Raw genomic sequence first — 230,686 nt, 5'->3', positions numbered from 1 at the left:
ATAAGCTTTCTGTTCTTGTTTATCTGGTAAGTTTAATGCGACTGTTTGATCTTTCTTCGTACGTCGTAGTAAAAATGGTGAGATAAAACGTTGAACTTGTTGGATTTTTCCTTCGTCACGATCTTTTTCAATCGGTGAGACGAAGCGGCGCTGGAATTGTCCTAAGCTGCCGAGATATCCGTGATTAATGAAGTCGAAAATAGACCAAAGCTCGGCAAGTCGGTTTTCCATCGGTGTACCGGTTAAAGCAATTTTGTGATTAGCTGGCAAGTTTCGTACTGCTTTTGACTGTTTCGTATGTGGGTTTTTAATATTTTGCGCTTCATCCAAAATAACAGCATCCCAGCATAACGTACTAAGTTCTTCTTCATCAAGCTGAGCCAATGCATAAGATGTTAATACAACATCTGCTGATTGAAGGAAGTCTTTAAATGATTCGCCTTTCGCTCGGTTACTTCCATAATGTAACTGAACACGTAAATTTGGTGCGAAACGTTCAAATTCTTTTTGCCAATTTCCAAGAACAGATGTCGGTGCCACGATTAAGGCAGGACCTGTTTGGAGGTTGTTCTCTTGTATATATAGTAAGTAAGTAATCGTTTGAATACTTTTTCCAAGCCCCATATCGTCAGCTAATAATGCGCCGAACCCAAGCTTCCTTAAATATAATAACCACTCAATGCCATGTTGTTGATATGGACGGAGTGTTGCGTTTAGTGAAGAAGGGACATCTACTTTTGGAATATCTCCAATGTGCAATAGTTTTTGGAATAGATCTTCATAATATCCATCTAGTTCAATTTCAATATCGGTAAACGGACTATCCTCTTCTACAACTTCTGTTTCAGCAGTGTTTGATAAATGTTGCTGAAGGACATCTTTCATTTCGAGTCCATACTTATCGGCACGGTTCATGAGCTTTCGTACTTCTTCAATAAAGGCTGGATCTAGTCTCATCCATTGACCATTTATATTGAATAACCGTTTGTTTTGTTCAACGAGTTCGAAAAATTCGCTTTCTGATAAATCAATGCCGTTCGTTGAAATACGCCAGTCAAAATTAACGAGTGTATTCATACCGAAGAAAGATTGCGTTTGTGTGGCATTTTGCTTCAGCTGCACACGTAATTTTGGTTTTGTCGCTTTTAAATTTTGCCACCACGATGGTAATAAAATCGTAATACCTGCGGCAAGTAATTCGTTACTTGCTTCTGTTAAGAAGTTCCATGCTTCTGTTTCAAAGATTTCACTTCGGAATGTATCACCGTCTTTTAACCACGGTACAAGTCTACTGAAGCCTTCTTGTGTTTCAAGAATACGTTCTTCATAATCGTGCCATCGTTTTGGCAAAGAATCGATACTCTCATATACATATATGCGATGAGCCCCGCGCTTTGGTGTAACAATTGTTTCAAGCTTCCACATTTCAAATTCTTCTTGCGGCTCTTGTAGCCTTAGGCCAATTGTAAAGGGAAGGTCATCTTCAATGTAACCAATTTTTCGAAGCCAATCTTCTTCATGTAGTGCTGCGTCCAATTGTCTTTTCGTAAAGTCGTAATGTTCATAAAGTCTCTTTGCATCTTCCCATCCGTCGTTCGAACGGTTATCTTGTAATATACTTTCATTTACCGCGGATGAGAAAAGAGATGCTAATGTGTCATCTTCAATCGGTGTATGTTGAACTTTCCAAGATGGGTGTTTGGGCCAACGCTCCATATCGGGTACGAAGCTACCGCTGACGAAGGCATCCCATAATTCATTTGCATCTTTCGTAAGTGCTGTAATAGGACCGTTCATTTGAATATGGGCAAAGGAGTTCATCGGTTTATTCGCGATGTATTCAAATGCTTGTGCGTTTGTTAGGATAACACCTTGTTTTCCTTCAAAGGTTGCTTCTTTTAGAAACGTACCGTAGAAGGAAGTAGAGTGCCATGTAAATGCATTTCGTTTCCAGCTTGTTACGGATAATGGAGTACCGCTGTCATCTTCTCCCCAAAGGAACCAACCTTGACTAACGTGCTGGAGCCTAATTGTTACTTCAGTTTGATTGATCATCGATTAATTTTCCTTTCCGTAATTCCTCTTGTAGTGCACGTAGACGTGAATGTAAGTTTGCGATGTGAATAATGAAAGCATCCCATTCATCAGTGCGCTTTAATCGTTTATATAATGTACGCAATTTCTTTAAGTAACGAACTGCACGTCTATATGATTTGCGATTTCGCTCTTCAATGGCCTCAGTAGCAGCAAGGTGATAAAGAGGGAGTGCCGCTTCTGGCGCTTCCTTTTCGATATCTTTCAGCGGCTCTTTCAAAAGTTCAATTGCTTCAAACCCATGTAAGAGATGAAGTTCTGTCCATGTGCGATACTGCTTTTTCGCGAGTACATATTGCTCATAGTTGGCGAAACTGTATGGTAATAGCTCTTGCAAAATCATTTCGAGTCCAGCTTGTTCATTTGTATGGGTTGCATACGTTTCGTACATGATGACAAATAAGCGAACGATATCTTTGATGAAAACCGTATTTTCGTGCTCATATATCGTTTGTTTCACTTGTTTATACGTAAAGGAAAGCCAGTTTTTCGCACGATCCCATTGCATTGTATTTAATAGCTCTTCTAACCAATAGAAGTACAGACTTACAACAGAAGCAGGCTGTTTTTTGAGTAAGTCCATCGCTAGTAAATCTTCGTCATTTAAAAAGAGTAGATGAGAAGATGCTAATGCTTTGGAAAGTGGATTGATTTTCGTATCGATTCGTTTTTCTTCTTCTTGCAGTTGCTCTTTATTGTGTAAGAGTTCACTCCATATGTGACGATAAATAAAGAATCTCTCTTGCGTATAGGCGTCGGTGGAGAAGAATACTTCGTGAACGAGACGAGCAGTTTCTTTCAAAATTGATTCAGACTCTGAAGGAATCGCTTCTGATTGTAAGTCCCGAACGATGGATTCCACTTTATCTACAAATAGGCGAACGACATTAACAGGCTGATGATAAGAATACGTTTTATTTGCTTCAAAGTCCTGAATTTCTTCTAATAATTTTTGAAAGCAATAAAGCGCTGCATGTAGCCTGAACAACTCATGTATCGCAATGATACGCGGAGCTTTCCGTTCGAGTTTCGTATAGAAGTCTGTAAAAATACTCATAAGAAAATACATTTGTTTATAAGTAAGCCGAGCTTGTTCTTTTTTAAATGATTCATATTCGTTATCAAAATATGATTGCCAACTTTTATAATCGCTTTCCTCAAAAGCTGATGATTGCAATACTTGTCTTGCAGTTCGAATAGGAGGAAGGGAAGGTTTCGTATTATTTTTAAATAAAGTTAATACATCTCCTACTTGCCCAAAACTAGACGCTGCAGATAGTAACACAGCGAGCATATGCTCACATTGCGTTGGTGCGAAACAATCGCAATAGCTTTCAGCGACGTTACGAATCGGGATATGGACGCTATATACGCTGCCTTCAGCATCTACAGTTCCTGATAGCGTATAACCATCAAAGTCAACATTGTAGACAACACCACTACGATATAGGTGCCGAGCTGTAGCGACATGTTCCTGATCAGCTGTTTGCTGTGGATCTAGTCCTTGAACGAACTCATTCGCAATCATCATAATTTCATCTTTCGTAATTGAGTGTTGCAGCATAATATTCCTCCGTACACATATTTCTTTCCTTTACCATTATAAACAAAAAATGCTCAAAACAGAAAAAATGAAATTTAGATTACATTACTTGAAAATCATGGTAATATATAAAATGTTAATTTTATATATTACTATATATTTATAGGAGGAGAAATAGTTTGTCAGATTTACAAGCGAAGTTGGGTAACGGTATGAACAAATTGCAAGAGGGAATTGAGCAAGGAAAGATGAAGTTGCAAGTAGCACAGGAGGTTGCGCAATTAAAGAGAATTACGCAAGAGAAACTACAGGCGAAAACTGAAGTTTTGCTGGAACTTGGTCAAACGGTATATATGCAACTCCGCAATGATGAAGTTCGAGTAGATGTGTTAACAAATATTATAGAACCAGTACAAGAGCTTGATGTTGCTATTTATAACACGCGTAAGCAAATTGCTAATTTACAGAATCAAGGACAGAAAGGGCAGTGTAGCTGTGGCGGCCCATTATCATTAAATGATAAATTTTGTGGACAGTGCGGGAAAGAAAACGAGTTACTCCTTCAAACAAAAAATGATGAAAACGGATCATGTACTTCATGTGATGAACAAATTGCAACAGAGGCTACATTCTGTCCAGTTTGTGGTATGAAGCAAAGTAAGGAGTGAGGAACATGTATTGTAAAACTTGTGGTTTAGAACAGTCGGATGTAGCGAATTATTGTACGCATGATGGAACAAGTACAGGTAGTGTAGAAAGTGAAGTTATGTTAGCACCGAAAGACTCAAAGTATTGCCGAACGTGTGGAGTAGAAAGTCAAGGAAATGCTACGTATTGTGAGAAATGCGGGGATTCCTTATTAGGTATTATGAAAAAAGAAATGAAAACAAGATTACCAGATGAAGGTTTACCATTACATGTAAGTTCATCTGGAAGTACTTTAAAAAAAGGTTTGTTTGGTGGTGGGCTTGCAATCGTATGTATGTTTATAGCCGGTTGGATTGGCAGCTTAATTGTTGATGCGGCGATTAACGATCTAGTGAAAACGATGCTTACAAATATGAATGGTATGCTGAATATGGCTACTGTTGATCAATCTTTCATCGGCATAGCACCACTAATTTTAATGTATCATTTAATAGGCCTTGAAGTTAGTGGGAGCGGGGCATATACGATGTCATTTATTCTTCATTTCCCATTATTCATTTTGTTAACTATTCCGGCGCTTATATTAGGAGGAATTGGATTCTTTGTAGAGAGACGAAATCCTTCTACTGTTTGGCGTGAGAAGTTACTAACATCAAGTGTTATTGGTATTGTATATGGGATTTTCTTGTGTATCGTAAGCTTTATCGCAAGTTCTTCTACGACAATTTCTCAATTCTATCAAACGATGACAATCGATATTGGTTATTCTCATCTTGTTAGTTTATTGTATGGCATTATATTTGGTTTATTATTTACCTTTATTGGTATGTGCATTCAAGCAGGACCGCATCGTCTATTATCTTCCATGATTCGAAGCGTTCCATATGCAACATCTATTTACTATAGTGTAGTAACTGTATTAAAAGGATTGCTTATTACATTTGGTATTATACTTATTACAATTTTATTTAGCAGTTCAAAGTCAGTGGGACCAATTGATTTTCCTGAGAAAACATATAAAACATTAATTTCATTAGAAGCAACACCATACATGTGGAATATGGCTCACTTTGCTCCAACAGCAATTGAATGGGGAGATATGGATAGAGAAATGAGAAGATATTTAGTGGAGAAAGGTCCATTGCATTTATCTTATACGTCGGGAATATCAATAAATGGTACGTCATTAAAAGATCTGGAAGTTGCTAACGGAGCTAATCTTAAACGAGTAAAAGAAATTGATGACTTCAATTCCTATATGCACTGGTGGGGATTATTAATTTTATTACCATGTATTTTACTATTTAGAGCTGGAATGAAATTAGCTCAATATCCGATGAAAAATATGTACGTAACTATCGCTGTGTTTAGTGCGGTTTATACTGTGATGATGCTTTGTGTAAATGGATTGGCGAAAATTCATATTGAGGCTTCAGGGAGTAAAGAAGTTATGAAGGAGTTTGCTGGGATTTCTGGGCCATTATTCTCTATTCAAAGTAGCACGCTGCATTTAATAGTAGGTAGTTTTCTTCTTTCTTACGCATTAACATTCGCCGGTATGAAGTTAGTAAAAAAATAAGGAGGAGAGCCATTTGAAGTTTTGTGGGAAATGTAATAAACCAGTTGCGGATAATTTGAATTTTTGTTCCGATTGTGGAAGTAAGGTAGAAGTAATTGCTGATCAAACAGCTTCTTCCCGTTCAGAAGTACAACGAGAAATAAAGCCAGTGAAAAGTAAGAAAAATATAATGTTACTTATAGGCTTTGTTATTATCTTTGCTATATTGTTCGGTGCATATAAATTTGGTGCAAGCAAGTTTTCAAAAGAAAAACAGGTCAATGTTATGATTGAAGCGTTCCAAAAGAAAGATGTGAATGCAATTGATGAGTTTGTAAAAGTGGATGATCCGAGTTTGAAAATTAAAGTTGAAGATATTAAGGGGTACATCCGTTATTTAAAAGAAAATCCTTCTTATAATAAAGAGCTGCTATCTTATTTACAAAGAGAGACAGTGAATCAAAATCTAGCAAGTGATAAAGCATCATTTAAAGATGGTCAAATTATAGAAGACGGGAAAGAATGGTTCTTATATCCGAAGTATAAATTAAACATGAAATCTTATTATATGAATGTAAGCACGACTGCGAAGACTGCTGAAATTTATGTGAATGATAAGAAAGAGACGGAGCTATCAAATGATAAAACGTCAAAAGAAGTTGGTCCATACTTCCCTGGTTCCTATGTTGTAAAGGCAAAAGCGAAGACGGAATTAACTGAGTTAGAAACAGAAAAAGAAGTGGACTTGGCAGATGAAAAAGATGCGAAAGTGGAAGTTAAATTATCGATGGAAGGAAAGTATGTAACGATTTCTTCTGATGAAAATGATGCAACTGTATTTGTGAACGGTAAAAAACGTGGGAAATTAAATTACGGAAGTTATAATCTTGGTCCTGTATCGACAGACGAAACAGTGGAAGTACACTTAGAGAAAACTACTGATTTTGGTGTGATGAAATCTGAAAGTATTAAAATTGGAGACCAAAGCACGTATTATTTAAAATTCCCGAAAGAAACATCAAGTTCGGCTGTTGGTGACTTTGTACGAAATCATCTTTATGATAATGTGCGTGCGATTTCATTAAATGATTTTAGTCTAATTGAAAGTAATTATGATAAGAGCGGGAAATCGTACAAGGAAGACCGTGATTATATACAATATTTACACAAAAAAGGAATTACAGAAGATTTATTAACAATGGAAATTCGCAATGTAGAGCGTCAAAGTGAAACGAAATATAAAGTAACAACATATGAAGAGTATCATATTCGTTACGGTGATGGATCTGTGAAGTTCAAAAGCTTTAATAATGACCATATTGTTACTGTGAATGGAAATGGAAAGATATTGTACCATTCTCTTGGAGCGAATAATACGTTGAAATCAGAGGAAGTATCTGGTCCAACTCGTTAATGAAAAAGACTATCTCAATGAGATAGTCTTTTTTATTAGAAGCGAGATTCTTTTAAGACCGCTTGTACATATGGATCATGTAATATTTGTTCTACAATTGGTAACATGTCTTGCTCAAATGGCATATCAATAGGAAATGGCTTTTGGGAGCCTGGCTTTATGCCGTATTTCACAATTTTGTAATGTGTATTTTCTTCAGACTTGAGCACAATTAATTTATAGCGATTGTCATCGCCCGCAAGTGAGAAATCAATGGAAGTAGCGTCGTATGTTACTTCATCTTTATATATATACGGTTTTGGTGTACCGATCCAGTCTACTTTTGCTTGTACATTCATGGACGTAGCCCCCTTTATAGCTATTATAAAAAAATAAAAGCCAGCTCTCAACAAAGAGAACCGGCTTTCGCAGTCATTGGTTATTTTAAAATTTTCACTTTAACAGTTTTGCGTCCCCATTTTTGGGCAGCACTATCTGATCCAAGTAGGATATCGATACGGTTACCTTTAATTGCACCGCCAGTATCTCCAGCGATAGCTTCTCCGTAACCTTCTACCCATACTTTAGATCCTAATGGGATTACTTTCGGGTCAACAGCGATCATTTTCATGTTTGGGTTCGCTGTTAAGTCATGACCCATTGCAGTTAATACACGGCCGCCATATGTGCCACCGTTTTCACTCGGATGAGCTGTATATGCTGTAGCTACAACTGTTAACTCACGACCACCAGAAGGTGTGCTAGTTTCAGCAGCTTTCACAGCAGGCTTAGCAGCTGGTTTTGCTTGTGCTACAGGTGCTTTAGCTGGTGCTACAGTTTTAGCAGGAGCAGGTTGTTCTTGTTTCTCAATAACAGGTGCTGTACCTGTTAAGAAAGGAACGTGAACATAAGCAGTTTTCCCGTTATATTCGAATTGTAACCACTCATTTTGTACTTGGTTCGTTGTTTCAATCATATCGTCTTTCTTAAGCGTCCCAAGAATTTCTGAGTTTGTGTTCGCTTCAGCACGTACGTTTAATACGTTAGCTGTTACGTAGTAGATGCTTTTTGTGAACTCTGCACTTACGAATGCGTCTTTACCATCTAAAGTGATTTTTGACCATCCGTTCTCTGTATTTTGTACATCTATTTTATTACCGTTTAGTAATTTACCGACAACTTTTGATTCAGTAGTAGGGTTTTCGCGTACATTTAGTACGTCTGTTGTTACAACAGTTTCTGCATTAGCAGATGATGTGAAAATCCCAAGACCAAAAACTGCTGCTGTTGCTATTCCAATTAATTTTTTCATGATAGCCTCCATTGCGTTTGTTTTCGTGTCCTCATTATAGCAACAGATTTTTTCGGATTTCGGGAAAACACACAATTACAAACCATTCGTAATAAGTCGTTAACATCCTGTAATATAACAAAAGATATAGGAAAGCGTTTTTCATTCTATATGATTAGTAGGTTTCTACTTATATTCAAAATATTTAATACAACATATTGTTTTCGGCGTAAATAAAAATATTGCAAGAGTGTTACAAGATTTTTACTAAACGATTACATTCCTTGAGTATTTTACCGTTTTATGGGTAATATAGTTATATAAACATAAACATTTCGTTTGTGAAACTATAAACACGTGCTATATACTAGCAAAAAAACCGCATAATTGTTACAAAAAGAAAGGGTTGCAAGGAAGAAATTTGCCCTTTTTTACATCTGTAACACATCCTTTTTTGGGAAAACACATTCCTATCCGCATTTTTCTCGCACAATTTGACAGCAGTATTTCTATCTCGTAGCTCTTGCAGAGTGAAAAGGTTATACGGAAGGTAAGGCTGTCCATAAGAATTCGAATTGGTGAAGGTGAAGGTAAGAAAATCACCACAAAAATTATAGTTTTCTATCCGATTTTACATATCGGAATTTATGTTATTTACAAAAGTGAAACCTACGAAGGGGGATTTGATGAGGAAACTGACAAAAACATTCATCGTTTCATTAACATTATGTATTGCATTTACACTTTGGGGGATTATTCCCGAATCTATTATTGGAAAAGGTAGCCTAGGAAATGTAACAACCGCAATTCAAACTGCATTAGTTAGTAAGTTTGGATGGTTTTATATTATTTCTGTTTCTATTATTTTAGGTGTGTCTATCTTTTTAATTGTTTCGAAGTACGGTTCTATTCGTTTAGGTAAAGATGATGACGAACCTGATTATAGTTATATGACATGGTTTGCTATGTTATTTAGTGCTGGTATGGGTATCGGTTTAGTTTTCTGGGGCGTTGCCGAACCATTAAACCATTTATACGCACCTCCGTTTGGAGAAGGGGCAACTGAGGAAAGTGCGCGTCTTGCACTGCGTTTTTCATTTTTCCATTGGGGATTACATCCGTGGGGACTATATGCGTTTGTAGCGTTATGTATTGCTTACTTTACTTTTAGAAAAGGAAAAGCAAGTACGATTAGTGCGACAGTAGGTCCGTTATTTAAGGGCGGGGAACATGGGCGTATTGCTCACTCATTTGATGTGTTAGCTGTTTTCGCGACGGTGTTTGGTGTTGCGACATCATTAGGTCTTGGTGCGAAACAAATTGCAGGTGGTGTTAGTTATTTAACATCTATCCCGAATTCATTAACGACACAGTTAGTTATTATTGCAATCGTAACCGTTCTTTTCATGTTATCTGCGCAGACAGGTCTTGATAAAGGAATAAAATATTTAAGTAATACGAACATTATTTTGGCATTTGCACTTATGATAATTGTATTATTTGCAGGTCCAACAAATTTTATTATGAATTACTTCACTTCAACGATTGGTTCTTATATTCAGGAATTGCCAAGTATGAGTTTCCGTTTAAGTCCTTTAGATGAAGGCGGAAATCAATGGATTCAGTCATGGACCATTTTCTATTGGGCATGGTGGATTGCATGGTCACCATTCGTAGGTACATTTATTGCACGTGTTTCACGAGGGCGTACCATTCGTGAGTTTGTTATTGGTGTATTACTCGTACCAACCGTAATTGGTGCACTTTGGTTCTCCGTTTTCGGCGGGACTGGTATTCATATGGAGCTGTTTGGTAATGCGCATATTTTCGACAAAGTAAAAGAAATGGGAACAGAAGTAGGACTATTTGCTATGTTCGATCAGATGGGTAGCTTTGGATCAGCTTTATCGGTTTTAGGTATTTTACTTATTGCAACATTCTTTATTACATCTGCAGATTCTGCAACATTTGTTTTAGGGATGTTAACGACACATGGTAGTTTAAATCCACCAAACCGTATTAAAATGATTTGGGGTATCGTTCTAGCCGCTATAGCTTCTACCTTATTATATATCGGCGGATTAGAAGCCTTGCAAACGGCAGCTATCATTGCGGCATTCCCATTCGTCTTTGTTATTTTCTTTATGATGGCAGCATTGTTTAAAGAGTTACAAAAAGAAGGACGTATGAAGCGACATAAATAATAGAAGGAAAAGAGCTGATTTCATATCAGCTCTTTTTTATATAGAAGGAATTTGAACTGCAAGTAAGGGAAATAAAATACTTTACTATATAAGTAGTATGCCTTTTATACGAAGAAAAAACGATGAATTTCGACAATATTCGATATTCTACAAATTCTATTCGTATTTTTGACAAAAAATTGTCGGAAATGTGTTGTCACGTTTATGTATATGTGCTATATTATTTCCTGTAAGCGATTTCAAATAGTTTTAAAGCGCATTCAAGGGGGACATCTAGAATAATGAAACGTTACGAAAGAAAGTGGAAGCATATTTGTTTGAAACGTGTGGCACATCGTAGTGTCCAAGAAAGCACGGAACCTAAGACTGAAACGCGCAAAGAACAGCAAGAGAAGCAATTGGTTCTACAAAAATAGCAATCACTTTTTCGTATATAAATGAAGGTCGATCGTTCGTTGGGGGATGGACGTGAAATTACTTTCAGCTAAGGGGTATTGTCTGATATATAATTTATACGGCAATAAATAAGCACAGAGCATACGGCGCTCTGTGCTTATTTTTATTTATCTTTTTTGAATCGAACTGTTTTATCCCAGCCAATGACTTGTTTCTTGCTCTTTGCACGTAAGTATAAAATTAAGCTACGAATGAATAAGTACGTAAAGAGCTGTGCGTACGTAAAGTACATGATAACACTAATGAAAATATTAGTTGGTGTAAAGGTTCGTTCCACACTCTGGGCACTAAATAATTGAGAAACATATGTAATATATGCGACATACCACATAAATAGTAGTGGTATGCTATATTGAATTTGGAATATCCCGAGTAATCCAATTACAAACCAAACGTTCGAAATGATTAAGAATAGCCAAAATACAACATACACTAAAACTTGTTGTAAGGAATGGACGAGAAGTTTTCCTTTAAAGAAACTCAATGAAGAAAACATTTTTTCTAAAATGTACAAGTTCCCTTGGAGCCAACGTGTACGTTGCTTAATAAGAATTTTTAAATGCTCAGGTTCTTGTTCCCATGTAACCGATTCTGGAACGATTGGTAAGAGATAGCCCTTTTGTGTAATTCGTAATGTTAATTCAGCATCTTCTGCAATTGCATAGGGATCATAGCCGCCAAGCTCTTCTAATGCAGAGCGACGAAGAAGCATGTTTGTTCCTGTTAGTGAACCTGTTTGGAATAGTAACCAGCGTCCGGATTGCATAAGGAGCTGAAAGATTTGAAATTCTAACGAAATCATTCGTGTTAACCAGTTTCTTTTTTCATTTACAGTACGAACGTGTCCAACTGCTCCAACAGCATCCTCGGTTGTTTCAGCGTGTTCCACAAGCATTCGCAGAGCATGTGGTTCAGGCTGGTTATCTGCATCATAAACACAGAAGTATTCACCATCTGAAATACTAAGACCATAGTTTAATACACGTGATTTCCCTTTTGGTTCACCCGCCGGAACACGAATATGACGAATATGAGCATAAGCTTTGTCAAAATCGTCACCGATTTCAGGTGTTTCATCTTGAGAGTTATCGTTTAATAAATAAACCGTTAGTTTGCCTGGATATTCAATCTTCGCCATCGCCTCTAAAGTATCTTTAATAACTACGCCTTCATTGTGGGCAGGTATTAAAATATCGACACTTGGATAATGTTCTAGCGTACGATCTTTTCGTTTCCTATTTCGGTGAACTAAGCCCGCAAGTGTTAAGAAAGAATAGTAAACGAGTAAGCCAGAGAACAGAAAAGCTGTAAAAATAAGTACATATTTAATTGAAAATGTGATGCTGATCCAAAAAACAAGTACGCAAAACAGGAGGAATAAAAGGAGTATAACGAGTGTCATCATAATACTGTCGGTCCTTTTGTAGCTATTTGTTCTCGTTTAATCTTAATGTCCTGAATTGCCTCAGCTGCAAGCCATTTTTCCATTTTAGGCTGTAGACGGTTCATTACAATATCGGCACCAGCTTCATTTGTATTTTGTAATAAAATGACTAATGTGTTGTTATCATACTCAGCAACAAGGTCAAAGTCAGCTCTTACCGTTTCAACTAATAATGAAGCTACACGGTCCATAACACTTTCCTTCGTATATTTACTAAAGGAAGCGAAGTCAAAGTAAATCATAACGCCTGTTTCATTACGACGATTCATTGCATTTATTAATAATGCTTGTCGTCTTTCGAATTCTTGTCTTGTTAATAATTTTGATTCTCCAATGTATTGTTCTAACGTTCTCACACGTTCGGTTAATTCTTTATTTTCATGAATAACCTTCTTTAATAAATGAGTGGAGATATATACGATGAAGAAGTTCGCTGCCATTAGGAAGTGAGTAATAATGTATTCCCATTGTTCTGATGTACTCCATAAGTAAAGCCATGCTTGGTAGAATAGGTAGAACACCGAAATAATGGTTCCTAATATGAAGAAAACAAATGCAGTTTTATCAGCCAAAAATAGAAATAGTACATTAACAATTACATAGATAATTGTAAAAATGAGAGCATGCTCATATTGCGTTACATGTACAGTTGTAAAATAAAATAAAATTTGTAAAATCCACATAGAGAGGACTTTATAGAAGTTATCTTTCACAAAACTTTCCTCCTTAAAGATAATTCATGCAAGGATATTTGTAGTATGCGCAATTATTAAGAAATAGACCGGATGACTAGATTCTTTTGAAGAGAGCAACAACAAGTAGTATCCCTCTTTTGTAAGAAAAAATAAACAGACTTACTAATTATTTTATCATAATGTTTTTATATTTCGACATAAAGTATTTAATATATACCGAAAAAATAAGGAGCATAATAAAAAGCCCCCCTCTTTAAAAAGAGGGGGCTTTGATTTATTTTATAGGAACATCATACCTGCAACTGCTGCATTTAAGAAGTTCGCTAGTGTACCAGCGATAACTGCTTTAATCCCTAATTGTGCAATTTGTTTACGGCGAGTAGGAGCTAGTGTTCCAGTCACACCTAACTGAATTGCGATAGAAGAGAAGTTTGCGAATCCACAGATTGCGAATGTTAAAATTAGATTTGTTTTGTCAGAGAACTCTGCCATGTGTGGTCCTAAGTTTGCGTATGCAACGAACTCGTTGATTGCAAGTTTTTGACCGATAAAGCTTGCTGCTTGTACAGCTTCACCAGGAGAAACCCCGATTAAGATTGCAAATGGTGATAGTAAGTAACCGAAGATTAAATCAAGGCTAAGTTTAATATCGAACCAAGAACCAACCCATCCTAATAAACCGTTTAATAAAGCGATTAATGCGATGAAAGCCATTAACATTGCTGCTACGTTAATAACAAGTTGCATACCTTCAGATGCACCACGTGCCGCTGCATCAATAACGTTTGCATCTTCACGTTCTGTAGAAAGCTCAACGTTATTATCTACTTTTTCTGTTTCTGGCATAATTAGTTTCGCAATTAATAAACTTGATGGAGCTGCCATAATTGCTGCTGCTAATAAGTGTTCTAACGGAATGCCCATTGCTGCATAGCCGACAAGAACTGATCCGGCAACAGCTGTCATACCGCTTACCATAATAGTGAAGAATTCACTATTAGTTAAACGTGCTAAGTAAGGTTTGATTAAGATTGGAGCTTCAGTTTGTCCTAAAAATACAGTTGTTACTGAGTTTAAACTTTCTGCTTTAGAAGTTCCAAGAAGTTTGCTTAATGCACCACCAACGACACTAACAAATCTTTGCATAATACCGAAATGATATAAGATTGCTACTAATGAACTAATAAATACAATTGGAAGTAGTGCTTGAATAAAGAATACAAATCCCCAAGGGCCTTTTGCGTTGACTAAATCCCCAGCAACGAACTTAATTCCCTCGTAAGAAAAATTAATTAATCCTTGAACGCCATCTGCAGCGTGTTTTAAACCTGCTTTTCCGGCATCCCATCGTAATACGATAAATGAAAATGACATTTGTAATGCTAGCGCGATTAAAATCGTGCGCCAATTAATAGCTTTGCGGTTGGAAGATAGTAAGAAAGCAATTGCTAATACTCCAATCACGCCGCCAATTCCCCATAAAAGATTCATGCAGTGTATGCTCCTTCCTCATAGTAAAAAAGTGTATAAACCAGTTGTCTATACTTTTGCGAATATAACATCTTAAGTAACTTATCATAATGGACATCGGAGGTCAAACGTCTAACGAAAAGTTTAAATAAAAAGAAAATTCTTTGAAAAAACACATATAAAATAAATGGACATGAAATAGGTTATGTTTTTTATGTAAATATATACATTGTGATAACGTTATGGATTGTTTTTGTAGAATATGGTGTATGAAATAGGGAAATAGATACATTATTTGTTCGTGGATATAGGTGAAACATATTAAAAAGAGCCTTCTAGTAATCTAGAAGGCTCAAACAATATAACTTAAGGTGCTTTTGTGTATCCTAAGAAATGGCTCTTCCAATAAGAGTTACTTAATGAAGCGATTGCTACACCTTTATCTCCAGCTTGGATAAATGATCCGCCCCCAAGGTAAATACCCATATGAGAAGGACCTGATTTATAAGTATTTTGGAAATAAATTAAGTCGCCTGGTTGTGGATTTGAAGTTTGTGGTAGGCTACCCCAATATCCCGCAACACTTTGACGGCTAATGTTATGACCAAATTTCTTAAATACGTGGTAAATGTAACCACTACAGTCAACACCGTTAGCAGAAGTACCGCCCCAAACGTACGGTACACCTTGCATTCCTTTTGCATATGCAAGTATGGAAGAACTGTCACCGCTATTATTACCTGTATTATTGTTGTTATTGTTTTGATTGTTATTTTGGTTGTTGTTAGGCTTATTATCTACTGCGCCACCAACTGGTGTTTTAGAAAGATAACGTGTTCCGATGTAACCAGTTTGGCCGTTGTAGTTAATTTTGCTCCATCCAGAGTTTTCAGAGATTACTTGAACCTTCTGTCCTTGTGGAAGTGCGCCTATGATTCTATAATTTGTACCTTCGCCGCTACGTACGTTTAATGCAGAAGCATTGATGTAGTAGTCACCAATTGCACCTTGATTAGGTTGTTCAGGTTGCTTTGGTTGCTCAGGAGTAGTAGTGCCACCTTTAACGAATTTCATGAATTCGCTACTAACGTAGCCTGTTTTTCCTTGATAGTTAACTTTAAACCAGCTACCTTCAGATCCAATTACGTTTAATGTCGTACCATTCAATACGCCACCAATTACGCTATGGTAAGTAGCAGGGCCTGTACGAACGCGTAGAGATGTTGCGTTAACAACGTAAGTGCCGCCAGTTTGTACAGTTACATTATTGTTTTGTTCTTGTTTGTTATCTTGGTTGTTTCCTTGTGCAACGTTGTCGTTAGAACCGCCTTTTGTTACATAGTCTTTGCTTACGTAAGCAGTTTGTCCCGCATAGTTGATTTTGAACCAATCTTGCACTTCGCCAACAACTTGAACTACTTGTCCTTTTGTAACAGAACCTACAGTTGTATGAGAAGTACTAGGACCTGTACGAACACGAAGGGAAGATACATTTACTGTATAGTTTCCGCTTGCTGGTTTTACAGATTCTTGGTTGTTATTATTCGTATTGTTGTTTGAAGAACCTGCATTAGAAGAAACGCCAGATACGAATTCGCCACTTACGTAGCCAACTTGTCCATTATGGTTGATTTTCACCCAACCATTTTCTTGACCAATTACGTTTAAAGCTTGTCCTTCATATACACGTCCAGAAACAGAACTAGAAGTGTTAGGAGCTGTACGTACACGTAATACATCGGCAGTAACTTTATTGTTTCCACCTGTTGTACTTACATTAGAATTGTTTGCTCCATTTTTTGATACAAATTCGCCGCTAACAAAGCCGGTTTGTCCATTAATGTTAATTTTGAACCAACCATTTTCTTGGCCAATCACGTTTAAAGATTGACCGTTATAAACGCGTGAGATGATGTCGTGAGAAGTGCTTGATCCTGCACGAACATGTAATACGCTAGCGTTTACCGTATAAGATGAGCTGTTTGATGCAGAAGCTTGGACAGTTGTAGCAGCTTTTTGTGAATTTTGTTCTGGGGCAGCTTGAACACTATCAAGTGTAGGTGCTGCTCCTCCTGCTACAGACACTGCCGCAAGACCGGCAAGGTATTTTTTCATAATTTGTCGATTCCTTTCTGTCTGTAATGTAGTGAAGAAATATTTACCAACTGTTAAAAATTCTAAAGAGCATGTCGATTACTGTCAAGACTTATGCGGGAATCTGAATATGACAAAAAGATTACAAGAAAAAATCAAGGCATAAATCTATACCTTGATTTCCATTTAAATACATATATTGAATGTAGAAAGGATAGAAATTATTCGTGTTTAAGAAGATGACATATTGGATTGTAACAAGCTTTGAGAAAAGGATCTTTGTAGCATTTTAGTAATAGGGCCAACTTGACCATCTTGGATTGCCGTTCCATCAAGATGAGTCATCGGCAAAATTTCAATCGTCGTTCCTGTAAAGAAACATTCATCGGCTTGATAAACATCCCGAACGCTGAAAAGCTCTTCTTGTACAGGAATGCGAAGGGTTTTCGCTAAAGAAAGGACATATTGACGAATAATGCCATTTAAAATAAGGTGATTAGCTGGATGTGTGTAAAGAGTTCCGTTTTTGATTAGAAAGAAGTTAGAACAGCTGCCCTCAGTTACAGTACCATTTCGTACGAAAAGTGCCTCCTTACAACCTTTGCGCTCGGCTTTCGTAGCAGCTAATATATTTGGTAATAAATTTAATGATTTGATATCACAGCGTAGCCAGCGCGTATCTGGTTCTGATATAGCGCGTACACCATATTCAATCCATAATGCTGGTCTTTCTTTCTTTGTAATATAGGCATAGATTGTTGGAGGGACGTCATATGAGAATGTATGGGTACGAGCTTGTACACCACGAGATACTTGTAAATAAATAGTGCCATCTTCGTGGAAATTATTATTTTCAATTAGTTTATAAAGTAGGGTAATAAGTTCTGCTTTTGAGAAAGGGAGTGTTAATTCTATTTCTTCCATGGAGCGATATAATCTTGTGATATGCGGATCTAATAAGTGAAAGTTTCCTTTGTATAGGCGAATAACCTCATAGACACCATCTCCAAACTGTAAGCCTCTTTCTTCAAGTTCTATGTAAGTTTTTTGTTTCGTTGTATCAATAACTGCCTCATTCCAAAGTACAAATCTTTCATATGCCAATTTTCGTCCCATCCTTTCGTAAGTGCATAAGTAAAGTGAAACTTTAATTCATAAAAATCACTATAGTAATTTTTATGTGGGTAACTCTTTACATATGACGTATATGTATTTGTAAATGGTAGAGAAGTAGTGGTGATTTATAGCATTTTGTATATACAAATTCGAAAATAAGAAATAAGAATCCTGCTTTTAAATAAAAAAAAGCAACATTCTTATGGAATGCTGCACAAGGAGGGTAGCTATCTTTCATAGGGACATCGTCTTATTGAATGTTTTGTGTATGGAAACAAAACATATTGAAAGACAATTATAAGAAAGTAGAAATAAAAAGATTCACATATTTCTTTAAGGGATCTTATTACAGATGAGAGATAAGAAATATATAGAATCTCGTTTACGTATTTTATTATAGAGATGTTTCATTAACTCTATGTGAATATTTGGTAAAGGTTATGTAATGTTAAAGTTAATGAATATAAGTGATTGTATGGAGAAATATAAAAAAAGAGGCTGAGATTACTCAGCGCTCTTCTTTTCTTCTTTAATAGCTGTCTTTACTTCACCAGTTTTGGTCTTGTTGCTTTCAGAGAAGCGAAGTAAGTCACCTTCAATGATTTTGTCAGACATGTTTAATTCATTTTGGGCACGATCAATGAGTGGTTGAGATTCTTCTTTTGGTAATTGTACAACTTCGCCAGTATTACGATCGTAGAATGTACTGTTCGTGTACATGTACTTATCTGTAACGAAGCTACCGTCACGAAGAACAACAAATCCTTTATTTTCTGGTGAGAATACATCATGACCAAATTGAATTTGATTCGTAGAATCTACACCAAGTAAGTTTAGAATAGTTGGTTTAATGTCAATTTCACCAGTTGGTTTTGAAATTGTTTTACCTTCTTTTTGACCAGGAACGTGAATAAACATCGGTGTTTTTTGTAAGTTCATATGGTCAAATGCCGTAATTTCTTCTTTTCCTAAGAACTGTGCCATTGCACGGTTATGGTTTTCAGAAATACCATAGTGATCACCGTAGAATACGATAACTGAGTTGTCGTAAATACCTTCTGCTTTTAGACGCTCAATAAAGTGTTTCATTGCTTCGTCTAAATAGCGAGCAGTTACCATGTAACGGTCAAATACGCCATCACCAGAATTGTATTCATCGATTAATTTCGTACTTTCATCATAAGTGAATGGGTAATGGTTTGTTAAAGTAAGGAAGCGAGTATAGAACGGTTGCTTCACTTCTTTTAACATATCGATAGATTGATCGAAGTATTCGATATCTTTTAATCCCCAATTTAATTTTGTTTCTGGTGTAATCTTGTAGTCAAGTTCGTTGTAGTAACGATCATAACCAAGTGCCGGATACATAATGTTACGGTTCCAGAACGTTGCGTTGTTCGCGTGGAATACCGATGTGTGATATCCTTGCTCACGTAAAATTTCTGGAGTTGCTGTATATTCGTTATTACCATGTGTGAAGAATACAGCACCACGGTCTAGTGGATACATTGAAGTATCTACTAAGAATTCAGCGTCAGATGTTTTTCCTTGACCAGTTTGATGGAAGAAGTTATCAAAGTAATAACTTTCTTTCGTAAATTGGTTTAAGAATGGTGTAACTTCTTGTCCGTTAACTGTTGCACCAATTAAGAATGTTTGTAATGACTCAAGAGAGACGACAATTACGTTTTTCCCTTTTGCAGTACCAAACATATTTGGATCTGGTTTGCTTTGCGTTGTTTTTACGTAGTTCTCTGTTTCCTGTAATTTACTACCGTCAGCAAATGCTTTTTGTGAACTTGATTTTGCTTGTAAGCCAAGATCATATACTTGGTGTACATATAAACCTAAGTTTTTAACAAGCATAACGCGGTCGAATGAACGAGTTAATAGTTCTGGACGTTCAGCTTCTGCCAGTCCTAAGTTTGCGAAGAAAATAGCAATTGTTGACACGAAGTATAGGGAACGCATTGGGCGTGCTACACGTTCTGTCGGTGCAAAATTCTTCATCTTCTTCAATAAAATAAAGAATACGATAATATCAGCAAATGCAAGGATAATTTTGTAGTTAAACAATTCTTTTACACTAGAACCTAAACTTCCGAAGTTAGATGTTTGTCCTAGTACTGGTAAAGTAACGAAGTCATTGTAGAATCCGTAGAACATTACGTTACCAACAAGAACGATTGTTAAAACAAAACTAATTCCAAGTGCTATATAGTTACGTTTTTTCCCTTTTGCAAATAATGCAAGACCAACAAGCAGTAATGATGCTGCTAATGGGCTAAGGAATAAAATGAATTCTTGCATGAAAGATTCAAGTTTTAAATCAAAGCTTGTGCGTGTAATAAGGTATGTCTTCAACCATAAGGCTAAAGCTACGAATACAGTGAAACGCACATTTTGAAATTGTGATTTCAAGGTTTCTTTCATTCATTTCCACCCTTTCTCTATCAGGCTTGGTCGATTTTGGAGCGAAAAATGCTAAAATAAAAAATACATAGTTTTCTTGGCCATAATTAGAGGTTCTATATTCACCCATATACGACTATAACTATGCATACCCTTTTGGTTTCTTGTGTTGCTCATAAGCATAACGTCATTTCTGTATTATACAACAAAATTCATTTCTGAGAAACACTATAACATTTTACATTTTTTGTATGAGATTTGTCACTACCAGAGAAAACTTTAACATTCGTTTATATGTCCGTCAACTAGAAAATATAACAAAGGTAGAGCAGAATGTTAAGTGAAAGTGAAAATTTTCATTGTTGAGAAATAAGAAATGACAATGGGTAAGTGGTTATCTAGAAACCTATTATATGAAGGGAAGTATGTAAAAATTAACGAACACTTGTTCTTTTTTAGTTTGTTTGTTACAATGAAAGTTCATTGATAGATTATGTGTAATTTTGATGAACTTTTACTGATAACATATTGTAGCTTATTTCTTTTAAAAAATAGGGAGGCTTTTACATGGAACAAAAATTTTCAGTTGAAGCGTTTTGGAAGAAAGTAAAACATGTTGCAAAGCAAGCAGGGCAGTCGGTCATTTATGCAAGTTTATTATTGTTTTACGTTTTGCAGAAACCGGATGTTCCAAAACGAGTGAAAATTATTGTAATTGGGGCGCTTGCTTATTTTATTGCACCGATTGATGCGATTCCAGATTTCGTTGCTGGAATTGGTTATACGGATGATTTAGGGGCGTTAATGGCTGCACTATTACAAGCGTCGTTATACGTCAATGAAGATGTAAAAGATAAGGCACGAGTGAAGTTGGCAGAATGGTTTGGTTCGGATATAGACACATCCTTTATCGATCAGAAATTAGATCAATAGGTGAGAACTGTCATATGGTGACAGGGCGAACGTAAGCGAGGAAGTGCATTATGCCATCAGGAAGAACGCATACGAAAATAAACTTAATATCCCTTCCGGTTGTTTTGTTTCTGCTCTTTTCGTATGGATTAACAAATTTTGATTTTTTATTAACTTTTGCAATTGGCTTTTTAGTAGGTACTTCATTTCTAACGCCGGATTTGGATACGTATAGTAATGCGTATAATAAATGGGGATTCCTGCGTATATTTTGGTATCCGTATAAGAAGGTCATGCCGCATCGCTCCTTCTTTACACATACAATTATACTTGGTGATGTGATTCGTATTGCATACATGTTAATTGTATTTTCTCCGTTTTTATTCCTATTAAATGTAATCGCACTTGACGGGAATTTAATAGAAATTGCGGAGAAACATGAGGTTGAAATTGTAACGTTCGTAATGGGAATTGTTGTGGCAAGCACGCTTCACATTATAGCGGATAAAGTGAATACGCGCCGCAAAAAAATGATGAGAAAAAAGAAGAAACGCAGAAGATAAAAAAACCGTCCCAAAAGGTATTTTGGGACGGTTTTTCTTTTTAATCAAACGTTTGTTTAAAAAAGAAATTAAGCTTTCAGTACTTTAATGCCTTTCACAATGTTCCAAATGAAGTAGTATAAGCTGATGATTCCGCAAATACATAAGACAATCATTGCACCGATTCCAAGTGTTACATCTGCTTGATCAGATCCAAGCCCCATAATTCCTAAAATAGTTACGCCGATGAATGTAGCGATACTTGGAATGATGTGTGTCCATAGAGCACGTTTTGCATGTGGTTTTGTTTCAGCATCGCCTACAATCCAAACGATAATAGGGAATAAGATAGGGGCAAATAGTACACTAAAGTATGATAAAGCAGCTAATATTTTGTTTCCGTTCATATATATCACCTCATGAATAATATCTGTTGTTATACTATTATTATGCAATAGTCTTGGCAAGCTTTCTATCGATGAACATTACAGGAACATGACGATTTTGTAAGATTTTTTGTTAAATGATAAAATTTTCGAAAAAATCTTTTTAAATGGAAATTGTTATGGTACAGTATAAATGAAAGTTATTGAAAACGTTTTCTTAAACGTTTTTTATTTTTAGGCTGAAAGGTATGATGACCTGATAGTCTATTGATGAGGTTATTCTATTTAAAAGGGGATTCTTTAGGGGGAGAGAACAATGAACACATGGACACAAATTTATGATCCGTTCGGAAACATTTGGATTTCGGCAGCGGTCGCACTTATTCCGATTATCTTTTTTTTCTTAGCTTTAGCAGTTTTCCGCATGAAGGGGTATGTGGCAGGATTTATTACAGTTGTACTTACAATTTTAGTGGCGTTATTCGCTTATAAGATGCCGTTCACGATGGCGATGGCAGCGACTGGATATGGTTTCTTATACGGACTATGGCCAATTGCTTGGATTATCATTATGTCGGTATTTTTATATAAAATTTCTGTGAAAACAGGTCAATTCGATGTGATTCGTGCATCTGTATTATCCATTACGAATGACCATCGTTTACTCGTTATTTTAATCGGTTTTTCATTCGGAGCATTTTTAGAAGGGGCAGCAGGATTTGGTGCACCAGTAGCGATTACGGCAGCACTTCTTGCAGGGCTTGGATTAAATCCTTTATATGCAGCGGGTCTTTGTTTGATTGCAAATACGGCACCAGTAGCGTTCGGAGCGATGGGAATTCCGATTACCGTTGCTGGACAAGTAACAGGTATTGATCCACATAAAATCGGACAAATGGCTGGACATCAATTACCGTTCTTATCATTATTTGTTCCATTCTTTATCGTATTTTTAATGGACGGGTTGAAAGGGGTAAGACAAACGTGGCCTGCTTTACTTGTAGCAGGTAGCTCATTTGCAATTACACAGTTCATTACAGCGACATTTTTAGGGCCGGAACTTCCGGATATTACATCGGCACTTGTAAGTTTAGTTAGTTTGGCGCTGTTCTTAAAAGTATGGCAACCGAAAGAAATTTATCAATCCGGGCAAGCAAATAGTGAAGTAGCAGCAACAACGACAGCAGCATCGATGCCGAAATTAACGTTTGGAAAGGTAGTGAAGGCATGGTCTCCATTTATCGTATTAACGGTTATGGTAGTCATTTGGAGCCAAAGTTTCTTTAAAGCATTATTTGCTTCAGGAGGCGCGTTAGAAAGTCTTGTATTTAAGTTTGAAATTCCAGGATTGCACAATTTGGTAATGAAAGCAGAGCCAATCGTAAATAAACCGACGCCTTATGAGGCGATTTTGAAGCTTGATGTATTATCAGCAACTGGAACAGCGATTTTAATTGCTTGCATCATTTCCATGTTTATTTTGAAAATGAATGTAAAAGATGCAGTAGTGACATTTAAAGAAACGTTAAGCGAATTAAAAATGCCAATTCTATCTATTGGATTCGTATTAGGATTTGCATTTATCGCAAACTATTCTGGTCTATCTTCTACTTTAGCGTTAGCACTAGCAGGAACTGGCGGATTATTCCCGTTCTTCTCACCATTCCTAGGCTGGATTGGCGTATTCTTAACAGGTTCCGATACGTCAGCGAATGCATTATTCTCAAATCTACAAGCAATTACAGCACAACAAGTTGGCGTATCTGAAGTGCTTCTCGTTGCAGCAAATACAACGGGCGGTGTAACAGGTAAAATGATTTCTCCGCAATCAATTGCGATTGCTTGTGCGGCAGTTGGACTTGCTGGAAAAGAATCAGATTTATTCCGCTTTACAGTGAAGCATAGTTTATTCTTCGTAATTATTGTTGGTATTATGACGTATGTACAGGCATATTATTTAACGTGGATGATTCCGTAAAAAGCAAAAGAATTAAACTTTGCATTTTTCAGATTATCGTGTATGATGGGAAAGTATTGAAAATTAAATCAGTGATAAACTAGGGGTGCCTAACGTATGCGTAGGCTGAGAGAGAAGCGCGTGATCTTCTTAACCCTTTGGACCTGATCTGGCTCGTACCAGCGTAGGGAAGTTAACGGCTTTACATAATGATGTCTTTTATGAGCCAGGTCCTTATTTTTTTATGGACCTGGCTCTTTTTATTTTGGCATACGCTGGCCATATCTCGTCCTTGTCACGAACAGGGGAGGCAACAAAGGTTATGAAACAATCTGTTTCAGCTGAGCAAATTGAATTGAAATCGAGTTTACCAGGGAGTAAGAAAGTATATGTGGATGGACCACGCGCAGGTATGAAAGTGCCGATGCGTGAGATTGAACAAAGCGAAACGAACGGCGTCTCAAATCCACCAATCCGTGTGTATGATACGAGCGGTCCTTATACGGATCCGGCGTATACAGTGGAGCTGGAAAAGGGGTTGCAGGCGCCGCGCCACTCTTGGGTTCTAGAGCGCGGGGATGTAGAGGCATATGAAGGGCGCGAGGTGAAACCAGAGGATGACGGTGTGAAAGTGGCTTCGAAACATACACCTATTTTCCCGCAAATGGATCGCCAGCCGCTTAGAGCGAAGCAAGGTGCAAATGTTACGCAAATGCATTATGCGCGTAATGGCATTATTACGTCTGAGATGGAATACGTTGCGATTCGTGAAGGCGTAGAGCCTGAGTTTGTTCGTAAGGAAATTGCGGAAGGTCGTGCCATTTTACCAGCGAATATTAATCATCCGGAAGCAGAACCGATGATTATCGGGCGTAATTTCCACGTGAAGGTAAATGCAAATATCGGAAACTCTGCTGTATCTTCTTCTATTGCGGAAGAAGTAGAGAAGATGACGTGGGCTACTCGCTGGGGGGCAGATACGATTATGGATTTATCTACAGGTAAAAACATTCATACGACGCGTGAGTGGATTATTCGTAATGCGCCTGTACCAGTTGGAACTGTGCCGATTTATCAGGCGCTGGAAAAGGTAAATGGAATTGCAGAAGATTTAACGTGGGAAGTGTATCGTGATACGTTAATTGAGCAAGCGGAGCAAGGCGTGGATTACTTTACGATTCACGCTGGTGTATTACTTCGTTACATTCCAATTACGGCAAAGCGTACGACAGGTATCGTTTCGCGTGGTGGTTCGATTATGGCGCAGTGGTGTTTATTCCATCATAAAGAAAACTTCCTATATACTCATTTTGAAGAGATTTGTGAAATTATGAAGCAGTACGATGTTTCGTTCTCTCTTGGAGATGGATTACGTCCAGGTTCGATTGCAGATGCAAATGACGAGGCACAATTCTCTGAGCTTGAAACACTTGGTGAATTAACGAAAATTGCTTGGAAACATGATGTGCAAGTGATGATTGAAGGACCTGGACATGTACCGATGCATTTAATTAAAGAGAATATGGAAAAAGAGCTTGATATTTGTCAGGGTGCGCCGTTCTATACACTTGGGCCGTTAACGACAGATATTGCACCAGGTTATGACCATATTACATCGGCGATTGGAGCTGCGATGATTGGCTGGTTTGGAACGGCGATGCTTTGTTATGTAACGCCGAAAGAACATTTAGGATTGCCAAATAAAGATGATGTTCGCACGGGGGTTATTACGTACAAGATCGCTGCACATGCAGCTGATCTTGCGAAAGGGCACAAAACAGCTCATCAGCGTGATGATGCACTTTCAAAAGCTCGTTTTGAATTCCGTTGGCGCGATCAATTTAATTTATCTTTAGATCCTGAGCGTGCGATGGAGTATCACGATGAAACACTGCCAGCAGAAGGCGCGAAAACGGCTCATTTCTGCTCCATGTGTGGACCGAAGTTTTGTAGTATGAGAATTTCACATGATATTCGTGAATATGCGAAAGAAAATGATTTAGAAACGACAGAAGCAATTGAAAAGGGGATGAAAGAGAAAGCGAAAGAATTTAAAGACACTGGTAGTCATTTATACCAATAACACGTTACACCTCTTTACTTGATTGATCACAATGTAGTACCTAACTTAAATATAGAAGAAGCCCCCTTTGCTAAGACGGTAGCAAAAGGGGCTTCTGTCGTTTATAGGGTGAAGAAGAGGTGTACCCAGTAGTATAAGAGGAATAATGTGACGACTGTTGTGAGAGGAATAACGATAAGGGATACACTTAAATAGTCTTTCCATTTTACTTTAATTTTGTTTTGTTTCAGTATATACATCCAAATGAGGGAAGCTAGCGTACCGATTGGTAATAATAGTGAACCGATGTCACTACCAATAATATTTGCGAGGTAGATAGTTTTTAATGTGACTGGGTCTAGTCCCATTTCTGTTAATGTAATTGTACCAATCATAAGTGCAGGGTGGTTATTGAAGACGTTAGAGAGGAGGGAAACGAGCCCGCCCATCGTAAAGCTAGCATAGAGTAGATGTTGACTTACAACTGGTTCAAGCCAATTTACAAGTGCTGTTGTTAATCCTGCGTTGTGAAGCCCGTAAATAATGACGTACATAGAGAAGGCGAAAATTAAAATGTGCCACGGTGTCTTTTTCAAAATGTCGACAGGATTTGTTCGTAAGTAGTACCATCTCCAGATGAGAAGAACGAGTGAGCCGAGTACTGCAACAATTTCAATTGGAATAGATAAGAAGGATGCGACGAATAGAAGACAGCGCATAAGGAATACGAAGCCTAATACTTTCAACATAAATCTTGTCCGTTTTTGTTTCGTATCAACAGAATTTTTTCCTTTTAACGGATGGAAGTTTTTTGTGAAGAATATTTCTTCGATATCATATGAAGAAACAGGTAATCTTTCTGGTAGTTTTTTCTTTAAAACTGTGTACATAAGCCATGACATAAACAATAGTCCTAATGTTGCAGGTACAAACATCATAGCAGTATGCATATAAAGAGTCATATTCACGATATTTAATGCGATTAAGTTTACGATATTACTTACACCAATTGGTGCACTAGATGCAGTAGCAATTAAAGCACCGCTTAACAAATAAGGAATTTGTTGATGTGGTTTCAATCGAAGGTTTTTTAGAAGAAGAATTAAAATTGGAGTTGTAATTAAAATACTACCGTCGTTATTAAATAAAAGAGTCATAAGAAAACATAATAATTGAATATACCAGTATAAACGGCGACCGGAGCCTTTTGCTAAATTTGCAAGTTTCGCTGCGGACCAGTGGAAGAAGCCGAAGCTTTCTAATATAACCGCCATAACGATGGTCGCTAATATTGTTATGGAGGCACCGCCAATTTTACTGATAATGTCCATGACGTCTGGTTTTGATACAAGTCCAGTAATCAGGATAATGCCAGCACCAATTGCTGCTGGCCATGCCTCATTTAAACCACGAGGCCGCCAAAAGATAACAATCATCGTAAAGAAGAATACAATAATAGTAATCCATATTTCAATGCTCATATTTTACCTACCTTTCTACTTTTCCTTAAACCAATGTAGCTTGTCTCAAGGTCTGTATTGGTAGTATATTCAGCAAAAAATAAGAGGAACTAGACGTATAATGGAATAAAGCGAATATGTGTTTTTCAAGCTAAAGGACAAGTGTCATGAATAGTGAAATAACTATTGTGATAGGAGTCTATAAATTTGTGGGGCGGTAGGATAGTAAATGAAATTTATATAGGCAATCATTGAAATATATCAGCGATTATTGAAGTATATCGGCGTAACTCAAAATATATCAGCGATTTTTCAAATATATCAATTTACCGCCAAAACATGACAAAAGGAGTCTGTCCCAAAATACCTTTTGGAACAGACTCCACTATATTATTTTTCCTTCAAAAAAGTTCGATCCTTCAAGAATAGATTCCAGAAGAAAATAAATCCTGGTAATAAAATTGCAATTCCAATTGCATATAAAATAAGCAATGCATAGAATGTTTCGACCGTTGTAAAGCTTGTAAATACAGTTACATCAGGATAAATAATATACGGTAAATGCGCCACGCCGTAAGCGTAACTTGCAAATGCATATTGAGCGACGACTGCTAAAACGGCAATACGAGGGTATCCTAGTGTGTCATACTTCTTGTTGGTCCACCAAAGAGAAGAGTACCCGATAACGAATAAAATGATAGAAACTGTAAACCATGGGAATTGCTTTATTAGTCCTTGCATAAGCCAGTGTGTTTCCGGATCCATTACAACGAGGGCGATAATCGCCGTAACGAGCGTTGCAGGACCAAGGATGATCGCGTTTCTTCTATAAATTTTATATGCATCTTCTGAACCTTGTTCTCTCGCAAAATCAGCAAGAAAGAGAGAGGATAGAAATAGTTCCGAAGTTAGGCCGAAGAGCATATAACAATAAATAACAGGACTAGAAAGAAGTTTTCCATAAAGGAGTACTTCTTTTCCTTCAGACATTGTAATATAGGCACCTTCTGTAACGGGTAAAACGGTAATTAATAGGGCTGGAATTAAGAGCCCTGTAATCCCTGAAATAATACGAAGAAGGTGTTGGTACTTCGGCAGAGAATAAGCAAATACCATAAATGTACTGCGAATTGCCACGAGTATTAAAATTAACATAACGGGTACGAACATTACTGTTGCAAGGGTAAAGGCTGCTTTAGGAAAAAAACCAAGGAATGCGACAACGACAAAGACAAGAAACGTATTTGTTACTTCCCAAGTTGGTGATAAGTATCGATTGGCAAGCTTGGCAGCGAGCGTTGGATGTTTTGCGTATACCATGCCCCAAAAACCTGCTCCAAAATCGATGGACCCTAATATACTGTATACGAAAATAAGAGCCCATAAGATGATGATTGCAATACTTTCCTCATGCACGAGAATCGCCTCCTTCGTGATGTAAATCATTTGTAAGCGGATGTTTCTTAAAGAATGTCCGTAGCACAAAAACAGTTAAAATACCGAGTCCAATATATAAAATGATGAATAGAATAAATAAAGGACCGACGAAATCAGCGCGTGTAGAAGCGTCGACTGTACGTTGCATACCATAAATGGTCCACGGTTGACGACCGCTACAACTGAAAACCCATCCGAATTCAATACCGAGCATCATAACTGGTCCACATGCAGCAGCTCCCCAGAGAAGCCACTTCGGTAATTCTGTTCCTTTTTTTCGGTAAACAAAGTACCAATATAAGAGAGCGATGGCTGCAACTGCAAAGGTAAAGGCAGCGGTGCCGACCATTAAATTGAATAGTGTATGTGTGTAAAATGGTGGCCATGTTTCTTGTGGGAATTCTTTTAGCCCTTTTACGACGGTGCTAGGGTCTAGTCCCACTAGTAGGCTAAGCATGTTCGGAATTTCTAGTGCATAGTTTAGTTCAAGTGTGCTAGGATCTACAACTCCGCCAATTGATAACGGTGCATGTGATGTCGTTTCAAATAAAGCTTCAGCAGATGCAAGTTTTTCAGGAGAATGCTTATGTAAGGCAATTGCCGATTCGTGTCCCGAAAGCCACATTGTAGCACCTGTAATAAATGTCACGACGAGTCCTAACAGTAGCCCTTTTTTATGATAAGCAATTTCGCGTTTACTTAAATTCTTCTTTAATAATTTAAATCCAGCGATAGAGGCAATGACAGCAGCTCCAGTTGCGTAGGCAGTAATAACAACATGAAATGCGCTTGTGCCAAAACTCGGATTAAAGAAAGCTTTCCACGGATCAACGTTAAAAACTGATCCGTCTGGCCCCATTGAAAAGCCCGCGGGTGTATTCATCCATGTATTTGCTGATGTAATAAGCACGGCGGATGCCGTGGCACCAATCATGACGAAGAATAGCGAGATTAATCTCATGAATGGAGGTAGTTTGTCAGCTGCATATACATAAATGGACATGAACAAAGCTTCTAAAAAGAAGGCGAAAATCTCAATTTGAAAAGGAACAGAAATAACCTGACCAACAATTTTGGCAAAACCAGGCCAAAGAAGTGAGATTTGCACACCAACAATTGTTCCAGTTGGAATTGCTACACCGAGAAGGATGGCAAATGCTTTTGTCCATCTTTTCGCCATAATAGCGTAGTCGGAATCTTTCTTCCAGTGAAAGAGTATTTCACTTATAAAAATCATTAATGAAAGCCCGACACCAAGTGTTGCAAAGATAATGTGGAATGCTAGTGAAGAACCAAAAAATGCTCTTGCTAATGTTACCGTATCCATATGTAAACTCCTCTTCTTTTTTGCCATTATTTTCTGATTGAATTGGAAGATTTATTCAAAAAAACTACCAAAAATATATATGTATTTAAAAAGTGGATATGGTAATATAATGTTTGAATATTCTAAATAGAAAGAAGTTAATGTTTAATAATATTTTGTTTGTTTTTTGGCGAGGAATATTTTATAATCTTTTATGCGAACATAAGTTCTGTTTTCGAGATGAAGAAGTTTATGTGAAATGGAGAGGATGTTTTATGTATCCTGAAGTCATTAAAAAGATGGCATTTTCAAAAGAGCATAGAGATTTATTATTGAAGCTGTATAATAAAGAGATTACGCGTCGTGAGTATGATCGACTCGTGGAATCGCTATATAGACCTTCTAAAGAGACTTGTGAGGGATAGAGGTATGGGAGACAATCTAATAGATTGTCTTTTTTAATTTTACGTATGTTCTGGTAAAATTAAGGCTAGCCTTATTAGGGAGGTGAAAAGATTGCGGAAACGTGTATATATAGGGATTGGAGTTATTCTCTTAATCGCTTTAGGTGGAATTGTATTTTGGTCAGCTTTGCAAGGAAACCGTACGGAACATTTTATTTTAAGACATATGGTGAATGAAAATGGGACGCTTGCTACATATCGTTTAGGGGATACAAAGGCAGGTACGGGTGAAGCGAAGGGCCGTGAAGCTTTATCAGAATCGGCAGGACTGTGGCTACAATATACATTGGATAAAGACGATCAAGCGTTATTCGATGAACAAGTTAAGGTTATTCAAAATAACTTTGTACATAAGGATCAAATTGTTTTATGGAAAATCTCTGAAAAGGGAGAAATGCAGTCAGCTACAAATGCACTTATAGATGATCTTCGTATTATAGAACAATTATATCGTGCTTATGATATGTATAAGGAAGAGCGCTATAAAAATCTTGCAGATCAATTGAGTGATGCTGTACTTCGTTATAATAGGAAAGATAATTATTACGTTGATTATTATGATGCAGATGCAGGGAAACAAAATAATTTTGCAACTACATCATATATGAATCCACACGCATTTTCGTATATGAAAAAGTACGGCAAAGTTTCTGATCAGCAATATCAGGACGTTGTTCAATTTTTAGCGGATTACCCAAGGCATGGCTGGGCGTTCCCAAAAGAGTATAAAGAAGACGGTACTTTTACGTACGATAAAGAAGTGAATCTTATTGATCAATCATACGTTGCATATCATCGTAGTTTAGGTGGCCTTTCATCCGATGCTTATATGGAATTTATAAAGAAGAAATTTCAGGAGGATGGAAAGTTATATGGTCGTTACAATTTAGAAACGGGAAAACAAACTGTGAAGTATGAATCGCCAGCCGCTTACGGATTAACGGTTTTGTACGTACTACAAACAGGTGATACGAAGTTTGCGAAGGAATTGTATGATCATATGTCCACATTCCGAAATGATAACGTATTTAGTAGATATTACGGTGGATACGTAACAGGCGAAAATAATAATACGCATATTTTTGATAATGTTTTGCCGCTTTTAGCTGAAATAGAATTAGAGAAGAGTGAAAAATAAAAGGTGCCACCCTATGGGGATGGCACCTTTTATTTTTTGATATCATTTTACGTCCTAATATTGGAGAAGTAATCAATCACGAATTCACGGAATTGCTGAGCAGTTTTCGATAAGTAACGTTTTTTTGACCAGCTTAAGCCAATCGTTCGCTTACAAATGGGTTCAATAATACGTAACTTATTTAATGCTAAAGTAGAGTTTTTTAATAAAGTTAAACTTGGGACAAAAGCGATGCCGAGGCCTTGCTTAATAAGGTCGCTAATCACGGTTGGTTCATCTACTTCAAAAGCGATATGTGGAGTGAAGCCAGCTTCTTCACAAAATTCATCTGTTAAGTGCCGAAATCCATAACCAGTGTTCATACTAATAAACGGTTCGTCCTTTACTTCATGCAGATATACACTTTCACGTTCTGATAAACGGTGGCCTGAAGGGACGACTAAGAAAATTTCTTCTGTAATAAGTGGTTCCCAAATAATCTCCTCGCCTTCAATTGGCACAGAAGAAATGCAAAAGTCAATTTCTATATTATCTAGTTGTCGTTTCATAGAAGGAGTAGATGCGAGAAACTGTTGGAATCTAACATTAGGGTGTTCTAGTAAAAAAGAACCGAGTAGTTCTGGTAATATTCTTGGAATAGAAACGGCCAGCGTAATAGAGCTTTGTTGTAAGTCAGCTAAATCTTTAATTTCTCGTTCGCCTTCATTTAATTCATGAAAAATGCGCTCTACTCGTTTTAAGAATACTTTCCCGAAAGAGTTTAATGTAATTTGTCGACCTTGGCGATCAAATAACGGGACGCCTAAGTCCTTTTCTAATCTAGCAATTGTTTTGCTGAGCGAAGGCTGTGCGATATGCAATTCTTCAGCGGCTTTTGTCATATGTTCTAATCGTGCAACTGTTTGAAAGTATTTTAGTTGAAGAAGTTCCATTTTGACTCTCCTTTCTATAGACCAAAAGGAATGGATTGATAATTAAAGATGTATTATACAGTATGAAAATGGACGTGTATAGTAAATCTGTTAAACCATTCTAATGGTGTTAAATTAGGAGAAGGAGTATGTTTCATGAAAGGAATTCAACTTATATTTAAAGATTGGAAAGCGATGTGGCACCATAAACATGGACGTATCGCTTTAATTTTTTTATTGATCGTTCCTTTAATTTATTCAGGATTCTTTTTAGCTGGATATTGGGATCCATATGGAAAATTAGATAAATTACCTGTTGCGATTGTAAATTTAGATAAGGGTGCTGCAATGGATGAGAAAACAATTCATGCAGGAGACGATTTTGTAAAAAATTTAAAAGAGAATAAAGAACTGGCTTTTCATTTCGTATCAGAAAAAAATGCTGATGAAGGGCTAAAAGAAGATAAGTATTATATGGTCGTTACGATCCCACCGGATTTCTCTAAAAAGGTAAGCACACTTATGGATGAGAAACCAGAACCAGCGCAGCTGCAGTACAAAGTAAATCCAGGCAAAAACTTTGTAGCAGCGCAAATTGGAACGACTGCTGTTGAAAATATGAAAACAAAAATCTCAAATAGTATTACGAAATCTTATACAGAAGGTGTCTTTTCAAAGTTTCAAGACTTAGCACAAGGGTTGAGTGATGCAAGTGATGGTGCTGGAAAGTTACATGAAGGAACGACAGATGCAAAAAATGGGGCAAATCAGCTTGCAGATGGTATTCAGCGTTTAAGTGACGGGACATCAAAAGTGAAAGAGGGAAGTGAAAAACTTGCTTCTAGCCAATCAGCTTTAACTGGCGGAGTCAATGAGCTGAGTCAAGGAGCAACCTCACTTCATACCGGTATGGAGTTACTAGCACAAGGTGAAAAAACTTTACAATCAGGGGTTAGTGAATTAAGTGCTGGTACAAATGAATGGTTGAACGGAAGTGAGAAACTTGCTGAAGGGCAAGTGAAAGCGGACAATGCAGCAAATAGTGTAAAACAACAATTAGAAGAGTACGTGAAAAGTCATCCAGAAGTGCAGCAAGATCCTGCTTTTCAAAAGATTATCGCTACTTCTAATGGATTAGCTCAAGCAACAAACACTTTAAATACTAGCCAGCAACAATTGACACAAGGTGCGCAGAAGCTTGCAGATGGTCAGCATAAGGTTGAAGAAGGTATGCATACATTCGGAGTGAAGTTAAATGAAGCTACTGCTGGAACGAAAAAGATAGCAGATGGTGCTTCGAATTTAGCTGATGGATTTACGAAATGGGGAAATGGATTTACATCATTACAAGAAGGTGTAAATCAACTTGCGAATGGTGGAACGGAGCTAAATAACGGTGCTGGTAAGTTAACGAACGGACTTGTTAAACTTGACGATGGTGCGAAAGAACTTTCTACGAAATTAGGAGAGGGCGCAGAGAAGATAGCAGATGTTCGCAATGATGATGCACGTAATACGATGTTCTCAGAGCCGGTTCAATTAGTGAAGTCAACAGTTTCTGACGTACCTAACTACGGTTCAGGTATTGCGCCATATTTCTTATCCCTTGCATTTTATGTTGGCGGAATTATGGCATCGAATATTTTACCGCTTGGCCGTAGACAAAATATAAAAGTAAGCGGAACGGTACATTTTATTAATAAATTAGGGTTAGTATATTTAATTGGACTTATTCAAGCATTACTTGTTGATGTGGTTGTGCTAGGAGTTATGAAATTAGAAGTTGCAAGTGTGCCACTCTTTGTTTTATCAAGTATCGTTATTTCCTTTACGTTCATGACGTTTATTCTTATGTTAGTAACGGTGTTTGGTCTTGTTGGAAAGTTCTTAGCGGTAACGCTTCTCGTCTTGCAATTAGCGACGAGCGGTGGGACTTTCCCAGGAGAATTAAATATAGCTGTTCTTAGCAAGATTGGACAATTTCTCCCAATGTCCCATTCTCTGAGAGGATTACAAGATGTGATTTCTTTAGGAGATTGGTCGCAATTACAAATGCAAATTTTAATATTGTTATGCTATCTCGTTGTTGCTGGTGGAATTGCTTGGATCACGAGTCATATACAACATAGGGAAACGAAGGCAGAACAAGTTTCTTAAAATGAAAGAAGCTATCCGATTTTTTTCGGATAGCTTCTTTTTTATTTGCGTTCCATTACCGCAAAGTAATTGTTTTCATGATCAGCGAAGTTAAATGCTCTACCTGTAGGTAAATTTACAACTTGTCCAACAGTAACGTTTTTCTCAGAAAGATCTTTATACAGTTGATCTAAGTTGTTAGAGAAGAACATAAGTGAAGGTGTATGTAAGTTTAATTCAGGTTGCATCTTCGCAATTAGTGCTTTATCGTGAAGGACGATGCTTGTTCCTGCTTCTTTTGCCGGCGCGATTTCAATCCAGCGAAACCCTTGTCCGTTATTTTCTTCCGCAATAATTTGGAATCCTACTGTCTCAGTCCAAAATTGTACTGCTTCATCTTGATTATTTACATATAACATAATTTGTCCAATTTGATTAATCATAGGTGTGTCCTACTTTCTTTTCTTGTATGGAATTCTATTATATCAAAGATATGGTTTGAATACTTTTTCGTGATGTTTCCGAAGTACGATCTTCGCCCATTTCATATTTGTTGTAGGAGAAGGTCCTGTAATCCACGTATGAAGTGGTAGTGTACTGCAAATGACCATTGCTGAAATCGAGATTGTGGCTGTTATTGTAAATAATAATAGGCTATATAATACTGTGTTTTCGTGCAGTGTGAATAAAGAAAGAAATTTTGTACATAGTTGCAGGAAGAAAAAGTGAGCTAAATAAGCACCATACGTGTAATTCCCGATAAATCGTAAAGCTTTATACAAGAAACCACGTCGCTGTACGATTGTAATAGATAGCACGTAAAGTATGATAATTTCGCATACGATATATAAAAACATAGATGGTTTTAAATAAGTCGAAACGGTTAAATGAATAGAGTTTGCTCCGTAAAAACTAAATAACTCATAATTGATAAATAAAAATAAGATGAAAAATAATATTGTGATAAGCGGGATATGCTTCATGACAAATAAACGCCACGTTTTTAATGCGACAGCAGCGATTCCTCCCATGACGAAATAAAATGAGTAGAAGAAGAAGGAACGATCTGTATAATGTAAAATGGTTGAGCTAGTCAATTTCTCTCCATTAAAAATGTAGTGCGAAGAATACCACATTAATAGGAAATATAGACAAGCAAAGATGGTCATATATTTATATATGTCTTTTTTATTTTCTGTTCGTTTTTGAAACCAATAAAATAGTGTGCACAGCAAAGGGAACAATATGTGAATTTGGAACATCATAATCACGTACCAAAGATGTGGTGCGGCTGTTCCGAGTAATAAACTTTTTATTCCGCTTTGTAGTGTAATCATATCGTTTGTTGTTAATAAGTAAAGAATAGACCAGAAGAAATAAGGAATGAGTAAATGTGCGGCTTTTTCATAAATATATTCTGTGTAGGCTAGTTGCTTTGTATATTGCCGAATTAAGTGAAAGCCGACGATAAATATGAATGCAGGTGCTGAAAATTTTGCAAGGTTGAATAGCATACCCATAATAAGGGATTGCTCAAGTAAGACATTTCCTTGATTCATTGTATATAATAAGGAACTTTGCAAAACGACAGCAAGGAATGCAATGCTTTGCAAAACTTTAAATTCTGGTGCGCTTTGAGTCATTATGTCCATCTCCTTTTCCATACATGATTATAGTACGGAGAATGGATAATGGATGTGGAATATTTGTGAAGATTATAACAAATTTGTGGCGGAATGGATTATTTCGAAATATATGTATCACAACAAAAAAGAGGATGCTCGTTTGGAGCATCCTCTTTCTATTTATTAAGCAAATTTGTTTTTGATCCAGTTCTTACCTTCTACAAGGCGAGCTGTCATTACGGCACAAGCGTTATCTGCTGTTACGTTTAACATCGTTGCAGGAGGATCAATGATTGTACTAATTGCTGCGATAATTGGTAATGCTTCTGGCGGGAAGCCGTATAGAGAAACGATTAACATTTCACCAATCATACCGCCGCCTGGAATAGCGCCCATTACTGTTCCGACTAATAGAGAAACAACAAGTGCGATTGCTAATGTTTTCGGTCCTTCGAATTCCATGTTGAAAATACCAAATAAGAAAGCAATTTTTAATACGCCGCCTAAAACAGAGCCGTCTTTATGAAGTGTAGATCCAAGAAGGACAACTGTTTCACGAACGTCAGAAGAGATACCCATTTTCTTTGTTGCTTCTAAGTTTGCTGGAATACTAGCAGCACTACTACAAGTTGCAAGTGATGTAACTGTAGGAGAGACCATGTTCTTCCAAAAGATTTGAACACCTTGTTTGCGACCTGCAAGGTATGCATAAAACGTGAAGAATACAAAGAAGTAAATGAGAGACGCTGGATAGTATACCATTGCTGCTCGGAAGTAAGTTCCAAGAAGTTGTGGTCCGAATTCACCAACTAATGCTGCGAAGTAAGCAGCAAGTCCGATTGGAGCGTAGTACATAATGAAAGATACAACTTTCATTGAAATTTCTGCACCAGCTTGTAGGAATGTAGCGAATGGTTTTCCTTTTTCACCAACTGCTGAAGTTGCAACTCCCATTAAGATAGAGAAGAAAATAAGAGCTAACATATTTTCACGAGATAGTAACTTCGAGAAGTCAGATACTGTTAGAATACCGACGATTTGATCTGCAACACTAACTGCTTTTTCAGCTTTGTCAGGTTGTGTTAGTTCTAATACAACACCTTGTGCTGGCGGGAATACTTTCACGACAATAATCATAAAAATAGCAGCTAAAATACTTGTAAATAAGAAAGTCCCAGCCATACTAGACATAATTTTACCGAAACGTTTTAATCCATCCATATTAGCAATAGATGACGCGATGCTAAAGAACACTAGAGGTACAACAATCGTAAACATTAAGTTTAAGAAAATGTCACCAAGCGGCTTTAAAGCAACTGCATCGGCACCCATGAAATAACCAATGAAACCACCAATTAGGATAGAAGATAATAAAATAAGTGGAAAGCGATATGCCTTCATAAATATATCCTCCTATCAATTAAAAAAATCATACTGAATTATTATAGCGAGTTAGAGTCCTCTTTACTAGGAGAATAGTGATAGATGGAATAGCGTGAAAACCGAGAAATTTTTGTTTTTAAGCTCGGCATACAGCAGGAAATCTAGACATATATATTTGTAACCTAGTGGTGGCAACGGATGCACCGTAACTTAGGTTTGGAAAAAGGGGGAGGGAAAAGAGATGAATATTTTACTTTGCTGTGCAGCGGGAATGTCTTCCAGTTTGATTGTTACAAAAATGGAGAAAGCAGCAGAGGCAAGAGGGATAGAGGTAAAGATTTGGGCTGTATCAGGTTCTGAAGTAAATAGTCACATAGATGAAGCTGATGTACTTTTACTTGGACCGCAAGTACGTTATTTATTACCGAAAATGAAAGAGTTATGTAAGGAGAAGGGAGTACCTGTGGATGTCATTCAATCCGTCCATTACGGGCTTTGTAATGGAGAAGCTATCTTACAAGCAGCTTTGTCAATGAAACCATGAGGAGAGTGGGATAGATGATACGGTTTTTAGAGAAATATGTAATGCCAGTAGCGGGAAAGGTTGCAGAACAGAGGCATTTGCAAGCAATTCGTGATGGAATTATTTTGACGATGCCGTTCTTAATTATTGGATCATTTTTCCTTATCATTAGTGCGCTACCAATACCAGGGTATAATGATTTTATGGCAGGGTTGTTTGGGGAGAATTGGCAGAGGGCTTTGGGGTATCCAGTTAGTGCAACTTTTAATATAATGGCTTTAATAGCTGTTTTTGGAATCGCTTACAGGCTTGGAGAATATTATAAAGTGGATGCTTTAGCATCCGGGGCATTGTCGCTTGTGACGTTTTTACTTGCAACTCCCTTTCAAGTTGCATATATCATACCAAGCACGAAGGAAAGTGTAATTGTAGACGGAGCAATCCCAGCTGCATTAATGGGAAGCCAAGGACTGTTTGTGGCGATGATTATTGCAATCATATCTACTGAAATTTACCGATTTATTGTGCAGAAAAAGATGATTATAAAAATGCCTGAGACAGTTCCACCAGCAGTAACGCGTTCATTTGCAGCACTTATTCCGGGATTTATTGTTGTGACAGTTGTTTGGATCATTAGACTGATTTTTGAACAAACGACTTTCGGTAGTATTCATAATGTTGTAGGGAAGTTACTGCAAGAGCCGCTTAGTGTACTGGGAGCTAGTCTTTGGGGTGCAGTAATTGCAGTTATCATTGTCCATGTTCTTTGGGCGTGCGGAATTCATGGTGCTGCAATTGTTGGTGGTGTAATGAGCCCAATTTGGTTATCGTTAATGGATCAAAACCGAGTTGCTTTTCAAGCGGGTCAAGATGTACCGAATACGATTACCGCACAGTTTTTTGATTTATGGATTTATATGGGCGGTTCAGGTGCAACACTAGCTTTAGTTGTCGGAATGTTATTGTTTGCGCGAAGTCAGCAATTAAAAAGTATAGGTCGATTGTCGATTGCACCTGGTATTTTTAATATTAATGAAATGGTGACTTTCGGTATGCCAATTGTCATGAATCCACTTTTACTTATTCCATTTATAGTAGTTCCGGTTGTATTAACGATTGTTTCTTACTTTGCGATGGAATGGGGGCTAGTTGCCCGTCCGAGCGGAGCTGCTGTACCTTGGACGACACCGATTCTGTTTAGTGGATATTTAGGATCAGGCGGAAAAATTTCAGGTGTTATTTTGCAACTCGTTAACTTTGCACTAGCATTCTTCATTTATTTACCGTTCTTAAAAATATGGGATAAACAAAAGTTAGCGGAAGAAAAGGGGGAGTAAAGAACTAAAATGGATACGATAGAAACGAAGGCTTTTCACTTAATTTTGCATGGGGGAAATGCGAGAAGTTGTTCAATGGAAGCAATTGATTGCGCAAAGCGTGGAGAATTTACAGAAGCAGAAGCGAAATTACAAGAAGCGTTAGAGGAATTAAAAGAGGCGCACCGTGTACAAACGGAGCTCATACAGAAAGAAGCTGGTGGTGAAAAGACCGAAGTTACCCTTCTGATGGTGCACGCGCAAGATCATTTAATGAATGCAATTACGGTGAAGGAATTAGCGAGTGAATTTGTAGAATTATATAGGAAGATGTCAGTATCTGAATGAACCTTGCGTATGCAAGGTTTTTTTATGTATGTGTCTGTACCATCAGTGGAGTGTTCGTTCCACTGATGGTATTTACAATCCTCCTTTTTACAAATGAGTAAGAGTGATATTTAATCGGTAGTAACAATTTCTCCTATACCACGAATTAGTTTCTTTATATGCATCTCATTTGGTTTTAATAAACTTACGATATAATCAATCGCTATTTGCGGTTCAACGGTCGTACCACAAGTATAACAGTCAATGGCTGCAAAGTTTTTTTCTGGATAAGTGTGAATAGAAAGGTGGCTTTCTGATAGTAAAACTAAAACAGTAACACCATGCGGATCGAATTCTTTTGTACTTACGTTTAAAACATGGGCACCAGAGCGATCGGCAGCGTTAACTAGATGATATTCTAAAAAGTGAATATCATCTAATAGGGAAAAATCTATTCCCCATAAATCTACTATTATATGCTTACCGAAAGTAGAATATTCCATAAGGTAGCACTCCTTACTATAGTATCGTTAAAACTCCATTTCCTTTTTGTAACATTGGTGTAGGATAAGGTTCGATTCGGAGTTTAGAAGAGAGAAATTACGTTGCTCTAAATGTTCTTCTTTAAATTGAAATAAAGGAAAAAGAAGGGAAGGTAATGTTCGAGGAGTTGGTACTACGTATAATTGCTCAATTTGATCGAGTACATAGGGAGAATTAGCGGCAATATGAAATCCCCAGTCAGTTCCGAAAGAAGGAACGATTGTATGATAACTTTTCACAGTTAATCCCGCATGTTCAATTGTGTTACCGATACTCCAATATACAAGAGGTGCATCAGCAGGTGAATTAGATTGGCAGACGAATGCACCATCTTCTGTTAAGAATGTAGCTATCTGAGCAAAAAGTTCGCTTGTATATAAAGTACTTAACAACTCTGTCGCTGGGTCTGGGAAATCAATAATGATTACATCGTATAAAGAAGAAGGAGAGCTTAAAAATTCCTTTGCATCACATACGTGTGTATTTACACGATTATCAAAAAATGCACTTTTGTTTAAAGAAACTAATTCAGGAACATTACGAGCCATATCAATCATCGATCCATCTAAGTCAACAAGGTCTACATGTAGTACAGTTTCATATTTTAAAACTTCTCGCAGGGCAAGACCATCGCCACCGCCTAATATGAGAACGCGTTTTGGATTAATTACTTTTGACATAATTGGATGCACAAGTGCTTCATGATAAATTTGCTCATCAACGGAACTGAATTGTAGTTGCTTGTCCAAATATAAACGGATATCGCTAACTTGTAACAAGTTAATATTTTGATAATTACTTTGTTTCGCAAATAAATTTGTATGTTCACCAGCTTGTATTTCCTTTAGAGAAATTTCATCCCATATATCTAAGTTGTGTGAATCTGTGGGTACTATGACTACATTTGCCGATTGTACTTGATTATCTTGATTACCTTGCTTGTCTTGTTTGTCGTGCTTGTCCAGTTTATCCTGCTTATCTTGTTTGCCCTGTTTGTCGTGCTTATTTTCTATTTCCTGCTGTTCTAGTTCAAATTTGTCAGAGTCTAATTCAGAACGCTTGTCTTTTTTATAGCTTGTTATTCTATAAATCTTTATTTTGCTCTTTTTTCTATGTTTTGGCATAGGAATCCCCTTTCGAACTGTGTTATTTTACTCTATTCTATGTAATTTAGTAGAGTTTGCTTGGACAATAGATAGAAGAGTGTGTTTAAGAAAGGTTTATTTTTTTACTAGATTTGCACGCTAAAAAATTTTTTTAGTGTTTTTTTGTTTTAAACACAACTAGACAACTAAACACTAATCTATTTTCATACAGTTATGTGTTAAAAGCATGTTGTTTTATAACACACTGTGTGTTTTTTGAGTGACACACTAATTGAAAGCGTTAACACACAAAGAAAACAGTCGAAAAAGTGCTGATTTTTAGTGGTTTTAAAAAGTTGGCACGCTAATTGCATTAATAAATAGCGTAAAGAAAAATAAATAAAACATAAATTTTTTATACTACACAAGGGGGATTTTCAAATGAATATTTTATTATGTTGCTCAGCAGGGATGTCTACAAGTTTACTAGTTACAAAAATGGAAGCGGCTGCAAAAGCTCGCGGTCTAGAAGGAAAGATTTGGGCTGTATCTGGGGATGCAGTAAAAACGAATATCGATCAAGCAGATGTATTATTACTAGGACCACAAGTTCGTTATATGCTTTCTTCAATGAAAACGCTTGCTGATGAGAGAAACGTTGGAATCGATGTTATCAATCCGATGCACTACGGCATGATGAATGGAGAAGCAGTTTTAGATCACGCGTTAACACTTAAAAAATAATTAGGGGGGAAGCGAAATGCAAAAATTTATTGCATTTATGGAGAAATATATTGTTCCTGTCGCTGGTAAAATCGGATCGCAACGTCACTTAGCTGCGATCCGTGACGGATTTATTGCAGTTATGCCACTTATTTTAGTTGGTGCACTGGCATCACTAATTAATGGTTTTCCATCTGAAGTTTTCCAAGATTTCATGAAAGGTTTGTTTGGTGAAACGTGGAAACAAGTCGGCGGCGGAATGTGGACTGGTTCTTTCGCGATTCTAGCACTAATCATAGCATTTACAACAAGTTATAACTTAGCAAAATCTTACGGCGTTGATGGTTTGTCAGCAGGTATTATTTCATTTGGTGCGTTAATTATTCTTACACCAACAACACCGAAAGAAGGCGGATTGAACTTAGCTTGGACAGGTGCACAAGGGTTATTCGTAGCAATTATTGTGGCACTCCTTGTTACTGAAGTATTCCGTTTCTTTGTACAAAGAAACATTACTTTTAAAATGCCTGATGGAGTACCACCAGCAGTTTTAAGATCTTTCGCAGCTATAGTTCCAGCATTTGTTATCTTAACAGTAGTTGCAGGTATTCAATTAGCAGTGAAATTATCTGGTACAAGTGTTCATGAATTTATTTTTAATACGATTCAATCACCACTGCAAAGTTTAGCAGGGACATTACCAAGTGCAATTATCATTGTAATCCTTGTTCATCTTCTTTGGTTCTTCGGTTTACATGGGCCAAATATCGTTGGTGGTATTATTGAGCCATTATACTTACCAGCATTAGAGAAAAATATGAATTTATTCAAAGGTGGTACATCTGCATTTGATGTTCCAAATATTATTACAAAACCATTCTTTGATACTTTCGTATACCTTGGTGGTTCTGGTGCGACATTAGCATTCTTAATAGTGGTATTACTCGTAGCAAAAAGTGCACAATTACGTGGTGTATCTCGCTTATCAATTGGGCCTGGTGCATTTAACATTAACGAACCAGTAATCTTTGGTACACCAATTATTTTAAATCCAATTTTATTCTTACCGTTTATCATAACACCAATTGTATTAGTAATTACTTCCTATACAGCTATATCTATTGGCTGGGTACCAAAAACAGTTGTGATGATTCCATGGGCAACACCACCAATTATTAGTGGTTATCTTGTAACAGGTGGACATCTTTCAGGTGCAATTCTACAGTTATTCAACTTTGTAATTGCGATGGTAATCTATTATCCATTCGTTGTGTTATGTGACCGTTCAGTTGTTCGTACTGAAAAAGCAGCAGCGCAAGGAAATAACAACTCTGTACCTATGTAACATAAAGATTGTTCTCACAGATAATATTATCTGTGAGAACAATTACCTTTATATCATGTTCAGAAAGATGAGACCCATCTACAAGAACACCAAACTATCATTTATAAATTAATATTTTAATAGAAATGTTCAAACTGAAGGGGTATTTAAATCGGTTGAACCATAATAGAGAGGGCGATAATTATGATGACTACAGCAGAACAAATTCCATTCCAATTGATTTTAAATAGTGGTAATGCACGAAGCTTTGCAATGGAGGCACTTCAATTTGCCAAACAGGGGAAAATGGCAGAAGCTGATGAAGCGATGGTAAAGGCGAAAGAAGCGATTAATGAAGCGCATCATTTCCAAACAGAGCTCATACAATCAGAAGCAAGAGGAGAAAAAACAGAGATTAGTGTTCTTTTAATTCATGCACAAGATCATTTAATGAATGCGATTACAGTAAAAGAATTAGCAGCAGAGTTTATCGATCTTTATAAAAAGCTTGAAGCGAAAGGGGAATAAAGCATGACTGGAATTAAAATTGCTACAATCGGCGGTGGATCTAGTTATACACCAGAGTTAATTGAAGGATTTATTAAACGTTATGATGAGCTTCCTGTCCGTGAAATTTGGTTAGTAGATATTGAGGCAGGAAAAGAAAAATTGAAAATTGTCGGTAACTTAGCGAAACGTATGGTGAAAAAGTCTGGTTTACCAATCGAGATTCATTTAACACTTGATCGCCGTGAGGCATTGAAGGATGCTGATTTTGTAACAACACAGCTTCGCGTTGGTTTATTAGAAGCACGTGCAAAAGATGAAGCAATACCTTTAAAATATGATGTAATCGGTCAGGAAACAAATGGTCCTGGTGGTTTATTCAAAGCGTTGAGAACGATTCCTGTTATTTTAGATATTTGTAAGGATATGGAGGAGCTTTGTCCGAATGCATGGTTAATTAACTTTGCAAACCCAGCTGGTATGGTAACAGAAGCTGTTCTTCGTTATACAAATATCCAAAGAGTAGTTGGTCTATGTAACGTTCCGATCGGAATCCGTATGGGTCTTGCGAGATTACTTGAAGTAGATGCAAGTCGTGTACATGTTGACTTCGCAGGTTTAAACCATATGGTATACGGACTAGACGTATATTTAGATGGCGTAAGTGTAATGGATCGTGTGTTAGAACTTGTAACAGATCCAGAAAAGCAAATTACGATGGAAAATATCGCTGCGCTTAACTGGGAGCCAGACTTTATTCGCGGCCTTCATGCAATTCCATGTCCATACCATCGTTACTACTACAAAACACGTGAAATGCTAGAAGAAGAGAAAGAAGCTTCGGTTGAAAAAGGTACACGTGCAGAAGTAGTAAAACAATTAGAAGATGATTTATTCGAGTTATATAAAGACCCGAACTTAGATATTAAACCACCACAATTAGAAAAACGTGGCGGCGCTTATTATAGTGACGCAGCATGTAGCTTAATTACGTCTATTTACAATAATAAAGGTGATATCCAGCCTGTTAATACACGAAACAACGGAACAATTGCAAGCTTACCACATGATTCTGCTGTTGAAGTAAACTGTATTATTACGAAAGAAGGTCCAAAACCAATTGCAGTTGGAGATCTTCCAGTACCAGTTCGCGGTTTAGTGCAACAAATTAAATCATTTGAGCGCACAACAATTGAAGCTGCTGTTACAGGGGATTATCATAAAGCGCTGCTTGCTATGACAATTAACCCACTTGTACCATCAGATAAAATTGCAAAACAAATTTTAGATGAAATGTTGGAAGCACATAAAGAACATCTTCCGCAGTTCTTCAAAAAGGTAGAGAAATAAAAGCGGCGCTATTTAGCCCGCTTTTTTTATTTCAATAGGAGGTATTACGATGATTAAATTAATTGTAAATGCAGATGATTTCGGTCTTACAGAAGGCACAAATTACGGCATTATTGATGGACATATAAATGGACTTGTCAATTCAACGACGATGATGATGAATATGCCAGGAACAGAGCATGCGGTATGCTTAGCAAAAGAGTATAAAACGTTAGGGTTAGGAGTACATCTCGTATTAACGGCAGGGAAACCGCTTCTTGGAGACGTACCATCACTTGTAAGTAGCGATGGATCGTTTCATAAACAAAGCGTCGTATGGGAAGGGAAGGTAAGTCCAGAAGAAGTTGAGAGGGAATGGACTGCCCAAATTGAGAAATTCTTATCTTACGGATTAACACCAACTCATTTAGATAGTCATCATCACGTGCATGGCTTGCCGATTTTGCACGATGTTCTTGAGAGATTAGCTGCTAAATATAATGTTCCAATTCGTCGTTGTGAGGAAGAGCGAGCAGTACGCCCATTTTCTGATGTGTTTTACAGTGACTTTTACGCGGATGGTGTGACGGAAGATTACTTTGTGAAGTTAAAAGAAAGAGTACAAAGTGAGCAAACGGTAGAAATTATGGTTCATCCAGCTTATATTGATCCAGAGCTTGTGAAGCGTTCCTCCTACGTAATGGATCGTGTGAAAGAATTGCGTATTTTAACAGAGAGCGAGTTACCAGAAGGAATGGAGCTTGTGAAGTTCTAATAAAAAAACGACGGCTATATAATGCCGTCGTTTTTTATTTACAAAATGGATAGAATATATCCGCCGAAGGCTCCAAGGATAACGATAACCCAAGGTGGTGTTTTCCAAAAAGCGAGCAAGCAAAATAGAAGAGACGCAAAAACAAAATCTACAGCATTCATAATTGTGCTTGTCCAAATAGGGTCATAAAAAGCTGCTAGTAAAATACCGACAACGGCTGCATTGACTCCAAGTAGTGCGCCTTGTATGAAAGATATTTTTCTTACACTGTTCCAAAATGGTAAAACACCAATAACGAGCAAGAAAGCAGGAAGAAAGATTGCAATTGTTGCGAGTATTGCCCCAAGCGTCCCATTTAGCACTGCTCCTATATAAGAGGCGAATGTAAATAGTGGTCCTGGTACTGCTTGTGTTAATCCGTATCCAGCTAGGAATTGTTCTTGCGTCATCATTCCGTTTTGTACGAACTCACCTTCAAGAAGGGGCAGTACGACGTGTCCGCCTCCAAATACAAGTGCGCCAGAGCGATAGAAACTATCGAATAGAGCGATGTAATAAGAAAACGGTCTTAATATTGGTAGCAGTAGTAATAGTCCGAAGAATAAGACGAGACAAGAAATTGCTATCTTTTTTGAAATAGGTATTTTTATATGTTGAGATTGGCTAATTGTTTGGTTGCGATATAAAACCCAGCCGATAAAGCCAGATACTATAATGAGAATGACTTGTGTCCAGCTATTTGGCCATAGTAAGGCAATTGCGGCAGTTACAATAGCAATCGTCGCACGATTTCGGTCTGGCGTTAATTTTTGCGCCATTCCCCAGATTGCATGAGCGACAATAGCGACTGCTACAACTTTTAGTCCATGAATCCAGCCAGCACTTCCAAGATCGAACTGATTAAGGAATGAGGCGAAGAAAACTAAAACAAGCACAGATGGCAGTGTGAATCCAATCCATGAAATAATAGCTCCTAATACCCCGCCCCTTAATAATCCAACCCCCATACCGACTTGACTGCTAGCAGGGCCAGGAAGGAATTGACATAGTGCTACTAAATCTCCATAGCTTCGTTCATCCATCCATTTTCTTTTTTGCACATATTCGTGGTGGAAATACCCAAGATGGGCGACAGGACCACCAAATGAAGTAAGTCCTAATTTAAATGAAACGAGAAAAATCTCTAATAATGTGTGAAAAGTGTATTTGTTGTTTTCCAAAATGACCTCCGAGAATGTTTTTCTAAGTGCATTATACAAGAGGTAGTAAAGAAAAAGGAACGATTCTAATGTAAAGATTGTGTGAATCTTTTCTTTGTAATTAAAATTGAAAAAGTCATAAATGATTATGTATAAACCATAAAGTAGTAGAAGTAGTGCTGGGAAATTTATATAAGGAGAATGCCCGTATGACAACACATTTCTTTGCGAGGTTAACAGGTAAGAGGGAAATACCTCCTGTAAATACAGAAGCTTATGGCGTAGCAGAGTTTATATTTAGTGATGATTTAAAGAAGTTGCAATATCGGGTCATATTGAAAAACATCGAAAAAGTTACATCATGCCAAATTCATTTAGGGAAAGCAGATCAAATTGGTCCAATTGTTTTAAGCCTATTTGGTCCATTAAAGCAAGGTATTAGTGTAAATGAAGGAGCCGTGACGGGTGTAGTCAATGTGGTGGATTTTGAAGGGCCTTTACAGGGGAGAGCGTTTGATAGCTTACTTCAAGAAATCATTCAGGCGAACGTATATGTAAATGTTTATACGAAGTCCAATAAGAAGGGGGAAATCAGGGGGAGAATTAGGAAAGTAAAGAAGTAGAAAAAAGGCTGTCCATATTTTGGAACAGCCTTTTTTGCTATAAGGTGCAAATTTTATCGATTATTGTTGGTAAATCGATATATTAGAAAAACCGCTGATAAAACTCGAGTTGCGCTGATATATTTTGAAAATCGCTGATAAAATCTGAGTTAAGATCAATATACTAAAAAACTGTCTCGATTAATTTTTTACAGATTGATTTTTTATGAAGAAGTCCATGATATAAAACACTTCGTCATCGGGTATTTGTATTTCAAATGTATTTTCAATCGGTTGTAATGCTTTTTTCACTTTCATATACATCCAGTATTCATCTTGTCTTCGTTTCTCTTTATCTGGATGAGGGAGGAGGCTTTCTCCTTTTTGAAGACGGTCAACCATACAGCTCATATGCAGAATAACACCCATTAAGCTGTCAGGAGTTAGCTGTAAGGAAATTAATTCTTGAATTGTATTTAATGCGTAACGAATTGTTTTAATAAGTAATGCTCCGTCGTTACGCTGCATTTGTTGTTCAAGAATGTCAGCCATTTTTGCATATGTTTCTTCATACGTAATTAATTCTTGAATTGGCTGAATTGCTGTGTAGTTTACGATATCTTGAAAATGATATGTTAAGCATGGGACTTGCACATCGAAATTTGTGACGATACAAATGATATTCCGCTCTTTTTTTATGTTCTCAATCATTTTCGTTAAATCTTTTTCATGGACAATACTAATCGGAATAATTTCAATTAAGTCTTTGTCAAATCGCAAATAGTTCTCTAACATTTTTTGAATAGCTAAAGCACTGCCCTCACCAGTTAAACAAGCTGTTAAAATAACAGATTTCATTGGTGATAGTGGCTTTTTCTTTTCTTCTTGTACGTTTAAGTAAAACGGCGTTAAGTTCTTCACTGTTTCATATAATGCATCTAACGAGTAGCCAAGCTGAGCTTTTCGAGCTGCTTCTAGTGCATGTGGAGTGCTCGTCATGGAAAGAACACGTACTGGAATTTTGAACTCAGTTTCTAATATATCACCAATATAAGCGAGCGATCCCATATCAACGAGTAAGAGAAGCCCGTTTACATTTTGGAGTGTTTTCATATACACTTTCACGCGCTCTAAGAAATCTTTCGGCGATTCATGTAGCGGCATATCAATACCGGTTACTTCCTCAATGCCGAGAAGTTCGTTTGCCACGTTTGCCATTTCTGTTGCAATGCCGTTGCCGTGCGCTAATATTAATACTTTTACTTCTGTTTGTGAGGCAGGAATTGGATCAACAACGAAGAACATTGTTAAAAAGCCTGCTTCATCGATAGGCATTGTTATTTGTAATTCGTCTTCCAGTAGTTGAATGCATTGCATAGCTACGGAAAAAGCTTCTTTATATTTCGTACGAATTTGATTTAATTGTGGGTGATGAATTTGTTTTCCAGCTTGTAAACGTTGTAGAGTTGTCTGTACATGTAAACTTAAAGCGAGAAATACTTTTTCATCAAACGTCTTAGATAAATGCTTTTCAGCAAGTTCCGCAATTTTTTCACATACGGAAACGATATTACGATCCACAATTTTAAAAACATTTTCATGACTTGTCTTTTTGGACATTTGGTTAAAATATTGTACGAAAAAGCTTTGAATATCATTTTCTATTAGTAATTCTAATTCGTCCTCTTCAATACCGCGAGCTTGAAGTTCTTCGTATTTATAATCAATATAATCGTAAATAGAAGACTGTTTTTCATTCTCTATTTTATGATTACTCCAACCTTCATCTACTGTAAATATAAATGTTTCATTTGGTATTTGGTATAGATGACGGCTTTTTCTTTCAATGAATAGCCCTTCTTTCATATACCAAGGTAAATCTGTACTTGAAACGTAGACAGAATCACGTTTTTTTGTCACGAAGTCAGAGTAGGCTTTCGCGCAGGCAATTTGTACATCCGTTTTTAATTGACCGATGTTATTGGGACAATTGTAAAAGACAAAAGCGCGCATTGCATTCGGGCTAACGTGAATTTCTTTTCGCAGGCGGATTGCTTCATTTGTGAAAAATAGTTGTAATAAAGCAAAGCGTTCTTTATGTGTACGCTCACGAAGTGGTGGCAGTGTGACAGTCATCGGTATACGTCTTGTAAATGTTTTTAATAAAAATGAATTTGGTTCTTCGGTTGTAGCAGTAATAATTAATACTTGTGCTCTACGCTCGTTTTCTGTTTCACCAAGGCGGCGATATACTCCGCGGTCAATAAAGGTGAAAAGCATTTCTTGTCCTTCTGGAGGAAGGCGATGTACTTCATCTAAGAAAACAATCCCTTCATGTGCTTTTTCAATTAACCCTTTTTGATCACTTGCCCCTGTATAAGCTCCTTTTTTAATCCCAAATAACTGCCCCAGTAGTAGCTGTGGATTATTTGCATAATCAGCACAGTTAAAGACGATAAATGGTGCGTTTTTAGGAAGCTGTTCAACTTCAATTGCATATTCGTGCATTAAAGAAGCGAACATAGACTTTCCGACTCCTGTTTCTCCCAGCAGTAAAGTGTGCATACCGTTTGGAGGATAGAGAATAGAAGCTTTCGCTTTTTCGATTGCGATTTTAAGGCTTGTATTTTCAAGAGCAAATGTATCTAATGAAGTCACTTCTTTTGAATGCGTTTCCAACGAAGTGTTCGTTTCTATATAAAAACGAACAGGACGCGTATTTGTTTTTAATAAACGTGTATCTTTTACAAGTTTGTTTAAGTCACTACTTACATTGGCGCGATCTAGTTGCAACAGGGTAGCGAGTTCTGATGCGGTTACACCTTCTGTATAATTGCCTTTTTGTATTGCGTCAAAAATGAGATCTATTCGTTTCATTTCTATTCACCTCGAAACTTCATCACTATTTAAAATTTTACACAAAAATGGGAAGGGTGGGAAGAGAAAAATAAAACAGCTTTAGCACATAGGCACTAAAGCTGTTACAATCTTGTGTCTTTCCAAAAATTAACTTCGAGATGAGAAGATGGATTATAGGGAAGAAGTTTGTATCCTTGTGACTGTAAATAATCAATTACTTTTGGCAGTATTTGTACAGTGACACTCGAATCATGCATTAAAATCACTTCGACTTGTTCATCGCTCTGATTACGTACCCTTTCTAGTATGGCAGAAGGATTGTCATAGCTTTTCCAGTCGTATGTATCGATTGTCCAATCCCACATTTTATACTGGGCTGATACGAGTGCATCACGGTAATTCTTTTTTAAGTAAGGCATGCTACCATACGGGACACGAACGAGATGTGTATTTAATTTTGTAACTTGCTGAACAATGTTTTGTGTTTGTTCCATTTCTGTAATTAAAGCAGATGGATCACCAGTGTAAAGACGTTTTACATCGTGTGACATACTGTGAAGTCCGATATAATGTCCATCTTTAATTAATCTTTGCATTGTCTTTTTATAATGTGGCACTTTTCCACCAATAACAAAGAAAGTTGCTTTTCCGTTCTTTTCTTTTAAGATGTTTAAAATTTGTGTAGTATATTTGTTTGGTCCGTCATCAAATGTTAAGTACGCGATTTTTTTGGTAGGAGAAGTCGTCTCAGTATTTGGATGATGTTCAGCAGGGGGAATAGTAGTTGCTCCTGCATGAGATGACGCGTACATAGTAATCATTAAAAATAAAATAATGTATTGAAATACTCGCTTGATCATAACATTCACCCTCAGTTTGCCAATCAAGATGTAAAAAAGAAAATATAATCCTTTTCTTATAATGTATATCTTTCTCCAATAGCGACACTCTCAAACAATCTATATTTTGGAAATGTAAAATAATGAATAAAAAATAGCCTCCTCTTATAAGAAAGAGGAGGCTATTTGAATATTTCATAATTGTACAGGCTATACTACAATTAGTCTTCGCGTTTTTTCACTTTTTTATAAAAGGAAATAAGTGGTTTGTAACGTTCGTGTACAAGCCCGATTACTTCAGCAATAATTTCTGTAAAGAAGATTAAAACGAAAAGAAGAATAATGGATAACCATAATGTCGCACTAGAGAAAATGATTGCATTTACACTAAAGAAAATACCGAAAGCGTATATAATTAGTACCGTTTTACGATGAGAGAAGCCCATTGCAAGTAAACGGTGATGTAAATGCGACTTATCTGGTGCTGAAATAGGTTTTTTATTTACGATACGACGTATAATTGCAAATGTCGTATCAAATACAGGTACGCCTAAAATGATAACTGGAACGATAAAGCTGAATAACGTTACACTTTTGTATAATCCAAGTAACGATATAACAGAAATACAGTATCCTAAAAATAGTGCGCCTGTATCTCCCATGAAAATTTTTGCTGGATGGAAGTTGTAGAATAAAAATCCAATTGTACTTGCAAGTGCAATTAGTGCTAGCGGTAAAATAATAGCTGTTCCAGTACCCCATGGGCTAGTGAAGGCCATATATGCTAGCGTTGCCAGTACGATAGATGAAATACCAGCGGATAATCCATCTAAGCCGTCAATTAAGTTGATGGCATTTGTAATACCTACAATCCAAAATACTGTAATTGGGTAAGCAAGCCATCCAAGTTCAGTATCCCCGAGGATTGGAATATATAATACTTGCACTAATAATCCACTTTTTACAATCATAATGGCAACTAATAGTTGTCCACCGAATTTTACCTTCGCAGATAACTCGTACATATCATCTAAAATACCGATGATTACAATGATAATCGCACCTAGCGTTATCGATAACATTCTTTGTTCATATAAGCCACCGACAACAAATCCTACAGCTACACCAATAAATATCGCTAACCCGCCAAGACGAGGCATGATCTTTTGATGTACTTTACGCGCGTTTGGCTTATCTGTTGCTCCTATTTTAAAAGCTAACTTAATAACTAAAGGAGTAACGACGAGTACAGTGATGAAAGATGCCAAAATGGCATAAATCACTTGTGAGTCCATTAATACCCCACCCTTTTATAGTCTAACGTAATTTTTTTTAATATATTTATCTGAAAATTATGATGTTTATTTACAGGCTCATAACATATGGTATCACAAAAAGATTAGAATTCAATCTTTTTTTGTTTTTACGGTAAATGGAAGCGGATAGAATATATGACAATTGTATACAGAATGTTGAATCATTTGAGAAGGTTAATCGTATTGGGCTTTGGAATATGACATTTTCTCTTTTTCTTTAATAGTGAATACTTTTATTTCAATATTATAAGTGTTACACGTAGAAATGAGTAAGTTCCGTGTTAAAATGTGGGAATTTATCCCGAACGAACGGGGAGCCTTAATTTCTGTAAAATATCGATTGGTTTAACGAATAATTAATGAAAGTTATTTAATTTTACAAAAACTTAAAAAAGAATGAAAAAAGTAATTCATATAATAAAGAAGTAAAAGAGTTTTCTCATTTTTAATGTGAGAGGGGGAAGCACAGGGAGAATTCTATGTATTCGTATATTTTCTATTGTATATTCCTGTGCGAAAAGGAAATGAAAATTACGATAATAGGTACCGGATACGTTGGATTGATTACAGGAGTAGGACTGGCAGTATTGGGACATTCGGTTACATGTTTTGATATAAATGATGAGAAAATTGAACGGATAAAACAAGGGGATCTGCCTATTTATGAAGCTGGTTTATATGAATTAATAAATGAAGCATATGAGAATAACTGTTTAACTTTTACAACAAGTAAAGAAGAAGCATTTAACGATGCAGAGTTTATATTTATTGCAGTTGGAACACCATCTTTATTAGATGGGACAGCGGATTTAACATATATTCAAAGTGCATGTGTTGATATTGGAACATATGCGACTAACGACATTATTGTTGTTACAAAAAGTACTGTTCCTGTAGGGACGAATGGTACGATTAGAGGATGGATTGAGGAGGAGTTACAGGGGAGACATGAATTACATATTGCATCGAATCCAGAATTTTTACGGGAGGGTTCAGGTATTTACGATTTTTTTCGAGGAGATCGTATTGTAATTGGAGCAGATAATGAGGAAACGGCACGAAAAGTGGAGAATTTATATAGTGAATTACGCTTAAAAACGTATGTTACAGATATAAAAAGTGCAGAGATGATTAAATATGCATCGAATGCTTTTTTAGCGACAAAAATTAGTTTTATCAATGAAATTTCAAATATATGTGAGAAGGTAGGAGCGAATGTATTAGACGTTGCACAAGGAATGGGAATGGATAAGAGAATTGGTGCGTCTTTTTTAAATGCGGGCATTGGTTACGGGGGATCGTGTTTTCCGAAAGATACGAAAGCTCTTGTGCAAATTGCAGGGAATGTGGCGCATGATTTTCGCTTGTTAAAAGCAGTTATTGAAGTGAATAATAAACAACAGTTGTTATTGATTGAGAAAGCAAAGAAAGTAATAAATATGAATAAGAAGCGGATTGCGGTGCTGGGAGCGTCATTTAAACCGAATACTGATGATATAAGAGATGCACCATCCCTTATTATGATACAAGAATTAATTAATATAGGTGCGGATGTAGTTCTATATGACCCGAAGGCGATTCAAAATATGAAAAATATCTTTGGGGAGACTATACAATATAGTGAATGTATAGATGAATCGATTAGAGGAGCGAGTGCGGCTTTTATCATGACAGAATGGGAGGCTATCCGAGCTTATCCGTTAGAACGGTACGCCCAACTTATGAGAGAACCTATTTTATTTGATGGAAGAAATTGTTATACTGATGAGGATGTCAAGAAGCAAGAGATAGATTATTATTCTGTTGGAAGAGAAAGTATTTGTAAGAGGGACTTTTCCGTTATTCGTTAAAAAGGTATGTATTCATGTATATTCTTATATGTCATAATAGAAGTTGTAACTAGTGAAAGAAAAGAGGCAATGAAATGACTGAACGTTTAAAAGTAATGACAATTTTCGGGACACGTCCAGAAGCAATTAAAATGGCACCTCTTGTATTAGAGTTGCAAAAGCATCCAGATAAAATTGAATCGATTGTGACTGTAACAGCACAACATCGTCAAATGTTAGATCAAGTATTAAGTATCTTTGGAATTACGCCAGATTTCGATTTAAATATTATGAAGGATCGCCAAACTTTAATTGATATTACAACACGTGGTTTAGAAGGTTTGGATAAAGTAATGAAAGAAGCAAAGCCGGATATCGTACTTGTACATGGTGATACGACGACAACGTTTATTGCAAGCTTGGCTGCTTTCTATAATCAAATTCCAGTAGGTCATGTCGAGGCAGGACTTCGTACATGGGATAAATATTCTCCATACCCAGAAGAGATGAATCGCCAATTAACAGGTGTAATGGCAGATCTTCATTTCTCACCTACAGCAAAATCGGCAACGAACTTACAGAAAGAAAATAAAGATGAGTCAAGCATTTTCATAACAGGAAATACAGCGATTGACGCACTAAAAACGACTGTAAAAGAAACATATAGTCATCCTGTACTAGAGAAACTTGGGAATGATCGTCTTGTACTTATGACAGCTCACCGTCGTGAAAACTTAGGAGAGCCAATGCGTAACATGTTCCGTGCAATTAAGCGTCTTGTTGATAAGCATGAAGACGTACAAGTTGTGTATCCTGTTCATATGAACCCTGTTGTTCGTGAAACAGCGAATGATATTTTAGGCGATCATGGCCGCATTCATTTAATTGAGCCGTTAGATGTAATTGATTTCCACAATGTTGCAGCTCGTTCATACTTAATGTTAACTGATTCTGGTGGGGTACAAGAGGAAGCACCGTCATTAGGTGTACCGGTTCTTGTTCTTCGTGATACAACAGAGCGCCCAGAAGGTATTGAAGCAGGGACATTGAAATTAGCAGGAACAGACGAAGAGACAATCTTTAGTCTTGCTGATGAATTGTTATCGAATAAAGAAGCTCATGATGAGATGTCGAAAGCATCTAACCCATACGGTGATGGTCGTGCATCAGAGCGTATTGTAGAAGCGATTTTACAACACTTTAATAAGTAAATAAAAAAGAGCCAAATCATTTGATTCGGCTCTTTTTTTATTGCTGATTTCTCATAATCCACTCTGCATGAGCATTCGTAGAAGGAGGGGGCTCAGTTTGTGTCTTGTTCTGATTTTGGCCCGTTTCTTTCTTTGCCTTTTCGTTAGAGTTAGAATTTGAAGAAGGATTTGATTCGGTTTTTGTTGTTGAATTTTCGTGAGAGTTTGCTGTTTCTCCTAATTCTTTTTTTATTTCGTTACGTACTGTCTCAACACCGATTGGATCTGGAAGGAAGTAATAAATACCACCTATTTTTTTGTCTTCTCCTTCAAGTTTGAACGTTTGCATTGTAGAAGGATCAAACCCAGAGAGTTTATTGTAAAGAGCAAGGCCATCTGAAATAGGAATGTCAGTTTTTATATATTTTCCAACGACTTCTGTCAAATCTTTAATTTTAAATACGGTAGAGGTGGAATTCAGTTTTTGAGCAACAGCAGCTAGTAATTGTCTTTGTCTAGCGGCCCGACCATAATCGCCATTTGGATCTTGCTTTCGCATACGAACGTAAGCGAGTGCTTCTTCACCATTTAATTCTTGTTGCCCTTGCTTAAATTCAATTTTTTTGTAGTAATCCACGTCTGAACGCTCCCAAAAATCGAAGGGGACATCAACAGTAACACCGCCAACAGCATCAACAATACCTTTAAAGCCTTGGAAATCAATTTTAAGATAATGGTCTACAGGCACTTTTAGAAAACCTTCGACCGTTTTGATTGCCATTTCTTCTCCGCCGTAAGCATGCGCAGCATTAATTTTGTCCTCTTTATTCTTTCCGACAATTGGAACACGACTATCACGAGGGATACTCATAAGTGAAATCTTTTGCGTTTTTGGATTGACTGTCGCAAACATTAATGAATCTGTACGACCGTTTTGACCGTCTGTTGCATAATCTTCTATACCCATAATAAGGATTGTAAAAGGCTCTTTTGTAATTTCTACATCTGCGGTTCTCAAATCCGATTTTTCACGAGTAAAACCACTATACATCCCCATGAGAGAAGAGTAGGAATTTAATATATAAAGTCCTACACTAACAAATAAAAATAAGAAAATGAGGAAGTAGAAAAACTTTCTTCTTCGTTTCTTTTTTATTCTGCTATTTTGGAGATGATAATAACGTTCTTCCATATATAATCTCCTTAGTTCATTTGTAGGAAAGTAATTCACTACATTAATATTTAAAGGTGATGATGTAGTTATTCTTAGATAACATCTTGTTCTAAGTACAACATATCTCCTTCTGTAATTGTACATTTCCCATTTGTTAATTCAATCATCCAATCTGTGAATGCTTGTTTTCCATCTTCTTCTACATACGTATCAAATGTGACATTTTCGAGATAATGTATATCTTTAATGGCATATTTTGAATTACGCAATTCATTTTCAATTTTGCCAAGTAATGTGTAATCAATCTCGGTCTGCATAACACGCATTAGTTTTCGCTCGACAACACCGACATGATTAATGCCTTCGCTTGTACATTTTCCATATGCGCGAATTAAACCACCAGCGCCCAGTTTGATGCCACCAAAATAGCGGGTAACGACAACGACGGTATCTTTTAAACCGCGTTTTTTTAGTACCTCTAACATAGGTACACCAGCTGTACCACTAGGTTCGCCATCATCATTTGCTTTTTGGATTTGATCTTGTTCACCAATCAAATACGCGGAACAATTATGTGTGGCATTCCAGTTTTGTTTTTTAATTTTTTGTATGAATTCTTGAGCCTCTTCTTCGGTTGTAGCACGACTAACATAACAGATGAATCTTGATTTTTGAATAACAATTTCGTGTTCACCGTAGTCTTTTATTGTTAAATATTGTAATAACACTTGTATACGCCCCTATCCATCAAAATGACTAGTACTTTACATTTTAAAAGCGGGCGTTTTTATATTCAAACATTTTTTATAAATAAGTTGAAATTTTTGGTGAGTATTTTACCTTTTTGTTGTAATTTGTCGAGATGATGAGTATAATTTCAAACCGGCATTTTCATGTATGGATGCACCATTTTTAGTTTTCGTGTAAAATTAGGAAATAAAAACTTTTTTATAAGGCAGGTACGCAAATGAAAACAGCTATTGTTACTGATAGTACAGCATATATACCGAAGCATATTCGTGATGAACTCAATATATATATGATTCCTTTAAACGTTGTGTTTGGAACGGAATCTTATCAAGAAGAAGCTGAAATTTCAGCAGATGATTTTTATGTAAAAGTACGTGAGCAAGAAGAACTTCCAAAAACTTCTCAACCAGCAATCGGAAAGTTTGTTGAGCTATATGAACAATTATCTAAAGATTACGATGCAGTTATTAGCATTCATCTTTCAAGTGGAATTAGTGGTACATATCAAACGGCAACGACAGCTGGACAGATGGTTGAGGGTATTGATGTATATACGTACGATTCTGAAATTAGTTGTGAAGTACAAGGATTCTATGTGCGTGAAGGTGCAAGGCTAGCAAGCGAAGGAAAGGATCCAAAAGAGATTATCGCCCGTTTTGATGAAATGAAGAAAACGATGGACGCTTATTTTGTAGTAGATGATTTACACCATTTACAACGTGGAGGACGATTAAATAGTGCGCAAGCTTTCATTGGTAGTCTGTTACAAGTGAAGCCGGTTTTATATTTTAGAGAAAAAATCATTATTCCGTTTGAAAAAATCCGTACGCGTAAAAAAGCATTAAAACGTATCATCGAAATTTTTGATGAGCAAGCAAGTAAAGGTGTACCTATGGAAGCAGTTATCATTCATGCGCAACGTGAAGAGGAAGCGATTGAATGGAAGAAAGAATTAGAAGAAAAATATCCTCATGTTACAATCCGTACAGGTTATTTCGGTGCTGTAATTGGTACGCATTTAGGTGAAGGTGCATTAGGTCTTGGATGGTATACGAAGTAATAAAGATATAAAAAGCTCTCTTTTGGAAGAGGGTTTTTTTACGGATATTTTACGTGAAGTTGACAAGTTAATATTTGGAAATGGTAAAATGTACGTAAAATAAAATAATGAGGAAAGTTTTATAACTTACTTTTTACAAGAAACTATATTATAATAGAAGAGAGGTGAAACATATGGAGCATAATTCTTGTTTATGTCCAAAGTTTGAGTCAGCTTTTACTTTGCTTAGTAAGAAATGGACTGGCTTAATTATTAAATCTTTGCTTGAAGAGTCAAAACGTTTTAGAGAAATCGCAGATATTATACCGAATATGAGCGATCGTATGTTGTCAGAGCGTTTAAAGGAATTGGAAAGCGAAGGCATTGTAGTTCGTAATGTTTATCCAGAAGTACCAGTTCGAATCGAGTACGGTTTAACGGACAAGGGAAAAGCGTTAGAAAGTGTTATGGATGAAGTCCAAAATTGGGCTGAAAAATGGATGAAATAACGTTTTGATTTCATCCGTATTAGTATATTTAACAAAACGTAAGGGAAACCTTGCGTTTTTTCTTTGCTTATAAAAAGCTTTTAAATTTCTACACATACATACAAAAATATGCATATTTTGCGATAGTGTTACATATAATATTACATTTGTTTTACAAAAGCGTAACATTAGCAAAAAAAATCCCGAATTATGGTATAAATTTTATAGGTTATATACGGAAAAAGAAAAAAGAAAGCGGTGTAAAAAATAAAATGAAAAAGCTAAAAATGGCATCTTGCGCATTAGTTGCAGGGTTAATGTTTTCAGGACTAACACCAAATGTATTTGCAGAAGATAAAATTTCTGACGTGAAATCACAAATTAATACACAAAATGACACTTTACATAAACAACAACAAGAACGTGATGAATTACAAAAGCAAATGAATGACTTAAACAAAACAATTCAAGGTTTGGATAAGTCTGTTCAAGAGAACGCTTCAAAACTTGATGAAACAACGAAAAAAGTTGCAGATACTGAGCAATTAATCGAAAAGAAAAATAAAGACATTGCAGAACTACAAACGAAAATTGCAAAACGTGAAGAATTATTAAGAAAGCGTTTAGTTGCACTTCAAGAACAACCAAACACAAATGTTGTAACAGAAGTTCTTGTAAACTCTAAAAACGTTGCAGATTTAGTTGATCGTTTAACTTCTGTTTCTAAAATTCTTGAGTCTGACGAAGATATCATGAAAACACAACAAGAAGATCAAGCGAACGTGAAAAAAGATGTTGAAACGGTAAAAACAAAGCAAAAAGAATTAAAAGAAGCACAAGCTCAAATTGAAACTGCTAAGAAAGAACTTGACGCTGAAAAAGCGAAAAAAGCAACAGCAGTAAACGATTTAAGCGGTAAAATGGACACAGTTGTGACTTCAATGACAAGTACGGAAAGTCAATTGAAAGATCTTGAAAAACAAGCATTACAATTACAACGTATTGCTGAACAAGAAGCACAAGAGAAAGCGGCACAAGAAGCTGCTGCTCAAAAACAAGCAGAGCAAGCTGCTAAAGCTACGCAAGCTCAGCCAGCACCAGCAGAGCAAACTGCACCAGCTGCACCAGCAAACAATGGTGGACAAGCTCAAAAAGAAGAGCCTAAAAAGGAAGAACCTAAAAAAGAAGCACCTAAAAAAGAAGAGAAAAAATCAGAACCGGCACCAGGCCCAGCTCCGGCTCCTGGCGTAATTGGTAAAGCACAACAATACTTAGGTATGCCATATGTTTGGGGAAGTGCATCTCCATCAAACGGTGGTTTTGACTGTAGTGGATTCATTTCTTACATCTATGGTGTAGGACGTCAAGACGTTGCAGGTTACTGGAATTCAGTTTCTAAAGTAAGTAGCCCACAACCTGGAGATTTAGTATTCTTCCAAGGTACTTATAAACCAGGTCCATCTCATATCGGTATTTACGTTGGTAATGGCCAAATGATTCATGCTGGTGATAAAGGGATTGCTTACTCTAGCTTAAGCAGTAGCTACAACCAAAAACATTTCTTAGGATACGGTAGATTCTAGGATTTATAATCGAATAAAACATGTGTATAAAGTCGATAGCTTACTATTTTATAAGTAGGTTATCGGCTTTTTTGCGTTTTTACGAGATTATGAGAAAGGTTTATAGTGGTGCTGGGGGTGGTTGCTGATGCTCGCTGGAAAGCAGTTGCTATTAGAAGAACTTTCTTCAGATCTACTTAAGGACTTAAATAACTTGAAAAAGAAGGGAGAGGTCGTATGTGTACAAGGTATAAAAAAGAAAGCTTCTAAATATACGTGTCAGCGGTGTGGAAATATAGAGCAGCGGCTATTCGCATCATTTTTATGCAAAAGGTGCAGTAAAGTATGTACGTATTGCCGGAGGTGTATAACGCTGGGGAGAGTTAGTGAATGTACTGTACTTGTTCGAGGAATCGCTGAAAGGAAAGGTAAGTGTAGTAAGAATCCGTTACATTGGAAAGGAATGCTATCTGCTGGTCAGGAGTTGGCGGCGCAAGGTGTTATAGAAGCTGTTAAGCAGAAAGAATCTTTTTTTATCTGGGCTGTGTGCGGGGCTGGAAAAACAGAAATGTTATTTTACGGTATTGCAGAGGCACTTCAAAAAGGAGAAAGAGTTTGTATCGCAACGCCAAGGACAGATATTGTACTGGAATTAGCACCAAGATTGCAAGAAGTGTTTCCGCATATAAATGTAGCTGCTTTATACGGAGGGAGCGTAGATCGTGAAAAGGATGCAGCGTTAGTCGTTGCAACGACTCATCAACTGTTACGCTACTATAGAGCGTTTCATGTCATGGTTGTAGATGAGATTGATGCTTTCCCGTATCATGCGGATCAAATGTTACAGTATGCGGTGAAACAAGCGATGAAAGAGAAAGCAGCGCGTATTTATTTAACTGCAACCCCTGATGAAAAGTGGAAGCGCAACTTCAGAAGGGGGAAACAAAAAGGTATCATTGTCTCAGGACGATACCATCGTCATCCGTTACCAGTTCCTCTATTTAGTTGGTGCGGAAGTTGGAAGAAAAGTCTTCATCATAAAAAAATTCCTCGCGTGTTACTACAATGGTTAAAAATGCACTTAAACAAAAAACATCCTATTTTTTTATTTGTTCCTCATGTGCGATATATAGAAGAAATGAGCTTGTTATTGAAAGGGTCGGATAATAGAATCGATGGCGTACATGCAGAAGATCCGATGAGAAAAGAAAAAGTGGCATCTTTCAGAAAGGGAGACATTCCGTTATTAGTTACAACGACAATTTTAGAAAGGGGAGTAACTGTGAAGAACTTACAAGTGGCTGTGTTAGGGGCTGAAGAAGAAATCTTTTCGGAAAGTGCGCTCGTACAAATTGCAGGCCGAGCAGGTCGTAGTTTTGAAGAACCTTATGGTGAGGTTGTTTATTTTCATTACGGCAAGACAGAGGCGATGGTACGTGCGAAAAAACATATTCAACGTATGAACAAAATTGCGAAAGAACAAGGGCTAATCGATTAATGCATTGTCTACTTTGCGATGCGTATATTTTAGAAACAGTTAGTTGGTGTACCTTTTTCGTAAAGTCTCATAAAAAATATATATGTGACAGATGTGAGCGGAAACTTTCCTATATAATAGGAGAAATTTGCATGGAGTGTGGGCGACCTTTAGAAGTTATTTCTAATTCGTTTAAAAAAGATGATATTTGCATGGATTGTATAAGATGGAGGGGCGATGAGAAGTATCGGCCTTTTAAAAATCGTTCGTTGTACGTATACGATGATGAGATGAAAGAAATAGTAGCACAGTTTAAGTTTCGGGGGGATGCGGAATTAGTTCATATTTTTCACCGATCTTTTCGGGAGCTATTTCAAAAGTATTTTTCGGTCGTTTCAACTGTTATTGCTGTTCCGCTTAGTAGGGAACGGGAATATGAACGTGGTTTTAATCAGGCAGAGTTATTAGCAACTTGTTTGCCTGTCAAAGTTTCTTATCCATCATTAAGAAGAAGGGAAACAGAAAAGCAAAGTAAGAAATCGCGTAAAGAAAGGCTTTCAGGAAGTAATCCTTTTTATTTTCAGGGAGAAGAGATGTTTCATGACCAACATATTTTACTTGTTGATGATGTATATACGACAGGAATTACAGTTAGACAAATTGGAATTCTTTTATACGATAGAGGAGCAAGAGAAGTTTCTAGTTTGACGCTTTGTAGAAGTTGATCTGTAACTGTCGAAAGGGATAATAAAAAGGCGATAAGTCTTCTTTGACTTCGTATGTTGTCATTCGTTATAGTGAAATCATGGGGTGAATGCCCTGATTTTTAGAGTGAAGGGAATGGAATGAACATGCAAGGAAGAGTGAAATGGTTCAATGCAGAAAAGGGATTTGGGTTTATTGAGCGTGAAGATGGTGATGATGTGTTTGTTCATTTTTCTGCTATTCAACAAGATGGATATAAGTCGTTAGAAGAAGGGCAACAAGTTGAATTTGACATTGTAGATGGAGCACGTGGGCCACAAGCAGCTAATGTTGTAAAACTGTAGGAATATCGTTTTTGGGAAGAGAAAGCTGCGTTTGTGGCAACGTTATATATATGTAGAACCTCTTGTTTTTTGCAAGGGGTTTTTGTTATAAATTAAGTTGTCAAAAAGTTGTTTCTTTTCTGTAACGAATTGTCCACAGTTATATTCGTTATTCACGATGCTAATAGGATAAAATAAAGATAGAAACGATGCATCTTTTCATTTCAACAAAAAACGATAAAAAAATCGCAATTCCACTAATTTTTTTAAAAAAGTTAGAAGGAGTTTTTAAGCCAGTGTCGAAATTATAGTACATAGGCTTGAAAGGAGGAATTCATCTATGAAATTCAACATTCGTGGTGAAAATATTGAAGTAACTCCAGCATTAAAGGAATATGTAGAGAAAAAGCTAAGTAAGTTAGAGCGTTATTTTGATACATTCCCAGAGATTAAAGTTAATTTAAAAGTATACTCTGACAAGCAACGTGTCGAGGTAACAATCCCATTTACTGATTTATTACTTCGTGCAGAAGAAACTAATAGCGATATGTATGCTGCTATCGATTTAGTAGTTGATAAACTTGAGCGACAAATTCGTAAACATAAAACAAAAGTAAATCGTAAGTTACGTGAGAAAGGTTCTATAAAAACGAACTTTATCCTTCCAGAAGCAGTAGCTGTCCTGGATGCGGTAGAAGAGGATGAACTAGAACTTGTACGTACAAAACGATTCGATTTAAAACCGATGGATGTTGAAGAAGCGATCCTACAAATGGATATGCTAGGACATAATTTCTTCGTCTTCACAAATGCTGATACAAATGAAACTAATGTTGTATATGGCCGTAAAGATGGGAAATATGGTTTAATCGAAACTAAATAATAATTCAAAAGCGCAGCCGAAATGGCTGCGCTTTTTTTGCTGAAAATAGATTTTTAAAAAAAGTTTTCTTAATTTAGAACGAGACATTCGGCCGATTGTTGTCATAGTTATAAGACAAGTGTTACAATTATCATTAGGTATATACATTTTAGTTTTTTTAATTAGGAGAAAAATTGGCATAACATACATTTGATTTTTATAACGACTGATTGTAATAGAGAAAAAGAAAAACAATCGGAAGTTTTATTTTAATAAAAAGAGGAGCGTATTTCCTATGATCGGTATTTTAAAAAAGGTATTTGATGTAAATCAACGCCAAATTAAACGTATGCAGAAGACAGTTGAGCAAATTGATGCATTAGAGCCATCTATTAAGCCATTAACTGATGAACAATTAAAAGGGAAGACGCTTGAATTTAAAGAACGTCTAACAAAAGGTGAAACAGTAGATGATCTACTACCTGAAGCTTTTGCGGTTGTTCGTGAAGCTGCGACTCGTGTTCTTGGAATGCGTCCGTATGGCGTACAGTTAATGGGTGGTATTGCCTTACATGAAGGGAATATCTCTGAGATGAAAACGGGTGAAGGTAAAACGTTAACATCTACATTACCTGTATATTTAAATGCTTTAACAGGAAAAGGTGTTCACGTTGTTACAGTCAATGAATACTTAGCGCAACGTGATGCGAGCGAAATGGGACAACTTCATGAGTTCCTAGGCTTAACAGTAGGAATTAACTTAAATCATATGTCACGAGAAGAGAAACAAGAAGCTTATGCTGCTGATATTACGTATAGCACGAATAACGAGCTTGGATTCGATTACTTACGTGATAACATGGTGTTATATAAAGAGCAGTGCGTTCAACGTCCACTTCACTTTGCTATTATCGATGAAGTCGATTCTATCTTAGTCGATGAAGCACGTACGCCACTTATTATTTCTGGACAAGCTCAAAAATCAACAGAGCTATACATGTTTGCAAATGCATTCGTTCGTACATTAGAAAATGAAAAAGAATATTCATTTGATGTGAAGACGAAAAATGTAATGTTAACAGAAGATGGTATTACGAAAGCTGAGAAAGCTTTCCATATTGAAAACTTATTTGATTTAAAACATGTAGCACTTCTTCACCACATTAATCAGGCGCTTCGTGCACACGTTGTTATGCATCGTGATACAGATTATGTTGTACAAGAAGGCGAAATTGTAATTGTAGACCAATTTACTGGTCGTCTTATGAAAGGTCGTCGTTATAGTGAAGGTTTACACCAAGCTATCGAGGCAAAAGAAGGCGTAGAAATTCAAAATGAAAGTATGACGCTTGCGACAATTACGTTCCAGAACTACTTCCGTATGTACGAAAAGTTATCTGGTATGACTGGTACAGCGAAAACAGAGGAAGAAGAATTCCGTAGCATTTATAATATGAACGTTATCGTAATTCCAACAAATAAACCGATTGTCCGTGATGACCGTGCTGATTTAATCTTCAAATCAATGGAGGGTAAATTTAATGCTGTTGTTGAGGATATTGTAAATCGTCATAAACAAGGACAACCTGTTCTTGTCGGTACAGTTGCAATTGAAACATCAGAGCTTATTTCAAAAATGTTAACGCGTAAAGGTGTACGTCATAACATTTTAAATGCGAAAAACCATGCGCGTGAAGCAGATATCATTGCAGAAGCTGGTATGAAAGGCGCTGTAACGATTGCGACGAACATGGCGGGTCGTGGTACGGATATTAAGCTTGGAGAAGATATTAAAAACGTTGGTTTAGCAGTTATCGGTACAGAGCGTCACGAAAGTCGTCGTATTGATAATCAGTTACGTGGTCGTGCTGGTCGTCAAGGGGACCCTGGTGTTACGCAGTTCTACTTATCGATGGAAGATGAATTAATGCGCCGCTTCGGTTCAGATAACATGAAAGCAATGATGGATCGTCTTGGTATGGATGATTCTCAGCCAATCGAAAGTAAAATGGTTTCTCGTGCAGTAGAATCTGCGCAAAAACGTGTAGAAGGAAATAACTATGATGCACGTAAGCAGTTACTACAATACGATGATGTACTTCGTCAGCAACGTGAAGTTATTTACAAACAGCGTCAAGAAGTAATGGAGTCTGAGAACTTACGCGGCATTATTGAAGGTATGATGAAATCTACAGTAGAGCGTGCGGTTGCACTTCATACACAAGAAGAAATTGAAGAAGATTGGAACATTAAAGGTCTTGTTGACTACTTAAATACAAACCTTCTGCAAGAAGGAGATGTGAAAGAAGAAGAGTTACGTCGTCTTGCTCCAGAGGAAATGAGTGAGCCGATTATCGCGAAATTAATAGAGCGTTACAATGACAAAGAAAAGCTTATGCCAGAAGAGCAAATGCGTGAGTTCGAAAAAGTTGTTGTATTCCGTGTTGTAGATACGAAATGGACAGAGCATATTGATGCGATGGATCATCTTCGTGAAGGTATTCATTTACGTGCTTACGGTCAAATCGATCCACTTCGTGAATATCAAATGGAAGGATTCGCAATGTTCGAATCAATGATTGCTTCTATTGAAGAAGAAATCGCTCGTTACATTATGAAAGCTGAAATTGAACAAAACTTAGAGCGTCAAGAAGTTGTTCAAGGTGAAGCAGTTCACCCATCTAGCGATGGCGAAGAAGCGAAGAAAAAGCCAGTTGTAAAAGGTGACCAAGTGGGCCGCAACGATTTATGTAAATGTGGTAGCGGTAAAAAATATAAAAACTGCTGTGGTATCGGGAAGTAATATAGGGCATTAGTTCAGGCCGCTTTGCAAACTTTTATATCAAAAATGTATAATTAAGAAGGATTAAACTCTCTCCGTCATAAGTGGAGAGAGTTTCCCTTGTTTTCATACGAAAGTAACAGCAATTACATAGAGGTGAAGGAAATGGAATTAGTAGAAATTAGACAGGAATTAGAGAAAATGGCTAAGAGATTAGCGGCTTTTAGGGGGTCTCTTTGACCTCCCTACTAAGGAGAAACAAATTGCAGAATTCGAAGAGAAAATGATGGGCGCAGGATTTTGGGATGACCAACAAGGCGCACAAGCTGTAATTAACGAAGCAAATGCACTGAAAGATATGGTTGGAAAGTTCCGTCAGTTAGATGAGACATTCGAAAACTTAGAAATCACGCATGAGCTTTTAAAAGAAGAGTATGATGAAGATTTACATGAGGAGCTTGAATCAGAAGTAAAAGGCTTAATTCAAGAAATGAATGAGTATGAACTTCAGTTATTATTAAGCGATCCGTATGATAAAAATAACGCGATTTTAGAATTACACCCAGGTGCTGGTGGAACAGAGTCACAGGATTGGGGTTCTATGTTACTACGTATGTACACACGTTGGGCTGAAAAACGTGGCTTTAAAGTTGAAACAGTTGACTACTTACCAGGTGACGAAGCTGGTATTAAGAGTGTTACTTTATTAATTAAAGGTCATAACGCTTACGGTTACTTAAAGGCAGAGAAAGGTGTACATCGTCTTGTACGTATTTCACCATTCGATTCTTCAGGCCGTCGTCATACATCGTTCGTATCTTGTGAAGTTGTACCTGAATTCAATGATGAAGTTGAAATTGAAGTGCGTACGGAAGACTTGAAAATTGATACGTACCGCGCAAGTGGAGCTGGTGGACAGCACGTTAATACGACAGATTCAGCAGTTCGTATTACGCATACACCGACAAATACGGTTGTAACGTGTCAGTCAGAGCGTTCTCAAATTAAAAACCGTGAGCACGCGATGAAAATGTTAAAAGCGAAATTATATCAAAAGAAATTGGAAGAGCAACAGGCACAATTAGATGAGATTCGTGGAGAGCAAAAAGAAATCGGATGGGGTAGCCAAATCCGTTCTTACGTATTCCACCCATATTCTCTTGTGAAAGACCACCGTACAAATACAGAGGTTGGTAACGTGCAAGCAGTTATGGATGGAGAAATTGATCCGTTTATTGATGCTTACTTACGTTCTCGCATTTAATAAGCGAAAAAAAGCCAACAAAATTGTTGGCACATGCTGAGGATATAGAGGATATAAAGCGTATTATTTTATTTATATGGATGAAGTACAGAGGAAGAGGAGTTGGAAACGACAACTTCTCTTTTTGATGGGATTATATGTAGCATACAATGTTGTATATTGTTTTGTAAAAAGTAGAGAATAGTAAAACAGAGCGGCAATAGAGTAATACTTTATACAGAACTTTTCTGATTTCCCGTTCAAAAAGGATTCTTTATAGAAGTTTATAAGTTGTTCACAGAATTGAAACATCTTATAAAAGCTTTATATTATTAGGGTTCTCACTGTATTTTTGAAGAATATGAAATATACCTTAGTTTTTCTATATAAAGATAATGCTTATAATGAAAATGAGTGTGTTAGGAATGAAAAGAATATCAACAATGGGGAGCGATAGAAGTGAAAAAGAAATTGTTGGCTATTGCGCTAGGAACATCAGTCGTTTTTGCTTTAGGAGCGTGTGGAAATAAAGAAGAGAGTAAGCCTTCGAAACAATCTGCAAGCACAGATAGCCCAGAGCAAATTTATCAAAAAAGTTGTATAGGTTGTCACGCGAAAGATTTATCAGGAGCAACTGGACCGGATTTACGAAAAGTAGGACAGAAATATGACGCAGCAGAGATTGAAAAGATTATTGAAAAAGGCCGCGGTTCTATGTCACCAGGAATCATTCAAGGTGAAGATGCGAAAAAAGTAGCTGAATGGTTAGCTGAACATAAATAAGAAGGGTAAAATGGACGAGTTGATTCATATAGTCAACTCGTTTCCCTTTTTGGGGATGTAACATAACTGTAACAAAAATGTATCCGAATTGGAAACCGTTTGATGTTACAATGGGGTTTGTAGAATTTTGCTGAAATATATTACATAAGAGTAGTATTGCTTAGAAACAGAGTATAAGTAGACTACCTTCAACAAGAATGGTTAAGCGGGAATAAAAGGCTATCTTCTATTTTCAAATGTACAGAAAAGTATTTCGAAAAAAATCATTAAGTATTGGGTGATAAATAATGATAAAAATGACGAATGTTTATAAGGAGTACCCGAATGGTATGAAAGCCATTGCTGGTCTCACAGTTAACATTAAACAAGGTGAGTTTGTATACGTAGTTGGACCGAGTGGAGCCGGAAAATCTACATTTATTAAAATGATGTATCGTGAAGAGAAGCCATCTACAGGATCAATTAATGTAAATGGACTTGTCATTGAAACATTGGCAGAAAGAGATGTTCCATATTTCCGTCGTCAATTAGGCGTAATTTTCCAAGATTTTAAATTACTACCTAAATTAACGGTATATGAGAATGTTGCGTTTGCCTTAGAAGTAATTGAAGAAGAACCAGATGCAATTCGTGAGCGTGTAACAGAAGTTTTAGGTCTTGTAGGTCTTGAAGATCGTGCAGACGCACTTCCAGGTGAACTTTCAGGTGGAGAGCAACAACGTGTTGCGATTGCGAGAGCGATTGTAAATCGACCAAAGGTTGTAATTGCCGATGAGCCAACAGGTAACTTAGATATTGAAACAGCTCTAGATATTATGAAGATTTTTACTCGCATTAATGAGCGCGGTACAACAATTGTTATGGCGACGCATAATGCAGATATCGTAAATACAATTCGTCATCGTGTAATCGCGATTGAAGGCGGAAAAATTGTTCGAGACGAGATTGAGGGAGGATACGGATATGAAGGCTAAGACCCTTAGTCGACATTTGCGAGAAGGTGTAAAAAATCTATCCCGTAACGGATGGATGACGTTTGCTTCTGTTAGTGCAGTAACAGTTACATTATTACTTGTAGGTGTCTTTTTAACAGCCATTATGAATATGAACCATTTTGCTACGAAGGTAGAGCAAGATGTTGAGATTCGTGTACACATTGATCCAGCAGCAAAAGAAGCTGATCAAAAGAAATTAGAAGATGATATGAGTAAGATTGCAAAAGTAGACTCTATTAAATATTCTTCTAAAGAGGAAGAGCTAAAAACCTTAATTAAAAGCTTAGGCGATAGCGGAAAAGCGTTTGAGTTATTTGAACAAGATAACCCACTGAAAAACGTATTCATTGTAAAAGCAAAAGAACCAACAGATACAGCAACAATTGCGAAAAAGATTGAAAAAATGCAGTTTGTAAGTAACGTTCAATACGGTAAAGGTCAAGTTGAAAAATTATTTGATACTGTAAAAACAGGACGTAATATCGGGATTGCACTAATTGCTGGTCTTTTATTCACAGCGATGTTCTTAATCTCTAACACAATTAAAATTACAATTTATGCTCGTAGTACAGAAATCGAAATTATGAAACTTGTAGGTGCAACAAACTGGTTTATTCGTTGGCCGTTCTTGTTAGAGGGATTATTCCTAGGAGTATTGGGATCAATTATTCCAATTGGTCTAATTCTTGTTACGTATAATTCACTGCAAAGTGTGTTTAACGAAAAACTTGGCGGAACAATTTTCGAGCTTCTACCATATAGTCCTTTCGTATTCCAATTAGCTGGTTTACTAGTATTAATTGGGGCTTTAATCGGTATGTGGGGAAGTGTAATGTCAATTCGTCGTTTCTTAAAAGTATAAAAAGTTGCAAACATAATTCGTACAAGCTTATCATATAGTAGAAATAGGTAAAGGCATCACACGCTGTGTGATGCCTTTTGCTACACCACCTGTGTGTTTTGGAAAGGGGAATTCCGCATTGAAACGTAGAGTTGCAATTATTGGAATGGTTGTTGCATTTTTAATTGGTGCTGGCGGAATGTTTGCAGGTATGTCTTTATTTGGGGTTAACCCAGCAGAAGTGACGCAAACAATTTCGAGTGGAAACGCTAGCACTGCGCAAGGGAATTTGGCAAAAATTAATGAGGCGTATGCACTAATTGATTCACGTTATGTGGAAGACGTGAAGGATGACAAGTTAGTCGAAGGTGCAATACAAGGTATGTTGTCTACGCTGAAGGACCCTTATTCCACGTATATGGATAAAGAAACGGCTAAACAGTTTAGTGAATCGCTTGATCCTGAGCTAGAGGGGATTGGGGCTGAGGTGAACAAAACGGACGGTAAGCTTATTATCGTATCACCAATTAAAGGCTCACCGGCAGAAAAGATTGGAATTAAACCGAATGACCAAATTTTATCTGTAGATGGAAATAGTGTGAAAGATTTATCACGTGAAGAAGCAGTATTAAAGATTCGTGGTAAAAAAGGAACGACTGTCGCGATTGAAATTAAGCGTGCAGGAGTAGCTGATCCGATTGTATTTAAAATTAAGCGTGAAAAAATTCCGATCTTCACAGTGTTTAGTTCTGTGAAACAAGAGAGCGGAAAAGATATCGGTTATATGCAAATCACTTCCTTTGCTGAAAATACAGCGAAAGAATTTAAGGATCAGTTAAAAGAGTTAGAGAAGAAAAACATAAAAGGCTTAGTTATTGACGTGCGTGGTAATCCTGGTGGCTACTTAAATAGTGTAGAAGAGATACTAGGGGAAATTATGACGGATAAAAAGCCGATGCTACAAGTAGAGCAACGAAATGGTGAGAAGAAGAAATTCTCTACGGAACTGAAAGAGAGAAAGCCATATCCAATTTCAGTATTAATTGATAACGGAAGTGCTTCTGCTTCAGAGATTTTAGCGGGTGCGTTAAAAGAGGGAGAAGGATACGATTTAATTGGTGAAAAAACGTTTGGTAAAGGTACTGTGCAGCAAGCCGTTCCATTTAAAGATGGCAGCAACATCAAATTAACGATGTTTAAATGGTTAACACCGGATGGAAACTGGATTCATAAAAAAGGAATCGCGCCAACCGTAGAAGTGAAGCAACCGGATTATTATCATGCGACACCAATTCAAATTGAAAAGACACTTTCATACAATTCAAATGATGTACAAGTAAAGCACGCGCAGGAAATGCTTAAGAGCTTAGGATATGTACCAGGACGTGAAGATGGATACTTTAGTAAAGAGACAGAATCAGCGCTGAAAGCATTCCAAAATGCGAATGAGATGGAAGCGACAGGACAGCTAGATAAAAAGACAGCTGAGGCGATTCAAACGAAAATTATTGAAAAAATCCGTTCTGGAGAAAATGATCTACAATTACAATCAGCATTAAAATTAATAGCGAAGTAAAAAAATACAGGCAGTTTGCTGCCTGTATTTTTTTGTGTTAAACAAACGTTTGTCCAGTTATGATAATATAAAAAGAAAGAATGATATAAATGGTGGTGAATGGGTTCGTGGAGGCATGGATTTTTGAAATAATGCGGGCAGTTGGACGTTTTTTCTTACACCCTGCTGTCTATGTATTTTTAATAAGTAGTATCTTCGTTGGATACTTACGTATGTTACGAGAACGAAAGGATTTTTCCTTTAAAGTTTATGATATTTGGTTTGAACTGCGAACGTCTCTATTTGCAGGAGTTAAATACGGATTAGTTGTATCTATTATTACAATTGGACTTGGACTTGTTGTTTCTAAAGCGAGCTTATGGGTCATCTTACTTTGGACGTTATTATTTGGAATAACTGCTATGTATCGATATTTATCAGCAGCTTATACATTTAGTATCGCGATGGTATGTGTTCTATTATCTTCTAAGCTACCAGTTTCCTTCTTACAGCTTCGAGATGGTGAGGAGAGTACGATTGTATCTCTTGCTATTTTACTAGGCGTCATGCTTGTTGTAGAGGGTTTGTTGATTTCTAAAAATGCAGTAGGATATTCTACGCCGAAGGTTAGGAAGGGGAAGCGTGGGCTAAAGATTGGTTTACACGAATCCAAGCGTTTATGGATCATTCCTATTTTTATTCTTGTACCAGGTGATGCGGTAACGCAGTTTATTTCATGGTGGCCTGTCGTTTCAATCGGTTCTGATACATATTCTCTATTCCTCGTTCCATTTTTAATTGGATTTATGAGAAGGATCAGAAGTTATGAGCCGACGGAAGCTTTATTATTTACAGGAAGACGTGTCTACGGATTAGCAGGAATTGTACTTGTTTTAGGAATCGCAAGTTATTGGTGGCACGTACTTGCCATTATCGCAATGGGAGTCGCAATGCTTGGGCGTTTCACAATTTCTATGCAAGAAAAAATTGCTGATGAGACAAGACCGGCGTACTTCGCTGCACGTAATGATGGGCTTGTTGTATTAGATACAATCCCGAATACAATTGGTGCAGAGCTGAATTTACTGCCTGGAGAAATTATTACGAAAGTAAATGGAGTCATTCCAAGAAGCGCTGAGGAATTTTATGATGCGCTTCAAACGAAGACGACAGGAGCATTTTGTAAATTAGAAGTATTAGATACAAGTGGAGAGCTTCGCCTTGCTCAAACGGCGTTGTATGCTGGGGGACACCATGAATTAGGTGTTGTATTTGTTCAGCAGGAGCATGAGTGGGATTCGGAAGCCATGTAATAGCAGTGAGGGTGTCACCTTGTGGTGATACCTTTTTTTGTTGTGGAGGGATTAGTAGTAAATAAAATTTATATCGGCAATTATTGGAATATATCAGCGCAAATCGAATTATATCGACGATTATCCGGATATATCAGCGATTATTCAAATATATCGACTTTTCGGCAAAAAACGACGACTATCGTGAACCTTATTTTCAGTTTCATAGTCGAATCACTTGAATAATTATTTGATAATGGTTATCATTTAGAGAGTCTTTTTAATTTTGGAAAATGGAGGTAAGATATGCTGCGTAAATTTTTTTCTTACTATAAACCGTATAAAGGTTTATTTATACTCGACTTTTCTTGTGCAGTCGTCGCAGGATTACTAGAACTTGGCTTCCCGCTTATCGTAAATCAATTTATTGATAAGTTATTGCCAGGGCAAAACTGGACGCTTATTTTATGGGCTTGTTTCGGTTTACTTGCAGTTTATATGTTAAATGCAGGCTTACAATATGTAGTTACATATTGGGGACATATGCTTGGTGTTAACATTGAAACAGATATGAGGCAGAAATTATTTGATCACATTCAAAAGCTATCATTCAGATTTTTTGACAATAATAAAACAGGTCATTTAATTTCACGTCTTACAAACGACTTAATGGAAATTGGGGAAATTGCTCACCATGGGCCAGAAGATTTATTTATCGCTATTATGACTTTAGTTGGGGCGTTCTCATTTATGATGATGATCAACTGGAAGTTAGCGCTATTAACGTTCTTTGTCATTCCATTCCTATTATGGTTAGCGCTGTATTTCAACAAAAAAATGACAGGTACGTTTAGACGTTTATTCTCAGACGTTGCTGATTTCAATGCATGTATTGAGAACAACGTTGGTGGTATCCGCGTTGTACAAGCATTCGGAAATGAAAAGTTTGAGAAGGAGCAATTTGCTGTGAACAACGCTCGTTTCCGTACAACGAAATTAATGGCTTATAAAATTATGGCGTTAAATTCGTCAATTAGTTATATGCTCATGCGTCTCGTAACGCTCTTCGTCTTAATATGCGGTACATGGTTTGTTCTGCAAGGTGAATTAACGTACGGTGGATTTATCGGATTCGTTCTATTAACGAATATTTTCTTCCGCCCAATTGAAAAAATTAATGCAGTAATCGAAAGCTATCCGAAAGGGATTGCTGGTTTTAAGAGATATGTAGAGCTTCTTGAAACAGAGCCAGATATTGTAGATTCTAAAGATGCGATAGAAGTTAAACAGGTACATGGTGATATTCAATATGACAACATTACGTTCGGATATGAAAATAAAGAACCGATATTAAATGATATTAGTTTGAAAATCCATGCAGGTGAAACAGTTGCATTCGTTGGACCATCTGGGGCGGGGAAAACAACGTTATGTAGCTTATTACCACGTTTTTATGAACAATCATCTGGATCGATTCAAATTGATGGTATTGATACGAAAGATATGACGTTATCTTCACTTCGTAAGCAAATCGGAATTGTGCAGCAAGATGTGTTCTTATTCTCAGGAACGATACGTGAAAATATTGCTTACGGAAATTTAAAGGCGTCAGAGGCTGAAATTTGGCAGGCGGTAAAACGTGCGCAGTTAGAAGACTTAATTTACTCACAACCAGACGGTTTAGATACTGTTATCGGTGAGCGCGGCGTGAAACTTTCAGGCGGACAGAAGCAACGTCTAGCGATTGCCCGTATGTTCTTGAAAAACCCGCCAATTTTAATTTTAGATGAAGCGACTTCTGCACTAGATACAGAGACGGAACTAGCAATTCAAAAATCGCTTGCAGAATTAGCAGTTGGCCGTACAACATTAGTGATTGCGCATAGACTTGCAACGATTAAAAATGCAGATCGTATCGTCGTTGTAAATAAAGACGGTATTGCAGAGCAAGGTTCACATGATGAATTAATTGAGCGTGGCGGAGGATATAGTAGGTTATACGAAGCGCAGTTTAGTTTGTAAATATAATTTGTACTGAATTAGTGCACCATAAGTAGGTGAAAATCTCATATGGGAGGCTATAAAGTATGATTGTAACAACAACGTCTACAATTCAAGGAAAAGAAATTATTGAGTATATCGATATCGTCAATGGAGAAGCGATTATGGGCGCGAATATCGTTCGTGACCTTTTCGCTTCTGTCCGTGACGTTGTCGGCGGTCGTGCTGGCGCTTATGAAAGTAAATTAAAAGAAGCGCGCGACATCGCGATGGAAGAAATGAAAACTTTCGCAAGACAAAAAAATGCGAACGCAATTGTTGGTATCGACGTGGATTACGAAGTAGTTCGCGAAGGGATGCTAATGGTTGCTGTAAGCGGGACTGCTGTCCGTATCTAAAATGAAAAGCCGTGCTGATGCACGGCTTTTTGTTGTTATGTCTAATATTTCTATGTCGAAGTTCCAATATTTCTTGGGAAATGCGGAAGGCCCTGTCGATATATAGGGAAGACATTAGAGCACTTCTTTACATTCTTGGATTTGAACTAATAATGTTTCGTATTCTTGTTCGAGAGATTTGATGTCATCGTTTTTGTCAAACTAATTTCTATTTACTATTTTTGAATTCGTTATTATAAATTTTTGCTTTTGTCAGTGCCTCAGCATCATTTTGGATTTCATCTAGTCCATTCGCATCTCCAACAATATACCCTTCAAATGATGAACCAACAAAATCAAAGATGTATTGGAACTGGGAGATAAGCGGTAATGCTTTTAGTTTTGGATTATCTCCACCAACGATGACAACATACATTTTTTTGCCTTTCATTTTTTCTTTGAAATGAAGGGATGTATCACGCAAGCTTTGTGACCAGCGATCGACGAAGTTTTTCATATGTCCGCTCATTCCGTACCAATATAATGGTGTAGCAAAGATAATCGTGTCGTGCTCTAACATGCGTTTCGTTAACTGCTCGTAGTCATCATGTACAGTTTGGAAACCTTCTGCATCATGACGTTGATCTGTAATAGGATGAACTGTATAGTCCCGCAAGTAAATTTGTTCCGTTTCAACGCCCTCTATCATCATACGTGTTAAAGCTTCTGTATTTCCATTTTGTCTTGAACTGCCATGTATAACAAACATGTAATCATCCCTTTTCTTTTGCTTGTTTTAGGAGTGAAACGTGTTTTTGCAAATTCGTTTGAATGTTGGAAAGCAATGAGATTTGCTTTGTTACTTCATTGAGTTTATCTTCGTAAAGCATAAGGATACTACTGCACGGATTGTCGTACAGGTGCGGTTCAATTTCAAGGCAGCGCAGCATCCTTGCCGTCTCTTCTAAATTTAAGCCAATTTGCAAGTACATTTGAATAAGCTCCACTTTTTCGATAGCATTTTCATCAAAATCACGGTAGCCATTTTTGAGGCGCTTCGAAGGGAGTAATCCCTTTTCTTCGTAATGTCTTAGTGACCTTTCGCTAACGCCAGTTTCTTTTGATAATTCCCCAATTCGCAATGTGTTTCACTCCTTTTAAACATATTGTAAACCTTCACACTAATGTGAAGGTCAATGCTGTTTTTTCGCAAAAGAATCTACATGATTTAAAAACACTTGAATGGCCTTAGACGGAATAAAATATTTGCCGCGCACGATGGAGAATGGACGGATGAGTTGTTCATTTGGAACTTTGACGTGGAATAGTTCTTTTGCAAGTAGCTCTTTCCGTACAGTCCAATCAGAAAGTATAGCGATGCCAAGCCCGGCAGCGACGGCTTCCTTCACGCTTTGGATACTACTAAATGTAAAGAATCGTTTCAGTTTTAAATGGTGTTGATGAATAAATCGGTCACTATAAGCGCGTGTACCAGAACCATTTTCTCGTAATACCCATACTTGATCTTGAAGTGTGCTTTCATTCACTTCATTTGTGCGGAGCAGTGGATGATTTGGCGGGACGACGAGCTTCATTTCATCTTGCATAAACGTTTCAACGTCAACGTCGGCGTATACGACTTGCCCTTCCACTAAGCCGATATCGATTTGATTAGAGCGAAGGCTTTGCAAAACGTCTTCTGTATTAGAGATAAAAGTATGAACTTCGACGTGTGGATTTTCATTCGCATAGTTAGCAAGTATTTTTGGAAGTAAGTATTCACCAATTGTAAAACTAGCACCGATGCGAAGAGTTCCTGTTACAACGTTATGTAGTTCATTAATTTCTTGCTTAGCATCTTCATAAAGAGAGAGCATTTGCTTTGCGTGTATATATAAAATATTTCCTGCTTCGGTAACTTGAACATGTTTCGGAGAGCGCTGAATGAGTGTAGTTCCAAATTCATTTTCTAAATTGCGAATGTGCATACTTACGCCAGGCTGTGAAAGGTTTAATAATTCTGCTGCACGGGAGAAATGTTTCTGTTCAACGACAGTAACAAAAATTTTTAAAATATCTACGTTCATACGATGAGCTCCTTTCGTTTTTCTTTCATCTTATCATAAGTATTTCTGATGATAGAGATTCGGTATTGGTATTAAACTTATTATAGAAACTCTCTTATAATGTAAGTAGAAAGAACATGCATGTTCCAATACGATTATTGGAGTGGTTCAAAATGGAACAAACACTTGTTATACAAAAGAAGAAGGGCTTTGGATTTTCGCAAGGGATTGGGATTACACTATTAATCGCAATCGCTGCAAAATATTTAGCAGAGCTTCCATTTTTAAATATTATGGGACAATTAGTAATTGCTATTCTAATTGGGATGATTTGGCGTGCGGCAATTGGAGTTCCTCATGATGCAATTGCAGGGACAAACTTTGCGAGTAAGAAGTTGCTTCGCTTTGGGATCATCTTACTTGGAATGCGGTTAAATCTTGTTGATATTGCGAAGGCTGGGCCGAAAGTATTGGTCATCGCTGCGGTTGTTATTACAGTTACGATTTTCGTTGTATATGGACTAACGAAAGTATTTAAAGTAGAGAAAAAACTTGGAATTTTAACAGCGTGTGGGACGGCAATTTGCGGCGCGGCTGCGGTCGTGGCAATTGCGCCGCAAGTGAAAGCGAAGGATGATGAAACGGCAGTTGGTGCCGCAATTATTGCAATTTTAGGTACAATATTTACGCTTATTTATACGTTATTATATCCAGTGCTTGGCCTATCTCCATACGGATACGGAGTTTTCTCAGGGGCGACGCTGCATGAAATTGCTCATGTTATCGCAGCTGCGGCGCCAGGAGGAAGTACGGCTGTAGACATCGCAGTTATCGTGAAGCTAACGCGCGTTGCAATGCTCGTACCAGTAGCAATTTTAATTGGATTATGGTTTGGAAAGAGCGAAGGAAGCGAAGAAAAAAAATCGTGGCGCGACCTTCCAATTCCATGGTTCATTTTCGGATTTTTAGCGATGAGTGCAGTGCATTCGCTTGGCGTGATTCCAGAAGTTGTTGCGGGATACATTGTTGTTCTTGCTTACATGCTTATCGCAATGGCGATGGCAGGACTTGGTTTAAATGTAGAGTTTAAAACGTTCCGTAAGTTAGGAAGCAAAGCATTTGTGGCGGGGCTGATCGGTTCGGTTTGCTTATCGGTTCTTGGATACGTTCTTGTATATGCGTTAGGATTTATGTAGTAGGACGAAGAAGCTGTTCCCAAAGGTATCTGGGGACAGCTTTTTCTTATGATTATAGCGCTACGGCTGTCGATATATTAAAAAATCGCTGATATAAATTGAATTACTCTTGTACTTTGTTAGAGTAGATGTTCAGTGAAACATTTTTCTGAAATTTGTAAGGATATCTTTACTTGTAACTGGAAAATATTTATAATTTAAGTAAAGATATCTTTACTTTTGAAGGTGGAGCCTATGGGTGTGAAAAATAAAATTAAAGAATTAAGAAAGCAACATCATATAACACAAGTTGAAATGGCAAAGGCGATGCAGGTGACACGGCAGACAATCGTGGCGATTGAAAACCATCATTATAACCCGAGTCTAGAGCTATCCTTAAAAATCGCCAAATATTTTGGGATGAAGGTGGAGGAAATCTTTACGCTAGAGTAAGGGGAGGAAAAATGAACGATACTAAAAAGTTGTTTATCGGTGCGACTTTTGGATTGTTTTTGGGAGACATTATAGTTCATATTATGAATCCGGCTATACCAATTTTACCGCTCATAGTTAGTAATATTTTAGCGATTGTATTTCTAGTGTTGTATACAAATTACAAAAATCGTAAGTACAGAAAAGAAGAACTTCCCGATATAGATGAGCGAGTAAATGAAAATATAAAAAAGCATGTAAACGTCTCATTTATATTCGCATTTCTGTTGCTTATTGTTTCTATTGTTGCGAGTAAAGCAATAGGCAGGGCTGTTATACCAGTGCAAGAGATATTTATAATATGTAGTTCCTTATTTGCGGGTAGTCTCATCATAGGAGTTATGGTAGGCAAACGAGCATAGTGATAGGAGGAATGAAAAATGCAAGATGAGTTTGAGAGATTTCAGTCGGATAAAGCGTTTAAATATGTAGGGTTATTTTTCACGATTAGTTTAGCAATATGGAGTTTATATAATTTAATTGTTGACGGAAATGCTGGTATGCCTTTTGTTTTATTTGTACTAGGGCAGTTTGTTTATTTCTTTGTGAACTATTGGCCGAAGTGGAAATATAGAAATAGTAAAGAGGCTGATCGTGTATAAGTATGGCATCGACGAGTATTTTCGCAACAAGGAATAGATAGAAAAAGGGGAACTGGGATGGGATTACCGGTATTATGTGTCGCTACAGTCATATTTGCGCTTCTTTGGGGAATGCAAAATTTTTCTCGTAATCCAGTGCCAAGCATTTGTATTATGATTGGTACTGTAGGTTTATCGTATTATTTATTACTATTAGCTCATTATCATAAAACAGCAACGAGCGTTGTTGTTGGAGCGATTATTTTATTTTGTGGGCGTGCTGTACAAAAAGGATTATTTCCGTAAAAGCTGTTTATACAAAGAGTATAAACAGCTTTTTGTATTTTTTTTACAAAACACTTGAAAGTTACGTAACGTCATCTTTTATAATGAAGGGGAAGAGGTGATGGTAGTGATTTCAATACAACAATTGACGAGAGAAACAGGGGTTACGGTACGTACATTACGTTATTATGATCAAATAGATTTATTGAAGCCGAGTGGTAAAACAGAGGGTGGACATCGGTTATATAGTGAAGCTGACGTTATTCGTTTGCAACAAATTTTATTTTTAAAAGAAATGGGATTTTCATTAAAAGAAACTGCGAATATGTTAGTAAAAGGTGAGCTCGATTTAAAAAATTCGCTTGAAAAACAACTTCGGTTTGTACAGGAAGAACAAAAGAAATTTAATCGAATGGAGAGTGTTTTACAAGCAGTTGTTTATTCGGTAGATGTGGAAGGAGAAATCGATTGGAAAGTTATGTTTGAACTGATTCAGCTTTCGAAGCAGTCTTCCCGTATACGTGAAATATTTCAAAATGAAGTGTTTTCAAAGGAAGAACAAAAATTACTTCATAATTTACCAAACATGAGTAAGGAAGACCCGAATGTTTTAGAATGGGTAGATTTATTAAAGCAATTCCGTACTTTTATGAAAGACGGTAAAGAAGTAGCTAGTGATGAGGTACAAGGGGCAACGAAGAAATTAATGCAGAAATGTTTAGAAATGGCTAATGGTGATGAAGCGTTTTTAGATAAGTTATGGGAAGTTAGAAAATCGAAGGAAGATTCACAGAAAATGAGCCTGTATCCGATTGAAGAAGAACTTTTACTATATATGGATGAAGCGTTTCGTATTTATGATGAAAAGGAGAGGGATAAATGAGTATGCTCGCAGAATATCGTTGGTATTTTTTAATTGGGGCAGAGATTGTATTTTGGTTATCGGCTATCGGTTTCTTTTTACTCCGTTACGGATTTCGTTTGAAAAAAGCGAGTTTTATTATGGGGATTGTGCTACTCGTAAATGAAGTGTTTATTTTAACTTTAGGAGTAGTGGATTACTATCAAACAGGAAAGTTCTCTAACTTTCAAATCATTACTGTAATTATTTTATTGTATGCAGTTTTCTACGGGAAAAAGGATTTGAAGAAGCTTGATATATTTGCGCAAAAATTAGTTGCGAAATGGCGGAATGAGCCGGCGCCTATTATAGAAGAACAGGTAGAATTAACAGGTATGGCTTATGCGAAGCAGGAAATGAAAAATTGGTTATTGCATCTTGTTTTATTCGTCGGTGTGCACATATTCTTTTTCTTCGCGTATGGATTTATTCCATTTGAACAATGGGGCAATTGGTTAGAGTCGGGAATCGTTTTAAATAAAGCTGCAAGTCGCGTGAGCCAAGTGTGGGCGATTATATTTTTAGTTGATACAGCGATTTCATTTTCATATGTTCTTTTTCCGAAGAAGGAGAAAGGGAACAAGAAGCTACTTTCGTAGGGGAAAGTAGCTTTTTTAGTATACCAATAGTTTGTATAGGAGAGGATGACAGTAGGAAAAAGAACCAGTTTTATATGGATATTTCTCTTTAGTTTAGTGGCATGCTCACCATCTAACACTACAATTGATAAGAAGAATGATGTCATTGTAAAGGGAGCAGGAATTCTCAATCTAGATAAATTTGAAAAGTTCGTTTTGAATGTCGAGCAAAGGGAAGTTGATAAAATAAGAATTGTACAGTATACCCTTGAAGGGGACCCGATTTTTCAAACGTTAGAGTATAGTGGGAACGATATATTTTATGTGTCAGATAATAGAAAAGACAAATTTGCTGGGAAGGATAAAGGGTTACATAAAGATAGTTGTAAAAGTATTGTTAAAGAGCACCGCGAATCAGAAAGTACTTATCGGTTAATAGATTGTATGAATGAAGCTGGGCGCAATGGATATGACTTAGTATATGTACCTAAAAAATAGAATTAATAGAGGAAGGAAGTATTTACTCCTTCCTTTTTCTATGTATATATTGTCGAAAACTTTACCGAATATCTGTTCGTTTTTTTAGGTTTTTTATGGGCATTCGTGGTAAAATAATAATACAGATTTTTATGAGGAGGTCGGATTTTCCTTGGAACATCAATTTGAAATTGTCTCAGCGTATTCCCCGCAAGGTGATCAGCCGGTAGCTATAGAGAAGCTTGTAGAGGGAATTAATAGTGGAAAGAAAAAGCAAGTGTTGCTTGGAGCGACAGGAACGGGTAAGACATTTACGATTTCAAATGTCATTAAAGAAGTGCAAAAGCCAACACTTGTTATGGCTCATAATAAAACGTTAGCAGGGCAGTTATATAGTGAGTTGAAAGACTTTTTCCCGAATAATGCAGTTGAATATTTTGTTAGTTATTACGATTATTATCAGCCAGAAGCGTATGTACCACAAACAGATACGTTTATTGAAAAGGATGCACAGATTAATGATGAAATTGATAAATTGCGTCACTCGGCAACGTCTGCATTATTTGAACGGGATGATGTAATTATCGTTGCGAGTGTTTCGTGTATATATGGTTTAGGTTCTCCGGAAGAATACCGTGAGTTAGTTGTTTCACTTCGAGTTGGTATGGAGAAGGACCGCAATCAATTGCTTCGTGAACTTGTTGATGTACAGTATGGACGTAATGATATTGATTTCAAGCGTGGTACATTCCGTGTGCGCGGAGATGTAGTTGAAATCTTCCCGGCATCACTTGACGAGCATTGTATTCGAATTGAATTCTTCGGTGATGAAATCGATCGTATTCGTGAAGTAAATGCGTTAACAGGTGAAGTATTAGCAGAACGTGATCATGTAGCAATCTTCCCAGCATCTCACTTCGTTACACGTGAAGAGAAAATGAAGGTCGCTATTGAAAATATCGAAAAAGAATTAGAAGAACGTTTAAAGGAGTTAAATGATAACGGTAAGTTATTAGAAGCGCAGCGTATAGAGCAACGTACACGTTATGATTTAGAAATGATGCGCGAGATGGGCTTTTGTTCAGGGATTGAAAACTATTCCCGTCATTTAACACTTCGTCCAGCAGGTGCAACGCCGTATACGTTATTAGACTATTTCCCGAAAGATTTCTTAATCGTTATGGATGAGTCGCACGTATCAGTACCACAAGTAAGAGCGATGTATAACGGTGACCAAGCACGTAAACAAGTGCTTGTGGATCATGGATTCCGTCTGCCATCAGCTTTAGATAATAGACCGCTCACATTTGATGAGTTTGAAGAGAAAACAAATCAAGTTATTTACGTTTCAGCAACGCCAGGACCGTATGAGTTAGAGCAGTCGCCAGAAGTAATAGAACAAATTATTCGTCCAACAGGGCTTTTAGATCCACCAATCGATATACGACCAATTGAAGGGCAAATTGACGATTTATTAGGAGAGATTCAAGATCGCATTGCAAAAAATGAACGTGTATTGATTACGACTTTAACGAAAAAAATGTCAGAGGATTTAACGGATTACTTAAAAGATGTAGGAATTAAAGTGAACTATCTTCACTCTGAAATTAAAACATTAGAACGTATTGAAATTATCCGTGACCTTCGCCTTGGTAAGTTTGATGTACTTGTCGGTATTAACTTATTACGGGAAGGATTAGATATTCCAGAAGTATCACTTGTAGCTATTTTAGATGCTGATAAGGAAGGGTTCTTGCGTTCAGAGCGTTCACTAATTCAAACAATTGGTCGTGCCGCGCGTAATGAAAACGGCCGCGTTATTATGTACGCAGATCGTATAACAAGATCGATGGGAATTGCGATTGAAGAAACGCAACGTCGTCGTACTATACAAGAAGCTTACAATGAAGAGCATGGTATTACGCCGAAAACGATTCAAAAAGGCGTGCGTGATGTAATCCGTGCAACGACAGCTGCTGAAGAGCCGGAAACATATGAAGCAACGCCAGCTAAGAAGATGACGAAAAAAGAGCGTGAAAAGACAATTGCGAAGATGGAAGCAGAAATGAAAGAAGCAGCAAAAGCGTTAGACTTCGAGCGTGCAGCTGAATTAAGAGATTTACTATTAGAATTAAAAGCGGAAGGGTGAACAGAGTGAGTAAGAGCAAGGATTGTATTGTTGTAAAAGGTGCTAGAGCACATAACTTAAAAAATATTGATGTAACCATTCCGAGAAATCAGCTTGTCGTTGTAACGGGATTGTCTGGTTCGGGAAAATCATCGTTAGCGTTTGATACGATTTATGCAGAAGGGCAGCGCAGATACGTAGAGTCGTTATCTGCGTATGCGCGTCAGTTTTTAGGACAAATGGATAAACCGGATGTAGATACAATTGAAGGATTATCACCAGCGATTTCGATTGATCAAAAAACGACGAGTCGTAATCCGCGTTCAACTGTTGGAACGGTAACGGAGATTTATGATTATTTACGTTTATTATTTGCACGAATTGGTACGCCAATTTGTCCGAATCATGGCATTGAAATTACATCACAAACAGTAGAGCAGATGGTAGACCGTGTACTTGAATATCCTGAACGTACGAAATTACAAGTTTTAGCTCCTATCGTTTCAGGGCGTAAAGGCGCGCACGTGAAAGTGCTGGAAGATATTAAGAAGCAAGGTTATGTTCGTGTACGTGTTGATGGTGAAATGCTTGATGTGTCTGATGAGATTACGTTAGATAAAAATAAGAAGCATTCCATTGAAGTCGTGATTGACCGTATTGTTGTGAAAGAAGGGATCGCAAGCCGTCTTGCTGATTCACTTGAAAGTGCATTAAAGCTTGGCGGGGGCCGAGTGTTAATCGATGTTATGGGAGAAGAGGAACTGCTATTTAGTGAACATCACGCTTGCCCGCATTGTGGTTTTTCAATCGGAGAATTAGAGCCGCGTATGTTCTCATTCAACAGTCCATTCGGGGCATGTCCTTCTTGTGATGGACTTGGTTCAAAGCTAGAGGTGGATTTAGAGCTTGTTATTCCGAACTGGGATTTATCGTTAAATGAGCATGCGATTGCTCCTTGGGAACCGACAAGTTCACAATATTACCCACAGCTTTTACAATCTGTATGTAATCATTACGGCGTTGATATGGATATGCCTGTGAAAGATATACCGAAGGATTTATTTGATAAAGTGTTGTATGGAAGCGGTGAAGAGAAGGTTTACTTCCGCTATGTAAATGAATTTGGTCAAGTAAAGGAAAATGAGATTTTATTTGAAGGTGTTATCCCGAATATAGAGCGTCGTTATCGTGAGACGAGTTCTGATTATGTTCGTGAGCAAATGGAGAAGTATATGGCAGAACAAGCTTGTCCGAAGTGTAAAGGCGGACGCTTAAAGCCGGAGAGTTTAGCTGTTTTCGTTGGTGATAAAACGATTGCTGACGTAACGAAGTATTCAGTTCAAGAAGTACAAGAATTCTTCTCGAATGTAGAGCTAACGGAGAAACAACAAAAAATTGCTCATTTAATTTTAAGAGAAATTCAGGAGCGCGTTGGGTTCTTAGTGAACGTTGGTTTAGATTATTTAACGTTAAGTCGTGCCGCAGGAACTTTATCAGGTGGTGAGGCGCAACGTATTCGTTTAGCAACGCAAATTGGTTCTCGTCTTACTGGCGTACTTTACATTCTTGATGAGCCTTCTATCGGTTTACACCAGCGTGATAACGATCGCCTTATTCGTACATTGCAAGAAATGCGTGATTTAGGCAATACATTAATTGTTGTTGAGCATGATGAAGATACGATGATGGCTGCTGATTATTTACTGGATATTGGACCAGGTGCAGGTATTCACGGTGGGCAAGTCGTATCAGCGGGGACACCAGCTGAAGTAATGCAAGATGAGAATTCATTAACAGGAAAGTATTTAAGCGGTAAAGAGTTTATTCCAGTTCCACTTGAGAGACGTAAAGGCGACGGGCGTAAAGTGGAGATTGTCGGCGCAAAAGAGAATAACTTAAAGAACGCGAAAATGTCATTCCCGCTTGGTACATTTGTAGCGGTAACGGGGGTATCTGGTTCTGGGAAAAGTACGATGATTAATGAAGTATTATATAAATCGTTAGCTCAAAAGTTGTATAAAGCGAAAGCGAAGCCAGGTACTCATAAAGAGATTAAAGGTCTTGAACATTTAGATAAAGTAATCGATATTGATCAATCGCCAATTGGTCGTACACCACGTTCTAATCCAGCGACGTATACAGGTGTATTCGACGATATTCGTGATGTGTTTGCACAAACGAATGAAGCGAAAGTGCGTGGATATCAAAAAGGACGTTTCAGCTTTAACGTAAAAGGTGGACGTTGTGAAGCGTGCCGTGGTGATGGAATTATTAAAATCGAAATGCACTTCTTACCAGACGTATACGTTCCGTGTGAAGTTTGTCATGGTAAACGTTATAATCGTGAAACGTTAGAAGTGAAATATAAAGATAAAAACATTTCTGAAGTGTTAGGGATGACAATTGAAGATGGAGTAGAGTTCTTCGCTAATATCCCAAAAATTAAGCGTAAACTTCAAACGCTTGTAGACGTTGGGCTTGGTTATATGAAATTAGGGCAACCAGCTACGACGTTATCTGGTGGTGAAGCGCAGCGTGTGAAATTAGCTTCTGAATTACACCGTCGTTCTACAGGACGTACACTATACATTTTAGACGAGCCAACGACTGGTTTACACGCGCATGATATCGCGCGTCTTCTAGAAGTGTTGCAACGTCTTGTTGAGAGCGGTGAGACGGTACTTGTAATTGAACATAATTTAGATGTGATAAAAACAGCTGATTATATCGTTGACCTTGGACCAGAAGGCGGAGATAAAGGTGGACAAATCGTTGCGTCCGGAACGCCGGAGCAAGTAGTGAAAGAAGAGCGTTCATATACAGGTAAGTATTTAAAAGAGATTTTAAATCGTGATAAAGCAAGAATGAAAGAGAAGATAAAAGAAGTAGAGCTATCACAATAAGTGTATGACTAAAAACCGAGTGGAAATGACACTCGGTTTTTAATTCATAGGGGGAGAAAATGGAGTTTATAGATGTCTTAAGAAAGAAAAATATGAAGGTAAGAGAGTTTCAAAATTGGGGTGTATATTTTCGCAAGCGTTGGGAGGATAACTTTGCAAATCATGTAAGTGATGAGGAAAAAGAAGACATTTTTTTTACGGAGATAAGTATGCATGTGGGTATCTTTGGCACATGTTTAGTTATGAGAAAAAGAAGTGTTTAGAGGGTAAAGAAGCGGAGAACGCGTTTCATAATGAAGTGAAAAAGGAATGCTACATTTTCTATCAACACTGTGATGAGGTATTGTTAATAAAGGATGCGAGTTTATTACATATGGATGATATATTGCGTGAGATAGCTACGGCATATAAAGGTGATATCTATATTGTAGATAAAGATTTCACTTGGACCTTTGTGAAAACGCATGAACATGGATGGTATGGCCCTTATTTCGCAAGGAAGTGTTAGTAGGTATACAAGCGTGAAGAGTAGAATAAGTTGGTATAAGTGTTTGCATGATACTTGCGTTTATTATCTATTAGCGTATGATGAAATATATATGTTTAAAGGATGTGTAACGAAATGAGATGGATTGTATCACTTCTTGTAAATAGCGTTGTGTTAATCGCTGTATCGGGACTTTTAAAAGGGATTGCACCAGACGCGTTTTACGTAGCAAATATACAAACTGCAATTATTGCGAGTATTATCTTGGCCGTTTTAAATGTGTTTGTAAAACCGTTTTTAATTTTAATTACGCTACCAATTACGGTTGTAACTTTTGGGTTCTTCTTAATTGTTATTAATGCGATTACATTAAAAATAGCAGATTCATTATTAGGCGATGCATTTAATATATCAGGATTTGGTGTAGCGATTGTTGCTGCAATTTGTATTTCAATTTTTAATATGATTATTGAAAAGGCAATTGTGGAACCTTTATATGAAAAAAAGAGAAAATGACAAAAAGAAAAACATTTCATGATGTGTATGAAATGTTTTTTTCTATTTATTAGAAACCGTATTTCTTGTTTCCAGAAAAAAATGGTACAATATCCGGTAGAATGGAATTTTACATCAAACGAGACTGAACCCGCAGCGGAGTGGAGGTTTATACATATGCCGAAAGTAAGGACAAAAGATTTAATTGAACAATTTCAATTGGAGTTAATAAGTGGTGAAGATGGAATTCATCGTCCGATTGATACGAGTGATTTATCAAGACCTGGAATTGAAATGGCAGGATTTTTCACATACTATCCAGCTGATCGCGTACAGCTTCTTGGAAAGACGGAGCTTACGTTCTTTGACACGTTAACATCAGAGCAAAAACAAGAGAGAATGAAAGCGCTTTGTACCGAGGAGACGCCATGTATTATTATAACTCGTAATCAAGATGTACCAGATGAGTTATTACAAGCATCACGTGAATCCGGCATGCCTTTATTACGTTCTTCTCAAACGACAACAAGATTATCAAGTCGTTTAACAAACTATTTAGAAGGTAAGTTAGCGCCAACAACTGCTGTTCATGGTGTATTAGTAGATATTTACGGTGTTGGTGTTTTAATTACAGGTCAAAGTGGTGTCGGTAAAAGTGAGACAGCTCTTGAACTTGTGAAGCGTGGCCACCGCCTTGTTGCGGATGATAGTGTAGAAATTCGCCAAGAAGATGAAGACACATTAGTAGGAAGCTCTCCAGATTTAATTGAGCATTTATTAGAAATTCGTGGCTTAGGTATTATTAACGTTATGACGTTATTCGGTGCAGGGGCAGTGCGAAATTATAAGCGTATTACACTTGTTATTAATCTTGAAATTTGGGATCAAAAGAAAAATTATGATCGATTAGGTCTTGATGAAGAGAAGATGAAGATTATTGATACAGAACTAACGAAGATTACACTTCCAGTTCGTCCTGGTCGAAACTTGGCTGTTATTATTGAAGTAGCAGCGATGAACTTCCGCTTAAAACGTATGGGAGTCAATGCAGCACAGCAGTTCTCAGAACGATTAATGAGTGCGATTGAGTTAGGAAATCAGGAGTAAACTTTGGAGAGGGAGGTCATACATATGCTGTTAGGTTCTGTACCGCAGCTTGACCGCGTAGCTGTCCAACTTGGGCCGTTTCCTGTTTATTGGTACGGGATTATTATCGGTACAGGTGTGCTATTAGGTCTTTGGCTAGCAACTCGCGAGGGAGAAAGGCTAGGTATTCCAAAAGATACATTTGTTGACCTTGTATTAATTGCAGTACCGATCGCTATTCTATTTGCGAGAATGTACTATGTTATTTTTGAATGGGAATATTACGCGCAAAACCCGAGTCAAATTATTAATATTCGTCAAGGTGGCTTGGCGATTCATGGTGGTTTAATCGGGGCTGTTATTACAGGAATTCTTTTTGCGAAACGCCGCGGGGTTTCATTCTGGAAGTTGGCTGATATTGCTGCGCCAAGTATTTTACTAGGACAAGCAATTGGCCGATGGGGAAACTTTATGAACCAAGAGGCGCATGGTGATGAAGTAACGAGACAGTTTTTAGAAGGTCTTCATTTACCAGATTTCATTATTAATCAAATGTATATTGATGGTGTGTACTATCACCCGACATTTTTATATGAATCATTATGGAATTTCGCGGGAGTAATTCTATTACTTGCATTACGAAAAGTGAATTTACGCCGCGGGGAACTATTCTTCACATATTTAATTTGGTATTCAGTAGGACGCTTCTTCGTAGAAGGGTTACGTACAGATAGTTTAATGCTAGGACCACTTCGTATTGCACAAGTAATGTCAATTGGACTTGTTGTTATTTCTATTATTTTCATTATTGTGAGACGAAAAATGGGGCAAGCTGATAAAAGATATTCGGAAAATTAGAGAAAAGTAGCATCTTATTATAAGATGCTGCTTCTTTCATATTCAGGAAAGAGAAAGGACTAGGGCAATGAAAATAAATACAGTGTTATTTGATTTAGATGGAACGTTAATTAATACGAACGAACTTATTATTTCTTCTTTTTTACATACTTTAAATACATATTATCCAGATCAATATAAGCGTGAAGATGTATTGCCGTTTATCGGTCCATCTTTGCATGATACTTTCAGCAAGGTTGATGAAAGTAAGGTGGAAGAGTTGATTACAAGCTATCGTCAATTTAACCATGATCATCATGATGAATTAGTAGAAGAATATGAAACTGTGTATGAAACAGTTCAAGAATTGAAGAAACAAGGTTATAAAGTTGGTATTGTTACAACGAAAGCACGACAAACCGTTGAGATGGGATTAAAGTTATCAAAGCTTGATGAGTTCTTCGATGTTGTCGTGACGATTGATGATGTAGAGCATGTGAAACCACATCCAGAGCCACTTCAAAAAGCGCTTGAGTTATTAGATGCAAAACCAGAAGAAGCATTGATGGTTGGGGATAATCATCATGATATTGTTGGTGGACAAAATGCGGGTACGAAAACAGCTGCGGTTTCATGGACATTGAAAGGTAGAGCGTATTTAGAAGCTTATAAACCGGACTTTATGTTAGATAAAATGAGTGATTTACTAACGATTTTGTCTGATATGAATCGCTCATAAAGTTTTACTTTGTATAAGTAGAGGAGAGAGTTCAGTGCGACGGACAACGCGCTACCCTGTTTCAGGAGAAAATTCATTATGGAATGTGTATAAAACAGTGTCTTTTTGGAAGGTAATGAAAAACTTTATTATTATCCAAATTGCACGCTATACACCATTTTTATCTGTGAAGAATTGGCTGTATCGTACGTTTTTACGTATGAAAGTAGGAAAGAAAACATCATTTGCGCTTATGGTAATGCCAGATATTATGTTCCCGGAAAAGATAACTGTGGGAGAAAATTCGATTATCGGCTATAATACAACGCTTTTAGCACATGAATATTTAATTCGTGAATATCGCCTTGGAGAGATCGTCATAGGAAATGAAGTGATGATTGGAGCAAATACGACTATATTACCAGGTGTGAAAATTGGGGATGGCGCGATTGTTTCAGCTGGCACACTGGTTCATAGGGATGTACCAAGTGGTGCTTTCGTAGGTGGAAATCCAATGCGTGTTATTTATACAAAAGAAGAAATGGATGCTAGAGAAGGTTGATACTAAAAATGTAACATTTCTCTTCTTTTTTAATGAATAAAAAGGAAATAATTGAGTATAATATACTGTTTTGTTTTTTACGGAATCGTTTATACTTATAGATAGAAGAATGTGTGAACGAAGAAAACAAAAAACTGGAGGATATATGGGGAAAAATCAAAGAATATATAAGGAGAACGGACAAGTTATCTCTTTTAATCAATTAGCGGACTTCTTTTATAAAAAAGGGATGAGGGCTTACAAAGGGCAGAAATTGCAAGATGCAATTAAATATTTTCGAAGAGCGGCACAAAGTGAGAAGGAGCCGTTTATTTTATGCCAATTAGCAACAGTATTATCTGAGGCTGGTGAGTATCAAGAGTCAAATCAAATCTTCTTTAAGCTTGTTAGATCTAATCCAGAACTTGAACAGTGTTATTATTTTATTGCAAATAATTATGCATATATGGGGCTATTTCAGCAGGCGAAGAAGTATGCGGATCGCTATTTAGAAGTTGCAGAAGAGAAGGAATTCGTAGAAGATACATTAGAATTACTTGAAATCATGGAAGAAGAAGCGATGGGTGCGGAAGAGATTGAGGATGAAGATGATTTAATTGTTATGCAGGAAGAAGCGAATCGTTATATTCGCAACGGACAATTGGAAGAAGCAATTGCTACATTAGAAATTGTTACGAAAGATTATCCGGAATTTTGGTCGGGGCATAATAATTTAGCCATTGCGCATTTTCAATCTGGTAATGTAGATAAGGCATTGAAGTTAACGGAAATGATTTTAGAGAAAAATCCAGGTAATATACATGCGCTTTGTAATACGCTTATTTTTCTATATTCAATTGGAGAGCATAAACAAGTAGAGGCGTTAGCTGCGCAGTTAGTTTCGGTATATCCGATTTCGTTTGAACATCGTTTGAAACTTGGAACGACACTTGCAACAATTGGTCATTTCGAGCCTGCATATAAATGGTTCAAATTATTAAAGCGTCAAGGATACGAGGGAGACGTTAGTTTTTATTATTGGTTTGCATATTCTGCGTATATGGTGAAAGATCAGCAAGTAGCTGAAAAAATGTGGCAACATGTTGTAGAATTGCACCCTGATAAAAAGGGAAAAGAACCGTGGAATGCATTGAATTTAGCGGATGAAGGACAAAACGTGTTATTTGAAGAATTACGAAAATCATTTCAGCAAAGTGCGACGCTAGAGGAACAAATGCTAGCTTTATATTTAATGAATGAATTGTCAACACCAGAGAAGGTAGGATTCTTCTTTGATGTAACGCAGGCGAAGAACGGTGTTCCAATCGTATCGCAACTTGCAAAGTATTTCTTTTTACTTAATAGCCATAAGAGCATTCCAGCTGATTTACAGCAATTTGAACAGTGCGCGCGAATCGCGGATGCGTTATACAATTATACGAAAAAAGATGATGAATTAATCGAAGAGTGTTTACAATTTTGGTTTTGTACGTTCATACGTTTATATACATCTGGAGCAGTTTTTACAAATGTATACGGTTGGTCAGCTGCGGTTGAATATATTGTACGCAGCGAACAAGGAAATAAGATGACACAGTCGGAGCTCGGGGATGTATATAATGTATCTGTAGCGACTGTTCGAAAGTATGTGCAAGCTGTGAAACGTACGCACACATAAGTAAGCAAATCATTGGGAAAAAAATGATGCTAACAGTATAATGAGGGTAACTTAATTGTGTAGGAATGGATAGGAGTGAATAGTGTGTCAGAAGAAAAAATTTATGATGTCATTATTATTGGTGCAGGACCAGCTGGTATGACAGCTGCAGTATATACATCTCGTGCGAATTTAAGCACATTAATGCTTGAGCGTGGTATTCCAGGCGGACAAATGGCGAACACAGAAGATGTAGAAAACTACCCAGGTTATGAGTCGATTTTAGGACCAGACTTATCAAATAAAATGTTCGAGCATGCGAAGAAATTTGGTGCTGAATATGCATATGGTGATGTGAAAGCAGTCATCGATGGTAAAGAGTACAAAACAATTATTGCTGGTAAAAAAGAATATAAAACACGTGCAATTATCGTTGCAAGTGGTGCAGAGTATAAAAAAATCGGTGTACCAGGTGAAACAGAACTTGGCGGCCGCGGTGTATCATACTGTGCGGTATGTGATGGCGCATTCTTTAAAGAGAAAGAACTTGTTGTTATTGGGGGCGGAGACTCTGCTGTTGAAGAGGGTGTGTTCTTAACACGCTTCGCATCAAAAGTAACAATCGTTCACCGTCGTGATACTCTTCGTGCACAGAAAATTTTACAAGATCGTGCTTTCCAAAACGAGAAAGTAGATTTCATTTGGAATCACACTATTAAAGAAATTAACGAAGCGAATGGTAAGGTAGGAAGCGTAACGCTTGTAGACGTAAACAGTGGAGAAGAGAAAGAAGTCAAAACTGATGGCGTTTTCGTATATATCGGTATGTTACCACTATCAAAACCGTTTGTTGAGTTAGGTATTACAAATGAAAATGGTTACGTTGAAACGAACGAGCGTATGGAAACGAAAGTTCCTGGTATTTTCGCAGCTGGTGATGTTCGCGAAAAAATGCTTCGTCAAATTGTAACTGCAACAGGTGACGGTAGTATTGCGGCGCAAAGCGCACAACATTACGTAGAAGAGTTATTAGAAGAACTAAAAACTGTATCAGAAAAATAAGGGATACTATACTTTTTGAGAAGAAAGCTACATATAAGAGCTTTCTTCTTTTTTTTGTGTGAAAATGTCAAAGTTTTGTCAAAAAATATTGGGATTATAAGCTTTCTTATTGATATACTGGACTTTACGGAAAAAATCACTATAAGAAATGAGGAATTTATTCAGTATGGAATGGCGTAATATATATCGTGGATTTTGTATGGGCGTTAGTGATTTAATTCCTGGTGTGAGCGGCGGTACAATCGCTGTTGTGTTAGGGATTTATGAACAATTGCTTGCGGCAATTAGTGGATTCTTTAGTCGCGAATGGAAAAAACATTTAGGATTTTTAATTCCCCTTGCAGCTGGTGTGGCAGCAGCGTTTTTAACGTTAAGTCACGTTATTAAATATTTACTTGCAAATCATTATGAACCGACTCAATTTTTCTTCCTCGGTTTAATTATTAGTATATTACCAATGTTAATGAGAGAAGCTGATGCGAAGTCTTCGTTTAAAGGTAAACACATTGTGTTACTAATAGTTGCAGCAATTCTTGTTGCGATCACAGCTTTCTTTAAACCAGATAAGGCAGCAGATCCAATTACGACGTTAACAATTTTAAACGCAATTGGTTTATTTTTTGCAGGATGGATGGCTAGTATGGCTATGTTGCTTCCTGGAATTAGCGGATCATTTATTTTATTAATTATTGGTGTGTATCCGACGGCAATTAACGCTTTAACTACACTGAACTTACCTTTAATCGCAGTTATCGGTGCTGGTGTTATGGTAGGGTTCGTTGTAAGTAGTAAAGGAATTAGTTTCTTATTAGATCGTTATAAAAGTATGACATTTGCGGCAATTATTGGACTTGTTATCGGCTCGATTGTAATTGTGTTCCCTGGTATTCCAACTGGAGGATTTTCAATTATAAGTTCAATTATTACCTTTATTTTAGGATTTGCGATTGTTACTTATTTCGGTAAGAAATAAAGGCTTTAATCCCCTTGGCGATAAAAATCGTTAAGGGGATTTTTCATGCTATTCATTGAAATTCTAAGCATTTACATTGCTTGTTATAGAAAGCTTTTTTAAAATTGTTGAGTATCGTGTGCTTAGCGAAAGAGGACTGGCTCCTTCGTTGTAGCAAACTGTTTTTGATAGTATAATGAAATGAGTATGCAGTGAGAAATTTGCTGCAAGTAGCTGAGGTGAAGAAACATGCAAAGAGTGACAAACTGTGTGTTAATTAGAGATAATGAAGTACTCTTACTCCAAAAACCTCGCCGGAATTGGTGGGTTGCACCAGGCGGGAAAATGGAGCGTGGTGAGACTGTAAGAGATTCCGTTGTTCGCGAGTATCGTGAAGAAACAGGTATTTATTTAAAGAACCCAGCGTTAAAGGGGGTCTTCACCTTTGTCATCCAAGAAGGTGATAAAGTTGTTTCTGAATGGATGATGTTCTCCTTTTTAGCGACAGATTTTGCAGGAGAAAACAAACTAGAGAGCGAAGAAGGCATCATCGGTTGGCATACATTTGATAAAATTGATGATTTAGCAATGGCACCAGGAGATTATCACATTATTGATTATTTAATTAAAGGAAATGGCATAATCTACGGTACATTTGTATATACCCCAGATTTTGAGTTGCTTTCATATCGATTAGATCCGAGTTAAACCGTCAAGGAGAGGATACGATGACAGAGAATAATGATATAAAAATGGTAATTATTACAGGAATGTCTGGAGCTGGAAAGACAGTAGCTTTACAAAGTTTTGAAGATTTAGGATATTTCTGTGTAGATAATTTACCACCGATGTTATTGCCAAAGTTTATTGAGCTTATGGCGGATTCAAAAGGGAAAATGAATAAAGTAGCACTTGGCGTTGATTTACGTGGCCGAGAGTTTTTCGAACATTTATGGGGAGCGCTTGATGATTTATCAGAACGTACATGGATTATTCCTCATATTTTATTCTTAGATGCGAAGGATAGCACACTTGTGACTCGTTATAAAGAAACGAGACGTTCGCATCCACTTGCACCAACTGGTTTGCCGTTAAAGGGAATCGAAATGGAGCGTAGCTTATTAACTGATATGAAGGCGCGAGCGAATATTGTGCTTGATACATCGGATTTAAAACCGAAAGAATTACGTGAAAAAATTGTTCATCTGTTTTCAACTAAAACTGAGCAAGCATTTCGTGTAAATGTTATGTCATTTGGATTTAAGTACGGTATTCCAATTGATGCAGATTTAGTATTTGATGTTCGTTTTTTACCAAATCCATATTACATTCCACATATGAAGCCATTAACAGGACTAGATGAAGAAGTTTCATCGTATGTACTGAAATTTAATGAGACGCATAAGTTTTTAGAGAAATTGACTGATCTTATCACTTTCATGCTGCCTCATTATAAAAGAGAGGGCAAGAGTCAACTTGTAATTGCAATTGGATGTACAGGTGGACAGCACCGTTCTGTTACGCTTACAGAATACCTTGGGAAACATTTGAAACCAGAGTATAGCGTTCATGTATCTCATCGTGATGTGGAGAAGAGAAAGGGCCATTAAGGGATGAAAAAAGAGAGAAAACCTAAAATTGTTATCATGGGAGGCGGAACTGGACTTTCTGTTTTGTTACGAGGATTAAAACAGTATCCTGTTGATATTACAGCAGTTGTTACAATCGCTGATGATGGTGGCAGTTCAGGTAGATTACGTGATGAGCTAGAAATTCCACCCCCAGGTGATATTCGTAACGTACTTGTTGCGTTATCAGATGTAGAGCCACTGGTGGAAGCTTTATTTCAGCACCGCTTCACAACAGGAGATGGGCTGAAAGGTCATGCGTTAGGGAATTTATTATTGGCGGGTATGACCTCGATTACAGGAGATTTCTTCCATGCGATTACTGAAACGAGTAAAGTGTTAAACGTCAGAGGACGTGTGTTACCGGCAGCGAACCAAAGTGCAGTATTGCATGCGGAACTAGAAGATGGAGAAATTGTAACAGGTGAATCGAAAATTCCTTATTTCGGAAAGAAGATTAACCGCGTCTTTTTGACTCCAGAAGATGTAGAGCCGTTACATGAAACGTTGGCTGAGATTAAACGAGCTGATTTACTTGTTTTCGGTCCAGGAAGTTTGTATACGAGTATATTACCGAATTTAGTTGTTAACAAAATCGGGGACGCTGTTCTTGCTGCAAAAGCGAAGAAGGTATATGTATGTAATGTTATGACGCAAGCTGGTGAAACGATGGGATATACTGCGTTTGACCATGTGCAGGCGTTACATGATCATTTAGGTAAACCATTTATCGATACTGCAATTGTAAATAACCGTGATATTCCTTGTGAATTACGTCAGTTATATGAGGAAGAAATGTCGGCGCCAGTTGTAGTAGATGAAGAGCGTTTTATCGAAAACAATATCGATGTCATTCAAGATCAATTAGCGAAGTATGATGATCGTGTTGTAAGGCACGATACATTAAAGTTAGCTTCTATTTTATATTCACTGTTGTAGATGTGCGTTGCCTCGTTTGAGGTAACGCTCATCCTTTCATATAGGACAAGATTTTTGTTCCACAATAATCGTATAAGGAGGTGTTGACTGTGTCATTTGCATCAGAAACAAAGAAAGAGTTGACGAATCTTGAGATGAAGGAATGCTGTGAGAAAGCAGAACTATCAGCGTTGCTTCGAATGAACGGATCACTTTCTTTTTCAAACCGTCGTCTATCTATCGATATTCAAACGGAAAATGCAGCAATTGCAAGAAGGATTTATACGCTTTTGAAAAAGGGATATGACGTAACGGTAGAATTACTTGTTCGTAAAAAAATGCGATTGAAGAAAAATAATGTATATATTGTGCGGCTTGTTGAGAAATCACGTGAAATATTAGCAGATCTTCATATCGTTCGCGACGACTTTTCATTTATTCGAAATATATCGCAAGAGTTAATTGAGAAGAAATGTTGTAAACGATCGTATTTACGCGGTGCATTTTTAGCAGGTGGTTCAGTAAATAACCCAGAAACATCATCTTATCATTTAGAGATCTTTTCGTTATATAAGGAACATAATGATGCTATATGTGAACTGATGAACGGATTTGATTTAAATAGTAAGACGTTGGAAAGAAGAAAAGGGTATATTACGTATTTGAAAGAAGCAGAAAAGATTACAGAGTTTTTAAATATTATAGGTGCTCATAATGCACTTTTAAGATTTGAAGACATTCGAATTGTACGTGATATGCGTAATTCTGTAAATCGTTTAGTGAACTGCGAAACAGCTAATTTAAATAAAACAATTGGTGCAGCGCTAAGGCAGATTGAAAATATCCGCTATATTGATGAGACGGTTGGTCTTGATATATTGCCAGATAAACTACGAGAAATTGCGCAACTACGAAGAGATTATCAAGATGTAACATTGAAAGAGTTAGGTGAGATGGTATCCGGGGGGAAAATTAGTAAATCGGGTATTAATCATCGTTTGCGTAAAATCGATGATATTGCAGAGAAATTACGCGCGGGAGAAACGGTAGCAAAAAAATAAGAGGTTAAAGGGGAAATGGAGCTGTGGTTCAAAAAAGAGTTCAGGTTTCATTAAAAAACGGTTTACAAGCACGTCCGGCTGCGTTGTTTGTACAAGAGGCAAATCGCTTTCATGCAGATATCTTTATTGAGAAAGATGGAAAGACAGTAAATGCAAAGAGCATAATGGGGATTATGAGCTTAGCAATTGGAACTGGTAGCATGATAACAATTACAACAGAAGGTTCAGATGCAGAAGAGGCTTTAGAAGCATTAGCTGCATATGTACAGTAAAAAAGCTATCGCACATATGCGATAGCTTTTTTGTTGCTGTTATTTGCGCGGATTGGTGGGGGAGGGGTATGTAGAGGTTATGTGCTTGTCGAGAATTGTCGGTAAGTCGATAAGTTGTGTCGAAACGTCGATATATTTGAAAAATCGCTGATATATTTAGGTGGATACTAGGTGGGGTATGCATGATGCGTAAAAAAAGCGCCCTATTATAGGGCGCTTCCGCTTTTAGTTATATCCAGCTCCAACGGCTAGAATCTCCGGTTGTTTCACTTTTACATTCGAGGCAAAAAGCGCCTCGGAATCAGGGGCTCCATCGCCCTGCGATTCTAAACGAGCCGCTTTCGCTTTTAAGTATTAACGATTTGTAAAGATTTTATCGATTAAACCGTATTCTAAAGCTTTTTCTGCTGTCATGAAGTTGTCGCGGTCTGTGTCGCGTTGTAGTACTTCAAGTGGTTGACCTGTGCGGTCAGCAAGAATTTGGTTTAGTTTTTCACGTAAGAATAGGATACGTTTAGCTGCGATTTCGATTTCAGTCGCTTGACCTTGTGCTCCGCCAAGTGGTTGGTGAATCATTACTTCACTATTTGGAAGTGCATAACGTTTTCCTTTTTCACCTGCTGCAAGTAAGAATGCACCCATAGATGCAGCCATACCGATACAGATTGTTGATACTTGTGGTTTAATAAACTGCATTGTATCGTAAATTGCCATACCTGCTGTGATAGAACCACCAGGGCTGTTGATGTAGATGTGAATATCTTTTTCTGGATCTTGAGATTCCAAGAATAAAAGCTGGGAAACGATTGAGTTAGCTACGTTGTCATCAATTGCACTACCAAGCATAATGATGCGGTCTTTTAATAGTCGAGAGTAAATATCGTAAGCGCGTTCTCCACGATTTGTTTGTTCAATTACTGTAGGAATTAAATTCATCTGTTATTTCCTCCTTCTAAAGCTTTCTTAGTCTTATAATACAATTATGGTCAATAAAGGTCAAACGAAACCACTTTAAATCAAAAAAATATGTAGTTGTACCATGAATTATTCGATATGTTTTTGAAATTCCCTGCTTATGTATCTTCAACATCATAACCGAATTACATAAATTTAAACGTTATGAAAGCTGTAGAAAAAAGAAAAGAACGCCTTTTGACAGGAGCGTTCTTCCGGAAGTTATTCTTTTAAAAGATAGGTTACTTTATTTAAAATCTTTTCGATTTGTTTCGCGTTTTTACTATACATTTCGCTTGCTGATTTTGACTTTGTTTCTAAAGAAAATAGTTCGAGATCAGCATGACATTTTTTTAAAGATGCCAATAATAAAGGCTTGTTTTGAGGAGAAGGCATTTGGAGTTTGTCATTGTAAATGTCGATAGTAAGTTGTCCATACGAGTCAACTTGACCGAGAAAGACATTTTCAATAACAACACCGAGCTTTTCTAGTTCGGAATGTAACCAAGCGCGGTTATGCCCGCTTGCTGAAAGAGGTTCATCTAGTACATTTCCATCCATAATAACAGTTTGCGGTTCTTTTTCGTTTGGTACTTTTAAACCGATGTCTTTTGCTGTAAGTGGCTGAGAATCTTTCTTTAATAATACATTTAATTCTCCGCTCGGTTCTAAGACAGCAAATTCGACTTCAGCTACGCTGAACGCACTTTTTCCACGGAGAAGTTCCAGTAATTCGTCACTCGTATATTTTTCTTTCTTTAAGTTATCTTCGAGTATCTTTCCGTCTTTTATTAATACGGTAGATTTCCCTTCAAAGAAGTCCCGAGCTGTTTTGTTCTTTAAAGAGAGGATTCCTGTTAAAAAAGGTACCACAGCGAAAATGAGTATCGCAAAGACGCCGTGAAAAAATTTTGAATCGAGCCCTGTAGATACTTGGGCAGCGATGTCACCAATTGTCATTCCGGCTATGTATTCAAAAAAGGACAGCTGAGAGATTTGTCTTTTCCCTAACCATTTCGTAATAGCGAATAAAATAATTAATATGAATACAGAGCGAAGAATGACAAGTGTCCATTCCGGCAGGTGAGACATAGTCGTTTCCTCCAGTCTACTTAAAACCCTTTATATTGAGGTTCTTCACGTTCTAATACTGAAATTCTATCCTTTAAATCAGCGATGACGCTGTCCATTTCTAACATACATTCATGAAATACGCATTTTGATTCTTCATCTTGTGAATTTAATGAAAGGGAGCTTAAACTTGCTTGAGCACCCCTGACACTAGCAAGGCAAGTTTTTACGCTAGCGATAACGGTCATACAAACACTCCTTATCCTTTCGGTTTGAATAGCAATGCTCCAATGAAGCCGAAAATAATAGCTGCTGATACACCAGCGCTTGTTACTTTAAACATTCCCGTAATAACACCAACGATGCCATGTTTTGCAGCTTCTTCCATTGCACCATGAACGAGGGCGTTACCGAAGCTTGTAATAGGTACGGTTGCCCCAGCTCCAGCGAAGTCAATTAATGGTTCATATAAATTGAATCCATCTAATATAGCTCCAGCAACAACGAGTGTTGCCATTGTATGAGCTGGTGTTAGCTTGCCGACATCAAACATAAGTTGGCCGATTACACATATAAGTCCGCCAATGACGAAAGCCCAGAAAAAAATCATTGCGTTGCACCTCCAAATTCAATCGAAACGGCGTGGGCGATACACGGAATCGTTTCTTCTTGTTGGAATGTAAGTGGAGATAGTAAAGCGCCTGTCGCAACGACAAGTATTTTTTTGAATTCTCCTCTTTTCATTCGATTTAATAAGTGACCGTATACGACAGTTGCAGAACAACCAGGTCCACTTGCGCCAGCTATGACAGGCTGTCCTTCTCTATAAATGATGGTTCCGCAATCTTGGAATTGTTCGTTCGTTACTTTCGTTCCATGTTTATGTAATAAATCATAAGCAATTTCACGGCCGACATGTCCGAGGTCGCCTGTTACGATTAAATCGTAGTAAGAGGCATCAATTTGGCGTTCGCGCAAATGGGCCTCAATTGTATCGACAGCAGCTGGAGCCATTGCGCCTCCCATATTAAAAGGATCTGTTAACCCCATATCAATCACTCGTCCAATTGTGGCAGATGTTACCTTAGGACCATGTCCAGTATCGCTTAAAATAGCCGCGCCAGCACCGGTTACTGTCCACTGTGCAGTAGGTGGCTTTTGTCCGCCATATTCGGTAGGATAGCGGAATTGTTTTTCTACAGCTGTATTATGGCTTGATGCACCTGTTAATAAATATTTGGCGCCTTTTGCATTTACGATACTTGCTCCAAGTGCTAAACCTTCCATAGAAGTAGAACAAGCGCCGAATAATCCGAGATAAGGAGTGCCAAGTGTGCGGCAAGCGAAGCTTGTAGGAGTAATTTGATTAATTAAATCTCCTGCGAGTACGAATTGAATATCGTCTTTACGAAGTTCTGCCTTTTCAGTAGCGCGGCTACAAGCTTCTTCGAATAAAATTTTATGTGCTTTTTCATAGGAATCTTGTCCGAGCCATAAATCTTCATGAAGGATATCAAAGTCTTCTGGGATGTTCCCCTTTGCTTCAAACGGCCCGCCAACGACTCCTGTCGAAATAATAACTGGTTTGTTTTCAAATACCCAAGTCCGGTGACCTTGTAACATTTATAGCCCTCCCCATTGAACAAGAATCGTTTTAATAAGTGCGATGACGAAAGCGGAAAATACACCAAACAAAATAACGGAGCCGGCTAATTTAAACATATTACCGCCAACACCAAGGACAAAACCTTCCGTTCGGTGTTCGATACATGCGGCAATAACAGAGTTGCCAAATCCAGTGACAGGTACAGCAGTGCCTGCTCCAGCAAACTGTCCAAAACGATCGTATATACCAAATCCAGTTAGTAACATGGAGATGAAAATAAGAGTTGCGACTGTTGGATTTCCTGCTGAACGCTCGGTGAAATCGAAATATGTGATATAAAACGTAGAAATGAGTTGTCCGATGAAGCAAATAAAACCACCGACGAAAAAGGCTTTTATACAATTTTTTAAAACAGGGCGCTTCGGTTCTCGTTCTTGCTCGAATTTTTTATACTCCTGTTGCACAGGGGTTAAGTTTTTATCTTTACTAGACATTGCAATCCTTCCTTTTCTTTAAAAAAAGCGTTAAGTGTTAGACTCCATTTTTTTACCAATGAATTTTAGCTGTTTATTAATTTCATCTTTAGATACTTTTTTTTCCTTAATTTTTCTTTCGAGTTTTTCGAGTAACATAAAGATTTTTTTATCTGTACTGACACGAACATCGAAAGTAGGGTACTCATCACTTAGTTGCTTTTGAAGCTTTTTACGCAGCGGTTTTAATCCAAACCTTTCGTGATGCTCAGGTGTAACTGCTATGTAGAGATCTAAGTTTGAATTCACTGCTGTGCTTTTTATAATTTCATCCATAGCGAGAGCTCTTTTCTTCGCTCCTTGTGATATAGATTGATTAAAGGATTCCGTACTCGTCTTTGTTAACTTTGGACCTTTTTCTTTCTCTGTTCGTTTTGCTTCTTCTTTCACTTTTTTATCTAAAGGACTATTATCACATCCGGTAAAAGAGCTAAATAGAAGTGCAAATAATGCGGTTATGAGGCCGAGTTTTCGCATAATTATCATTCCATTTCTATTGCAATATGTAATGTGATAGAAAAAGGATGACTGCATATCATCCTTTTTCTATTTCACAGCAAGACTGATTCGTTATTGCTGTGAGTATTGTGGTTCTTCTTGTTGGACTTCTTCAACGCGTGGGTTTAAAGAATCGATAATCGTTTGTGTTTGCTGCGCAGCTGTTTGGAAAAGTTGCTTAGCTTGTTGGTTATCCGTATCAAGAGCGAATCCCTCTAAGCTAGCTTGTGCACTTTTTAATCCAGAAACAGTTTGCTTTAATTTCGTAATTACAGTCATTGAATGAAGCCCCCTTTGGAATATCAATTCAAAGATTATAATTTGTGAGTTGGGGTGAATTTATGATTGGAAAATTTAGGGGATGGTGCTTTGTTGATGTAATCATAACTAATGTGCATAAAGGATTATGGGGATATTTTTATTGATTTAGATGGATTTTATTGCTATTATTATGAGAAGAAAATGAAGTGTATTTTATAATCATGCGCCCATAGCTCAGTCGGATAGAGCGGTGGTTTCCGGTACCACGTCTGCCGGGGGTTCGAATCCCTCTGGGCGCGTTACTTATCGTTAAAGTCTTGCTATATCTACATTCTTTTAAGAAATAATTTGGATAACCGTCATACATTTAGCGTTGCTATGACACGTTCTATTCCAAAACGGAAAGAATTACGGTATTAAGTAAGCGGCACTCAACAGCGTGAAGAACGTGTTGAAAATTAATAGTAAATCTAGGGAAACCCCTTGTATGTGATTAGAAATAATCGTGTACAGGGGTTTTGTTATGAAAAGAATCAAAAGGCATGCTGTTGGAAAGAGACGTGATGTGGATACAGATATTGTTCTATATAAGCCGTCTATCACTGTGAATAAGCCGTTAGAACGTGTTATGGGTATTTTAATTTAAATGAAGAAGTAAATAAGCGAAGTATAGAATTATGAAAAAACAAAAAAGCCATACAAGTAGTATGACTTTCTTTATGAAACAGTTAAGCTTTTGGTGCAGGTGTGTCACCTTTATTATAAGTTGGCGAACCAGTATTACCATCAGTTATACCCCAAGGTTCCCCGTGTGTGTAAGATGGGGACCAACCTTCTCCATGTGTATATTCAGGAGAACCACCAATATGACCGTGACTATACGCTAAGTCAGGTCTTTGTGGTGCAGGTGTGTCACCCTCAGCCATTGCTAAGAAACTAAATGCCGTAACCGATAATAGTAGTACTGTTTTAAGCTTTTTCATTATACTAACGCCCCTTTTTCTTCATATTTTTTTCTTGCTTCATTACTCATGTAAAAATACCTACTTGCCTTCTTTTCGTTTGCTTCCTTATAAAACATAGTTGCTAATATTTCCGTGTATTCTTGTACGCAACGTGTTAAATTTTCTTCTTCGAAGTAGGAAATTCCTTCTAAAACAACACTTTCCAACGTTAGAGAATCGGAACCATTATTCATTTCCTTTAAGATATTAAAGCGATGTACGTATTCCTTATTTTCTATCTTAGTACAAGCTGCAAGCCCTTTTTCAATGAGTGTATCAACCTTATTGTGTTCACCCAATTTATAATATTCCCTAGCCTGTAAGAATATAGCTTTATAATGGTTTGGGAGATGTTCTGTAACTTCTGATAAGTGACGGATAGCTAATTCAGAAAGACTTTGACTTGCATATAACCAGCCTAAATTATTTCTAATACGTAACAGAAGTTCGGTGCTATTAATTTCTTTAATAATGTCAATCGCCTTATGTAAATGTTCTTCTGCTTGTTCAAATTGTCTTATCTGTATACATGTTAAGCCTAGGACGTTTTCACATAAAGCAATGTTAATGTTATAACAGTTAGTTTTGCTGAAAAAGTCTTTTGCTTTGTTAGCATATGAAATAGATGGTAGTGGTTTATAAGTTTGGTAATAGAAAGATGCCAACCTATAATTAAATTCTGCTTTTTCTACTTCGGCAGGCACATACATTAAAAGTTTCTCTGCTTTTCCAAAGTATTCATTTGCTTCATTATAGTCTGCAAGAATTGTGCTGTGAATAGCTTTGAAGAAGTGATAATAATAGGATAAAAAACTACTATCAGGTATATCAAAGGAGTTAATTTCATTAAAGCTATCTTTTGTAATGTTAAGTCCATCGGTTAGTACTTTATATCTAAAGTCTAATAATGAATAGTATAATAATAAATTTTTATCTTCTTTTATGCTGGAAAGCTTATCTTCAATTTCTTGTTTTAAGTTTGTCGCTTGTACATTTTTATGTTGTAGTATAGCTTGATACCAGTCATTAAGTAACTTTGTAACCTTTTCATTCTCCTTTACTGGAACACGCATATAATCCCTTCCTTTTCTGAATAGTCTTACATTAAATGATAACAAGAATGGAATATGATGGGAATTGAATTTCAATATTTCTCAACATTAGTTTGAGAATTATATTTTAAAGGTAAAAGTTCATCAATTCATTTTGTTTAGTAAATTCAGATATTTAAGGTAGTGAGGGAATTTAACATGGTATAATTTTCGTGTGGAATATTAAGGGTAGGAGAGACTATATGGTTCAAATAAAGGTAACACCTGAACGGTTGGAACAATCGGCAAAGCTAGTTCTTGAAACTAAAAATAGATTAGAACAAATACATAAAGATTTATATAACCAAACGGAATACGTAGCTTCAATGTGGAATGGTGCAACGAGTCAAAGGTTTTATCAGATGTTTAATGAAACAAAACCTCAAATTTTTAATGTGTTTCGGCAATTTGATAAGATTGCAGAAGAACTAATGCACGCTGCTGAAAAATTTCGTAATGTTGATGAACTTTATGAAGGTAATTTATCAGATGAAAAGGTAAAAGAAGGGGCAATGTGCGGCAAACCCTCTGAAAAATCTATGCTTAGAAAAATTTGGGACGGTATATACATTGGTTCTGGGCAAGTTATCGGAGGGATTGTAGAAGGGTTTGATTCACTAGACGATACAGTAACAAAAGAAAACATTAAGTATGCTATAGGTCACCCTATAGAGACAATTTCTACTGCTTGGAATACTATTTCGGATTCATTTATGAATGATTTTTGGCATGGTGATGCAGAGAGTCGTACAAAATGGGGAACGAGTATTTTTATGGGGCTTGGATTAGGATTGATTGGTGATAAAGGAATAAGTAAAGTAACTACACTTGCAAAAGGCACCAATCTAACAAAATTCTCAGAAGGTATCTCGTCCGTTTCGAATCAATTACCATTGAAAGAACGATTTGCATTTGCAGGTACTAGTGGCTTTGGTAGCAATCAGATAAAAACTTTTGAAGCTTTACAAGAAGCCCGTGATACATTTATGTTTTCTGAAACTGGTGGAAGAAGTAGAGTTAAAGGTGTACAAGAAGTAATAAAAGATTATGCGGATAAAGTTCTTGATAGAGTTGAAGTGAAAAATAAGTATCCTGATTCGTATACAGCATCTAAAATATTACGTGAAGAACTTAAGGATGCAGGGATCGAACCCCCCCCATATTCTAATGCAGCACATCATCTAACACCTTGGAACGATAGTAGGGCAGAAAAGGCACAAAAATTATTAAGGGAATTTGGGATAGATCATGATTCGGCGGCTAATGGAGTATTTTTACCTTATAAAGTTAATGAATACGTGACTACTGAAGTCTTACACATAGGAAAGCATAGTTCAGAGTACATACTTGAAGTAGAGAGAGTATTAAGTCTTGTTAAGAAACGGGGCGGTACGCAAGAAGATGCTGTTGAAGCTTTACATGATATCAGAGAACGTTTATTGGATGGTGAATTAAAATTAAATAAACCGAAGAAAGAGTAATCTTATTTATACTAGAAAAATAGCAAAGGAGAGTAAAAATGAAAATTTGGGAATTAAAGAGTTCATTTGATGACTATGAATCCTTTCAATTATTGAATTTAGAAGAAGATTCTAAAAAGTATTTTGAAGGAAAAATTGACTCGGCAGCAAAAGCATCTAATTCATGGGGAGAAATACGTATTAAATGTGTAGAAGAAGGAAAGCAAAGTGATTTCCCTCATTTTTGGGGAGAAGTTGGTACACCAATGGTTAGTGAGAAAGCTAAAAAATTCCTAGAACCTAAGCTGGTTGATAATGTAGAATTTCTTCCCCTAATTCATGATGTGACAGGCGAAGTGTATTATATAATTAACGTTTTAAATGCAATAGATGCTGTTGACTATGAAAAAGCTATACTAAAGAAATTACGTTCTGGCTTAGTAATAGATTTTAAAAAATACGCATTCTTATCTAATATGGTTAAGAACCAAACAATATTTAAAGTTTACTTAAATGAAATATTACATATTCCTTCCGTCTTTGTATCGGATGAATTAAGAAATGCAATTTTAGAAAGTGATTTAAAAGGTTTTGAATTTGTAGAGGTATGGGATTCAGAAGCAAACATGTAAAAGATAGTCCTAAAATAACTGATAGTTAACAACATGGACTCAAAAGTTTCAAAAATTCTAAGAATGTTAGAAAATTATGAGGGAAATGAGAAAGAAATTTTTGAACAGATTCAGGCTGAAGCAATGGTGAAATATAAACAATGTGAAGAAATGATAGATACGATACTGAATAATAAGTCTAGAAGTGAAACAGAAAAACGTGAAGCTATAATGAATATGATAGGGTACGTTTTTACTTGTGGTGTATCTTATGGAACTGTTCAAATTCCATTAGCAATGATCTCAAAACATCAATTACCTACACATTAATTTATATTTTGAGATAAAGGTGAAACAATAGAAGAAATGAAATTAATTTTGAAAAAAGTACGTAAGCGATTTGTAATCGAAATAGTTTAGCATACATACCGTTGTATGTTCATGTCAAAAATTTTTATTTCTAAATTACATGCAAGGTAAAACCTTGATTTTACTGATAATTTTACATAACCGTTACCGTGTGGTTTCCGGTACCACATCTGCCGGGGGTTCCAATCCCTCTGGGCGCGTCAAAAAGTCCTAACTTACGTTTTGTAGGTTAGGACTTTTTTTATTTCCCTCTTGTTATATCTGGTAATAAGATTTACTATTAGTACTTGATAATAATTTTTAAACTTATTATTTTCTTTCAATATTATTCAAATTTCGGTTGTAAGTTGTAAATCTCATTAATACATATAAATTAATAATATTTTGGAATGGGTGTCTGTGATAGCATTCTCCTTTTACCAAACTTATTGTACAATAGAAACAAGGGGGAGATTAGTTTGAAGGCAAGTCTTTTACAAGAACAAAGCTTACGTTTGGCAATGACACAAGAGTTAAGGCAAGCGATTACAATGCTCCAGTATAATGTACAAGAATTATCGGAGTTTTTGTATGAGCAATCGTTAGAGAATCCCCTTATTGAGTTAGGTGGTTTTGAGAGGGAGAAGAAAAAGAGCTCTAACAACAGTAAAAGTACCAGCAAACAAGTCGAGAATCAGATGGAAATCTACAGTGTGGATTCTACAACGATTCAGCAACATTTATTAAATCAAATACAATATTATAAAATAGAAGAAGAAGAGCGAAAAGCAGCTTCTTTCATTATTATGAACATGGATGGAAATGGATATTTACAAGAAACCAACGAGGAGTTAGCAAGCCTTCTTTCCGCACCACTTCATGTAGTTGACCGCTCTGTAGAGCTTGTCCAATCACTCGAGCCAGCAGGGGTAGGCGCGCGTAATATTCAGGAATGTCTAACTTTGCAATTGAAGCGCTTACAAAGACGGAATGGATTAGCAGAAGAGGTTGTGGAAGATCATTTCGCTTATTTCGTGAAGAAAGATTGGCGAAAGCTTGTTCAAGTGCTGAAGTGTAGTAATGAAGAATTGCAGGATGCGGTAAATTGTATAACGTCATTACAACCAAAACCAGGACTTGCGTTTTCTTCTGATAAACCACTTTATATTGTGCCTGATATGGCAGTGAAAAAAGAGGGCGATCGCCTCGTTTTACAGATGAATGAGAGAAATATGCCAAGAATTGAAATTCATTCTGAGTATAGTGCGCTTCTTAATAATAGCGAAAGTGAAGTAGCATCTTACGTATCAGAAAAGTATCAGCATGTGCAGTGGATTATGCGCAGTTTGAAACAGAGAAAACAGACATTGCTGCAAGTAATGACTATTATTATGGAAAAACAACGTGATTTCTTCTGGGAAGGTCCAGCGTATTTAAAACCGCTTGCTTTAAAAGAGGTGGCGGAAGAGTTAAGTGTGCATGAATCTACAATTAGTCGTGCAACGCGAAATAAATATGTGCAAACACCACATGGTTTATTTGAGATGAAATCGTTCTTTAGTAATGCCGTTTCAACGACTGAAGATGAAGCAGTTTCTACAAAGCGTGTAAAACAGTTTATTCAAACGCTTGTTGAGGCAGAGAATAAGAAAAAGCCACTTTCAGATCAAAAGATTTCAAAATTATTAGAAGAAGAGCATGAAATCGTTATTTCTCGAAGAACGGTGGCGAAGTATAGAGAACAAATGAATATTCCAGCTTCGTCATTACGAAAAACGATCGGATAGGTGAAGAAGATGAAAGTTGTACTGTATACCAAAAAAGATTGTGGTCTTTGCGTGCAGGCAAAACAAGTTTTGCAGGAAGTACAATGTGAATATTCTTTTCAAATCGAGGAAATAAATATATATGAAGATAATGACCTTTTAGAAAAATATCACTTAATGATTCCGGTTGTAGAAATAGACGGAAAACAAGTAGAATATGGTAACATTCACAAAGGTGTCATAATAAACTATATAAAGAATGCAGTTAAGAGTTGAATAAGTTTCTATCTCCTGTTACAATAATACACGTAGCAGGGATTATTTTTTTAACCTATGTGGGACACAAAATGTCACTACGGGACGAAAAGTGACCACCGAGGAAAAATGAACCAATGTAGTGAGGAGAAAAGATATGCGCTCATGGATTCAGAACACAAAAAAATTATTACCTGATCTGCTACCTGTTATGCAAACGAGAATGCAAATTCTTCAATACATTAGGCTCATGCAGCCGATTGGAAGAAGAAACTTATCAGCAAGTCTCGGTATGACAGAACGAGTATTGCGAAGTGAAGTTCAAGTTTTGAAAGAACAAAACTTAGTTCACGTCGCTTCTTCTGGAATGACATTGACAGAAGAAGGAACAGCTTTAGTTCTTGCTTTGGAAGACTTTATGAAAGAAATTTCCGGGTTAAAGGTTTTAGAAAAGCAACTTAAGGAAACATTAGACTTGGATGAAGTTTTCGTTGTCCCTGGTGATAGTGATGAATCACCTTGGGTCAAACTGGAGATGGGCCGTGCTTGTGTGACTTGTATAAAAGACCGTCTGACAGCGAATAATATCGTTGCTGTGGCTGGAGGAACTACGCTAGCTGCTGCTGCGGACATGATGCAGCTTGATTGCAAAGATTTACATATGCTATTTGTCCCAGCGCGTGGTGGAATTGGAGAAGGTGTTGAGTTAGAAGCCAATACCATTTGTGCCAAAATGGCGCAAAATACGATGAGTAATTATCGCTTGTTGTATGTTCCAGACCATGTTAGTAGCGAAGCATATGCGTCTATTGTGACAGAGCCTTCCGTGAAAGAAGTTCTTGAGTTGATTCGATCTTCCAATATCGTCATTCATGGAATAGGTGATGCGTTAACAATGGCACGTCGCAGAAATACTTCAGAAGCAGATTGGTTAAAGATTCAGGCAAGCGAAGCAGTTGGCGAAGCTTTCGGTTACTACTTTAATGAACAAGGAAATGTTGTTCATAAAGTAAGAACAGTTGGTATGCAACTAGAGGATTTACAACATGTATCTCACGTTGTTGCAGTCGCTGGAGGTTCTTCAAAGGCAAAGGCAATACAGGCTGTAATTAAACAAGGGCACACTTCAATTCTAATTACAGATGAAGGTGCAGCAAAACAGTTAACAAAGGGTATTACCCTTTAATATAATCCCCCAAGGAGGAAATTCAAATGACTAAAATTGGTATTAATGGATTTGGACGTATCGGACGTAACGTATTCCGCGCAGCTCTTAACAACTCTGAGGTAGAAGTAGTAGCAATCAACGACTTAACAGATGCTAAAACATTAGCTCACCTTTTAAAATATGACACAGTTCACGGAACTTTAAATGCAGAAGTATCTGCTAACGAAAACAGCATCGTTGTTAACGGTAAAGAAATTAAAGTTATCGCTGAGCGTGACCCAGCTCAACTACCATGGAGCGACTACGGAGTAGAAGTAGTAGTAGAATCTACTGGTCGTTTCACTAAAAAATCAGACGCTGAAAAACACTTAGGTGGATCAGTTAAGAAAGTTATCATCTCAGCTCCAGCTTCTGACGAAGATATCACTGTAGTTATGGGTGTTAACCACGAACAATACGATGCAGCTAACCACAACGTAGTATCTAATGCTTCTTGTACTACAAACTGTCTAGCTCCATTCGCTAAAGTATTAAACGAAAAATTCGGCGTAAAACGCGGAATGATGACAACAATTCACTCTTACACTAACGACCAACAAATCTTAGACTTACCACACAAAGATTTACGTCGTGCTCGTGCAGCAGCTGAAAACATGATCCCAACATCTACTGGTGCAGCTAAAGCTGTAGCATTAGTATTACCAGAACTTAAAGGTAAATTAAACGGTGGCGCTGTACGTGTTCCAACTGCTAACGTTTCTCTAGTTGACCTAGTTGTTGAACTTGACAAAGAAGTAACAGTTGAAGAAGTAAATGCAGCATTCAAAGCAGCAGCTGAAGGCGAATTAAAAGGTATCCTTGGATACAGCGAAGAGCCATTAGTATCTATCGACTATAACGGATGTACAGCTTCTTCTACAATCGATGCATTATCTACAATGGTAATGGAAGGTAACATGGTTAAAGTACTTTCTTGGTACGATAACGAAACTGGTTACTCTAACCGTGTAGTAGACCTAGCAGCTTACATGACTTCAAAAGGTCTTTAATTCTTAATTATATAAGTTATCAATGACAAAACGAGGGAGAGGGTTTGTTCCCTCTCTCTCTTCTTTCGTTTTAAAAGCAAATGTGTTAAGCTTTTGAATGGGTTTTGTCAATCCTAACTAGTAGTCGGAGGGAAATCCAATGAACAAAAAATCAATTCGTGACGTAGATTTAAAAGGTAAGCGTGTATTTTGCCGCGTTGATTTCAACGTACCTATGAAAGAAGGCAAAATTACAGATGAAACTCGTATCCGTGCAGCTCTTCCTACAATTCAATATTTAGTAGAGCAAGGTGCGAAAGTTATTTTAGCAAGCCACTTAGGCCGTCCAAAAGGTCAAGCAGTAGAAGAATTACGTCTTACTCCAGTAGCAGCACGTTTAGGCGAGCTTCTTGGTAAAGATGTTAAAAAAGCGGACGAAGCATTCGGACCAGTTGCACAAGAAATGGTTGCAGCAATGAACGAAGGCGACGTATTAGTTCTTGAAAACGTACGTTTCTATGCGGGCGAAGAAAAGAACGATGCAGAACTTGCGAAAGAATTTGCAGCACTTGCTGACATCTTCGTAAACGATGCATTCGGTGCAGCTCACCGTGCTCATGCTTCTACAGCAGGTATCGCAGACTACCTACCAGCAGTATCTGGTCTATTAATGGAAAAAGAGTTAGATGTACTTGGTAAAGCACTTTCTAACCCAGAACGTCCATTCACAGCTATCATCGGTGGTGCGAAAGTAAAAGATAAAATCGGTGTAATTCGTCATCTATTAGACAAAGTAGATAACTTAATCATCGGTGGCGGACTTGCTTACACATTCGTTAAAGCTTTAGGTCATGAAATTGGTCTATCTCTATGTGAAGACGACAAGATCGAACTAGCTAAAGAATTTATGCAACTTGCAAAAGAAAAAGGCGTAAACTTCTACATGCCAGTTGATGTTGTAATCACTGAGGAATTCTCTGAAACTGCAACAACTCAAATCGTAGGTATCGACTCTATCCCTTCTAACTGGGAAGGTGTGGACATCGGTCCTAAAACACGTGAAATTTATGCAGATGTAATTAAAAATTCTAAGCTTGTTGTATGGAATGGACCAATGGGTGTATTCGAAATGACTCCATTCGCAGAAGGTACAAAAGCAGTAGGACAAGCATTAGCAGATGCAGAAGATACATACTCTGTTATCGGCGGTGGTGACTCTGCAGCAGCTGTTGAAAAATTCGGTATGGCTGATAAAATGAGCCACATTTCTACTGGCGGCGGTGCGTCATTAGAATTCATGGAAGGCAAAGAGCTTCCAGGTGTAGTTTGTCTTAACGACAAATAAGTAGCAGCCAAAGAAAAAGGACGGTGCAAAGCATGCGTAAACCAATTATCGCAGGTAACTGGAAAATGAATAAAACTCTATCAGAAGCAGTTAGCTTCGTAGAGGAAGTTAAAGGTCAAATCCCAGCAGCTTCAGCTGTTGATGCAGTAGTTTGCTCTCCAGCTCTATTCTTAGAGCGCCTTGTAGCAGCAACTGAAGGAACTGACTTACAAGTAGGTGCACAAAACATGCACTTCGAAAAAAATGGTGCATTCACTGGCGAAATTAGCCCAGTAGCACTTAGCGACTTAAAAGTAGGCTACGTAGTACTTGGCCACTCTGAGCGTCGTGAAATGTTTGCTGAAACAGACGAATCAGTAAACAAAAAGACTCTTGCAGCATTTGAACATGGTTTAACACCAATCGTATGTTGTGGTGAGACTTTAGAAGAGCGCGAAAGCGGAAAAACATTTGATCTAGTAGCAGGTCAAGTGACAAAAGCACTTGCAGGTTTAACAGAAGAGCAAGTTAAAGCAACTGTTATCGCTTATGAGCCAATCTGGGCTATCGGTACAGGTAAATCTTCTTCTTCTGCAGATGCAAATGAAGTATGTGCGCACATCCGTAAAGTTGTTGCAGAAGCTGTTTCTACAGAAGCTGCAGAAGCTGTTCGTATTCAATACGGCGGTAGCGTAAAACCAGAAAACATTAAAGAGTATATGGCACAATCTGACATCGACGGCGCTTTAGTTGGCGGTGCTAGCTTAGAGCCTGCTTCGTTCTTAGGTCTTCTGGGGGCGGTAAAATGAGAAAGCCAACAGCTTTAATCATCCTTGACGGTTTCGGACTACGTGAAGAAACTCACGGGAATGCTGTAGCACAAGCTAAAAAACCTAATTTTGATGGTTACTGGAACAAATTCCCTCATACAACGCTTACAGCTTGTGGTGAGGAAGTAGGTCTTCCGGAAGGTCAAATGGGTAACTCTGAGGTTGGTCACTTAAATATCGGTGCTGGCCGCATAGTATATCAAAGCTTAACACGCGTAAACGTTGCAATTCGTGAAGGTGAGTTCGATCAGAACGAAACGTTCCAAAATGCAATTAAAAGCGTAAAAGAAAAAGGTACTGCTCTTCATTTATTCGGTCTACTTTCTGACGGTGGTGTGCACAGTCACATGAACCATATGTTTGCTCTTCTTCGCTTAGCAGCAAAAGAAGGCGTGGAGAAAGTTTATATCCATGCATTCTTAGATGGCCGCGATGTTGGACCACAAACAGCAAAAGGTTATATCGATGCAACGAATGAAGTAATTAAAGAAACAGGAGTAGGACAATTCGCGACTATCTCTGGTCGTTATTACTCTATGGACCGTGACAAGCGTTGGGATCGCGTTGAAAAATGTTACCGTGCTATGGTGAATGGTGAAGGACCTACTTATAAATCAGCAGAAGAGTGTGTAGAAGACTCTTATGCGAACGGTATCTATGATGAATTCGTATTGCCGTCTGTAATTGTTAATGAAGATAACACGCCAGTTGCAACAATCAATGATGATGATGCAGTTATCTTCTATAACTTCCGTCCAGACCGTGCAATTCAAATTGCTCGTGTATTTACAAACGAAGATTTCCGTGAGTTCGATCGTGGTGAAAAAGTACCTCACATTCCTGAATTCGTTTGTATGACACACTTCAGTGAAACTGTAGATGGTTACGTGGCATTCAAGCCAATGAATCTTGATAACACTTTAGGTGAAGTTGTTGCGCAAGCGGGATTAAAGCAACTTCGCATCGCGGAAACTGAAAAGTATCCGCACGTTACATTCTTCTTTAGCGGTGGTCGTGAGGCTGAATTCCCAGGAGAAGAGCGTATCTTAATTAACTCACCGAAGGTTGCAACGTATGACTTGAAACCTGAAATGAGCATTTACGAAGTAACGGACGCTTTAGTAAATGAAATCGAAAATGATAAACATGATGTTATCATTCTTAACTTTGCAAACTGTGATATGGTTGGCCATTCTGGGATGATGGAACCAACAATTAAAGCAGTAGAAGCAACTGACGAATGTTTAGGAAAAGTTGTAGAAGCAATTCTTGCAAAAGATGGTGTAGCACTTATTACTGCTGACCATGGTAATGCTGATCAGGAGTTAACTGCTGATGGCGAGCCGATGACAGCTCATACAACTAACCCGGTTCCTTTCATCGTTACAAAAAATGATGTAGAGCTTCGTGAAGGTGGTATTTTAGGAGATATCGCCCCAACAATGCTTACGCTTTTAAATGTGGAACAACCGAAAGAAATGACAGGTAAAACAATTATTAAATAATTTGCTTATATAAAAAGGAGAGAATTTATTATGTCAACAATTATTGATGTTTATGCTCGCGAAGTCCTTGACTCTCGTGGTAACCCAACTGTAGAAGTAGAAGTTTACACAGAAAGCGGCGCTTTCGGACGCGCTATCGTACCAAGTGGTGCATCTACTGGTGAACACGAAGCAGTAGAATTACGTGACGGTGACAAATCTCGTTACCTTGGTAAAGGTGTTATGAACGCAGTAAACAACGTTAACGAAGCAATCGCTCCAGAAATCGTTGGTTTCGACGTAACTGACCAAGCTGGTATCGACCGTGCTATGATCGAATTAGATGGCACTCCAAACAAAGGTAAACTAGGTGCTAACGCTATCCTTGGTGTATCTATGGCAGTAGCTCACGCAGCAGCTGACTTCGTAGGTCTTCCATTATACCGTTACCTTGGTGGATTCAATGCAAAACAATTACCAACTCCAATGATGAACATCATCAACGGTGGTTCTCACGCTGATAACAACGTAGACTTCCAAGAGTTCATGATCTTACCAGTTGGTGCTCCAACATTCAAAGAATCAATCCGTATGGGTGCTGAAGTATTCCATGCACTTAAAGCTGTATTACATGACAAAGGTCTTAACACTGCAGTAGGTGACGAAGGTGGATTCGCTCCAAACCTTGGTTCTAACCGTGAAGCTCTAGAAGTAATCATCGAAGCTATCGAAAAAGCTGGTTACAAAGCTGGCGAGAACGTATTCTTAGGAATGGACGTTGCTTCTTCTGAGTTCTACAACAAAGAAACTGGTAAATATGACCTTGCAGGCGAAGGCCGTACTGGCTTAACTTCTGCAGAAATGGTTGATTTCTACGAAGAGCTTTGCAAAGACTTCCCAATCATCTCTATTGAAGATGGTTTAGACGAAAACGACTGGGATGGTCACAAATTATTAACTGATCGTATCGGTGATAAAGTACAATTAGTTGGTGACGATTTATTCGTAACTAACACTCAAAAACTTGCTGAAGGTATCGAAAAAGGTATCTCTAACTCAATCTTAATTAAAGTTAACCAAATCGGTACTTTAACTGAGACTTTCGAAGCAATCGAAATGGCTAAACGTGCTGGTTACACAGCAGTTGTATCTCACCGTTCTGGTGAAACTGAAGATGCTACAATCGCTGACATCGCAGTTGCAACTAACGCTGGCCAAATCAAAACTGGTTCTATGAGCCGTACGGATCGTATTGCTAAGTACAACCAATTATTACGTATCGAAGACGAGCTAGGCGAAGTAGCTGTTTACGATGGTGTAAAATCTTTCTATAACATCAAACGATAATTGTAGAAAATAACGACAGACCGTGAGAAATCACGGTCTGTTTTTTTATGTTAAAATTCTTCACCCGTCATAAGTGACATGAAATGTTTAAAGAAGCGGTTATAATCAAAATCAATGGCGATTTGATGACTCGGCCAATCAGTAAATGGTTTAGACTCTCCTAAAGAACGAAATTCCCCAATGCTTGTTCCTTGTGCATAGGATTCCGTCATGACAACAATAGGTGACTTATGATACGTAAACATAGAGTTATCAAATAAAGCGAGTATTGGCATGGTGTCATGAAAGGGACTTCCTTTTAAATGCGGTAGGGTATCTTTATAGTAGCCGTAGTAATAATGATCGAATAACGGTTTGACGAGTGGGGATTTTCCTTTCGCTTCAATGTATTCGGCCATTTCTGGTGTAATGACGGAGTACTGGGTGACGTTTAACGGGTATATGTACATGTTAGCTGCAGATTGAAGAACGATATTAGCGGCAGTAGGATCGCCATAAAAGTTTGCTTCCGAAATAGGAGTAACATTACCGGGATGTAAAAAGGCACCGCCCATTACGTAGTAAGATTTAATTTGCTTCATTAGCTGTTTACATAGGATGAATAAAATTGCGAGGGAGGTAAGTCTTCCTAAACTTACAATGATTAATTCATCTTTATACTGTTCAATAAGAGGAATAACTTCGAAAAAATTCTCCATTTCTCCGTTAGTCACATTCTCCTTTGGAATAATTGGCCCGAGTCCTTGTTTTCCATGGACATCCGTAAAGAAAGCTGGAGGGGCACCAGTAAGCGGTTGTTCTGAACCACCAAATACTTTAATATTTCTATTTTTTGTTTCGTGCTTAAGAAAATGAGCATTTTGTACGGCCATTTCTTTTGGAACATTGCCGTAATCAGCAACAATGCCGATGATTTCTATTTCATCGATAAAGAATGCTAAAAGGAGGGCCATCGCATCATCAATCCCAGGATCACAAAAAATAAGAACTTTTTTTGGCATATGTTCACCACCTATGTTGTTTGTTCCGTAAAAGCCCGATTGGTGAAAGGTTATTAAAGTTTCACTTTATATATATGTAAGTTTAAGGAGAAAAAGATTATTTTATTGAAATAACAACCTTATAAAATCAGAAAATAAAAACTTTTTGTATTAGGTCAAGGTTTTTGACTTAATTTTCACTCAGAAATCCAGTCATATCAAGGTTGTAAGCGTCAAACATAGGCTGTTTTTGCTGTCAAGTTGATAAATTGCAGCTTTTTACAATTTATACTATGATAAAGATATTAACAGAAGATCGTATAAACATGAGGGATGATGAACATGAAATTTACAAAGATTCTTGTCCAAATTGCTGCTCTTTACGTTTTTTATATGGTTGGAACTTGGGTGCAAGAAATGTTAAATATTCCAATTCCAGGAAGTTTGATTGGGATGTTCCTCTTACTTGTTTTACTTAGCCTAAAAGTTCTTCCAGTGAAATGGTTCGATTTAGGAGCAGAAACACTCGTTGCTATTATGCCGTTTTTATTAATTCCGCCAACGCTTGGCCTAATGAATTACGGTGCTTTTTTTATGAGTAAAGGAATTTCTCTTTTTATTACAGTTGTAGCGAGTACATTTTTAATTATTATTGTCGCAGGACATACAGGACAATATCTTGCGAATAGAAAGGAAAGAGAGTCGCGATGAGCCAAATATTAATCGGAATCGGTTGGGTTCTTTTTACGGTGCTATTATATCAATTATCTAAAAAAATCTATCAAGTATTTCCAACACCATTCACCATTCCAATGCTTGTAGCAACAGGATTAATGGCTTTCTTATTTATCGTGCTTGATATACCGTATCAACATTATATGGAAAGTGGTGGTGGCTGGATTGCAAAACTGCTGGGACCCGGTGTTGTAGCATTTGCAATTCCTCTTTATAAACAACGTCACGTTCTGCAAAAATATGTTGTGCCGATTGCCGGCGGGGTACTAGTAGGTACAACAGTTGCCATTGCAAGTGACTTTGCTATTGCATCACTTATGGGAACAGATAAAAGTTTGATTTTATCTTCTTTACCAAAATCGGTGACAATGCCAGTTGCAATGAGTGTTTCAGAGCAAGTTGGTGGTGTGCCGTCATTAACAGCAGCTTTCGTTGTTATTGCGGGTATTACTGGAACAATTACAGGACCGATTTTATTAAAATGGAGCCGCGTTACAAACTCAGTTGGTAAAGGTATCGGATTTGGATGTGCTTCTCATATTATGGGCGTTATGAGAGCGATGAAAAATAATGAACATGAAGGTGTTATTGGATCGGTAACAATGACATTAACTGCAATTTTGACATGTTTGCTCGGCCCATTATTTGCAATGATGTTTATGTAATAGAAGAAAAGCGAGAGCAACCTTATTGCTCTCGCTTTTCTATAGGATTTATGCTACAGTTACAATAACTGAATCTTTGTAGGAGGTACGCCAAGTGCATACGTTATTATCCGTTTTACTTATTATTGTATCGATTTTAATGATTGTTATGGTACTTATGCAGTCTAGTAATAGCTCAGGCCTTTCAGGTGCAATTTCAGGCGGTGCAGAGCAATTATTTGGTAAGCAAAAAGCACGTGGAATTGAAGCGGTATTAAACCGTATTACGATTGTTTTAGCTGTTCTATTCTTCGTATTAACAATTGCTGTTACGTACTTAAATTTATAGAATTGAAAGAAGAAGCGTTAGTAAGTTGTACTAATGGTTCTTCTTTTTTTATTTTGCCATTTGAAAGATGTTTCTAATTAGATTATAGAAATATAAATATGGTACACTAAGATATAGAAAGAATACGACTAGATTACAGAAGAGAAAGAGGAGAAGTACATGATGAAATTAGCATCTCCGAAACCATTTACATTTGAGGGTGGAGACCGCGCTGTTTTATTACTACATGGTTTCACAGGAAACTCAGCTGATGTACGTATGTTAGGGCGTTTCTTAGAGAAGAAAGGCTACACTTGTCATGCGCCAATTTATAAAGGGCACGGTGTACCACCAGAAGAGCTTGTTCATACAGGCCCTGAAGACTGGTGGCAAGATGTAACAGAGGCATATCAGCTTTTAAAAGATAAAGGCTTTGAGAAAATTGCTGTTGTTGGATTGTCACTTGGCGGCGTATTTTCTTTAAAATTAGGTTATACAGTACCGGTTTTAGGTGTAGTACCAATGTGTGCACCAATGTATATTAAGAGTGAAGAAACGATGTACCAAGGTATATTGGCATATGCCCGCGAATATAAAAAGCGTGAGCAAAAATCACCAGAGCAAATTGAACAAGAAATGTTGGAATTCCAACAGACACCGATGAATACATTAAAAGCATTACAACAATTAATTGCTGACGTACGTAACAATGTAGATATGATTTATGCACCAACATTTGTTGTACAAGCACGTCATGATGAAATGATTAATACAGATAGTGCTAACATTATTTATAACGGTGTAGAATCTACGTTAAAAGAAATTAAATGGTATGAAGACTCTACGCATGTCATTACACTTGATAAGCAACGTGACGAGCTACATGAGGATGTATATAACTTCTTGGAGCAACTAGATTGGTAAGATCTAGTTGCCTCTTTTTTTCATAAGGAATTTTTTGTGAAAACTGTAAAAATCATAAGGGGAGTATTGAAGTTTCGCTTTATACATCCCCTATCTTTCGGATACACTAAATAATATAAGGTTTTAAAGGAGGTATTTTTGCTTGGAAGAAATCACACAAGAACATATTGATAAGTTGTTATTATTTATGAGAGAAGAAGCGTATAAACCGCTAACGATACAAGAGTTAGAAGAGGCATTTGGAATTGAAGGTTCTGAGGGCTTTAAAGATTTTGTAAAGGCACTTGTAACGATGGAAGAGAAGGGACTTGTTATTCGTACTCGTAGCAACCGTTACGGTCTTCCTGAAAAGATGAATTTAGTACGTGGTAAGTTAATTGGACATGCACGTGGCTTTGCATTCGTTGTACCAGACGAGAAGAAAACGGGAGACGATGATCTTTTCATCCCACCTACAGAATTAAACGGTGCACTTCATGGCGATACAGTATTAGCACGCCTTAGTTCTCAATCAAGCGGTTCACGTCAAGAAGGTTCAATTGTACGCATTTTAGAGCGTGGAACGAAAGAACTAGTTGGTACATATACAGAATCGAAAAACTTTGGGTTCGTTATACCTGACAATAAGCGCTGGACGAGTGATATCTTTATCTTGAAAAGTGCATCAATGGGTGCTGTAGAAGGTCATAAGGTAGTTGTGAAAATTACGAGCTACCCAGAAAACCGTTTAAGTGCAGAAGGTGAAGTTATTCAAATTCTAGGTCATAAAAATGATCCAGGAGTAGATATTTTATCTGTCATTCATAAACATCATTTACCTTTAGCATTCCCTGAAGAAGTGATGGAGCATGCAAACAGTGTACCAGAAACGATTTCAGAAGAAGATTTAAAAGATCGCCGTGATTTACGTGATCAAATGATCGTAACGATTGATGGTGCAGATGCGAAAGATTTAGATGACGCTGTTACAGTAACGAAGCTTGAGAACGGTAACTACAAGCTTGGCGTTCACATCGCGGATGTAAGTCATTACGTTCAAGAAGGTTCTCCAATTGATGTAGAAGCAGCGGAAAGAGCGACGAGTGTGTATCTTGTTGACCGTGTAATTCCGATGATTCCACATCGTCTATCTAACGGTATTTGTTCATTAAATCCGAAAGTAGACCGTCTGACGTTATCTTGTGAAATGGAAATTAACAATTTAGGTGACGTTGTAAAGCATGAGATTTTCCAAAGTGTGATTAAAACGACAGAGCGTATGACGTATGCTGACGTAAGAAGCATTTTAGAAGATGAGGACGAAGAGTTAATTAAGCGTTATGAGCCATTAGTACCGATGTTTAAAGAGATGGGCCAATTAGCACAAATTTTACGTGAAAAACGTATGCGCCGCGGTGCAATTGACTTTGACTTTAAAGAAGCGAAAGTATTAGTAGATGAAGAAGGAAAACCGACAGATGTTGTCATGCGCGATCGTTCTGTATCAGAGAAGTTAATTGAAGAATTTATGCTTGTTGCGAATGAAACAGTAGCAGAGCACTTCCACTGGATGAACGTACCATTCATGTACCGTGTCCATGAAGATCCGAAAGAAGATAAGCTAGAGCGTTTCTTCGAGTTTGTAACGAACTTTGGATATGCGGTAAAAGGACGTGCGAATGAAGTACATCCTCGTGCGCTGCAACAAATTCTTGAAATGGTTCAAGGACAGCCTGAAGAAGTAGTCATTTCAACAGTAATGCTTCGTTCCATGAAGCAAGCTCGTTACGATGCGGATAGCTTAGGACATTTCGGTTTATCAACTGAGTTCTACACACATTTCACATCACCAATTCGTCGTTACCCAGATACAATCGTTCATCGATTAATTCGTGAATACATCATTAACGGTAAAGTCGACAATGAAACGCAAGCAAAATGGCGTGAAAAATTACCTGAGATTGCAGAACACTCTTCTAATATGGAACGCCGTGCTGTTGAAGCAGAGCGTGAAACAGATGAGATGAAAAAAGCAGAGTATATGGTTGATAAGATCGGTGAAGAGTATGACGGTATGATTAGCTCTGTAACAAACTTCGGTTTATTCGTAGAGCTTCCAAATACAATTGAAGGTCTTGTACACGTTAGTTATTTAACGGATGATTACTACCGTTATGACGAGCAACATTTCGCTATGATCGGAGAACGTACAGGAAACGTATTCCGCATTGGTGACGAAATTACAATTCGCGTTATTAACGTAAACAAAGATGAGCGTGCAATCGACTTTGAAATCGTTGGCATGAAAGGTACGCCTCGTCGTAAGTTCAAAGATCGCCCAGTCGTTATCGAACAGCCAAGAACAGGCAGAAAGAAACGCGGTGGACGTAGCGAGCGTAGTAATGAGCGCGGCGGAGAACGTGGCACAGGAAGAAAATTTGACCGTGGTGGCAAAGGTAAAAGCACAGGCAAAGGAAGAGGATCTGCATCCGCATCCACATCTACGTCTGCTAGCCAGTCAGGGAAAAAAGATGGTAACGGCAAGAAGAAAAAAGCATTCTTCGAAAATGTACCAGGATTCAAGAAGAAAAAGAAAAAGCGTAAGTAAGAAAAAGATGGCTTCGCTTTGATGAAAAGCGGGGCTTTTTCTTTTTTTATTGGTGGCTTGAGAGCGAGCCACTTTCGCTTTTTAGTAACATTTGTTACAATAGTAAAAATAGAGGAGGGACGTTATATGCCAAAAGGTTCAGGTAAGGTTATTGCACAAAATAAAAAAGCATTTCATGATTATTTCATCGAAGAAACATACGAAGCAGGGCTTGTCCTTCAAGGAACGGAAATTAAATCGATTCGCGCTGGACGCGTAAACTTGAAAGATGCGTTTGCACGTGTACATAATGGTGAAGTATGGGTTCATAATATGCATATTAGTACATACGAGCAAGGGAATCGTTTCAACCATGATCCGCTTCGCACGAGAAAGTTACTTCTTCATAAAAAAGAAATCGAGAAGTTAATGGGTGCTTCAAAAGAAACAGGATATGCACTAGTTCCAGTTAGAATCTATTTAAAAAATGGATTTGCAAAAATGGCACTTGGTTTAGCAAAAGGTAAGAAGCAATACGATAAACGTCACGATTTAAAAGAGAAAGAAGCTAAACGTGAAATTGCACGCGCGTTCCGTGATCGTCAAAAGATGTAATACAGATATTTACATTTGTAAAACGGCGCGCGTATGATATAATAACTTATGTAAGGTTGTTGCACATTGAAAAACAGCTCTTAGTAGCTATCACGATATTTTCTTCGTATGCTCCATTTTTATCATGGGGACGTTACGGATTCGACAGGGATAGTTCGAGCTTAGGTTGCGAGTCGAGGGGATCGGCCTCGTTAAAACGTCAAAGCCTATAATTGGCAAACAAAACAATCTTTCTTTAGCTGCTTAATTGCACTAAAGGTTCCTCCCTCCATCGTCCATGTGGTAGGGTAAGGGACTCAAACTAAGTGGACTACGCCGGAGTTCGCCGTCTGAGGACAAAGGAAGAGAACAACCAGACTAGCAACTTGGAAGCCTGTCGATAGGCCGAAGAGTTCGCGAAATGCTAATATATCGACTACACTCGTAGAAGCTTAAGTGCCGATATTTTTGGACGTGGGTTCGACTCCCACCGTCTCCACCAATACATATTTGGTGGTTTTTTTATTTTATTGTGATATGAACCATAAGTTTGCCGTTTCGGCAAGCTTATGGTTCTTTTTGTTTGCGGCAAACTTATGCTTCCAGGATTTGAAGAATATTTTTAGTGAAAAGAAGATCTGAACTGAAAGACGGATTAAGGAACTGTTGAGCGGCAATAAAGTTACTCCACTAAAGGGCCATATTGTGGTACTGTTAAGGAAAAGCGAGTAATTGCGTGCGTTGTACAAGGAGGGGTTGGGGTGAATGTAATTGCATGGTTGATCGTTGCTTGTGAAATAGGGTTTTGGGTTGTTATAACTTTAGGTCTGTTCACACGATATATCCTTAAGAAAAATAAATTAGGATTGTTTTTCCTAGCTTTAACACCTGTTATTGATTTAATTTTATTAGTTGTTACGGGTGTAGACTTGTATCGTGGTGCGACTGCTACCCAAGTGCATGCAATAGCTGCTGTTTATATTGGAATCTCAATCGCATTCGGTAGGAGTATGATTGAGTGGGCTGATATACGCTTTCAATATTATGTGATGAAACAAGGAGCGAAACCAGTTAAAAGATTTGGCATTGATTATGCGAAACACTACTTTAAAAGCTGGGGACAACATGTGCTTGCTTTTCTAATAGGTGCCGGAATTTTATTTGTCTTAATCTATTTCATTAACGATTCTTCTCGAACAGAAGTGTTGGCTGGCTTTCTAAAAGTATGGACACTTGTGTTAGGTATCGATCTTTTGATTGCCATAAGCAATTTTATTTGGCCGAAAAGGGAAAAAGGGTAACAATTTAATAATATCGCAATTGGGCGCGATTGTTGAGCAAACACAGGTAGAAAAATGATTAAACTTTTTTATGAAAAATTATTCACTAGCAACAAATAACCCAAGAATTTTGATCAAACTTTTTTCAAAATATTTGGTTTTTTCTATTGAAAAATCAATTTTTTTAGCATGCTTTTGATCAAACTTTATTACAAACCAACAGCATTCATGGCAAGCTTATGGGTTAATAATTAATCCACGGCGAAGGTATGTTTCCTTTTTCCTTAAATAATCAACTAAATCTCCTCAAAAACATGTGATTTCCGGCAAAGATATGCTTCCTTTAGCGGCAACTTTATGGGTAAAGTCACATTTTATGTGATTTGAACCATAACTTTTCCGTTCTGGCAAGGTTATGGTTCTTTTTATTTGCGGCAAACTTATGCTTCCGGGATTTGAAGAATATTTTTAATGTAGCTTTTAAATAAAGGCTATTCATTATCTATAAGGGGTTACTATATCATGGTTTTTATTCTTTAATTCCCTCCATTTATAATTTTAAATTTTGACCCATTGCAGAAATGTAAGATGATAATAAAGTTATTAAATTTTAAAAGCTCAAACAAGCATAACCCCGTTCTAAATTTAGGACGGGGTTAAAAATATAGTTGTTTCTGTAGTGTTTAAAGTAAGATATTTCATTACACTAAAAAGTGTAATTATAAAGTCATTTAAAAATCTAAGTTTTATTCAACAATAGCTGCTGTTTGTTGAAAAGAAAAAATATTACTTTTTGAAAAAAGTGATAACATATATTTCTTTCTCTTTGTTCAATTTAATCTTATTTTTCTAACAATAAGGCTATAGTTTGACTTCCTCCGTTGCCAGTTTCACCAGAAACATCATCGTAAATTTCTTTTACAGTAAACCCTACAGCAGTTACCTCTTCGATGAATAATTCTTTTGTGAAGAATTGATACCAAATGTTATAAGTTTCTATTTTATTATCGGTTACCACTGTTGTTTGTTCTAATGTTACTCTATCAGGATATTTAAGATTTCTGCCGATAGCTACATAGCAATCCTTTGACCAGAAACCACCATTTTCATTAATACTCCAATATTGTTCTTCCTTGAACTGATCAAATTTATTTTGAGAGAAAACATCCAATAACAACTTTCCACCTTTCTTCAGACTGTTCCAAATGTTGAAAAGTAATTTACTACGATTTTCAGGCGCAAGAGCACCATAATCACAATATATCAATAGGGCCAAGTCATAGATATTTGAATCATTTAATTCCAAATAATTTTCATAGCGATATTTAATATTATAATCTAACTTTTTTGCTTGTTCTTTAGCATAACGAATTGAGTTTTCAGAGAAGTCTATCCCTGTTACCGTATAACCTTTTCTAGCTAATCGCTCACTATAAAGACCTGGACCACAACCTAAGTCTAATACTTTTTGATAAGATTTTTTTGGAGCTATTTGTTGGATAAAATCAATAGATTTATCAATAAACGGAAAACTCCTACTAGCTCCTTCAGTATCAGGGCTTAAATGAGCTTCTAATAATTTTTTAGCAATATAAGGATCTTGCCAAAAAACATTATCAGTTTGTTCGAATCGTGAAGGTACCTGCAATTGATTTAATAAATTATTCATAAAAACTTCCTCCTAAAAATTTTTAAACACAAAAAACCGCAGAGCTTTACTCTGCGGTTAAAAAAGAGAATAAGTCCGTAGAGTAAAAAATCAAATGGGCATACCGAATAAACACATAAAAATGCGTATTTCAGTTTGCTTCAAATTGATTTATTTACTCTTTTCCAGTCATAACAAAGTTCGCGAAAATCAAACTTCTGCTATGCCGAACTTCTTCACCTATCCTTTTAGTGTTTTTATAAATATAGCAGACAATAAACTACGAGGTCAACTACTAGTTTAACCCATTATTCAATGGATATAGCCCAATTATTGAATAGAATGACTTTCATTTTTTAATAAATTTGTTATTTTTCAAACAACTTTATTTTAATTTAAAAAACTTTTTTGTCACTTTTTACCCTACTTCTATTATAGAACTTGTCTTATAAAAGTTCTAATGAATAAAATGATAAGGTTAAATGCCTCATGCTGATAATAGGTATTTTTTATTTGTCTCGTTATAACATTCACGGCAAGTTTTTGAGTTAATAATTAATCAACGGCAAAGATACGCTTCCTTTAGCGGCAAGCTTATGGTTCCAAAAATAAAAGGAGTATCTCTTGCCTAACAAGAGATACTCCTTTTATTTGTTTTTAATAATTATTTATTATTTTACACCTAATTTTTCTTTTGTTTTTGCAGGTAAATCTGATTTTTGTACTTCTTCATAAGATTTAACTTCTGTGTCTGGTATATCTGTTTTCTTTTCGTCCTCTTGTTTAATGTAAAGGCGTAAAAATGCATTTTCTTTCATTTTTTCATTATTTGGTTTTTGACTAGTGAAAGTAACTTTTTTTTCGTCTCCATCTTCACCATAAGTAGGTAAAGTATAGACACGTTTATTATCTTTGATCTCACCTTCACCTTGGATTTGAACGTAGTATTCTTCTGTACCAATTTTGCTTGGAGAAGATACATCACACCCTACCGCAAAGCTAGCGAATAGTGCAAGAGTAGCGCATGAAGCAAGTAATTTTTTCATATAAAAACTCCTCTATAAGTTATTTGTGTATTTAAACTGGACTAACTAATTATTAGTTTACAAGGAATAAATGTGTGCAAACATCGATGTATCTAACTGGAAACTTACACTTTTGTAAGGAACCCCTATTTTGAAATCTATCTATATAAAAAGTGATTTTTAATCATCTTGAATGATTTTAAATTTAAAGTAGTAATGAAGATATATTACATGAAAAGTTGTTGAGCGATTTTAATAACAGCAGCAACACCAGATAGTAAAACGAAACCGCCTAAGCAAGAAACAGTAACAATTTGGTTGAATAATAAGTCTTGGTTTTCTTTCATGAGAATTCGCTCCTTTAAGTGAGTTAATAATTTATAATTGCAATGAAAGTAAAAGTGTATATTATATGAAAAGTTGTTGAGCGATTTTAATAATAGCAGCAACACCAGTTAGTAAAATGGAACCGCCTAAGCAAGAAATAGTAACGATTTGGTTAAATAATAAGTTTTGGTTTTCTTTCATGAGAATTCGCTCCTTTAAGTGATTTGATAATTTATAATTGCAATGAAAGTAAAAGTGTATATTATATGAAAATGTATAGAGAAAAAGGAGGCAAAACCGGTGATTAAATTGGATGCGCCTAAGTCAGAAATAGTAGCGATTTGTTTAAATAATAGGTTTTGGTTATGAGAATTCGCTCCTTTAAGTGATTTGATAATTTATAATTGCAATGAAAGTAAAAGTGTATATTATATGAAAAGTTGTTGAGCGATTTTAATAACAGCAGCAACACCAGTTAGTAAAATGAAACCGCCTAAGCAAGAAACAGTAACGATTTGGTTAAATAATAAGTCTTGGTTTTCTTTCATGAGAATTCGCTCCTTTAAAAATGTTTTTATTGTTGATTGATTATCTACTTTTAGTTTATATAAAATGTAAGATTGGAAACATCGAAGTAACTAACGATTGGCTTACAGTATTGTAAGGAATCTTACAGAAGTATGAAAAAAGGCTATTCTATTGAAAGAATAGCCGGGGTCTTAAGTAGATGATTTTAGGAAGTTCTCTCATCTAACTTCATTTTTTTAATGAATTGTTTCGTTTCTGGATTTGTAAGGAGAAGTAAGCGGAATGATGTTCCACCGTAATAAACGCATTTCTTGATTTTAGTAACTATTGTCTGTTTTTGTGTAGGAGAAAGGTAATTGATATCATTTTCTTCTAACAAATAAATAACCTCTAACATATTCTTTTCTGCTTTTTGGGCGATACGATTAGATTTTAACTTTATATACATAAAATTAATGGTTGCCCCAATTGTATAAGGTAATAAAGCTAATTGAGCTTTCTTTTCTAAATTTGTTTTAAAATCATTCATATTAAAATTCGTTTCCCCACCAATTAGTACAGAAACATCTTGAATAAAAATAACGAGCAATAATAGTGTTGTTGCAATCATTGAATTGGATATGAAAAAAGCATTTTCTGTACGACTGAGTTGATAAGGAGGTCGTATCCATACAATTCCCATTTGGACAATAATTCCGATGAAAATTGTTAAGATGATAGAGAAGTTATCTAAAAGGTCAAAATGAGTTAAACTACCTATTGTTGATAATAAGCTAGTACTTATTATTGCTCCAGTGATTACTGAAGAGAGTATTAATAATATGGTCATTAATATATTTGTCCATTGTAGTGCAAGATAAAGGCTAGTTACTGTTACTGCACTTAGAAGTAAAATCATTTGCATCACATTAGAGAATAAGTCTGAAAAAGACGATGAGATGGATGTATTAATTTGTAATAAGCTATTGAAGCTCGATGCAGCGATAAGCAAGCTGTACAATATTTTTGTATAGCATTTGTAAATGTATCTACGATAAGGTAATTCTTTATGGGAGTCAAAGAGAGAAAAGAAATTTAATTCTTTTACCTTTTGATGTTCTTGTTTCATTTCAAAGTAAATGTTTTTAGCGAAATATAGATAAAGTAACATGACCATAAGCCAGCTAATATTAACGAGCCATAGCCCATAAGATCCCTTGAGGTTAAAGAGAACAGAAATAATTTTTGTTCCTATATACATATAAATAGCAATAAGAATAAATGCATTTGTTTTTTTTCTTAAGTTATAGGCAGAAAATTTTATGATTTGTTTGCTGAAGAAAAAATATAGAGAATTTCTTAGTAGTTGTTTCACATGCTGCAATAAAATAGCTCCTTTCGTTTATTCAATCAGTTGTTGAAATTTAAAATAGAATCAAGTGCATATATTAGTATAGTGGATAAATGATTAATATGGGATATAAAAAAGCTGATGACAGCATGTCACCAGCTTTTTATTATCTTTCTTTCGGAAGTACAATCCCTTTATACAATTGAATTGTAATTAAATAATAAACAGTATAGATCACTGCGAAAATTGCCAGTGGGATCCAAATACGGAAGTATGGGTCAACCACGATGACGGAGAACAGATTCATACCGACAATTACATGAGAGATGCCAATGGTAGCTGGGAATAAGAATACTAACAATAACTCCTTATAGATTGACCTCGCTAATAGCTCGCGACGTACTCCTATTTTACGCAACATTTGATAGCGCTTTGTATCTTTTGTTGCACCAGATAGAATTTTGAACATTAAACAACTTGCCATCATAGCTAAGAAAGCAATTCCTAAGAAGAAGCCCATAAAGACTGTACCACTTGTGAAAGTGTACATAAATTCGTAAAAGCTAAATTTACTATTCAACTGATCCTTAGTTATATCCTTATATTTTGCTAATTGTAATTGATCAAGTTCTTTCCATTCTTTCTTATACGTTGCATAATCATTAGTTTTTCCAATTACAACATATTGTTCTGCTGTTTTTATTTGATTGTACATCTTTTGATCTACAATTTTTATATGTTGTTGTTTGTATAAGTATTCAGGCTGTATTTCTTTGAATACATTCTTCCATTCTTCAGAAAGAGTAAGACCGTCAATTGTATCATTTTGACCTTTCTTTACAATTGCTCCGACTGGAAGTTCACTTGTAGTTCTTTCTACTTTACCGATTTTCTTTTGCTCAAATCCAATTTGAACGAGAGGTCGATCCTTTTCTAAGTCTTCTTTCAAGTAGTAAACAAATTGCTGGTCAACTTTGTAGCGATAATCCGCTTGTTCTTCAAATTTGATCTTTTTTAATACTTTTTTCTCATCTGCTGTTGGGTTGTGAATTGCTACATCATATAGGTAAGAAATATCAGTAGCTAGGCTAATATTGTTTTTAAAAGCCATTCCGCCAGCAATTGCCCCAACTGCAAGTGCAATTAACATTGCTACAGTTGCTAATACTTTCGTTAAATCATTTACTCGGAAGGTTAATTGAGCGAAAGTAAAAGAGTTTAATCCTTTTTCATTTAATGGCTTAATTTTTTTGAGTAATTTCATAGTTAGCGGTAATAAAGAGATGAAAATAAGATATGTTCCTAATGTCGTTGCTACTGTAGCGATAGGAAATCCAGCAAATGATAAAGTTTCTATGTTTATTAACGCTTTATATCCAATTGCTAATGAACCAGTACCAATTACTGATACAAAGAAAGTTTTGATTCCTTTTACTGAAGGTTTGTCTGTTTTCACCTCAGAATGAACCAGTTGTAATATTGTAATGCGAGATAGTTTCGCTGTATTCATAATGGCAGCTAAGAAAAACAGAATGAAGAAAAATATTACTGTTACACGAATAGATGGAATATAAAGAGCATGGTATCCATCGGAAGCAAACTCTAACTCTTTCATGAGAAGTTGTCCAATTCCTTTAGAAAGTCCAATACCGATTCCAATCCCAATAATAAGTGAAGTGATACCGATAGCTAAAGTTTCTATAAACATGAGCATTGTAATTTTATATTTTTTCGCACCTAACATCATATACATACCGAACTCTTTTTGCCTTAATGACAGTAAAAATGAATTCGCATATAAGATGTAGAAGAAGGTGATAGTCGCTAATAAAAATGAACCTATTTGAAAGATGATTCCAATAGTGCTAACCATTGCATTTGCTTTAATAAATGAATCATTCATCGCTAGTGTTTGGAACATATAAAAGATAGAAATGGACATAACAAGTCCAATTAATAAGACAATGTAATCTCTTATTTTACTTTTTAGTCCTGACATCGAAAGTTTGAGTAACATGTTGTAAAATTCCTTTCTTATGCTTTTTGTGTACCTAAATCAGCAAGTACATTTAAAATTTCTTTATAAAACATTTCGCGGTTTGTTGTACGATGTAGTTCTCTATACAGCTCTCCATCTTGAATGAACAAAATGCGCTGGCAGTAACTTGCGCTAAATGGATCATGAGTAACCATCATAATTGAAACATTTTGTTCTTCATTGAGACTTTTCATTGCATCTAAAAGGCTAGTTGCATTTTTAGAATCAAGTGCTCCAGTTGGTTCATCTCCTAAAATAATCGCGGGCTCATGAACGAGTGCACGTGCAGCGGCAGAACGTTGTTTTTGGCCACCGGATACTTCTGAAGGATACTTTTGAAGAATTGCTGAAATTCCTAACATCTCTGCTACTTTTGTTACTTTTGGTCCAATTTTTCGAGAAGGAACACCTTGCAGGGAAAGTGGCAATGCAATATTTTCATAGATTGATAAATTTTCTAAAAGGTTAAAGTCTTGAAAAATAAATCCTAATTTTTTGGAACGGAAATCAGAGAGTGCGCCTTGCTTCATTTTTGTAATATCCGTACCTGCAATTTCAACTTTTCCGTCTGTTGCATGATCTAATGTAGAAATTACATTTAATAATGTTGTTTTTCCTGAACCAGATGGCCCCATAATTCCTACAAATTCACCTTCTCGAATTGAAAATGATACACCTTTTAAGGCATATGACTGATTTTCACCTTTTTTACCATATACTTTCTGAACATTTTTTACGTCTACAACAGGTCTTTGCATTTTTATATCCTCCTATATGTTATTTCTTATTATTATTTTTTTCGGATAGGCATTAAGTTCCAATAAGTTAAGCAACGCCAGATCCATTCTACAGGTCCAAAATTAAAATATTTTAACCAAACATTACTAATCACGATTTGAAAAATCCATGTTAGGAAACACATACTCACCATAGCGATTGCTGGTGAAAATACGCTTAGAGTTATTGGTAAAATGAACATTCCAATAAAGGTCTGTCCTAAATAATTACTCATTCCCATTCTCCCATAAGCTTGTAATGGTTTTAATACAGTGCTTCCTACTGTACTTTTCAACAGAGCTACAAGGATTAAAATATAAGTTATTGTGAGAAATGGTTGTAAAATGTTTAGTAATATAAAAGATAGCTTTGCACTTGGTGTTAGCATTTGTACAGTAACCCCAGTAATAGAAACAATACTAAACATAATAATGAGCAATTTATGAAGTTTTGGGCGTTGTTTTAATTTAGTAAGAACATCCAACTTCATTAGTGAATACCCTTCTATAAAATAGATTAAAAATGAAGTTATCATAGTTAATATTTGAAGAGCATCAAGAAATGGAGGTATGTTCGACTTTAACTGAAATATATAATCGTAGGATATTATACTTACGATTATGCCCATTACATGTAAGCTTAAAGAAATTACTAACAATAATCGGCCAGGAACTTTATGAAGACTTAATAATAGTAACCCGACAATGGCGTAAGAAATTAAGACATCTCCTCCCCAAACACTAGCATGTAATAAACCAATTACTGCTAGTATGATCATACGGCGTATATAGATAAAATATGGTTGACCTTTTGCTTTTGCTCGAGCTAAAAATAGGGCTGATCCAGCTCCAAATAGTAGTGAGAAAATGGCATAAAACTTTCCGGTTACAAAAATGTTAATCCATTTATCATCTGGTAAAGTAGTATTGGATACATCAGCTTCGTTAAAAAACATTGATATATTCACTAAGAAAATGCCAATTAAGGCAAAACCTCGTATGACATCTAAATCAACAATTCGATTCTTTTGAGGTAAACTTTGTTTTATTGCATTCATAATTCATACATCCTTTCTATTATGATTTTTAGTACATGTATTAAATCTGCGACGATAACAGATTAACCCTCCAGTATTGCTTGATTAACTATTGTTAGTTTACAAGTGATTAAAAGTTGCAAACATCGATGTATCTAACTGGAATCTTACATTTTTGTAAGGAACCTGCATGTAGAGATTTTTTATGTACATAAAAAGACTCTAAAGAATTACTGGTAAGTAGTAATTCTTTAGAGTCTTTTTGATGAGTAATAAGTTCACTTGAAAATTAAATTAATTGAATGAAAAAACAAATAAAGACTCTAAAGAATTACTGGTAATTCTTTAGAGTCTTTTTGATGAGTAATAAGTTCACTTGAAAATTAAATTAATTGAATGAAAAAACAAATAAAACTGAAAATGGCATAAAAAGAAAAATTTGTTATAATAGCGAATGTTGTATATTTTGGAGGTGAAGAACTTGGGTGCTTATTTATTCCCGATTAAGACGGCGATAATTACATTTCCAATCGCTGGTTTTATTTTATTAATTCCTTTTTTAATTTGGCAGTATCGCAAGCATGGGTATATTAATTATTTACGTATGTTTGTTTTGTACTCTTTATTATTATTTTCAATGGCGGCCTATTATTTAATTATTTTACCGTTTCCGGCAACGTTTGATACGTGTAGTATGCAACGTCCAGGAACACAGCATTATCAAATAACACCTTTTACTTCAATCATGGACATCTTGAGAGAAACAAAGGTGAATTTTGCGAATCCAATGTCATACATTGGAATTTTGAAAGAGCGTGCATTTTTACAGGTGGCATTTAACTTTCTTTTATTGTTACCATTAGGCGTTTATTTACGATATTATTTCCGTCGTAATCTGTTACAAACTGTTATTATTACATTTCTTGTTTCGTTATTCTTCGAAGTTACACAATTAACTGGATTCTATGGATTATATAATTGTCCATATCGTTTATTTGATGTTGATGATTTATTCTTAAATACGCTTGGTGGATTTGCAGGATATATGATTGCACCAATATTTACTTATTTCCTACCAGATGTACATGCGATGGATGAAAAAGTTGATCTTGAAAATAAACCAGTTCGTATGACACGACGCTTCCTTGCTCTTTGGATGGATTGGTTTGTTATTGGGATTGTGACTTCTTTAATATTCAATGTTAAAGTTTCCGTGGCATTTATATTTAACCCTGCTGAAAAATTGGACGAACTTTTACTTGTCTTCGTTTGGATATTCGTTTATTTTATTGTTTTTCCTTATTTCACAAATGGGAAAACAATTGGGAAATGGATTCTTCATTTTAGAGTAAAAGGGCAAGGAGAGAGAATTACATTCATTGAATTATGTAAACGCTATGGCCTGTTATATTATGGGATTGGTGGTATCAATTATATTTTAATTGCTTCTAGAGTATTAAATGAGCAATTAGAGATAATTTTCCTTTTACTATTCTTTATTTTTAATGGTTTAATCTTATTGCATTTTGCATTGCATATTTTCAAACGAGATAAGCGTTTATTCTATGAGAAAATGAGTAAAACGTATAATGTGATAACTTTTAAAAAGAGTAAATAAAAAAGCATCTGTTGAGATGCTTTTTTTATTTACTCACAATGTTATTGTAGGATTTTACTGTCAGTATATAGTAAGCAAAATAAATCAATGTATATGCGACTATGGTAGTTAAAACTGGAATGAAAATATCTATGCCAAGTGTATTAGAAAGTGCATTTAAAGCGACAATACTATGCAAGCTACCGATAGTAAGTGGCAGAATAAATATGAAGGCTATTTGTTTTGCAATCGATTTAAAGATGGTTTGCTTACTTACACCCAGTTTACGTAAAATAATATATTTATCTTGATCTATAGTTGCTTCTGTTAATTGTTTAAAGTAAATGATGCTTCCAGTTGCAGCTAAAAAGACAAGCCCTAAAAATACACCAGCGAAGATGACTAATCCTGTGGCTTCTACAACACCTGTATAAGCGTTGTATTTAGATATTAAATTGATGTCTTTAGGAAGGAGTATTTGCAGTGCTTTTGTTAACTCCTTAGTATTTTTGTCATCGGATACTTTATATGCTTGTAGCATATAGGGTTCTTGTTTTTTTGTAATATCAGAAAAAACTTTGTCGGTCACTACGATAGTGAATTCATGTAATGAGTCATTTAGTATATTATCTTGAATTTTCCCTACAAATTGCAATGAATAATCATTACCTGAAAGATGCAGTTTTGTTTTGCCATTTTTATATTCAGTTTGAAACGTATTACTCTTATTTGCATCAAGAGCAACCGCTTCTAAATTTTGAAGTGATACTTTTATATCCTTATTCGTTTTATCGGCTAGGGTATTGAATGTACTCTCCGATAATAAATTTAATTCTTTAGGATTTCTTTCAAAATCGACTGGCAAGATGCCATTCACCTGTAAGTCTGCTTTTATTTTTATTAAAGGGATAGCAATTTTCTCTTTTATTGTATGATTAGAGTTTCTTATTGTATTTTCAATTTGCTGATCTATCTGTGAATCTGTTTTTACATACATAAAACTAAACGGTTCTGTTTTATCAATCATTACTTTATTTTTATAATACATACTATAAGAAGCACCAATTCCACACAGTGTGACTGCGCTTAATAGTGCAATGGCAGTTAGTGTTTTGGCGTTTGATTGAATGCGTGCTAATAGTTGAGATACACTAACCACATTAATCCCACGGTAATAGCGTGTTTTATTCTTCTGTAAGCCAAGTAATAAAAAAACGGTAAAAGAACGAAATATGAAATATGTACCGATTGTAGAACCACCTAAAATAATACACATATTCCGTATCTTATGGTCTATCCATATAGAAGAGAGAAAAGGTTGAAGTGCGAACCAGTAAGAAGAGATAACTAAAATAATTCCTAATAAAGCGGTCCATATAGATCCTTTTGGAATGAGCTCATCTTGTCTTTCAGCCTGAAGTAATTCAATTAATTTAAACTTATAAATTATGCTATAACCTTGAAAAGATGTTATTAAAATAATAACGGTAAATACGAGTATGGTATGCATGATTGCTTGTAGAGAAATAGAAAACGAAATAGCAGTTGATAATTGCATTATTTTTAAAAGTAACATGGAAAACACCTTTGAGAGTAAAGCTCCGATGCTCATTCCTATAATGAGTGCAATAATTCCTATGATGAGATTTTCATAAAATAACATGGCACCAATTTGACGTTTTCGAACACCTAGTAAGGAGTATAATGCAATTTCTTTTTTTCTTCTCTTTGTGAAAAATGAATTTGAATACGAAATGAATATTGCTACAAAAATGATTAGAATAACAGAAGAAGCTTTAAAAACATCTGCAATCCCTTTGGTTGTACTCGTTTGCTCTACGATATAACCGTTATATTGTAGCGATACAAAAATGAAATAAATGACAATACTAAGTATCATAGATGCAAAGTATAGTACATAATTTTTTAGGTTTCTTTGTAAGTTTCTTTTGATGATACTAAATGGTGTCATGACCGCTACCTCCAAGAGCAGAAAGAATATGTAATAGTTTTTGGAAAAATTCTTCCTGTGGCATCTCGCCCTTTACAAGTTCTGTGAAAAGTTTTCCATCTTTAATAAAGAGGATGCGTTTGCAATAACTTGCCACAAAGGGATCATGCGTAACCATCAAAATGGTGGCAAGTTGTTTTTTATTTAACACTTGTAGGATTTGTAGTAAATCAACTGCTGATTTAGAATCTAGTGCACCTGTAGGTTCATCAGCTAAAATTAATTTTGGTTTTCCTATAATAGCTCTCGCTGCTGCAGTACGCTGCTGTTGTCCACCAGAAATTTGATACGGATATTTATTTAGCAATTCTTGAATGCCAAACATTGTTGCAACTTCATCTACACGTACATCAATTTCGTGTGCATTCATATTTCTTAAAGCAAGTGGTAGAAGTATATTATCCTTTATCGTTAACGTATCAAGTAAATTGTAGTCCTGAAAAATAAAGCCTAATGTGTCACTACGGAATGCAGTAAGTTGTTCATCTTTCATTTTTATAATATTTCTTCCATCAACAATAATTTCTCCTGTGGTTGGTATATCAATCGTCGATAATACATTTAATAAAGTAGATTTTCCAGATCCAGATGGACCCATTATGCCAACGAATTCACCTTCAAAAATTGTGAGATCAATATCATGGAGGGCAGTAAATATGCTGCCTCTATTACTAAAGACCTTCCTTACGTGTTTTGCCTGTAATACGGGGTTCAATATGGACCCTCCTCTATTGTATGATAAGCTTATTGTATGGTAATTTTATACCCTAAACCATAGGACAACCTTACAAATTATAATTCAAACCTTACAAACTTGTAAGGTTAAAATAGTGCTAGGAGGCAAACTTTTTATGAAAATTTTATTAGTTGAAGATGAACCAACCATTCGTGAAACGGTGGCCGATGAGTTAGGGAAATGGGGATTTGAAGTATGGGCGAGTACAAACTTTGAACATATTTTAAATGATTTTTTGGCTCAATCTCCGCAACTTGTTTTACTTGATATTAATCTTCCTTATTTTGATGGATTTTATTGGTGTAGAAAAATTCGAGAAGTATCAAAAGTACCAATTATTTTCTTGTCATCTCGTGATAATCCTATGGATATGGTAATGGCCATGAATATGGGTGGAGATGATTTTGTACAGAAACCATTTTATACAGATGTTTTAGTGGCTAAAATTCAGGCTCTTATGAGACGTACATATTCTTATACACAAACTGAAACAAATGTTGTTGAATATGAAGGTGTCGTATTAAATTTACAGAGCGGGGAAGTAACCTATCATAATCAAATATTGGAATTAACAAAAAATGAGTTTAAAATTTTACAGATATTAATGCAGAATATAGGATCGATTGTAAGTCGAGATAATATTATGCGTAAACTCTGGGAAAATGAAAGTTTTGTTGATGATAATACATTAACAGTAAACGTAGCTCGTGTAAGGAAGAAGCTTGCCGAACTTGGAAAAGAGGAGTTTATCCATACGAAGAAAGGGCAAGGTTACATTATTACATGAGTATTTTTCGTTACATAAAAGAACGCCGTTATTTTATGCTTCTGTACTTTTTGATTATGTTATTTATTTCTACCATGATTTATTTAAGTGAGGGATTAAGTAATACAAAAGCAAATCTTATATATATCAATGTTGTAAGTGCAATTTTTATTCTTATCTATCTTATAATCGGGTATTTTTATCATAAAAGATTTTATAAAGAACTTCATATTGCTCTTTATTTAGAGCAGGATACAGTGATTGCTATCCCAAATCCACATACATATGAACAGGAACTATATACGGATATATTAAAAAAACTGTACTTAGAGCAACAAGAGCAAATGTACGTATTGCACGAGGAAAAGAAAGAATATCATGATTTTATTATGTCGTGGATTCATGAAGTTAAAATACCGATTGCTGCTAGTCAACTATTGATGCGCAGTGGCAAACCGGCAGATATTTTAATTGATAAATTAGAGGATGAGTTAGGAAAAATAGATCACTTTGTTGAACAAGCTTTATACTATTCACGGCTTGATTCTTTTTCAAAAGATTATTTCATTCAAGAAGTTTCTCTCGAGGCGATTACGGGTACTAGTATGAAAAAATATGCTAAGTCATTTATTTCAAAGCGCATTCAATTTGAACGTACAAACTTACAACTTCTAGTAGAGAGTGATACAAAATGGCTATCTTTTATTGTCGATCAGATTGTGGCAAATGCATTGAAGTATACTGATTCGCATGGAGAAATTAAGTTTATTGGGGAAGAAGACAAAGCGGAAAAGCGTCTTATTATTCAAGATAATGGAATTGGTATTAAACTTGAAGACATTGGACGAGTATTTGAGCGTGGATTTACAGGAGTGAATGGGCGAGTTCATACGAAATCAACGGGATTAGGATTATATTTAGCGAAACGATTGTCTCATAAATTAGGGTATGATATTTCTATTGAATCGAAAGAGAATGAATATACAAAAGTGACAATACACTTTCCTAAAGGGAATCAATATCATGCGATCGCAAAAACATAACAAAAGCACTTATCTATAGATAAGTGCTTTTGTTATGTTTTCTTTTATCCTATTATTCGCAGGGCGGCCTTTAAAATCCTGGTCGGTGAGGTGTTATTAAAAACATTTTATTCAAATCTTCATATACTTTGTGTTTTTATCCGTATCTATTGTAAGATTATATAGAGTTCTCCTAATAAGCTGTTATAATGACTTTTTTTAGGAGTTTAATACTTATAAATCTTAAATTATTTTTGGAGATAATTTTTTATCTAACTAAGTGATATTGAAGTAGAGGTGAACCATCGGTGAGGCAGGTGTTAGTAATTAAAAATGAACGGTCTTTAGCAAAGAAAATCGTAAGCGGTTTAACGGAAGAAGGCCATTTCATTTTAAAACTTCACAATGAAAACGAAGGTTTAAATATAATATATGAACAAGATTGGGATATTATCATATTAGATTGGGATTCATTAAGCATATCTGGACCAGAAATTTGTAGACAAATAAGATTGGTTAAAACGACACCGATCATTATTGTGACCGACAATGTTTCTATCGAGGATTGCGTAGCAGGGTTACAAGCAGGAGCAGATGATTATATAAGAAAACCATTTGCGAAAGAAGAATTAGTAGCAAGGGTTCAAGCTATTTTAAGGAGAAGTGACTGTAACCAGCAAAATGAGATAACCTTTTATCAGTTTAAAGATCTCTTTGTTGATGCATCTAGCAATATTGTGAAAAAAGGTGGTAAAAATCTCTCGCTTACGAAGCGTGAGTACGATTTACTTGCATTTTTAATCAAGAATAAAAATACAATATTGAGCCGTGAAATGCTTTTGAACCAAGTTTGGGGACATAACGTAGTCGTAAATCCAAATGTAGTAGACTTATATATTGGGTATGTAAGAAAAAAATTAAAATGTGAGAAGAAAGACAGATATATTCAAACGATACATGGCAGAGGCTATTCAATGGTTGAATGATAAAAATAAGATAATAAAGTAGTTTCTGTGAAATATGAAAAGACAGAAACTATAAAAAGAAGATTGCTATCAGGAAATGGTCATTTTTTGCAGTAGAAACCATGTTTTATAAGGTGTGGGGGATGGATCTGCTGCGCATTAGTTGAGACCGTATCAAATTTATTTTTAATTTTATTAACTCACACCATTCACAAGATTTTCACAGAATTAATGACTATACTTATTATCAGGACGTTCAAATGAAAATGATTATCAATAGCAATTTAGATGCATAAAAGTTACTATCTAATTTAATCTATGAACTTTATCATTTTCGAACTAAATTACATAATAAGGAGTATACGTATGAAAAAAACTATGCTTTTAAAATTAGTAAGTATTCTAGCAATTTTCACATTAATGTTAGTAGCTTGCTCAGATTCAGGTAAAGAAACTTCGAAGGCTAATAATAAAGATAATGGTAGTGATAAGCCAAAAACGGTTGAAATCACTGATGCGCATGGAAAAGTTACTGTTCCTGTAAATCCAAAGAATGTAGTTGCTTTAGATAATAGAACTTTTGAAACTTTAGCTGATTGGGGAATTAAATTAGCGGCTGCTCCAAAGGATATTATGCCTGCTGATTCAGCATATAAAAAGGATGAAAAAGTTCAAAATATTGGGAATCACCGTGAACCAAATCTTGAAATTATTGCAGCGGCAAACCCTGACCTTGTAATTGTTGGTCAAAGATTTGCTGACCATTACGAAGAAATCAAAAAATTAGTACCAAATGCAGCTGTTATTGATCTTAATTTTGATGTTTCTGAGAAGGCTACTAAGCCTGGAGAAAACTTAGTAAAAGGACTTAAAGATTCTACAACTACTTTAGGAAAAATCTTTGCTAAAGATAAAGAAGCTAAACAATTAGTAGCTGATTTTGATAAATCTATTGAAAAAGCAAAATCTGCTTATAACGGAAAAGATAAAGTTATGAGTGTTATCGTTACTGGTGGGAATATTGGCTTTGCAGCTCCTCACTCTGGTCGCGTTTGGGGACCTATGTATGAAATTTTCGGTTGGACTCCAGCATTAGAAGTTTCGAATTCTACTGCAGGTCATAAAGGTGATGACGTTTCTGTTGAAGCTATCGCACAAACAAATCCTGATTGGCTTTTCGTATTAGATCGTGATGCTGCAACATCTGATGCAGCTAAGTCAACACCTGCTAAGGATGTTATTTCTAAATCACCTGCTCTTCAAAACACAACTGCTGTTTCTAAAAAACAAGTTATTTATGCACCAGAAGATACTTACACAAATGAATCAATTCAAACTTATATAGAGTTATTTGGAAATATGGCAAAAACTTTAGCTAAGTAGTGTAAAGGGGTACGAAACAGTGTCAAAAAATATGATTTCTAGGGTTGAGAATATTTCTCAACCCCAGTTTTATAATCAAAATAAAATATGGACAAAACCTTTTATAATAGCAGTTATAGTTGTTATAATTTTAGGGATTATATCACTGTTTACTGGAGTTTATGATATACGTGGACAAGAGGACGGAATGGAGATGTTTTTCATCACTCGTGTTCCGAGAACGGTTGCATTAATGCTTACTGGAGCTGCGATGGCAATGGCAGGGCTCGTCATGCAACTCATTACACAGAATCGTTTTGTTGAACCTACTACAACGGGGACGATTGAATGGTCAGGCTTAGGCCTGCTTTTTGTGTATTTACTATTTCCTGCCCCGACTTTAGTTCAAAGAATGACTGGTGCAATCATTTTTTCTTTTATAGGAACTATGATTTTCTTTTTATTTTTAAGAAGAGTTAAGCTTCGTTCGTCTTTAATTGTCCCGATTATTGGATTGATGCTTGGAGCAGTTATTTCTGCAGTGTCTACTTTTTTAGGACTCCTTTTTCAAAAGACGCAAAGTATTGAAACTTGGTTTGTCGGTTCATTTGCTAACGTTCAGGTCGGAAGATATGAATATTTATGGCTGATTGTTATCATTACTTTTCTTATTTTTATGTATGCTAACAGATTGACTTTAGCTGGACTAGGAGAAGATGTCGCAACGAGCCTTGGAGTTAATTACAATAGAATTGTTCTTTTTGGGACTGCTCTTATCTCGGTTGCAGTTGGAATTGTTGCAGCTGTTATTGGACACTTACCTTTCTTGGGATTAATTGTTCCAAACATTGTTTCCATGTTTAGAGGTGATGACCTTAGGAGTAATTTACCTTGGGTTTGTGTGATCGGAATGGGTTCAATAACTGCCTGTGACATCATTTCTCGAACAATTATACAGCCTTTTGAAGTACCTGTTTCTTTAATACTTGCAACAGTGGGAGCAGTCGTGTTTATTACTATTTTATTGAGAAAAAGAAAACCAAGGAGGCTACGATGATCACATTAGAATATAGAAAAAAAGAAAATGTCGAAATCGATTCTAGCCTTCACAATGAAAGTAGATCAGCTAGTGCTTTTCGGTCTAAGAAGGAAGCAAGACGTTATTGGATTTTACTGATAACATTGATTGCTTTAGGTCTTCTTTCTTCATATGGACTTTTAGTTTATAACAATCCAGTTCCGATAGATTCACCTTCTTTTATCCCAGTTGTTAAGAGAAGGATAGTAGCTATTGTTGCAATGATTATCGCTGCAGTTTGCCATAGCTTGTCGACAGTTGCTTTCCAATCTATTACGAATAATAAAATTATTACTCCATCGCTTTTAGGTTTCGAATCACTTTATTCAGCAATTCATACGAGTACAATATTCTTCTTTGGTGCTAGTGCATTAATAAATTTTAATGGAATTGGCTCATTTTTATTCCAAGTTGTTGTTATGGTCTTCATGAGTTTGATACTTTATGGATGGTTACTTTCCGGTAAATACGGGAATTTACAACTTATGCTTTTAGTTGGAATTATTATTGGTACCGGGCTAAATTCTGTGTCAACTTTCATGAGAAAACTACTTGCGCCTTCAGAATTTGATATTTTACAAGCAAGATTATTTGGTTCTGTTAATCATGCAGATCCTGCATATTTTCCTATTGTAATTCCTATGATCATAATTGTAGCAGTATTAATTTTTGCTCATTCTAAGAATTTGAATGTTTTGTCACTAGGAAAGGATGTTGCTACTTCTTTTGGAGTTAAATATCAACCTAGTGTAATTTATACGCTTGTATTAGTAGCTATTTTGATGTCTATTTCAACAGCTCTAATTGGGCCACTTACTTTCTACGGCTTTTTAGTAGCGACTTTGAGTTATCAAGCGGCGTCAACTTATGATCATAGATATATTTTCCCAATGGCTTTTGCCATAGGATTTTTAATAATGACGAGTGCATACTTTTTAATGTATCATGTATTCCATGCTCAAGGTGTAGTTTCAGTTATTATTGAATTATTTGGTGGAATCATATTCTTAACTATAGTTTTAAGGAAGAGGGCTTTATGATAAAAATTGATAATGTTAAAAAGTTCTATACTGATAAGGTAAAAATAGGACCTTTGGATATTGAAATACCAAAAGCAGGCTTTACTTCTTTAATTGGACCAAATGGTGCTGGAAAGTCAACGACACTTTTGATGATTGGCAGACTTTTAGATATGGATGAAGGTCAAATTCAGGTAGCAAATATGGATGTTTCTGAATCTAAATCGAAAGACTTAGCAAAAGTTTTGACTATATTGCGACAAGAAAATCATTTTGTAACTAGGCTTACAGTTAGACAATTAGTTGGATTTGGACGCTTTCCTTATTCAAAGGGAAGATTGACTAAAGAAGATGAGGTTATCATTTCTAAATATATCGATTTCTTAGATTTAACTAGTTTAGAGAATAGATATTTAGATGAGCTTTCTGGTGGTCAAAGACAAAGGGCATATGTAGCGATGGTATTGTGCCAAGAGACTGAATATGTACTTTTGGACGAGCCGCTGAATAACCTTGATGTTGCTCGTTCTGTTCAAATGATGGAGCATTTGAGACGTGCGGCTAATGAATTTGGAAGAACAATTTTGACTGTTATGCATGACATAAATTTTGCAGCCAAATACTCTGATAAAATTTGTGCTATGAAAGATGGACAAATTGCTGCTTTTGGAACAGTAGAAGAAGTTATGGATCCAACACTTTTGACAGATATTTTTGAAACAAAAATAGAGATTATTAATGGTCCTTATGGGCCGATCGCTGTTTATTAGTTACAAAACGAGTATGCAAAAAAAGCTGCTGTCTATATTTTATAGGCAGCAGCTTTTTTTAAACCTTGCAATCAAATCACTCTTGATATATAGTTTAGTTAAGTGAACTAAACTACATTCAGGAGGTTTTGAAATGGAAAAAGAAATAGTTTCAAACGAAAATAAACAAAAAAAGCCATTGCTTTTTAAAGTTGGAATAGGGCTTCTAATCATATATGTTTTACTTTGGGCGAGTGCTTTAATCATACCATTTACTTCGCTTTCGACTCAGATAAAGGCTATTGTTATTCCAGGGTGTATAGTAATAGGAGAAATTCTATTTTTAATCGGTGCTGTCTTTGTTGGAAAAGAAGTGGTAGCAAAATATAAAAAGTATTTAAATCCGAAAAATTGGAGAAGAAAAGGTGAGAGGGACAAGTATGAAAAATAAAAATATAGCTGAGGAAATCAATCTAACACTTGAAGAATTATGGATATTACTTGAAACGAAAGAAAGATCGTATACGAATTTCAATTTAAATAATCAGCAATATACGTTATTAACATTAATTATTCGGTACCCATCATCCTCTCCTAAAGAGCTAGCAGAAAAAATGAATGTAACGAAGAGTGCCATTAGCCAACAGTTAGTCAAACTTGAAAAGGATGGATACATTTTCAGAAGGCAACATGCAGAAGATAAACGTGCATTTTCAGTTGAATTAGGAGAGAAAGGTTTGCTATACAAACAAGAAATGGATGCATATATGGAGCAAGTTTCTGAAAAGTATTATGCAAGCTTATCACCTGAAGAATTAACAAACCTTTTATCAGCGCTTCAAAAGCTAACGAAGGTAATTGAAGAGCTGTAGTGGCTGTTACATGTAAAAAGAAGCGTAAGCTGACCAAAAACGGTCAGCTTACGCTAATTCATGTTTCGAATATAAAAAATGGACTCATAAAAAAACTCCTGTAACTCAGTACAGAAGTTTTAATCAAACCAATTAAAAACTAAATTGTGGCTTTATATCACCTTTATAAGGTTCATGTTCAACGAATATAGTGATGTCCTTACCCGCTTGGTCTTTACCAGTTCTTTTATACGTAAATTTCTTATTGTTCAGTTCAGTAAGTTCAAGAGCCGCACCATATTTATTATTTCCAATTGAAACATGAGCTCTTATTTTATTTTCATGTAAAACATCGAAGTAACCATAGTCACCGCGGCTTTGACCTGTTTCGCTATTGAAGAACTCATATTTATTAGATTTGTCATCGAATTTTGCTAGACTAATGAAGTTCGAATTAAACTGTGTTACGTCATTACCAGCTTCATCTAATACTTTTGTTCCGTGCCAAAGGGTTCCACCTAAAATTTTATCTCCATCAGCGTTTTTAACGATATCGCCAGTAGTCGTGTTCAGTTGCTTGTCCGGATCAGTGAAAGAAAGCTCTTTTTCTTTATATGGAACATGTTCAACGAAGACTTCTACATCGTTACCGTTAGCGTCTTTCCCCATTCTTTTATAAGTAAATACATTTTTATTTAGTTTTGTCATGTCAACAACAGCTTGATATTTCATTGATTCTGAAATTAATATTCTCTTCTTCCCATCATTTGTGATAAAGAAAGTTCCTTTATCGCCACGACTTGCACCTGTTTTAGCATCAAAGAATTCATATCTTCCTGACTTTGCATCATATTTCGCAAGACCAATGAAGTTTGCATTTTCTTTTGTTAAATCATTTTTATCTTTGTCATACACTCGTGTACCTTGCCAATTTGTATCGCTAAGAATGTTAGCCATTTTTTGGCCTTTCGTTAACTTATTTTCCTTTTTTGTTTCTTTAGCAGTTTGTTCTTGTTTCGGCTTACTATGGTTTTCTTCAGCTTGAGTACCAACACACCCGGTTAGTGCTAGTGTGAATCCGAGCAATATAGATGATAGTGCTTTCGTTTTTTTGTTCATTTTTTATCGTCTCCTCATTTTATAAATGTAAGTAGTACGGTTTGTGATTATAGTAATAGTTACTACGTTTATTATGTTAATCCTCGAGTATAAACTGCCTCTAAATAAAACATTAAAAAAAGATAAACTAATTCCTAAAATTTGTTCATACTTAGAAAATGGTCTTTTACATACGATGAATGCTAATCTCTCATTTTGAAACTGTCGGAATCAAATGGGCGGATTAATATTATGATTACAGTACGCTTTTTGATGTGATGCTATACTGTATATAGGATTCTATGAGTGTTTGTTGTGTCGATTTTTGTCGGTAAGTCGATATATTTAGAAAATCGTTGATATATTTGGAGTTGCGCTGATATATTTTGGAGGTGGATAAAGATGATTGTGAAAGAACGAAAAATACCCGTACATTTACTTCAATTAGAAGCTTTACTTAGAAGATTGCCTGCCCATCATCCAAAAAGGAATATGGTGGCTGAAAATCTAGCGAAATTTATGGCTGGCTATAAAGGAGAGCTGGCGATTAAATATCCACTTAGTTTTCTGTCCGAAACAAGATATAGTATTTTACATGATATCAGGTTGTTTGATCAGAAACATTATTTCCAAATCGATACCCTTATAGTTTCCTCGTGTTTTCTTCTTTTTCTTGAAATAAAAAATATCATTGGCACATTAATTTTTGATGCGAAGTTTAATCAACTCATTCGAATAGCAGATGGTACTTCGGAAGAAGGGTTCCCAGATCCGCTTTTACAACTGAAACGGCAAGAGATGCAGCTTAGAAAATGGTTGAGTTTGCATGATTTATATAATATTCCGATTGAATCTCTCGTTGTAATTAGTTCTCCTCGTACAATTATTAAAACTTCAGATGAAATACTTCCTAATAAAATTATCCACGGTGCAAATTTACCTAATAGAATCAAACAGATTGAAAATCAATATAAAGAAGAAGCAATTAGTAATATAAATGGACTTATAAATCAAATTATGAATGGACACATCCCGCAGAGACAAAATATTCTTGTACAATATAAAGTTAAAGAAGAGGAGTTGCTAAAGGGCGTACAGTGTGAGGAATGTTTTACCATGGCGGATGTTAAAAGAAAAGCAGGGATGGCGTTGCCAAAACTGTAATAGTACGTCTAAACAAGCTCATTTACGTGCTTTGCAAGATTACACACTTCTATTTGGAATGATAACTACTAATAGCAAATTGAGAGGATTCTTTAATATGCAATCTAGTTCTGCGGTTAAACGACTCCTCCAAACAATGAAAATCCCATACACCGGCAACAACAAAGGACGAACCTATGATTTAACTTCTTTCCAATCATAATTTTGCTATAATAAATACGTACTTATACGAAGGGGAGTTTAATGAGGAAATGAAATCATTTAATATTGATCATTTTATCGCGAGTGTTTTACAGTGGATATTAAATATAGCGTTAATTATATTATCCATTGTCTTATCTATTTTTTTAATTAACGAGACGATTACTTTTATTCAATACATATTTTCAGCGAAGAAGTATACGTCATATAAATTAGTTGAAAGTATCATCGTCTATTTCTTATACTTCGAGTTTATTGCATTAATTATTAAGTATTTTAAATCGAACTATCATTTTCCGTTACGTTATTTTATTTATATCGGAATTACGGCGTTAATTCGTTTAATTATCGTATCTCATGAGGAACCGATGGAGACATTATTATACGCAGGAGCAATTCTTGTTTTAGTCATTGCTTTATACATATCAAATATGAGAGATTTGAGAAAAGAGTAGTAGTGCAGACATAAGTTTGCACTACTTTTTTGTGTCTTGACCTTCAAGTTACTTGAAAGTTTACAATGTAAATAGGGCGTTTGAAATTGAAAAAAATTGAGAAATTAAGTGAAGAGGTTTCTTTTACTTGGAGGTTATAGAAATGAGTCAGGAATTAAAATTACGTCCATTAGAGCGAGAAGATTTAAAGTTTGTACATGAACTTAATAATAATGCACATATTATGTCGTATTGGTTTGAAGAGCCGTATGAGGCATTTGTGGAGCTGCAGGATTTATACGATAAACATATACATGATCAAAGCGAACGCCGATTTATCGTTGAAAAAGACAATGAAATGGTTGGATTAGTTGAGTTAGTGGAAATCGATTATATTCACCGTAGAACGGAATTCCAAATTATTATTGATCCGAATTATCAAGGATATGGTTATGCAGCGGAAGCGACGCGTTTAGCAATGGATTACGCTTTTTCTGTATTAAATATGCATAAGATTTATTTGGTGGTGGATAAGGAAAATGAAAAAGCGGTACATGTTTATAAAAAGGTTGGATTTATGGTGGAAGGTGAACTGTTAGATGAGTTTTTCGTTGATGGTAACTACCATAATGCGATAAGAATGTGTATGTTCCAAAAGGAATATTTTAGAGTGAAATAAATGCGTGAAAAGGCTAGAGATAATATATTATCTCTAGCCTTTTTTATAGGATTAACAGTGAATATTTATTGATAAACAATAAAATATTGTTGACTTATAATATTTTCGGGCGTAGTATGTTGGTAATAAGATAGTGGGAATTAAAGGAGAGTATATGATGAAAAATAAATACATAGTAGCTATTTCTTTCATGATTTTAGGGATTATTTCTTTAACGATACATGCTTCAAACAGTAAAGTAGGAGCGAATGGGTTCCTTGAAGAACCTTTCTTTTTTCTAGTACCGATAAGTTATGTCTTGTTCCTTAGTGGTGTTGGTGTATTATTATTTGGATTTATTACTTCAAAGCTGAAAAAAAGTAATAGATAAGGAATCCATAAAGCGGGACAAAATACTCACTATGAAATAGAAACATACGATATGGAAGAAAAATAATAAGTGAGTTGGATAATGATGAATCGTTATTTTTACAATGGAAGACAAGTAGGAGCAGCTATTACGTTAGCTGGGGCACAGGGAACCATTCATGCTATGAATCAAGTGATTCAAATGCAGCAACAAGCACAAGTAGCGCAAATGATGCAAAGTCAGTATATGCCGTATTCACAGTTTCTGATGCAAAGTGTACATTACGATGTGTATCCAGCTAGTTTCTTTTCCATTCCATATGGCGGGACTTATTTCTTATGAAAGAAAGCGACTGATAAGAGTCGCTTTCTTTTTTATATTCCGCCTAGCTTCATTCCAAGGAATGCGAAGAGGATACCAATTATGTAAGTAGCACTTAAGTATAAAAGGAAGGTGCTAATATTTTTACGATTGAGAAGCTGAACAGATTCTAATTTAAATGTCGAAAATGTAGTGAACGCTCCCATAAATCCAGTACCTAATAATAATTGCCAACCTGTAGTGACTCCGTTGCCAATTATATATCCGAGTAAAAAAGCTCCTGTTATATTAATGAGAAATGTAGCGATTGGAAAGGAAGTTTTATTTCTTTTTTTAAACCAATTGCTAATTGCAAATCGTGTAATCGCACCGAAAAATCCTCCTGTTGCTACTAATAAAGCTTCTATCATAAGTGATCACCTTCCGTAAGATGTTTCTTAATTAAGAAATTACCTAGTGTATAGCCAAGTCCAGACATAATGAGGCCACCAAGTATGCTGCATGATACATATAAGAAGGCTATGCTCCACTCAGAATGATTGATCAATTGAGTAGTCTCTACACTAAATGTTGAAAACGTCGTAAAAGAACCGATAAACCCAGTTCCAATGCCTGTGATAATCTCCGAAGGTAAAATGTTTAGCCGAGCAATATACGTAGTCAGCCATGCTAATAAGAAGCAGCCGAGTAAGTTAATCAGTAATGTAGCTAGTGGAAATGTATGATGCCAAAATTCATGAATAGTAAGACCTAAATAATAACGAGAAAGGGCTCCTAATATGCCGGCAATGCCAACGATAATATAAATCAATTTTCTCACCTCTTTAAATAGCTTGCTCAAAAAAATAGACTCCTACCAGTAGTTATACTGGTAGGAGTCATTAGCTAAGCAGCGTTTATGGCGAACTCCATCGCCTATGATTATTACATATAGTGTACTAAACATTGCGCTTGATTTCCAGTGAAGGAGTTGGGGCATTTTGTATTTTTGAAAATTTAAAGGCAATAATAATTATTTATAAACTAAATATAGTGATATAAGGTTTTTGGTGTGATAAAATATTTCTTATGTCTGTCATTCAGATTTATTTAACTGAAAATAAAGAAAATTTAGTTGTGTGTTTTAGAAAAGGGGCGTTTATTTGAAGAAATTATTAAAAATAGTACTTATATGTATTTTAGTAGGGTTGGGAGTTGTAGGTGGTTTTTTAGGGTATATGACACTTACTAAAGAACAGCCTGCTGATGTTGTAAGTTTGAAGGTGGAAAATAATAAAGAGCGCGTATTAGCGACAGGAAATGAATTTAAAGTTACAACATTTAATATTGGATATGGTGGATTAGATAAGGACCAAGATTTCTTTATGGATGGGGGAAAGGGATCTGGTTCAAGTAGTAAAGAGCAAACGGAAACGAATTTAAAGAATATGCTTTCGTTTTTACAAAACGAGAATAGTGATTTTGCGCTATTACAAGAAGTTGATATAAAGTCACTTCGTTCATTTGATGTAAATGGACATGAATTTTTGAAAAAAGGATTACCTGATTATGTTTCGTCATTTGGCAAGAACTACGATACGAAATGGGTTCCAGTGCCAATAACAAATCCAATGGGATATGCGGAGGCTGGGTTAAGTACGTTTTCTAAATACACTGTTCAAGAAGCGAAGAGGTTCCAGCTTCCTGGAATGGAGCCTTGGCCAAAGCGTTTGTTTGATTTAGATAGAGCAATTGTGGAATATAAAATTCCTGTTAATAATGGGAAACATGTTAGACTCGTAAATTTACATTTGTCTGCTTATGATGAAGGCGGGAAAATTAGAAAACAGCAAGTAGAGTATTTAAAAGAATATATGAACAAGCATTATGAAAATGGTGATTACGTAATAATGGGCGGAGATTGGAATCAATTAGTTTCTGATGTTCAATTAAGTGATCCAAAGTTTGTGAAAGAGCGTCCTGAGTGGTTAGTAGAGTTACCAAAGGACTTTACTGATGGTGGTTTTAAGTGGGCTGTAGATCCGTCTGTTATGACTGTGAGAGATGATGTAAAGAAATATGTAGAAGGTGAAAATTTCGTCACGATTATTGATGGTTTTATCGTTTCACCGAATGTAGAGATTGTAAATGTACAAGGGAAAGATTTAAAGTTTGAAAATAGTGATCATAACCCAGTGAGTGCGGTATTTAAACTGAAGTAATTGATATGTATAAGTAGAAGGTGGGGCTTCATATGGAGTGGTTAAAGGGGACTTGTTTTTCTAACCTTGAGAAAGAATCACAGAAAAATCATTTATTGCTGTTTATTACGATTTGTAGTTTCTTCCTTGGAATAATCGCGATTGGGTATTACGGATATATTTTTACAGAGAGAGCACTAGCGTTTTGGACTTGTGGCATTTCTGTCGTTGTATTTGGAACGCTTTTTACTTTTATAAAAAGTATGGAATCAGTGTATAAATACATCATGACATTTATGTTGCTTATGATGTCTTTCATTATGGTACAAGCCTTTAATGAAAGCCCGGCTGTATTTCAAATGGTCTACTTTACACTAGCAGTTTCACTTATTTACTTAAGTGAACGTCTCGTTATAATTCTCGGTGGAGTGGCGGTTGTTATCACATTTATTCTTTGTAGTTATTGGCCGGAGCAATTTTTTGCTTATACAGCGGCATCTGAGGCTGCAAACTTCGCAAGCTTGTTAGCAATCGTAACGATCGCAATGTGGGGCGTAACGAAGATTGGCTCTAATTTGCTAGCTCGTTTAAGTGATGAGAAGCAAGAAGTAATGAGAAAAGCTCAGGAGCTAGAAGAGACGCAAAGGCTTATTGAAGAAACAGTTGTGAAGTTAGATAGTAATTTCAATCATTTAAGACAAAATATGAATACATCGATGGAGTCGATGAGTGACATTAATTTCGCTTTTGAAGAGGTGGCAGTTGGTACGCAATCACAATCAGAGATGATGTCACGTTCAGTAGAAGTATTGAACGATATGGAAGGAAATATTGAACAAATCATATCTCAAGTAAGGAATGCATCAATTCGTGTTGATGAAAGTTTAGAGATTTCAAAGGGTAGTGTGAATACTTTAAGAAGTTTTGAAGCTAACATGAGAAGTTTAAATGATGTTGTTTCACAATCGGGAATTATATTTAGAGATTTAATGATGCAATCGAAGCAAATTAATGAAATTGTAGATGTAATAACGAATATTTCAAGTCAGACGAGTTTGCTAGCTTTAAATGCAAATATTGAAGCTGCAAGAGCAGGAGAACATGGAAAAGGGTTTGCTATTGTAGCGAATGAAGTATTAAAGCTTGCTGAAGAATCGAATCGTTCAGCTGGAAGAATTCAAGGGATTTTGAAGGAGTTTAGTAATCAAGCAAGCAAGGTAGAAGTGCAGGTAGAAAAATCAGAAAGAGTACAAGAAGAATGTAACGAAATGCTAGCAAGCGTTTTAACAAATGTAACGGACTTAGGGAAGTTTATTGATGCAATTAATGATGTAATGAGAGAGATTGTTGATCATCAAGAAAATTTCCAAACTAAAACGACGAATATCGTAAAGGATGTTACACATGCTTCTAATGTAATTCAGCAAACTTCTGCGGCTACAGAAGAAGTGTTAGCAAGTGTGGAAGAAGAAAAACTTCGAAATGATACATCAGTGAAGACATTACATACTGTTAGCGAGCAAGTGAAATTGTTAGAAGATATTTTAGAAAAGTAATATCGCTTGAAGAGAGCACATCATTTGTGCTCTTTTTTCATTTAAACGAAGACTTGATAGGAATTTAATTGCTTTTCTGCACGTTTTCTGCCAAGCTTAAGGAGATAAAATTTAACTAATAGCTACTGCTTATTAGTTGAACCTCGCGGATAGCGAGATAAAATACTTCAAAGAAAGAATTATATAGGTGACGCATATGATCGAAGTTAAGACTTCTGAGCTTAGTGATGGAGAATTTAATAGAGGTGTATTTGCAACTCGTGATATTAAAAAGGGTGAGTTGATTCACTCAGCACCAGTTATCTCTTATCCGAATGAACAGCATGAACACATTGAGAAAACGTTACTTGCTGACTACGCATTTGAGTATGGGGTAAATCATACGGCATTCCTTTTAGGATACGGCATGTTATTTAATCATGCATATAATCCGAATGCAACGTATGAGATTGTCTTTGAGAATCATACGTTTAACTTCTTTGCTTATAAGGATATAAAAGCTGGAGAAGAGATTTTAATCAATTATAATGGTGAAGTTGATGATGACGAGCTGTTATGGTTTGATAAAGAAAAAGAAGAGAACGAAAAGTAATTTAAAATAAGTAATGAAAAGGATGCTTTTACATAGGTAAAAGCATCCTTTTTTTGTTGATGAAAATAAAGTAAAGATTACAAAAAAATACCACTTTATTTTCGTATGGTATAGTAAGATACTGAAGGATAGTGTTTTGAAAAAGTAATATATTTTACAAATTGTTGTCTTTCTGATGACATGTCAAGTTTAGTAGCCCATTTGGGTTGCTTTATTATGCAATATATATTTTAATATGAGTGGCACCTCTTATAAATTAAGAGGTTTATAGGTGTCTCGAATTGATTTTGGGTACACTGTATCCACCACTTTAGGTTTATTTCATGTATGTGGGGATATTATGGGCCCGTATAACGGGATAAAAAGAATATAGAAATAGAGGAATCGTAAAATGAATATGCAAGAGGTTTATGAATATTTAAGTACGGTATTGCCTGAAGGTCATGTGAAACAAGATGAAATGTTAAAGAATCATACGCATATTAAAGTTGGCGGAAAAGCAGATGTGTTCGTTGCGCCTACGAATTATGATGAAATTCAAGAAGTTATTAAATATGCGAACCAATATAATATTCCAGTTACGTTTTTAGGAAACGGTTCGAATGTCATTATTAAAGACGGTGGTATTCGAGGGATTACAGTAAGTTTAATTCATATTACAGGTGTTACTGTAACTGGAACAACGATTGTAGCACAGTGCGGTGCAGCAATTATTGACGTATCACGTATTGCATTAGATCATAACTTAACGGGTCTTGAGTTTGCTTGTGGTATTCCAGGTTCAGTTGGCGGGGCATTATATATGAATGCAGGTGCTTACGGCGGTGAGATTTCGTTTGTATTAACAGAAGCTGTTGTAATGACAGGTGATGGAGAGCTACGTACTTTGACGAAAGAAGCATTTGAATTTGGATATCGTAAGAGTGTATTTGCGAACAACCACTACATTATTCTTGAAGCGAGATTTGAACTTGAAGAAGGTGTACGTGAAGAAATTAAAGCCAAAATGGATGATTTAACGTTTAAACGTGAGTCAAAACAACCTCTAGAATATCCTTCATGTGGTAGCGTATTTAAACGCCCACCAAATAATTTTGCTGGTAAATTGATTCAAGAATCAGGACTACAAGGTAAGCGAATTGGCGGAGTGGAAGTTTCTCTAAAACACGCTGGGTTTATGGTGAATGTTGATAACGGAACAGCACAAGATTACATCGATTTAATTCACTTCGTACAAAAAACAGTTGAAGAGAAATTTGGTGTGAAGTTAGAGCGTGAAGTAAGGATTATTGGAGAAGATAAGTAATAAAAGTACGTATGAAACTGCGAATTATTTTAAAATAATATTTGGGCATTGTTGACAATTTATTTTCAATTCAATATAATGGCTAATAATTTAACAAATAACATACGTTGAAAGAGCCCAGTAGCAGTTTGTCACTGTTAACGAGAGAGCTAGGGGTTGCTGGAACCTAGCACAAACAAATTTGCGAATTACACTCTGGAGTATCTTAGGTAATGCTAAGCGGATTGGCAATCGATATTATTGCTAAGAGTGGTATGAGTAGCTATGCTATTTATACAAACTGGGTGGTAACACGGTGAATAATCGTCCCTATGTCATAGACATAGGGATTTTTTGTTTTTAAAAAATAAAGGGGATGACAAAAGATGAACATTATTGATGAATTAGAATGGCGCGGTGCCGTTAATCAACAGACTGACGAAGAAGGTTTACGAAAGCTAGTAGAAGAGAAAAAGATTTCATTATACTGCGGAGTGGATCCGACTGGCGATAGTATGCATATCGGGCATTTGATTCCGTTTATGATGATGAAGAGATTCCAGTTAGCTGGTCATCATCCAGTTATTTTAATTGGCGGGGCAACAGGAACAATTGGAGATCCGAGTGGACGTCAATCAGAACGTCAACTTCAAACGTTAGAAGTAGTTCAGCATAATGTAGATGCGTTAACAGCACAAATGAAAAAGCTATTTGATTTTGGTGGAAATAGCGAAGTGAAGATGGTAAATAACTACGACTGGACACATGAAATAAACATTATTGAGTTTTTACGTGATTACGGGAAAAACTTTAGTATTAATAGTATGTTAGCGAAGGATATTGTAGCAAGTCGTTTAGATACAGGAATTTCTTTCACAGAATTTACGTACCAAATCTTGCAAGCGATGGACTTCCATCATTTATACACGAAAGAAGATGTTCAACTGCAAATTGGTGGTAGTGACCAATGGGGGAATATTACGAGTGGTTTAGATTTAATTCGTAAGTTAGAAGGGCACGAAGCGAAAGTGTTCGGATTAACGATTCCATTATTATTAAAATCAGATGGTACGAAGTTTGGTAAATCAGCAGGCGGAGCTGTTTGGCTTGATCCTGAAAAAACGACACCATTTGAATTTTACCAGTTCTGGGTAAATACAGATGACCGTGATGTCGTTAAATACTTGAAATACTTTACATTCTTAACGAAAGAGCGCATTGATGAATTAGCGGTGAAGGTAGAAACAGAGCCTCATAAACGTGAAGCGCAGAAAGTATTGGCAGAAGAAATGACGAAATTCGTTCACGGAGAAGAGGCATTCTTGCAAGCTGTGAAAATTACAGCAGCGTTATTTAGCGGAGATATTAAATCATTAACAGCTGATGAAATTGAACAAGGATTTAAAGAAATGCCAACATTCCAGTCTTCAAAAGAGACGAAAAACATCGTAGAATGGCTAGTTGATTTAGGAATTGAACCATCTAGAAGACAAGCACGCGAAGACATTAATAATGGTGCAATTTCTATGAATGGTGAAAAAGTAACAGATGTGGGCACGGATGTTACTATAGAGAATTCATTTGATGGACGATTTATTATTATCCGTAAAGGGAAGAAGAACTACAGCCTTGTGAAGTTAGGAGAATAATTTGTGTGAAAGGATGGGGGTAGGAGGAATACTCCCATTCTTTCATATACACAATTTAGACATAAAATAATCAGTAAATTTAGATAATTGAAAGGGTTATATTATTCTTCTGCCGAATAAATAAGTTAGAGAAAATTACGGATAAAAATAGCCCGAACCATGCAGGGCATGATTCGGGCTTATATTCAGATTAGTAAGCTAAGCTGAATAGACCTTTAATGTGTGATAAGTAACGAACGTTACTTGCTTCTTTCATTAATGATGCTGGTAAGCCTTTAAGTGGAGTATTGCTTGCTCCAATTGTAGCAACCGCATCTTTACGTCCTAGACTAGCAAGTGTTCCAGAGTTTACAGGTGCGAACTCTTCGAATGCTTTGCCTTCTAGTGCTGCGTATAAGTTGTATCCAATTAACTCACCCATTTGCCAAGCGATTTGTGCAGTTGGTGGGTATGGACGACCGTCTGGAGCGAAGACAACAGCGCTGTCTCCAGCAACGAATACGTCTTTGTGAGAAGTAGATTGTAGGTATGCATCAACTGTTGCACGTCCACGGTTAACTTCAAGACCTGATTCACCGATTAATGGGTTACCTTGAACGCCACCTGTCCAAACGAATGTGTTAGCAACAAGTTTTTGACCGTCTTTTAAGTCGATTTCATTGCCAGCAACGTTTGTTACAGGAAGACCAGTTAAGAATGTAACGCCGCGTGCTTCTAGGCTAGTAGTTGCACGTTCGATTAAGTGGTCTGGTAATACTGGAAGGATTTTTGGACCTGCTTCAACAAGAAGAAGTTTAACTTCTTTTGGATTTACGCCGTGGCTTTTTGCAAGTTTAGGCATAATGTCAGCAAGCTCACCAACTAGCTCAACACCAGTTAATCCGCCACCACCGATTACGATTGTAGCATCAGCTTCGTTTTTCGTTTTCGCGTATTCACGAATACGGTCTTCAACGTGTTTGTAGATTTTGTTTGCATCAGCAGCAGATTTTAATACCATGCTGTTTTCTTCTAGTCCTGGAATACCGAAGTAAGCAGTTTTACTTCCTAAAGCAACTACAAGTGCATCGTAAGATAAAGTAGTGCCACCAGCTAATTTAATTTCTTTGCTATCAACAGAGAATGACTCAACTGTTGCGATTTTAAGATCGATATCTTTACCTTTGAAAAGCTTTGTAAGTGGCATTGCAATTGCTTGCTCAGACACGTTACCAGCTGCAAGGCGGTGTAGTTCAGTGATGATTTGGTGTGTTGGGTATTGGTTAATCACTGTAACTTGTGCTTCTGATTTGCTGTAATATTTACGTACGTTTAAAGCGGCAAGAAGACCGCCATAACCAGCGCCTAAGATGACAATTTGTTTTGACATAGTATGATATCCCCCGTCTTTACTAATTGTTGTTATAAGTTAAATTATTTATTGTTACGTTCTGCACTAATTTGAAGATATGCGTTCACAAAGCGGAACATTTTTTGTGCTTGTGGGTCTTTTAATAATTTTAACAGACCGAATAGGCCGATAACTTCGTTGCTTTCGTCAGCACGATCTTTCGCTTCGATTGCAGTTGCAGCCATGCTTTTCACTGTATCTTTTACAGGTTCTACAAGCTCTGTGATTGCACCAACAGTGTCGCTTTTTAATACTTCATCAGTAGCAACAGTTTGAGCGAAGTCATAAGACTTAGTTAAAATGTTAACAAGCTCAGTTAATTTTGGAAGCTGTTCCACTAGTGTTGTTAATGATTCTTGTACCTCAGGTTTTAACAACTGATCAAGTACATCAAGTTGTCCTTGGCTAGCAGAAATTTGTACAGTTTCTTGTTCTGGCTTTGTTTGAGTCATAGTTTCTGGCATCTCCAATTCTCCTTTACGATAGCAATACTCTTATTTTTTATAAGTAAGATAGTAAACGGTTACGAAACTTTATACAAAGTTTCACAAAACACAATAAAATGCCTTTAAATTTATGACAGCAAGTAAGCTGCAAGCATAAATCTAAAACCATAACGTCTTACCTATTATTTATGAACTGTCCGATATATGGCTTGTCCGTATAATGGAAAAGCTCCGTTACCGGAAAGTGTATATAATATATATCCTATATTATATACTATATACACCTATGTTAACATAAAAATGATTCCTAATTATTTGATATTGAGTGTATAACGTAGTACTGACAAGGTATGAAAGCGTATAAAATATTTTGTTTCAGTTAGAAATGTACATATATAATAAGAAAAAAAGGAAAAAATGAACAAATTCATGTTCGTTTTTTCCTTTTTCCTATTATTCACCTTCCGCAATTAGCATCGATGTGTTACCTTCCTTTTCAAGATGGCATTCGCCCCAAGAACAAAGAGAATCAAGAATCGATTCTAAAGACCAACCGTAATCAGTAAGAGAATATTCTACTTTCGGCGGGACTTGGTTGTATACTTTTCTTTGAATAACGCCGTCGTCTTCTAATTCACGTAATTGTTGTGTTAACATTTTTTGTGTAATACCAGGCATTGAACGTTTTAGTTCACTCGTTCTCTTTGTACCTTTCGTTAAGTGACAAAGGATAACAACCTTCCATTTGCCGCCGATAACCTCTAAGGTTGCCTCTACAGGAATATTGTATTTCTTCATATGAAACCCTCCTTTTGTGAGTAAAATAAGTTAAATCATACAAATGTTACTTTTTAGTACCTATAGCACTTTAAAGTACGTACTTTTTATCATGTTAAATATGTTTCATAATAGCACATGTAAGAGGCAAATGAGTAGTACGGTACTTAAAAGTGACTATGTTACTTTTTGGTGCCTATAGTACTTTAAAGTGCGTTCTTCAAAAAAAGAATGAAACCATTCATAATAGCATTTGTAGAGATTAAATATATTTTTTAGAAGATAAAAGGGCCTTTTTATCGCACTATTATGATTGGATTTCTTGTAATAAGGAGGAATTCAATTGAGTTCATATACAGTACCATCTTCCGAAGTTCAGACGAATCGAAGAAGTATGCTTGCTTTATTAGCACTAGCAATTAGTGCGTTTGGGATTGGTACAACTGAGTTTATTAGTGTCGGTTTATTACCATCCATTTCAAAAGATTTAAATGTTTCGGTTACAACAGCCGGTTTAACTGTTTCCTTATATGCGTTAGGGGCAGCGGTAGGAGCTCCTGTTTTAACAGCGTTAACGGCTAGTATGTCGAGAAAGACATTATTAATGTGGATTATGGTTATTTTCATTATTGGTAATGGTATTGCGGCAGTAGCAACAAGCTTCACTATATTAATTATCGCAAGGATTGTAGCTGCGTTTGCACATGGTGTGTTTATGTCAATTGGATCTACAATCGCGGCTGCGATCGTACCAGAGAATAAACGTGCTAGTGCCATTGCGATTATGTTTACTGGATTAACAGTTGCGACTATTACAGGTGTGCCAATTGGAACGTTTATCGGTCAACAATTTGGCTGGAGAGCGTCATTTATGGCGATTGTTGTAATTGGAATTATTGCTTTTATCGCGAATAGCATACTCGTTCCATCTAATTTAAAAAATGGTGTACCTGTATCGTTTCGTGATCAATTCAAACTAATTAAAAATGGAAGACTGTTACTTGTCTTCATTATTACTGCACTAGGATATGGTGGTACATTCGTAACATTTACGTATTTATCACCACTATTACAAGAAGTAACAGGATTTGAAGCAAGTACTGTTACTATCATTTTATTGGTGTATGGAATCGCAATTGCGATAGGGAATATGGTCGGCGGAAAATTATCGAATCATAATCCGATTCGAGCGCTATTTTACATGTTCTTGATTCAAGCGATTATATTATTTGTCTTAACATTTACAGCGCCATTTAAAGTAGCTGGATTAATCACAATTATTTTCATGGGACTATTCGCATTCATGAATGTTCCAGGGCTACAAGTATATGTAGTTATATTGGCAGAGCGCTTTGTTCCGAGTGCGGTTGATGTTGCTTCAGCAATTAATATTGCCGCATTTAACGGAGGAATCGCTTTAGGTTCTTATATAGGTGGCCTTGTAACGAATTCTTTAGGATTAATCCATACTGCTTGGGTAGGCGGTCTTATGGTAGTAGCTGCTGTGATTTTAACAGCATGGAGTATGACATTAGAAAAACGAGATCAAGTAAAATAAAAGGAGAGAAAATAAAATGAAAAACTTACAAAGTAAAGCAGTATTAAATAATGGTGTAGAAATGCCTTGGTTCGGTTTAGGTGTATTTAAAGTAGAAGAAGGACCAGAACTTGTAGAAGCTGTAAAATCAGCGATTAAAGCTGGATACCGCAGCATCGATACAGCTGCAATTTACGGAAATGAAACAGCTGTAGGTGAAGGAATTCGTGCGGGTATCGAAGCAACTGGTATTTCAAGAGAAGATTTATTCATCACTTCAAAAGTATGGAACGCAGATCAAGGATATGAAACAACAATCGCTGCATACGAAGAGAGTCTAAAAAAATTAGGACTAGATTATTTAGATTTATATCTTGTTCACTGGCCTTCAGAAGGAAAATATAAAGATACATGGAGAGCGCTAGAAACACTTTATAAAGAAAAGCGCGTACGTGCAATTGGTGTAAGTAACTTCCAAATCCATCACTTACAAGATGTAATGAAAGATGCAGAAATCAAGCCAATGATCAACCAAGTAGAATACCACCCTCGTTTAACACAAAAAGAACTACAAGCTTTCTGTAAAGAACAAGGTATTCAAATGGAAGCATGGTCACCATTAATGCAAGGTCAATTATTAGATAACGAAACATTACAAGCAATTGCTGAGAAACACGGTAAAACAACAGCGCAAGTTATTTTACGTTGGGATCTTCAAAATGGAGTTATTACAATTCCAAAATCAACGAAAGAACACCGCATCATTGCAAATGCTGATGTATTTAACTTTGAATTAACGAAAGAAGATATGGAAAAAATCGATGCGTTAAATCAAAATCACCGCGTTGGTCCAGATCCTGATAACTTCGATTTCTAAGATTAAGGTAAGAAAAAAGAGTGCGTAAAAACACTCTTTTTTTGTGCATAAAAATAGTCTCTAAATAAATACTACTTAGTATTAAGTTTGTTATTAAGGGGCTGTGAACATGAATATAAAGCAATCGTTCAAACTTTTAGCTATGTTTTTAAGTATTTTATTTGTGTTATTCCCACTTCAAAAAGCATTCGCAGAAGTTATGGACCACACAAAGTATCAAATGGATTGGAGTTATAGTAAGTCCAAGAAGAAACCAATCCGAACAGAGCTTATTAAAACGGCAGATGGCAAAATTGCTTTTTGCTTAAATGTAGATTTGAAATCTCCGAGCGGTCAAGATTTACCGGAAATGGGGAAAGTGGATATTAATGTGTACCGTGTCCTATTGAATGGATATCCACAAAAGAGTCCACAAGAATTAGGAGTATCTGATTGGAGAGAGGCGCATTACGCAACGCAGCTTGCAGTATGGAATGCGTTAAAACAAATCGATATTAATGATTTAGACTTTCGTAATAAAAATGTAGAAAAGGTAACGAAAGATATCGTTGCAAAAGCAAATGCTAGTGAAGAGTTGCAAGAAATTACGATGAGTGTAACTCCTACAGAAGAACAACAAGCAGTATTGAAAAATGATTTCTTTGAAACAGGCTTATATACAGTAGAAACAAATGCAAAAAGCGGAACGTATAAAGTGCAAGCAACAGGCGCACCAGCGGGAGCCAAATTTGTAACTGAAAAAGGCGAAGCAAAAACGGAATTTAATGTAGGAGAAAAGTTCCGCATTTTAATTCCGAAACAAACACCAGCTGGTGGATTTAGCTTTAAAGTAATAGGAAAATTAACGAAACTACAAGGCATTGCGCATAAAGGTACACCGACAATTCAAAATGCAGTCGTATTACTTGAGCGCAGTGAAGAAGAAACAAGTCCGGAGTTATCAGTGAGTTGGAAAAAAGGAAATGGTCATGATAATAAACCAAATAAACCCTATACACCAAATGAACCACATAAACCGAATCAAATTAAAAGATAGTATAAAAAGCATTGGCATTTGCCGATGCTTTTTATATACATGGATTAGAAGGAATGGAAAATACGAAAGCATTGACAGAGCAATTTAATGGTATGTTATTTGAGTATGGTATACATGACGTATTCTTTAAAATTGCAAAACAAGGCTTTGAAAGAACAGAAGGTATACAAGAGGTAAAAGCTTAAAAAATAAAAAAAGCTCGTAAAACACTATGTTTTACGAGCTTTTCTTTATTATTCAGCCTCAGAAACAACTGTGAAGCGTTCGTTTACGTGTTTTGGATTTTCGATTTCATCAAGTGCTGCAACTGCGAAGTCTTCATAACTTACGTAGCTATCACCTTTTGCGTTAACAAGAAGGTTGTCTTTACCAGCTGTATAAGAACCAGTACGTTTTCCTAATGCGAATAGTGCAGAAGGGCTGATGAATGTCCAAGTAATGTCATTTGTTTGTTGTAAGATTTCTAAGTTTTTACCTTGGTTTTGAGCAGTTGCAAGGTATTCTTTCGGGAAACCTGGCGTCTCAAATACACGTGTTGTTTTCTCTTCGTCTACAAATAAGCTTCCAGCGCCGCCGACTACAAGTAATTTTGTGTTAGGTGCACCTTTCATAGCTTCAATAAGTACGTTTCCTGCATCTACGTGAAGGTGTTCTTCGCCTGCTGGAGCACCGAATGCATTTACAACTACGTCAAATGCCTGCAGGTCATTAGATGTAAGAGAGAATACATCTTTCTCTAAAACTTTTACGTTTTCTTCTGTAATTTTTGCAGCGTTTCTTACGATTGCAGTTACTTCATGTCCGCGATCTAATGCTTCTTTTAAAATACGACTTCCTGCTTTACCAGTTGCTCCGATAATTCCGATTTTCATAATAAATCCCTCCAAAGTGTTTTGTTAAAGTGTATATCTGAAAGTGAATGAATGTATTGTAATTAGGTTTGTTACAACCTGTTGTAATCATTATAGTTACAGGTTGGTGTTTTTGTCAATGGGGTTGTTTGTGAATTTATTTTTTGTTTTAGTATGCACAGTTAGAGGGAGGGCAGTCATAAAGATGTTGTTACTGTGAGCCTGGCTAATATTTGGAAATTGCAAATTGTCGAAAAATGTTGATTTTTGAATGTTTTTTAAATATAATTCGTTTTATGGAGAAAAGGAGGGGGTAATTGTATGAATATTTTAGAGCAATTTATTTCATCAACAAATACAATTCTTTGGTCATATATTCTTATTGCGATGTTAATTGGTTTAGGTCTTTATTTTTCTATTAAATTGAAATTCGTACAAATCACTCATTTAGGGGAAATGGTTCGATTAATGAGTGATGGATTAACTGGAAAGACGCGTAAAAAAGGTAGTGTATCTTCTTTCCAAGCGTTCTGTATGAGTTCAGCAGCTCGTATTGGTATCGGTAACTTAGCTGGTGTAGCATTAGCTATATCTATGGGAGGACCAGGAGCAGTATTTTGGATGTGGGTTATTGCGATTATTGGGGCTTCTTCAAGTTTCGTAGAAAGTACGCTTGCCCAAATTTATAAAGTAAAAGATGGCAGTGGCTTCCGTGGTGGTCCTGCTTATTATATGGAAAAAGGTTTAAATAAACGTTGGATGGGAATTTGGTTCTCTATCCTTATTACAATTAGTTACGGTTTAATTTTTAACTCAGTACAAGCAAATACAGTTACATTAGCATTTAAAAATGCTTTTGGTATTGAGCGTTATATTGTTGGGGTTGTATTAGCTGCATTAGTTGCGGTTATTATTTTTGGTGGTGTGAAAAGTATTGCACGTATGTCGGAAATGATTGTTCCGCCAATGGCGCTTATTTATATTGCGGTAGCTATTTTTGTTGTCATTAAAAACTTCTATTTAATACCAGATGTGTTTACGGAAATCTTTAAAGGTGCATTCGGTTTAGATTCAGCTGTAGGTGGCGGTATCGGTGCTGCAATGAAATATGGTATTCAGCGAGGATTATTCGCGAACGAAGCAGGTATGGGTAGTGCGCCGAACGCGGCAGCAACAGCTGATGTAACGCATCCAGCGAAACAAGGTTTTATTCAAACAATTGGCGTATTAGTAGATACATTCTTAGTATGTACATCAACAGCGTTTATCGTACTATGTTCTGGTGCATATAAAGCAACGAATTTAGAAGGTATTGAACTAACGCAAAATGCATTAAGTTCACAAATTGGCCCATGGGCAAGTAGCTTCTTAGCGATTATTATTTTCTTATTTGCATTTAGTTCTCTTTTAGGAAACTACTATTATGGTGAAACGAATATTGAATTCATTAAACAAAGTAAAACGTGGTTAACAATTTACCGTATTGCGGTAGTTGGAATGGTATTATTCGGTTCTGTAGCAACGCTTCAAGTTGTATGGAATATGGCAGATTTATTTATGGGTCTAATGGTAATTACAAACTTAATTGCGATTACACTTCTTGGACGATTTGCATATGCTGCATTGGCAGACTATGTAAGGCAAAAGAAACAAGGAAAAGATCCAGTCTTCAGTGCGGATTCTATTCCTGGTTTAACGAACACTGAGTGTTGGGATAAGTCAGCGGTAACGGATAAAGAAAAAGCAGTGTAATGAAAAGGCGAGCATCGAGATGAATTCGGTGCTCGTTTTTTTATTGTAGTAAATGATGAAAAGAGTGAGAGGTAATGATTAATATAATTTTTGTTTGTTCATGCCTCTCGTTATTTGCAGGGAACGTACTGTTTTAAAGGTATGATTGCTCGCATAGGATGAGTGATTGATTATTGGATACATACACGTACTGGCTATAGTTTTACGTAAAAAAACATTCATGTTAAGTGAATTCACGCATGCATGTTAGGAAACCTAACATAAAGTTCTTGATTACTAAAAGTTTTTAGAATATAATTTTCTTATTGTTAGGAAGAGGGGGCAATGCAATTATGGATTTTTTAGCTAAGGTAATTGGGGATGTGAATAATGTCCTTTGGTCATATATCATTATTGCGATGTTAATTGGGTTAGGACTCTACTTTTCATTTCGTGTGAAATTTGTCCAAGTTCGTTACTTCGGTGAAATGATTCGATTGCTTGGGGATGGAGCAAGCTCGAAAACGAGGAAGGCGCAAAAAGAGAAGAGCGGTGTATCGTCATTCCAAGCATTTTGTATGAGTACAGCTTCTCGTGTAGGTACTGGTAACTTAGCTGGTGTAGCTATTGCAATCTCAGCAGGTGGACCAGGAGCAGTATTTTGGATGTGGTTAATTGCGGTAATTGGGGGTGCTTCTGCATTTGTAGAGAGCACATTAGCGCAAATTTATAAAGTAAAAGATGGAAATGCATTCCGTGGTGGCCCAGCGTATTATATGGAAAAAGGATTGAATAAGCGCTGGCTTGGAGCTATTTTCTCTGTATTAATAACAGTAAGTTTCGGATTAATTTTTAACGCTGTACAATCTAATACTGTAGCAGCTGCTTTTGATGGGGCATTCAAAACAGATAGTAGATTAGTAGGTCTTGTAATGGCTGGTTTACTTGCAGTTATTATTTTCGGCGGAGTAAAACGTATTGCTCGCGCGGTTGAAATGATTGTTCCAGTAATGGCAATTATTTATGTAGCGGTAGCATTATTCGTTGTTGTAACAAACATTACGGCAATTCCGTATGTATTTAAAGAAATTTTCTTACATGCTTTCGGAATTAAAGAAGTAGTGGGCGGGGGATTAGGAGCTGCGATTTTATTAGGGGTAAAACGCGGATTATTCTCAAATGAAGCAGGTATGGGTAGTGCGCCGAACGCAGCTGCGACTGCAAACGTAACGCATCCAGTTAAACAAGGTTTCATTCAAACTTTAGGGGTATTTACAGATACATTATTAATTTGTAGTTGTACAGCATTTATCATTCTTTTATCAGATGTGCATAATGCAGCTGATCTAAATGGTATTCAATTAACGCAGCAAGCGTTAAGTCAGCATATCGGCCCATGGGCTTCTATATTTGTAGCGGTGGCAATCTTCTTGTTTGCATTCAGTTCATTAGTAGGTAACTACTACTATGGTGAAACAAATATTGAGTTTTTAAATGGAAGTAAAGTGCTATTAAATGCATACCGCATTGCTGTACTTGGTATGGTTATGTTAGGGTCTGTCGCAACAATTCAAATCGTTTGGGATTTAGCAGATTTATTCATGGGAATTATGGCTGTTATTAACTTAGTGGCAATCGTATTCCTTTCTAAATACGCTTTCGCAGCGTTATCAGATTATATTAAGCAGAAGAAACAAGGAAAAGATCCGGTCTTCTACGCAAAATCAATTCCAGGTCTGAAAAATACAGAGTGCTGGGAAGAGCAAGTAGCAGATAAAGAAAAAGCGGTATAATGAGGTGAGCATCAAGTGAAACTTGATGCTCATTTTTTGTTGGTTCAGCTATTTGTGTGAAGTGAAACTCTCGCTCATTAAAGTTTCACTTTATAATGTAAAAGACGAACATTCATGAATGATTTATAATAAAATGTAATTTTTTTAAGAAAAGTACGGATATGAGTTGTGATTTATGTTAGAATGGGAAATGCCTTTGAAATAAGAGGTTTTATGATCTTTCCTATCCGATTGAAGCTTTCGGAGGAGAAATGGAAAGTTCGGATTATTTCTTGTTTCGAGTGGTCAGACGTTCAACGTTAATGAAGAGTTAAATGGAGGATTTTATTAATGAAGTTTGTTATGTTTCTTGTGGGATTACTCGTTGTATTTGTACTCGGTTTTCTTATAAGTGCCGATCGAAAGAAGATTAAGTACAAACCAATCGCAATTATGCTTGTTATTCAGCTAGCGCTATCTTATTTCTTATTAAATACGCAAGTTGGTTACATTTTAGTAAAAGGAATTTCAGATGGATTTGGCGCGCTTCTTGGATATGCGGAAGCTGGAATCGTTTTCGTATTTGGTGGCCTTGTTAATAAAGGAGAGGTTTCATTCTTCTTAACAGCACTATTACCAATCGTATTCTTCGCCGTTTTAATTGGAATTCTGCAACACTTTAAAATTTTACCGATATTTATTCGCGCTATTGGTACTTTGTTAAGTAAAGTAAATGGTCTAGGAAAATTAGAATCATATAACGCAGTAGCAGCTGCCATTGTTGGGCAAGCAGAAGTATTTATTACAGTAAAAGATCAATTAAGTAAAATCCCAAAACACCGTTTATATACATTATGTGCATCTTCCATGTCGACAGTATCGATGTCAATCGTCGGTTCTTACATGAAAATGATCGAACCAAAATATGTAGTAACAGCACTTGTATTAAATTTATTTAGTGGTTTCATTATTATTCATATTATTAACCCGTACGATATTACAGAAGAAGAAGATACACTGAAATTAGAAAATAAGAAAAAACAGTCATTCTTTGAAATGCTGAGTGAATATATTATGCTTGGTTTCACAATCGCGATAACAGTAGCAGCGATGTTACTTGGTTTCGTAGCATTAATTACAGCAATCAATAGCTTGTTTGATTCAATGTTCGGTATTACATTCCAAGCTATTTTAGGATATATTTTCTCACCATTAGCATTCGTAATGGGTATCCCGCAAGCAGAGATGGTAACAGCGGGACAAATTATGGCAACAAAATTAGTATCAAACGAATTTGTTGCAATGCTGGATCTTGGAAAAGTAGCTGGTGATTTATCAGCTCGTACAGTTGGTATTCTTTCTGTATTCCTTGTATCATTTGCGAACTTCTCATCAATTGGAATTATCGCAGGTGCAACGAAAGGTATCGATGAAAACCAATCAAATGTTGTCTCATCGTTCGGTCTACGCCTTGTGTACGGTGCGACATTAGTAAGTATTCTATCAGCGATTATTGTTGGTGTTATGTTATAAAAAAGGTGGTCCTAGCTCATAGCTAGGGCTATTTTTTATGGTAAATTTGCATGATAAAACCAATTATTTAGGAATATATTAACATATAAAAATCTTTTAAAATTTATATTGCATTTCTATTAGATAACGCTTACAATTTGATTTGTAGGTGGTATCAATTTCAGACTTTCAAGTATGGTAGGAGAGAAGAGGCTACCTTTAATAAATTGCAATTTATGTAAACGCTTACTGATTTTAGATAACAGTTGAATAGTATTTAGGGGTTTTAAATTTTTTTAACATCAATGGTCAGACGTCATTCGTTATACGTTATACGACCGATAACTCGTGGGAGAAGTGGAGGATTCACATATGAAAATAGTAATGTTTCTAGTCGGTTTACTTGTAGTATTTGTACTAGGGTTCCTTATCAGTTCAGATCGTAAGAAAATTAAATATAAACCAATTGCACTTATGCTTGTCATTCAATTGGTACTTGCGTATTTCTTACTAAATACAAAGGTCGGATTTGTATTAGTAAAAGGGATTGCAGATGGGTTTGGCGCTATTTTAAAATTTGCGGAAGCAGGGGTTAATTTCGTATTTGGTGGTCTAGCAAATGATGGACAAGCACCATTCTTCTTAACGGTATTATTACCAATTATTTTCTTAGCAGTACTAATTGGGATCTTACAACATATTAAAGTTTTACCGATTATCATTCGTGCAGTCGGTTTCCTATTAAGTAAAATTAACGGTTTAGGAAAACTAGAATCATATAATGCGGTAGCAGCTGCAATTGTTGGTCAAGGGGAAGTATTCATTACAGTAAAAGACCAACTAAGCAAATTACCGAAAAATCGTTTATACACACTTTGTGCATCTTCAATGTCAACAGTATCGATGTCAATCGTCGGTTCTTATATGAAAATGATTGATCCAAAATATGTAGTAACAGCACTTGTACTAAACTTATTCAGTGGATTCATTATCGTTCATATCATTAATCCATATGAAGTAAAAGAAGAAGACGATATTTTAGAATTGCAAGAAGATAAGAAACAAACATTCTTTGAAATGTTAGGCGAATATATTATGCTTGGTTTCTCTATCGCTGTAACAGTAGCAGCGATGTTAATCGGTTTCGTAGCATTAATTACAGCAATTAACGGTGTATTCGATTCAATTTTCGGAATCACATTCCAAAGCATTTTAGGATATGTCTTCTCACCATTAGCATTCGTAATGGGTATTCCAACATCAGAAATGCTAACAGCAGGACAAATTATGGCAACGAAATTAGTAACGAACGAATTCGTTGCAATGCTTGACCTTGGTAAAGTAGCTGGCGATTTATCAGCTCGTACAGTAGGTATTTTATCTATCTTCCTTGTATCATTTGCGAACTTCTCATCTATCGGAATTATCGCAGGTGCAACGAAGAGTATCGATGGCAAACAAGCAAACGTTGTCTCATCATTCGGACTAAAACTTGTATACGGTGCAACGTTAGTAAGTATATTATCAGCAATTATCGTTGGGGTTATGCTTTAATAAATTAAGAAAAGCAATGAGCGTAGGCTCATTGCTTTTTTATTTAACTTGCTCTATCTAAGTTTCTTTTAAATTGTGGTTTCTCCAAATAAGTTCCTAGCCTCCATACATATTCAACAGGTCCCATTCGATATTTCCGCAGCCAATATGTGCTAGCAAATAACTGAATTGTATAGATTACAATCGTTAAGAGAATACCGAAGAAATATCCTATTTTACCGAATAAGCCAAAACCGTATGCGTAAAAAATTGTTGTTGTGATAATGGACTGGGCTAAGTAATTACTAACCGACATTTTCCCCATATTGGCCATGTATGTTAGTAGACGAGTTGCTTTTTTGTAATGGAATAATAAAATAATTGTGCCTCCGTAAAAGAAGGTCATGGTTACTGGTGTAAGGCCGTCTTGTAACATAAGTAAAATAGGATGTTTGATGAACATAGCTGAAATTTTGATTGTAAAAGAGAAAATACCAGTAAGAAGCCAGATCTTTTTGACAGCAGAGATATGTTTATCAATCTCAAATAACCACCCTTTTTTTCCTACGTACATACCGATTAAGAAGAGTGGGGATAGGAAAATGAGTGTAAAAAGTGTTATAAAGGTTAATCCGAAGAAACCGTCAATGCCTATATATTCGAAAGGATTTTCAGTTAACCTAAAGTTGACATGATCCATATAGCTACCATTTTCATGAACTTTATGTTCTTTTTCAATATAAGGAGCAAAATCAGTAACATTTGTATTTGGTTCAGTTGAATAAGTCATAAGTGTAAGGAGTGCGAGTAGGATAGTTGCCCAAATTAATAATGTTTTTGGCTTTCTGTTTATAAACAACAGTAAGAAAACCCCAATGAGTCCATATGAGAATAAAATATCTCCGGACCAAATGAGCGCGCCGTGAATAAAACCTAGTAGTAAAAGAATAAGGATACGACGTAAATATGTAGTGGAAAACTTTTTTCCTTTTGCGACAATGCTTTTTTGTAACAAAATAATGCTAAGACCAAATAAAAAAGAGAATAAAGAAATGAAATTTTGTGTGCCGAAAAATTGAATAAACCAATTAGCACCTTTATCGAGTTCGCCAAATATATAGGTTGGTTTTTCATTAGCAAAGAAACCAAATTGAATTAATGTCATATTAACAAGTAAAATACCAAATAATGCGAAACCACGTATGGCATCAACAACTTCTACACGTTGATTCATTTTTTTTCTCCTCATATATTATTTTATATTGAAAATAATACCATTTTACAGTTGGCACTATGTCAAATACGAGTAAATTTAAGGTGATTTTAAGATAAAGAGAAAATAAAAAATCACCTTAATACATTCATTAAGGTGATTGAAATATTACTCAGCTGGAGCCGTAAATGTACGTTTCTCTAATTCAGCATCTAGCATAAATAGTGCGTTTGAATCGCTTGTAATACGTTTTAATTTTTGGATGATGCTATCGAATGAAGCTTCTTCTTCTACTTGCTCATCGACGAACCATTTTAAGAATGTAATTGTTGCATGCTCACGCTCATCCCAAGCGATATCGGATAAGTGATAAATGCGCTTCGTTACTTCACGCTCGTGCTCAAGCGCAACTTCAAAAGCATTTAATACAGATTCGTATTCGTTGTTAGGATTATCAAATCCAGTAATAATAGCGCGCTCACCGCGGTCATTAATATAGTTGTAAAGCTTCATTGCGTGGAAACGCTCTTCTTCAGCTTGTACAAGGAAAAAGTTAGCAAATCCATCATAGCTTTCGGCTGTACAGTAAGCAGCCATTGCCATATAAGCGTGGGCAGAGTAAAACTCAAAGTTCATTTGATCGTTTAATGCGTCGTGCAATTTTTTAGATAACATAAAATCCCCCTTAGTATTGTGACAAGAATATTATATCATAATTGATAATATTCTCATTTAGATGTTTCAAACCTTTTCGAAAGCTTTGTGACGTGTGCTTCCATAATGTCTTGCAAATCTAAATCATATTTTTGTGAAAGAATAATAAGATTAGATAGTACATCACCAAGTTCTTCTTTTAGTTCTTGTTTTAGCTCTTCTTCTGTTTTCGCGTCTTCATCAGGACGATCACGACCGATTTCAATTGCGCGAACAACGCGTGAAACTTCCCCAACTTCCTCAGTTAAGAAATTTAAGCGGATAAAGGAATTATACTGTGACCAGCTTCGTTTTTCGTAAAATTCCTCCACCCATCTTTCAAATGCGACGATATCCATTTCTTCCTCATCCCTTCAATATGTTGTACAATGACAATTGTATCATAACAATATATAGTTTCGGGGTGTAGGAATGAGAAAGATTTGTGTGTTTGCAGGTTCCAACTTAGGGGAGAGACCAGAATTTAAAGAGCAGGCAATAACTTTAGGGAAAATGTTTGTTGAGAACGACTATGAGCTTGTATACGGTGGTTCTTGCGTTGGATTAATGGGAGAAGTAGCAAATGAAGTTCTTCGTTTAGGCGGGCGTGTAACAGGTGTTATGCCGCGCGGTCTATTCCGAGGAGAGATCGTTCATACAGGGTTAACAGAATTAATTGAAGTAGAAACGATGCATGAACGTAAAGCGAAAATGGCAGAGCTTGCGGATGCTTTCATCGCACTGCCAGGAGGATATGGAACGTTTGAAGAGCTATTTGAAGTAGTATGTTGGTCACAAATTGGTATACATAATAAGCCAGTTGGTTTATTGAACATAAAAGACTTTTACGGACCAATTCTGCAAATGGTTGAACGTGCAGCGGAAGAAGGATTTATGAATCCATCAAATAAAGAGTTAATCGTTTCAGCTAAGACGGCCGATAAATTAATTCATGAAATACAGAATTACGAGCGTCCTGTTTTAGGAACGAAGTGGAAGCAATTATCATAATACAATTTTATAGAGATTTTTGGAAACACATGTCATTTTATCTTCAAAAGGCATGTGGTTTTAATTTGGTTAAATATGTTAATGTTGCGATATAATGTTTTTGAAAAAGGGGAAATAGATGGAAGAATTCTTATTTTTAAGGCCGGTTTTTAAATGTATTTTAGCAGCATCTATTCTGGTTATGCTAATTGTTTCAACGCAGAAGAAAGAGCTAATTAATGAATTTTCGCTTTGGTTTATTTCAATATTGTGTATCGGTATTTCGGCGATAACACTCTTTATGATTGGCTTTATCGTTGATGAGTATAATCTAGCCGGAGATGTACAGAGCTTTAATATGTGTATTGCGATTGGTTGTATTAGCGGTCTGAATTTCATTATTTACTATAGACGGAAACAATAAGGAAGGCATTCCGTATTACTTTGGAATGCCTTTATCACTTTGATTACTTTGTTTTTTATACAAGTACCAGCCACCCCAGCCGCCACCAATTGCTAAGACAATGAGGAAAGCATAGTGTTTAACCTCGATACGTATATTGAAAATATTAGCTATAAGTAAGACAATCCCAACTGTTATTAACGCAAAAAATGCTCTAATTAAGTAGTCTTTCAACTGAACCACTCCCGCCATTTAAGTAGTAAATGATGAATATGGAAAAGCTTTTTTGGATCTAGTTTACTAAAGGGTGTTTCCTATATCTTAACATAAAAGAGATTGTAATATATTGATGAAAGTAGCGGGGAGAGGTGCTGATATTGTCTTGATTTGTCGGTAAGTCGATATAATTGAAAAATCGCTGATATATTGGATGTAATCGCCGATATAATTGAAAAATCGCTGATAAATTTAATAGAATCGCCGATATAATTAGAAAATCGCTGATATAAATTTCATGTATCAGCATGCGCGACCAATCTATAGAAAAAAGCGGCTCTGAACGAGCCGCTTCCGCTTTTAGGTGATATCCAGCTCCAGCGGCTAGAACAGTCGGTTGTTTCACTCCTTCATTCGAGGCAAAAAGCGCCTCGTAATCAGGAGTTCCAACACCCTCCTGTTCTGAACGAGCCGCTTCCGCTTTTAAGTAATATCCAGCTCCAGCGGCTAGAATCTCCGGTCATTTCGCTCTCTCGCTCGAAGCAAAAAGCGCTTCAAGGTCGAGAGCTCCAATGCCCTGCGATTCTGAGCAAGCCACTTCCGCTTTTAAATATATTATTGATTCAAGAACGCACGTAGCATCCAAGCGTGTTTTTCTAGTTCTGTGTAGATTCCTAGTAGTAGGTCAGATGTCATTTCGTCGTCAGAGTCTTGAGCGATTTCCATGCCTTTTTTCAGTTCGACTAGCATCATTTGGTAGTCTTTCATGATTGCTTCGACCATCCCTTCTGCAGTTTCTCCGTAAGCTGCTTCTTGAATAGAAGATATTTCTAGGTATTCTTTCATTGTTGCTACTGGCTGGCCGCCAATTGCTAAAATACGTTCTGCAATTTCGTCAATGTGAGTAGCTGATTCTGTGTAAAGTTCTTCGAATTTCTCGTGTAATGTGAAGAATTGAGGTCCTTTTACGTACCAATGGAAGTTGTGTAGTTTTGTGAATAAAACGCTCCAGTCTGCTACTTGTTTGTTTAATACTTCGATTACTTGTTTGTTCATTATGATCAATCTCCTTTTGAGTTGTTATATGATATCAATTACTAATTTATAATTATTATAATCTAGTAATTCGTATAAAGCAACCCTTTTGCTGGAATTAATTTGAACAAATTATGAACTGTTGCATATAAAAAATCCCTATTACTGTGAAGTAATAGGGATTTTGTTTGATATATAGCTCTTGTTCTGAACGAGCCGCTTCTGCTTTTAATTATTATACAGCCTTCTGTTTTTCTTCTACATCCGGTCCATCCCAGCACTCTGTATTCTGTAAGCCAGGGATAGAACTTGCAACGAAAACAGGATCTTTTCCTTGTTTCTTTTGCTTAATATAGTCTACTAATGCTGCGTAGGCGAACTTGCTTAGGAATGAGATGGCAATTAAGTTTGTGAATACCATAAGTCCCATGAATAAATCAGCTAAACTCCAAACTGTTTTAAGGGCAGCGATTGATCCGAAGAATACCATTCCGACAACTGCAATGCGATAAATCATTAACCATGTTTTGCTTTCTTTAATGAATGCGATGTTCGTTTCACCATAATAGTAGTTTCCTAGTAAAGAGCTGAAAGCGAATAGGAAAATAATAATCGCTAAGAAAGTGCTTGCCCACGGTCCAATTTGTGAACTTAATGCTTGTTGTGTTAATTCAATACCTTCTAAATTCGAACCTTTGTAAAGTCCAGAACATAATACGATAAACGCTGTTGATGTACATACTAAGAATGTATCTACGAAAACACCTAATGCTTGAACAAGTCCTTGTTTTACAGGATGAGATACATCTGATGTTGCGGCTGCGTTAGGAGAGCTACCCATACCTGCTTCTGTCGCGAATAGACCGCGCTGAATTCCGAACTTAATTGCTGCTCCAATACCACCAGCGACGGCTTGCTCTAAACCAAATGCACTGTTAAATATTTCAGTGAAAATGCTTGGTAACATAGTGAAATTGTTAATAACAACAAAAATAGCGACACCAATATAAACAATTGCCATTGGCGGAACGATCATTTCTGTTATACGTGAAATGCTCTTAATACCACCAAAAATAATAACTGCAACTAATAAAGCTAATAGAGCTCCTACGATCGTTCGCTCTAGTCCAAAAGCATTTTCAAATGCTATTGTTACTGTGTTTGCTTGTACAGAATTGAAAATTAATCCGTACGCAACTGTAATAAGAAGTGAAAACCAAACGCCCATCCAGCGTTTATTTAATCCTTTTTCCATGTAATATGCTGGACCACCACGGAATCTGCTTCCATCTTTTACTTTATAAATTTGCGCGAGCGTACATTCTACGAAACTAGTAGCTGCTCCAAGGATAGCGATAAACCACATCCAAAATATTGCGCCAGGTCCACCCATTGAAATGGCTAGTGCTACACCAGCTAAGTTCCCGATACCGATACGTGCTGCTGCACTTAGGCAAAATGCTTGGAATGGAGAGATGCTATCTTTCTTTTTTTCTTTTCGATTAAACCCTTTACTAATTAAACCGACCATCTCACCGAAATGAGTAATTTGGACGAATTTCAATTTAAAAGAGAAATAAAGACCGAAGCCGATTAGCATTGCAATAAGAATATATGACCATAAAATATTATTCGTTACCTCAAGGAATCTGCTAAAGATATCAACCATATAATACACTTCCTTTTTTCCGTAATAAGAAAATTATATGCAAAAAATATACGAGAATCAATTTTTCTAAAAAATTATGTTACTTAAATGTATTTTGTGTTATGATTATGTTACATCATGATATTTTTAGAATTATTTACATTTTAAAAAACTAAATGTAAAGCGAGAAAGAGGGGATAATTTGAAAGAAGAAACTTTATTGAAAGTAAGCCTTAAGAGTTTGAAAATGAGAAGTAATATATTTTTTATCATTACATCTTTAAGTATTTTTTTAGGAGCCACTTATTATTACAATAAAAGATTTCCAAGTCATAGGTATCCTGAATGGTTAGAATTTCTAAAATTGATTGGATGAACAAAAGACAGAAAAACAGAAAATTTAAATAAAGAAGTTATGGAGGAGCTAAATATGAATATTAGAGAAAGTGAACTTCCGGGTATTGGTTACAAATTTCAAATTGTTACGAAAGGTAATGAAAAGATGGTAATTGTCATTCATGATGACGGGCGTAGAGAAATGTATCATTTTGATTCAGACCATGAAGAAAGTATCTCAAGTATTTCATTACGTGACTCAGAGGCAAGACAAATTGCAGCAATATTAGGTGGAATGGTATATAAGCCTAGAGCATTAGAAAATGTTGAAATGGTCTTTGAAGGCTTAGCGATTGAGTGGTTTAAAGTAGAGAATGCAGCTCTAGCAATCGGAAAAACAATTGGTGATCTTGAAATAAGAAAAAATTATAGCGTAACGATCATTGCAGTTATGAAGAAAAATATGAAAAAGCTATTTAATCCAGGGCCAGAAACGGTAATTGAAGAAGGCGATATGCTTGTAGTTTCTGGTGAGAGAGAAGAAATTAAAAAAATTATTAATGAGTTACTTTCGAATAGGGGGACTGACTAGATGGATACGTTAATTTTTGAAGTTGGTACAGCGTTAGTATTAGTTGCAATTGCGGCAGTAATTGCTGGAAAGTTTAAATTCTCAGTAATTCCGTTTCTAATTGTTCTTGGGATGTTAGTGGGGCCACATGCGCCGACAATAGGTGTTATCGATTTCAAGTTTATTGAAAGTGCAAGTGTCATTTCCTTCCTTGGACGGATTGGGGTTCTGTTCCTTCTGTTCTATCTAGGACTAGAATTTTCAATGAAAAAACTAATTAAATCTGGACGTTCTATTGCAATTGGCGGAACGATCTATATTTTAATTAACTTTTCACTTGGATTATTATACGGATTTATAATGGGCTTCCCTTTACTAGAAATCTTAATTATTGCGGGTATTATTACGATTTCTTCTAGCGCTATCGTTGCAAAGGTGTTAGTGGATTTAAGAAGAACTGGTAATAATGAGACCGAATTAATTTTAGGAATTATCATGTTTGAAGATATATTCCTTGCTGTATATTTATCAGTCGTTTCAGGCTTAGTTCTAGGGGATCATGCTTCATTCTTAGGTGCCCTTACTTCAATTGGAATTGCTTTAGGATACATGCTTCTCTTCTTTATTGTCGCTAGAAAGGCTACGCCTTTATTAAATAAATTGCTTAATATTAGTTCAGATGAAATCTTTATTATTGTAGTATTTGCTTCATTATTCTTTATTGCAGGTTTCTCGGAAACAATTCACGTTGCCGAAGCAATCGGAGCACTTCTTTTAGGATTAGTTTTCTCTGAGACAGAGCATAGTGACAGAATTGAACATCTCGTTGTTCCATTTAGAGACTTCTTCGGAGCTATTTTCTTCTTCAGTTTTGGGTTAAGTATTGATCCGTTCTCATTGGGCGGAGCGATATGGTTAACGTTAGGTGCTGTTCTTCTTACAATCATCGGAAACTTTGTAGCGGGGATGATTGCAGGACGACAAGCTGGATTATCTCATAAAGCGTCAACAAATATTGGATTAACAATTGTTTCAAGAGGAGAATTTTCCATCATTATGGCCAATATCGGGATTGCCGGTGGTTTAATGTCAGTCTTGAAACCATTCTCAGCACTATACGTGCTTATACTATCTATCTTAGGTCCACTTTTGACGAAAGAGTCAAAGAATGTATATAAATTTTTAAATAAAATCTTTAAGTGGGATACGAAGACTAACTAAATTAAAAAAATAAAGGTACAAGATATTTCCTGCTTGTACTTTTATTTTTGCAATGAAAACAGTAAAGAGAGGTACATGATGTTAGGAGAGTTGATTCATTCCGTTTTAGTTTTTCTAGAAGGACTTGGGTATTGGGGAATTATGCTTGGATTGATGTTAGAGGTTATTCCAAGTGAAATCGTATTGTCTTATGCAGGTTATTTAGTATCAACAGGAAGCATTACGTTTTGGGGCGCTGTTGCGTTCGGGACAATTGGCGGTGTAATCGCACAACTATTCATTTATTGGATCGGTCGATACGGAGGAAGACCCGTCCTTGAGCGATATGGAAAATATATTTTAATTCAAAAGAAGCATATTGATTATGCTGAAGCTTGGTTTAATCGTTACGGAACGGGTGTTATCTTTACAGCACGTTTTATTCCTGTTGTACGTCATGCTATTTCGATACCAGCGGGAATTGCAAAAATGTCACATGCTAAGTTTATTACACTAACTACGCTAGCTGTTATTCCATGGTCAATTGTGTTTGTATATTTAGGCTTTAAATTAGGATCAGAGTGGGAAAGTATTAATAAAGTAGCTGGGCCTTATGTGAAATATTTTGCACTTGCTGCTATTGTTTGTGCAATTGGTTACTTTGTATTAAAAAAAATGATGAAAAAAAAGTGATTACGGAAAAGGAATCTATGTCGACATAGATTCCTTTTTTATTGGCATTTTTTTAAGGATGAAAGAATACGTTTAATATTTACCATATTGTGGCATACATATAGAAAAAGGGTGCTTGGAAAGGGGAATAAAGAGAAATGGAACTCCAGTTTCAAAATGTATATCAACAGGTGGAGAATTGGTATGTGTTGGATTCGGAGCTTCCTTGGGATGTCAAAAGGCTGAGAGATGATTTGTTTTCACTTATTGAAGTATGTAAAACGCCAGTTATTTTTTGTGATACGTGTGATGCAAATCATGTACTTCTATCATTAGGGGAAGAAGAGGAAGAGTTTCTATTCCCAATAGGCGGTTTTTATCATAAAGAAAAACAATTAATTTTTGTTTGTATGTGGGAAGAGTATGAGCAAGTGCTCAAAACACTACTGCATGAATTTCGCCATGCGATGCAGCATAAGAGGGAAGTATTGTATGTCGGAAGTGAAGTGTACGAAGAGAGATGGATTGAAAAAGATGCGAGGAAGTTCGCGGAGAGGAAATTCGATGAATATAAAAATAGAAAGTTAATGTAAAGCATAGTGGAGAAATAGCGCTGTGCTTTCTTTGTTTCTTACTAAAAATAAGTAATTGACTTTCATGAAGTTTAGTTCTAAACTAATGGTATAAAACGAGCGAGGTGATAGAATGAAAACAGAAGATAGGCTCGGATTATTATTATGGTTTCGTTTATCACGTTTTTATAACAAAAGTATTCGTGAGACGAATCAGCATTTGAAAAAATGGAATGTATCTGCTGCTCAGTTTGATGTGCTAGCTCAAGTTGGAGGGCATGATCGTTTAACGCAACAAGAGCTTGGAAATAAGTTATTTGTTACGAAAGGAAATGTCACTCAGCTTTTAAATAAAATGGAGCAGCTGGAGTGGATTGGGCGTGAACAAGAAGGTACTACGAAATATATTTCATTAACAGAAAAGGGAAAAGCTTTATTTGAAGAAATTGTCCCGCCTCAAGAAACGTTCCAAGCGGAGCAGTTTCATAATTTAAATATAGAAGAACAAAATCAATTATTACAATTACTAAAAAAATTACAGTAAGAAAAATTTTTAAAATAAATCTTGAATTCGAGATAATATGAGGTGAAGGATATGTTTAGAAAAGTTGATCATAAAAATATGGGCAGAGCAAATCACGGTTGGTTAAATACACATTTTCATTTTTCCTTTGCTAATTACTATAATCCAAATAACATGAGCTTTGGATCATTACGTGTTATTAATGATGATCTAGTAGCACCGCAAACTGGTTTTGATATGCATCCGCACCGCGATATGGAAATTATTTCGTACGTTGTAGATGGTGCTTTAACACATGAGGATAGCATGGGGAACCGCGGAACAATTGAGCGTGGGCATGTTCAATATATGAGTGCTGGCACAGGTGTATTTCATAGTGAGCATAATTTAGGAAATGAGACATTGCGTTTATTACAAATTTGGATTTTACCAGACCGTGCAGATCATAAGCCAAACTATGGTGAGTTTAAATTTGATTGGAGCAAGCGTGAAAACGAGTGGTTCCATATGGTATCTCCATTAGAAGGGGAGGCACCAATTCAAATTCACCAGGATGCGAATTTATATTCTTTATCGTTAGAAGCTGGAAAAGAAATTCATTTTCCTGTGAAAGAAGGTCGTCAATTATACCTTGTACAAATTGAAGGAAGTAGCGTAATAAATGGTGAGACACTTGTTATGCGTGATGCGGCAGAAGCGGTTGAAGAAGATATTCATATTGAAGCGAAAGAGCAATCACACTATTTAGCAATTGAATTAAAAAAGTAATAAAACGTTTATAGAAAAGAGGACATCTACTAGATGTCCTCTTTTTTTGAGTGGAATTGTCAGAAAAAACTTTCTCAAATTTTAGAAGAAGGTATCGGTTGAAAAAATAAGAATTGTATAAAAGTGTCAAAAATCTTTAGGGAATGGGGAATGTTATAGTGAAAAAGCAAGTCATTTCATCAGCATTAGCCTTAACTGTTATCGCCGGGGGATTTGGAACATTTGGAGCCACGACAACGAAAGCGGAAGAACAAAAAATTCAATACCATCAAGAATTTAAAACGCCTGCATACATAGGTGAAGAATGGAAAGCACCGGAAGGACTAGATAAAAAAGAGACAGTCTTTCAGTATTTAGAGAGTAAGAAAGATATGTTTAAATTAGCAGGAAATATTGATAAACATTTCAATGTCGTTGGGGAAGAAAAAGATGCTGAATCTGGCACAACACACGTGAAGTTAGTTGAGAAACATAATAACATTCCTGTGTATGGTTCAGATCAAACTGTTACACTAGATAAAGAAAATAATGTAAAAGCATTCTTCGGACAAGTTATTCCGAACTTAGAGGATAAAAATATTCCTGCGTCTGCAAGCATTAGTGCGGAACAAGCAGAAACGATTGCAAAGGCAGATATTGAAAAAGAAGTTGGTAAAGTAAAGAATTATGACGGTGTGAAAAAAGATTTATATGTGTATGAAAAAGATGGGAATTTCTATCTTGCATATTTAGTGAAAGCATCGATTTCAAAGCCAGCTCCAGGATATTGGCATTATTTTGTTGATGCGACAAATGGAAATGTGATTGAGAAATATAACGCTGTAGATCACATTACAGGATTTGGTTACGGTGTATTAGGTGCTAGACAATCATTTGAAATTGCTCAAGATACGAAAACAGGACAATTCAACTTGTTTGATGGTAAACGAGGACAAGGTATTCATACATTTGATGCAGAAAATATGGACGAGAACTGGTTTAATTTATTCTCACAATGGCTTGGATATACAGGAGAAGAAGTTGAAAGTAAATCTAAGTTCTTCGAAGATAAAGCTGCAGTTGATGCGCATGTAAATGCAGGGAAAGTATATGATTACTACAAAAAGACATTTAATCGTAACTCTTTCGATGATAAAGGCGCGAAGCTTATTTCGACTGTTCACGTTGGAGAAAGCTGGAATAACGCAGCTTGGAATGGTGTACAAATGATGTATGGTGATGGTGATGGAAAAACATTCATTCCATTATCTGCTGGACTAGATGTTATCGGTCACGAATTAACGCATGCTGTAACTGAGCATACAGCAAATCTTGTTTATAAAAATGAGTCAGGTGCGTTAAATGAATCGTTATCTGATATTATGGGTGTCATGGTTGAGAAGAAGAGCTGGGATTTAGGTGCTGACATTTATACACCTGGAAAACCTGGTGATGCACTTCGTTCTCTGAAAGATCCAGCGTCTATTCCAAATCCATTAAAGCCAGGTGAAGGTTACCCAGATCACTACAATAAGCGCTACACTGGAACAGCTGATAATGGTGGCGTTCATATTAACAGTAGTATTAATAATAAAGCTGCATATTTAGTATCTGATGGAGGAGAGCATTACGGCGTGAAAGTAACTGGAGTAGGCCGTGAAGCGACAGAAAAAATTTATTACCGTGCTCTTACGAAATATTTAACTGCAAACTCTGACTTCAAAATGATGCGTCAAGCTGCTCTTCAGTCAGCTGAAGATTTATATGGTAAAAACTCTAAAGCTGTACAAGCTGTAACGAAAGCTTATGATGCAGTAGGCGTAAAATAATAAGAGAAAAAGACCTGACTAGAATGTCAGGTCTTTTCTTTATCCCGTTAGTCGCGAATACCTAATGCGATTTTCGCCATACGTGACATGCGTTCTTTCGACCAGGGCGGATTCCAAACGACATTTACTTCTATTTCATTGACTTCAGGTACGTTCGTTGATAATACTTTTTTAACGTCTGATACAATTTGTCCAGCCATTGGACAACCGATAGAAGTCATCGTCATCGTAATGACAGCATTATTATTTTCATCTGCTGTAACGTCATAAACTAATCCAAGGTTAACGATATCAACGCCTAGTTCAGGATCAATAACAGCTTCTAAATTGGCATATAATTTATTTTCAAATGCTTCTTGAGACATAAATAGCACCTCCTACACATTTATGATATTGATTCTCATTATAACGGAAATGTGTATAATGTGCAGGAAATGAGCTCAAAAAAATATCCCTTTTGGAAGAGGGATATTTTTTAAAGGTTATTCAGTTTTGAAATGAGATACGAGTTGATCTAATTCTTCAACTGTTTGTTTCATTTGTTTAGCTGTTTGTGTCATCTCATTCATCGTAATGACTTTTTGCTCAGCAGATTGTGCTGTTGCTGCTGTTTCACTAGATACTTCAGTTGAAATAGAAGCGATGTTATTCAGTGAAGCGTTCATTTCTTCAGCGCTTGCAGCCATTTCTTCAGCAGTTGCTGAGATGTCTTGCATTTGAGTAGATACTTTATTTACTTGTTCCACAATCGTTGTGAAAGAATTGCCAGCTTCACGAATGACATGAATGCCTTCAAATGCCTCAGAACGGCCTTGGGACATCATAGAACTCGCAGTTTCAGTGTCTTGTTGAATTTGATGTAGTAATTGGTTAATATCTGTTGCCGCTGTTTTAGATTGTTCAGCAAGTTTTCGAACTTCGTCAGCTACGACAGCGAAGCCTTTTCCTTGTTCGCCAGCACGAGCTGCTTCGATAGATGCATTTAAAGCAAGTAAGTTTGTTTGCTCTGCAATATTAGAAATAGATTGTACAGCTGTATCAATATATTTCGTGTGAGTGATTAGACGTTCGACCACTTCTGACGTAGCATTTACCGCGTCGTGTATCGTTGTCATTTGTGAAACAGATTTTTGAATAACAGTACTTCCGTCGTTAGCTTGTTCAGATGTAACTACAGCAAGCTCAGTTACAGATGAAGCAGATTCAGCAATGCGCTGAACACTTACTGCCATATCGTCCATTGCCGTTGAGCTTTCTTCCATGCTAGAGGCTTGAGATTGAATACTCGCATTTAAGCTAGACATTGAGCTTTGAACTTTTATTGTTGCCTCGCGTGATATATTCGTCTTTTCTAGCATATTTTCAGAAGCGTTTTGTACTTCCACAGATGTTTTTTGCACACGATTGATGATATGTTGTAGGTTTTCTAACATTTTATTAAAGGATGTTGCGATCGTACCAATTTCATCATTACTATTTACTTGTAGGCGAGCTGTTAAGTCACCTTCTTGAGATGATAATTCTTTTAGCTTACTATCAATTTGTTGAATTGGTTTTACAAGTTTACCAGAGAACCACCATGCAAGAATGATAGCTACGATAATACAAATAACAAGTGATAAGAAGATAACATATTCAATTTGTAGTGAAGATTGATCAATTTTTTTGATAGATTCGTCACGTAACTTGGCTTGTTCATTACTATAATTTGTGAAGTCACCAATTACTTTATAAACGGCACCATTTTCTGCATAAGCTACTTGTAGAGCCTCTTCCCACTTTTGTTCTTTTGCAAGAGTGAAAACTTTTTCTTCAATAAATTTTCTCCAAGTCGATCCTGATTCCATTGTATCTTTCACGGATTGAGAAATATTTGGATTAGAAAGAAGCTTATCTTTTGAATCCTCCAGACGTTTACTCATCTCATTAAACTTGTCTAATTCGACTTGATCATGTTGTAATAAATAACCTCTTAAAGCAGAAAGTTGTACTTGATAAGCGTCTCCACGTTCTTTCAATTCTGTTGCAAGGGGAGAAATTTCTTTTTGTAAAGCTTCAGCTTGATGAGATTGGTCAATAGCAAAAAATAAAATAAAAGCCAAGGCGATGCCAAATAAAGCGCAAATCGTTCCCATCATAAACATTAGTTTTTTTCGAATGCTAATAAAATTCATATGATAAAAAGCCTCCTTTGTGAAATCTTAGTATTAGAATTAATAAATTTAAAAAATTGAAAGAAAGCTTTACTCCATCTGGAACAAAGCTTTCTTCTTTCCTTTAGGAATTATAGCAGACGGAATGAGAGATAGAAAGAGATATTTTAAGGTGAAAAAAGAGAGACTGTAAATCTCTCTTTTTAATAATTTGGAACTCATAGAAGTATAAATGAAAATTTTGCTTTAAACGTTTGTCTTGAAATGGGAAACGAGAACTTCAAGTTCTTGTACAGTTGTTTTCATTTCAGACGCTTTTTTAGCAACGACACTCATTTTGTTTACTTGGTCACCAGCTGAAGTTGCTGTTTGTGATGTTTCGGCGGCAACTTCATTTGAAATAGAAGCGATGTTATTAAGTGAAGCGTTCATTTCTTCAGAACTTGCGGCCATTTCTTCAGCAGTTGCAGACATTTCTTGCATTTGTGTAGAGACTTTATTAATATGGTTAACAATTTCTGAGAATGAAGATCCAGCGGTACGAATGACTGTAATGCCTTCAGAAGCTTCTGACTGGCCTTGTGTCATCATTTCATTTGCTATTTTTGTATCTGCTTGAATTTGATGAAGTAAATGGTTAATATCAGTTGCTGCTAGCTGAGATTGTTCAGCAAGTTTTCGAACTTCATCAGCAACAACAGCGAATCCTTTTCCATGTTCACCAGCACGGGCCGCTTCAATGGAAGCATTTAAAGCGAGTAAATTTGTTTGTTCCGCGATATTAGAAATGGATTGAAGTGCAGTATCAATGTGATTTGTATGTGTAATGAGTCGCTCTACTACTTGTGATGTAGCGTTAACAGCTTCGTTAATGGTATGCATTTGTGTAATAGATTTCTCAATGACTTTATTCCCACTATCTGCTTTTTCTGAAGCTGTAACAGCTAGGCTAGCAACAGAAGAGGCAGATTCTGCAATACGCTGAACACTGGTTGTCATATCATCCATTGCAGTTGAACTTTCCTCGATGCTGGAGACTTGTGAACGAATATTATGCTCAAGAGCATTCATAGTTTCTTGAGTTTTTGCTGTATTTTCCATAGAAGCAGTTGTTTCGATAAACACATTTTCAGACGCTTCTTTTACACTTGTTGATGTTTGTTGCACTTGTTTTATTATACGTTGTAAGTTAGCGAGCATTTGATTAAAGGAATTGGCGATATCACCAATTTCATCTTTACTCGTTACGTGCAATCTAGCAGTTAAATCGCCATCTTGAGAAGCTAATTCTTTTAATTTCTCATCAATTTGTCGTATCGGTTTAACGAGTTTACCAGAGAACCACCATGCTAATAAAATCGACGTTACTGTACATGTAATAAGTGAGAAGAAAATAATATATTGAATAAGGGATGAAGAAGACTCTACGTCAGCAATTAATGCGTCACGTTTATCATTTTCTTCATTTGTATATTTCGTAAAACGACCTAAAAGGTCATTTACATAATCGGTTTGAGTTAAAGCGATTTTGGATGCTTCGTCCCATTTTCCTTCGCGAGCGAGAGGGAGGACTTCATTATCTATGACGCTTCGCCATTTTCCTCCCATTAAAATGGCTTCTTTCATTCCTTCTGGAAGTTTTTTATCACTTGTTACTTTTTCTCTAGTATCAGCTAGTTTCTTTCCTTCTCGGTTGAATTTATCTAATCCTTTTTGATCATGTGACAGTAAATATTCTTGTAAACCAGCAACTTGTGCTTGGAACCAATCGCCACGTTCTTTTAAAATTGTTGCTCTTTTGGATACATCATTTTTTAACGTTTCAATTTCACTTGCTTGGTTCATGGCGAATGAAAGAATAACAATAAGAGCGATGCTAAATAAAGAAGAAATACTTAAGAGTGTGAACAGTAGTTTTTTTCGAATACTAACATATTTCATCGTTACCCCTACCTTTAAAAACTATTTATTATAATTTATAAATATTAAGAGCAGAATTAATAAAAACATCATTATGAAGTTATTAATCTGTTCAATGAAAATTATAGCAGATAATGGAAGATGGCAGATTGATATGAGCAAATGTTCTTAAAATGTATACATTTGTATATCAAAAAGTTCATAAATAAAAATTAGAAATACTATTGTAATTTGAAATAACATCATGTATACTTCTAATTAGTTGATAACGATTATCAGTATCAACTATGGACATTACTCTTCGTTATGTTGGTCATACCCCTTTTTGACGACGTAAGTCAGAGACGAAATGTTGAAATATCTTGTGTCCTATTCTACAGAATTATGGTAATCTCCAACCTCAACTTATATGCGTGAGCATGCAAAAAGGATCCTATCCGTGAAGGGATCCTTTTTTGCATGCTGTCGCAATTAATGTATATAGACCAGGTATTTGCTCTTCAATTCCTTCCGGTGCAGTAGAAGGGAAGACCCATCTTTGATGCGACCCGTGTTCTTCAACTAGTTTTTCAATTATAAAACGTTCTTCCGCAAGTGTTGTAATAATTTCTCCTAACGTCCAGCGACGGATGGTTGTTTTAGGTAACGATTCTTTCTGCGCTTCTGTAAGAAGGATGCTATAAGCAACATCATCTTCAATTAATTCTTCATCGAAATAATTTCCATTGGCCTGAAATGATGGGTGGTCTACTCCTAATAATTTAGTATAAACAGGATGATAGTCACGAAGGATAAGCATTCCCTCTGGCTTAAGTAAGGTAGCAATTTTTTGGAAGAGTGGCTTTAAGTCCAGAAAGTAATGAAGTACACCGAGTTCTAGCAATACGATATCGAACGATTCGGATAGCTGGACATTTAATACATCAGAAACGACATACTGGATAGAGACACCGGCTGCTTCGGCAAGTTCATTTGCATATTTTGCATTACTTGCTGAAATATCAACAACCGTTACGTCAGCTCCTAAAAGAGCGAGAGAGACGGCTTTATTTCCTTTTGACCCGAGTAAATTAATAATACGTTTTCCTTTTGGAGATTGTATGTAAGGTAAATAGTGATCTACCTCGCGCATAGGATTTTCTATGAGCTTTTTCGCATAATCAGCTGGCGCCCCGTGGCGATTCGTCCAAGCTTCATAAGCAGCTGCATTCCAGCTTTTTTCATTACGTGTGCTTAGTTGTTTTTGATTCAATCGTATCACTCCTTTTATGAACGTATAGTTATTCGGCAGGGGGATGGGATTTCCTTTTCTTTCTGGATAAAAGTTTGATTTTTCTGTGATTAAGTCGTACAATACATGTTATACGTAAAAGCGTTGAAAAGGAAAAGTAGGATGAACACATTCTTTCCAGAGAGCTTCGGTAGCTGAGAAGAAGCAAGAATATTCATTTGAACAATGGCCTTTGAGCTTCGTCCTGAACTTATCAAATGGTAATAGTAGGCGGCGACGAGAGTTGGTACTCGTTATCAAAACCACAGTATAAGAGCATATAGCTCCGTACTTGTTAAGGCTAATTATGTGAGTAATTGGCAAAATAAGGTGGTACCGCGACTGTTTATAAAGCCCCGCCCTTATCTTTTTTAAGATAAGGGCGGGGCTTTTTATATTTTAAAGGAGGAATATAAGATGAGTATTTTTATTGGAGGCGCTTGGCCGTATGCAAATGGTTCGTTACATCTTGGACATATTGCGAGTTTGTTACCTGGAGATATTTTGGCACGTTATTACCGGGCAAAAGGTGAGAATGTATTGTATGTTTCGGGAAGTGATTGTAATGGAACACCGATTGCAATTAGGGCAAAACAAGAAGGGGTGACGGCGAAGAAAATTGCTGATAAGTATCATGAAGAATTTGAGCGATGTTTTCAGGATTTAGGTTTTACGTATGATTGCTATACACGTACGGATAGTGAGCACCATCATGAAACGGTTCAAAAAGTTTTTTCACGTTTATTAGAAGAAGGCTACATTTATAAAAAAACAGTGGAACAAGCATATTGTGAAACGTGTACGCAGTTTTTACCTGATCGTTATGTAGAAGGAATTTGCCCGCACTGTCATGAAGCAGCAAGAGGAGATCAATGTGATGCGTGTTCTGCTATTTTAGATCCACTTGATTTGTTAGACAAGAAATGTAAGTTATGTGGTAGTACGCCATCAGTACAGGAAACAGAACATTTCTATTTCGCATTGCATACATTTCAGCACCAAATTAAAGAGTCTGTAGAAATCGCAAAACAAAAAGGAACATGGCGTGACAATGCAATTCAGCTAACAGAAAGATATGTAAAAGAAGGGTTACAAGATAGGGCAGTGTCACGTGATTTACCAATTGGGGTACCAATTCCAGTAGAAGGGTATGAAGATAAGAAAATTTACGTATGGATTGAAGCGGTGACAGGGTATTATTCAGCGAGTAAACATTGGGCTGAAGAAACAGGGAAAGATGATCAAGAGTTTTGGGATAAAGAAGCGAAAACATATTATGTGCACGGAAAGGATAATATTCCGTTTCATTCTATCATTTGGCCAGCGGTATTGCTTGGAATAGGAGAAGGGGCAATTCCTCGTCATATCGTTTCGAATGAATATTTAACAGTTGAAAAAAGAAAATTATCGACAAGTAAAAACTGGGCAGTATGGGTGCCTGATATATTGGAAAGATATGATCCAGATTCTATTCGTTACTTTTTAACAGTCAATGCACCAGAAAATCGTGACACTGACTTTTCATGGCGTGAATTCATTTACAGTCATAATAGTGAATTGTTAGGTGCATACGGGAACTTTGTGAACCGGACATTAAAGTTTATTGAAAAATATTATGGTGGTATCCTGCCGAAGGGAAGTATTGATGTAGAGCTGAAAGATAAAGTAGAAGGATTATATAAAAATGTAGGAGAGGCAATTGAGCAAACTAAATTTAAAGTGGCGCTAGAATCAATATTTGATGCAGTACGTTTTGCAAATAAATACTTTGATGAAAGGCAGCCGTGGAAACAAAGAGAAGATGATTCCATTTCATGTGAAGAAACGATGTATAACTGTGTTTATCTTATCGCTAATTTTGCAAATCTCCTTGAACCGTTTTTACCATTTTCAAGTGAAAGAGTTAGAAAAACATTGTCGATTGTGAAACAAAATTGGGAACCACAAAATACGTTGCCGAATAGAATTGATAGTGTGCAGCCGCTATTTGAACGAATCGATGTAAAACAAATTGAGTGTGAGATAGAGAAACTATATGGAGCGGTAAAGTGAGATAGAGAAAAAGACCTTTCAAGTAAATGAAAGGTCTTTTGTTATGCACTATGCACGCTACTATGTTTCTTTTCTTTCCTAGCCGTAAGTAGCTGAGGAGTGAAAATCCCAAGTAGTATAAAGATTATCCCAATCCACTGCATGAATGTTACGACTTCATGTACAAGTGTAATAGAAGCGATAATGGCTGTTGGTAATTCAGCTGCTCCTAGTATTGTACCAAGTCCTGTTCCTACTTTCGGTACGCCAATTGAAAAACAAATGACAGGTACGACAACACCGAACAAGCCGAGGAAGAAAGCATATTTCCAAAGACCAGCTTGCAGGGCACCATCTGTTAAAAAGGTCGGCGGGAAGAATAGGCATACGATAAGAGTAGCACTTGTTGTCATAAGAAAGCTTTTTGTATAAGGCGGAACTTCTGTAGCAACACGCCCACTTGCAAAAACATAGAATGAAAAAGAGACAGCGGCTAATAGACCAAAGATAATACCCTTCATGGAAAAGTTTTGTCCGAGACCTTCAAAGACACCACCTGCAAACAATGTACCAGCAAATAAAATAATGATAGATATAACTTTTTCACGGCTTGGAAATGTTCGATTTGCAATTGCTTCAATAACAACACCAATCCATGTGAACTGGAAAAGTAGGACGACAGCGATAGATGCTGGTAGTTCTTCTACAGAAATAGCGTAGAAAATACCAGTCATACTCATTGTTGTGCCAACTGTTAGTAAGGAGAAGAATTGTTTTTTTGTTACTTTATGACGTGAAACGAAAAGAACGAGTAGAAGAAGCCCAACCCATCCGAAGACATATTGTCCTCCTAATAGTTGATGTGCTGAAAATCCATCAATAAATCCGAGTTTGAAAATAGTTGAAAGCACGCCGTAGCTACAAGCTCCGAATAAAACGAGTAATGAATACTTAAATTTCTCCATGAAAATCCTCCTTTTAAATAATAAAAAACGCCCGCTATCCAAATAAGGATAACGGGCGAACGAAACAGAGTAAGATACTCTACAAAATTCCGCCACTCATACGAAGTATGAATTTGGGGTATGAAATTGTAGTAGGTTTTTACATTGCCTTCGGGAATACAATAGAACATTTTACACCTTGAGGTGTGTTTTGTATCCCATAAGGAAACTGATGTTTATCTAGTATTTGTTTTACAATGTATAACCCAAGACCACTACCTTGTACTAAGCCATGTTTGTCAGGATTTGCGCGATAGAATGGCTCAAATAAATGGGCAAGTTTATCTTCATCTATTTGTGAACCTGTATTTAATACTTCTAATGCGTAACCGTTAGGCTTTTCATAAAGCTTTATATATACATGCTGATGGTCAATTGTATAATGAATTGCATTTGAAATAATGTTGAAAATAGCAGTTTGAATAAATTTAGGATCAGCTAAAACTTGTACATCTTGTTTAATGTTAGATTGAACATTTAATTGCTTTACAGATACGAAATAATCTACTTTCTTCATAACATCCTCAATAATATTAGTTAATGAGATAACTTTTAAATCAGGTTTAAATTGAGGGTTTTGTATTTTGGATAATTCCGACATTTTTTCCGTTAATATGTTAATGTCTTGCATCATTTCATAGGAACGTTTTAAATATTTATCTCTATCTTTATAAGCTCCAATTCCGTGAATCATGCCATCTAGTTGTCCCATAACGGCTGCGATTGGTGTTTTTAATTCATGGGAAACCATAGACATAAATTCTTTACGAGATTGTTCTAATTGTTGTTCCTTTTTGAGTTCATTTCTTAAATCTTGATTGCTTGCATGTAAATTCTTCACTATATTTGGTACTTGTGAAGCAGCTACTTGCAAATTAAAATCTGTTTGATCAGTATTTTTGCTAAGTAGCTTTTTATCTGAGAAATCAAGATTCATGATATCTTTTAAAGCATCACTCATATATTGAAAAGGTTTAGCAATTAGTTTTGCATAAATTAAAGATCCGAGCAGAGAGAGTGCAAGCATTGTTGCGCCAATATGTGGAGCTAATTGCTGCAGTACATCTGTTAATTTTGGATTATCTTGTGCATCATTTGCTTTACTTGCTGCATTTTGTTTATGTAAGGCATCATTAGTAGCGACTTGCTTTTCCGTTTCTGTAAGCGGAGCAGAAGCGCTATTTTTCCCCGAAATGTTTTGAGTATGTTCTTTTGCTTTTGCAGTTTGGCTAGGCTGCAAAAGGTGATTGATAGCTGTAGAGAGTGATTTATAATCTATAATAGAAGATTGGAAATTAAAAATGTCTCCCTGTGATACAGCTTTATTTTGATTCGTTTTACTTTGGTCGTTTTGTTTATCTGAATCCGCTTGTTCTGTAGTCAGCATTCCAGTTTCTTTCGCAAAACGTTCTTTATCGTAGTCTGAAGCTAAGAAGTAAATAATTTGATAAAGACAAAGTGATAAAAGAATACAAAATAATAAGGTTTTGATGAAAATATTTTTGGTGATGTTGTCTTTGCTACGATTCGATTTTGTAGCCAATGCCTTTCACCGTTTTAATATAAGGAATTCCTAATTTTTTTCGTAAGTTTTTAATATGTGTATCTATAACTCTTACATCACCATAATGTTCATAGCCCCATACCTTATTCAGCAAATCACTTCTTGATAATACTTTTCCTCGATTTTGCAGTAAAGTATAAATAATTTCAAATTCCTTTGTTGTCAATTCAATTTGATTACCATGAACATAAGCGGCATATGCTGTAGAATTTAACATCAATTCATGGAATTGTAGTATAGTTGCAGCTTCGGCTTCCTTCGTTGCTGCCCTTCTTAATACGGCTTCTACACGTTTAATAAATACGGTGTAATGGAACGGTTTCGTAATATAGTCATCAATACCTAACTCAAATCCTTTAATTTCACTTTCTTCATTATGTAAGCCTGTTAACATAATGATTGGTACATCAGATTGTCCTCGCATAATTTTACAAATACTATAGCCATCTATATCTGGTAACATCACATCAAGGAGGACAAGATCGTATGAATTTTTTTGGAAAAGAAGTATACCTTCTGTTCCAGCGCCAACAACATCAACGGTAAAGTTTTGTGCCATTAGAAATTCACGAATCAGTTCTTGTATATCTGGGTTGTCTTCAATCACCAGTATATGCGTCATAGTAACACCTCCTAAATAACGCTTTTAACTGCAATATTCGAATTCATCATTTTTCCGATGACTCAGATTGTTTATACATATAATAAGCCCCCGCCATAAAATAATCATGAAAGTAGCAAGGGGAGTTGTTTAGTGAAACTGAATATTTAAGAATTACAGTAATTCTATTATAGTATGTATTGTAAAATTTATAAAATATTATAACTGTATAATTTTAATATCCATGTTTATCAATGTTTGGATGTTATTTAACACAATCTATTCCTATTATATATGTAAATACAGTTGTTTTGCTACTGTAAATGAAGAAATAAAATAAGCCAAGACATAAAATTCTTGGCTACACGTAAATCGCGCTTTGAGGTTATTTTACAGTGACAGTAGCTTGCTGGGGAATACGCTCAAATAACCAGTGTATATCATTGTTATACATACGAATACAACCTAGTGTTGTCCACTTACCAATGGCCTGATTATTGTTCGTACCATGAATCGCATAAGTTGTTCCGTAAGTTCCTGCCATGTTTAGTCCGAGCCAACGGTCACCAAGTGGATTACGTGGATCGCCGCCTTTAATTTTTCCTGTATAATAAGGACGATTTTTAATTTTATTTACGATTTGAAAAGTACCTTTAGGTGTAGGAGTAGCTGCTTTTCCAGTAGCGACAGTAAAACTCTTTATGAATTTTCCGTTTTGATAATAATCCATTTTATTTAACTGTGTATTCACGATAAGCTGATCATTTGTTGTAGCTGCCTCAGCATTTGTGAATGGAATAGTTAAAAATCCTAATGATAATAGTGCGCTTAATAATAGTTTTTTCATTATATTCTCCTTTTTACTATTGTAGTAGTCTTACATACAATGAATTTGCAATCCTCGTAATACTTTATTTACATTTTCATCTAATGTTTCAAAGAAAGTAGTAATTTTGGCATTGTATTTGTTGTTTTTATCAATAAGTAATCTTTCATTTAATAAAAGTTCACCATGTAGTCCAAAGCTTTGAACTTGAATATTTAATTCATCTTCAGTTTCAGAAATAATTGGTAAGAAGTAGTGAAAAGCTTTCGTTGGAATGATATAGCTTTTGCCAATCATGCTTTCTTGATTTGAATTAATCCATTTTTTCGTGACAATTTTAATGTTCTTTTTTGAAACGATAAAAGATAGTGTAGTAGATTTTGTTAAACTTACGTCAAATTCACTTGTTTCACATATGTGTAAATTAAAAACGGTTTCATTTTGATGAGATTCAACATTTGTATTAATAAAATCGTGCATTTTATAAGCTTCCATTTCTTATTCACCCTTTTTTCAATTTCGAAAAGCTATTCATATTTATTCAAATTAATGCTTAGTCATTTATTGGTTAAATTTTTCAACAAATTCCGATATAATCTTACAATACGTATATGAAGCTAATATGAAGTTCGTATGAGTTTGTAGTGGTTTTTTATTAAGAACAAAATATAACGATTTTTAAGTGTTAAAAAATGGATAAAATATGCATATTAAGCCCTCAGTTTCGTACGGTATATATTTGTTGAATTGTTTTTGAATGAAAGTAAATAGAAGGAAATAAAGAACAGAAAGTTTTAGTGTGAGCCTTACAAAAATGTAATAAAAATGTAAGCTATTGTGATAGTTATTTCGACAATTTTTTTATACAATATTAGTAAGAAGTTGCACGTGATTGAAAGGAGAGATGACATGGAATGGATTCATGAATTATTTCAGCAATACGGGTACTATGTTGTACTTGTTGGTTTGCTGTTAGAATATATTGCACTTCCGTTTCCGGGAGAGCCAACGTTAGCTTATGCGGGATTTTTAGCACATAAGGGTGATTTAAGTTTACCGATTTTAATTATCCTATCCTTTATTGGGACAAGTGTAGGAATGACGATTCAATACTTTTTAGGAAATAAATTAGGTATGCCCTTTGTTCAAAAGTATGGGAAATACGTATTTTTAACACAAAGAAAAATCGACTTAACAAGAATGTGGTTTGATAAGTATGGATACTTCCTAATTTTTATCGGTTTCTTTATTCCTGGTGTACGTCACTTTACAGGATACTTTGCAGGAATTATTAACTTACCATTCCGTCGCTTTGCGATTACAATTTACTCAGGTGCTCTATTTTGGGTATCGTTCTTCTTAATCGGTGGTTACTGGTTAGGTGGCAACTTACATGATATTTTTGGAGCGTTAGAAGGTCACATCGGTAAAATCATTTTTGGAGTGATTGTGATTGTAGCAATTACGTTAGGAGTTCGTTTCCGCAAACAGTTAAAACGAGTACTTTTACAAAACGCAAGTTAATATGAAATCCATTCTATGTCAAAATTTAGGAAGGCAGTGCAAAAGCACTGCCTTTTTCATTTTAATAAGTTTTTGTTTGTTTCTTAGTTTAAAATTCAATAGGTTATAATTGACAATTATTAACGTCAAAATGACAATTATAATTGACAATTATAAGGATATTATTTACAATTTTAATTAAATAAATGAAAAAGAGGGAAGACATGAAGCTTCAAAATCGAGTGAGGGAATTGCGAGCAAAGCATCGTTTATCACAAGGGGATTTAGGGAAAGCGATTGGATCATCAAGACAAACGATTAGTTTAATTGAGCGAGGAGATTATGCACCATCAATTGTATTGTCGTTAAAAATTGCACACATTTTCAATGTACCAGTGGAGGAAATATTCACGTTAGTGGAGGGGGAAGAGGACGATGAAGAGTAAACGAAAAAAACAATTTGATTTTGTGGGGAAAATAGCATTAAGTATGATCGGTGGCTTTTTAACATCTTATATAGTTTTAAATTTACTCTCGGATGAACCGAGAAAATTATCATCTAATACATTTATAGGTGTATGTACAATTTTTGGAATCTTAATGATGTACTACACTTGGAAGAATACACGTATGTTAGCGGAGGCACGCGATGAAGAAGAGAGTGTACAAGGCAGAAAATTAGGCATTATAAGTATATATTTACGTGTAGGTGATATAGTTACGCAGGCATGGTTTGTATATGCAGTTATTACATGTAGACGTGCATTGTTGCAGGATACAAATGTTTCATTTGCAGTGTGGAATTTAGTAGCTTCTATTGTTTGCTTAACTATTGTAGTGATTAGTGGGCTCATAACAAAAAATCGTTATAACAAGCTATATCCTGAACAAGGTGTAACATATATGGAATCTATGAAAATGTGGACGAAAAACGCAGATGAAGGATTAAAGCACATTGTGCATGAGGCTGGATATAAAGCATATGAATTTACGAATACAATATTGGCATATGTATGGTGGGCTGCCGTTATTTATACAGCGGCTAGTGATATCGATTTTGTATTAATTGGCTTAATCTCGTTTATTTGGATATTGCATCTCGGAAAATTCATGTACGAAATGCAGAGAAAAATGATTTATTAAGGGGAGAAAAAGGTGGATATTTTAAGAAGGCCAGCTGGTTCTATGACGGCGGCGTTAGTTTTGTCCATTTTATACGGAGTAATCCGAACTGAGAAATTAGAAGTAATGTTGGATATATGGGCATTATTTGGAATTTTTTTATTGGTGCTAGCTATTCATGAGCTAGGACATGTAGTGTTTGGTTTAATAGGTGGTTTGAATTTTAAATTTATGACAGTAGGGCCGATTACTTTTCAAAAAGAGAAGGGGAAAGTACGCATTCGTGAAAATAAATTGTGGATGTACTTTGGAGGCGTGGCGATGCTAGTGCCTCCTTCTATAGAGACACCGAATCTTTCGAAAAAATGGGCATGGCTCACTTTAGGTGGACCGATTACGAGTTTACTATTTGGTATTACTTTCGGTTACATATACATGGTGAGTTATTATCAATATCTCTTATATTTTTCTGTTTTACACTTTGTCATTTTTGCAGCTACAATCGTACCGATAAAAGGAACGTTTTTGAGTGATGGTATGCAATTTCTTATTTTAATTAAAGATGATGAAAAGGCGAAGCAGCATTTATATAATATTCAAGTATCAAGTGAGTTATTTAGTTATAAAAGGCCGAAAGATTGGGATAAGAGATTAATAGAACTTAGTGAGGAAAAATTAAAAGAAAATAAAAGTATAAGAGATATAATGAGCGGACTTATGCTCGTTTTTTATGCCAGAGCTGATCAAGAAGGAATGGAAAGAGCAATACCGTATATAAAACAAATTGTTCAACTACCTGTAACGAAAGAAAATAAGTTTTTCGTTAGTAGTTTTCATAGTTGGTACCTTTTATATAAAGTTCTGTATCAGAAGGAAAGTCTTTCATTGGGGGAATCGAAGGAGCATGCAAAGGCTATTACAAAAATAGACTTACATGGGTATTATCGTACACAAGCGATCGTTAAATATGCAGAGAATGATCTAGAAGCTTCACGTACTTATATGAAGAAAGCTGATGAAGAATTGAAGAATGCTGAGAATAGTGAAATGGGATATTTACAATTAGAGAGAGAATGGTTTGAGCAGATAAAGAAGAGGGTATCTTACGATGGGTGAGGTATCCTCTTTTTTCTATGTCGTCTTATGCCGTTCCATAAAAAGTGTGGGGCGAGTAAAATAAGATATGAAGAGCAAAGCTTGGAGGAATTCTAGATGGAAATTTTAACGATTATTTTAATCGTCTTGCTCATTTATGCTGTTTTTAAAGTAGCGTATGTAGCATTAAAAATACTCGCGATCTTATTAATTATCTTTTTAATCGTAGAGTTCGGCAGTAAATTGCTTGGGGGATAGGGTATGTTGTACGTCTTTAGTGTCGAAGGATGTCGGTAAATCGATATCCTGTGTCGAAACGTCGATATAATGAAAAAATCGCTGATATAAGTGGAGAAATCGCCGATATAAGTGGAGAAATCGCTGATATATTCCGGCGATTACCAGATGGGGTATATAGGGAAGGAGTTGCTGTAGAGCAGCTTCTTTTTATTATGGTGACGGGGTCTGCAAAACAACATAAAAAAGCTGGAAGAATATCTTCCAGCTTACGAGTTACTTTCAATTTGGCGACCGCTATCTTCTTCATTGTCTTGTAATAGGTTGAATACGTCTGCTAAGCAGAATGCAATGAACCAAGTCCATAGACCGTGGAAGAAAGCTGAGCTTAATTGAAGTGGTAATGTATAGTTAGTCATTGAGTAGGAAATACATCCACCAACGATTCCGATCATTGTTAATAACATTGTTTTTTGTGCATTTTCTTCTGGATTGAAGAGGAAGAAAATGTATCCGCCTAAAATTGAAGCGCTTACAAGTGTTTCGATTCCATTAAAAATGATATTCTCTCCAAGCTGAGTGTTTGTCCAAAAACAGATTGTTCCGCCGATAATAGCAAACAGGACAGCTATTGTATATCGTATATATTGATTCATATGTTCATCTCCCTATGTAATAAGATGATTTGGAAGTCAAAAAGGTAGGTATAGTATATTGAAGTGAATTTTAGTTGTACGTATCTTTTTATAAAAAGATCAGTGAAGAATAACTAAGATGATCGGTTTTTAAACCGTTACGTGTATGGTGACTGAAATATACCCGACTTCTCGTTTCTTTTTGCTTGTAAAATATGAGAAACTTCCAAGTCTATATACTCTTTTTTGTGAGTCTGTTTTCATTATAACACATTTAGGGACACAATAATAGAATTATCTGATTTTGTAATAAGTGTAAAAAAATAAAAAGCGCAAGGAAATACCATTAACGGTGCAGTTTAGCGGAAGAAGGATTTTAATTTACTATGATGAAATATGTAATCAAGATGAGATTTAAGAAGGAGGCTTAAATACTATAAAAAATGTTTTATGGCATGAATGTAGGGGAGGAGAGCTAACTTGGAGATTACAACAGAAAGATTAATAATTAGACCTTTTAAGAGTACTGATTTACAGGATGTATTTGCTATTTATAATAATGATGATACATGTAAGTTCCTATTACATAATAAGTGGACTCATGAAGACATGCAGAAAAGATTTAATAAGAAGCTAGCAAATAATGTACTTACTGAAGAATCAATATTAAGTTTGGCAGTTATATATAAGACTAAAGTAGTTGGTGATTTATCCGTATGGTACACAAATATGAAAGATACTGTTGAGATTGGTTATAGTTTTTCAAATGAAGTAGCTGGGAGAGGTTTGGCAACAGAAGCAGTAAGTAGTTTGGTATTTAAATTATTTAATGAATATAATGTACATCGTATACAAGCTAATCTTGATGCACGTAATACAGCTTCAAAAAAATTGTGTGAACGCATAGGCATGAGAAAGGAAGCCCATTTCATACAAGATTTCTGGAATAAAGATGAATGGACAGATAGTATTGTATATGGAATGCTATCCTCCGATTTGTAGTAATAAACTTAGTGATTTTATTATGCTAAAAGGTACGTTAGTTGAATAACAAAGGGCATAACATATTATATATGACTAATATGTTATGCCCTTTAATTTAGTAACCTTTTTATATGCGTTTGAAACGGCCGACAATTTCAACTGTTTCAGTAATGTTCATAAATGCTTTGTTATCCACTTGACGGATAATACGTTTCATTTCGCCTAACTCATAGCGAGTCACGACAGTGTAAATCATTTTTTTCTTATGGTTTGTATAGCCGCCGACAGCGTCTACCATTGTCACCCCGCGTATGCCGTGATGTAGTAGTGCGCTTTTTATTTCCTCGCCTTTTTCTGTAATAGTCATTATCGTTAATTTAATATGTTTCGTATGCACAGCGTCGATAACTTTGCTGACTACAAATCGACTAATTAACGTATAAAGTGTAATATCCCATCCGAAAATAAAACCTGCTGCTACAAGTAAGATTAAGTTGAATACAAATATGATTGCTCCAATTGAAACATCTCGATATTTAGCTACAATCAATCCAACAACATCAAAACCACCTGTTGAAGAAGCAAATCGGAATATAATTCCTGAAGCTGCTCCGCAGATAACACCACCGAATACAGAAGAAAGTAAAATATCGTCTGAAACTTGGTGTACCGGGATAATGTTCATCGCTAAAGATGATACAGCTACAAAGTACGCTGTTAAAAAGGTTGTCTTCTTTCCTAAGTAAAAGTGACTTAAAATAAGAAGAGGAATGTTTAGTAAAAAGATAAGTGCACCGATATTGTAGTGCATTAAATAACCGATAATCATCCCTACACCAGCGAATCCACCGCTAATCATATTATGCGGGATAAAAAACATATTCATAGAAATTGCATACAAAATAGAAGCTATAAAAATAACAACCAACTGTATCATAAATTCTAAGTGAAATGTTTTAGCTGCTGGGAAGGATAAAAAGGCGGTGTCGGGAACGTAATCGGCGTCTCCTAGTTGACCCATAGTATGTTTCATCTCCATATTCATTTTTGATTACAAGAAGAGAATAAAGGTTTTTTCAAAAACTGGCAATAGTTTTATTATAATGCAAAAATTTTATAAATTTCTAATAAATCAAGCCTATTCATTGATGTGTGTGAATATGCTAAAGAAAGCGAATACAACGTTTCTTAATTATTGTTTTCTTGAGAAAATATGCAAAATACTTTTTTTGAAAATAAAAGGAAATAGAGAATGTTTGTTGAATGTGCTAAAATGACCTTATTAAGGATGTGAAGCGATGGAATTTTTATTGCAGGATGCAATTCTATATATATCGTTTGTAACGACGGCACTTTGTTTATTAGAAGTTTTCTTCCTTGCTAATGTTTCTCGCTTTGTGCGTCAACAAGCATCAAGCGGTAGACAAAGAGCTTTTGCGTTAGTTGATACATGTGAAGATAGTGCAGGAAATGTACCGCTATTTTCTATTTTTTATAAATATGGAATGATTCGTTCTGTACGCAGACAAGAATCAAGTGAAGAGAATGACGAGGTCGGTCCGTATACGCCAATGTTTCGCTAAATAATTACGAAACATTGGAGGAATGAACATGTTAAAATCATACCGAGCTGTGCTCGTTAGTTTATCATTATTATTTGTTTTTGTTTTATCTGGTTGCAGTAATGCGGCCCCAATTGATGCACATAGTACTGGGATTTGGGATCATTATTTCGTATATCCAATCTCGTATATGATTCAATTTGTTGCTCATCATATACCGAGTGGAAGCTTCGGGATTGCCATCATTATTATGACGCTCGTTATTCGCTCAGCGATGATTCCATTAGCTGTTTCGCAATATCGTGGCCAAGCGAAAATGAAAAAAATGCAACCTGAATTACAGAAGTTAAAGAAAAAACACGGTGATGTAAGCAAAGACCTTGAAAAACAAAAACAGTATCAAAAAGAAATGTCAGAACTAATGAAATCAGGCGGTTGGAATCCACTTGCTGGTTGCTGGCCACTATTAATACAAATGCCGATTTTTTCTGCTTTGTATTATGCGATTAGCCGAACAGAAGAGATTCGCACATCTTCGTTTTTATGGGTGAACTTAGGACATGCAGATCCTTATCATATATTACCGATTATTGCAGCATTAACGACATTTATTCAAATGAAAGTTTTCCAATCGAATATTACACCTGGAGAACAAGTACAGATGCTAAAGATGCAGCAAATTATGATGCCCGCAATGATTTTATTTATGGGATTTGCGGCGCCATCAGGACTTGTGTTGTACTGGATAACAGGTAACTTATTTACAATGACACAAACAATCGTATTAAGAAAAATAATGGAACGTGAAGAATTACAATTACAAAAAGCTTAGAAAAGCACCGCTCATGATGAGCGGTGTTTTTTTGTTAAGGTGTTAAGGAAATTTTAAGAAACCAACATTACTATAGGCGTTGTATACGAAAGTGTACATGCATTAGAAATATGAAGGAGGAAATTTCCTATGAAGAAGAAAACAGTTGGGTATTTAGCGATTGCAGGTGCTTTATCATTCGGAATCATTGGAGGAGTCGGTATTCCGGCATTCGCGGCAACGAATACTTCAGCAGCTGAGCAAGCTACAAAAACGGTGAAAAAAGATTTAGATGACGCTACAAAACAAAAAGTAAAAACGATTATGGACGATACAAAGAAACAGCTAGAGGAACTAGGTGTTAAGCTTCCTGAAAAAGAGAAGCGTAAAGACATGTTCACAGGATTAGATGATCAGTCGAAAGAAAAAGCGAAGTCCATTTTAGAACAAGAGAAATCCGGAAAATTAACACGAGAACAAGCAAAAGAGGAATTAACAAAGTTAGGCGTGAAAATGCCGGAGAAAGGTAAGCATGGAGACATGTTTGCTAACTTAGATGAACAGGCGAAAGAGAAAGCGAAGTCAATTTTAGAGCAAGAGAAATTCGGAAAATTAACACGAGAACAAGCGCAAGAGGAATTAACGAAATTAGGTGTGAAAATGCCGGAGAAGGGTAAGCGTAAAGACATGCTTGCTAACTTAGATGAACAGGCGAAAGAACAAGTGAAGTCAATTTTTGAACAAGAAAAGTCCGGCAAACTAACGCATAAGCAAGCAAAAGAAGAATTAACAAAACTAGGTGTGAAACTTCCAGAGAAAGAGAAGCATGAAGACATCTTTGCGGGATTAGATGAGGCAACAAAAACAAAAGCAAAATCGATTTTAGAGCAAAAGAAATCTGGAAAATTAACGCATGAGCAAGCAAAAGAAGAATTAACAAAATTAGGTGTAAAACTTCCAGAGAAAGAGAAGCGTGAAGACATCTTTGCGGGATTAGATGAAGCAACAAAAACAAAAGCAAAATCGATTTTAGACAATGAAAAGAAACAATTAGAGGCATTGAATGTTGATTTACCGCACCATAAGTTTTTTATGAAAAAAGATGAGAAATAATTGAATGAAGTCGTATCTTTCGTGTGGGCAACCGGAAGGTACGTGCAAGGGCCGATTTCTATAAGTAGAAATCGGTCCCTTTTAATGAGGCATTGAAATTCTTTTCATTGTTAGTATGTATCCGAAGACGCAGTAGAAGATTGCAAAACCAATAAACACTTCCGTATATTGATATTTACCCAATACGTAGAAGGAAACGGCTGGTATAATAGCTACCGCTAAAATGCTATAACCAGGATACTTGTGCCTGAACATGATAGCGAATAGAACAGAAAGAAATGTAGCGATGATACAAAAAACAGCAATCATTATTGGTGCACCTCCTATATGGATTATACCATTTTTAGGGAATTAGAGAAGTGGCGTAACTTCTGTTATAATATAAGAAGAGAAATATTTCGTATGTTATATAAAAAAATATATTGATTTTTTCTAACAATTCAATATAATGAACAATAACTACAAAATTCGACATCAAGAAGTGATGATGAGGACACGATCAATTTTTTACGATTCTCAGAGAGGGAAGCCTTTGGCTGTGAGCTTCCTAATACGAAAAAATGGATTACCACCTCTGAACTGCAGCAGTGAACGAACATCTAGTAATTGCTTGCCGGCAAAAACCGTTATTTAGACTTGAGAAATTGGTGAAGTGTGTTACTTTACGAATTGAAACAAGGGTGGAACCACGAATATAACACTCGTCCCTTTTTTAGGGAGGAGTGTTTTTTTATTTCATTTTTGCATCACACTAGGATTGGAAGGAGGATACGCAGCATGCATCATGATGAGAAGAACAAAATTGGTTTAACGGTAGCACTTTCTATCGTAGTAGGAACGATTATTGGATCTGGTGTGTTTATGAAACCAGGGAGCGTATTAGATTACTCAGGGAGTTCTAATATGGCGATTCTTGCTTGGGTAATTGGTGGTCTGTTGACGTTAGCAAGTGGTTTAACAGTAGCTGAAATTGGAGCGCAAATCCCGAAAAATGGTGGGTTGTATACGTATTTAGAGGAGATTTACGGAAGTTTTTGGGGATATTTATCAGGCTGGATGCAAACGATTGTGTATGGACCAGCTATTATTGGAACATTAGGGTTATACTTTAGTTCTTTAATGATTAATTTTTTCTATTTAGATAAAGTATGGAATTTACCAATCGCAATTGGAACAGTTGTGTTCCTTGGCGTTGTAAATAGTATGGGAACAAAATACGGAGGTATCGTTCAAACGATTACGACAATCGGAAAGATGATTCCAATCGTATTAATTGTTGTGTTAGGTTTTTGGAAAGGAAATAGTGATATCTTTAACGTAGTTGTGCCAATATCAGAAAATCAGAGTATCGGGATGGCAATTTTAGCAACGTTATTTGCTTATGACGGCTGGATTCTACTTGCTTCGATTGGCGGAGAGATGAAAAATCCAACAAAGTTATTACCGAAAGCTATGACAGTTGGGATTTTAATTGTAACAGCTGCTTACGTATTAATTAATTTGGCGTTACTGAATGTATTACCAGCAACACAAATTGTAGACCTTGGAGAAAATGCAACAGCGACAGCTGCAGGAATGCTACTTGGAGAATATGGCGGGAAAATTATTAGTATCGGTATTATCGTTTCTATTTTCGGTTGTTTAAATGGAAAGATTTTAACGTTCCCACGTATCCCGATGTCGATGGCAGAACGTGGACAACTTCCATTTGCTAAGTTTATTGCAAAGGAAAGCCCAAGATTTAAAACACCAGCAAATGCGATTACTGTTGAAATCATTTTAGGAATTATTTTAATGATTATTAGTGATCCGAATAAGCTATCTGAGATTTCCGTATTCATTATTTATATTTTCTATGTAATGACGTTTATTGGTGTCTTCATTTTAAGAAAACGTAATAAAAATAAAGAGCGTGCATACAGTGTACCGTTATTCCCAATCGTACCAATCGTTGCAATTTTAGGTTCATTCTTTGTAATTGGCAGTGCAATTATAAATGATCCAGTAAGTTGTTTCTTATCAATTGGAATTGTCTTTACGGGACTACCGGTATATTGGTATTTAAATAAGAAGAACAAAACTGAAGTGTCATGATTGAAAGGTAGGCGTATAATACGTCTACCTTTTTTACTGTAAAAAAATGTACTTGCTTACAGTTTCTATTTTGGTTACTATAGTCGTAGTAACCAAAATAGAAAGCGTGGGGAAAGACTTGAATTTTCGTGTGTATATTTTAGCTATCGCGGCTTTCGTAGTCGGAACGGTTGAGCTAATTATAGGAGGAACGCTCGATTTAGTTGCCAATGATTTAGGAGTGTCTATTAGTGCAGCTGGTCAGCTTATAACAATATTTTCAGTAGTATTTGCTTTATCAGGTCCTGTTTTATTAGCGTTAACAGGGAAGTTTGAAAGAAAAACATTATATGTTGGGGCATTATCAATTTTCTTAATCGGAAATATCATTTCAGCATTTAGTGTGAATTACGGGATGTTAATGTTCTCAAGGGTGATTTGTGCGGCGAGTGGTTCGCTTATTATTGCACTGTCAGTAACACTTGCTTCTAGCGTTGTAGAACCACACTTTCGTGCGCGAGCAATAGGAATCATTTTTATGGGGATTAGTGGATCGCTCGTACTTGGAGTACCACTTGGTCTTGTACTTGGAAACGCATATGGATGGCGTGCACCATTTGTATTAATTTCGATTTTAACAGTTATGGCAATTGCTTGTATTTCATTATTTTTAACGAAAGTACCACCGACATCAGTGTTATCGATAAGAGAACAAATTGCTACGTTAAAAGATAAAAAAATTGTCAGTGCACAGTTAACATCATTCTTATTTTTAACGGGTCATTTAACACTATATGCATATTTAACGCCTTTCTTAAAAGATGTGATGCATGTGGAAGCGAATTGGATTAGTGTATTTTACTTCATTTTCGGAATTGCGGCGGTACTTGGAGGTGGCCTGGGGGGCTTTCTTGCTGATAAATGGGGATCGAAGAAAAGTATTATTTCCATCATTATCGTATTTGCATGTGCGATCTTCCTATTGCCATTAATGACATTCTCATTTCCGCTGTTCATTATTATGATGGGACTTTGGAGTATGCTGAGCTGGGCTATTTCGCCAGCACAACAAAATTATTTAATTGAAATTGCACCAGAATCAGCTGGTATTCAGCAAAGTTTAAATAACTCTGCCCTTCACTTAGGAATTGCGCTCGGTTCAACAGTAGGCGGAGTTGTTATTGAGAAATCGTCTGTTATATATAATGCTTGGGTAGGAGGCGGCTTTATTATATTAGCGCTGCTTTGTGCAATTTTCTCGATTACGAGAGGACGTTCTACTCAGTTCGCGAAAGAAGAATCTATCGTTTGATAGGTTCTTTTTATTTGTAAAAAATTGCAGGTTTTAGTAGAAAAGTGGAGAATTTGTATGTAGCGAGGTGATGTATATGTATACAAATTTTTCAATTATCGGCTTTCTAATTTCAATGCTTCCGTTGTTTCTTATTATTCTTGCACTTAGATGGGTTCGTTTCATCTATCAAAACTCTGAGAAACAAGTGGAGCAAAATGAGAAAATGATTGAGCTGTTGACGGAGATAAAGGAAAAAGATAAGTAATATGTATTCGTTAGAAATTTTTTTCTTGTAAGTTAAAAGGGCACTTATAAAGTGCCTTTTTTATTATATTTGAAAATTGAAAACGTTTAATATATATTTGTCAATAGCAGCGTGAGAACAAACAATTTTAAAGTGGCTTATTACTTTGGAACTTTCTCAACAATTCGACAAGATACTACAAAAAAACCACCTATTCTCTTTTTTTCACTATAAGTACAATGAAACAGTAAGATTGCTTCATGTAGAAATTAATATATGGTGGTGGAGAGAATGAAACGAAAGATGGTAGGAAAATGGTTTAGTTTTTTAAGTGCTCTTATTATTTTATTAGGAATTGCAATGCCACAAGTAAAGGCAGAAGTAATGAACAAAGAAACATATAAGATGGATTGGAGCTATAGTAATTCAAAACAGCGTGAAATAAAGACAGAAATAATTAAAACGGCTTCGGGTAGTATTGCGTATTGTTTAACGCCTGATTTACGTTCTCCCAATGGAGAGGATTTGCCTGAAATGGGGAAAACATCTGATGCCGTATATCGTGTTTTATTAAATGGATATCCTCAAAAAAGCCCATCTGAATTAGGTGCAGAGACAACGGAAGAAGCGCATTATGCTACACAATTAGCAGTATGGATTGCAGCAAATGAATTAACGGAAGAAGATTTAGTTGCAAAAAATGAACGTGTACATAATCTTATGAAGCGTTTAGTAGAGGCTTCAAAAAAAGAAACTGGATCACAAGATGTATTCTTTAAAGTTAATCCTGTAGATCCACAAACTGCTACACAAAAAGGTGATTATTTAGAAACAGGATTTTATGCAGTACAAACAAATGCGGTATCTGGCTCTTATACAATTCTTCCTGAAAATGCTCCTAAAGGGCTTCGAATTGTAAATGAAAATGGAGAAGAGAAAAGCATATTATCAATTAACGAAAAATTCAAAATCTTAATCCCGAAAGATACGAGTAGTGGTAATTTTAAAATGAAAGTGAAGTCTACTTTAACAAATTTACAAGCAATAGCTTTTAAAGGATCAGAAAAAGTTCAAAATACAACGGTATTGTTACAAAGAAATAGTGAAAAAATCAGTACAGATTTAGTTGTAAATTGGGAATCAGTAGGCTCTTTAAAGATTATGAAATTAGGAGAAAAAAAGGAATTATTAAAAGGAGCGGTGTTTGAAGTTTCTAATGAAAACTTTAAACAAAATGTTACGACTAATGATAAGGGGATTGCAGAGTTAGGGAATCTTCCAATCGGTATATATAGCGTCAAAGAAATTCAAGCGCCAGCTGGATATGTGTTAGACGGAAGTGTTAAAAAAATTGAAGTGAAAACTGGTGAAACTGCTGTATTAGAGTTAAAAAATGAAAATGTAAAAGGTGAATTAGAAATAACGAAAGTAGATGTAGCGGATGGGAATACGAAACTGCCGAACGCAGAATTTACAATCTACAACGAACAAGGGAAAGAAGTAGTAAAAGGGAAAACGGATGAAAAAGGAATATCGTAAATAAAACGTTCAAGATAAGAAAGTAGAAGGCGAGTTAGAAATAACGAAAGTAGAGATGGGAATACGAAACTGCCGAACGCAGAATTTACAATCTACAACGAACAAGGGAAAGAAGTAGTAAAAGGGAAAACGGATGAAAAAGGTATAGCGAAATTCAAATTACCATACGGAAAGTACAAGTATAAAGAAACAATAGCGCCAAATGGATATGTAATAAATGAAGAGACGTTCGCATTTGAAATAAAAGAGAATGGAGAAATTATTAAACATATCGTTCAAGATAAGAAAGTAGAAGGCGAGTTAGAAATAACGAAAGTAGATATAGCGGATGGGAATACGAAACTGCCAAATGCAGAATTTACAATCTACAACGAACAAGGGAAAGAAGTAGTAAAAGGGAAAACAGATGAACAAGGTATAGCGAAGTTCAAGATAAGAAAGTAGAAGGCGAGTTAGAAATAACGAAAGTAGAGATGGGAATACGAAACTGCCAAATGCAGAGTTTACAATCTACAACGAACAAGGGAAAGAAGTAGTAAAAGGGAAAACAAATGAGCAAGGTATAGCGAAATTCAAACTACCATACGGAAAGTACACGTATAAAGAAACAATCGCACCGAATGGATATGTAATAAATGAAGAGACGTTCGCATTTGAAATAAAAGAGGATGGAGAAATTATTAAACATATTGTAAAAAATAAGAAAGAAGAAAAGACATCGCCTCCTTCTAAGCCAAATAAGCCAACGCCGAATGGAGAAGTGAAACCTTCCGTTGATGTGAAGCCGATGCAACAACCTAATACTCATAATGAAGTGCGTTTGCCAGCTACTGGCGGCGTCAGCAATGAATTTACGGTTTTATTTGTTTTAGGGCTTGGTTTTATTATTGCAGGAGCTTATGTGTTAAAGAGAAAAAATAGAAAAGAAATGTAGAAAAAAACGCCTTGTAATAGAGGCGTTTTTTTAGTATCTCAACTTCATCAACAAACTCTTAATTTCCTCATCTTCCATAAAGAGGTCATGGTGTTTCTGGGTAATCTTTGCAAGTGCAACGTCATGATAGAAAAATTCTGTAAAGAACTTCACGAAAGGTTGTGACATTGTTTTCATCGCTTGCCATGACTCTTGCTCTACACCAGCAAATAAAATTTCGCGGTCGTCAACGATGAGCAGTAAGTATCGCTCTAGCGCGTTAGGTTCTTCGGCTGGGATTAGAAAATGCATGTTTTCTAAGTCTGTTTCTACGTTTCCAACGATAAGGGATTCGGTTGTGACGCCTTGTTTTGCTTTTTCTTCTAATAACGGAAGATATTCTAAAAGAGTATCGTTCCAAGCTGAAATGCGAATCGATTCTTTTGCACTTTCGATAAGTTCTTTACTTTGAACGCGAATAGAAGATTGCATTTTTAAGCTCCACACACGGTCATCTGTAAATGATTTTTTCGATATAGTTGTCTCCAATTCTTTAATATTGGATTGGAATTCTGTCGTTAATTTTTCAATTGCTAGCTTGAGTGGTAATGCTGTATACATCTTTTTCTTCTCCGAAACAGAATCCATTACCATTCCTTTATCGATCAGGCGTGCTAGCACTTCATATATTTTTGCTTTTGGCACACCAGAATGCTTCACAATCGTTGTAGCATCTAATGGCTCGTTGCTTGATACGACAACTTCGTAAGCTTGGCTTTCATATTGTGAGAAACCGAATTTTTGTAACATAGTTCCCTCCGAACGAATGAGATTATAGTTTAAGGATAATGAACTATTTGTTTTTGCACAAGTGGTAGTAGGTTTTCTACTCAGATTGAGGTGAGAATTAGTTTCAATTTTTTAATTTTATCTATTATACTTAATATAATGATTAATAAGATTTAAATTCAATGCGAAGGGGATGCTTTGGGGGATATGTTAAGAAGTTTACGTTTAAAAATTGCGGTAGTATTTTCGGTACTTATTTCTATGATGTTCGTAATATTGGGTACAGCTATGTATGAATTACAGAAAGAGAAGGAAGTGCGCTCCTTAGACCAGTATTCTCAAAATACGATGGATCTTGTGACAGAGCAACTTACGACATTTGTTCAAAGAACGGATGAAGATATGGGGTATTATGCGAACAGTGAGATGGTTCGTAATATGCTTCAAGACGGAGTTACTCCAGAAGAGGAAGCTTTTTTGACGAAAGAGTTTTCGGAGTATAAAAAGAATCATCCTGGCATTTTAGACTTATATATTGGTACGAAAGATAAAAAAACATTAAGTGCCAATCTTGCTGAAGGTGGACAAGTGCCAGAAGGATATGACCCAACGACAAGACCTTGGTATAAAGACTCAGAAGCTGATGTGAAGAAGGTTCACTGGGGACAACCTATGTATGAAATTGCAACAGGTAAGCTAAGTGTGGGAGTTTCTAAAGCAATTACAGCTCAAGATGGATCTGTATTAGGTGTTGTGGCGATGGATGTATCGCTCGGAACAATTCAGAAATTACTTCATAATATTCAATACAATAACGGCGGAGAAATGTTTATTATAAATGATAAAAATATGGCTCTTGTTTACCCAGAGAAAATCGGGAAAGATGTTTCGAAAGAGCCACTTGTGAAGAGTTTAAATAAAGATGTAACAAAATATGCTGTCACTACATTAAAAGGTGAAGATGTAGTTGCATATAGTCAGTCATTTGATTTGATGAAATGGAAGATAGGAATTTTTTATCCGAAAGAAACAATTGATGGGCTATTAAATAGTACAAGAAATACAGTCATTATAATGGCATGTATTAGCCTATTCGTTGGAATCGTAGCTTCATACTTGTTCTCAAGAAGATTAGCAAGACCACTGCAACTATTAACGAATCACGTTCAAAAAGTAGCAGAAGGTGATTTAACGTTGCAAATGAAAGTGACAAGTAAGGATGAAGTTGGAGAATTGACGAACCATTTTAATCATATGGTTGAGCAAATGAATGAAATGGTAAGCAAAATTAAAAACAGTGTATCAACCGTACAAGAATCAACGAATAATCTACATTATTTAACGAATGAAACTGTAGCAGCTAGTAGAGAAGTGTCAGGTGCAATGGATGATGTGAGCGGAGGAGCTTCTACGCTTGCTAATAGTGTAGATGAAGTTTCAGAGCAGCTCGAGAATATGGCGCAGTCAGTGGAACAAATGAATAATTCAGTCGGTGACATAAAAGACGTGGCTGGCAAAGCTGAAGAGGCATCTAAGCAAGGATTAAATACGATGCGTAATTTAGTCCGTACAAGGGGTCAATCATCTTCGATTGTTGTTCATACAGAGGAAGCATCCGGAAAGTTAGAGCAAAGAGTTGGATCGATTCAAAATGTTGTAGAACTTATAAAAGGTATTTCGGATCAAACGAATTTACTTGCTTTAAATGCTTCGATTGAGGCAGCACGTGCAGGGGAACAAGGTAAAGGCTTTGCTGTTGTAGCGGAAGAAGTCCGAAAGTTAGCGGAACAATCGAAAGAGGCTACGGGAGAAATTGCAACGATGATTGGTGATGTACAAGTAGAGGTAAAACGAGTTGTAGAAGTTATAAGTAAATTGAAAGACATTGCGGATATACAAAATAATGTTACGACAGAGGCAGAGGCGGAATTCCGTACAATTATGTCAGTTGTAAATACGATTAGTACTTCAGTGGAACAAATTGTAGAAGAGGTACATAACATTGGTCACGAGCAAGGAGAAATTACAGCGGTCATGCATACGATTGCTGGTACGAGTCAAGAAAGCGCAGCTGTTTCTGAAGAAGTGAATGCTGCAACTGAATCACAAGTGAATCATCTAGAAAAGGTAGCTCATACAATGGAAAGCTTGACGGAGCATATGAGAGACTTAGAAAGATTGGTTGAGCAATTTAAAATAGAGGAATAACAAATTAGTAAAATGATGCGTATTTCGGTAAAATAGACAATGGATATATAAGAAACGATTATTAGGAGGAAAACTACTATGGCAATTGTTGACGTATCGATTATTCCAGTAGGAACAGGTAATCCAAGTGTTAGTGAATATGTAGCAGAAGTACAAAAGGTGCTAGAGAAAAATGCAGATCGCGTGAAGTATCAATTAACACCAATGAATACAGTTATTGAAGGAGATCTTCCTGTCATTCTAGAAGTTATTCAACAAATGCATGAAGTTCCATATACGAAAGGTGCACAGCGCGTTGCAACAACAATTCGTATCGATGATCGTCGTGATAAAGTAAGTACAATGGAGAAGAAATTAAACTCTGTTCGATCAAAATTATAAAAAAAAGCAGCGATTTTCGCTGCTTTTTTCATATAGGAGGTAGATAAGATGAGTGAAAAGTTTAACGAACAATTTGATGGGTTATTAGAAAAATACACGGAACTACTACTTGGAGAGAGCAATGAAGAGAGAAAAGAACAGGTGCAGAAGTGGGCACTGTATTCTTACATAGCGAAGACGATGCCGGCTTTAGTGAAGCATTGGAATGAGACGTATCCCGATGCGAAAGAAGAGATGGTGCAGTTAATTACGGATATTAAAAAAATGAATGAAGAGAAGAGAAATGAGCAGTGAGAAAACTTGAGGTGAATGTTACCTCAAGTTTTCTTGATTAATATCCTCATATAATTTACATGGAATATAAAGGGTTTTATAGGCATGTCGAATATTTTCGACATGCCTATTTTGTACCTAGTAAACTCCATTTTTCTAAATGTCGAAAAATATTTCAGGCATATTTATAAGCGGGAATATAGGGTTTTAAATGTTTTTATAGTATTTTATAAATTATCTAAATAATTATTTGTATCCAATAATTTTAAACAATGATATAATTTTGAAGAGGGGTAAAAAACAGATAAATTAAGTCATAGGGGTGAATTACATGGAACAATTAATGCGAAATTCGTTTCTTTTCTTATCTAAAAATAAAGCGCTAACAAAACTGGCTAAAAAGTACGGTTTACGCTTTGGTGCAGGTCGCTTTGTCGCAGGGGAGACGATTGAATTAGCGACGGCAGCTATTAAACAATTGAACAAGCAAGGTCTTTGTGTAACAATCGATTATTTAGGGGAATTCGTTGATAATGAAGCGGAAGCAAATGAAATGGCTAACCAATCGATTGAAGCAATCCGTGCAATTGGAAGAGAAGGTCTTGATTCGCAGCTTTCTTTAAAGATGACTTCTATGGGATTAGATATCTCTGATGAAATCGTAATGAACAATATGCGCCGTATTTTGGAAGCTGCCAAAGAAAATGGTGTGTTTGTTACAATTGATATGGAAGACTATACACGCTGTGGGAAGACGATTGATATCTTTAAGCAGTTAAAGTCTGAATACGATAATATTGGTACTGTTATTCAAGCTTATCTGTATCGTACAGAAAAAGATATGGAAGAATTAAATGCTTATAGTCCTAATTTACGTCTTGTAAAAGGAGCTTATAAAGAACCTGAAGAGGTAGCGTTCCCGGATAAGAAAGATGTAGATGATAACTATAAAAAAATTATTAAAATGCACTTATTAAATGGAAATTATACTGCAATTGCTTCACATGACGAAGCGATTATTGAATATACGAAAAAACTTGCCGAAGAACACAACATCCCAAGAGACCAATTTGAGTTCCAGATGTTATATGGTATTCGCAATGAGCGTCAACTTGAGCTAGTAAAAGAAGGTTACAAAATGCGTGTTTATGTGCCTTATGGAAACGACTGGTATGGCTACTTCATGCGTCGTCTAGCAGAGCGTCCAGCAAACGTTGCGTTCGTATTAAAAGGTATGGTTAAAAAATAACCAAGGAGAAAACACTCCTTGGTTATTTTAATTGCTGAAATGCGTAATGTGCCATTTTCTTCGTATCAGGATATAGTTGCGTGCGAGTAGAAGATAATACAACATTAATGACGCGTTTACCGTCTTTTTCATCCACTGTTACGACCGTATATTTTCCGAGTGCTGATAGACCGCTTTTACTTCCAATTGCATATGGATCGTCATATAGTTCTTCTCGTCCATAGTTTGCGATGTTTGGAGAGCGTTCTGAAGTATGTAGAGTTGTACGCGTTGAATTCATATATTCTAAAACAACTGGGTACTTCAATGCTTCTTTCGTAATCATAGCAATGTCATATGGTGATACTTTGTTTCCTAGTGCATCAGCACCACTTGCGTTTTTGAAAGTCGCATGTTTTGTACCAAGTTCCTTCGCTCTAGCATTCATCATTTTTACAAATTCATTTTTTGATCCTGCAATATGTTCTGCGATGGATTCGGCTATTGGGTCCGCACTAATGATAAGCATAAGCTTTAATGCCTCATCTCTCTTTAACCTTTCCCCAGCACGAAGCTTAATTTTCTTACTTTGACTTTCTGTTTTAATCGCGTTTTCTGTAACTGTAATTTCTTCATCTTCTTTTACATTCTCTAGTAGGAGAAGGGTTGTCATCATTTTGGCTATACTAGCTGGATAAGAGCGTTCATCTTCACGTTTTCCATACAAAATTTCACCTGTGTCTGCATCGATTGTAATTCCGTATTGCCCAGTAATACTAGGTTGATCGGCTCTTACAGCTTGTTGTCTTTGTGCATAAGAGAAGAAAATCATCCCTGTAAAAAGTGTAGCAATCATTACAATCATAACTATTGTTCGTTTCATTATAATTCCCTCATTTGTTACAAATAAATTGGGCAGAAAAAGCAGCCATTACCCATTATGCCACGTTCTCTGCCCAAAAATATAGCGTTATTTTTCGCCCATATTATGTTTCTTATATTGTTGATTATTACCTTGACGGCCTTTTTCTACACCGTGATTATGCGGACCTGCATTTCCAGTTACGCTTGCTGCACTAATTCCAGCCTTTGAAGGGTTCTTCTTAAGTTTTGCCATATATATTCCTCCAGTTTCGTCAGATTATAAAAAGGGAATGTGTATTTGAGTGAAGAAAATACATATATAGCATAGCCAAATGAAAGAAAAATATTTATTTCAGAAAATTTTATCAATAAATATATTGCGAAAATTCAAACTGTATCATATATTTATTAGTAGAGGCTCACTCATTGATTGCGACTTATGTCGAAAAATTGAATGAGCATTCATTCAAGAATAGGGGGAGAATTGGATGTTCCAAATTAAAAAGGCTGCTGTTCTAGGTTCAGGCGTAATGGGTTCAGGGATTGCGGCACACTTAGCTAATATTGGTATTCCGACATTATTGCTTGATATTGTACCACCTGCGCTTACGAAAGAAGAGGAAGCGAAGGGACTTACATTAGAACATAAAAGTGTGAGAAATCGTTTTAGTAATACAGCATTGCAAAAACTATTAAAGCAAAAACCAGCTCCTCTGACAGTGAAAGGAAATCTAGCACTGATTGAAGCAGGTAACTTAGAAGATGATCTTGAGCGTCTTGCTGATGTAGATTGGATTATTGAAGTAGTAGTTGAGAACTTAGATGTTAAAAAGACACTATTTGAAAAAGTAGATGCTGTTCGTAAACCAGGTTCTATTGTAAGCTCGAATACGTCAGGCATTTCAGTTGAAAAAATGGCAGAAGGTCGTTCAGACGACTTCCAGAAACACTTCTTAGGCACACACTTTTTTAACCCACCACGATATTTAAAACTTCTAGAGGTAATACCGACGAAAGAAACTGATCCACAAGTATTAAGCTTCATGAAACTATTTGGCGAAGACGTTCTTGGAAAAGGCGTTGTTATCGCAAAAGACACACCAAACTTTATTGGAAACCGCATTGGTACGTACGGTTTATTAGTAACTCTTCAAGAGATGGTAAAACGCGGCTATAGCATTGGGGAAGTTGATTCTGTAACAGGCCCACTTATTGGTCGTCCGAAGAGTGCAACGTTCCGTACATTAGATGTTGTCGGTTTAGATACATTTGTACACGTTGCAAATAACGTATATGAAAACGTACAAGAAGAAGAGCGTGATGTATTTAAGGTACCAGCTTTCATGCATGACATGCTTGATAAAAAATGGCTTGGAAGCAAAACAGGTCAAGGCTTCTTCTTAAAACAAGGAAAAGAAATTCTAGAATTAAATCCAGAAACGATGGAGTACGAAGCTCGCAAAAAATTAAAAGCTGCATCTATCGAGTTAAGTAAACAAGAAAAAGGTTTATCGAATAAATTGAAAGCGCTTGTATATGCGAAAGACCGTGCAGGAGAGTTGTTATGGAACATCATTACACCGACTCTTTTATACTCTGCAAAACTTCATAAAGAAATTGCTGACGATATCGTTGCAATTGACCAAGCGATGAAGTGGGGCTTCGGCTGGGAGCAAGGACCGTTTGAGGTTTGGGATGCAATCGGCGTTGAAAAATCTGTTCAAAAGATGGAAGAAAACGGCGTAGTTGTTCCTACTTGGGTGAAAGAAATGTTAGAGAAAGGTTTCACTACTTTCTATAAACATGATAACGGAGATAGCTACTATTACGATAATGGCGAATATAAGCTAATCGAGCGTAATAAAAAAGCAATTTCTCTTAAGCAATTAAAAGCGAAAAATGGTGTATTAAAGAAAAATAGCGGAGCGAGCTTAATTGATTTGGGCGACGGCATCCTTTGCTTAGAGTTCCATTCGAAGAGCAATGCAATCGGTATGGATATTACGCAAATGATTAACTACGCTGTTGATGAAGTAGAAAAGAATTATAAAGGTCTTGTTATCGGTAACCAATCGAAGAACTTCTGCGTTGGTGCGAATCTAGCAATGATCTTAATGGAAGCACAAGACGACAATTACTTTGAAATTGAGTTGGTTGTGAAAAACTTCCAAGATGCAATGACGAAAATTAAGTACTCTTCTAAGCCAGTTGTAGCAGCACCATACGGTATGACGCTTGGCGGAGGTACAGAAGTTTGCTTACCGGCTGCTAGCATTCAAGCTTCTAGTGAAACGTATATGGGCTTAGTAGAAGTTGGTGTTGGCTTAATCCCTGGCGGGGGCGGTAATAAAGAGCTATACATTAAACACTTAAATAAAATGCCAAACGGTGTAGAGTTTGATCTGCAAAAAGTTGCGAATAAAGTGTTCGAATCTGTAGCGATGGCGAAAGTTTCTACATCAGCACAAGAAGCTGTATCGAACAACTTCTTAGGCGATAAAGACGGTATTAGTGTGAATGGTGATCACTTACTATATGATGCGAAACAGAAAGCACTTGCTTTATATGAAGCTGGCTATAAAGCGCCGATCCGCAAAAAGATACCAGTTGTTGGCGAAACAGGATATGCAACTCTTGTACTTGGTGCAGAAGCGATGCATTTATCAGGTTACATTTCTGAACATGATCTTCACATTGCGAAGAAACTTGCATATGTCATTGCGGGCGGAAAAGTACCGTACGGAACAGAAGTTGATGAGCAATATTTATTAGATGTAGAACGTGAAGCATTTATTAGCTTAGTAAGTGAGATGAAGTCACAAGCAAGAATGCAGCACATGCTTGTAAAAGGAAAGCCATTACGTAACTAATAACGAGGGGAGATATCGTTCATGAGAGAAGCTGTCATTGTTGCGGGAGCAAGAACACCAATTGGAAAAGCAAAGAGGGGTTCATTAAAAACAGTTCGTCCTGACGATCTAGGGGCGTTAGTAGTAAAGGAAACGTTAAAGCGTGCGAATTATGAAGGACCAATCGATGACTTGATTTTCGGTTGTGCGATGCCAGAAGCAGAGCAAGGTTTAAATATGGCTCGTAATATCGGCGGATTAGCAGGACTTTCTTACGATGTTCCAGCTATTACAATTAACCGTTACTGTTCTTCAGGTTTACAAAGTATCGCTTACGGAGCAGAGCGCATTATGCTTGGTCACTCGGAAGCGGTATTATCAGGCGGAGCGGAATCAATGAGTTTAGTTCCAATGATGGGACACGTTGTTCGTCCAAATAGTCGCCTTGTAGAAGCGGCTCCAGAATATTATATGGGCATGGGACATACAGCAGAGCAAGTTGCTGTGAAATATGGAATTTCTCGTGAAGAGCAAGATGCATTTGCAGTAAGAAGTCATCAACGTGCTGCAAAAGCGTTAGCTGCAGGGAACTTTGCTGATGAAACAGTATCTGTAGATGTAACGTTACGTACTGTTGGATCAAATAACAAACTGCAAGAAGAAACAATCATTTTCGCACAAGACGAAGGTGTAAGAGCAGAAACGACGCTAGACATTTTAGGTAAATTACGTCCAGCATTTAACGTTCGCGGTTCTGTAACAGCTGGTAACTCTTCACAAATGAGTGACGGTGCAGCATCTGTACTATTAATGGATCGTGAAAAAGCAGTGAGCGATGGCATGAAGCCACTTGCGAAATTCCGTTCATTTGCAGTAGCTGGCGTACCACCAGAAGTAATGGGAATCGGCCCAATTGCTGCAATTCCAAAAGCGCTAAAACTAGCAGGCTTAGAGCTATCTGATATCGGTCTATTTGAACTAAATGAAGCATTCGCTTCTCAATCCATACAAGTTATTCGTGAACTTGGATTAGATGAAGAAAAAGTAAACGTAAACGGCGGTGCAATCGCACTTGGACATCCACTTGGCTGTACAGGAGCAAAATTAACACTATCTCTTATTCACGAAATGAAACGCCGCAACCAACAATTCGGTATCGTAACAATGTGTATCGGCGGCGGAATGGGAGCAGCGGGAGTGTTTGAATTACTATAAAAAAAGTGGAAGTGGCTCGCTCAGAATGTGAGGGGGATGGAGCTTCAGACGAAGAGGCGCTTTTTGCCTCGCAGGAAGAAGTGAAGCCACCGAACATTCTAGCCGCTGGAACTGGATTATAAAAAAGAATGGAAGCAACAAAGGTTTATAAAAAATAAACGGGAGAGCCAGCTTCTTTCAAAAAGAGAGAAGCTGCTCATGAAAATATGAAGGAGGAAATTTTCATGGAAAAAACAGTAGGAAATGCGGTTAAAGGCGGTAGCTTTTTAGTAGATGAGATTACGATTGATCAAGTGTTTACGCCAGAAGATTTTTCATCTGAGCATAAAATGATTGCAAAAACGACAGAGGACTTTATCGTAAATGAAGTTCTTCCAGAGCTTGAATATTTAGAGCAACATGAGTTTGATCGTTCAGTTCGTCTTTTAAAAGAAGCTGGGGAACTTGGTTTATTAGGCGCTGACGTACCAGAAGAGTACGGCGGAATTGGTCTTGATAAAGTAAGTTCAGCGTTAATTGCAGAGAAATTCTCTCGCGCTGGCGGTTTTGCAATTACTCACGGTGCTCACGTAGGTATCGGATCTTTACCAATCGTATTATTCGGTAACGAAGAGCAAAAGAAAAAGTATTTACCATTACTTGCAACTGGTGAAAAATTAGCTGCATACGCATTAACAGAGCCAGGTTCAGGGTCTGATGCATTAGGTGCGAAAACAACTGCACGTTTAAATGCAGAAGGTACACATTACGTATTAAATGGTGAAAAACAATGGATTACAAACTCAGCATTTGCTGACGTATTTATCGTATACGCAAAAATTGATGGAGAGCACTTCTCAGCATTTATCGTAGAGAAAGAATACGCTGGTGTATCTACAAGCCCAGAAGAAAAGAAAATGGGTATTAAATGTTCTTCAACTCGTACGTTAATTTTAGAAGATGCGTTAGTACCGAAAGAAAACTTACTTGGTGAAATCGGTAAAGGTCATATTATTGCGTTCAACATTTTAAATATCGGTCGTTATAAATTAGGTGTTGGTACAGTTGGATCTGCGAAACGTGCAGTAGAAATTTCAGCACAATATGCAAACCAACGTCAACAGTTCAAACAACCGATCGCTCGCTTCCCATTAATTCAAGAGAAGCTTGCGAATATGGCAGCAAAAACATATGCAGCTGAAAGCTCTGTATACCGTACAGTAGGTTTATTCGAAAGCCGCATGAGCACATTATCTGAAGAAGAAGTAAAAGATGGTAAAGCAGTAGCAGCTTCTATTGCTGAATATGCAATCGAGTGCTCTTTAAATAAAGTATTCGGTTCTGAAGTACTAGATTATACAGTAGATGAAGGTGTTCAAATTCACGGTGGTTACGGATTTATGGCAGAGTACGAGATTGAAAGAATGTACCGCGATTCTCGTATTAACCGTATTTTCGAAGGAACGAACGAAATTAACCGCCTAATCGTACCAGGTACGTTCTTACGTAAAGCGATGAAAGGTGAATTACCACTTCTTCAAAAAGCACAAAAATTACAAGAAGAGTTAATGATGATGATGCCAGAAGAAGTAGGCGATGAGCCATTAGCACTTCAAAAATATTTAGTAAGTAACGCGAAGAAAATCGGCTTAATGGTAGCTGGATTAGCTGCTCAAAAATACGGTAAAGCATTAGATAAAGAGCAAGAAATTCTTGTGAATATCGCTGACATCGTAAGTAACCTATACGCAATGGAGTCAGCTGTTCTTCGTACAGAAAAAGCAATTAAAATGACTGGTCTTGAAAAGAATAAACAAAAAGTGTTATACACTGAAGTATTCTGCCAAGAAGCATTCAACGAAATTGAAGCAGATGCGAAAGAAACACTTATCGCAGTTGAAAATGGCGACATGCTGCGCATGATGTTATCATCATTACGTAAATTAACACGCCACACACCACTTAACGTAATTCCGAAGAAACGTGAAATCGCTGCGAAAATTTTAGAAGATGAGCGTTACACAGTTTAATACCTTTAAAGAACAGTAGTCGTTTATACGACTACTGTTCTTTTTTTTGAAAAAAATAAATTTTTAGTGACATAAAACTAATACCATTAGTATAATAAAACTAATAGTATTAGTTTTCGTGAAAAGGGAGATGGGAATATGAGAATGATGCATGAAAAAACGGTATATCAATTGTCATTTTTGCCAAGAGTGTTTCCTGTGAATTGTTACTTTGTGGAGGAAGAAGATGGTTTAACTTTAATTGATGCTGCTTTGCCATATAGCGCAAAAGGGATTTTACAGGCGGCTGAGAAAATAGGAAAACCAATTACTAAGATTGTATTAACACATGCGCATGATGATCACATCGGTGCATTAGACGCATTAAAGGAAGTACTTCCTGACGTTCCAGTCTATATTTCTAAGCGGGACGCAAAGCTGTTAGAAGGAGATACGACGTTACAAAAGGATGAACCAAATACGCCAATAAAAGGCGGTGTACCTAAAAAGATAAAAACGGTACCTGATGTTTTATTGGAAGATGGCGACCGAGTTGGATCGCTTCTTGCGATTATCACACCGGGACATACGCCAGGCTCCATGTCGTTTCTTGATGTAAGAAATAAAGCTCTGATTGTCGGGGATGCATTCCAAACAAGAGGAGGTATGGCTGTTTCGGGACAAATGAAATTTTGGTTTCCGTTTCCTGCGATGGCAACGTGGAGTAAAGAAGTCGCATTACAAAGTGCAGAGAAACTAAGCGAATATGAACCTTCCTTGCTTGCGGCAGGACATGGGAAAATGATAAACGATCCAGGGGCTTTCATAGAGCTTGCCATTAAAGAAGCGAAGCGGAATATAGAAAGTAGAAAAGAGGGTTAATTGATGTCACCGAGAATCGGACTTACATTACCGAAAATTGTAGAAACAGCAGCAGAAATTGCGGATGCAAATGGAATACAAGAAGTAACAATAGCTTCATTAGCGCAAAGGTTAGGGATACGTTCTCCCTCACTATATAATCATGTAAAAGGGTTACAAGATGTACGGAAAAATCTTGGTATTTACGGAATACAACAGCTGCATAACAAACTGGAAGAGGCAGTAGAGGATAAATGTATGGATGAAGCAATTCATGCATTAGGAGAAGCATACGTAGCGTTTGTCCGCAAACATCCTGGACTATATGAAGCAACCTTTTTACGAGATGAAGAAGTAAGAAAAGCAGGAGACGGAATTGTGAAGCTTTGTCTTCAGGTTTTACAACAATACGGCTTAGAAGGAGAGAATGCACTTCATGCGACACGTGGATTCAGAAGTATTTGTCATGGATTTGCGTCGATTGAACAGCAGGGCGGATTTGGTTTGCCGTTAGATTTAGATACGAGTTTACATGTATTATTGGAAACGTTTATTAAAGGATTACATGAATAAGAAGCGAGGCAAACAAAAACCTTAGAAGCATTTCTAAGGTTTTTTAGTGCATATGATTCCAAAAGAATGGTAGTCTTTTTCTCATTAAATGATATTATTTTGCAGGTTTGAAAAATGTGTATATGGCTAAGGAAAGGCAAACGAAAATAAATGCAATAGGATCTTGATAGGGACTAGGCTCAGAGCCCTTCTGGATTTCTGTAAGGAAGTTATGTGTTTTCATGTTTATTGCTCCTTTAACTAATAAGTTTTATATGATGCGAGGGTTATGGTGGATAGGAAGTATTTTTTGAAATTTCATATAATAATTATTGCATAGCAATTCTATTCCTAAAACTATAAAATATAAAGTTTTCATAATATGTAAAATTGCATATTATTCTTTTTGTAAAATTTGTTATATTATCTTTATATTTAAATTAAAGGATTTTATTGAGATAAATGAGAATAACTGGAGGGATACTGTGAGTAAAACAGTTTTAGAAGCGTATAGTGTGGAAAGAAAAATCGAGAATATAACATATAAAAATCTATTTGTAATGATAGCAATGATTATAGGGATTTCACTCCTAGGAGGATTATTTCTTGGTTTAGCCTTTGGGATTTATGGAGAAGAAGCATTAAGTACTAAATTAGAAGGATATTATTTACTCTTATTCGATGCAGCTGTTGTTGCTATCGTTTTATTAGCTTATAAACCGGTTCTTCATTTTATTAAATCTATTTGGGATATATCCGTTTTGAAGAGTGGCAAGACATATTTATATCTATTCATTGGTTTTATTTTCATTGCGTTATCACAATATTTAATGTTACATGTATTTAGTTTTGAAAGTGCAGCAGAACAAAAGAAACAATTAGGGAGTTTAGGGCTTCAAAATAGCATACAAAGTATTATATATGTGTTAAGTATTTCTATAATTACACCAGTTAAAGAAGAAATTCTATTTCGAGGTATTTTATATCGATTTTTAGAAAAGAAATATAATTTTTTAGTTAGTATCATTATTTCTTCCTTCATTTTTGGAATTCTTCATGGAGGTCTTCTCATTACGGCAACGATTATGGGAATGGTATTTGCAATGTTATACAAAAAGACGCAATCTATTATACCTAGTATTATTTTACACATTGTATGGAACTTACTTGTGAGTTTAAGTATGATCGTATCTCTATAAAAATGAATACATAACCAGTATAAAAGATGAATGGCTTAGCTATTCATCTTTTATTTTGTATGCACGTGAAAAAGTTAATTCATGTATACAATCAAAAAATAGCTAAATACTAACAGTGAATGGATAAAGAAAGGTAGGAGTATTCTATGCAAAACTTAACAGAGCTTGAAGTAGAAAACTTACGTCATTTAATTGGTGGACACGCAACAATTATTAACAAGTTGGAGCAGTATGCACAGACGTGTACAGATCCACAACTGAAACAAATGCTACAAAAGGATGCGCAAGATGCACGAAATACGAAACAGCAATTAATGACTTTCCTAGGATAGGAGGAAACGGAAAATGAATGAAAAAGATATGGTAAATGATTATTTAGCAGGATTAAATGCAAGTTTAACAAGTTATGCAAATTATATTGCTCAGTCTGATAATGAACAGTTACACCAAACGTTAATCCAAATTCGTAATCAAGATGAAATGCGCCAACGTAATATGTATGAGTACGCAAAGCAAAAGAGTTATTACAAACCGGCAGCACCTGCAAATCCGATGATTGTACAACAATTAAAAAGCCAATTAAGTGCGGAATAACAGGAAAAAGAAAACGAGCGAATTTATTCGCTCGTTTTCTTTTTGTATATGTCAATAAATACATAATAAATATTTTTCCAGTTGTAACAAATATGACGAAAATGGAATATAACAATTCACAAAAAGGACAAAAACTTTGTTCAATATTTCACAAAGTATCCATGGTTTCTATCGTGGAAATCTCTATAATTAGGGGTGTAAAGAGCAAAAGAAATAGATTATATGATCAATTAGGAGAGATTGCTATGAAAAGACATACAAGAAAAATTGCAATTATCGGTACTGGATTAGTTGGATCAAGTTGTGCATATTCCATTGTCAATCAAGGCATTTGCGAAGAGCTATTATTAATTGATATAAATCATGAACGTGCAGTTGGGGAAGCAATGGATTTATCACACTGCATTAACTTTACAAATACAAGAACAAAAGTATATGCAGGAAGTTATGAAGACTGCAAAGATATGGACATTGTTATTATTACAGCAGGACCAGCGCCAAAACCAGGGCAAAGTCGCTTAGATACTTTAGGAGCAAGCGCAAAGATTATGGAAAGTGTTGTTGGCGGCGTAATGGAAAGTGGATTTGATGGTATTTTCTTACTTGCATCGAACCCAGTTGATATTATTACATATCAAGTGTGGAAATTATCTGGATTACCTAGAAATCGTGTAATCGGTACTGGTACATCACTAGATTCTTCTCGCTTAAGAACAATTTTATCTGAAATGTTACATGTAGATCCTCGTAGTATTCACGGGTATTCATTAGGGGAACATGGTGATTCTCAAATGGTTGCTTGGTCACACGTAACTGTTGGTGGAAAACCAATTCTGCAAATCTTAGAAGAACAAAAAGAACGATTTGGTGAAATAGATTTAGATGAAATCGTTGAGAAAACTGCAAAAGCCGGATGGGAAATTTATAAACGTAAAGGAACTACTTATTACGGAATCGGAAATTCTCTAGCATATATTGCAAACTCAATCTTTAACGATGATCATCGTGTCATTGCTGTATCAGCTATTTTAGATGGTGAGTACGGTGAATATGATATTTGTACAGGAGTACCAGCTATTATTACTAGAGACGGTATAAGAGAAATTGTAGAGCTAAATTTAACAGAAGATGAAGAATCTCGATTCGCAAAATCAAACGATATTTTACGTGATTATATGAAAACAATTGGTTACTAACTTATAGGAGAAGGTGAAACAAATGAAGGAATATATAATGTCTCGTGTATTTAAAGCATCAGCTGGAATTGCACAAGGTATTTTCGTATCCCTCGGAATTGGTTTACTAATCGAAAATATAGGAAGAATTGTTGATATTCCGTTGCTTATTACAATTGGAGTTGTTGCAAAATCACTTATGGCACCAGCCATTGGTGCTGGAATTGCCTTTATGCTCGGTGCAAACGGTCTTGTAATCTTCTCGGCTATGGTAGCTGGAGCGATTGGTGCCGGATCTATTTCAATTACTGAAGCAGGTCTAATTATTAAAACAGGTGAGCCAATCGGTGCATTATTAACAGCAACTTTAGCTGTATATATTGGTAAACGTTTAAGTGGAAAAACAGCGTTAGATATGATGCTCGTTCCATTTGCGGCCATATTAGGTTCTGGTTTAGTTGGTATTTGGTTATCTCATAATATTACTCCTGTTTTAAATACAGTTGGAGCATTTATTAAAGATAGTTCAGCTGGTAGCCCGTTCATCGCTTCTATTGTCATTGCAGTCGTTTGGGGACTATTACTTATCTCTCCAGCTTCATCAGCTGCGTTAGCGATTGCACTTAGCTTAGACGGTGTTGCAGGTGGTGCTGCTCTTGCAGGTTGCGTTGCTCAGTTTATCGGATTCTCTGTCATCTCTGCGAAAGAAAACAATTTAGGCGGTATATTAGCTCAAGCTCTTTGTACTCCGAAAGTACAGTTGCCGAATATTACTAAAAACCCAATGATTCTCGTCCCAACTGTCGTCGCCAGTGCTATAGTTGGTCCAGTATCAGCATTAATTTTCCAACTGGAAGCAGGAAAAGAAATTGCAGGCCTTGGATTAAGTTCTCTTATCGCACCAATTAATTTAATTTCTAGCGAAGGATGGGAAGTTGTCCCAGCGATGGTAATCACTTATATCATCATTCCAGTAGCTGTTTCTTATATACTTTACATTGCTCTTAAAAAAGCAGGTCGTATTCACTCTGGTGATATGACTGTACCGCAATCTTAAATTGAAAATCTCCTTAATAATAGATAAAAGCAGACTGTAGAAGCCACAGTCTGCTTTTTGTTATGGTTACATTTTATGATTTTGTTTTACTGGAACACGTACAGTTTCTTTTGCTAATAACAGCTGAACGCCGAAGTAAAGTATGCTTGCAAGCGTCATTCCAGAAATGGCGTCTACAAATGCGTGTTGCTTCGTAAATAGCGTTGATAAAATAATAAGCGTACCGAAGAAGGTAAGAATGTAATATTCAAAAGCATGTTGTTCTCTACGTTTAAAGGCAGCTAGCATAATGACAAATGTAGTAAGAACATGAATGCTAGGGAAACAGTTGACCGGTTGATCGATACTATAAATATAGCGGACTAGTTCGGAAAATACGTCTGATCCAACGACTGTTGGACGTGGTACAGTTGTCTGCCAAAAATAATAAATAGAAAAACAAGCAAGTTTTCCAAGAATGACACTACTTAAAGTGACATAATATTGCTTTCGATCTGCAAAGCAGTAATAAATAAGTGCGCCGTATAAGTAAGGAAACCAAAGTAAATAAGGAATAATAAATGCTTTCACAAATGGAATCCAATCATCTACTACAGTTGTGACATCTACTGCGTGAACAGCCGATTTATTTAATACATCGTAAAGGGGACTTACGAGTACGAGTAGAAGTATATAACTTAACGGAAGAAAAGATGAAAGTTTAAATTTCTTCATAATAATCTCCTATGTTTAGTAATGTAAGTAAATTCAATTGATTATAATATAGAAACGTAATTTGGGCTATCGATTTTGCTTACATTTTCTTGAATTCACCTTACGTTTTTGTCACTTGACTGAAAAGAAGGGGAGGGTGCTAAATGAAGCGTTTATCGTATTTCTTAGTTTTTATATTGATATGCCTAGCGAGTGCTGGGTGTGCAATGGATAAAGAAGGAGAGAAATTAGAATATAACGGAAGAGCACTCGTAATTGGAGTTGTTGGAGAAAAACCGAAAGATACGTTTAGGAATATAAAGTTTGAGGAAATGAAGTTAGAGGAACTGGAAAAGAAATCTAAGGAAGTGGATGGTTTTCTAATAATGAAAGCTCACTTTCAAGAAGCCTCAACAGATCAGTATAAAAATGTATTTTCATCGCTAAAGAAACCAGTGTTTTTTATCGGTTTACAAGATAAATCATATTCGATTTTTATTACAAAAGGGATAGAGTATAACAGTGCCCGAAAAGATGTAAATGCTATGTATACGCAAGGGTTTGCAAATATCGGAAGTGGTGAAGGACAACAATGGGCAGTTGGTTTATCGAATGGTGGAAATACAGAAGAAAGTATTCATAATATGTATGTCGTAGTATTTCAAACAATTGCAGATTATTTGAATAGATGATGAAGGGGCCTGTAAACGAGGCTTCTTATTTTTTTATGTAGAAGCTAGTTTAAGTATGGGGAATGCAGAAGTTGCTGCTAAAATAGATAAAAATGGTTTTGAACTTGGGGAGGAGACCTCTTTAGCAAAATATGAAGCGGGTATAGATAGCATGATTTACATCTTGATGGTTCAGCCTCACTTGGACAAGCCGGGAGTTTACTAAAGATAAGTTCAAGTGGATTTAAAGTGAATTTCCCTCGGGAACTTGGAGCTAGTCCTGTGGGTACAGTTGTTGAAGTAGAGATAAAGTAAAAGGAGTATCTTTTATGACTTTAGAAAGTTTGAAAAAATTTTTAAAAATTCTTTTTGTTATTTGTTTTTTTTGTACTATTATTTTTACAATGTTTGATGCTACATATAATTTAAAAGAAAAAATAATCTTTTCAT

The 230,686-nt window shown here is 36.2% G+C and carries 225 protein-coding genes, 1 tRNA gene, 1 other RNA gene, 5 pseudogenes, 2 riboswitches and 3 other annotated features (1 of these 237 cut by a window edge); of the genes and pseudogenes, 153 read left to right on the top strand and 79 right to left on the bottom strand.

Annotated elements, in window-relative coordinates; all coding sequences use genetic code 11:
• Together DN390_RS02045 and DN390_RS02040 are read right to left on the bottom strand one after the other, a co-directional pair.
• Positions 1-2,055: the 5' portion of a DEAD/DEAH box helicase gene (locus DN390_RS02045; protein ID WP_147806476.1), read on the bottom strand. Its footprint begins 702 nt before the window's first position; 2,055 of the gene's 2,757 nt are visible here — the first part of the coding sequence; the start codon lies at positions 2,053-2,055; the stop codon falls past the left edge of the window.
• The gene (locus tag DN390_RS02040; protein ID WP_060632915.1) at positions 2,039-3,658 is read right to left on the bottom strand and encodes an SWIM zinc finger family protein; all 1,620 of its coding nucleotides are present in this window, start codon (positions 3,656-3,658) and stop codon (positions 2,039-2,041) included. Before DN390_RS02040 ends, DN390_RS02045 begins: the two co-directional genes overlap by 17 nt.
• 158 nt (positions 3,659-3,816) lie before the next feature.
• Here DN390_RS02040 and DN390_RS02035 point away from each other — a divergent pair, with 158 nt between their 5' ends.
• Genes DN390_RS02035 through DN390_RS02025 form a run of 3 tightly spaced genes read left to right on the top strand, consistent with a single transcriptional unit; the run spans position 3,817 to position 7,257 of the window.
• Positions 3,817-4,305 carry a zinc ribbon domain-containing protein gene (locus DN390_RS02035; protein WP_147806475.1) on the top strand — a complete coding sequence of 163 codons (489 nt, stop codon included), beginning with the start codon at positions 3,817-3,819 and terminating at the stop codon, positions 4,303-4,305.
• Positions 4,306-4,310: 5 nt separating this feature from the next.
• Positions 4,311-5,864 carry a zinc ribbon domain-containing protein gene (locus tag DN390_RS02030; RefSeq protein ID WP_147806474.1) on the top strand — a complete coding sequence of 518 codons (1,554 nt, stop codon included), beginning with the start codon at positions 4,311-4,313 and terminating at the stop codon, positions 5,862-5,864.
• 13 nt (positions 5,865-5,877) lie between these two features.
• Positions 5,878-7,257, top strand: coding sequence for a zinc ribbon domain-containing protein (locus DN390_RS02025; RefSeq protein ID WP_147806473.1), 1,380 nt, complete (start codon positions 5,878-5,880; stop codon positions 7,255-7,257).
• A 35-nt stretch (positions 7,258-7,292) separates the two neighbouring features.
• On the opposite strand, the gene DN390_RS02020 is transcribed toward DN390_RS02025, so the two are convergent.
• On the bottom strand, positions 7,293-7,595 hold the full coding sequence (locus DN390_RS02020; protein ID WP_060632911.1) for a DUF3910 family protein: 303 nt from the start codon (positions 7,593-7,595) through the stop codon (positions 7,293-7,295).
• Positions 7,596-7,675: 80 nt separating this feature from the next.
• A complete protein-coding gene (locus DN390_RS02015) occupies positions 7,676-8,548 on the bottom strand; it encodes a cell wall-binding protein EntA (RefSeq protein ID WP_060632910.1) in 873 nt (290 codons plus the stop codon).
• A 665-nt stretch (positions 8,549-9,213) separates the two neighbouring features.
• On the opposite strand from DN390_RS02015, the gene opuD reads away from it, so the two are divergent.
• Both opuD and DN390_RS31020 read left to right on the top strand, forming a co-directional pair.
• Positions 9,214-10,731: a glycine betaine transporter OpuD gene (gene opuD / locus DN390_RS02005; RefSeq protein ID WP_147806471.1), complete on the top strand. Its 1,518-nt coding sequence runs from the start codon at positions 9,214-9,216 to the stop codon at positions 10,729-10,731.
• Between the two features lie 281 nt (positions 10,732-11,012).
• Positions 11,013-11,147, top strand: a complete 135-nt coding sequence (locus tag DN390_RS31020; protein ID WP_000833067.1) for a hypothetical protein — start codon at positions 11,013-11,015, stop codon at positions 11,145-11,147.
• Between the two features lie 143 nt (positions 11,148-11,290).
• On the opposite strand, the gene DN390_RS02000 is transcribed toward DN390_RS31020, so the two are convergent.
• The 6 genes from DN390_RS02000 to DN390_RS01975 form a co-directional block, all read right to left on the bottom strand.
• The gene (locus tag DN390_RS02000; protein ID WP_060632908.1) at positions 11,291-12,592 is read right to left on the bottom strand and encodes a glycosyltransferase family 2 protein; all 1,302 of its coding nucleotides are present in this window, start codon (positions 12,590-12,592) and stop codon (positions 11,291-11,293) included.
• Positions 12,589-13,344, bottom strand: a complete 756-nt coding sequence (locus tag DN390_RS01995) for a diguanylate cyclase domain-containing protein (RefSeq protein WP_141529621.1) — start codon at positions 13,342-13,344, stop codon at positions 12,589-12,591. Before DN390_RS01995 ends, DN390_RS02000 begins: the two co-directional genes overlap by 4 nt.
• Before the next feature lie 261 nt (positions 13,345-13,605).
• A complete protein-coding gene (locus DN390_RS01990; RefSeq protein ID WP_060632906.1) occupies positions 13,606-14,817 on the bottom strand; it encodes a NupC/NupG family nucleoside CNT transporter in 1,212 nt (403 codons plus the stop codon).
• 345 nt (positions 14,818-15,162) lie between these two features.
• Positions 15,163-16,911, bottom strand: a complete 1,749-nt coding sequence (locus tag DN390_RS01985) for a C40 family peptidase (protein WP_098198250.1) — start codon at positions 16,909-16,911, stop codon at positions 15,163-15,165.
• Positions 16,912-17,121: 210 nt separating this feature from the next.
• Positions 17,122-18,006 (bottom strand): D-amino-acid transaminase, encoded by an 885-nt coding sequence (locus DN390_RS01980; protein ID WP_179955727.1) that lies wholly within the window; start codon positions 18,004-18,006, stop codon positions 17,122-17,124.
• A 504-nt stretch (positions 18,007-18,510) separates the two neighbouring features.
• Positions 18,511-20,439: an LTA synthase family protein gene (locus tag DN390_RS01975; RefSeq protein ID WP_060632903.1), complete on the bottom strand. Its 1,929-nt coding sequence runs from the start codon at positions 20,437-20,439 to the stop codon at positions 18,511-18,513.
• 546 nt (positions 20,440-20,985) lie between these two features.
• On the opposite strand from DN390_RS01975, the gene DN390_RS01965 reads away from it, so the two are divergent.
• Together DN390_RS01965 and DN390_RS01960 are read left to right on the top strand one after the other, a co-directional pair.
• Positions 20,986-21,351, top strand: a complete 366-nt coding sequence (locus DN390_RS01965) for a YkvA family protein (protein ID WP_000435504.1) — start codon at positions 20,986-20,988, stop codon at positions 21,349-21,351.
• 50 nt (positions 21,352-21,401) lie between these two features.
• Entirely contained in the window at positions 21,402-21,893 is a 492-nt protein-coding gene (locus DN390_RS01960; protein WP_060632902.1) for a metal-binding protein, read from the top strand.
• A 68-nt stretch (positions 21,894-21,961) separates the two neighbouring features.
• Here DN390_RS01960 and DN390_RS01955 read toward each other — a convergent pair whose 3' ends face one another.
• Entirely contained in the window at positions 21,962-22,279 is a 318-nt protein-coding gene (locus DN390_RS01955) for a magnetosome magnetite crystal formation protein family (protein WP_098952848.1), read from the bottom strand.
• 295 nt (positions 22,280-22,574) lie between these two features.
• Between DN390_RS01955 and lldP the strand changes: the two genes are divergently transcribed.
• Together lldP and thiC are read left to right on the top strand one after the other, a co-directional pair.
• Positions 22,575-24,236 (top strand): L-lactate permease, encoded by a 1,662-nt coding sequence (lldP, locus tag DN390_RS01950; RefSeq protein WP_060632900.1) that lies wholly within the window; start codon positions 22,575-22,577, stop codon positions 24,234-24,236.
• Positions 24,237-24,307: 71 nt separating this feature from the next.
• Positions 24,308-24,423: riboswitch (TPP riboswitch) on the top strand.
• A 114-nt stretch (positions 24,424-24,537) separates the two neighbouring features.
• Complete coding sequence (gene thiC / locus DN390_RS01945; RefSeq protein ID WP_147806469.1) at positions 24,538-26,298, top strand: phosphomethylpyrimidine synthase ThiC; 1,761 nt, start codon at positions 24,538-24,540, stop codon at positions 26,296-26,298.
• Between the two features lie 101 nt (positions 26,299-26,399).
• On the opposite strand, the gene DN390_RS01940 is transcribed toward thiC, so the two are convergent.
• From DN390_RS01940 to cydA, 3 genes are all read right to left on the bottom strand, one after another.
• Positions 26,400-27,758 carry an arsenic transporter gene (locus DN390_RS01940; RefSeq protein ID WP_060632899.1) on the bottom strand — a complete coding sequence of 453 codons (1,359 nt, stop codon included), beginning with the start codon at positions 27,756-27,758 and terminating at the stop codon, positions 26,400-26,402.
• 369 nt (positions 27,759-28,127) lie between these two features.
• Positions 28,128-29,153 carry a cytochrome d ubiquinol oxidase subunit II gene (locus DN390_RS01935; protein WP_097950822.1) on the bottom strand — a complete coding sequence of 342 codons (1,026 nt, stop codon included), beginning with the start codon at positions 29,151-29,153 and terminating at the stop codon, positions 28,128-28,130.
• Positions 29,146-30,501, bottom strand: a complete 1,356-nt coding sequence (gene cydA, locus DN390_RS01930; protein ID WP_097950821.1) for a cytochrome ubiquinol oxidase subunit I — start codon at positions 30,499-30,501, stop codon at positions 29,146-29,148. The genes DN390_RS01935 and cydA overlap by 8 nt, the downstream gene beginning before the upstream one ends.
• A gap of 254 nt (positions 30,502-30,755) precedes the next feature.
• On the opposite strand from cydA, the gene DN390_RS30545 reads away from it, so the two are divergent.
• Together DN390_RS30545 and DN390_RS01925 are read left to right on the top strand one after the other, a co-directional pair.
• Positions 30,756-30,905 (top strand): hypothetical protein, encoded by a 150-nt coding sequence (locus DN390_RS30545; protein WP_179955726.1) that lies wholly within the window; start codon positions 30,756-30,758, stop codon positions 30,903-30,905.
• Positions 30,906-30,996: 91 nt separating this feature from the next.
• Positions 30,997-32,082 (top strand): transcriptional regulator, encoded by a 1,086-nt coding sequence (locus DN390_RS01925; protein WP_147806468.1) that lies wholly within the window; start codon positions 30,997-30,999, stop codon positions 32,080-32,082.
• Between the two features lie 47 nt (positions 32,083-32,129).
• Here DN390_RS01925 and DN390_RS01920 read toward each other — a convergent pair whose 3' ends face one another.
• Positions 32,130-33,014 carry a LysR family transcriptional regulator gene (locus DN390_RS01920; RefSeq protein ID WP_147806467.1) on the bottom strand — a complete coding sequence of 295 codons (885 nt, stop codon included), beginning with the start codon at positions 33,012-33,014 and terminating at the stop codon, positions 32,130-32,132.
• Positions 33,015-33,149: 135 nt separating this feature from the next.
• On the opposite strand from DN390_RS01920, the gene DN390_RS01915 reads away from it, so the two are divergent.
• Entirely contained in the window at positions 33,150-35,150 is a 2,001-nt protein-coding gene (locus DN390_RS01915; RefSeq protein WP_147806466.1) for a YhgE/Pip domain-containing protein, read from the top strand.
• A 41-nt stretch (positions 35,151-35,191) separates the two neighbouring features.
• Here the strand turns inward: DN390_RS01915 and DN390_RS01910 are convergent, their stop codons facing one another.
• From DN390_RS01910 to DN390_RS01900, 3 genes are all read right to left on the bottom strand, one after another.
• Positions 35,192-35,572: a VOC family protein gene (locus DN390_RS01910; protein WP_147806465.1), complete on the bottom strand. Its 381-nt coding sequence runs from the start codon at positions 35,570-35,572 to the stop codon at positions 35,192-35,194.
• A 42-nt stretch (positions 35,573-35,614) separates the two neighbouring features.
• Positions 35,615-36,772 carry an acyltransferase gene (locus tag DN390_RS01905; RefSeq protein WP_097950817.1) on the bottom strand — a complete coding sequence of 386 codons (1,158 nt, stop codon included), beginning with the start codon at positions 36,770-36,772 and terminating at the stop codon, positions 35,615-35,617.
• Positions 36,773-36,937: 165 nt separating this feature from the next.
• Positions 36,938-38,155, bottom strand: coding sequence for a dicarboxylate/amino acid:cation symporter (locus DN390_RS01900; RefSeq protein WP_000649372.1), 1,218 nt, complete (start codon positions 38,153-38,155; stop codon positions 36,938-36,940).
• Between the two features lie 223 nt (positions 38,156-38,378).
• Between DN390_RS01900 and DN390_RS01895 the strand changes: the two genes are divergently transcribed.
• From DN390_RS01895 to DN390_RS01885, 3 genes are read left to right on the top strand one after another with little or no spacing between them, the layout of a single operon-like run.
• The gene (locus DN390_RS01895) at positions 38,379-38,681 is read left to right on the top strand and encodes a PTS sugar transporter subunit IIB (protein WP_001023539.1); all 303 of its coding nucleotides are present in this window, start codon (positions 38,379-38,381) and stop codon (positions 38,679-38,681) included.
• A 14-nt stretch (positions 38,682-38,695) separates the two neighbouring features.
• Complete coding sequence (gene celB, locus DN390_RS01890) at positions 38,696-39,997, top strand: PTS cellobiose transporter subunit IIC (protein WP_000617779.1); 1,302 nt, start codon at positions 38,696-38,698, stop codon at positions 39,995-39,997.
• Positions 39,998-40,006: 9 nt separating this feature from the next.
• Complete coding sequence (locus DN390_RS01885; protein ID WP_000379646.1) at positions 40,007-40,324, top strand: PTS sugar transporter subunit IIA; 318 nt, start codon at positions 40,007-40,009, stop codon at positions 40,322-40,324.
• Positions 40,325-40,434: 110 nt separating this feature from the next.
• Here the strand turns inward: DN390_RS01885 and speD are convergent, their stop codons facing one another.
• Both speD and DN390_RS01875 read right to left on the bottom strand, forming a co-directional pair.
• The gene (speD, locus tag DN390_RS01880) at positions 40,435-40,806 is read right to left on the bottom strand and encodes an adenosylmethionine decarboxylase (RefSeq protein WP_147806464.1); all 372 of its coding nucleotides are present in this window, start codon (positions 40,804-40,806) and stop codon (positions 40,435-40,437) included.
• Positions 40,807-40,833: 27 nt separating this feature from the next.
• A complete protein-coding gene (locus tag DN390_RS01875) occupies positions 40,834-41,970 on the bottom strand; it encodes a polyamine aminopropyltransferase (RefSeq protein ID WP_147806463.1) in 1,137 nt (378 codons plus the stop codon).
• Positions 41,971-42,372: 402 nt separating this feature from the next.
• Between DN390_RS01875 and DN390_RS01870 the strand changes: the two genes are divergently transcribed.
• The 5 genes from DN390_RS01870 (at position 42,373) to chbG (ending at position 46,589) form a co-directional block, all read left to right on the top strand.
• Positions 42,373-42,675 carry a PTS sugar transporter subunit IIB gene (locus DN390_RS01870; protein ID WP_001023569.1) on the top strand — a complete coding sequence of 101 codons (303 nt, stop codon included), beginning with the start codon at positions 42,373-42,375 and terminating at the stop codon, positions 42,673-42,675.
• A 16-nt stretch (positions 42,676-42,691) separates the two neighbouring features.
• Positions 42,692-43,999 carry a PTS cellobiose transporter subunit IIC gene (gene celB / locus DN390_RS01865; RefSeq protein ID WP_147806462.1) on the top strand — a complete coding sequence of 436 codons (1,308 nt, stop codon included), beginning with the start codon at positions 42,692-42,694 and terminating at the stop codon, positions 43,997-43,999.
• Positions 44,000-44,182: 183 nt separating this feature from the next.
• Positions 44,183-44,506: a PTS lactose/cellobiose transporter subunit IIA gene (locus DN390_RS01860; RefSeq protein ID WP_000989050.1), complete on the top strand. Its 324-nt coding sequence runs from the start codon at positions 44,183-44,185 to the stop codon at positions 44,504-44,506.
• 3 nt (positions 44,507-44,509) lie between these two features.
• The gene (gene celF, locus DN390_RS01855; RefSeq protein ID WP_147806461.1) at positions 44,510-45,835 is read left to right on the top strand and encodes a 6-phospho-beta-glucosidase; all 1,326 of its coding nucleotides are present in this window, start codon (positions 44,510-44,512) and stop codon (positions 45,833-45,835) included.
• A 49-nt stretch (positions 45,836-45,884) separates the two neighbouring features.
• Entirely contained in the window at positions 45,885-46,589 is a 705-nt protein-coding gene (chbG, locus tag DN390_RS01850) for a chitin disaccharide deacetylase (RefSeq protein ID WP_147806460.1), read from the top strand.
• 38 nt (positions 46,590-46,627) lie between these two features.
• Here chbG and DN390_RS01845 read toward each other — a convergent pair whose 3' ends face one another.
• On the bottom strand, positions 46,628-47,809 hold the full coding sequence (locus tag DN390_RS01845) for a chromate transporter (protein WP_147806459.1): 1,182 nt from the start codon (positions 47,807-47,809) through the stop codon (positions 46,628-46,630).
• Between the two features lie 188 nt (positions 47,810-47,997).
• On the opposite strand from DN390_RS01845, the gene exsM reads away from it, so the two are divergent.
• Positions 47,998-48,411 (top strand): exosporium regulatory protein ExsM, encoded by a 414-nt coding sequence (exsM, locus tag DN390_RS01840; RefSeq protein ID WP_147806458.1) that lies wholly within the window; start codon positions 47,998-48,000, stop codon positions 48,409-48,411.
• 180 nt (positions 48,412-48,591) lie between these two features.
• Here the strand turns inward: exsM and DN390_RS01835 are convergent, their stop codons facing one another.
• From DN390_RS01835 to DN390_RS01825, 3 genes are all read right to left on the bottom strand, one after another.
• The gene (locus DN390_RS01835; RefSeq protein WP_147806457.1) at positions 48,592-51,267 is read right to left on the bottom strand and encodes a sigma-54-dependent transcriptional regulator; all 2,676 of its coding nucleotides are present in this window, start codon (positions 51,265-51,267) and stop codon (positions 48,592-48,594) included.
• A 104-nt stretch (positions 51,268-51,371) separates the two neighbouring features.
• Positions 51,372-52,109, bottom strand: coding sequence for a polysaccharide deacetylase family protein (locus DN390_RS01830; RefSeq protein WP_063221808.1), 738 nt, complete (start codon positions 52,107-52,109; stop codon positions 51,372-51,374).
• A 200-nt stretch (positions 52,110-52,309) separates the two neighbouring features.
• Entirely contained in the window at positions 52,310-53,383 is a 1,074-nt protein-coding gene (locus DN390_RS01825; RefSeq protein ID WP_000378310.1) for a glycosyltransferase family 4 protein, read from the bottom strand.
• A gap of 500 nt (positions 53,384-53,883) precedes the next feature.
• Between DN390_RS01825 and DN390_RS01820 the strand changes: the two genes are divergently transcribed.
• Together DN390_RS01820 and wecB are read left to right on the top strand one after the other, a co-directional pair.
• On the top strand, positions 53,884-55,254 hold the full coding sequence (locus DN390_RS01820) for a UDP-glucose dehydrogenase family protein (protein WP_147806456.1): 1,371 nt from the start codon (positions 53,884-53,886) through the stop codon (positions 55,252-55,254).
• Positions 55,255-55,328: 74 nt separating this feature from the next.
• Positions 55,329-56,444 (top strand): non-hydrolyzing UDP-N-acetylglucosamine 2-epimerase, encoded by a 1,116-nt coding sequence (gene wecB, locus DN390_RS01815; RefSeq protein WP_060632882.1) that lies wholly within the window; start codon positions 55,329-55,331, stop codon positions 56,442-56,444.
• 37 nt (positions 56,445-56,481) lie between these two features.
• On the opposite strand, the gene DN390_RS01810 is transcribed toward wecB, so the two are convergent.
• The gene (locus DN390_RS01810; protein WP_147806455.1) at positions 56,482-57,615 is read right to left on the bottom strand and encodes an LCP family protein; all 1,134 of its coding nucleotides are present in this window, start codon (positions 57,613-57,615) and stop codon (positions 56,482-56,484) included.
• Between the two features lie 74 nt (positions 57,616-57,689).
• Positions 57,690-58,325 carry a YigZ family protein gene (locus DN390_RS01805; RefSeq protein WP_000926682.1) on the bottom strand — a complete coding sequence of 212 codons (636 nt, stop codon included), beginning with the start codon at positions 58,323-58,325 and terminating at the stop codon, positions 57,690-57,692.
• Positions 58,326-58,564: 239 nt separating this feature from the next.
• On the opposite strand from DN390_RS01805, the gene DN390_RS01800 reads away from it, so the two are divergent.
• The 16 genes from DN390_RS01800 (at position 58,565) to DN390_RS01720 (ending at position 76,693) form a co-directional block, all read left to right on the top strand.
• The gene (locus tag DN390_RS01800) at positions 58,565-59,407 is read left to right on the top strand and encodes a DegV family protein (RefSeq protein ID WP_097950805.1); all 843 of its coding nucleotides are present in this window, start codon (positions 58,565-58,567) and stop codon (positions 59,405-59,407) included.
• Positions 59,408-59,580: 173 nt separating this feature from the next.
• Complete coding sequence (locus DN390_RS01795; RefSeq protein WP_000400857.1) at positions 59,581-59,895, top strand: winged helix-turn-helix transcriptional regulator; 315 nt, start codon at positions 59,581-59,583, stop codon at positions 59,893-59,895.
• A 146-nt stretch (positions 59,896-60,041) separates the two neighbouring features.
• A complete protein-coding gene (locus DN390_RS01790) occupies positions 60,042-61,457 on the top strand; it encodes a C40 family peptidase (RefSeq protein ID WP_141439209.1) in 1,416 nt (471 codons plus the stop codon).
• Positions 61,458-61,584: 127 nt separating this feature from the next.
• Positions 61,585-62,934 (top strand): ATP-dependent helicase ComFA, encoded by a 1,350-nt coding sequence (comFA, locus tag DN390_RS01785; protein WP_147806454.1) that lies wholly within the window; start codon positions 61,585-61,587, stop codon positions 62,932-62,934.
• The gene (locus tag DN390_RS01780) at positions 62,934-63,638 is read left to right on the top strand and encodes a ComF family protein (protein WP_147806453.1); all 705 of its coding nucleotides are present in this window, start codon (positions 62,934-62,936) and stop codon (positions 63,636-63,638) included. Before comFA ends, DN390_RS01780 begins: the two co-directional genes overlap by 1 nt.
• A gap of 126 nt (positions 63,639-63,764) precedes the next feature.
• Positions 63,765-63,962 carry a cold shock protein CspC gene (gene cspC / locus DN390_RS01775; protein ID WP_001990088.1) on the top strand — a complete coding sequence of 66 codons (198 nt, stop codon included), beginning with the start codon at positions 63,765-63,767 and terminating at the stop codon, positions 63,960-63,962.
• 319 nt (positions 63,963-64,281) lie between these two features.
• Positions 64,282-64,824, top strand: coding sequence for a ribosome hibernation-promoting factor, HPF/YfiA family (gene hpf, locus DN390_RS01770; protein ID WP_147806452.1), 543 nt, complete (start codon positions 64,282-64,284; stop codon positions 64,822-64,824).
• A gap of 274 nt (positions 64,825-65,098) precedes the next feature.
• On the top strand, positions 65,099-67,606 hold the full coding sequence (gene secA / locus DN390_RS01765) for a preprotein translocase subunit SecA (protein ID WP_060632874.1): 2,508 nt from the start codon (positions 65,099-65,101) through the stop codon (positions 67,604-67,606).
• 144 nt (positions 67,607-67,750) lie between these two features.
• A protein-coding gene (prfB, locus tag DN390_RS01760; protein ID WP_097950802.1) for a peptide chain release factor 2 occupies positions 67,751-68,849 on the top strand; the annotation gives its coding sequence in 2 pieces (ribosomal slippage) (positions 67,751-67,822 and positions 67,824-68,849; 1,098 coding nt in all).
• Between the two features lie 438 nt (positions 68,850-69,287).
• Positions 69,288-69,611 carry a cytochrome c551 gene (gene cccB / locus DN390_RS01750; RefSeq protein ID WP_000727967.1) on the top strand — a complete coding sequence of 108 codons (324 nt, stop codon included), beginning with the start codon at positions 69,288-69,290 and terminating at the stop codon, positions 69,609-69,611.
• 287 nt (positions 69,612-69,898) lie between these two features.
• Entirely contained in the window at positions 69,899-70,585 is a 687-nt protein-coding gene (gene ftsE, locus DN390_RS01745) for a cell division ATP-binding protein FtsE (RefSeq protein WP_088115946.1), read from the top strand.
• Complete coding sequence (gene ftsX, locus DN390_RS01740; protein ID WP_060632872.1) at positions 70,575-71,468, top strand: permease-like cell division protein FtsX; 894 nt, start codon at positions 70,575-70,577, stop codon at positions 71,466-71,468. The genes ftsE and ftsX overlap by 11 nt, the downstream gene beginning before the upstream one ends.
• A 118-nt stretch (positions 71,469-71,586) precedes the next feature.
• The gene (locus DN390_RS01735) at positions 71,587-73,023 is read left to right on the top strand and encodes a S41 family peptidase (RefSeq protein WP_097950800.1); all 1,437 of its coding nucleotides are present in this window, start codon (positions 71,587-71,589) and stop codon (positions 73,021-73,023) included.
• Positions 73,024-73,112: 89 nt separating this feature from the next.
• Positions 73,113-74,315: a PDZ domain-containing protein gene (locus DN390_RS01730; protein WP_147806451.1), complete on the top strand. Its 1,203-nt coding sequence runs from the start codon at positions 73,113-73,115 to the stop codon at positions 74,313-74,315.
• A gap of 285 nt (positions 74,316-74,600) precedes the next feature.
• Positions 74,601-76,316 carry an ABC transporter ATP-binding protein gene (locus DN390_RS01725; RefSeq protein WP_147806450.1) on the top strand — a complete coding sequence of 572 codons (1,716 nt, stop codon included), beginning with the start codon at positions 74,601-74,603 and terminating at the stop codon, positions 76,314-76,316.
• A gap of 65 nt (positions 76,317-76,381) precedes the next feature.
• A complete protein-coding gene (locus DN390_RS01720) occupies positions 76,382-76,693 on the top strand; it encodes a heavy metal-binding domain-containing protein (RefSeq protein WP_000637523.1) in 312 nt (103 codons plus the stop codon).
• 208 nt (positions 76,694-76,901) lie between these two features.
• Here DN390_RS01720 and DN390_RS01710 read toward each other — a convergent pair whose 3' ends face one another.
• The 3 genes from DN390_RS01710 to DN390_RS01700 are packed head-to-tail and all read right to left on the bottom strand — an operon-like array spanning position 76,902 to position 78,759.
• Entirely contained in the window at positions 76,902-77,441 is a 540-nt protein-coding gene (locus DN390_RS01710; protein ID WP_147806449.1) for a flavodoxin family protein, read from the bottom strand.
• A 4-nt stretch (positions 77,442-77,445) separates the two neighbouring features.
• The gene (locus DN390_RS01705) at positions 77,446-77,814 is read right to left on the bottom strand and encodes a MerR family transcriptional regulator (RefSeq protein WP_147806448.1); all 369 of its coding nucleotides are present in this window, start codon (positions 77,812-77,814) and stop codon (positions 77,446-77,448) included.
• A 51-nt stretch (positions 77,815-77,865) separates the two neighbouring features.
• Complete coding sequence (locus DN390_RS01700) at positions 77,866-78,759, bottom strand: LysR family transcriptional regulator (RefSeq protein WP_147806447.1); 894 nt, start codon at positions 78,757-78,759, stop codon at positions 77,866-77,868.
• A 152-nt stretch (positions 78,760-78,911) separates the two neighbouring features.
• Here DN390_RS01700 and DN390_RS01695 point away from each other — a divergent pair, with 152 nt between their 5' ends.
• From DN390_RS01695 to DN390_RS01580, 24 genes and pseudogenes are all read left to right on the top strand, one after another.
• On the top strand, positions 78,912-79,934 hold the full coding sequence (locus DN390_RS01695) for a YeiH family protein (protein WP_147806446.1): 1,023 nt from the start codon (positions 78,912-78,914) through the stop codon (positions 79,932-79,934).
• A 234-nt stretch (positions 79,935-80,168) separates the two neighbouring features.
• Positions 80,169-80,366, top strand: a complete 198-nt coding sequence (locus DN390_RS01690) for a helix-turn-helix transcriptional regulator (protein WP_000538358.1) — start codon at positions 80,169-80,171, stop codon at positions 80,364-80,366.
• Between the two features lie 11 nt (positions 80,367-80,377).
• A complete protein-coding gene (locus tag DN390_RS01685) occupies positions 80,378-80,767 on the top strand; it encodes a hypothetical protein (RefSeq protein WP_147806445.1) in 390 nt (129 codons plus the stop codon).
• A gap of 18 nt (positions 80,768-80,785) precedes the next feature.
• Complete coding sequence (locus DN390_RS01680) at positions 80,786-81,007, top strand: hypothetical protein (RefSeq protein WP_060632863.1); 222 nt, start codon at positions 80,786-80,788, stop codon at positions 81,005-81,007.
• 57 nt (positions 81,008-81,064) lie between these two features.
• Positions 81,065-81,292, top strand: coding sequence for a hypothetical protein (locus DN390_RS01675; protein WP_000524143.1), 228 nt, complete (start codon positions 81,065-81,067; stop codon positions 81,290-81,292).
• A 100-nt stretch (positions 81,293-81,392) separates the two neighbouring features.
• Entirely contained in the window at positions 81,393-82,154 is a 762-nt protein-coding gene (locus DN390_RS01670) for a MerR family transcriptional regulator (protein WP_141529625.1), read from the top strand.
• Complete coding sequence (locus DN390_RS01665; RefSeq protein ID WP_147806444.1) at positions 82,151-82,771, top strand: hypothetical protein; 621 nt, start codon at positions 82,151-82,153, stop codon at positions 82,769-82,771. The genes DN390_RS01670 and DN390_RS01665 overlap by 4 nt, the downstream gene beginning before the upstream one ends.
• Positions 82,772-82,816: 45 nt before the next feature.
• Positions 82,817-83,248, top strand: a complete 432-nt coding sequence (locus DN390_RS01660; RefSeq protein ID WP_147806443.1) for a DUF4362 domain-containing protein — start codon at positions 82,817-82,819, stop codon at positions 83,246-83,248.
• 151 nt (positions 83,249-83,399) lie between these two features.
• On the top strand, positions 83,400-85,376 hold the full coding sequence (gene uvrB, locus DN390_RS01655; RefSeq protein WP_147806442.1) for an excinuclease ABC subunit B: 1,977 nt from the start codon (positions 83,400-83,402) through the stop codon (positions 85,374-85,376).
• A gap of 5 nt (positions 85,377-85,381) precedes the next feature.
• Entirely contained in the window at positions 85,382-88,258 is a 2,877-nt protein-coding gene (gene uvrA, locus DN390_RS01650; RefSeq protein ID WP_147806441.1) for an excinuclease ABC subunit UvrA, read from the top strand.
• Positions 88,259-88,317: 59 nt separating this feature from the next.
• Positions 88,318-88,766, top strand: a pseudogene (locus tag DN390_RS01645) (DUF4275 family protein).
• A gap of 114 nt (positions 88,767-88,880) precedes the next feature.
• A complete protein-coding gene (locus DN390_RS01640; RefSeq protein WP_001267308.1) occupies positions 88,881-89,261 on the top strand; it encodes a phage holin family protein in 381 nt (126 codons plus the stop codon).
• A gap of 156 nt (positions 89,262-89,417) precedes the next feature.
• The gene (hprK, locus tag DN390_RS01635; protein WP_060632856.1) at positions 89,418-90,347 is read left to right on the top strand and encodes an HPr(Ser) kinase/phosphatase; all 930 of its coding nucleotides are present in this window, start codon (positions 89,418-89,420) and stop codon (positions 90,345-90,347) included.
• 24 nt (positions 90,348-90,371) lie between these two features.
• Positions 90,372-91,184 (top strand): prolipoprotein diacylglyceryl transferase, encoded by an 813-nt coding sequence (lgt, locus tag DN390_RS01630; protein ID WP_000924239.1) that lies wholly within the window; start codon positions 90,372-90,374, stop codon positions 91,182-91,184.
• A gap of 67 nt (positions 91,185-91,251) precedes the next feature.
• Complete coding sequence (gene ppaX, locus DN390_RS01625; protein WP_060632854.1) at positions 91,252-91,902, top strand: pyrophosphatase PpaX; 651 nt, start codon at positions 91,252-91,254, stop codon at positions 91,900-91,902.
• Positions 91,903-91,936: 34 nt separating this feature from the next.
• On the top strand, positions 91,937-92,443 hold the full coding sequence (locus DN390_RS01620; RefSeq protein WP_098720349.1) for an acyltransferase: 507 nt from the start codon (positions 91,937-91,939) through the stop codon (positions 92,441-92,443).
• A 145-nt stretch (positions 92,444-92,588) separates the two neighbouring features.
• On the top strand, positions 92,589-94,100 hold the full coding sequence (locus DN390_RS01615) for a tetratricopeptide repeat protein (RefSeq protein ID WP_097950785.1): 1,512 nt from the start codon (positions 92,589-92,591) through the stop codon (positions 94,098-94,100).
• Positions 94,101-94,184: 84 nt separating this feature from the next.
• The gene (gene trxB / locus DN390_RS01610) at positions 94,185-95,141 is read left to right on the top strand and encodes a thioredoxin-disulfide reductase (RefSeq protein ID WP_063221778.1); all 957 of its coding nucleotides are present in this window, start codon (positions 94,185-94,187) and stop codon (positions 95,139-95,141) included.
• Between the two features lie 166 nt (positions 95,142-95,307).
• On the top strand, positions 95,308-96,114 hold the full coding sequence (locus DN390_RS01605) for a DUF368 domain-containing protein (protein WP_029440967.1): 807 nt from the start codon (positions 95,308-95,310) through the stop codon (positions 96,112-96,114).
• Positions 96,115-96,342: 228 nt separating this feature from the next.
• Entirely contained in the window at positions 96,343-96,801 is a 459-nt protein-coding gene (locus DN390_RS01600; protein WP_001190080.1) for an NUDIX hydrolase, read from the top strand.
• Between the two features lie 20 nt (positions 96,802-96,821).
• Positions 96,822-97,703, top strand: a complete 882-nt coding sequence (gene rapZ / locus DN390_RS01595) for an RNase adapter RapZ (RefSeq protein WP_147806440.1) — start codon at positions 96,822-96,824, stop codon at positions 97,701-97,703.
• A gap of 3 nt (positions 97,704-97,706) precedes the next feature.
• Positions 97,707-98,660, top strand: coding sequence for a gluconeogenesis factor YvcK family protein (locus tag DN390_RS01590; RefSeq protein ID WP_060632850.1), 954 nt, complete (start codon positions 97,707-97,709; stop codon positions 98,658-98,660).
• A gap of 89 nt (positions 98,661-98,749) precedes the next feature.
• Positions 98,750-99,700 (top strand): DNA-binding protein WhiA, encoded by a 951-nt coding sequence (whiA, locus tag DN390_RS01585; protein WP_000006561.1) that lies wholly within the window; start codon positions 98,750-98,752, stop codon positions 99,698-99,700.
• 23 nt (positions 99,701-99,723) lie between these two features.
• Positions 99,724-99,972 carry an HPr family phosphocarrier protein gene (locus DN390_RS01580; RefSeq protein WP_000250307.1) on the top strand — a complete coding sequence of 83 codons (249 nt, stop codon included), beginning with the start codon at positions 99,724-99,726 and terminating at the stop codon, positions 99,970-99,972.
• A gap of 354 nt (positions 99,973-100,326) precedes the next feature.
• Here DN390_RS01580 and clpP read toward each other — a convergent pair whose 3' ends face one another.
• The 8 genes from clpP to DN390_RS01540 all read right to left on the bottom strand — a co-directional run bounded on the left by clpP (position 100,327) and on the right by DN390_RS01540 (position 104,913).
• Positions 100,327-100,908, bottom strand: coding sequence for an ATP-dependent Clp endopeptidase proteolytic subunit ClpP (clpP, locus tag DN390_RS01575; RefSeq protein WP_001049162.1), 582 nt, complete (start codon positions 100,906-100,908; stop codon positions 100,327-100,329).
• A gap of 240 nt (positions 100,909-101,148) precedes the next feature.
• Positions 101,149-102,018 (bottom strand): DUF421 domain-containing protein, encoded by an 870-nt coding sequence (locus tag DN390_RS01570; protein ID WP_060632849.1) that lies wholly within the window; start codon positions 102,016-102,018, stop codon positions 101,149-101,151.
• Between the two features lie 20 nt (positions 102,019-102,038).
• Entirely contained in the window at positions 102,039-102,245 is a 207-nt protein-coding gene (locus DN390_RS01565; protein ID WP_147806439.1) for a DUF1657 domain-containing protein, read from the bottom strand.
• Between the two features lie 11 nt (positions 102,246-102,256).
• Positions 102,257-102,607 (bottom strand): stage V sporulation protein AE, encoded by a 351-nt coding sequence (gene spoVAE, locus DN390_RS01560; protein ID WP_000575919.1) that lies wholly within the window; start codon positions 102,605-102,607, stop codon positions 102,257-102,259.
• Positions 102,604-103,620 (bottom strand): stage V sporulation protein AD, encoded by a 1,017-nt coding sequence (gene spoVAD / locus DN390_RS01555; protein WP_147806438.1) that lies wholly within the window; start codon positions 103,618-103,620, stop codon positions 102,604-102,606. Before spoVAD ends, spoVAE begins: the two co-directional genes overlap by 4 nt.
• A complete protein-coding gene (gene spoVAC / locus DN390_RS01550) occupies positions 103,621-104,097 on the bottom strand; it encodes a stage V sporulation protein AC (protein WP_000095399.1) in 477 nt (158 codons plus the stop codon).
• Positions 104,098-104,127: 30 nt separating this feature from the next.
• Positions 104,128-104,613: a YhcN/YlaJ family sporulation lipoprotein gene (locus DN390_RS01545; protein ID WP_147806437.1), complete on the bottom strand. Its 486-nt coding sequence runs from the start codon at positions 104,611-104,613 to the stop codon at positions 104,128-104,130.
• Between the two features lie 93 nt (positions 104,614-104,706).
• Positions 104,707-104,913, bottom strand: a complete 207-nt coding sequence (locus DN390_RS01540; protein WP_000216166.1) for a DUF1657 domain-containing protein — start codon at positions 104,911-104,913, stop codon at positions 104,707-104,709.
• A gap of 205 nt (positions 104,914-105,118) precedes the next feature.
• On the opposite strand from DN390_RS01540, the gene DN390_RS01535 reads away from it, so the two are divergent.
• Positions 105,119-105,194 (top strand) — tRNA-Arg (locus DN390_RS01535).
• Positions 105,195-105,418: 224 nt separating this feature from the next.
• Positions 105,419-105,541: a hypothetical protein gene (locus DN390_RS30975; RefSeq protein ID WP_254904393.1), complete on the top strand. Its 123-nt coding sequence runs from the start codon at positions 105,419-105,421 to the stop codon at positions 105,539-105,541.
• 82 nt (positions 105,542-105,623) lie between these two features.
• Here DN390_RS30975 and DN390_RS01530 read toward each other — a convergent pair whose 3' ends face one another.
• Both DN390_RS01530 and DN390_RS01525 read right to left on the bottom strand, forming a co-directional pair.
• On the bottom strand, positions 105,624-105,878 hold the full coding sequence (locus tag DN390_RS01530) for a DUF2790 domain-containing protein (protein ID WP_147806436.1): 255 nt from the start codon (positions 105,876-105,878) through the stop codon (positions 105,624-105,626).
• On the bottom strand, positions 105,878-106,972 hold the full coding sequence (locus DN390_RS01525) for a Rap family tetratricopeptide repeat protein (protein ID WP_147806435.1): 1,095 nt from the start codon (positions 106,970-106,972) through the stop codon (positions 105,878-105,880). The genes DN390_RS01530 and DN390_RS01525 overlap by 1 nt, the downstream gene beginning before the upstream one ends.
• Before the next feature lie 221 nt (positions 106,973-107,193).
• On the opposite strand from DN390_RS01525, the gene DN390_RS01520 reads away from it, so the two are divergent.
• From DN390_RS01520 to eno, 11 genes are all read left to right on the top strand, one after another.
• Complete coding sequence (locus DN390_RS01520) at positions 107,194-108,471, top strand: WXG100 family type VII secretion target (protein WP_147806434.1); 1,278 nt, start codon at positions 107,194-107,196, stop codon at positions 108,469-108,471.
• 38 nt (positions 108,472-108,509) lie between these two features.
• The gene (locus tag DN390_RS01515; protein WP_073524373.1) at positions 108,510-109,082 is read left to right on the top strand and encodes an imm11 family protein; all 573 of its coding nucleotides are present in this window, start codon (positions 108,510-108,512) and stop codon (positions 109,080-109,082) included.
• Positions 109,083-109,115: 33 nt separating this feature from the next.
• Positions 109,116-109,391: a hypothetical protein gene (locus DN390_RS01510; protein WP_147806433.1), complete on the top strand. Its 276-nt coding sequence runs from the start codon at positions 109,116-109,118 to the stop codon at positions 109,389-109,391.
• Between the two features lie 497 nt (positions 109,392-109,888).
• Complete coding sequence (rpoN, locus tag DN390_RS01505) at positions 109,889-111,196, top strand: RNA polymerase factor sigma-54 (protein ID WP_147806432.1); 1,308 nt, start codon at positions 109,889-109,891, stop codon at positions 111,194-111,196.
• Positions 111,197-111,205: 9 nt separating this feature from the next.
• Entirely contained in the window at positions 111,206-111,451 is a 246-nt protein-coding gene (locus DN390_RS01500; RefSeq protein ID WP_060632839.1) for a glutaredoxin family protein, read from the top strand.
• 136 nt (positions 111,452-111,587) lie between these two features.
• Positions 111,588-112,616, top strand: coding sequence for a gapA transcriptional regulator CggR (gene cggR, locus DN390_RS01495; protein WP_001258183.1), 1,029 nt, complete (start codon positions 111,588-111,590; stop codon positions 112,614-112,616).
• Positions 112,617-112,642: 26 nt separating this feature from the next.
• Positions 112,643-113,647, top strand: a complete 1,005-nt coding sequence (gap, locus tag DN390_RS01490; RefSeq protein WP_000161236.1) for a type I glyceraldehyde-3-phosphate dehydrogenase — start codon at positions 112,643-112,645, stop codon at positions 113,645-113,647.
• Between the two features lie 139 nt (positions 113,648-113,786).
• Positions 113,787-114,971 (top strand): phosphoglycerate kinase, encoded by a 1,185-nt coding sequence (locus tag DN390_RS01485; protein ID WP_001036332.1) that lies wholly within the window; start codon positions 113,787-113,789, stop codon positions 114,969-114,971.
• Between the two features lie 32 nt (positions 114,972-115,003).
• Positions 115,004-115,759: a triose-phosphate isomerase gene (tpiA, locus tag DN390_RS01480; protein ID WP_001231043.1), complete on the top strand. Its 756-nt coding sequence runs from the start codon at positions 115,004-115,006 to the stop codon at positions 115,757-115,759.
• Positions 115,756-117,285 carry a 2,3-bisphosphoglycerate-independent phosphoglycerate mutase gene (gpmI, locus tag DN390_RS01475; protein WP_098198240.1) on the top strand — a complete coding sequence of 510 codons (1,530 nt, stop codon included), beginning with the start codon at positions 115,756-115,758 and terminating at the stop codon, positions 117,283-117,285. The genes tpiA and gpmI overlap by 4 nt, the downstream gene beginning before the upstream one ends.
• Positions 117,286-117,315: 30 nt before the next feature.
• Positions 117,316-118,611: a phosphopyruvate hydratase gene (gene eno, locus DN390_RS01470; protein WP_060632838.1), complete on the top strand. Its 1,296-nt coding sequence runs from the start codon at positions 117,316-117,318 to the stop codon at positions 118,609-118,611.
• 50 nt (positions 118,612-118,661) lie between these two features.
• Here eno and DN390_RS01465 read toward each other — a convergent pair whose 3' ends face one another.
• Complete coding sequence (locus tag DN390_RS01465; RefSeq protein ID WP_147806431.1) at positions 118,662-119,612, bottom strand: nucleoside hydrolase; 951 nt, start codon at positions 119,610-119,612, stop codon at positions 118,662-118,664.
• A gap of 321 nt (positions 119,613-119,933) precedes the next feature.
• Here DN390_RS01465 and DN390_RS01460 point away from each other — a divergent pair, with 321 nt between their 5' ends.
• The 8 genes from DN390_RS01460 (at position 119,934) to DN390_RS01425 (ending at position 126,683) form a co-directional block, all read left to right on the top strand.
• Positions 119,934-120,302, top strand: coding sequence for a CidA/LrgA family holin-like protein (locus DN390_RS01460; protein ID WP_000673222.1), 369 nt, complete (start codon positions 119,934-119,936; stop codon positions 120,300-120,302).
• Positions 120,299-120,991 carry an LrgB family protein gene (locus tag DN390_RS01455; protein ID WP_147806430.1) on the top strand — a complete coding sequence of 231 codons (693 nt, stop codon included), beginning with the start codon at positions 120,299-120,301 and terminating at the stop codon, positions 120,989-120,991. The genes DN390_RS01460 and DN390_RS01455 overlap by 4 nt, the downstream gene beginning before the upstream one ends.
• Before the next feature lie 94 nt (positions 120,992-121,085).
• Positions 121,086-121,319 carry a preprotein translocase subunit SecG gene (gene secG, locus DN390_RS01450; RefSeq protein ID WP_000557263.1) on the top strand — a complete coding sequence of 78 codons (234 nt, stop codon included), beginning with the start codon at positions 121,086-121,088 and terminating at the stop codon, positions 121,317-121,319.
• A 162-nt stretch (positions 121,320-121,481) separates the two neighbouring features.
• Complete coding sequence (gene estA, locus DN390_RS01445) at positions 121,482-122,222, top strand: carboxylesterase (protein WP_179955724.1); 741 nt, start codon at positions 121,482-121,484, stop codon at positions 122,220-122,222.
• 142 nt (positions 122,223-122,364) lie between these two features.
• Complete coding sequence (gene rnr / locus DN390_RS01440; protein WP_097950779.1) at positions 122,365-124,809, top strand: ribonuclease R; 2,445 nt, start codon at positions 122,365-122,367, stop codon at positions 124,807-124,809.
• 126 nt (positions 124,810-124,935) lie between these two features.
• Positions 124,936-125,403, top strand: coding sequence for an SsrA-binding protein (gene smpB / locus DN390_RS01435; RefSeq protein ID WP_001123906.1), 468 nt, complete (start codon positions 124,936-124,938; stop codon positions 125,401-125,403).
• Positions 125,404-125,529: 126 nt separating this feature from the next.
• Positions 125,530-125,884, top strand: a transfer-messenger RNA (tmRNA) gene (gene ssrA / locus DN390_RS01430).
• Positions 125,885-126,143: 259 nt separating this feature from the next.
• The gene (locus DN390_RS01425) at positions 126,144-126,683 is read left to right on the top strand and encodes a hypothetical protein (RefSeq protein ID WP_147806428.1); all 540 of its coding nucleotides are present in this window, start codon (positions 126,144-126,146) and stop codon (positions 126,681-126,683) included.
• An 820-nt stretch (positions 126,684-127,503) separates the two neighbouring features.
• Here DN390_RS01425 and DN390_RS01420 read toward each other — a convergent pair.
• The 8 genes from DN390_RS01420 to DN390_RS01385 all read right to left on the bottom strand — a co-directional run bounded on the left by DN390_RS01420 (position 127,504) and on the right by DN390_RS01385 (position 135,392).
• Positions 127,504-128,331 carry a class I SAM-dependent methyltransferase gene (locus tag DN390_RS01420; protein WP_147806427.1) on the bottom strand — a complete coding sequence of 276 codons (828 nt, stop codon included), beginning with the start codon at positions 128,329-128,331 and terminating at the stop codon, positions 127,504-127,506.
• 650 nt (positions 128,332-128,981) lie between these two features.
• On the bottom strand, positions 128,982-129,356 hold the full coding sequence (locus tag DN390_RS01415; RefSeq protein ID WP_147806426.1) for a YxeA family protein: 375 nt from the start codon (positions 129,354-129,356) through the stop codon (positions 128,982-128,984).
• A 206-nt stretch (positions 129,357-129,562) separates the two neighbouring features.
• Positions 129,563-129,682 carry a DUF4027 family protein gene (locus DN390_RS01410; protein ID WP_000662454.1) on the bottom strand — a complete coding sequence of 40 codons (120 nt, stop codon included), beginning with the start codon at positions 129,680-129,682 and terminating at the stop codon, positions 129,563-129,565.
• A gap of 408 nt (positions 129,683-130,090) precedes the next feature.
• A complete protein-coding gene (locus tag DN390_RS01405; RefSeq protein ID WP_147806425.1) occupies positions 130,091-130,210 on the bottom strand; it encodes a DUF4027 family protein in 120 nt (39 codons plus the stop codon).
• A gap of 185 nt (positions 130,211-130,395) precedes the next feature.
• Positions 130,396-131,553 (bottom strand): AcrB/AcrD/AcrF family protein, encoded by a 1,158-nt coding sequence (locus tag DN390_RS01400; RefSeq protein WP_147806424.1) that lies wholly within the window; start codon positions 131,551-131,553, stop codon positions 130,396-130,398.
• Positions 131,554-131,686: 133 nt separating this feature from the next.
• On the bottom strand, positions 131,687-133,537 hold the full coding sequence (locus tag DN390_RS01395; protein WP_147806423.1) for an FtsX-like permease family protein: 1,851 nt from the start codon (positions 133,535-133,537) through the stop codon (positions 131,687-131,689).
• Between the two features lie 17 nt (positions 133,538-133,554).
• Entirely contained in the window at positions 133,555-134,316 is a 762-nt protein-coding gene (locus DN390_RS01390) for an ABC transporter ATP-binding protein (RefSeq protein ID WP_147806422.1), read from the bottom strand.
• A gap of 32 nt (positions 134,317-134,348) precedes the next feature.
• Positions 134,349-135,392 (bottom strand): DUF418 domain-containing protein, encoded by a 1,044-nt coding sequence (locus DN390_RS01385; RefSeq protein ID WP_147806421.1) that lies wholly within the window; start codon positions 135,390-135,392, stop codon positions 134,349-134,351.
• Positions 135,393-135,852: 460 nt separating this feature from the next.
• Between DN390_RS01385 and DN390_RS01380 the strand changes: the two genes are divergently transcribed.
• Positions 135,853-136,989: a VanZ family protein gene (locus tag DN390_RS01380; RefSeq protein WP_147806420.1), complete on the top strand. Its 1,137-nt coding sequence runs from the start codon at positions 135,853-135,855 to the stop codon at positions 136,987-136,989.
• 25 nt (positions 136,990-137,014) lie between these two features.
• Here the strand turns inward: DN390_RS01380 and DN390_RS01375 are convergent, their stop codons facing one another.
• Positions 137,015-138,940 (bottom strand): FtsX-like permease family protein, encoded by a 1,926-nt coding sequence (locus DN390_RS01375; RefSeq protein WP_147806419.1) that lies wholly within the window; start codon positions 138,938-138,940, stop codon positions 137,015-137,017.
• Complete coding sequence (locus DN390_RS01370) at positions 138,927-139,694, bottom strand: ABC transporter ATP-binding protein (RefSeq protein WP_147806418.1); 768 nt, start codon at positions 139,692-139,694, stop codon at positions 138,927-138,929. Before DN390_RS01370 ends, DN390_RS01375 begins: the two co-directional genes overlap by 14 nt.
• A gap of 136 nt (positions 139,695-139,830) precedes the next feature.
• Here DN390_RS01370 and DN390_RS01365 point away from each other — a divergent pair, with 136 nt between their 5' ends.
• From DN390_RS01365 to DN390_RS01325, 9 genes are all read left to right on the top strand, one after another.
• Positions 139,831-140,502 carry a response regulator transcription factor gene (locus tag DN390_RS01365; protein ID WP_000698454.1) on the top strand — a complete coding sequence of 224 codons (672 nt, stop codon included), beginning with the start codon at positions 139,831-139,833 and terminating at the stop codon, positions 140,500-140,502.
• A complete protein-coding gene (locus DN390_RS01360; protein ID WP_147806417.1) occupies positions 140,499-141,524 on the top strand; it encodes a sensor histidine kinase in 1,026 nt (341 codons plus the stop codon). The genes DN390_RS01365 and DN390_RS01360 overlap by 4 nt, the downstream gene beginning before the upstream one ends.
• Before the next feature lie 287 nt (positions 141,525-141,811).
• Positions 141,812-142,489: a response regulator transcription factor gene (locus DN390_RS01355; protein ID WP_147806416.1), complete on the top strand. Its 678-nt coding sequence runs from the start codon at positions 141,812-141,814 to the stop codon at positions 142,487-142,489.
• A gap of 345 nt (positions 142,490-142,834) precedes the next feature.
• Positions 142,835-143,851, top strand: coding sequence for a siderophore ABC transporter substrate-binding protein (locus DN390_RS01350; protein WP_097950777.1), 1,017 nt, complete (start codon positions 142,835-142,837; stop codon positions 143,849-143,851).
• A 19-nt stretch (positions 143,852-143,870) separates the two neighbouring features.
• Positions 143,871-144,887, top strand: coding sequence for an ABC transporter permease (locus DN390_RS01345; RefSeq protein WP_147806415.1), 1,017 nt, complete (start codon positions 143,871-143,873; stop codon positions 144,885-144,887).
• On the top strand, positions 144,884-145,948 hold the full coding sequence (locus DN390_RS01340) for an iron chelate uptake ABC transporter family permease subunit (protein ID WP_147806414.1): 1,065 nt from the start codon (positions 144,884-144,886) through the stop codon (positions 145,946-145,948). Before DN390_RS01345 ends, DN390_RS01340 begins: the two co-directional genes overlap by 4 nt.
• Positions 145,945-146,697, top strand: a complete 753-nt coding sequence (locus DN390_RS01335; protein WP_000590070.1) for an iron ABC transporter ATP-binding protein — start codon at positions 145,945-145,947, stop codon at positions 146,695-146,697. Before DN390_RS01340 ends, DN390_RS01335 begins: the two co-directional genes overlap by 4 nt.
• A 133-nt stretch (positions 146,698-146,830) precedes the next feature.
• The gene (locus DN390_RS01330; RefSeq protein ID WP_098264855.1) at positions 146,831-147,127 is read left to right on the top strand and encodes a transporter suffix domain-containing protein; all 297 of its coding nucleotides are present in this window, start codon (positions 146,831-146,833) and stop codon (positions 147,125-147,127) included.
• Positions 147,117-147,548: a MarR family winged helix-turn-helix transcriptional regulator gene (locus tag DN390_RS01325; RefSeq protein WP_147806413.1), complete on the top strand. Its 432-nt coding sequence runs from the start codon at positions 147,117-147,119 to the stop codon at positions 147,546-147,548. The genes DN390_RS01330 and DN390_RS01325 overlap by 11 nt, the downstream gene beginning before the upstream one ends.
• A gap of 132 nt (positions 147,549-147,680) precedes the next feature.
• On the opposite strand, the gene DN390_RS01320 is transcribed toward DN390_RS01325, so the two are convergent.
• On the bottom strand, positions 147,681-148,646 hold the full coding sequence (locus tag DN390_RS01320) for a DUF4822 domain-containing protein (RefSeq protein ID WP_060632826.1): 966 nt from the start codon (positions 148,644-148,646) through the stop codon (positions 147,681-147,683).
• Positions 148,647-149,027: 381 nt separating this feature from the next.
• Between DN390_RS01320 and DN390_RS01315 the strand changes: the two are divergent.
• From DN390_RS01315 to DN390_RS01295, 5 genes and pseudogenes are all read left to right on the top strand, one after another.
• Positions 149,028-149,991: pseudogene (locus tag DN390_RS01315) on the top strand (nuclease-related domain-containing protein).
• A 49-nt stretch (positions 149,992-150,040) separates the two neighbouring features.
• On the top strand, positions 150,041-150,445 hold the full coding sequence (gene psiE / locus DN390_RS01310; protein WP_000834704.1) for a phosphate-starvation-inducible protein PsiE: 405 nt from the start codon (positions 150,041-150,043) through the stop codon (positions 150,443-150,445).
• Between the two features lie 142 nt (positions 150,446-150,587).
• A complete protein-coding gene (gene speG / locus DN390_RS01305) occupies positions 150,588-151,103 on the top strand; it encodes a spermidine N1-acetyltransferase (protein WP_060632824.1) in 516 nt (171 codons plus the stop codon).
• A 157-nt stretch (positions 151,104-151,260) separates the two neighbouring features.
• A complete protein-coding gene (locus DN390_RS01300) occupies positions 151,261-151,473 on the top strand; it encodes a DUF3955 domain-containing protein (RefSeq protein WP_255443878.1) in 213 nt (70 codons plus the stop codon).
• 81 nt (positions 151,474-151,554) lie between these two features.
• Positions 151,555-151,794, top strand: a complete 240-nt coding sequence (locus DN390_RS01295; protein ID WP_147806411.1) for a DUF3947 family protein — start codon at positions 151,555-151,557, stop codon at positions 151,792-151,794.
• A 32-nt stretch (positions 151,795-151,826) separates the two neighbouring features.
• On the opposite strand, the gene crcB (DN390_RS01290) is transcribed toward DN390_RS01295, so the two are convergent.
• Together crcB (DN390_RS01290) and crcB (DN390_RS01285) are read right to left on the bottom strand one after the other, a co-directional pair.
• Entirely contained in the window at positions 151,827-152,183 is a 357-nt protein-coding gene (gene crcB / locus DN390_RS01290; RefSeq protein WP_098288832.1) for a fluoride efflux transporter CrcB, read from the bottom strand.
• Positions 152,180-152,584, bottom strand: coding sequence for a fluoride efflux transporter CrcB (gene crcB, locus DN390_RS01285; protein ID WP_179955730.1), 405 nt, complete (start codon positions 152,582-152,584; stop codon positions 152,180-152,182). The genes crcB (DN390_RS01290) and crcB (DN390_RS01285) overlap by 4 nt, the downstream gene beginning before the upstream one ends.
• A 54-nt stretch (positions 152,585-152,638) precedes the next feature.
• A riboswitch (Fluoride riboswitch) is annotated at positions 152,639-152,698 on the bottom strand.
• A gap of 217 nt (positions 152,699-152,915) precedes the next feature.
• Between crcB (DN390_RS01285) and DN390_RS01280 the strand changes: the two genes are divergently transcribed.
• From DN390_RS01280 to tyrS, 5 genes are all read left to right on the top strand, one after another.
• Positions 152,916-153,974: an endonuclease/exonuclease/phosphatase family protein gene (locus DN390_RS01280; RefSeq protein WP_147806409.1), complete on the top strand. Its 1,059-nt coding sequence runs from the start codon at positions 152,916-152,918 to the stop codon at positions 153,972-153,974.
• 32 nt (positions 153,975-154,006) lie between these two features.
• On the top strand, positions 154,007-155,509 hold the full coding sequence (locus DN390_RS01275) for a DUF4077 domain-containing protein (protein WP_147806408.1): 1,503 nt from the start codon (positions 154,007-154,009) through the stop codon (positions 155,507-155,509).
• A 196-nt stretch (positions 155,510-155,705) separates the two neighbouring features.
• Positions 155,706-156,101 carry an SET domain-containing protein gene (locus DN390_RS01270; protein WP_000573651.1) on the top strand — a complete coding sequence of 132 codons (396 nt, stop codon included), beginning with the start codon at positions 155,706-155,708 and terminating at the stop codon, positions 156,099-156,101.
• A gap of 391 nt (positions 156,102-156,492) precedes the next feature.
• Positions 156,493-157,407: a UDP-N-acetylmuramate dehydrogenase gene (murB, locus tag DN390_RS01265; protein WP_060632817.1), complete on the top strand. Its 915-nt coding sequence runs from the start codon at positions 156,493-156,495 to the stop codon at positions 157,405-157,407.
• A 98-nt stretch (positions 157,408-157,505) separates the two neighbouring features.
• Positions 157,506-157,721 (top strand) — a binding site (T-box leader).
• 51 nt (positions 157,722-157,772) lie between these two features.
• Positions 157,773-159,035 (top strand): tyrosine--tRNA ligase, encoded by a 1,263-nt coding sequence (gene tyrS / locus DN390_RS01260; RefSeq protein ID WP_063221749.1) that lies wholly within the window; start codon positions 157,773-157,775, stop codon positions 159,033-159,035.
• A gap of 190 nt (positions 159,036-159,225) precedes the next feature.
• Here tyrS and DN390_RS01255 read toward each other — a convergent pair whose 3' ends face one another.
• The 3 genes from DN390_RS01255 to DN390_RS01245 form a co-directional block, all read right to left on the bottom strand.
• On the bottom strand, positions 159,226-160,404 hold the full coding sequence (locus tag DN390_RS01255; RefSeq protein WP_000043198.1) for an NAD(P)/FAD-dependent oxidoreductase: 1,179 nt from the start codon (positions 160,402-160,404) through the stop codon (positions 159,226-159,228).
• 44 nt (positions 160,405-160,448) lie between these two features.
• A complete protein-coding gene (locus DN390_RS01250) occupies positions 160,449-160,889 on the bottom strand; it encodes a DUF1641 domain-containing protein (RefSeq protein ID WP_001115309.1) in 441 nt (146 codons plus the stop codon).
• A gap of 435 nt (positions 160,890-161,324) precedes the next feature.
• Positions 161,325-161,669 (bottom strand): winged helix-turn-helix transcriptional regulator, encoded by a 345-nt coding sequence (locus DN390_RS01245; RefSeq protein WP_000760481.1) that lies wholly within the window; start codon positions 161,667-161,669, stop codon positions 161,325-161,327.
• Between the two features lie 373 nt (positions 161,670-162,042).
• Here DN390_RS01245 and DN390_RS01240 point away from each other — a divergent pair, with 373 nt between their 5' ends.
• The 4 genes from DN390_RS01240 to DN390_RS01225 all read left to right on the top strand — a co-directional run bounded on the left by DN390_RS01240 (position 162,043) and on the right by DN390_RS01225 (position 165,283).
• Positions 162,043-163,206 (top strand): MFS transporter, encoded by a 1,164-nt coding sequence (locus tag DN390_RS01240; RefSeq protein ID WP_179955729.1) that lies wholly within the window; start codon positions 162,043-162,045, stop codon positions 163,204-163,206.
• Positions 163,207-163,222: 16 nt separating this feature from the next.
• Positions 163,223-164,062 (top strand): aldo/keto reductase, encoded by an 840-nt coding sequence (locus DN390_RS01235; RefSeq protein ID WP_147806406.1) that lies wholly within the window; start codon positions 163,223-163,225, stop codon positions 164,060-164,062.
• Positions 164,063-164,171: 109 nt separating this feature from the next.
• Positions 164,172-165,098, top strand: a complete 927-nt coding sequence (locus DN390_RS01230) for a thioester domain-containing protein (RefSeq protein ID WP_147806405.1) — start codon at positions 164,172-164,174, stop codon at positions 165,096-165,098.
• Between the two features lie 11 nt (positions 165,099-165,109).
• Entirely contained in the window at positions 165,110-165,283 is a 174-nt protein-coding gene (locus tag DN390_RS01225; RefSeq protein WP_241766065.1) for an enterotoxin, read from the top strand.
• A gap of 48 nt (positions 165,284-165,331) precedes the next feature.
• On the opposite strand, the gene DN390_RS01220 is transcribed toward DN390_RS01225, so the two are convergent.
• Positions 165,332-165,970: an NAD(P)-dependent oxidoreductase gene (locus DN390_RS01220; RefSeq protein ID WP_000689898.1), complete on the bottom strand. Its 639-nt coding sequence runs from the start codon at positions 165,968-165,970 to the stop codon at positions 165,332-165,334.
• Positions 165,971-166,270: 300 nt separating this feature from the next.
• Here DN390_RS01220 and DN390_RS01215 point away from each other — a divergent pair, with 300 nt between their 5' ends.
• From DN390_RS01215 to DN390_RS01200, 4 genes are all read left to right on the top strand, one after another.
• Positions 166,271-167,701 (top strand): alanine/glycine:cation symporter family protein, encoded by a 1,431-nt coding sequence (locus tag DN390_RS01215; protein ID WP_074615233.1) that lies wholly within the window; start codon positions 166,271-166,273, stop codon positions 167,699-167,701.
• 332 nt (positions 167,702-168,033) lie between these two features.
• Positions 168,034-169,473: an alanine/glycine:cation symporter family protein gene (locus DN390_RS01210; protein ID WP_147806404.1), complete on the top strand. Its 1,440-nt coding sequence runs from the start codon at positions 168,034-168,036 to the stop codon at positions 169,471-169,473.
• A 330-nt stretch (positions 169,474-169,803) separates the two neighbouring features.
• The gene (locus DN390_RS01205) at positions 169,804-170,985 is read left to right on the top strand and encodes a NupC/NupG family nucleoside CNT transporter (protein ID WP_000673852.1); all 1,182 of its coding nucleotides are present in this window, start codon (positions 169,804-169,806) and stop codon (positions 170,983-170,985) included.
• 351 nt (positions 170,986-171,336) lie between these two features.
• Positions 171,337-172,518 (top strand): NupC/NupG family nucleoside CNT transporter, encoded by a 1,182-nt coding sequence (locus DN390_RS01200; RefSeq protein WP_000706847.1) that lies wholly within the window; start codon positions 171,337-171,339, stop codon positions 172,516-172,518.
• 43 nt (positions 172,519-172,561) lie between these two features.
• Here DN390_RS01200 and DN390_RS01195 read toward each other — a convergent pair whose 3' ends face one another.
• The 3 genes from DN390_RS01195 to DN390_RS01185 form a co-directional block, all read right to left on the bottom strand.
• Positions 172,562-173,731, bottom strand: coding sequence for a DUF418 domain-containing protein (locus DN390_RS01195; protein ID WP_147806403.1), 1,170 nt, complete (start codon positions 173,729-173,731; stop codon positions 172,562-172,564).
• A 147-nt stretch (positions 173,732-173,878) separates the two neighbouring features.
• Positions 173,879-174,385, bottom strand: coding sequence for a ferritin (locus tag DN390_RS01190; protein ID WP_016085642.1), 507 nt, complete (start codon positions 174,383-174,385; stop codon positions 173,879-173,881).
• A gap of 53 nt (positions 174,386-174,438) precedes the next feature.
• Complete coding sequence (locus tag DN390_RS01185; RefSeq protein ID WP_000355739.1) at positions 174,439-174,762, bottom strand: MazG nucleotide pyrophosphohydrolase domain-containing protein; 324 nt, start codon at positions 174,760-174,762, stop codon at positions 174,439-174,441.
• 73 nt (positions 174,763-174,835) lie between these two features.
• Here DN390_RS01185 and DN390_RS01180 point away from each other — a divergent pair, with 73 nt between their 5' ends.
• Together DN390_RS01180 and DN390_RS01175 are read left to right on the top strand one after the other, a co-directional pair.
• Positions 174,836-175,414 (top strand): LOG family protein, encoded by a 579-nt coding sequence (locus DN390_RS01180; RefSeq protein WP_147806402.1) that lies wholly within the window; start codon positions 174,836-174,838, stop codon positions 175,412-175,414.
• Between the two features lie 118 nt (positions 175,415-175,532).
• A complete protein-coding gene (locus DN390_RS01175; protein WP_147806401.1) occupies positions 175,533-175,817 on the top strand; it encodes a hypothetical protein in 285 nt (94 codons plus the stop codon).
• A gap of 15 nt (positions 175,818-175,832) precedes the next feature.
• On the opposite strand, the gene DN390_RS01170 is transcribed toward DN390_RS01175, so the two are convergent.
• The 3 genes from DN390_RS01170 to DN390_RS01160 all read right to left on the bottom strand — a co-directional run bounded on the left by DN390_RS01170 (position 175,833) and on the right by DN390_RS01160 (position 178,716).
• Positions 175,833-176,030, bottom strand: a complete 198-nt coding sequence (locus DN390_RS01170) for a hypothetical protein (protein ID WP_060632805.1) — start codon at positions 176,028-176,030, stop codon at positions 175,833-175,835.
• Positions 176,031-176,627: 597 nt separating this feature from the next.
• Positions 176,628-177,068 carry a Dps family protein gene (locus tag DN390_RS01165; RefSeq protein WP_060632804.1) on the bottom strand — a complete coding sequence of 147 codons (441 nt, stop codon included), beginning with the start codon at positions 177,066-177,068 and terminating at the stop codon, positions 176,628-176,630.
• 214 nt (positions 177,069-177,282) lie between these two features.
• A complete protein-coding gene (locus tag DN390_RS01160) occupies positions 177,283-178,716 on the bottom strand; it encodes an alanine/glycine:cation symporter family protein (protein WP_060632803.1) in 1,434 nt (477 codons plus the stop codon).
• A gap of 409 nt (positions 178,717-179,125) precedes the next feature.
• Between DN390_RS01160 and DN390_RS01155 the strand changes: the two genes are divergently transcribed.
• From DN390_RS01155 to nprB, 7 genes are all read left to right on the top strand, one after another.
• Positions 179,126-179,623: a cation:proton antiporter regulatory subunit gene (locus tag DN390_RS01155; RefSeq protein ID WP_060632802.1), complete on the top strand. Its 498-nt coding sequence runs from the start codon at positions 179,126-179,128 to the stop codon at positions 179,621-179,623.
• Positions 179,624-180,823: a cation:proton antiporter gene (locus DN390_RS01150; RefSeq protein WP_000380218.1), complete on the top strand. Its 1,200-nt coding sequence runs from the start codon at positions 179,624-179,626 to the stop codon at positions 180,821-180,823. It begins immediately after the preceding gene.
• A 78-nt stretch (positions 180,824-180,901) separates the two neighbouring features.
• Positions 180,902-181,495 (top strand): undecaprenyl phosphate transporter UptA, encoded by a 594-nt coding sequence (uptA, locus tag DN390_RS01145; RefSeq protein WP_147806400.1) that lies wholly within the window; start codon positions 180,902-180,904, stop codon positions 181,493-181,495.
• A gap of 137 nt (positions 181,496-181,632) precedes the next feature.
• Positions 181,633-182,067, top strand: coding sequence for a DUF3920 family protein (locus tag DN390_RS01140; RefSeq protein WP_063222179.1), 435 nt, complete (start codon positions 181,633-181,635; stop codon positions 182,065-182,067).
• Between the two features lie 112 nt (positions 182,068-182,179).
• Positions 182,180-182,590, top strand: a complete 411-nt coding sequence (locus DN390_RS01135) for a MarR family winged helix-turn-helix transcriptional regulator (protein ID WP_147806399.1) — start codon at positions 182,180-182,182, stop codon at positions 182,588-182,590.
• Positions 182,591-182,641: 51 nt separating this feature from the next.
• Positions 182,642-183,337: a pirin family protein gene (locus DN390_RS01130; protein ID WP_147806398.1), complete on the top strand. Its 696-nt coding sequence runs from the start codon at positions 182,642-182,644 to the stop codon at positions 183,335-183,337.
• Between the two features lie 158 nt (positions 183,338-183,495).
• Positions 183,496-185,145, top strand: a complete 1,650-nt coding sequence (gene nprB / locus DN390_RS01125) for a neutral protease NprB (RefSeq protein WP_147806397.1) — start codon at positions 183,496-183,498, stop codon at positions 185,143-185,145.
• A gap of 47 nt (positions 185,146-185,192) precedes the next feature.
• Here nprB and DN390_RS01120 read toward each other — a convergent pair whose 3' ends face one another.
• The 4 genes from DN390_RS01120 to DN390_RS01105 form a co-directional block, all read right to left on the bottom strand.
• The gene (locus tag DN390_RS01120; RefSeq protein ID WP_000076427.1) at positions 185,193-185,510 is read right to left on the bottom strand and encodes a metal-sulfur cluster assembly factor; all 318 of its coding nucleotides are present in this window, start codon (positions 185,508-185,510) and stop codon (positions 185,193-185,195) included.
• Between the two features lie 117 nt (positions 185,511-185,627).
• Positions 185,628-187,319, bottom strand: coding sequence for a methyl-accepting chemotaxis protein (locus DN390_RS01115; protein ID WP_097950761.1), 1,692 nt, complete (start codon positions 187,317-187,319; stop codon positions 185,628-185,630).
• A 225-nt stretch (positions 187,320-187,544) separates the two neighbouring features.
• A complete protein-coding gene (locus DN390_RS01110; RefSeq protein ID WP_147806396.1) occupies positions 187,545-189,239 on the bottom strand; it encodes a methyl-accepting chemotaxis protein in 1,695 nt (564 codons plus the stop codon).
• Between the two features lie 412 nt (positions 189,240-189,651).
• Positions 189,652-190,470 carry a class I SAM-dependent methyltransferase gene (locus tag DN390_RS01105; protein ID WP_147806395.1) on the bottom strand — a complete coding sequence of 273 codons (819 nt, stop codon included), beginning with the start codon at positions 190,468-190,470 and terminating at the stop codon, positions 189,652-189,654.
• A 114-nt stretch (positions 190,471-190,584) separates the two neighbouring features.
• Positions 190,585-190,855: a binding site (T-box leader), on the top strand.
• A 50-nt stretch (positions 190,856-190,905) separates the two neighbouring features.
• On the opposite strand from DN390_RS01105, the gene metG reads away from it, so the two are divergent.
• A complete protein-coding gene (gene metG, locus DN390_RS01100) occupies positions 190,906-192,540 on the top strand; it encodes a methionine--tRNA ligase (protein ID WP_147806394.1) in 1,635 nt (544 codons plus the stop codon).
• A gap of 41 nt (positions 192,541-192,581) precedes the next feature.
• Here metG and DN390_RS01095 read toward each other — a convergent pair whose 3' ends face one another.
• From DN390_RS01095 to DN390_RS01075, 5 genes are all read right to left on the bottom strand, one after another.
• Positions 192,582-193,484 carry an EamA family transporter gene (locus DN390_RS01095; RefSeq protein WP_060632791.1) on the bottom strand — a complete coding sequence of 301 codons (903 nt, stop codon included), beginning with the start codon at positions 193,482-193,484 and terminating at the stop codon, positions 192,582-192,584.
• 139 nt (positions 193,485-193,623) lie between these two features.
• Positions 193,624-195,066 (bottom strand): sensor histidine kinase, encoded by a 1,443-nt coding sequence (locus DN390_RS01090; RefSeq protein WP_147806393.1) that lies wholly within the window; start codon positions 195,064-195,066, stop codon positions 193,624-193,626.
• Complete coding sequence (locus DN390_RS01085) at positions 195,044-195,709, bottom strand: response regulator transcription factor (RefSeq protein WP_000148833.1); 666 nt, start codon at positions 195,707-195,709, stop codon at positions 195,044-195,046. The genes DN390_RS01090 and DN390_RS01085 overlap by 23 nt, the downstream gene beginning before the upstream one ends.
• Positions 195,710-196,073: 364 nt before the next feature.
• Positions 196,074-196,535, bottom strand: a complete 462-nt coding sequence (locus DN390_RS01080; RefSeq protein ID WP_000735052.1) for a L,D-transpeptidase — start codon at positions 196,533-196,535, stop codon at positions 196,074-196,076.
• A 30-nt stretch (positions 196,536-196,565) separates the two neighbouring features.
• On the bottom strand, positions 196,566-197,009 hold the full coding sequence (locus DN390_RS01075; protein WP_000388760.1) for a DUF3978 domain-containing protein: 444 nt from the start codon (positions 197,007-197,009) through the stop codon (positions 196,566-196,568).
• Between the two features lie 414 nt (positions 197,010-197,423).
• On the opposite strand from DN390_RS01075, the gene DN390_RS01070 reads away from it, so the two are divergent.
• From DN390_RS01070 to DN390_RS30540, 6 genes are all read left to right on the top strand, one after another.
• Positions 197,424-198,038 (top strand): DedA family protein, encoded by a 615-nt coding sequence (locus tag DN390_RS01070; protein WP_147806392.1) that lies wholly within the window; start codon positions 197,424-197,426, stop codon positions 198,036-198,038.
• Between the two features lie 203 nt (positions 198,039-198,241).
• On the top strand, positions 198,242-198,463 hold the full coding sequence (locus DN390_RS01065) for a helix-turn-helix transcriptional regulator (protein ID WP_000776157.1): 222 nt from the start codon (positions 198,242-198,244) through the stop codon (positions 198,461-198,463).
• Positions 198,453-199,160 (top strand): DUF3169 family protein, encoded by a 708-nt coding sequence (locus tag DN390_RS01060; RefSeq protein ID WP_147806391.1) that lies wholly within the window; start codon positions 198,453-198,455, stop codon positions 199,158-199,160. Before DN390_RS01065 ends, DN390_RS01060 begins: the two co-directional genes overlap by 11 nt.
• Positions 199,161-199,202: 42 nt before the next feature.
• On the top strand, positions 199,203-200,255 hold the full coding sequence (locus DN390_RS01055; RefSeq protein ID WP_147806509.1) for a M50 family metallopeptidase: 1,053 nt from the start codon (positions 199,203-199,205) through the stop codon (positions 200,253-200,255).
• 96 nt (positions 200,256-200,351) lie between these two features.
• Positions 200,352-200,492 (top strand): DUF3985 family protein, encoded by a 141-nt coding sequence (locus tag DN390_RS01050; protein ID WP_000404782.1) that lies wholly within the window; start codon positions 200,352-200,354, stop codon positions 200,490-200,492.
• Positions 200,493-200,521: 29 nt separating this feature from the next.
• Positions 200,522-200,791: a hypothetical protein gene (locus DN390_RS30540; protein WP_179955722.1), complete on the top strand. Its 270-nt coding sequence runs from the start codon at positions 200,522-200,524 to the stop codon at positions 200,789-200,791.
• Here DN390_RS30540 and DN390_RS01040 read toward each other — a convergent pair.
• Positions 200,741-201,127, bottom strand: a complete 387-nt coding sequence (locus DN390_RS01040) for a DUF3938 domain-containing protein (protein ID WP_048528260.1) — start codon at positions 201,125-201,127, stop codon at positions 200,741-200,743. The genes DN390_RS30540 and DN390_RS01040 overlap by 51 nt on opposite strands.
• 459 nt (positions 201,128-201,586) lie before the next feature.
• Between DN390_RS01040 and DN390_RS01035 the strand changes: the two genes are divergently transcribed.
• Positions 201,587-202,108 carry a GNAT family N-acetyltransferase gene (locus DN390_RS01035; RefSeq protein ID WP_147806390.1) on the top strand — a complete coding sequence of 174 codons (522 nt, stop codon included), beginning with the start codon at positions 201,587-201,589 and terminating at the stop codon, positions 202,106-202,108.
• 109 nt (positions 202,109-202,217) lie between these two features.
• Here the strand turns inward: DN390_RS01035 and DN390_RS01030 are convergent, their stop codons facing one another.
• A complete protein-coding gene (locus tag DN390_RS01030; protein WP_000530044.1) occupies positions 202,218-203,111 on the bottom strand; it encodes a YitT family protein in 894 nt (297 codons plus the stop codon).
• A 277-nt stretch (positions 203,112-203,388) separates the two neighbouring features.
• Between DN390_RS01030 and DN390_RS01025 the strand changes: the two genes are divergently transcribed.
• The 3 genes from DN390_RS01025 to DN390_RS01015 all read left to right on the top strand — a co-directional run bounded on the left by DN390_RS01025 (position 203,389) and on the right by DN390_RS01015 (position 205,576).
• Entirely contained in the window at positions 203,389-203,673 is a 285-nt protein-coding gene (locus DN390_RS01025; RefSeq protein ID WP_000394930.1) for a hypothetical protein, read from the top strand.
• A 28-nt stretch (positions 203,674-203,701) separates the two neighbouring features.
• Entirely contained in the window at positions 203,702-204,484 is a 783-nt protein-coding gene (gene yidC / locus DN390_RS01020) for a membrane protein insertase YidC (RefSeq protein ID WP_147806389.1), read from the top strand.
• Positions 204,485-204,613: 129 nt separating this feature from the next.
• The gene (locus DN390_RS01015; RefSeq protein WP_147806388.1) at positions 204,614-205,576 is read left to right on the top strand and encodes a hypothetical protein; all 963 of its coding nucleotides are present in this window, start codon (positions 204,614-204,616) and stop codon (positions 205,574-205,576) included.
• Between the two features lie 81 nt (positions 205,577-205,657).
• Here the strand turns inward: DN390_RS01015 and DN390_RS01010 are convergent, their stop codons facing one another.
• Positions 205,658-205,885, bottom strand: a complete 228-nt coding sequence (locus DN390_RS01010) for a hypothetical protein (RefSeq protein ID WP_060632784.1) — start codon at positions 205,883-205,885, stop codon at positions 205,658-205,660.
• A 166-nt stretch (positions 205,886-206,051) separates the two neighbouring features.
• Positions 206,052-206,288, top strand: a binding site (T-box leader).
• Between the two features lie 65 nt (positions 206,289-206,353).
• Between DN390_RS01010 and DN390_RS01005 the strand changes: the two genes are divergently transcribed.
• From DN390_RS01005 to DN390_RS31570, 5 genes and pseudogenes are all read left to right on the top strand, one after another.
• Positions 206,354-207,670, top strand: a complete 1,317-nt coding sequence (locus DN390_RS01005) for an APC family permease (protein ID WP_060632783.1) — start codon at positions 206,354-206,356, stop codon at positions 207,668-207,670.
• A 106-nt stretch (positions 207,671-207,776) separates the two neighbouring features.
• Positions 207,777-208,961 carry an MFS transporter gene (locus DN390_RS01000; protein WP_060632782.1) on the top strand — a complete coding sequence of 395 codons (1,185 nt, stop codon included), beginning with the start codon at positions 207,777-207,779 and terminating at the stop codon, positions 208,959-208,961.
• Between the two features lie 76 nt (positions 208,962-209,037).
• Positions 209,038-209,208 (top strand): hypothetical protein, encoded by a 171-nt coding sequence (locus DN390_RS30535; RefSeq protein ID WP_060632781.1) that lies wholly within the window; start codon positions 209,038-209,040, stop codon positions 209,206-209,208.
• Positions 209,209-209,478: 270 nt separating this feature from the next.
• A pseudogene (locus DN390_RS00995) lies at positions 209,479-211,170 on the top strand (SpaA isopeptide-forming pilin-related protein).
• A 40-nt stretch (positions 211,171-211,210) separates the two neighbouring features.
• Positions 211,211-211,660 (top strand): annotated as a pseudogene (locus DN390_RS31570) (prealbumin-like fold domain-containing protein); the annotation flags it as partial.
• A gap of 30 nt (positions 211,661-211,690) precedes the next feature.
• On the opposite strand, the gene DN390_RS00990 reads toward DN390_RS31570, so the two are convergent.
• Entirely contained in the window at positions 211,691-212,449 is a 759-nt protein-coding gene (locus tag DN390_RS00990) for a TrmB family transcriptional regulator (protein WP_147806387.1), read from the bottom strand.
• 186 nt (positions 212,450-212,635) lie between these two features.
• Between DN390_RS00990 and DN390_RS00985 the strand changes: the two genes are divergently transcribed.
• From DN390_RS00985 to DN390_RS00970, 4 genes are all read left to right on the top strand, one after another.
• Complete coding sequence (locus tag DN390_RS00985) at positions 212,636-214,636, top strand: methyl-accepting chemotaxis protein (RefSeq protein WP_147806386.1); 2,001 nt, start codon at positions 212,636-212,638, stop codon at positions 214,634-214,636.
• Between the two features lie 78 nt (positions 214,637-214,714).
• Entirely contained in the window at positions 214,715-215,017 is a 303-nt protein-coding gene (locus DN390_RS00980; protein WP_001018862.1) for an MTH1187 family thiamine-binding protein, read from the top strand.
• A 48-nt stretch (positions 215,018-215,065) separates the two neighbouring features.
• Positions 215,066-215,311: a YusU family protein gene (locus tag DN390_RS00975; protein WP_097950934.1), complete on the top strand. Its 246-nt coding sequence runs from the start codon at positions 215,066-215,068 to the stop codon at positions 215,309-215,311.
• 310 nt (positions 215,312-215,621) lie between these two features.
• A complete protein-coding gene (locus DN390_RS00970) occupies positions 215,622-216,539 on the top strand; it encodes a proline dehydrogenase family protein (protein ID WP_048528283.1) in 918 nt (305 codons plus the stop codon).
• Positions 216,540-216,561: 22 nt separating this feature from the next.
• On the opposite strand, the gene DN390_RS00965 is transcribed toward DN390_RS00970, so the two are convergent.
• Together DN390_RS00965 and DN390_RS00960 are read right to left on the bottom strand one after the other, a co-directional pair.
• A complete protein-coding gene (locus tag DN390_RS00965) occupies positions 216,562-217,401 on the bottom strand; it encodes a D-alanyl-D-alanine carboxypeptidase family protein (protein WP_147806385.1) in 840 nt (279 codons plus the stop codon).
• 87 nt (positions 217,402-217,488) lie between these two features.
• The gene (locus DN390_RS00960; protein ID WP_001096344.1) at positions 217,489-217,635 is read right to left on the bottom strand and encodes a YuzL family protein; all 147 of its coding nucleotides are present in this window, start codon (positions 217,633-217,635) and stop codon (positions 217,489-217,491) included.
• A 235-nt stretch (positions 217,636-217,870) separates the two neighbouring features.
• On the opposite strand from DN390_RS00960, the gene DN390_RS00955 reads away from it, so the two are divergent.
• The 10 genes from DN390_RS00955 to DN390_RS00910 all read left to right on the top strand — a co-directional run bounded on the left by DN390_RS00955 (position 217,871) and on the right by DN390_RS00910 (position 228,872).
• Complete coding sequence (locus DN390_RS00955) at positions 217,871-220,252, top strand: 3-hydroxyacyl-CoA dehydrogenase/enoyl-CoA hydratase family protein (RefSeq protein WP_147806384.1); 2,382 nt, start codon at positions 217,871-217,873, stop codon at positions 220,250-220,252.
• Between the two features lie 21 nt (positions 220,253-220,273).
• Entirely contained in the window at positions 220,274-221,446 is a 1,173-nt protein-coding gene (locus DN390_RS00950; protein ID WP_001206343.1) for an acetyl-CoA C-acetyltransferase, read from the top strand.
• 224 nt (positions 221,447-221,670) lie between these two features.
• Entirely contained in the window at positions 221,671-223,455 is a 1,785-nt protein-coding gene (locus DN390_RS00945) for an acyl-CoA dehydrogenase family protein (RefSeq protein WP_179955721.1), read from the top strand.
• Positions 223,456-223,593: 138 nt separating this feature from the next.
• Positions 223,594-224,316: an MBL fold metallo-hydrolase gene (locus tag DN390_RS00940; RefSeq protein WP_098265709.1), complete on the top strand. Its 723-nt coding sequence runs from the start codon at positions 223,594-223,596 to the stop codon at positions 224,314-224,316.
• Between the two features lie 3 nt (positions 224,317-224,319).
• Positions 224,320-224,868 (top strand): TetR/AcrR family transcriptional regulator, encoded by a 549-nt coding sequence (locus DN390_RS00935; protein ID WP_097950938.1) that lies wholly within the window; start codon positions 224,320-224,322, stop codon positions 224,866-224,868.
• A 464-nt stretch (positions 224,869-225,332) separates the two neighbouring features.
• On the top strand, positions 225,333-226,046 hold the full coding sequence (locus DN390_RS00930) for a CPBP family intramembrane glutamic endopeptidase (RefSeq protein ID WP_147806382.1): 714 nt from the start codon (positions 225,333-225,335) through the stop codon (positions 226,044-226,046).
• 146 nt (positions 226,047-226,192) lie between these two features.
• The gene (locus DN390_RS00925; RefSeq protein ID WP_001180555.1) at positions 226,193-226,378 is read left to right on the top strand and encodes a hypothetical protein; all 186 of its coding nucleotides are present in this window, start codon (positions 226,193-226,195) and stop codon (positions 226,376-226,378) included.
• Between the two features lie 13 nt (positions 226,379-226,391).
• The gene (locus DN390_RS00920; RefSeq protein WP_001002987.1) at positions 226,392-226,640 is read left to right on the top strand and encodes a spore coat protein; all 249 of its coding nucleotides are present in this window, start codon (positions 226,392-226,394) and stop codon (positions 226,638-226,640) included.
• 245 nt (positions 226,641-226,885) lie between these two features.
• Complete coding sequence (locus DN390_RS00915; RefSeq protein ID WP_000820657.1) at positions 226,886-227,836, top strand: L-lactate dehydrogenase; 951 nt, start codon at positions 226,886-226,888, stop codon at positions 227,834-227,836.
• A 22-nt stretch (positions 227,837-227,858) separates the two neighbouring features.
• Complete coding sequence (locus tag DN390_RS00910; protein WP_000666176.1) at positions 227,859-228,872, top strand: PTS sugar transporter subunit IIC; 1,014 nt, start codon at positions 227,859-227,861, stop codon at positions 228,870-228,872.
• A 66-nt stretch (positions 228,873-228,938) separates the two neighbouring features.
• Here DN390_RS00910 and DN390_RS00905 read toward each other — a convergent pair whose 3' ends face one another.
• The gene (locus DN390_RS00905) at positions 228,939-229,586 is read right to left on the bottom strand and encodes a phosphatase PAP2 family protein (RefSeq protein WP_000713749.1); all 648 of its coding nucleotides are present in this window, start codon (positions 229,584-229,586) and stop codon (positions 228,939-228,941) included.
• A gap of 143 nt (positions 229,587-229,729) precedes the next feature.
• Between DN390_RS00905 and DN390_RS00900 the strand changes: the two genes are divergently transcribed.
• Positions 229,730-230,257: a hypothetical protein gene (locus tag DN390_RS00900; protein ID WP_147806381.1), complete on the top strand. Its 528-nt coding sequence runs from the start codon at positions 229,730-229,732 to the stop codon at positions 230,255-230,257.
• A 55-nt stretch (positions 230,258-230,312) separates the two neighbouring features.
• A pseudogene (locus DN390_RS31565) lies at positions 230,313-230,551 on the top strand (hypothetical protein).
• Positions 230,552-230,686 lie beyond the last annotated feature (135 nt).

Source organism: Bacillus sp. SH7-1, from assembly GCF_008042405.1.
GTDB classification, from domain to species: Bacteria; Bacillota; Bacilli; order Bacillales; family Bacillaceae_G; genus Bacillus_A; species Bacillus_A thuringiensis_N.
This window is presented reverse-complemented; position numbering and strand designations above follow the sequence as displayed.

What these genes read in the sequence shown, in the direction of transcription:
- DN390_RS01270 (WP_000573651.1), top strand. Translation starts at nt 155,706, where the DNA reads ATGATCGAAGTTAAGACTTCTGAGCTTAGTGATGGAGAATTTAATAGA.
- DN390_RS01330 (WP_098264855.1), top strand. Translation starts at nt 146,831, where the DNA reads ATGGAAAAAGAAATAGTTTCAAACGAAAATAAACAAAAAAAGCCATTG.
- celF (WP_147806461.1), top strand. Translation starts at nt 44,510, where the DNA reads ATGACTGGAATTAAAATTGCTACAATCGGCGGTGGATCTAGTTATACA.
- DN390_RS01195 (WP_147806403.1), bottom strand. Translation starts at nt 173,731, where the DNA reads ATGAATCAACGTGTAGAAGTTGTTGATGCCATACGTGGTTTCGCATTA.
- DN390_RS01660 (WP_147806443.1), top strand. Translation starts at nt 82,817, where the DNA reads ATGACAGTAGGAAAAAGAACCAGTTTTATATGGATATTTCTCTTTAGT.
- exsM (WP_147806458.1), top strand. Translation starts at nt 47,998, where the DNA reads ATGACAACACATTTCTTTGCGAGGTTAACAGGTAAGAGGGAAATACCT.
- secA (WP_060632874.1), top strand. Translation starts at nt 65,099, where the DNA reads ATGATCGGTATTTTAAAAAAGGTATTTGATGTAAATCAACGCCAAATT.
- DN390_RS01155 (WP_060632802.1), top strand. Translation starts at nt 179,126, where the DNA reads ATGAATATTAGAGAAAGTGAACTTCCGGGTATTGGTTACAAATTTCAA.
- DN390_RS01135 (WP_147806399.1), top strand. Translation starts at nt 182,180, where the DNA reads ATGAAAACAGAAGATAGGCTCGGATTATTATTATGGTTTCGTTTATCA.
- uptA (WP_147806400.1), top strand. Translation starts at nt 180,902, where the DNA reads ATGTTAGGAGAGTTGATTCATTCCGTTTTAGTTTTTCTAGAAGGACTT.
- DN390_RS01825 (WP_000378310.1), bottom strand. Translation starts at nt 53,383, where the DNA reads ATGGACTCACAAGTGATTTATGCCATTTTGGCATCTTTCATCACTGTA.
- psiE (WP_000834704.1), top strand. Translation starts at nt 150,041, where the DNA reads ATGAAATCATTTAATATTGATCATTTTATCGCGAGTGTTTTACAGTGG.
- DN390_RS01210 (WP_147806404.1), top strand. Translation starts at nt 168,034, where the DNA reads ATGGATTTTTTAGCTAAGGTAATTGGGGATGTGAATAATGTCCTTTGG.
- DN390_RS01320 (WP_060632826.1), bottom strand. Translation starts at nt 148,646, where the DNA reads ATGAACAAAAAAACGAAAGCACTATCATCTATATTGCTCGGATTCACA.
- DN390_RS01835 (WP_147806457.1), bottom strand. Translation starts at nt 51,267, where the DNA reads ATGAAACGAATAGATCTCATTTTTGACGCAATACAAAAAGGCAATTAT.
- DN390_RS01780 (WP_147806453.1), top strand. Translation starts at nt 62,934, where the DNA reads ATGCATTGTCTACTTTGCGATGCGTATATTTTAGAAACAGTTAGTTGG.
- celB (WP_147806462.1), top strand. Translation starts at nt 42,692, where the DNA reads ATGCAAAAATTTATTGCATTTATGGAGAAATATATTGTTCCTGTCGCT.
- DN390_RS00945 (WP_179955721.1), top strand. Translation starts at nt 221,671, where the DNA reads ATGGAAAAAACAGTAGGAAATGCGGTTAAAGGCGGTAGCTTTTTAGTA.
- DN390_RS01530 (WP_147806436.1), bottom strand. Translation starts at nt 105,878, where the DNA reads ATGAAAAAGCTTAAAACAGTACTACTATTATCGGTTACGGCATTTAGT.
- DN390_RS01510 (WP_147806433.1), top strand. Translation starts at nt 109,116, where the DNA reads ATGGACTCAAAAGTTTCAAAAATTCTAAGAATGTTAGAAAATTATGAG.
- DN390_RS01615 (WP_097950785.1), top strand. Translation starts at nt 92,589, where the DNA reads ATGGGGAAAAATCAAAGAATATATAAGGAGAACGGACAAGTTATCTCT.
- DN390_RS00925 (WP_001180555.1), top strand. Translation starts at nt 226,193, where the DNA reads ATGCAAAACTTAACAGAGCTTGAAGTAGAAAACTTACGTCATTTAATT.
- DN390_RS01005 (WP_060632783.1), top strand. Translation starts at nt 206,354, where the DNA reads ATGCATCATGATGAGAAGAACAAAATTGGTTTAACGGTAGCACTTTCT.
- DN390_RS00970 (WP_048528283.1), top strand. Translation starts at nt 215,622, where the DNA reads ATGGAACAATTAATGCGAAATTCGTTTCTTTTCTTATCTAAAAATAAA.
- metG (WP_147806394.1), top strand. Translation starts at nt 190,906, where the DNA reads ATGAGTATTTTTATTGGAGGCGCTTGGCCGTATGCAAATGGTTCGTTA.
- DN390_RS01070 (WP_147806392.1), top strand. Translation starts at nt 197,424, where the DNA reads ATGGAATGGATTCATGAATTATTTCAGCAATACGGGTACTATGTTGTA.
- DN390_RS01955 (WP_098952848.1), bottom strand. Translation starts at nt 22,279, where the DNA reads ATGAACGGAAACAAAATATTAGCTGCTTTATCATACTTTAGTGTACTA.
- DN390_RS01700 (WP_147806447.1), bottom strand. Translation starts at nt 78,759, where the DNA reads ATGAACGTAGATATTTTAAAAATTTTTGTTACTGTCGTTGAACAGAAA.
- chbG (WP_147806460.1), top strand. Translation starts at nt 45,885, where the DNA reads ATGATTAAATTAATTGTAAATGCAGATGATTTCGGTCTTACAGAAGGC.
- DN390_RS01960 (WP_060632902.1), top strand. Translation starts at nt 21,402, where the DNA reads ATGCCATCAGGAAGAACGCATACGAAAATAAACTTAATATCCCTTCCG.
- DN390_RS01030 (WP_000530044.1), bottom strand. Translation starts at nt 203,111, where the DNA reads ATGGGTCAACTAGGAGACGCCGATTACGTTCCCGACACCGCCTTTTTA.
- DN390_RS02015 (WP_060632910.1), bottom strand. Translation starts at nt 8,548, where the DNA reads ATGAAAAAATTAATTGGAATAGCAACAGCAGCAGTTTTTGGTCTTGGG.
- smpB (WP_001123906.1), top strand. Translation starts at nt 124,936, where the DNA reads ATGCCAAAAGGTTCAGGTAAGGTTATTGCACAAAATAAAAAAGCATTT.
- DN390_RS01255 (WP_000043198.1), bottom strand. Translation starts at nt 160,404, where the DNA reads ATGTCAAAACAAATTGTCATCTTAGGCGCTGGTTATGGCGGTCTTCTT.
- DN390_RS01905 (WP_097950817.1), bottom strand. Translation starts at nt 36,772, where the DNA reads ATGACTCAAAGCGCACCAGAATTTAAAGTTTTGCAAAGCATTGCATTC.
- estA (WP_179955724.1), top strand. Translation starts at nt 121,482, where the DNA reads ATGAAATTAGCATCTCCGAAACCATTTACATTTGAGGGTGGAGACCGC.
- DN390_RS01350 (WP_097950777.1), top strand. Translation starts at nt 142,835, where the DNA reads ATGAAAAAAACTATGCTTTTAAAATTAGTAAGTATTCTAGCAATTTTC.
- DN390_RS01325 (WP_147806413.1), top strand. Translation starts at nt 147,117, where the DNA reads ATGAAAAATAAAAATATAGCTGAGGAAATCAATCTAACACTTGAAGAA.
- DN390_RS01710 (WP_147806449.1), bottom strand. Translation starts at nt 77,441, where the DNA reads ATGTTTGTTATACATGGCAGTTCAAGACAAAATGGAAATACAGAAGCT.
- DN390_RS01910 (WP_147806465.1), bottom strand. Translation starts at nt 35,572, where the DNA reads ATGATTAATCAAATTGGACAAATTATGTTATATGTAAATAATCAAGAT.
- DN390_RS01800 (WP_097950805.1), top strand. Translation starts at nt 58,565, where the DNA reads ATGAAAACAGCTATTGTTACTGATAGTACAGCATATATACCGAAGCAT.
- DN390_RS00920 (WP_001002987.1), top strand. Translation starts at nt 226,392, where the DNA reads ATGAATGAAAAAGATATGGTAAATGATTATTTAGCAGGATTAAATGCA.
- DN390_RS01215 (WP_074615233.1), top strand. Translation starts at nt 166,271, where the DNA reads ATGAATATTTTAGAGCAATTTATTTCATCAACAAATACAATTCTTTGG.
- DN390_RS01680 (WP_060632863.1), top strand. Translation starts at nt 80,786, where the DNA reads ATGCAAGATGAGTTTGAGAGATTTCAGTCGGATAAAGCGTTTAAATAT.
- DN390_RS01140 (WP_063222179.1), top strand. Translation starts at nt 181,633, where the DNA reads ATGGAACTCCAGTTTCAAAATGTATATCAACAGGTGGAGAATTGGTAT.
- eno (WP_060632838.1), top strand. Translation starts at nt 117,316, where the DNA reads ATGTCAACAATTATTGATGTTTATGCTCGCGAAGTCCTTGACTCTCGT.
- DN390_RS01335 (WP_000590070.1), top strand. Translation starts at nt 145,945, where the DNA reads ATGATAAAAATTGATAATGTTAAAAAGTTCTATACTGATAAGGTAAAA.
- DN390_RS01110 (WP_147806396.1), bottom strand. Translation starts at nt 189,239, where the DNA reads ATGAAATATGTTAGTATTCGAAAAAAACTACTGTTCACACTCTTAAGT.
- DN390_RS02020 (WP_060632911.1), bottom strand. Translation starts at nt 7,595, where the DNA reads ATGAATGTACAAGCAAAAGTAGACTGGATCGGTACACCAAAACCGTAT.
- DN390_RS01160 (WP_060632803.1), bottom strand. Translation starts at nt 178,716, where the DNA reads ATGGTTGATATCTTTAGCAGATTCCTTGAGGTAACGAATAATATTTTA.
- DN390_RS01965 (WP_000435504.1), top strand. Translation starts at nt 20,986, where the DNA reads ATGGAACAAAAATTTTCAGTTGAAGCGTTTTGGAAGAAAGTAAAACAT.
- DN390_RS01565 (WP_147806439.1), bottom strand. Translation starts at nt 102,245, where the DNA reads ATGACCGTTATCGCTAGCGTAAAAACTTGCCTTGCTAGTGTCAGGGGT.
- DN390_RS01675 (WP_000524143.1), top strand. Translation starts at nt 81,065, where the DNA reads ATGGGATTACCGGTATTATGTGTCGCTACAGTCATATTTGCGCTTCTT.
- DN390_RS01150 (WP_000380218.1), top strand. Translation starts at nt 179,624, where the DNA reads ATGGATACGTTAATTTTTGAAGTTGGTACAGCGTTAGTATTAGTTGCA.
- DN390_RS01385 (WP_147806421.1), bottom strand. Translation starts at nt 135,392, where the DNA reads ATGAATGCAATAAAACAAAGTTTACCTCAAAAGAATCGAATTGTTGAT.
- DN390_RS01720 (WP_000637523.1), top strand. Translation starts at nt 76,382, where the DNA reads ATGATTGTAACAACAACGTCTACAATTCAAGGAAAAGAAATTATTGAG.
- DN390_RS01460 (WP_000673222.1), top strand. Translation starts at nt 119,934, where the DNA reads ATGAAATTTACAAAGATTCTTGTCCAAATTGCTGCTCTTTACGTTTTT.
- DN390_RS01220 (WP_000689898.1), bottom strand. Translation starts at nt 165,970, where the DNA reads ATGAAAATCGGAATTATCGGAGCAACTGGTAAAGCAGGAAGTCGTATT.
- DN390_RS01975 (WP_060632903.1), bottom strand. Translation starts at nt 20,439, where the DNA reads ATGAAAGAAACCTTGAAATCACAATTTCAAAATGTGCGTTTCACTGTA.
- DN390_RS00990 (WP_147806387.1), bottom strand. Translation starts at nt 212,449, where the DNA reads ATGTTACAAAAATTCGGTTTCTCACAATATGAAAGCCAAGCTTACGAA.
- DN390_RS01390 (WP_147806422.1), bottom strand. Translation starts at nt 134,316, where the DNA reads ATGCAAAGACCTGTTGTAGACGTAAAAAATGTTCAGAAAGTATATGGT.
- DN390_RS01830 (WP_063221808.1), bottom strand. Translation starts at nt 52,109, where the DNA reads ATGATCAAGCGAGTATTTCAATACATTATTTTATTTTTAATGATTACT.
- celB (WP_000617779.1), top strand. Translation starts at nt 38,696, where the DNA reads ATGATACGGTTTTTAGAGAAATATGTAATGCCAGTAGCGGGAAAGGTT.
- wecB (WP_060632882.1), top strand. Translation starts at nt 55,329, where the DNA reads ATGACTGAACGTTTAAAAGTAATGACAATTTTCGGGACACGTCCAGAA.
- DN390_RS00985 (WP_147806386.1), top strand. Translation starts at nt 212,636, where the DNA reads ATGTTAAGAAGTTTACGTTTAAAAATTGCGGTAGTATTTTCGGTACTT.
- DN390_RS01060 (WP_147806391.1), top strand. Translation starts at nt 198,453, where the DNA reads ATGAAGAGTAAACGAAAAAAACAATTTGATTTTGTGGGGAAAATAGCA.
- DN390_RS01605 (WP_029440967.1), top strand. Translation starts at nt 95,308, where the DNA reads ATGGAATGGCGTAATATATATCGTGGATTTTGTATGGGCGTTAGTGAT.
- DN390_RS01640 (WP_001267308.1), top strand. Translation starts at nt 88,881, where the DNA reads ATGAGATGGATTGTATCACTTCTTGTAAATAGCGTTGTGTTAATCGCT.
- ftsE (WP_088115946.1), top strand. Translation starts at nt 69,899, where the DNA reads ATGATAAAAATGACGAATGTTTATAAGGAGTACCCGAATGGTATGAAA.
- gap (WP_000161236.1), top strand. Translation starts at nt 112,643, where the DNA reads ATGACTAAAATTGGTATTAATGGATTTGGACGTATCGGACGTAACGTA.
- DN390_RS01665 (WP_147806444.1), top strand. Translation starts at nt 82,151, where the DNA reads ATGAGTATGCTCGCAGAATATCGTTGGTATTTTTTAATTGGGGCAGAG.
- DN390_RS00950 (WP_001206343.1), top strand. Translation starts at nt 220,274, where the DNA reads ATGAGAGAAGCTGTCATTGTTGCGGGAGCAAGAACACCAATTGGAAAA.
- DN390_RS01360 (WP_147806417.1), top strand. Translation starts at nt 140,499, where the DNA reads ATGAGTATTTTTCGTTACATAAAAGAACGCCGTTATTTTATGCTTCTG.
- murB (WP_060632817.1), top strand. Translation starts at nt 156,493, where the DNA reads ATGAATATGCAAGAGGTTTATGAATATTTAAGTACGGTATTGCCTGAA.
- DN390_RS01245 (WP_000760481.1), bottom strand. Translation starts at nt 161,669, where the DNA reads ATGAAGAAATACAATATTCCTGTAGAGGCAACCTTAGAGGTTATCGGC.
- DN390_RS01010 (WP_060632784.1), bottom strand. Translation starts at nt 205,885, where the DNA reads ATGATTGCTGTTTTTTGTATCATCGCTACATTTCTTTCTGTTCTATTC.
- DN390_RS01915 (WP_147806466.1), top strand. Translation starts at nt 33,150, where the DNA reads ATGAAAGGAATTCAACTTATATTTAAAGATTGGAAAGCGATGTGGCAC.
- DN390_RS01690 (WP_000538358.1), top strand. Translation starts at nt 80,169, where the DNA reads ATGGGTGTGAAAAATAAAATTAAAGAATTAAGAAAGCAACATCATATA.
- DN390_RS01820 (WP_147806456.1), top strand. Translation starts at nt 53,884, where the DNA reads ATGTATTCGTATATTTTCTATTGTATATTCCTGTGCGAAAAGGAAATG.
- spoVAC (WP_000095399.1), bottom strand. Translation starts at nt 104,097, where the DNA reads ATGTCTAGTAAAGATAAAAACTTAACCCCTGTGCAACAGGAGTATAAA.
- ftsX (WP_060632872.1), top strand. Translation starts at nt 70,575, where the DNA reads ATGAAGGCTAAGACCCTTAGTCGACATTTGCGAGAAGGTGTAAAAAAT.
- DN390_RS01095 (WP_060632791.1), bottom strand. Translation starts at nt 193,484, where the DNA reads ATGGAGAAATTTAAGTATTCATTACTCGTTTTATTCGGAGCTTGTAGC.
- DN390_RS00980 (WP_001018862.1), top strand. Translation starts at nt 214,715, where the DNA reads ATGGCAATTGTTGACGTATCGATTATTCCAGTAGGAACAGGTAATCCA.
- DN390_RS01465 (WP_147806431.1), bottom strand. Translation starts at nt 119,612, where the DNA reads ATGCCAAAAAAAGTTCTTATTTTTTGTGATCCTGGGATTGATGATGCG.
- DN390_RS01730 (WP_147806451.1), top strand. Translation starts at nt 73,113, where the DNA reads ATGGTGGTGAATGGGTTCGTGGAGGCATGGATTTTTGAAATAATGCGG.
- DN390_RS01275 (WP_147806408.1), top strand. Translation starts at nt 154,007, where the DNA reads ATGGAGTGGTTAAAGGGGACTTGTTTTTCTAACCTTGAGAAAGAATCA.
- DN390_RS01015 (WP_147806388.1), top strand. Translation starts at nt 204,614, where the DNA reads ATGAAGAAGAAAACAGTTGGGTATTTAGCGATTGCAGGTGCTTTATCA.
- DN390_RS01525 (WP_147806435.1), bottom strand. Translation starts at nt 106,972, where the DNA reads ATGCGTGTTCCAGTAAAGGAGAATGAAAAGGTTACAAAGTTACTTAAT.
- spoVAD (WP_147806438.1), bottom strand. Translation starts at nt 103,620, where the DNA reads ATGTTACAAGGTCACCGGACTTGGGTATTTGAAAACAAACCAGTTATT.
- DN390_RS01200 (WP_000706847.1), top strand. Translation starts at nt 171,337, where the DNA reads ATGAAAATAGTAATGTTTCTAGTCGGTTTACTTGTAGTATTTGTACTA.
- DN390_RS02040 (WP_060632915.1), bottom strand. Translation starts at nt 3,658, where the DNA reads ATGCTGCAACACTCAATTACGAAAGATGAAATTATGATGATTGCGAAT.
- DN390_RS01235 (WP_147806406.1), top strand. Translation starts at nt 163,223, where the DNA reads ATGAAAAACTTACAAAGTAAAGCAGTATTAAATAATGGTGTAGAAATG.
- hprK (WP_060632856.1), top strand. Translation starts at nt 89,418, where the DNA reads ATGCCGAAAGTAAGGACAAAAGATTTAATTGAACAATTTCAATTGGAG.
- DN390_RS01795 (WP_000400857.1), top strand. Translation starts at nt 59,581, where the DNA reads ATGGAGCATAATTCTTGTTTATGTCCAAAGTTTGAGTCAGCTTTTACT.
- DN390_RS01990 (WP_060632906.1), bottom strand. Translation starts at nt 14,817, where the DNA reads ATGAATCTTTTATGGGGAATTGGCGGCGTGATTGGAGTATTAGCAATT.
- speD (WP_147806464.1), bottom strand. Translation starts at nt 40,806, where the DNA reads ATGGAATATTCTACTTTCGGTAAGCATATAATAGTAGATTTATGGGGA.
- yidC (WP_147806389.1), top strand. Translation starts at nt 203,702, where the DNA reads ATGTTAAAATCATACCGAGCTGTGCTCGTTAGTTTATCATTATTATTT.
- DN390_RS31020 (WP_000833067.1), top strand. Translation starts at nt 11,013, where the DNA reads ATGAAACGTTACGAAAGAAAGTGGAAGCATATTTGTTTGAAACGTGTG.
- DN390_RS01695 (WP_147806446.1), top strand. Translation starts at nt 78,912, where the DNA reads ATGGAACAAACACTTGTTATACAAAAGAAGAAGGGCTTTGGATTTTCG.
- DN390_RS01115 (WP_097950761.1), bottom strand. Translation starts at nt 187,319, where the DNA reads ATGAATTTTATTAGCATTCGAAAAAAACTAATGTTTATGATGGGAACG.
- DN390_RS00940 (WP_098265709.1), top strand. Translation starts at nt 223,594, where the DNA reads ATGAGAATGATGCATGAAAAAACGGTATATCAATTGTCATTTTTGCCA.
- DN390_RS01055 (WP_147806509.1), top strand. Translation starts at nt 199,203, where the DNA reads ATGACGGCGGCGTTAGTTTTGTCCATTTTATACGGAGTAATCCGAACT.
- DN390_RS00935 (WP_097950938.1), top strand. Translation starts at nt 224,320, where the DNA reads ATGTCACCGAGAATCGGACTTACATTACCGAAAATTGTAGAAACAGCA.
- DN390_RS01130 (WP_147806398.1), top strand. Translation starts at nt 182,642, where the DNA reads ATGTTTAGAAAAGTTGATCATAAAAATATGGGCAGAGCAAATCACGGT.
- DN390_RS01365 (WP_000698454.1), top strand. Translation starts at nt 139,831, where the DNA reads ATGAAAATTTTATTAGTTGAAGATGAACCAACCATTCGTGAAACGGTG.
- rapZ (WP_147806440.1), top strand. Translation starts at nt 96,822, where the DNA reads ATGACAGAGAATAATGATATAAAAATGGTAATTATTACAGGAATGTCT.
- DN390_RS01980 (WP_179955727.1), bottom strand. Translation starts at nt 18,006, where the DNA reads ATGGGACGAAAATTGGCATATGAAAGATTTGTACTTTGGAATGAGGCA.
- DN390_RS01050 (WP_000404782.1), top strand. Translation starts at nt 200,352, where the DNA reads ATGGAAATTTTAACGATTATTTTAATCGTCTTGCTCATTTATGCTGTT.
- DN390_RS01420 (WP_147806427.1), bottom strand. Translation starts at nt 128,331, where the DNA reads ATGAATAATTTATTAAATCAATTGCAGGTACCTTCACGATTCGAACAA.
- DN390_RS01600 (WP_001190080.1), top strand. Translation starts at nt 96,343, where the DNA reads ATGCAAAGAGTGACAAACTGTGTGTTAATTAGAGATAATGAAGTACTC.
- lldP (WP_060632900.1), top strand. Translation starts at nt 22,575, where the DNA reads ATGAACACATGGACACAAATTTATGATCCGTTCGGAAACATTTGGATT.
- DN390_RS01895 (WP_001023539.1), top strand. Translation starts at nt 38,379, where the DNA reads ATGAATATTTTACTTTGCTGTGCAGCGGGAATGTCTTCCAGTTTGATT.
- DN390_RS01295 (WP_147806411.1), top strand. Translation starts at nt 151,555, where the DNA reads ATGATGAATCGTTATTTTTACAATGGAAGACAAGTAGGAGCAGCTATT.
- DN390_RS00910 (WP_000666176.1), top strand. Translation starts at nt 227,859, where the DNA reads ATGAAGGAATATATAATGTCTCGTGTATTTAAAGCATCAGCTGGAATT.
- DN390_RS01685 (WP_147806445.1), top strand. Translation starts at nt 80,378, where the DNA reads ATGAACGATACTAAAAAGTTGTTTATCGGTGCGACTTTTGGATTGTTT.
- DN390_RS01545 (WP_147806437.1), bottom strand. Translation starts at nt 104,613, where the DNA reads ATGCGAAAACTCGGCCTCATAACCGCATTATTTGCACTTCTATTTAGC.
- DN390_RS01520 (WP_147806434.1), top strand. Translation starts at nt 107,194, where the DNA reads ATGGTTCAAATAAAGGTAACACCTGAACGGTTGGAACAATCGGCAAAG.
- DN390_RS01230 (WP_147806405.1), top strand. Translation starts at nt 164,172, where the DNA reads ATGAATATAAAGCAATCGTTCAAACTTTTAGCTATGTTTTTAAGTATT.
- DN390_RS00975 (WP_097950934.1), top strand. Translation starts at nt 215,066, where the DNA reads ATGAGTGAAAAGTTTAACGAACAATTTGATGGGTTATTAGAAAAATAC.
- DN390_RS01025 (WP_000394930.1), top strand. Translation starts at nt 203,389, where the DNA reads ATGGAATTTTTATTGCAGGATGCAATTCTATATATATCGTTTGTAACG.
- DN390_RS01205 (WP_000673852.1), top strand. Translation starts at nt 169,804, where the DNA reads ATGAAGTTTGTTATGTTTCTTGTGGGATTACTCGTTGTATTTGTACTC.
- DN390_RS01040 (WP_048528260.1), bottom strand. Translation starts at nt 201,127, where the DNA reads ATGAATCAATATATACGATATACAATAGCTGTCCTGTTTGCTATTATC.
- DN390_RS01860 (WP_000989050.1), top strand. Translation starts at nt 44,183, where the DNA reads ATGATGACTACAGCAGAACAAATTCCATTCCAATTGATTTTAAATAGT.
- DN390_RS01300 (WP_255443878.1), top strand. Translation starts at nt 151,261, where the DNA reads ATGAAAAATAAATACATAGTAGCTATTTCTTTCATGATTTTAGGGATT.
- tpiA (WP_001231043.1), top strand. Translation starts at nt 115,004, where the DNA reads ATGCGTAAACCAATTATCGCAGGTAACTGGAAAATGAATAAAACTCTA.
- DN390_RS01885 (WP_000379646.1), top strand. Translation starts at nt 40,007, where the DNA reads ATGGATACGATAGAAACGAAGGCTTTTCACTTAATTTTGCATGGGGGA.
- DN390_RS01515 (WP_073524373.1), top strand. Translation starts at nt 108,510, where the DNA reads ATGAAAATTTGGGAATTAAAGAGTTCATTTGATGACTATGAATCCTTT.
- cggR (WP_001258183.1), top strand. Translation starts at nt 111,588, where the DNA reads ATGCGCTCATGGATTCAGAACACAAAAAAATTATTACCTGATCTGCTA.
- DN390_RS01405 (WP_147806425.1), bottom strand. Translation starts at nt 130,210, where the DNA reads ATGAAAGAAAACCAAGACTTATTATTTAACCAAATCGTTACTGTTTCT.
- DN390_RS01870 (WP_001023569.1), top strand. Translation starts at nt 42,373, where the DNA reads ATGAATATTTTATTATGTTGCTCAGCAGGGATGTCTACAAGTTTACTA.
- thiC (WP_147806469.1), top strand. Translation starts at nt 24,538, where the DNA reads ATGAAACAATCTGTTTCAGCTGAGCAAATTGAATTGAAATCGAGTTTA.
- lgt (WP_000924239.1), top strand. Translation starts at nt 90,372, where the DNA reads ATGCTGTTAGGTTCTGTACCGCAGCTTGACCGCGTAGCTGTCCAACTT.
- DN390_RS01875 (WP_147806463.1), bottom strand. Translation starts at nt 41,970, where the DNA reads ATGCCAAAACATAGAAAAAAGAGCAAAATAAAGATTTATAGAATAACA.
- DN390_RS01080 (WP_000735052.1), bottom strand. Translation starts at nt 196,535, where the DNA reads ATGAAAAAACTATTATTAAGCGCACTATTATCATTAGGATTTTTAACT.
- DN390_RS01670 (WP_141529625.1), top strand. Translation starts at nt 81,393, where the DNA reads ATGGTAGTGATTTCAATACAACAATTGACGAGAGAAACAGGGGTTACG.
- DN390_RS01085 (WP_000148833.1), bottom strand. Translation starts at nt 195,709, where the DNA reads ATGACGCATATACTGGTGATTGAAGACAACCCAGATATACAAGAACTG.
- DN390_RS01455 (WP_147806430.1), top strand. Translation starts at nt 120,299, where the DNA reads ATGAGCCAAATATTAATCGGAATCGGTTGGGTTCTTTTTACGGTGCTA.
- DN390_RS30540 (WP_179955722.1), top strand. Translation starts at nt 200,522, where the DNA reads ATGTCGGTAAATCGATATCCTGTGTCGAAACGTCGATATAATGAAAAA.
- DN390_RS01165 (WP_060632804.1), bottom strand. Translation starts at nt 177,068, where the DNA reads ATGAACAAACAAGTAATCGAAGTATTAAACAAACAAGTAGCAGACTGG.
- cydA (WP_097950821.1), bottom strand. Translation starts at nt 30,501, where the DNA reads ATGGATACGGTAACATTAGCAAGAGCATTTTTTGGTTCTTCACTAGCA.
- speG (WP_060632824.1), top strand. Translation starts at nt 150,588, where the DNA reads ATGAGTCAGGAATTAAAATTACGTCCATTAGAGCGAGAAGATTTAAAG.
- DN390_RS00915 (WP_000820657.1), top strand. Translation starts at nt 226,886, where the DNA reads ATGAAAAGACATACAAGAAAAATTGCAATTATCGGTACTGGATTAGTT.
- clpP (WP_001049162.1), bottom strand. Translation starts at nt 100,908, where the DNA reads ATGAATTTAATTCCTACAGTAATTGAACAAACAAATCGTGGAGAACGC.
- spoVAE (WP_000575919.1), bottom strand. Translation starts at nt 102,607, where the DNA reads ATGATTTTTTTCTGGGCTTTCGTCATTGGCGGACTTATATGTGTAATC.
- DN390_RS01190 (WP_016085642.1), bottom strand. Translation starts at nt 174,385, where the DNA reads ATGTTATCTAAAAAATTGCACGACGCATTAAACGATCAAATGAACTTT.
- DN390_RS01340 (WP_147806414.1), top strand. Translation starts at nt 144,884, where the DNA reads ATGATCACATTAGAATATAGAAAAAAAGAAAATGTCGAAATCGATTCT.
- DN390_RS01485 (WP_001036332.1), top strand. Translation starts at nt 113,787, where the DNA reads ATGAACAAAAAATCAATTCGTGACGTAGATTTAAAAGGTAAGCGTGTA.
- DN390_RS00955 (WP_147806384.1), top strand. Translation starts at nt 217,871, where the DNA reads ATGTTCCAAATTAAAAAGGCTGCTGTTCTAGGTTCAGGCGTAATGGGT.
- DN390_RS02000 (WP_060632908.1), bottom strand. Translation starts at nt 12,592, where the DNA reads ATGATGACACTCGTTATACTCCTTTTATTCCTCCTGTTTTGCGTACTT.
- DN390_RS01250 (WP_001115309.1), bottom strand. Translation starts at nt 160,889, where the DNA reads ATGCCAGAAACTATGACTCAAACAAAGCCAGAACAAGAAACTGTACAA.
- DN390_RS01810 (WP_147806455.1), bottom strand. Translation starts at nt 57,615, where the DNA reads ATGGAAGAACGTTATTATCATCTCCAAAATAGCAGAATAAAAAAGAAA.
- DN390_RS01180 (WP_147806402.1), top strand. Translation starts at nt 174,836, where the DNA reads ATGAGAAAGATTTGTGTGTTTGCAGGTTCCAACTTAGGGGAGAGACCA.
- DN390_RS01120 (WP_000076427.1), bottom strand. Translation starts at nt 185,510, where the DNA reads ATGTCTCAAGAAGCATTTGAAAATAAATTATATGCCAATTTAGAAGCT.
- tyrS (WP_063221749.1), top strand. Translation starts at nt 157,773, where the DNA reads ATGAACATTATTGATGAATTAGAATGGCGCGGTGCCGTTAATCAACAG.
- cspC (WP_001990088.1), top strand. Translation starts at nt 63,765, where the DNA reads ATGCAAGGAAGAGTGAAATGGTTCAATGCAGAAAAGGGATTTGGGTTT.
- DN390_RS01175 (WP_147806401.1), top strand. Translation starts at nt 175,533, where the DNA reads ATGGAAGAATTCTTATTTTTAAGGCCGGTTTTTAAATGTATTTTAGCA.
- DN390_RS01900 (WP_000649372.1), bottom strand. Translation starts at nt 38,155, where the DNA reads ATGAAGGCATATCGCTTTCCACTTATTTTATTATCTTCTATCCTAATT.
- DN390_RS01065 (WP_000776157.1), top strand. Translation starts at nt 198,242, where the DNA reads ATGAAGCTTCAAAATCGAGTGAGGGAATTGCGAGCAAAGCATCGTTTA.
- DN390_RS00905 (WP_000713749.1), bottom strand. Translation starts at nt 229,586, where the DNA reads ATGAAGAAATTTAAACTTTCATCTTTTCTTCCGTTAAGTTATATACTT.
- DN390_RS00960 (WP_001096344.1), bottom strand. Translation starts at nt 217,635, where the DNA reads ATGGCAAAACTTAAGAAGAACCCTTCAAAGGCTGGAATTAGTGCAGCA.
- DN390_RS30535 (WP_060632781.1), top strand. Translation starts at nt 209,038, where the DNA reads ATGTATACAAATTTTTCAATTATCGGCTTTCTAATTTCAATGCTTCCG.
- DN390_RS30975 (WP_254904393.1), top strand. Translation starts at nt 105,419, where the DNA reads ATGAAAAGAATCAAAAGGCATGCTGTTGGAAAGAGACGTGATGTGGAT.
- ppaX (WP_060632854.1), top strand. Translation starts at nt 91,252, where the DNA reads ATGAAAATAAATACAGTGTTATTTGATTTAGATGGAACGTTAATTAAT.
- gpmI (WP_098198240.1), top strand. Translation starts at nt 115,756, where the DNA reads ATGAGAAAGCCAACAGCTTTAATCATCCTTGACGGTTTCGGACTACGT.
- DN390_RS00900 (WP_147806381.1), top strand. Translation starts at nt 229,730, where the DNA reads ATGAAGCGTTTATCGTATTTCTTAGTTTTTATATTGATATGCCTAGCG.
- hpf (WP_147806452.1), top strand. Translation starts at nt 64,282, where the DNA reads ATGAAATTCAACATTCGTGGTGAAAATATTGAAGTAACTCCAGCATTA.
- DN390_RS01075 (WP_000388760.1), bottom strand. Translation starts at nt 197,009, where the DNA reads ATGGAAGCTTATAAAATGCACGATTTTATTAATACAAATGTTGAATCT.
- DN390_RS30545 (WP_179955726.1), top strand. Translation starts at nt 30,756, where the DNA reads ATGTATCCTGAAGTCATTAAAAAGATGGCATTTTCAAAAGAGCATAGA.
- DN390_RS01375 (WP_147806419.1), bottom strand. Translation starts at nt 138,940, where the DNA reads ATGACACCATTTAGTATCATCAAAAGAAACTTACAAAGAAACCTAAAA.
- DN390_RS01590 (WP_060632850.1), top strand. Translation starts at nt 97,707, where the DNA reads ATGAAAAAAGAGAGAAAACCTAAAATTGTTATCATGGGAGGCGGAACT.
- DN390_RS01920 (WP_147806467.1), bottom strand. Translation starts at nt 33,014, where the DNA reads ATGGAACTTCTTCAACTAAAATACTTTCAAACAGTTGCACGATTAGAA.
- crcB (WP_098288832.1), bottom strand. Translation starts at nt 152,183, where the DNA reads ATGATAGAAGCTTTATTAGTAGCAACAGGAGGATTTTTCGGTGCGATT.
- opuD (WP_147806471.1), top strand. Translation starts at nt 9,214, where the DNA reads ATGAGGAAACTGACAAAAACATTCATCGTTTCATTAACATTATGTATT.
- DN390_RS01985 (WP_098198250.1), bottom strand. Translation starts at nt 16,911, where the DNA reads ATGAAAAAATACCTTGCCGGTCTTGCGGCAGTGTCTGTAGCAGGAGGA.
- DN390_RS02030 (WP_147806474.1), top strand. Translation starts at nt 4,311, where the DNA reads ATGTATTGTAAAACTTGTGGTTTAGAACAGTCGGATGTAGCGAATTAT.
- DN390_RS01940 (WP_060632899.1), bottom strand. Translation starts at nt 27,758, where the DNA reads ATGAGCATTGAAATATGGATTACTATTATTGTATTCTTCTTTACGATG.
- DN390_RS01500 (WP_060632839.1), top strand. Translation starts at nt 111,206, where the DNA reads ATGAAAGTTGTACTGTATACCAAAAAAGATTGTGGTCTTTGCGTGCAG.
- DN390_RS01415 (WP_147806426.1), bottom strand. Translation starts at nt 129,356, where the DNA reads ATGAAAAAATTACTTGCTTCATGCGCTACTCTTGCACTATTCGCTAGC.
- DN390_RS01570 (WP_060632849.1), bottom strand. Translation starts at nt 102,018, where the DNA reads ATGTCTCACCTGCCGGAATGGACACTTGTCATTCTTCGCTCTGTATTC.
- DN390_RS01540 (WP_000216166.1), bottom strand. Translation starts at nt 104,913, where the DNA reads ATGACTGTAATTACGAAATTAAAGCAAACTGTTTCTGGATTAAAAAGT.
- DN390_RS01240 (WP_179955729.1), top strand. Translation starts at nt 162,043, where the DNA reads ATGCTTGCTTTATTAGCACTAGCAATTAGTGCGTTTGGGATTGGTACA.
- DN390_RS01725 (WP_147806450.1), top strand. Translation starts at nt 74,601, where the DNA reads ATGCTGCGTAAATTTTTTTCTTACTATAAACCGTATAAAGGTTTATTT.
- comFA (WP_147806454.1), top strand. Translation starts at nt 61,585, where the DNA reads ATGCTCGCTGGAAAGCAGTTGCTATTAGAAGAACTTTCTTCAGATCTA.
- DN390_RS01410 (WP_000662454.1), bottom strand. Translation starts at nt 129,682, where the DNA reads ATGAAAGAAAACCAAGACTTATTATTCAACCAAATTGTTACTGTTTCT.
- DN390_RS00965 (WP_147806385.1), bottom strand. Translation starts at nt 217,401, where the DNA reads ATGAAACGAACAATAGTTATGATTGTAATGATTGCTACACTTTTTACA.
- DN390_RS01395 (WP_147806423.1), bottom strand. Translation starts at nt 133,537, where the DNA reads ATGTTACTCAAACTTTCGATGTCAGGACTAAAAAGTAAAATAAGAGAT.
- DN390_RS01185 (WP_000355739.1), bottom strand. Translation starts at nt 174,762, where the DNA reads ATGGATATCGTCGCATTTGAAAGATGGGTGGAGGAATTTTACGAAAAA.